This window comes from Luteimonas sp. MC1895 (genome assembly GCF_016457215.1).
In the GTDB taxonomy this organism is placed as follows: Bacteria; Pseudomonadota; Gammaproteobacteria; order Xanthomonadales; family Xanthomonadaceae; genus Luteimonas.
In genome coordinates this window covers 1-229,540 of sequence record NZ_JAEMDY010000001.1, presented here as the reverse complement: position 1 = coordinate 229,540, position 229,540 = coordinate 1, and the positions used below count along the sequence as shown (strand labels likewise).

Here is a 229,540-nt window from a genome sequence, read left to right as displayed (position 1 = left end):
TTCGGGCCCGCGGCGTCGGAGGCGCGCACCGCGAACTCCTTCAGGCCACCGCCGGCCGGCAGCAGGCCCACGCCGGCCTCGACCAGGCCGATGTAGCTCTCGAGGTGCGCGACGGTCCGCGCCGAGTGCATCTGGAACTCGCAGCCGCCGCCCAGCGCCAGGCCGCGCACCGCGGCCACCACCGGCACCAGCGAATACTTGATGCGCTGGCTGGTGGCCTGGAAGTTGGCGACCATCGCCTCGAAGGCATCGACCTTGCCGGCCTGCAGCAGGCCCAGCGCGCCGGCCAGATCGGCACCCGCGGAGAAGGGCTCCTTCGGCTGCCAGATCACCAGGCCGGCGAAGTCGCGCTCGGCGCGCGCCACGGCTTCCTGCAGGCCGTCGAGCACCTGGTCGGAAACGGTATGCAGCTTGGTCTTGAACGAGGCCACGGCGATGTCGTCTCCGTCGGTCCACAGGCGGATGCCATCGTTCTCGAACACCGTCTCGCCCTGGGCGAAGGACTCGCCCAGCAGCGGGTCGGGGAAGCGCTGGCGCCGGTAGACGGGCAGGGCGGAGCGGGGCAGGCGGGCGTTCTTCCCGGGGCTGTAGCTGCCCTCGGCGGAATGCACGCCGTCGCGCCCGTCGAACACCCAGTCGGGAAGCGGCGCGTCGCTCATGGCCTTGCCCGCGACGATGTCGTCGGCGATCCACTGCGCCACCTGCTTCCAGCCGGCGGCCTGCCAGGTCTCGAACGGCCCCAGCGACCAGCCGTAGCCCCAGCGGATCGCAAGGTCGACGTCACGCGCGGTCTCGGCGATGTCGGCCAGGTGGTAGGCCGAGTAATGGAAGAGGTCGCGGAACACGGCCCACAGGAACTTCGCCTGCGGGTGCTCGCTGGCGCGCAGGGCGGCGAACTTCGCAACCGGGTCCTTCGTCTTCAGGATCTCGACGACTTCCGGCGCGGCAGCGCGGTCGGCTGCCCGATAGTCCTGCTTCTCCAGGTCCAGGACCATGATGTCCTTGCCGACCTTGCGGAAGATGCCCGCGCCGGCCTTCTGGCCCAGCGCACCCTTCTCGACCAGCGCGGCCAACCACTTCGGCGACTTGAAGTACTTGTGCCACGGATCGTCAGGCAGGGTGTCGGCCATCGTCTTGATGACATGCCCCATGGTGTCCAGGCCGACGACATCGGAGGTGCGGTAGGTCGCCGACTTCGGCCGCCCGACCAGCGGACCGGTCAGGGCGTCGACCTCGTCGAAGCCCAGGCCGCAGTCCTGGGTGTGGTGGATGGTCGCCAGGATCGAGAACACGCCGATGCGGTTGCCGATGAAGTTCGGGGTGTCGCGCGCGTAGACCACGCCCTTGCCGAGCGTGCTGGTCAGGAAGGTCTCCAGCCCCTGCAGCACCGACTTGTCGGTCGTGCGCGCCGGGATCAGTTCGGCCAGGTGCATGTAGCGCGGCGGATTGAAGAAGTGCACGCCACAGAAGCGCGGGCGCAGCTTCTCCGGCAGCGCCTCGGCCAGCTTGTTGATGCCGAGCCCGGAGGTGTTGCTGGCGAGGACGGCGTGGTCGGCGACGAAGGGCGCGATCTTCTCGTACAGGTCCTTCTTCCAGTCCATGCGCTCGGCGATGGCCTCGATGATCAGGTCGCAGTCCTTCAGTCGCTTCAGGCCGAGCTCGTAGTTGGCGGGAATGATCGCCGCGGCCAGGGATTTCGACGCCAGCGGCGCCGGGCTCAGCTTGCCCAGGCTGGCGATGGCGCGGTTGACGATGCCATTGGGGTCGCCCTCTTTGGCGGGCAGGTCGAACAGGACCGTCTCGACGCCGGCGTTGGTGAGATGCGCCGCGATCTGGGCGCCCATCACGCCCGCACCGAGGACCGCGGCGCGGCGCACAAGCAGTTTCTCAGGCATATCGTGCAACTCCTTGATTGGAATGGTGGTTAGCTTCTGATGCCGGCAGCGGCGAAGCGGATCAGCTCGTCCGCGGCACGCTTGCGGTGGGCCGCCTCGCTGACGCCCGCCGGCCGCTTGATCAGCCCGAAATCGGACATGGCGTAGGTCAGGGCACCCGACAGGAAGTCCAGCCGCCAGTAGAGCTGTTCCTTGTCCAGGTGCGGAACCGCCTGGGCGATGGCCCGGGCGAATTCGCGCGGCACATGGCCGTACTGCTCGGACAGGAACTGGCGCAGGCCGTCGTTCTTCTCGGCGTAGGCGCGGGCGACCACGCGGATGAACGCCGCCCCTCCCTGGCGGTCGCGGGCAACGGCCAGGGCCGGCTCGACGAAGGCCGCGAGGATCGCCTCGAGTTCCGGCGGCTGGCTCTTGCAGGCCTGCTCCAGCTGGCCCAGGCGCTGCCGGCTCATGTCGTCCATGCGCCGACGGAAGACCTCGTTGATGAGGTTTTCCTTGCTGCCGAAGTGGTAGTTGACCGCCGCGATGTTCACGTCGGCGCGGCTGGTGACCTGGCGGAGCGACGTGCCCAGGAAGCCGTGCAGGGCGAACAGCTCCTCGGCGGCGCCGAGGATCCGGTCCTTGGTCGAAAACTGGGTGCTTGCCATGGGGCGGGACGGCCTGCCTGAATCAAACGCTTGTTTGGATATTAGGCGTGGGCGGGGCGGACGGTCAACCCGAAAAAAGTTCGGCGCGCCGCGTGCAGGCGGCGCATGCGATCCGGTAGAATCACTCCAGCCTTGTCGGCTAAACCCGCGCCCCGGCGTGGGTTTTTCCATGTTACCGTGTGCCTGCCTGGAAGGCCGGCACCTCATCCCGGAGACCTCCCCATGGCGCTCGAGCGCACCCTGTCCATCATCAAGCCCGATGCCGTCGCCAAGAACGTCGTCGGTGAAATCTACTCCCGCTTCGAGAAGGCCGGCCTTAAGGTCGCCGCCGCGAAGATGAAGCAGCTCTCGCGCGCCGAGGCCGAAGGCTTCTACGCCGTGCACCGCGAGCGTCCGTTCTTCAACGCCCTGGTGGAGTTCATGATCAGCGGCCCGGTGATGATCCAGGTCCTGGAAGGCGAAGGCGCCGTCCTCAAGAACCGTGAACTGATGGGTGCGACCAACCCGAAGGACGCCGAGGCCGGCACGATCCGCGCCGACTTCGCCGACTCGATCGATGCCAACGCCGTGCACGGCTCCGACGCCGCCGAGACCGCCGCCGTCGAGATCGCGTACTTCTTCCCGTCGACGGACGTCTACGCCCGTTGATTTTCATGCCACGGATTTGCGCGGACAGACGCGGATAAGGCAAGAAAAGGAAGCAGGTGGGATGGCTTTGTGGTTCCCAGCTGCTTCCTGCTCTATCCGCGCAAATGTGCTCTTTGATCCGTGTGATCCGTGGCAAATGCTGTTGATCCTGACCCCAGAAGGCCCGTGACCGAAGCGACCACCAAGCAGAATCTCCTGGACCTCGACCGCACGGGGCTGGAGGACTTTTTCGCCGACGTGCTCGGCGAGAAGCGCTTCCGCGCGCACCAGGTGATGAAGTGGATCCACCATCGCCACGTCACCGATTTCGACGAGATGACCGACCTCGGCAAGGCGCTGCGCGCCAAGCTGCAGGAGCGGGCCGAGGTCGTCGTGCCCCATGTGCACTTCGACAAGGAGTCCGAGGACGGCACCCACAAGTGGCTGCTGGGCATGGATGGCAAGAACGCCATCGAGACGGTCTACATCCCCGACAAGGGGCGCGGCACGCTGTGCGTCTCGTCGCAGGTGGGCTGCGCGCTCAACTGCACCTTCTGCTCCACCGCGACCCAGGGCTTCAACCGCAACCTGTCGACCGCCGAGATCATCGGCCAGGTCTGGGTGGCGGCGAAGCACCTCGGCAACATTCCCCACAAGCAGCGCCGCCTCACCAACGTGGTGATGATGGGCATGGGCGAGCCGCTGGCGAACTTCGACAACGTCGTGCGCGCCATGAGCGTGATGCGCGACGACCTGGGCTATGGCCTGGCCAACAAGCGCGTGACCCTTTCGACCGCCGGCATGGTGCCGATGATCGACCGCCTGGCCGAAGAGAGCGACGTGTCGCTGGCGGTGTCGCTGCATGCGCCCAACGATGCGCTGCGCACCACGCTGGTGCCGCTCAACAAGAAGTACCCGATCGCCCAGCTGATGGAGGCCTGCGTGCGCTATGCGCTGCGCAAGAAGGGCGAGTCGGTCACCTTTGAATACACTCTGATGAAGGGCGTCAACGACCAGCCGGAGCATGCGCTCGAACTGGTCCAGCTGCTGCGCGCGTTCGACCGCGCGGTGCAGATGAAGGACGCCGCCAAGATCAACCTGATCCCGTTCAACCCGTTCCCGGGCACGCGTTACGAGCGCCCGGACGACGCATCGATCCGCACGTTCCAGAAGCTGCTCAACAGCGCCGGGATGATCGCGCCGGTGCGTCGCACGCGCGGGGACGACATCGATGCCGCCTGCGGCCAGCTCAAGGGCCAGGTCGCCGACCGCACCCGCCGCCAGGCCGAGTTCCGCCGCAGCCTCGATGCGAGCGGGGAGGGCGTCCATGTCCGTCGCTAGGCTGGTCGCGTGCCTGCTGGCCGCGTCCGTGCTGCTGCCCGCCACGGGTTGCTCGCGATTGAGCTTCATCAAACCGAGCGCCGAGCGCGGCAAGTCCGAACAGGTGGCGCCGTCCTACGACGTGAGCGGCAAGGGCGCTAGCGCGCGCTCCGGCGAAAACCCGCGCGCCCACCTGCTGCGCGGCGAGCAGGCGCTGCGCGAGGGCCGGGCCGCCGACGCCGAAGCCGAAGCGCGCAAGGCGCTGCGGATCGATGGCCGGAGCGAGCTCGCCTACACCCTGCTGGCGCTGTCCCTGGACCGCCAGGGCCGCACGGCCGACGCCGGTGGGCACTACGCCCGCGCCGCCGAACTGGCGCCGACGTCGGGTGCCGCATTGAACAACTACGGCAGCTGGCTCTGCCTCAACGGACGGGCAACCGAAGCGATGGGCTGGTTCGACCGCGCGCTGGCCGACCGTAGCTATGCCAGCCCCGCGTCCGCGCTCGCCAATGCGGGCGCCTGCGCGGTCGAGGGCGGCCAGCCGGGTCGGGCCGAACGCGACCTGCGCGCGGCGCTCGGCCTCGATCCGGTGAATGCCGTTGCGCTCGAGGCGCTCTCGCGGCATCTTTATGCACAGGGGGAGTACTTCGAGGCGCGCGCGTTCTCTCAGCGCCGCCTCGATGCGGGGCCGGCCTCGCCGGCCGCGATACGAATTGCGTCACAGATCGAGGAAAAGCTCGGCGACAAGGCTGCCGCCGCTCGTTATGTTCAGCGTCTGCGGACGGAATTTCCGCACGCGCCAGCAAGGCTGCCCGGGGACAGCACTTCACGATGATGCCGTCAGACCACACCACGACCGACGCCAATCATGGCTGCGGCACGCGTCTCCGTGCGGCCCGTGAGGCCGCGGGCCTTTCCATCCAGGACGTCGCCAGCCGGCTGAAGATGCCGGTGCGCGTGGTCGAATCGCTCGAGGCGGAGGACTGGAGCCGGCTCGGCGCGCCGGTCTTCATCCGCGGACAGCTGCGCAGCTACGGGCGCCTGCTGGGACTCGCCACGGCGATGGTCCACGAGGCCTCCGGCGTCGCGCCGGTGCGCCCGGTGGAACTCACGCCGCGCACCTATGTACCGCGCATGCGCATCGTGGCCGAGCAGGCCGCCAGGCGCCTGGTCTACGTGGTGATCACCGCGGCGATCGCGCTGCCGGTGTGGCTGGCGACCCAGCCGCACCTGGCGCCGCAGGACACCGTCTCCGGCTCGCTCGACGTCCCGGTCGGGATCCAGGGCGCGCCGGAAGCCGCCCGCGGCCCGACCGCGCTGGTGGCCTCGATGGCGCCGGTCAGCCAGCGCCAGCCGGCGCAGCCGCTGCCGGCACACACCGCAGCAGCGCCGGCGCTGGAACTCCAGCTGTCGGCCGACAGCTGGGTCGAAGTGATGACCCCCGATGGCCGGGTGCTCGAACAGAGCCTGCTGCCTGCGGGCGAGATCCGCGGCTTCGCCGCGGGCGAGGTGGGTGCGGTCGTGCTCGGCAATGCCGGCGCCGTCGACGTGCGCACCCATGGCGTCGAGCAGGACCTGGCGCCCTACCTGCGGGCGAACGTCGCCCGGTTTACGGTATCCTCTGACGGTTCGCTCGCGCCCGCCGGCCACTGAGCCCGGCGCAGCGGCTGCGATGGCCCCTCACGGGGCCCCGCGCGTGAAACCGGCGGCCCGCTCGCGGGCCGTTCCCTTTCCGGTGTCCGCCCGCCACCCGGCGGCGCGGCGCCCAGCATGATCGGAAGAACATGGCAGTAGACGAGTTGCTCGACGAGCACGAACAGGGCGAACGCGTACGCCAGTGGATCCGTGAGAACGCCCTCGGGGTCGTCGGGGGCATCGCCGTCGCGCTGGTCCTCGTCTACGGCTGGGGCAGGTGGCAGGACCATCTGCAGGGCAAGCGCATCGAGACCGGCGCGGCCTATGCCACCTTCAACGAGCGCGTGGCCGCGGGAGAGCTGGAAGAGGCGCGCGCGCTGGCCGGTTCGGCCGGGCTCGAGGAGGGCGTCTACGCCAGCCTCGTGCCGCTGGACCTCGCGGCCGCCCAGGTCGGTGCCGGCGACACTGAAGCGGCAATCGCGACCCTGTCCGACGCCCGCGAAGCCGACCCCGCGCTCGGTCCGGTGATCGCGCGCCGCCTGGCCGTGCTGCTGGTCGATGCGGGCCGCACCGACGAGGCCCTGGCGGCGCTTGGCGACGCACGTGATGCCGGCAGCCTCGAGATCCGGGGCGACGCGGAACGCGCCGCGGGTCGCCTGGAGCAGGCACGTGAGGCGTATACGGCCGCGCTCGCGGCGCTCGACGAAGCCGCGCCGCAGCGCGGCCTGCTGCAGATCAAGCTGATCGATGCCGGCGGCACGCCTGCCGGCGACGACGGGGAGCAAGCCCGATGACCGCACACATGTCCGAATCCCGCCGTCCCGCCCGGCTCGCCTTGCGCGCCGTGGTGGTGCTGGCCTGCCTGGCCGCGCTGACCGGCTGCGGCACCGTGCGCGGATGGTTCTCCGGCAAGGACAAGGTCGACACCGGCCCGGCCAAGCTGGTCGAGTTCCAGGCCTCGGCCGCGCCTCAGCGCCTGTGGACCGCCAGCGCCGGCAAGGGCGACGGCAGCACCGGCGTGCGCCAGGGTCCGTTCATCGCCGACGGCGTGGTCTACGCCGCGTCGGTCGAAGGCGGCGTGCGCGCGTTCGATCTGCAGAGCGGTCGCAGCCTCTGGCGCCACGACTCGGACCTGCGCCTGGCGGGCGGCCCTGGCGCCGGCGACGGCCTGGTCGTGGCCGGGTCGCTGGACGGCGAAGTGGTGGCCCTGGACGCCGCCACCGGCGCCCCGCGCTGGACCGCGAACGTGCCCAACGAGGTCATCGCGCGCCCTGCGGTCGGCCAGGGCCTGGTGGTGGTGCGCTCCAACGACGGCCGCGTCACCGCGTTCGACGCGGCCTCGGGCGCGCGCCGCTGGTTCTGGACCGAGGAACTTCCCACCCTGACCGTGCGTGGCAATGCCGCGGTCACGCTCGCCCCGGGCTACGCCTTCGTCGGCACCGACGAGGGTGACCTGGTGGCGCTGTCGCTTGCCGACGGTCGCCTGCTCTGGGAGCAGCCGGTCGCGCTGCCGGAAGGCCGCACCGAGCTCGAGCGCATGGCGGACATCGACGGCGCGCCGGTGGTCGACGGCCCGGCGGTCATCGCCAGCAGCTACCGGAACCGCACGATGGCCTTCGAAGGCCCGTCCGGCCGGCCGCTCTGGGCCGCCGAGAGTGGCGGCGCAGGCAGCGTCGGCGTGGCGGACGACCGCGTCGTGGTCAGCGATGCCGCCGGCACCGTGTGGGCGATCGACAAGTACGTCGGCACGTCCTACTGGCAGCAGCCGGCGTTGGCGCGCCGCATCCTGAGCCCGGCGGTGGTGCAGGGCGCCTATGCCGTGGTCGGCGACCTCGATGGCTACCTGCACTGGATGCGCCTGCTCGATGGCGAGTTCGCCGCGCGCACGCGCGCCGGGCGCTCGGCGATCGCCGGGCATCCGGTGGTGGCCGACGGCGTGCTGGTGGTCCAGAACGTCGACGGCGACCTCAGCGCCTGGCGCATCGACTGAGTTCCAGGGCACCACATCGCATGCTTCCCCTGGTCGCCCTGGTGGGCCGTCCCAACGTCGGCAAGTCGACGCTCTTCAATGCGCTCACGCGCACGCGTGACGCGCTGGTGCACGACCAGCCCGGCGTCACCCGCGACCGTCATTACGGCGTCTGCCGGCTCGCCGAGGACCGGCCCTTTGCCCTGGTCGATACCGGCGGCATCGCCAATGGCGGCGTGCACCTGGTCGCCGGCAACCTGGCCGGCGCCACCGCGCGCCAGGCCCGCGCAGGCGCGGACGAGGCCGACCTGGTGCTGTTCGTGGTCGACGGCCGCGAGGGACCGTCGACGGTCGACGACGAGATCCTGGCCTGGCTGCGCAAGTCCGACAAGCCGGTGTTCCTGGTGGTCAACAAGACCGATGGCGTCGACGCCCGGGCCGCGCTCGCGGAGTTCGCCCACTACGGCATCCGCGACGTGGTGCCGGTGTCCTCGGCGCACCGCCAGGGCATCGACGACCTGGTCGACGAGGTCCTCGGGCGGCTGCCCGAACAGGGCGCGACCGAGGCGCTCGACAACGATCCCGATCGCATCCGCATCGCCTTCGTGGGGCGCCCGAACGTCGGCAAGTCGACCCTGGTCAACCGGATCCTCGGCGAGGAGCGGATGATCGCTTCCGAGGTTGCCGGGACCACGCGCGACTCGATTTCCGCCGACCTGGAACGCGACGGGCGCCTGTACCGGCTGGTGGACACCGCCGGCATCCGCCGCAAGTCGCGGGTCGACGAGGCGGTGGAGACGTTCTCGATCATCAAGACCCTGGAGTCGATCGAACATTGCCAGGTCGCGGTGGTGATGATCGACGCCCGCGAAGGCGTGACCGACCAGGACGCCAGCGTGCTCGGCGCCGTGCTCGACGCCGGCCGTGCGCTGGTCATCGCCGTCAACAAGTGGGACGGCCTGGACACCTACCAGCGCGAGCAGGTCGAGGCGCTGCTGTCGCGCAAGCTGGCCTTCGTGCCGTGGGCGGAGGCGGTGCGCATCAGCGCGCTGCACGGCTCCGGGCTGCGCGAACTGTTCAAGGCCATCCACCGCGCGCATGGCTCGGCCACCCGCAGCTTCAGCACCGCGGACGTCACCCGCGCGATCGAGATCGCGGTCGAGGCCAACCCGCCTCCGGTGGTCCGTGGCCACGCCGCCAAGCTGCGCTTCGCGCACCCGGGCGGCGAAAGTCCGCCGACGATGATCGTGCACGGCACCCGGCTGCGCACGCTGTCGGACAGCTACAAGCGCTATCTCGAGAACTTCTTCCGCAAGCGCTTCAAGCTGGTGGGAACGCCGGTGCGCTTCGTCTTCAAGGAAGGCGAGAATCCCTACAAGGACAAGGTCAACGTGCTGTCCCAGCGCCAGGTGGCCAAGAAGAAGCGCCTGATCCGCCACGCCAAGCGCGGGAAGTGAACGGCGGGGCGACCACGCTCGGGCTGCTGGCTGGCGGGCGCGCGACGCGCCTGGGCGGCCTCGACAAGGCCTGGCTGCAGCGCGGCGGGGTGCCGCAGGTCCTGCGCCTGGCCGCGCGGGTCAGCGACGAAGTCGACGCCGTCCTCGTCTCGGCCAATCGCGAACTGGAGCGTTACGCGGAACACGCGCTGGCGGCCGTGCCTGACCGTCGCACCGATCTCGGCCCGCTCGGCGGGCTCGACGCGCTCGCCCAGGCCTGCGCCACGCCCTGGCTGCTCACGCTCCCGGTGGACCTGGTCTCGGTCAACGACTGCCTGCTGCGCAGCCTGCGCGCCGCGGGCGAGGCCGGCGCCTGGGCCGAGGACGACGACGGCCGCCAGCCGCTGGTGGCGCTGTGGGACGTGGCGGGCCTGCGACGAGCCTTGCCGGCGTCGCTGGACTCCGGCGATCTGTCGGTCCGTACCCTGCAAAGCCGACTCCACATGCGCGGCGTGCGCTTTGCCGGCCTGCGCTTCGGCAACCTCAACACCCCGGACGATCTCGCCGCCGCCGGCTTCACGACGGGCGGGCCCGGTCCCCTTGGCGTAGGGTAGGGCCACCTCGGGTTGGCCACAGTCGGCGGGAATCGGGTGGTGGCGGATAATCGCGGCATGCCTGCAACAGAAATCACTCCGCGCGAAGCGCATCGACGCCTCGAAGGTACCGGCGCCGTGCTGGTCGACGTGCGCGAGGACCACGAGCGCGAGACCGGCATGGCCGAGGGCGCCCGCGGCATCGCGCGCGACGAGCTCGAGCGCGAGCCTGCCTTCCACTTCCACGACCGCGAGCAGGAGCTGGTGCTGATCTGCCAGACCGGCGGGCGCTCGATGCTGGCGGTGGAGGCACTGCAGCGCCAGGGCTACCGCAACGTGGCGTCGGTGCGCGGCGGCACCCTGCGCTGGATCGCCGACGGCCTGCCGATGGCGCGCCCGGACCCGTCGGCCGCACCGCGCGACGAGGACTTCCACCAGCGCTACTCGCGCCACCTGCTGCTGCCGGAGATCGGCATGCGCGGGCAGAAGCGCCTGCAGGCGTCGCGCGTGCTCATGCTGGGCGCCGGCGGGCTGGGCTCGCCGGCGGCCTTCTACCTGGCCGCGGCCGGCGTGGGCGAGCTGCGCATCGCCGACGACGACGTGGTCGAACGCAGCAACCTGCAGCGCCAGATCCTGCATGCCGACGCCGACATCGGCATGCGCAAGGTCGACTCGGCCGAGGTGCGGCTGTCCGCGCTCAATCCCCGCCTGAAGATCGATGCGGTTCCGGAGCGGGTCACGTCGGCCAACGTCGATCGGCTGATGGAGGGTGTCGACGTGGTGGTCGACGGCGCCGACAACTTCCCCGTGCGCTACCTGCTCAACGACGCCTGCGTGCGCCACGCCGTGCCCCTGGTCCATGGCGCCGTGCACCGGTTCGAAGGCCAGGTGAGCGTGTTCGACGCCGGACGCCACCGCGGCACGGCGCCGTGCTATCGCTGCCTGTTTCCGGAACCGCCGCCGGCCGAGGCCGCGCCCAACTGCAGCGAGGCCGGCGTGCTCGGCGTGCTGCCGGGCGTGGTGGGGATGCTGCAGGCCACCGAGGCGCTGAAGCTGCTGCTGCACATCGGCGAGCCGCTGCGCGGCCGGCTGCTGCACTTCGACGCGCTGCGCATGCAGTTCCGCGAGACCCGGCTGACGCCGGATCCGGCATGCCCGGTGTGCGCGCCCGGCATCGAGTTCCCCGGCTACATCGACTACGCGGCGTTCTGCGCCGGCTGAGGGCGTGTCCTGCGCGTGAGCGTGGCGCGCCCGGGCCTCGGCTAGTCTTCCCGCTCCAGGGGCAAGGAGAGCGGCATGGGGGCAAGGTTGCGTGCATGGCTGTGGCTGGCGGCTCTGGGGCTCGCGTGCGGGCTCCTGCCGATGTCGCCGGCGTTGGCCGCCGACCCCTGTCCGCTGCTGCGGGCGCAGCAGTCCGCGCCCGATGCCGCCACGCGCATCGCCGCGGCGGCCTGCGAGGAGCACCAGGCCTGGCATCGCCCCTTCATCGACGTCGACGGACGCCTGGCCGGCTCGGTGGTGCGCGAGGCGGAGTCGGCGCTGCTCGCCAACGGCCAGCCGGCGTGGCAGCGCGTCGCCGATTACTGGCGCGGCAGTGGCCTGCTGGGTCAGGTCATGCAGCGGACGGGCGCCGTGGACTGCGCCAGCACCGCGGCGCCGCAGTCGGCGCCGGGGTGCCGGAGCTTCATCCTCGACACGCCCTGGTCGGCGGCCTTCGTCTCGTGGGTGATGCGTCGCGCCGCGCTGCCGGGATTCGGCGCCTCCGCAAGCCACGTCGACTATGTCCGCGCGGCCTATCGCGATCCCGAGTCCAGCGCCTACCGCATCGCCGACCCGCGCGCAGGCCGGCCTTCGCGCGGCGACCTGCTCTGCTATGTGCGCGTTCCCGGACGGAACTTCGGCTTCGGCGGCCTGGCGACCCTGCTCAGCAGCGAAGGCGGCGGCCTTGGCATGCACTGCGACGTCGTGGTCGGAGCGGGCGAGGGCGGCGACCGCACGGCGCGCCTGGTCGGCGGCAACGTGCTCGATGGCGTGACCATGCGCCTGCTGCCGCTGACGGCGGGTGGCCACTTCGCGGACCTGCCGACCCGCCTCGAGAGCGGCGCCGCCTGCAGTCCCGACGCGCCGGCCGCCTGCAATGCCAACCGACAGGACTGGGCGGCGCTGCTGCAGCTGCGCCCGCAGGCCGAACTCGCGCGCCTGGCACCGCCACCGCCGCTGCAGGGGCCGGCGGCGGCGCCCGTCTCGCCCCAGTGCTGCGTCCACTGCGTCGTCGGTTCGGGCGTGCCGCGCTGTCCTGCCGGGGCGCTGCCGCAAGGTCGCTGAGCGTCCGCGTTGGCGCGGCGGTTCGCATGCCGCGGCCGCGATCGGCGACAATGCCGCGTTCCCGCGCACGATCAGGCAGGCATGTCCGAGACCCCATCCACGGCCCGCATCCTCGATGGCAAGGGCATTGCCGACCAGCTGCTGGATTCGCTCCGCGTCCGCGTCGAGGCGCGCGTCGCCGCCGGCCACGCGCCGCCCGGGCTGGCGGTGGTCCTGGTCGGTGACAATCCCGCGTCGCGCTCGTACGTGCGCAACAAGCGCCGCGCGGCCGGCATCGTCGGCATCCGCGCGCTGGATTTCGACCTGCCCGAGGGCACCTCGGAAGCCGAGCTGCTGGCGCTCATCGACCGGCTCAACGCCGATCCCGGGGTGCACGGCATCCTGGTGCAGCTCCCGCTGCCCGGGATTCCCGACGCCACCCGCCTGATCCACCGCATCGACCCGCGCAAGGACGTCGACGGCTTCCACCCGGAGAACGTCGGCCACCTGGCGCTGCGCCAGTTCGGCCTGCGTCCCTGCACGCCGCGCGGCATCACCACGCTGCTGGCCTGGACCGATCGCCCGGTGCGCGGCCAGAGCGCGACGATTGTCGGGGTCAGCAACCACGTCGGCCGGCCGATGGTGCTGGAGCTGATGATCGCCGGCTGCACGGTGACCGCCTGCCACAAGTTCACGCCGCCGGAGGTGCTGCGGCGCCACGTTGGCGAAGCCGACATCCTGGTCGTCGCCGTGGGCATCCCGGGGATGATTCCGGGCGACTGGATCAAGCCCGGCGCGGTGGTGATCGACGTCGGCATCAACCGCCTCGACGATGGCCGACTGGTGGGCGATGTGCAGTTCACCGAAGCGGCCCGGCGGGCGAGCTGGATCACCCCGGTGCCGGGCGGGGTGGGGCCGATGACCGTGGCCACGCTGATGGAGAACACGCTGGAGGCCGCCGACGCACTGGCCGCCGACGCCCTGGACGGCGACGCCCTGGACGGCGTCGCCGCCGCAGGCTGAGCGGGACGGCGCGTCCCGCCGCGCGGCGCACCGCGACTGCCACGGCGCGGTACAATTGCGTGCTTCACCCCAACCGGCACCGCCATGCTGCGCATCCAGGCTGAAGCACTGACCTACGACGACATCTCGCTCGTCCCGGCGCATTCCACGGTCCTGCCCAAGGACGTCTCCCTCGCCACCCGGCTCACGCGCGACCTGCGCCTGAACATGCCGATCGTGTCCGCCGCCATGGACACCGTGACCGAGGCCCGCCTCGCGATCGCCATGGCCCAGCTCGGCGGCATCGGCATCGTGCACAAGAACATGTCGGCCGAACGCCAGGCCGCGCAGGTGCTGCAGGTGAAGAACTTCGAGGCCGGAGTGATCCGCGAGCCGTTCACGGTCAGCCCGCAGACCTCCATCGGCGAAGTGCTGCGCTTCACCCGCGCGCGCAACATCTCCGGCGTTCCGGTGGTCGACGGCGACCAGCTGGTCGGCATCGTCACCGGCCGCGACATGCGCTTCGAGAAGAAGCTCGACGATCCGGTGCGCAACATCATGACCCGCAAGGAGAAGCTGGTCACGGTGAAGGAAGGCGCCAGCGACGACGAGGTCATCCAGCTGCTGCACAAGCACCGCATCGAGAAGGTGCTGGTGGTCAACGACGACTTCCAGCTGCGCGGCCTGATCACGGTGAAGGACATCCAGAAGGCGCAGGACAATCCGGATTCGGCCAAGGACGCGTCCGAGAGCCTGCTGGTCGGCGCCGCGGTCGGCGTCGGCGGCGACACCGAAGAGCGCATCGAGCGCCTGGCCGCGGCTGGCGTGGACGTCATCATCGTCGACACCGCGCACGGCCATTCGCAGGGCGTGCTCGACCGCGTGGCCTGGGCCAAGAAGCACTATCCGAAGCTGCAGGTGGTCGGTGGCAACATCGTCACCGGCGACGCTGCGCTGGCACTGATGGACGCCGGCGCCGACGCGGTCAAGGTCGGCGTGGGTCCCGGCTCGATCTGCACCACGCGCGTGGTGGCGGGCGTGGGCGTGCCGCAGATCACCGCGGTCGACATGGTCGCCGAGGCGCTGCAGGACCGCATCCCGCTGATCGCCGATGGCGGCATCCGCTACTCGGGCGACATCGGCAAGGCGCTGGCCGCCGGTGCGTCCACGGTGATGATCGGCGGCCTGTTCGCCGGCACCGAGGAGACCCCGGGCGAGACCGAGCTCTACCAGGGCCGCAGCTACAAGAGCTATCGCGGCATGGGCAGCCTGGCGGCGATGGAGAAGGGGTCGAGCGACCGCTATTTCCAGGATGCCGCCACCGCCGACAAGCTGGTGCCCGAGGGCATCGAGGGCCGGGTGCCGTATCGCGGCCCGCTGAGCGGCGTGATCCACCAGCTGCTCGGCGGCCTGCGCGCGACGATGGGCTACGTCGGCTGCGCGAACGTGGACGAGATGCGCAGCAAGCCGCAGTTCGTGAAGATCACCGGTGCCGGCCAGCGCGAGAGCCACGTCCACGACGTGCAGATCACCAAGGAACCGCCGAACTACCGGGCGGGCTGACCGTGGCGCGCCGTCGTCCATCGCATTCGAGCTCGCCCGCGCGGCGCATCCTGCTGCGCGGCATCGCGGTCGCGCTGCTGGTGGCGATCGCGCTGTACGGCTACACCTTTTACCGCGGCTGGCAGCTGCGCGATTCCTGCACCGGCAACGGCGGCGAATGGAACGCGGAGCTCGAGCAGTGCACCTTCCGCCTGGCGCTGCCCGAGCAGTCGCCCCCCGAACCCACGCCATGACCGACCTGCACCGCGACAAGATCCTGATCCTCGACTTCGGCGCGCAGTACACGCAGCTGATCGCGCGCCGCGTGCGCGAGCTCGGCGTCTACTGCGAGATCTGGGCCTGGGACCACGACCCGTCGGAGATCGCCGCCTACGGCGCGCGCGGCATCATCCTGTCCGGCGGGCCGGAGTCGACCACGGCCGATGGCGCCCCGGTCGCCCCGCAGGAGGTGTTCGACAGCGGCCTGCCGCTGCTGGGCATCTGCTACGGCATGCAGACCATGGCCAAGCAGCTCGGCGGCGAGACCGAAGCCGCGGATGCGCGCGAGTACGGCCATGCCGAGGTCACCCTGGTGGCCGCGGACAGCCTGTTCGGCGACCTGCGCGACCATCTCGGCCTGCCACCGCGCCTGGACGTGTGGATGAGCCACGGCGACCACGTCTCCAAGGCGCCGCCCGGCTTCACCGTGACCGCGAAGACCGACCGCGTGCCCGTCGCCGCCTTCGCCGACGAGGACCGGCGCTGGTACGGCGTGCAGTTCCACCCCGAGGTCACGCATACCAAGTCTGGCCAGGCCTTGCTGCGCCGCTTCGTCGTCGACATCTGTGGCTGCGAGACGCTGTGGACGGCCGAGCAGATCATCGAGGACCAGATCGCGCGCGTGCGCGAGCAGGTGGGGACCGACGAGGTCATCCTCGGGCTCTCGGGTGGCGTCGACTCCTCCGTGGTCGCCGCGCTCCTGCACCGCGCGATCGGCGACCAGCTGACCTGCGTCTTCGTCGATACCGGGCTGCTGCGCTGGCAGGAAGGCGAGCAGGTGATGGCGACCTTCGCCGACGCCTCCGATTCGCACGGCCTGGGCATCCGCGTGATCCGGGTCGATGCGCGCGAGCGTTACTTCAGCGCGCTCGCCGGCGTCACCGATCCCGAAGCCAAGCGCAAGATCATCGGCAACCTGTTCGTCGAGATCTTCGACGAGGAGGCGGGCAGGCTGGCCAACGCCAAGTGGCTGGCGCAGGGCACGATCTACCCCGACGTGATCGAGTCGGCCGGCAGCAAGACCGGCAAGGCGCACGTCATCAAGAGCCACCACAACGTCGGCGGCCTGCCCGAGCACATGAAGATGGGCCTGGTGGAGCCGCTGCGCGAGCTGTTCAAGGACGAGGTGCGGCGCATCGGCGTCGCGCTCGGCCTGCCGCACGAGATGGTCTACCGGCATCCGTTCCCGGGCCCGGGCCTGGGCGTGCGCATCCTGGGTGAGGTGAAGCCCGAGTACGCCGACATCCTGGCGCGCGCGGACGCGGTGTTCATCGAAGAGCTGCGCAAGGCGGGGTTGTACGACAAGACCAGCCAGGCCTTTGCCGTCTTCCTGCCGGTGAAGTCTGTTGGCGTGGTCGGCGACGCGCGCGCCTACGAATGGGTGATCGCGCTGCGCGCGGTCGAGACCATCGACTTCATGACCGCGCACTGGGCGCACCTCCCCTACGACTTCCTCGGCCGGGTCTCGAACCGCATCATCAACGAGGTGCGCGGCGTCTCGCGCGTGGTCTACGACATCAGCGGCAAGCCACCGGCCACGATCGAGTGGGAGTAGCGCGTGCTGCTAGACTCCCGCCTGCCACGGCAGGACGCCCTTGCAGGACCTGACCGGGTACTTCCGCTGGTGATCGGACGGAAGTGACGGCGGCGCCGGCCATCCAGCCGGCGTCCATGGGTGCTCCGGGGAGGGAGAGACCGATGGTCGTGAGACTGCTTGTGCTTGTCGTGTTGGCGGCCGTGGCCGTTGTCGCCTGGGATACCGGCTGGAGGATCGACGAGTCGCACGTGCACCGCTATTACCAGGGGCAGGTGGACGCGATCCGCAATTTCGACCATGAGTCGATGTGCAAGGACATTGCCGGCGATTTCAGCCTGGAGGCCACGTCGTATGTCGACGGCCAGCGGACGGAGGAGGCGGCGTTCGACGGTGAAAGCACCTGTCGGATGACCCGGGAGATGCTCGACGGGATGCGCCGCCTGAGCAGCCAGAGCCGAGGCCTGCTGATCTTCGACGTCAACGTGGACGTGCGCTCCATCCGCATCGAGCCCGGCCGCCGCAAGGCGACCGTGGAAAGCATCACCACGGTGAAGATGGGCGATGTCCTGGTCAGCCGGAGCCGCGGCACCGAGCGCCTGTCACGCTCGGTGCGGCGCGTGCGCAGCCACGGCGGCGAGGGCCAGACCTGGACGTACCTGTTCTGAGTGGACCGCGCGGCGGCCCTCAGAACGCCCAGGTCAGCAGCAACGCCGCGCGGCCGTCGGCCAGCCGCGAGTCGCCGACCGATTCCGCCAGCAGTTCGCTGTAGCCGGACGTGTCGCTGTACTGCAGCCTGGCGTTGACGGGGCCGAAGTCGCGGCCGAGCGAGACCAGCCAGTCGCTGTAGCTGTCGCCGACCGCGTCATCGAGGTCGTAGTGGCCGGCCTGCGCGCCCAGGGTGAAGCCGCTGTCACCCAGCGGCAGGTCGGCGCCGGCGTACCAGTACCAGCCCTTGCCGCCGAGGTTGAAGATGTCCGGCGAGTAGGCGCTGCCGACGTACCAGGTCTCGACGAAGGTCAGCCTGGCCTGGACTTCGGTGTAGTCGATGTCGTAGTCGGCGCCGTTGTGGCCGGGGTAGGCGATGCGCGAGACGAACACGTCGAGCTCCGTGCTCTCGCCCAGCGCGCCGTCGCCCAGCGCGCCGGCCCAGCCGATGTAGGTCTCGAGCTCGTAGTCGATGCCGTCGTCCGGGTCGCCGAAGTCGACGGTCGAGGCGAATGCGCCGGCGTAGAAGCCGCTTTCGTGCCCGATCGAGCCCTCCAGCTGCAGCGCCGGGTCCCCCATGGTCTGGGACACGCCGCGCCAGACATAGTCGCTGGCTACGATGGCCTCGCCGCCGAAGGTCCAGGCCGGATCGCCTGCGCCGTCCTGGGCCAGCGCGGGCAGGGCGGCGAGGGCAAGCGCGGCGGTGAGCGCTGCGCGCAGGGGGAGCTTCGTCATTGCGGGTCTCGTGGGGAAACCCGTCAATATATACTTCCACTGGCCACCCGTCCCGGAGAACTGCCGTGTCCCTGCGCCTCGCCCCGCTTGCCTGCGCCCTGATCCTTGCCGCCTGCGGTGGCAGCCAGCCCGATGGCGGCGACGCCGGGGCGGCGGGCGGCGCGGAGGAGAAGGTCCTCAACGTCTTCAACTGGTCGGACTATGTCGCCGAGGACACCATCGCCAACTTCGAGGCGGCCACCGGCATCCGGGTCAACTACGACGTCTACGCGGAGAACGAGACGCTCGAGACCAAGCTGACCGCGGGCGGGTCGGGCTACGACGTGGTCTTCCCCTCCGCGCGGCCGTTCGCACAGCGGCAGATCCGCGCGGGCCTGTTCGCGGAACTGGACGCGTCGAAGCTGCCCAACCGCCAGCACCTGGACCCGGCGATCATGCAGGGCCTGACCGACATCGATCCGGGCAACGCCCACGTCGTGCCCTACATGTGGGGAACCACCGGCCTGGGCGTCAACGTGGAGAAGGTCACCGCTGCGCTCGGGCCCGACGCGCCCCTGGACAGCTGGGCGCTGCTGTTCGATCCCGCGAACGCGGCCAGACTCGCGTCCTGCGGCATCCACGTGCTCGACGACGACCAGGAGGTCTTTGGTGCCGCCCTGATCTGGCTCGGCCGTGACCCCAATGCCGGCGCCGCCGACGAGATCGACGCGGTGAAGCAGGTCTACGCCGCCATCCGTCCGCACATCCGCACCTTCAACAACGCCGAGTACAAGGATGCGCTGGCCAACGGCGACGCCTGCCTGGTGATGGGCTACTCCGGCGACATCGGCCAGGCGCGCGACGTCGCCGGCGAGGCCGCCGAGGCCACCGGCAAGCCCACGCCCGACATCCGCTACGTCATCCCGAAGGAGGGTGCGATCCGCTGGATGGACGTGGTCGCGATCCCGAAGGATGCGCGCCACCCGGGCAACGCCCACGCCTTCGTCGACTACCTGATGCAGCCCGAGGTGATCGCCGCGGTGACCGACCACGTCGCCTATGCGAATGCCAACCTGGCGGCCACGCCGCTGGTCGATCCGGCGATCGCCGCCGACGCCGGCGTCTATCCGCCGGACGACGTGCGCGCGCGCCTGGTCGATCCGGCGTCGCTGCCCGAGGACGTGCAGCGCCAGCGCGTGCGCGCCTGGACCACGATCAAGAGCGGCCGCTAGGCGATGCCGGCCCCCGCGCGGAGCGTCGCGTCCGAGCCCTGGCGTGACCCGGCGGCGCAGCCCTTCGTGCGCATCGAGGGGGTGACGAAGACCTTCGGCAAGGTCTACGCCTGCGACGACGTGACCCTGGACATCTACCGCGGCGAGTTCTTCGCCCTGCTGGGCGGCTCGGGCTCGGGCAAGAGCACGCTGCTGCGGATCCTGGCCGGGCTGGAGGCGCCGGACCAGGGGCGCATCCTGATCGACGGCCTGGACGTCACCGACCTGCCGCCCTACCAGCGGCCGGTGAACATGATGTTCCAGAACTACGCGCTGTTCCCGCACATGACGGTGGCGCAGAACATCGGCTTCGGGCTGCGCCAGGACCGGCTGCCCGCAAGCGAGATCCGCGACCGCGTGCAGGCGATGCTGGAGCTGGTGCGCATGCCGCAGCTGGCCAACCGCAAGCCGCACCAGCTGTCGGGCGGACAGCGCCAGCGCGTGGCGCTTGCGCGCGCGCTGGCCAAGCAACCCAAGCTGCTGCTGCTGGACGAGCCGCTGGGCGCGCTCGACCGGCGCCTGCGCGAGCACACCCAGTTCGAACTGGTGAACATCCAGGAGCGCGTCGGCACCACCTTCATCATGGTCACCCACGATCAGGAGGAGGCGATGACGATGTCGTCGCGGATCGCGGTCATGGACACCGGCCGCATCGTCCAGGTGTCGACGCCGGCGGTGTTGTACGAGTACCCGGCCACGCGCTTCGTCGCCGAGTTCATCGGCGGCATCAACCTGTTCGAGGGTCGCGTGCTCGGGATGGACGAGGCCACGGGCCAGGCCCGCATCCAGTGCGATGCGCTGGATGCCGAGCTGCTGGCCCGGCATACCGATCCGCTTCCCGAGGGCACGTCGGTCAGCGTGGCCGTGCGCCCGGAGAAGATCGACGTGCACGAGGCGCCGCCCCACCGCGGCACGGTCGCCACCGAGAACGTGGTGGTGGGCAAGGTGCGCGACATCGCCTACCTCGGCGACGTCTCGATCTACCAGGTCGAGACCGAGGGCGGGGCGATCGTGCGCGTGCAGGAAACCCACGTCGCGCGCAGTTCGGAGCCGCACTACGACTGGGACGACACCCTCTGGCTCAGCTGGGAAGCGGCCAGCGCGGTGGTGCTGACGGCATGAACACCGCGGGGCGCAATGCCGGCCTGTGGGACTTCTGGTTCGACGTGGTGCGCAACCTGTTCGGCTGGTTCCGGGCCGTGGGGCGCGAGTTCCGCACGCGGCGCGGACGCTTCCTGGTGACCGCGCTGCCGATGCTGTGGCTGGGCCTGTTCTTCCTGGTGCCGTTCCTGATCGTGCTCAAGATCAGCTTCGCCCAGGCCGTGTTCGGCCAGGCGCCGCCCTATACCGCGCTGATCGAGCATGCCGCCGACGGCGCGGCATCGTTGCGGCTGCACACGTCCAACTACGCGATGCTGCTGTCCGACCCGCTGTACGTCGCGGCGTACCTGAAGTCGCTGCTGTTCGCCTCGGTGTCCACGGTGGCCTGCCTGCTGCTGGGCTACCCCATCGCCTACGGCATCGCGCGCGCCTCGCCGGTGAAGCGGCTGCTGCTGCTGGTGCTGGTGATCCTGCCGTTCTGGACCAGTTCGCTGCTGCGCACCTATGCGCTGATCGGGATCCTCAAGGCCAACGGGCTGCTGGCCCAGGCGCTGTGGGCCCTGGGACTGGCGGGGCCGGACTTCGCGCTGCTGCATACCGACACCGCGGTCTACATCGGCATCGTCTACAACTACCTGCCTTTCATGATCCTGCCGCTGACCGCCACGCTGATGCGGCTGGACTTCACGCTGCTGGAAGCGGCCGAGGACCTGGGCGCCAAGCCCTGGCAGGCCTTTGTCCGGGTGACCCTGCCGCTGTCGATGCCCGGCATCATCGCAGGCGCACTCCTGGTGTTCATTCCGGCGGTCGGCGAGTTCGTGATCCCCGACATCCTCGGCGGGCCGGATGCACTGACCATCGGGCGGGTGCTGTGGATCGAGTTCTTCACCAATCGCGACTGGCCGCTGGCGGCCGCCGTCACGATCGCGATGCTGGTGCTGATCGTGCTGCCGACGCTGCTGTTCGAGTACGTCGAGAACCGTCGCGCCGAACGCGAGGCGCAGGCATGAGGCGCAATCCGACGTTCCTCTACACCGCGATGGCGCTGGGCTACGCCTTCCTCTACCTCCCGATCCTGTCGGTGGTGGTGTATTCGTTCAACGCCTCGCGCGTGGCCACGGTGTGGGGGGGGTTCTCCACGCGCTGGTACGTCGCGCTCATGGAGAACCAGCAGCTGCTGGATGCGGTGCAGCGGAGCTTCCTGATCGCCGCGCTCACCGCCACCGCGGCGGTGTTCCTCGGCACCGCCTGCGGGCTTGCACTGTCGCGCTTCGGCAGGTTTCCGGGGCGTGGGCTGCTCAGCCTGATGAACTCGGCGCCGATGGTCATGCCCGACGTGATGATGGGCCTGTCCTCGCTGCTGCTGTTCGTCACCCTGCAGCAGGCCTTTGGCTGGCCCGACCGCGGCATGGTCACGATCACCCTGGCGCACATCACGCTGACCGCCTGCTACGTGACCGTGGTGGTGCGCTCGCGCATGGCCGGCATGGACGACAGCCTGGAGGAAGCCGCCATGGACCTCGGGGCCAGGCCGTGGCGGGTCTTTTTCGTGATCACGCTGCCGCTCATCGCGCCGGCGCTGCTGGCGGGCTGGCTGCTGGCATTCACCCTGTCGCTCGACGACCTGGTCATCGCCAGCTTCACCTCGGGCCCGGGCTCGAGCACGCTGCCGATGGTGGTGTATTCCAAGGTCAAACTGGGCGTGACGCCGGAGATCAACGCCCTGGCGACGATCATCGTCGTGCTGGTGGCGCTCGGGGTCAGCATCGCCGGGATCCTGATGCACCGCAGACGCGGTACGCCGGCCTGAGGCCGCGGCCGGGGCTGGAATATCAATCCAGGCACATGTTCTGCTTCCAGCGCCGCACATCCCGCGCCGTTAAACTTTCGTAATTTCACGACTCCCTTCAACGCTCGAAGTGGAGTCCCCCGTGACCACCCAGTCATTCCGCCACGTCGCCCGTCCGGTCCGCCTGCCGCTTTCGGCCCTCGCCCTTGCGCTCGCGGCCTCGACCGCGGCGGCACAGGAACCTCCCCGCGAGGAGGCCACCACGCTCGACCGGATCGAAGTCACCGGCACGCGCATCAAGCGCGCCGACATGGAAACGGCCAGCCCGGTCTTCGTCATCGATCGCCAGAACATCGAAGCCTCCGGCGCCGTCACGGTCGGTGAGTTCCTCCAGCGCACCCCGGCGATCGCCGGTGCCGCGACCAATCCGCAGGTCAACAACGGCGGCGGTGCCGGCGCGGCCACGGTCGACCTGCGCGGGCTGGGCGTGAACCGCTCGCTGGTGCTGGTCGACGGCAAGCGCTGGATCGGCACCATCTCCAACGCCAACGGCGCCGTGGACGTGAACTCGATCCCGATGGCGCTGATCGAGCGGGTCGAGGTCCTCAAGGACGGCGCCTCGGCCATCTACGGCTCGGACGCGATCGGCGGCGTGGTCAACTTCATCCTGCGCAAGGATTTCGACGGACTGGAAGCCAGCGCCTACTACGGCGTGTCCTCGCGCGGCGACGCCCAGACGGAGCGGTATGACGCGGTCTACGGCCTGGTCAGCAACAAGGGGCGGCTGATGCTCGGCGCCAGCTACGACGAGGAAGGCTCGGTCAGCGCCGCCAACCGCGCCTATTCCAGCCAGCCCTACCAGCTCTACGCTGGCGAGAAGGGGATCGGGGGGACCAGCCGCATCCTGACCGGGCGCTACGTGCTGCCGCGCGCGGCGGCGACCGGCGTGAACCTGGCCGACCCCAACTGCGGCGGTGGTGCCAACGTGGTCCTGACCCGCATCGAGGGCCGCCCCGGCACCTCGCCCTCCGACTTCCGCTGCTTCGACAACACCAACGACGTCTACAACTTCCAGGCCGACGGCAACCTCAACCTGACGCCGCAGGAGCGCACGGCGCTGTTCATGGCCGGCAGCTACGACATCAGCGACGACGTCGAGGCCTTCCTGCTCGGATCCTGGCTGCGCACGGAATCCTCGTTCTTCATCGCGCCGCTGCCCTTCGACGGCCGCGCCGCGGTCGACAACGTGCCGATCAGCGGCGACAGCCTGTACAACCCCTTCGGGGTCGACATCGCGGATGCGCGCCTGCGCCTGCGCGACTTCATCCCGACCCGGACCACGCGCTTCGAGACCGAGACCTACCAGATCACCGGAGGCCTGCGCGGTGTGTTCGGCGACAGCAGCTGGAGCTGGGACGCCTCCTATGGCTACGGGCGCACGCCGCAGTCCTCGTCGGTGCGCGGCTACCTCTACAGCCCGGGCCTGACCGACGCGCTGGGCCCGTCGATGATCGATCCCTCCACCGGGGACCCGATCTGCGTCCGGACCCCGGGTGACCCGACGTCGGTGATCGACGGCTGCCTGCCGGTCAATTTCATGGGCCCGCCGCCGGATCCGTCGACGCCCGCCGGGCAGGCGCAGCTGGCGGCGCTGGAACTGATCAACCCGACGATCCACAACACCAACGAGAACGACCTGAAGGTGTTCAACGCGAACATCACCGGCGACCTCTTCCAGTGGGACGCCGGCACCGCGTCGCTGGCCCTGGGCGTCGAGCGGCGCGAGGAGAGCGCAAGCTCGAGCAGCGATTTCCTGACCATCATCCCGCCGGGCGAGACGGTCTGCCTGATCACCCAGGAAGCCTGCACGTTCGGCGACATCAGCGGCGAGTTCGACGTCAACGAGATCTATGCCGAGGCGCTGCTGCCGCTGCTCGCCAACGTGCCGTTCGCCGAGCGGCTCAGCATCTCGCTGGGCACGCGCTATTCCGACTATTCCAACTTCGGCGGCACCACGAACTCGAAGATCGGCCTGGAATGGAAGCCGTTCGCCGACCTGCTGGTGCGTGCCACGTTCGCCGACGTGTTCCGCGCGCCGACCATCGGCGACCTGTTCGCGCCGACGGTGCCCAGCGCCAACACCTATACCGACCCCTGCAACGGCTATGCGGGCCAGGCCACGGCCGATCCGCGCGCCTGCGGCGGCGTGCCCACCGACGGCTCCTTCCGCCAGAGCAACAACCAGGTGACCTCGTTCCAGGTCGCGAACCCGGACCTGCAGCCGGAAGAGGGCGACGTGCTCACCTGGGGCTTCGTCTACAGCCCGGGCTGGTTCGACGGCTTCTCGGTCACGGCCGACTACTGGCGGGTGGAGCTGGACCAGTTCATCACCAACCTGCCCGAGAACGTGCTGCTCAACCAGTGCTACGACTTCGGCCGCTTCTGCGACACCTTCATCCGCGACGACAGCGGCGACGTGGCCCAGATGACCAACGTCATCGGCAACTTCGGCAGCCTGAAGACCTCGGGCGTCGACGTCGGCCTGCGCTACCTGTTCCCGGAATCCGGCTGGGGCCAGTTCCGCTGGAACCTGGATACGAGCTACCTGGCCGAATACGACGTGCAGCTGCTGTCCGGCGATCCCAGCAGCAACGTCGGGGCCTTCCCGGGCATCCCGGAGAGCAGCGGCCTGGCGGGCACGTTCGTCGACAGCGCGTCGTCCGGCTTCGGCAACATGGCGCGCTGGCGCGGGCTGAACGACATCAGCTGGACGCGCGGCAACTTCAGCGCCAGCGTGACCACGCGCTACGTCCACCACGTCTACGAGGCCCCGGACGTGGCCGACGTCACCGACCCGGGCTACGTCGCCAAGCGGCGCGTTCCGTCCTACACCCAGACCGACCTGCAGGTGGGCTACCGTATCGCGGACTTCAACAACAGCTCGATCCAGCTCGGTGTGCGCAACCTGACCGACCGCCAGCCGCCGCTGATCTACTCCGGCTTCAATGCTTCCACCGACATGCGGACCTACGATGCCATCGGCCGTTTCTTCTGGATGCGCTGGACTGCCCGCTTCTGATCCGGCGGTGACCCCTGCCGTCGCGGCCCAGGCCGCGGCGGCAGCCCCGGACGCGGCGCTGCGGCACTACATCCGCGTCTATGACGACGTGCTCGATCCGGGGATGTGCCGCAAGCTGGTCGACTCGTTCACCGCGCTGGCGAGGTTCCAGACGGTGAACGGGCGCGGCGTGCGCGCCGGACTCGAGGACAGCGCCTGGACCGAGCTCGACGTCAGCCGCCTGTCCGACGCGCCCTTCCTGTCCTACTTCAGGCAGCTGGTCAGCCGCCAGCTGCAGCGCTACAACGCCGACGTCGGCCTGCCGATCCCCGTGCCGGACAGCCCGCTGCTGAGTCCGCTGATCCTGAAGCGCTACCGCGCCGGGAGCGACGAGCAATTCCAGACCCACTTCGATTCGATCAACGAGGTCTGCGACCGCTACCTGGTCTTCCTCTGGTACCTCAACGACGTGTCCGAGGGCGGCTGCACCTGGTTCCCCGGCCTGCAGACCGGCGTGCCCCCCAGGGCCGGCCGCCTGCTGATGTTCCCGCCGTACTGGCTGTATGCGCACCAGGGCCAGCCGTCGCCGACCCAGGACAAGTTCATCCTGTCGACCTACCTGAGGTTCGTGCAGCCCGGTACCGGGCAGGGCGCGCCTCAGTCCAGCGTGCCTCAGTCCAGCGCGCCTCAGTCCAGCGCGTAGCCGTAGCGCTGCGCGAAGGGCGCGAGCGGCTCCAGGACCGCGTCGCTGAAATGGGCGCGGTACCGCCGCCAGCGCCCCACGGCATTGGCGTTGACCGGCTCGGCGACCTGCGCGTAGCTGGGCGTGTTGATGCGGCGGGTTCGCGCGGCCACGGCGGCCGGAAACGCCAGTTGCGACGGATCCATGGGCAACTGCAGGGCGTCCATCAGCTGCCGGAGCGCGGGCTCTGGCCCGCCCACAAGTTCCTCGTAGCGCAGGACGTGGACGCGGGGCCGGGCGAGGACACGCTGCTCCTCCCAGTAGCCCATCACCGCGGCATAGGTGCGGGCGGTCGACTCCAGCGAGGCGAAGGCGAGTGCGCCACCGTTGAGCCCGAACGCCTGGAAATGGCAGCTCAGCACGCAGTCGCAGGGGTGGCGGAGCAGCAGCAGCCAGTCGCTCCGGGGAAACAGCCGCTGGATGTACGGCACCCGGGTCAGGTACAGCGGGTACTTGTCGACCAGGCGGCCCGCAGGCACGCGGTATCGCGCGACCTCGGTGCGGTACCGCGCGCGCAGGCTGCTCCAGTGGCCGAAGTCGAGACCCGCCAGGGCCGCGTCCAGGTCCCCACCGTTCCATCCCGCGGACGTGCGCATGGCATGGATGACGCGTTCCACGGCAGGCCGCTCGTCGAGCACCTGAAGTGCAGGGTGCCGCTCCAGCATCTGCTCCAGCATCGTGGTGCCCGAGCGCGGGAACCCCACCAGGAAGACCGGATCCGGCGGGTCGCCGGCGGCCGCCACGTGCGGCGCGGGCAGCGGATGGCACAGGCGCTCGCGAAGCCAGTCGAGCACGCCTTCGGCTCGCAGGTCCGGATGGCGCTGCCGCAGTGCGGCGGCGGCATTCGCGTGGGCCTGCGACAGCGCGGCCATGGCCGCATCGGGATCCTGCGGGTCGTGCCAGCGCGCCAGCTCGTAGCCGAGCTGGGCCGCCATTGCCGGGTCGCGCTCGGCTTCCGCTGCCCGGGCAAGCGCATCGGCAGCACCGGCCGTCCGTCCCAGGCGTCGTGCCAGGCGTGCACGCGCAAGGACGTCCATCGCATCTGTTGCCGCCGGAGTCGGATCGCCGGCCCCGTCGCCAAGCAGCCGGGCCGCCTCCTGCACCCGGTTCATGCGCTCCAGCAGCAGCGCCAGCTCGACCTTGGGGCGCCGCGCCTCGGGCTGCTCCGCGATCAGCCTGGAGTAGAGCGTGACCGCCGCTTCGTCACGTCCGGCCAGCGCCGACAGCCAGGCGAACGCGGTGCGCTGTCCGAAGTCCAGGGCGTCGGCATCCACTCCGGCCAGGCAGGCGTCGAGCGCCTCGAACCGCTCGAGCTCGGCAAGGCACTGTCCCAGCGCAAGCCGCACATCGGCGGCGTCGGGCTCCAGGGCGAGCGCGCGCTGCAACCAGGGGAGCGCTTCGCTGCAGCAGCCGGTCCCGAGCAGCGCCGATCCCCGGCCAAGCAGGTAGGGCAGGCCGGACGCGCCTGCGTCACCGCCCACGCGGAACGCGTCGACCGCAGCGGCGGCGTCACCGGCGTCCAGGCAGGCGTTGCCGAGGTTGGTCCAGGCTTCGGCCTCGCGCGGCTCCAGCTCGGCATAGCGCTGGAGGTGCGGACGCGCTTCCGACGCGCGGCCAGACGCGGCCAGGGCAAGGCCACGGAGGCGGTGCCACGCCGGACGTGTCGCTTCCGCGGCGAGCGCCAGGGTTGCCAGCTTCAGTGCGGACGCGATCTCGCCCCGGGCGAGGAGCTGCTCACCGTGGACCAGGCTTGCCAGCTCGCCATCGGCCATCCACGCCTCCGTTCCGGCACACCTGGGCAAGGCCGGACTATCCTCCCGCTCGGACCAGGACACAACCGGACGCGGCGTGCCTTCACGCGGCCTGCACATCCGATGCCCGGACGATCGCCGGATCCCGAGGAGGCGCCCTTGCAGACCCGCTTGCATCCGCTGCGCGGTGCCCAGTCGCTTCCCGCAGGCCAGCTGGATCCGCACTGCCTGAACGTGGTGCGGGCGCGCGGCCGGGGCAGCGCGCTGCAGGTGCCTCCGGGCTGGATCACCCTGTGCGTCGTGCTGTCCGGCGCGCTGGTACTGGAGTCCCACGACGCCAACTGGATGCTGGCCCAGGGTCGCTATCAGCTGTGGCTGGAGGGAAGCCTGCGCTGCGCCGCGCATGGCCAGTGCTGGTGGCTGCTGGTGACAGCGCCGCCGGCCACCTGGACGCCGGATGCTCGCATCCCCGGCGCCGACCTCCTGCCGTGGGAGGCCGGTTGCCCGCGCACGGTGCTGCGCCCGATCGTGCGACTGGCGAGGCGTGCGCACGCGGCCGAGTTCCCGGCCGGCCGCCTCGCGACCGACCTCGTGGCCGACCTGCGCCAGGCGCTGGCCGAACACCAGGCGGAACTCCAGGGCCGCATGGGCCGCTGCAGTGGCCGCACCCGGCTACGCCGACGGCAGACGCTGCTGCGCCTGTTGCGCGTCCAGCACCTGATCCGCTGCCACCTGGACGACCACATCGCGCTGTCGCGGCTGGCGGCCAGCGCCAACTATTCGCCGTGCCACCTGATCCGCGTGCACCGGCACGTCTTCGGCGAGACGCCCACGGAGTACGCCTCGCGCCTGCGCTGCCAGCGCGCCTGGGAGCTGGTCTGCGACACCGCGATGCCGGTCTGCGAGATCGCCGGCAGCCTGGGCTTCGAAAGCGAGAGTGCGTTCTGCCGCGCGTTCAAGCATGCGTTCGGCTGCACCACCGGCATGGCGCGCCGGCGACTGGCCGGGAACCCCGCCGGCGCCGCGGTTCAGCCGGGTTCGGGGAACACCAGCATTTCTGCGCTACCGGCCGCCTGACTGGCGTCCAGGACGGCAAGGACACGGTCGCAGGCGAGCCGCGCCGCGTCCTCCACAGGGGCGCCGCGCAGCAGGTGGGCGGCGAGGGTGGCGCTGAACAGATCGCCGGTGCCCTTGGGCGTGGCGTCCAGCCGGCGGTGGCGGATCACGCACTCGGCGTCGCGCTGGACCACCAGCACCTTCATCCCGCCATCGCCCCAGGCCGCAGGGGCGGCGCTGGTCACCACCACCCATCGGGTGCGTCCGACGAGGAGGCTGCGTGCTGCATGGACCACGTCGGCGGTGTCGGCCACCGACATCCCGGTCAGCACGCCGAGCTCGAAGCCGTTGGGCACCAGACCATCGGCGAGCCCGACCAGCTGGCCGCAGTGCGCGTCGATCATGCGCGGATCGACATAGATCCCCACGTCCTCGTCGCCGATCACCGGGTCGATGAAGACCGAAAGCCCGGGGCGTTCGCGCAGGCGCGCTTCGATCCAGCGCGCCAGCACCCCGGCCTGCTCCGGTCCACCGAGATAGCCCACCACCACCGCCCGCAGTTCGCGCACGGCATCGCGCGCCACCAGGTCGTCGAGATAGCCCTGGAACCACCCGGTCGGCACCGGACCGCCATGGATGCTGGGATGGTGCGGGGTATTGCTCAGCACTACCGTCGGTACTGCGGCGACGCGCAGGCCCAGCGACTGGAAGGTGGGGACGGCGATGGTGTTGCCCACCTGGCCATAGACCACCTGGGACTGCACCGAGACCACGTCCATCTGCATCGGCTGGAGTGAAGGATGGGCGCCCGGCGCCGCGGCGCGCGCCCCTGGATCATGTGCTTGCATGTCCCGATTCTAGGCCTCCGACCACTAGAATGCCGGCCATGCAGCAGCAGCCGAGCAACCCCGGATCGAACCTGGCCGACGCGGACATCGCCTGGATGCGCCATGCGCTGGCGCTGGCCGGGCGCGCCGAGCGCGAGCACGACGAGATCCCGGTCGGCGCGGTGGTGGTGGAATCAGACGGCCGCCTCGTGGGCGAAGGCTGGAACCGCAACATCGGTGACCACGACCCGAGTGCGCACGCGGAAATCGTCGCCATGCGCGAAGCGGGCAGGGCGCTCGGCAACCACCGCCTGGTCGGGTGCACCCTGTACGTCACCCTCGAGCCCTGTGCGATGTGCGCGATGGCGATGGTGCATGCCCGCGTCGCGCGCGTGGTCTACGGCGCCGGCGATCCCAAGACCGGCGCCGCGGGCAGCGTTTTCAACCTGCTGGCCGATCCGCGCCACAACCACCGGGTCGAGGTACTGGGGGGCGTGCTGGGCGAAGAGGCCGGTGCCCGCCTGAGGAACTACTTCCGCGCCAAGCGCGGCCTGCCGCCGGCCTGAGCGCGGCGTTACCATGTGGGTCACGACGGATCACGAAGGAGCGAGGGTGGGCAACGGAGAAGAACGGCTGGTGTGGATCGACCTGGAAATGACCGGTCTGGACACCGACAACGACACCATCCTCGAGATCGCCACCGTGGTCACCGACGCGCAGCTGCGGGTGCTGGCCGAAGGCCCCGAACTGGCCGTCGCCCAGCCGCTGGCGACGCTGGAGGCGATGGACGAGTGGAACCGCAACCAGCACGGACGCTCCGGCCTCTGGCGGCGGGTGCTGGAGGAAGGCGTGCCGATGGCCGAGGCCGAGGCCCGCACCCTGGAGTTCCTCGAGCAGTGGGTCCCGGCGGGCCGGTCGCCGATGTGCGGAAACTCGATCTGCCAGGACCGCCGCTTCCTCCACCGCCGCATGCCCGCGCTGGAGCGCTGGTTCCACTACCGCAACCTGGACGTCAGCACGCTGAAGGAACTCGCCCGCCGCTGGGCACCCGAGCTCTACGCCGGCCTGCGCAAGCAGGCGGCGCACACCGCCCTGAGCGACGTGCACGACTCGATCGCCGAACTCCGCCACTACCGGACCGGCATGGGGACCTTCGCTCCGCACGAGTAAGGTCCGCGGGAGCGGGAAGAAGAGCGGGTTTTTGCCACGGATTTACGCGGATAGAGCGGATTTGCACGGATCTTCTTTCAGCGGCGCGGCGTCTCCCGCCGCGCACGTTCCGTTGGGCCCGGACCGCTGCAAAGTGCTACAGCCGTTCACACCGGCTTTTCCCGCTGCAACCACTGCTCTATCCGCGCAAATCCGCCTTATCCGCGTAGATCCGTGGCAAAAAAAAGAAGGCCGGGCACCAGGCCCGGCCTTCGCGCAGTGCGATCGCGGCTGTAGCCGCTCCTACATGGGGGTGGTGCGTCAGCCCGCGGCCTTGGATTTGGCGAGCTTCAGCCAGGTGTCGACGACGGTGTCGGGGTTGAGCGAGACCGATTCGATGCCCTGCTGCATCAGCCACTCGGCGAGGTCCGGATGGTCGCTCGGGCCCTGGCCGCAGATGCCGATGTACTTGCCCTTGGCCTTGGCGGCCTGGATCGCCATCGACAGCAGCTTCTTCACCGCCGGATCGCGCTCGTCGAACAGGTGCGCGACGACGGCCGAATCGCGGTCGAGGCCCAGCGTCAGCTGCGTCAGGTCGTTGGAGCCGATCGAGAAGCCGTCGAACATCTCGAGGAACTCGTCGGCCATGAGCGCGTTCGACGGCACCTCGCACATCATGATCACCTTGAGGCCGTTGACCCCGCGGCGCAGGCCGTTTGCGGCCAGCACCTCGAGCACGCGGCGGCCCTCGTCGAGGGTGCGCACGAACGGGATCATGACCCAGAGGTTCTCCAGGCCCATGGTCTCGCGCACCTTCAGCACCGCGCGGCACTCCAGCGCGAAGGCCTGGGCGAAGGCCGGATCGACGTAGCGGCTGGCGCCGCGGAAGCCGATCATCGGGTTCTCTTCCTCGGGCTCGTAGCGCTGGCCGCCGATGAGGTTGGCGTACTCGTTGGACTTGAAGTCCGACATGCGCACGATCACCGGATTCGGCGCCACCGACGCGGTCAGGGTGGCGATGCCCTCGGCGAGGCGGTCGACGTAGAAGCTCACCGGGTCGGCGTAGCCGGCGGCGCGCTCGTCGATCTTCTTCTTCGTCTCGGCGTCCTGCCTGGCGTACTCCAGCAGCGCGTTCGGATGCACGCCGATGTGCGCGGCGATGATCATCTCCAGCCGCGCCAGGCCGATGCCGGCGTTGGGCAGCTGGCCGAAATCGAACGCGCGCTCCGGGTTGGCGACGTTCATCATGATCTTGAGCGGCGCCTCGGGCATCGAGGTCAGGTCGGTGGTGATGCGCTCGAAGGGCAGGGCGCCGGCGTAGATGAAGCCGGTATCGCCCTCGGCGCAGCTGATGGTGACCGTCGCGCCGTCCTCGATCGCGTCCAGCGCGTTGCCGGTGCCGACCACGGCCGGGACACCGAGCTCGCGCGCGATGATCGCGGCGTGGCAGGTGCGGCCGCCGCGGTTGGTGACGATGGCGGCGGCGCGCTTCATCACCGGTTCCCAGTCGGGATCGGTCATGTCGGCCACCAGCACGTCACCGGGCTGCACGCGGGCCATGTCGTCGAGCGAACGCACCACGCGCGCCACGCCCGAGCCGATCTTCTGGCCGATGGCGCGGCCCTCGCAGACCACGGGCCCGCGCGCGCCGAGCATGAAGCGCTCGATCTGGGTGGCCTTGGCGCGCGACTTCACCGTCTCCGGGCGCGCCTGCACGATGAACAGCTTGCCGGTGATGCCGTCCTTGGCCCACTCGATGTCCATCGGGCGGCCATAGTGCTCCTCGATCGTCAGCGCCTGGCGCGACAGCTCCTGCACGTCGGCGTCGGTGATCGAGAACGTGGCGCGCAGCTCGGCCGGCGTGTCCTCGTTGCGCACGCGCTCGCCGGGCGCATCGGAATACACCATGCGGATCTGCTTGGCGCCGAGCGAGCGGCGCAGGATCGCAGGACGGCCCTGGCGCAGCGTGGGCTTGTAGACGTAGAACTCGTCGGGGTTGACCGCGCCCTGCACGACGTTCTCGCCCAGGCCGTAGCTCGAGGTGACGAAGACCACGTCGCGGAAGCCGGACTCGGTGTCGAGCGTGAACAGCACGCCGGAGCTTCCGCAGTCCGAGCGCACCATCAGCTGCACGCCGGCCGACAGGAACACGTCCTCGTGCTTGAAGCCGTGGTGCACGCGGTAGGCGATGGCGCGGTCGTTGTAGAGGCTGGCGAACACCTCCTTGACCTTGACCACCACGTCGTCGGCGCCGGTGACATTGAGGAAGGTTTCCTGCTGGCCGGCGAAGCTGGCGTCCGGGAGGTCTTCCGCGGTGGCCGAGGAGCGCACGGCCACGGCGACGTCGCCACCGCCGTTGTCGGCGCAGAGCTTGGCGTAGGCGCTGCGGATGTCGGCCTCGAGCGCCGGCTGCAGCGGTGCATCGATCACCCAGCCGCGGATCTCGGCGCCGGCGCTGTTCAGCGCCGGAACGTCTTCCACGTCCAGCGTGGCCAGGCGGTCGAAGATGCGCTGGTGCAGCGTGTTGTGAGCGACGAAGTCCTTGAACGCGTCGGCGGTGGTGGCAAAGCCGCCGGGGACCGAGACGCCGAGCCTGGCCAGGTTGCCGATCATCTCGCCAAGCGAGGAATTCTTGCCGCCGACCTGCGCGAGGTCGGTCAGGCGAAGGTCGTCAAGCCACAGGATGTTGGCGCTCAAGGCTGGCTCCGGAGGGAAGGCATGGGGTCGCGGGAGAGCCGTCCTGGGCCTGCGGCGCTGGACGACGGGAACGGCTATTTTAGCAAGCCATCCCGCCGCGGGGCCCGCGGCCAAGCAGGAAAACACGCATGTCGAGCCCGCGCCCGGTCTTCTACGTCTCCGACGGCACCGGAATCACCGCCGAAACGGTCGGCCACAGCCTCCTCACCCAGTTCCGCGACAGTGCCTTCGCCACCGAGCGGATCCCGTTCGTGGACAGCGTGGAGCGCGCGCACGAGATCGCCGGGCGCATCCGCGAGGCGGGGGAGGCCAGCGGCCTGCGGCCGGTGGTGGTGAATTCCTGCATCAACGGCGAGCTGACCACGGCGATCCGGGGCAGCGGCGCGCTGGTCCTCGACGTGCTCGAGCCGTTCATGACCGCGCTCGAGGCCGAGCTGGGCGAGACCCGCCAGCCACGCGTGGGCCAGGCCCACGGCATGGTCGACTTCGACGCCTACCACAAGCGCATCAACGCGATGAACTATGCGCTGACCCACGACGACGGCATGTCGATCAACTACGACGATGCCGACGTGATCCTGGTGGCGGTGTCGCGCGCGGGCAAGACCCCCACCTGCGTCTACCTCGCCCTGCACCATGGCATCGCCGCCGCCAACTATCCGCTGACCGAGGAAGACCTCGAGCACGACCGCCTGCCACCGCGGCTGCGCGCGCACCGGGCGAAGCTGTTCGGGCTGACCATCGATCCGGTGCGGCTGCAGCAGATCCGCCAGGAGCGGCGGCCGAACTCGCGCTACGCCGAGCCGGAGACCTGCCGGCGCGAGGTGGCCGCGGCGGAGTCCCTGTTCCGCGCCGAGCGCATCCCGGTGCTGAGCACGACGCATACCTCGATCGAGGAGATTTCAAGCAAGGTGATGAGCACTTTGGGCATCCGCCGCGGCATGTTCTGAGCGTGTAGCATCGGGTCATGTCGCAACTGCTCGCCCGACGCGCACGACTTCCCGGCCTCAGCCGCCTCGGCTGGCTGATGGCGCTGTACGCCGAGAACCACGCCCGCCTGGTGCGCCTGTTCGAACCGGGCGACCTCGCCGCCGGCAGCTACGTCTCGAGCGTCGGCGACGGGCTGGACCTGCGCCTGGACGTGATCGAACGCCACGCCTATACCAGCGAGCTGCGGATGGCCTACGTGGCGCTCCCCGACCCGGTGACCGGCGAACCCGACCCCTCGGTCTACCTGCGCTTCTATCGCGATGCCCGGCAGGTCGAAGCCACGCACTGCTATGTCGGCCGCCGCTGGCAGGATGCGATCGGCATGTTCCCGCCGCCGGCCGCGGTGCTCGGGCACCGGATGCGCATGAACACCTTCCTCGGCAAGTGGCTGCAATACCTGGCCGAGCGCGGCCACGGCGTCGCCACGCTGCGGCAGGAAAGAAAAAGCCCGCCATGAAGGCGGGCTTTCGTGTGTGGCGTCCCCACGGGGATTCGAACCCCGGTGTCCACCGTGAAAGGGTGGTGTCCTAGGCCTCTAGACGATGGGGACTTGGATCTGTCCGCACTCACGAACGGCCTGGTTCGTAGAGTGGTGGAGCCAGGCGGGATCGAACCGCCGACCTCCTGCATGCCATGCAGGCGCTCTCCCAGCTGAGCTATGGCCCCACGTGTTGCGAGCTGGAAATTGTAGGCAGCCTTCGCGGCGACGTCAACACATTGCGACGGGAATTTTTCGCGGCCGTGCACGGCACGCGATACTGCGCGGCTTCATCGTCCAACCGGAGCCCCGAATGACCCACACCCAGACCCCGCGAACCGCGCTCGTCACCGGCGGCACCAGCGGCATCGGCGAAGCCATCGCGATCGCGCTGCACGAAGCGGGGCATCGCGTCGTGGTGACCTGCCACGCCGGCGTCGAGGACCCGGCCGCGTGGCGCACGGCGCAGTCGGCGGCAGGTCGCGATTTCCGGGTCGAACCGGTCGACGTGGGCGACTACGACAGCTGCCAGGCGATGGCGTCGCGCCTGCACGACGCCGGCATCGGCGTCGACATCCTGGTCAACGATGCCGGCATCACCCGTGATGCGACGTTCCGCAAGATGGACAAGGCGCAATGGGACGCGGTGCTGCGCACCGACCTCGATTCGATGTTCAACGTCAGCAAGCCCTTCGTCGAGGGCATGGCCGCGCGTGGCTGGGGACGCATCGTCAACATCTCGTCGGTCAACGGCACCAAGGGGCAGTTCGGACAGACCAACTATTCGGCGGCGAAGGCCGGCGTGCAGGGATTCACCAAGGCGCTCGCGCAGGAGATGGCGCGCAAGGGCGTGACCGTCAATGCCGTTTCGCCCGGCTACGTCGGCACCACGCTGGTGACGTCGATGAAGCCCGAGATCGTCGAGTCGATCGTGGCCCAGGTTCCGATGGGGCGCCTGGGCAGGCCGGAGGAGATCGCAGCCGTCGTCGCCTTCCTCTGCAGCGAAGGCGCCGGCTACGTGACGGGTGCCAACATCGCGGTCAACGGCGGCCAGCACATGTACTGACCGCCGTCGGCGCGCGACGGACGCGCCGCCTCAGTCGCCGTGGCGCGCGTACTCGCTGGTGCTGCCGTCGTTGCCCACCAGCTCAACCGCGTAGGGGTGCACCGTGCCGTCGGGCATCTCCATGCCGGGCGAACCCGCCGGCATGCCCGGCACGGTGAGTCCACGCGCCTCGGGGCGCTCGGCGAGCAGGCGCTTCACGTCGGCCGCCGGCACATGGCCCTCGACGAAGTAGCCGTCGATTTCCGCGGTGTGGCAGGAGCCCTTCGCGTAGGGCACGCCGACCCGCTCCTTGATCGGACCCATGTCCTCGTGGTCGTGCACCTGGACCTGGAAGCCGGCTTCGCGCATGTGCTCGATCCACAGGCCGCAGCAGCCGCAGCTGGGGTGCTTGTGGACGACGAGCAGGGAGCGGGCGTCCCCGTTCGCCGGGACGGGACTCTGCGCCGGGGCTGCCGGAGCTGCCGCACCCGGACCCTGTTGCGTTCGGGGAGTGACGGTGTCCGCGGAGGCGGCGGTGTCTGCGGACGCCGCCGGCGCACTGGTGGCGGGGGAGCAGGCCAGCAGTCCCGACAGGGTGGCCAGGACCAGCAGCGAGCGGAAGCTGTTGTTGTAATTCATGAAGAATGTTCTCCAATGTATTGAATCAGAACCAGAATCGGATGCCGGCGACCACGTGGGTCTCGCGACTCGCACCATCCCGGGCCCGGGCGAGCCGTGCGGTCTGGCCGAAATCGCGTTCGTGGGTCACGCCCACATACGGCGCGAAGCGGCGGTGGAGCTCGTAGCGCAGCCGCAGCCCGGCCTCGACGGTCGACAGCCCTGAACCGACGTCGCGGCCCGGGTCGGTCCTGCCATGGACGGTGGCCTCCAGGGAGGTCTCGAGTATGAGCCGGTTGGTCAGAAGCAGGTCGTAGCCGGCTTCGAGCTCGAGCATGCTGCGCCCCGATCCGCCGAACCAGGCGGTGGCCGAAACCTCGACCAGGTAGGGCGCCAGGCCCTGGATGCCGACGCCCAGCCAGTCCTGCGCGTCTCCGGGCGCAAAGTCATGGCGGACGCCCGCGAGCAGGTCCCACCACGGGGTCACGCTGCGGCCGTACATCAGGTCCAGGCTGGCCGCCCCGGTGCGCCCACCCGAGCGCTCACCTTCCGAGCGCAGCCACAGCCTGCGGGTATCGCCACCGATCCAGCCCTCGGCCTCCCAGGCCTGGCCGCCGCCGTGGTCGCCATCCCAGGCTTCGAGGCGTTCGAACAGCAGCAGGTGGTTCGTGCCGGGGCCGTGGCTCATCGGATGACTCACCGCGGGGAAGGCCGCGGCGCGGTCGGCGTCGGTGAGGGCGGGGATCGGGGTCAGCGGGGACATGTCCGCATGTCCTGCATGTCCGGCATGTGCGGCGTGTGCGGCGTGTGCGGCGTGTGTGGCATGTCCGCCATGACCTGCGCGCCCTCCGTGCGCGGCTTGCCCAGCCTGTCCCGCATGTCCCGCATGTCCCGCGTGCCCTGCGTGCCCCGCATTTCCGGCTGGCGGAGTTGGCGCCGCGTGGTAGTCGTCCGGCGCATGGTAGTCGTCCGGCGCATGGTAGTCGTCCGGCGCATGGTGGTCGTGCGGCACATGGTGGTCGTGCGCCGCGTGGTGCTCGTGGGCCGCATGTTCGGCGTCGGAGCCCTGCACCTGAGCTGCCACCTGCCCGGTCGGAACAACGGCCAGCGCGAGTGCGAGCGCTGCCGCAAGGATCGTGCGATGGCCGGTGCTCATGCGCCTTCCTCCACCCGCACCTCGCGCATCATTCCCGCCTCCATGTGGTAGAGCAGGTGGCAATGGAAGGCCCAGCGGCCGAGGGCATCGGCGCGCACGCGGAAGCTGCGCCGGGTGCCCGGCGGCATGTCGACGGTGTGCTTGCGCAGCTGGAAGCGGCCGTCCGCGTCCTCGACGTCGCTCCACATGCCGTGGAGGTGGATGGGATGGGACATCATCGTGTCATTGACCAGGGTGACGCGCAGGCGCTCGCCGTAGCGCATGCGCAGCGGTTCGGCGTCCATGAACGACAGGCCGTCGAAGGACCAGGCGAACTTCTCCATGTGGCCGGTGAGGTGCAACTCCACCTCGCGGCCCGGATCGCGGCCATCGGGATCGTCGAACAGGCTGCGCATCGCGCCATAGGTGAGCACGGTGCGCCCGTTGCCGCGAAGGCCGACTCCGGGATCCTCGAGCCGCGGTGCCAGCGACATCGCCTGCATGTCGACGAGGGGATTGCCGCGTTCACTGTCGGGGTGGCGCTGCATGCCGTGCGCGGAGGAGTCAGCGGGCTGCTTGCCAGGGCCGTGGCCCATGGCGACGTGATCCATTCCGGCGTGATCCATTCCGGCGTGATCCATTCCAGCGTGATCCATTCCGCCGTGGTCCATCCCGGCGTGATCCATCGGCGCGGATCCCGTCGACGCATGCTGCATTCCGCCGTGATCCATCGCGCCATGGTCCATCCCGCCATGGTCCATCCCGCCGTGCCCCATGTCGTCCATCGTCAGCAGCGGGCGTGGATCCAGGGCAGGCACCGGCGGCACGAGGCCATGGCGCACCGCCAGCGTTCCGCGGGCGTAGCCCGTGCGCCCCGAGTCCTGGGCGAAGATGGCGAAGGCATCCGCGCCCGCGGGCTCGACCAGCACGTCGAAGGTCTCCGCCGCCGCGATCCGGAATTCGTCCACGGTGACCGGATGGATGTACTGGCCATCGGCCGCGACGACGGTCAGCTCGAGTCCCGGGATCCGCACGTCGAAATAGGTCATTGCGGACGCGTTGATGAAGCGCAGCAGCACGCGTTCGCCGGGCCTGAACAGGCCGGTCCAGTTTCCGGCGGGCGCGGTGCCGTTGAGCAGGTAGGTATAGGTGTGGCCGTTGATGTCGGAGATGTCGCTGGGCGTCATCCGCATCCGGTCCCACATCGCGCGCTCGCGCAGCGCCGGCCCGACCCCGTTCGCGCGGGCGTGGCGCACCAGGTCACCGACCGTCGGCCGGTACCAGTTGTCGTAGCCCGCGTCCTTCTTCATGCGCCGGAACAGCGCCGTCGGGTCCATGTCCGTCCAGTCCGACAGCAGGACCACGTGCTCGCGGTCGAAGTGGTAGGGCGGTGGTTGGATCGGGTCGATGACCAGCGCGCCGTACAGGCCCGCCTGCTCCTGGAACATCGAATGGCTGTGATACCAGTAGGTCCCCGACTGGCGGATGTCGAAGCGGTACTCCCAGGCTTCGCCAGGCGCGATGCCGTCGAAGCTGAGGCCCGGCACGCCGTCCATGTTGGCCGGCAGCAGCAGGCCATGCCAGTGGATCGACGTCCAGTCGTGGCGCAGCCGGTTGGCCACGCGCAGCAGGACGTTGTCGCCCTCGCGCATCCGCAGCGTGGGACCGGGGAGGCTGCCGTTGACCGTGGTGGCCAGGCGCGGGCGGCCGGTGAAATCAGCCGGCGAGCGGCCAATCGACAGGTCGAAACGGCTGCCTGTCAGCACGGGCACCGGCGGCTGCACCGCGAGCGCGGGCCGGCTGCCAAGGCCAAGTGCCGCCAGGGCGCCGCCGCCGGCCAGTCCCTGGACAAAGCGCCGGCGCGGAATGGACGCGCCGGAGCGCGGAAAGCGGGAAACGTGCATGGAAGATCCTGGTCACGGGCCAACGCCACGGCAGCGCGGGCGTCGGAGGTCATCGGATCGCCCCCCGGGAGGGGACGCAGGGACGGCACCGGAGGGCGCGGCCTTCAGGCGATGGGTGGCCGGATCGGACTGGACAGGGACGGCGACGGATGGCCGATGGCCAGCGGATGCAGGATCAGGCTCGCATGCGCCGGGGCGGCACCGAGGGCGAGCGCCGCCGGGACGGCCGCCGCGGCGTGCATGCATGCCTGCCGGCATTCGGCGCTCTGGTCGCAGGGTTCTTCATCCCCGGCATGGCCAACGGGGTCTGACGACGGGGGGACCTGGTGCGAGGGCAGGGCAGCGACCGCGTGCCCGGGGCAACCGTCCGTGCCCGCCTGGACCGCCGTGCCGACCGCTTCGTCGACTCCGACGGCCATCGACAGTGCCGCGGGTTCCGCCGGAAGCGAGGCCAGCATGCCGGCCACGGCGCCGCCGATGCCATCCAGCATCAGGGCGAGGATCAGCAGGATCCGCAGGGGCAGGGCACGTATCACGATGCCGCAATTCTACTTCGGACCGTCGTCCGAAGATGACTGAGGGCTGCGCGCCACCGGCAGCCGCCAGCCCCAGCGCAGCGCCGCCATGCGCAGCCCGAAGCAGGTCAGTCCGGCCACCAGCGCGCTGGCGAGCACGGGCAGCCCCAGCAGGTGCCCGGCCACCACGATGCCGGCGCCGGCCAAGGCCGCGACGGCATAGAGTTCGGAACGCAGCACCGCCGGGACGTCGGCCAGCAGGATGTCGCGCGCCATGCCGCCGCCGATGCCGGTCAACATGCCCATCAACGCGGCCATGACCGGACTGAGCCCAAACGCCAGGGCCTTCTGCGTGCCGGCCACCGCGAAGAAGGCCAGACCGATGGCGTCGAGCAGGCGCACCGGATTGCGCAGGCGCTCGATCAACGCCGACCAGTAGAAGGCCACCACGCCGGCGGCCAGCGCCACCGCGAGATAGCGCCAGTCCTCGAAGGCCGCCGGCGGGGTGTCGCCGATCAGCACGTCGCGGCTGATGCCGCCGAAGGTCGAGGCTGCGAACGACACCACCAGCACGCCGAACAGGTCCAGGCGCCGGCGCACCGCCGCCGTGGCGCCGCTGACTGCGAAGGCGAAGGTGCCGAAGAGGTCCAGCACGAGCACCAGGGTGCGGTGGAACTCGAGTGAGCCCTGGAAATCGGGAGGAAGCATGCGGCGAGTATTGGCCAAAAGCCCCGCGCCTGCGCGCGGGGCGTCCGCTCAACGGGGACGTGTCACCCGGCGAAGGGCAGCTGCCGGGCCACCATCATGTAGAAAATCGCCAGGAACGAGACCAGGGCCGGCACGCCCAGCGCGACCCAGATCGCCAGGATCCTGCCGTAGCCCCGCGGAAGCGGCGTGCCGCTTGCGTCCGCCTCGACGGCGATGTCGCGCAGCCGCATCTGCAGCCAGACCACCGGCAGCCAGCACAGCGCGGCGAGCACGAAGGCGACGGTGGACCACAGCAGCCAGGGCTCGGTCAGCGGGTAGCCGATCTGGTGGGCGAGCCAGAACCCGGTCACCGGCTGGATGACGATCGTCGTCGCGGTGAAGATCCAGTCCGCGACCACCACGTAGCGCGCGACCACCGCGATCGCATGCACGTCCCGCGTCAGGCTGACGAACAGCAGGTAGAACGCGGTGCCGACGCCGGTGCCGAAGAGCAGCGTCGACGACAGCACGTGCAGGTATTTAACGAGGATCAGGTCCATGGGTCCGGTCCAGCATCAGGAGGGCGAGGATCATGGCCAGGAGCGGCAGGTTCTTCAGCACCGGACCGAAGGGATGGGCCCACTGCTCCGGCAGCCAGATGCTGATGATCAGTGTGTAGGCCGCCACCAGCAGCAGCTGGCCGGCGTAGGCCAGGGTGCGGAATCGGCGCACGAGCATGCCGATGCCCAGCGCCAGGTCGGCCAGCGCTCCGGCCCACAGGGCCGCCACTGCCACCGCGCCGTGCAGCCCGACCTGGGCCAGCATCGCCAGGCTGTCGGCGCGCGGATAGACCCACAGCGAAACCACCGCCGTGGCCAGCCACATCGCCGCCAGCGCCACGCGCATCGCGGGGATCGTCCACCCCAAGATCGCGCGGTTCGCCATGGCGCTGCCCTGGGCTGGCGGCACGAAGGAATCAGGATCGCGAGGGGTGCGCCCGAGCCAGTGATGGAACGGCGCAGGATCGGCGGTGTTACCTGCCTCCAGCATCGACATCGCGTCGGCGTCGAACGGGGCGGGCCCCAGACGCGGTGCAAGCGCGGCCAACCGGCGCAGCGGGGCCATGGGCATATGCAGGAATGTCCCGCCGGTGCGCATCGCGCGCTTGAACACCTGCAGGTAGTCGCGCAGCGGAAGTGGGCGGGGACCTACCGCATCCAACATCACGGGCACCTGGTCGCGTTCGACGAGGGCGACCAGCGCCCCCAGCAGGTCATCCAGGTGCAGCGGCTGGACGAGCTGGTTGCCGGCGCCCGGGAGTGGCGTCACCGGCAGGCTGGCCAGCTGTGCGAACCAGCGCGTACTGGTGCCCTCCGGGGCGAACACCAGCGAAGGACGCACCACCGCGGTCTCCACGCCTTGGGTCGACAGCAGCAGGGCGTCCATCTTCCCCTTGCTGGCGAAATAGGGCAGGGCCGATCCCGCATCGGCACCCAGGGCCGACAGCTGGATCCAGCGACGGACTCCGGCAGCCCGGGCCGCCTCGAGCAGGACGCGTGGACCGTTCACGTGGACTGCATCGAAGCCCTGCTGTCCTGACTCGAGGAAGATGCCGACGGTGTTCACCACCACGTCGACGCCGCGCAGCGCTTCGAGCAGGGCGGTTTCGCCGGGCAGGGCGGTGAGGTCCAGCGCGATTGCACCCAGGCCGTCCCGCGCGCGGCCACTGCGCGTCGCCAGGAGGACGCCATGACCCCGCAGCGCAAGTTGCCCAGCCAGGGCGCCGCCAACCAGGCCACCACCCAGCACCAGCACCCGGAGCCCGCCCGCTTCGCGCGACGCATGCTGGCCTCGGGCAGCCTGGCCAGCCTGCTGTCCACCGTGGCCGTGTCGGTCTTCAGCCGGCGGCGCAGCGGACACGCCGCCGCCGGCACCAACGCGGCCAGCCAGTGGTTCTGGTATCCGCGTGCCCGCCATGTCGACGAGCCCTCGCTGCGCTACACCGTGGCCGGCTACGGCGTACATCACGCCAGTTCGCTGCTGTGGGGCGGCGTGTACGAAAGCCTGCAGCCGCGCCGCGCCGGACCCCGCGGCCGTGCGCTGCGCGCGGCGGCCGTGGCCCTGGGGGCGTACGTCGTCGACTATCACGTCGTCTCCCGGCGGCTCAGCCCTGGCTTCGAGCACCGGATCGGGCCCGCCGGCATGCTGGCGGCATACGGCATGTTCGGACTGGGGCTGTTCATTGCAGGCTCCGTTGGAGCGCACAGCGGATCACGTCGGGCGTGCAGTGGCCGTGGCGGTGGTGGGGCGATGGGAGAGAGGGACGCGGGAACCATCAGCTTCGAGGACCTTCAGAGCGTCGAGCTGCGCGTTGGCCGGGAGGTCGCGCTCTGCGTGCCGGATCGCGCAGTGCCACCTCGCACGAGGCTGCCGTAGATGAGTGGGGAACCGTTAACACCATCGCTTGAAGGCTCCTGTCACTGCGGCGCAGTTCGACTCACCCTCCCATTCGCGCCGAGCGAGGCCACGAGCTGCAACTGCTCGCTCTGTCGTCGATCAGGAGTCATATGCGCCTATTACGAGCTGGGCACGGTGTCCATTCAAGGCCATCCAGAGAACACGGATGACTATGTCTGGGGTGACCGGACCATGAGGAACGTGCGGTGCAAGGTGTGCGGCGTATTCACTCACTGGGAGCCAGTTGACGCCACGCCTGGCGCCCGACATGGGGTCAACCTGCGCAACTTCGAGCCGACAGTCCTTGCGTCAGTGGCCGTAAGGCGCTTCGATGGTGCAGATACGTGGAAATTCCTCGATTGAACAATCTCAGCGCAGTGCCGCCTTGCAGGCCAACGCATGCGATGTGCGAAACGTTCGTCGCTGAGTGCTTCACGACGGTTTGGTTCCAGCTCTAGACCCTCGAAACGCCGCACTGGCGCCCGCTACGCGGTCGCCGAGGCGACGCTGCGTGACGGCGACGGCCACCTCTGTGAGACGGCCACGTCGACGCTGCAGGTGTTCAACATCAAACAACCCACATGAGGGCCCGAGATGGATAAAGAGATGAGTGGACTGGAATTGCGAGCGCTGGCGACATCCGGCGGACAGCTCCGCCTGAGCCTGGAGACTGTCACCCTCGATAAGCCCGGCCCGGAGGAACTGGTGGTGCGGGTCGAGGCCACGCCCATCAATCCGTCGGACCTCGGGCTTCTGCTCGGGCCTGCCGAGGTATCGACCGTCCGCGCCGAAGGCACGCCGGAGCGACCGGTCCTGGTCGCCGAGATTCCGCAGCAGCGCCTCGCGGCCATCCGCGCCCGGCTGGATCGGTCGCTGCCGGTCGGGAACGAAGGCGCAGGCACCGTCGTCAAGGCGGGCCGCGATGTGCAGCACTTCCTCGGGAAAAAGGTCGGCATGCTGGGCGGCGGAATGTACACGCAGCTGCGCAAACTGCGGGCGCAGGACTGCATCCTGCTGCCCGATGACGTGGATGTGGCGGAAGGAGCGTCGATGTTCGTCAATCCGCTGACTGCGCTTGGCTTCACCGAGACGATGAAGGCCGAAGGGCACAAGGCCATCGTGCACACCGCCGCCGCTTCGAACCTGGGCCAGATGCTCAACAGGATCTGCCTTGCGGACGGAATCGGGCTCGTCAACATCGTGCGCAGCAGCGCGCAGGCGGCGATTCTCCGCGGGATCGGCGCTCGCCACATCGTGGACAGCACGTCGCCCGGCTTCCAGGCCGAGCTGACGGAAGCGATCGCTGAAACGGGCGCCACGATCGGCTTCGACGCCATTGGTGGCGGAAAGCTGGCCGGCCAGATCCTCCAGGCGATGGAGACAGCCGCCAGCCGCAGCGGCGCTACCTACAGCCCTTACGGATCGGACGTGCCCAAGCAGGTCTATATCTACGGTGCCCTGGACACGGGACCGACCATGATCGATCGGACGTTCGGCTTTGCCTGGAACGTTGGCGGATGGCTGCTCTCCCCGTTCCTGCAGAAGGCGGGCAGGGAAGTCGTGGGGCGGATGCGTCAACGCGTCGTGGACGAGCTCAGGACGACGTTCGCCAGCCACTATACGAAGACCATCAGCCTTGGCGATGCGCTCCAGCCAGAGATCCTGGCCGCTTACGAACGGAAGTCGACCGGCGAGAAGTACCTGATCGACCCGTCACTGTGACCATACCGCCCGACGGGGCGATGCGGCGCATGACCTCCAAGCCGCGGCAATGAGAAGTCGCGGTCGGATTGACCCACGGCTCGACTGATGTCGGATCTAGCTGTCCATGCCGCGCTGTTTTTCGTCGCGTTCGGGGCCGCGACGCTGCTGCCGCTCCAGTCGGAGGCCCTCCTCACCGGACTGTTGATGGCGGATTACGCGCCAGCGTTGCTGATCGCCATTGCGGGCGTCGGCAACGTGCTGGGCTCCACCGTGAACTGGGGCATCGGGCGCCAGGTGGAGCGCTTCAGGCATCGGCGCTGGTTCCCGGCCAACGAGGCCCAGCTCGACCGGGCGCGCGGCTGGTACCGGCGTTACGGGAAATGGTCGCTGCTTCTCAGCTGGGTGCCGGTGGTGGGTGATCCGCTGACGGTCGTCGCCGGTGTCATGCGCGAGCCCCTGCCAACCTTCCTGGTGTTGGTCACGATCGCCAAGGTGGGGCGGTACATCGCATTGGCGGTGGTTGTCCTGGGTGCGCGTTGACCGCCTCAGGGGTGCTGAGCCTCAGGAAATCGCATCTGCATGTCACATGATGGACGAGGAGGCTCGCAAGCGACCTGAGCGGAGGAGGGCGGCCGTTGCCCGGGATGGCGAGGTGCTTCAAGGGCGCGCCTGCTGCGTAGTGGCCCAACGCACGATGTCCGCCGCCTGCATCGCACCGGACGTGCGCGCGATTTCGCGGCCGCCCTGGAACAGCGCCAGCGTCGGAATGCTGCTGATGCCGAAGCGGGTGCCGAGCGCGGGTTCGGCCTGGGTATCGAGCTTTCCCAAGCGCATCCGTGGTTCCAGCTGCGCGGCGGCGGCCTCGAAGTGCGGCGCCATCATCCGGCACGGCCCGCACCAGGGTGCCCAGAAATCCACCAGCAGCGGGAGGTCCGAGCGCGTGGCGTGCAGGTCGAAGTTGCCCGCATCGAGCCCCGGCCTCCGGTTGCAGCGGGTTGCTTGGGGGTAACATCTCGCGTCTTCTGAATGTGCGCGATGGAGATCAGCCGTGCAAATCGATGGGGACTCCGGGCTCCAGCCCAGAAACGGAACTTCGCATAATGCACATTATGTAATTCAGAGGCTGGTTGCCAGCGGCGTCGATGGCGGGAGCTGGCGCTGTCGGTACCTGCCGTCCTCATGCTTATCCCCACCATCCCCAACTGGACAGGATCACACCAGACCCCTGCGTTGACCTGCATCAAGGTATTCCCACCGGCACCTGAGGCACCGTAACCGCGTGAATCCCGCACTCCGCAACCGGTGACGGAGAGATCCGATGCGCACTGTTCCCGGCATCCGCTTGACGCACACCCTGCGTGCCAACGCCATCCGCCTTCCTTTGGCAGCCGCCCTGATGGTGGTCGCCGCCGGCGTACAGGCCAGCGACGCGAGGCAGACCAGCGGCGACATCCGCTTCGGCTACGTCGCCTCTGAAACGCGCGCCCGCAGCGGCGCCACCACCGACGCGGACAGCGTCCGCGCACGGGCGCGCTTGCGCGTGGCTGGCGCGCTCGGCGGCGGCTGGCACGCCAGCGGCCGCGTGGCCGCGCGCCTGGACAGCGAACAGGACGACGAGGAGTTCTGGATGCGGACCTGGGCTCCCGGCCCCGCGGGGCTCGAGGACGGCCAGGCGACCATCGACGAGGCCTACCTCGAATACCGGCCGGCGGAGTCGCCCTGGAGCCTGCGCCTCGGCCGCTTCCAGGCGGCATTCGGCCTCGACGACATCATGAAGAAGTCGCTGGACCAGAACGACAGCACCAACTTCGACATCACCTGGACCGACGGCATCTGGTGGCAATGGCGCGGCAATGACTGGACCACGCACGTGATCGCGCGCCACAACGATCGCCGCGGTCCCACCGGGGCGCTGCGGCGACCGCTGGACTTCGCGGACGACAGTTCGCGTGCGGGTCTGTTCGTGGCGGTCGAATCGAAGACCGCCGTCGGTCCCCTTGTGCAGCGAATGGTCACGATGACCTGGCTCCCGTCGGCCCTGCGCACGAACGGCCTCGCCGACCCGGCGCTCGAGGACTATCTGGCGCTGACCGCCAAGGCCGCCGCCGAATGGCCGCTGGGCCAGGGCGGCACGAAGTTGCGGCTGGGTGGCGAGGTCGGCTGGGCGCCGGACACGCCGCGCCGCGAAGCGGTCAATTCCGGCACCGGTGCCGCCGATGCGCTGTCCTGGCAGGCCTCCCTCAGCCTGATGGACGTGCGGCCCGACCACGACGTCGGGATCGTCTACGGCCGCGTCGCCGATGGCTGGCTGCTGTCCAGCGACTTCCGGCCGAACGAGGAACTGCTCGAGGCAAGATGGGTCTGGCAGGCGTCCAAGGCCTGGCAGTTCGACGCGCGTATCCGTCGACGCGAGGAGATCGACCTGCCGGCCAGCGCCGCCCGCCCTCGCCGGGACGACGACGTCTACCTGCGGGCGACGTGGAAGTTCTAGGCGACGAGGCAACAACCAGGCGGGCGAACCCCGGCGTCGGGATGCGCCGCGTCCACGGCCAACCGCATCAGCGGCAGGCTGCCCGGACCTCGTCGTCGAGCTTGCGCAGCAGGTCGAAGGTGCGCTTCAGACCGACGCGCTGCAGCGTCCGCTCCCGCCGCGCGCGGGCCGCTTCGCAGCGATCCACGCCGGGACGCGAACCTGCCGTCGCACGACCGGTGCCACGCCTCGCGACTGTCCTTTGCACGGCCCCCCGCCCCTGGCGGTCCGTCTCCTGCCGACCGGCCGCCGCCGTCGCCGATGCCGCGGCAGGCATCGGTTCCGGGACCGCGTCATAGCGCGCGGCCAGCCGCTGGCCAGCCCCGCAGGCCTCACTGGTCAAGGTCACGTGTCCATCGCTACCCACGCACTTCTGCACCGTCTGCGCGGCAGCGGGAGCGCCGCAGCACATCAGGCAGAAAACCACCGCCAACGCATCCCGGCCCGGCTTCCACTTCGAACGCGTTTCCATCCGCCCTCCCCCCTCGGTTTCCCGCGCGCCAGCGATGCGGAGCCGGCATCCTGGACCGTGGGTGCAATCCCGAATATCAGGCCAGCGCACGCACGCGGGTGCGGGTCCGCACGCCCCGGGCATCGGGCCGGCGGACGCCCCCATGTCGGGAACCTCCCGGGCACGGCAGGCCTTGACGCGAGTCAAGGCGTGCCTGGTGCAGCTGTTGCAGTATTCCTGCCCATGGACGCTTCCCTGCCCTTCAACGCCGAACTGCTCCGCCGTTACGACCGGCCGGGGCCGCGCTACACCTCCTACCCCACCGCGCCGCAGTTCAGCAACGGATTCGGCGAGGTGCAGCTGCGCGAGGCGGCGGCCGCCAGCAACGGCGATCCGATTCCGCGCCGGCTGTCGCTCTACGTCCATGTCCCGTTCTGCGTCAGCCCCTGCTTCTACTGTGGCTGCAACCGCATCATCACCCGCGACAAGTCGCGCGCCGAGACCTACCTCGCGCGCCTGTACCGCGAGATCGACATGACCGCGGCGCTGTTCGACCGCGACCGCGAGGTGGTGCAGCTGCACCTGGGCGGCGGCACGCCGAACTTCATGGATCCCGCGCAGATCGGCGAGCTGGTCGACGCCCTGCGCCGCCAGTTCCACTTCGCGCGCCCGGAAGAGAGCGACATCTCGATCGAACTCGACCCGCGCTTCGTCTCGCCCGCCGACATCGCCGAGCTGGGCCGCATCGGCTTCAACCGCGCCAGCTTCGGCGTGCAGGACTTCGACCCGGTGGTGCAGGAGGCGGTGAACCGCATCCAGTCGGTGGAGGAAACCCGCGCGGTGGTCGAGGCCTGCCGCGCAAACGGCTTCCGCTCGGTCAACGTCGACCTGATCTACGGCCTGCCGAAGCAGAACCCGGAGGGCTTCGCGCGCACGCTCGACACGGTGCTGGAGATGCGCCCCGATCGCCTGGCGGTCTATGGCTATGCGCACCTGCCCGAGGTCTTCCGCCCGCAGAACCAGATCAGGGCCGAGGACTTGCCGAGCGCGGAGCAGAAGCTCGGCCTGCTGGAGCTGGCGATCACCAGGCTCTCCGCGGGCGGCTACGAGTACATCGGCATGGACCATTTCGCCCTGCCCGACGATGCCCTGGCCATGGCCCAGGCGCGCGGCAGCCTGCACCGCAACTTCATGGGCTACACCACCCACGCCGACAGCGACCTCATCGGGATGGGCGTGAGCGCGATCAGCCACATCGGCGACACCTTCAGCCAGAACCCGCGCGACCTGCCCTCCTGGCAGTTCGCGATCGACGAGGGCCGCCTGCCGGTGTTCCGCGGCATGCAGCTCGACGAGGACGACGTGATCCGCGCCGACCTGATCCAGCAGCTGATGTGCCAGGGCGAGGTCCCGATGCACGCGCTGGAGCGGCGCCACGCCATCACCTTCAAGGACTATTTCGCCGAGGGACTGGAGAAGCTGCGGCCGCTCGAGGCGGACGGCCTGGTGCGCGTCGAGCACGACCGGATCCGCGTGACCGCGCGCGGACGGCTGCTCTTGCGTAACATTGCCATGTGCTTCGACCGCTACCTCGCCCCCGTCCCCGCCGATTCCGACAGCCGGCCCCGCTTCTCCCGCGCCATCTGACGCCTGGGGAGGCCCGCCCGTGGTAGACAAGATCGCGTTCCCGCGCGTCGATCCCAGCATCCTGGCCGACGACGGCGACGCCTTCCATTTCTGTTCGACCTGCGCGTTCTCGCAGGCCTGCATGTCCCAGGGCATGGACAAGGCCGCGCTGGGCGAGCTGCACATGCTGGTCGAGCACGTCGGCCCCCTGCGCGCGGGCGACCACGTGTTCCGCGTCGGCGATCCCTTCGAGGCGATCGCGGCGGTGCGCGCCGGCACGGTCAAGACCTATGTCATCGACCCCAGCGGCCGCGAGCACGTGCTCGGCTTCCATTTTCCGGGCGAAGTGATCGGGCTCGACGGCATCGACGGCGACACCTATCCCTGCAACGCCGTGGCGCTGGACACGGTGATGCTGTGCCGGTTCTCGTTCCCCAAGATCTCGATCCTCGCCGGCCGCCTGCCCGGCCTGCAGCAGCACCTGTTCCGCCTGCTCAGCCGCGACATCGGCCGCGCCGCCCTGCTTTCGGGCGACTGGACCGCCGACGAGCGCCTGGCCGCCTTCCTGGTGATGATGTCGCGGCGGCTCGCCGCGCGCGGCTTCTCGCCCGATCGCTTCCAGCTGACGATGGCGCGCACCGACATCGCCAACTACCTGCGGCTCGCGCCCGAGACCGTCAGCCGCGTGCTGAAGCGCTTCCAGGCCGACGGCCTGCTGCGCGTCGACCGCAGGGAGCTCGAGATCGCCGACCAGCCGCGGCTCACCGCGCTCGCCACCCCGGTGCTCTGGAACCAGTAAGCGCCCGTCGGCACGCCTGCCTGTGGCCGGCTTGACTTGCGTCATGGAGGGCCGGGGATCCATTCACGGAACATGCGCGCACCGAAACCGGGAGCCCGTCATGGGGAACTATCGAAAGCTGTGGATCGGCCTGGCCGTTCTGCTCGTGTCATCCTTCGCCGTCCTGCTCTGGGCAGGCGGGGAAATCTTCCGCGCCGCGCCGCCGGTGCCGGAACAGGTGGTCTCCGAAGACGGCAGCGTCGTCTACACCCGCGCCGACATCGAGCGCGGGCGGCAGGTCTGGCAGTCGATCGGCGGCATGCAGCTCGGCTCGATCTGGGGCCACGGCGGCTACGTCGCTCCCGACTGGAGCGCCGACTGGCTGCATCGCGAAGCGGTGGCGATCCTCGACGCCTGGGCGCGCGAAGCCGGCGCCGAAAGCTGGGCCTCGATGGGCGCGGGCGAACGCGCGCAGCTGCAGGGCCGCCTGCAGGACATGATGCGGGCCAATACCTACGACGCCGGCACCGGCACGGTGACCCTGCACGCGGACCGCGTCACGGCGATCCGCGAGGTCGGCGCGCACTACGTCAGCCTGTTCGGCAGCGAGCCTGACACCGCGGAGCTGCGCGAAGCGTATGCGATGAAGAACGACACCATCGCCGCCCCGGAACACCGGCAGGCGATGACCGCGTTCTTCTGGTGGACCGCCTGGGCCGCCACCACCGAACGCCCGCGGGAATCCGGCGACGGCATGGTCCCGGACAAGGCCGGCGTGGTGCCGCAGCAGGTCACCTACACCAACAACTGGCCGAGCGAGCCGCTGGTGGGCAACCGCCCGGCGGCGCCGCTGTGGGTCTGGTCGGCGTTCAGCGTGCTGTTCCTGATCGCCGGCATCGGCCTGCTCGGCTGGCACCACGCGCGCGAGCATGACGGCGAGGACCGCGGCCACGCCATCCCGGCCAGCGATCCGTTCGCCCTCACCCGGCTCACGCCGTCGATGCGCGCGGTCGCCAAGTACTTCTGGCTGGTGCTGGCGCTGTTCCTGGTGCAGATCCTGCTGGGTGCGATCACCGCCCACTACCAGGTCGAGGGCCAGGACGCCTACGGCTTCGCGCTGTCCGAGGTCCTGCCCTACTCGCTCTCGCGCACCTGGCACACCCAACTCGCGGTGCTGTGGATCGCGGTCGCCTGGCTGGGCACGGGCCTGTACATCGCGCCGATGCTGTCCGGGCACGAGCCCCGGTTCCAGCGGTTCGGGGTCAACTTCCTGTTCGTCTCGCTGATCATCATCGTGGTCGGCTCGTTCGCCGGCCAGTGGCTGGCGGTGATGCAGAAGCTCGGCCTCGAGCACAACTTCTGGTGGGGCCACCAGGGCTGGGAATACGCCGACATGGGCCGCTTCTGGCAGTGGTACCTGTTCGTCGGCCTGCTGCTGTGGGTCGCGCTGGTGGGCCGGGCGCTGTGGCCGGTGCTGCGCGACCGGAAGAACGAGACCCGCCACATCGTGGCCCTGCTGTTCATGGCCACGGCCGCGATCGGCATGTTCTTCGCCTCGGCGCTGATGTGGGGCGAGCACACGCACATCTCCGAGGTCGAGTACTGGCGCTGGTGGCTGGTGCACCTGTGGGTCGAAGGCTTCTTCGAAGTGTTCGCGACCGCGGTGATGGCGCTGATCTTCACCCGCCTGGGCCTGATCAAGGTCTCGGTGGCCACGGTCGCGGTGCTGTTCGCCACGATCATCTTCATGTCCGGCGGCGTGCTGGGCACCCTGCACCACCTGTACTTCGTCGGCACGCCGACCGCGGTAGTGGCGCTGGGCGCGAGCTTCTCGGCGCTGGAAGTGGTGCCGCTGGCCTACATCGGTTTCGAGGCCTACCAGACCTGGAAGTACGGCAAGGCCACGCCGTGGATGGCGCGCTACCGCTGGCCGGTGATGTTCTTCATCGCGGTCTCGTTCTGGAACCTGGTGGGCGCGGGCCTGTTCGGCTTCCTGATCAACCCGCCGCTGTCGCTCTACTACATGCAGGGCCTGAACCTGACGCCGCTGCATGGCCACACGGCGATGTTCGGGGTCTACGGGATGCTGGGCATCGCCCTGGTGCTGTTCTGCCTGCGCGGGCTGCGCGGCCAGATGGTCTGGGATACCGCCGCGCTGAAGCTGTCGTTCTGGGCCCTCAACATCGGCCTGGCGCTGATGGCGCTGCTGACCCTGCTGCCGCTGGGCACCATGCAGCTGCTGGCGGCGATCGAGCACGGCTATGCCTACGCACGTTCGGCGGAGTTCATGCAGCAGCCGATCGTCGACCTGCTGGTGTGGATGCGCGTGCCCGGCGACACCATCTTCAGCATCGGCGCGGTCGCCCTCGCCTGGTTCGTGCTGCGGCTCTGGGTCGTGCCGCGGCGCGAGCCCGTCGTGGGCGTCGAGGCGAAGGAACAGGCCTGACATGGCCACGGGCATGGGACATGGCCGGCACGGCGGCGCTTCGGCGCCGTTCGTGCAGCTCGCCGCCGCGCCGCACCGGCTGATGTTCTTCGTCGGCACCGGCAACGTGCTGCTGGCGATGGCGTGGTGGACGGCCTGGCTGGTGGCCAACCGCTGGCCCGGGGTGCTGGCGATGCCGCAGCCCGAGCCCTACGCCGGCTGGCTGCATGCGATCGTCATGCAGTACCAGATGCTGCCGAGCTTCATCTTCGGCTTCCTGCTGACCACCTTCCCGCGCTGGATGGGCCTGCCCGACGCGGCCCGCTGGCACTACGTGCCGGTGGGCCTGGGCATGTTCGGCGGGCAGATCGCGGTGCTGCTCGGGGCGCTGGGCGCACCGGCCGGCATCGAGGTGGGCGTGGCGATGACCCTGGCCGGGTGGATGGCCGGGCTGTTCTTCCTCGGCGACCTGGTGCTGCGCGACCGCAACCGGACCTGGCATGCCCGTTCCTGCTTCGCCGCCCTGGTGCTGGGCTGGGTCGGGCTGGCGGCCTTCGGGGCCGCCCTGCTCGGGGGCGCGCCCACCTGGATCTTCGCCAGCATCAAGATCGGCACCTTCGGCCTGCTGCTGCCGGTGTACCTCACGGTGGCGCACCGGATGTTCCCGTTCTTCGCCGCCAACGTGGTGGCCGGCTACGTGTCGTGGCGGCCGCTGTGGCTGCTGGCCGCGTTCTGGGCCCTGTGCATGCTGCACCTGGGCCTGGAGCTCATGCACGCCTATGCCTGGCTGTGGGTGGCCGACCTGCCGCTGCTGGCGCTGTCCCTGCTCGCCGTGTGGCGCTGGTGGCCGCGCGGACCGAAGCCGGGGATCCTGGCCGTGCTGTTCATCGGCCTGGGCTGGCTGCCGGTGACCTTCGCGCTGTACTCGGCGCAGAGCCTGGCCTGGCTGGCCGGCGAAGGCTTCATCCTCGGCCGCGCCCCGGCCCACGCACTGTTCGTGGGCTTCTTCGGCAGCCTGCTGGTGGCCATGGTCACGCGGGTCACCCAGGGGCATTCGGGTCGCAGGATCGAGATGCCGGGCGTGGCCTGGTTCGCGTTCGCGGCGATCCAGCTGGTGACCGTCGTGCGCATCCTGGCCGATGTCTCGGCCGATGCCGGCTTCTGGTGGGCGGTCGCGGCGTTCGGCTGGCTGGTGGCGCTGGCGCCCTGGGCGATCCGCCTGGGCAGGATCTACCTCATCCCGCGCGCGGACGGAAAGCCGGGGTGAGCCGGTGATCGAGTTCTATCCCCAGATCAAGTCCGTGCACGTGGCGACGGCGGTCGCCAGCGGCCTGCTGTTCCTGCTCCGCGGGCTGCTGGTGCAGGCGGGCCAGGCGCGCTGGGCCATGGCCGCGCCGGTGCGCTACCTGAGCTACGCCATCGACACCACCCTGCTGACCGCGGCCCTCATGCTGCTCACGATGCTGCCGGGCGCGCTGTTCGCCAACGGCTGGCTGGCGGCCAAGCTGGTCCTGCTGGTCGCCTATGTGGTGCTCGGCTCGCTGGCCCTGAAGCGTGGCCGCTCGGCGCGCGTGCGGCTGGCGGCCTACGTCGCGGCCCTCCTGGTGTTCGGCTTCGTCTACTCCATCGCGCGGACCCATCACCCGGCCGGCCTGCTCTGGCTCATGGGAGCCGCTTGACTCAGGTCATGGCCGCGACGGCGAGCCGGGTCGATACTGTTGCGCATGGACCGGCGACACCGCCGGTCCACCCGATCAGCCCCCAAGGAGATACACCATGAAGCAGCTCATCATCGCCACCCTGGGCCTCGGCCTGCTCGCCTTCGGCGGCACCGCTGTGGCGTCCAACTGCACGATCAAGCTCAAGGGCGATGACCGCATGCAGTTCGACCAGAAGGAAATCACCGTCTCGGCCGCGTGCAAGACCATCAGCATCGAGCTCGAGCACACCGGCAAGCTTCCGGCGGCGGCGATGGGACACAACGTTGTCGTGTCCGCAACGCCGGACGTGCAGGCGATCAACACCGCCGGCGCCAAGGCCGGTGCCGCCGCGGGCTACCTGCCACAGGGCGATGCCAAGGTCCTCGCGGCCACCGACATGATCGGCGGCGGCGCAAGCACCAAGGCCTCGTTCGCGGGCAGCAAGCTCAAGGCCGGTGGCGACTACACCTTCTTCTGCTCCTTCCCCGGCCACGCCGCACTGATGAAGGGCAAGCTGGTCGTCACTCCCTGACCCGGGCGCGCCGCACACGGTGCGGCGTGGGACGCTGCAGGGCGCGCTCCGGCGCGCCCTTTTGCGTGCACGGGCCTATAATGTTCACCGCAACATCACCTCCCTCCTCCGGCCGAACCGGCCGTGCGCCCGCTCAGAGGGCGCCAGCGGCATGCGCCTTCCCCGGAATTGACTGCGATCAATCCAGGGTCCGCTCCGGGGCGGGAGAATCCACACACGCAAACCAAGGTCATCAATCCATGTCCTCGACCCCAGCCACCGTGGCTTCGGCCGCCCCCAGCGTCCAGGGTGACGCCAGGTCCGGCTATTACAACGACAAGGTGGTGCGCCAGTTCACGATCGCGACCGTGTTCTGGGGCATCGTCGGCATGGCTGTCGGCGTGCTGATCGCCGCCCAGCTGTACTGGCCCACCCTTGGCGAAGGCATTCCGTGGCTCTCCTACGGCCGCCTCCGCCCGCTGCACACCAACGGCGTGATCTTCGCCTTCGGCGTCTCGGCGCTGTTCGCGACCAGCCTGTACGTGGTCCAGCGGACCTGCCACGTCCGGCTGATCTCCGACAAGCTGGCGTCCTTCGTGTTCTGGGGCTGGCAGGCGATCCTGGTGGCCGCGGTGATCACCCTGCCGCTGGGCATGACCCAGGGCAAGGAATACGCCGAGCTCGAGTGGCCCATCGACTGGGCGATCACCATCGTCTGGGTGGCCTATGCGGTGCTGTTCTTCGGCACCATCGCCAAGCGCCGGGTGAGCCACATCTACGTCGCCAACTGGTTCTTCGGCGCGTACATCATCACCATCGCGCTGCTGCACATCGTCAACAACATCGCCATCCCGTCCGGCTTCGACAAGTCGTATCCGGTGTACAGCGGTGCGGTCGATGCCATGGTGCAGTGGTGGTACGGCCACAACGCCGTGGGTTTCCTGCTGACCACCGCCTTCCTCGGCATGATGTACTACTTCGTGCCCAAGCAGGCCGAGCGCCCGATCTACTCCTACCGCCTGTCGATCGTGCACTTCTGGGCGCTGATCGCGGTCTACATGTGGGCCGGTCCGCACCACCTGCACTACACCGCGCTGCCCGACTGGGTGCAGTCGGTGGGCATGGTGTTCTCGCTGATCCTGCTGGCCCCGAGCTGGGGCGGCGCGATCAACGGGATCATGACCCTCTCGGGCGTCTGGTACAAACTGCGCACCGACCCGATCCTGAAGTTCCTGATCGTGGCGCTGTCGTTCTACATGATCGCGACCTTCGAAGGTCCGATGATGTCGATCAAGACCGTCAACTCGCTGTCGCACTACACCGACTGGACCGTCGGCCACGTGCACGCCGGCGCGCTGGGCTGGGTCGCCATGATCACCGTCGGCTCGATCTATTCGCTGATGCCGCGCGTGCTCGGCCTGAAGGAGATGCATTCGGTCAAGTGGATCGACGTGCACTTCTGGCTGCACACCGTGGGCGTGGTGCTCTACATCGTCTCGATGTGGATCGCCGGCGTCATGCAGGGCCTGATGTGGCGCGCCACCAACGCCGACGGCACGCTGACCTACAGCTTCGTCGAGGCGCTCAACACCACCTATCCCTACTACCTCGTGCGCCTCGGCGGCGGCCTGCTGGTGCTCGCCGGCATGGTCCTGATGGCGGTCAACACCTGGAAGACCTTCCAGATGGCCAAGGCCCCCGTCGCGCATCCGGTGATGCCGCCCGACCCCTCCAGCGCCCGCGCTTCGACCCAGGCAGCCTGACATGAGTGACAACAAGACCAATCCGCCGCCCAACGCCCATGAGAAGGTCGAGAAGAACGTCGGCCTGATGATGATCCTGATCGCGGTCGCCGTGTCCTTCGGCGGCCTGGCCGAGATCGTGCCGCTGATGTACCAGGCCGAGGCGATCGAGCCGCTCGACGGCGTCAAGCCCTACCCCGCGCTCGAGCTCGCCGGTCGCGACGTCTACGTCCGCGAGGGCTGCTACAACTGCCATTCGCAGATGGTGCGCACGCTGCGCTTCGAGTCCGAACGCTACGGCCACTACTCGCTCGCCGGCGAGTCGGTGTACGACCGTCCGTTCCAGTGGGGCTCCAAGCGCACCGGTCCGGACCTCGCCCGCGTCGGCGGCCGCTACTCCGACGACTGGCACCGCGTGCACCTGATCGATCCGCGCGCGGTCGTGCCGGAATCCAACATGCCGTCGTTCCCGTGGCTGGCCGAGGCGAAGGTCGATCCCGCCAAGGTCGCGCGCAACATGCGCAACCTGCAGCGCCTCGGCGACCCCTACACCGACGAGGACCTCGCCGGCGTGGCCGCGGCGGTCGAGGGCAAGACCGAACTCGACGCCATGGTCGCCTACCTGCAGGGCCTGGGCCGGCATGCGCCGACCGCCGCCACCGCGGCCGCAACGACTGCCGCGGGGTCCGCGCAATGACCGGAGGGATCATCACCCTGTTCCTGCTGCTGCTGTTCGTCGGCGGCTGGGCATTCATCTGGAGGCCTTCGCACAAGGCCATGTTCGACGCAGCCGCCAGGCTGCCCCTTGAGGACGACGCCGAGGAGTCGCGGGAATGAGCACCGGTTGGAGCATTTTCGTCATCGTGCTGGTGGTGCTGAACCTGCTGGGCCTGTGGGCCCTGCTGGCCTGGACCAGCCGGCGCCGCCCGGGCGATCCCAAGCCCGAGGACACCAGCCACGTCTGGGATGGCGACATCACCGAATACAACAAGCCGCTGCCGCGCTGGTGGATCATCGGTTTCTACCTGACCATGGTGTACTCGGTCGGCTACCTGCTGTGGTATCCGGGCCTGGGCAACTTCAAGGGCTTCGGCAACTGGAGCTCGGCGTCCGAACATGACGCCGACAAGGCCAGGCAGGACGCGATCCTGTCCGAGACCTTCCGTCCCTACGACGGCCAGCCGATCTCCCAGCTGGCCGGCGACGCGCGCGCGGTGGAACTGGGCCGGGCGATCTTCGCCAACACCTGCGCCACCTGCCACGGCTCGTCCGCGCAGGGCGCGGTGGGCTATCCCAACCTCACCGACGACATCTGGCACTGGGGTGGCTCCGAGGACCAGGTCCTGCAGAGCGTGCTCGACGGCCGCCAGGGCGTGATGCCCGAGTGGGGCACAGTGCTCACCGGCATGGGCGGCGACAACGCCGTGCTCTCGGTAGCCACCTATGTCCGTTCGCTGGCCGGCGAAGTCCCTGAGAACGACTTCTTCGCCGCCCAGGGCAAGGGCCTGTACGAAGGCGTCTGCGTGGCCTGCCACGGCATCGAGGGCAAGGGCAACCAGGAGCTGGGCGCGCCCGACCTGACCGACGGCTACACCATGTACGGCAACTCGGTGGAGTCGATCATGGACACCATCAACAACGGCCGCCATGGCGTCATGCCGGCGCACCGCGACCTGCTGGGCGAAACCCGCTCGCGCCTGGTGGCGTCGTACGTCTGGTCGCTGTCCAGCGGCAGCGCGAATCCGGAGCGGTCCCCGGAGGCCCAGTGAGCGCCGCCCCCGGCCCGGGCTTCGACCACCCGCCGCGCCCCATGGCGCAGCGGGTCGGCGCCATCCTGTGGCCGAGCTTCTTCTCGGCGTGCGTGGCCACGATGGTCTTCTCGGCCTTCGTCGATCCGCTCGCGCTGCGCGACATCACCTTCCCGGAGATCGCGATCAGCCGCAGCCTGGGATACTCGATCGCCTTCTTCATGTTCTGGGTCGCGACCGCGGCCTCGAGCCTGTTCACCTGGATCCTCCTGCGGCCCTCGAGCCGCTTCAACAGGGCACTTCCCCCGGACAAGCAGTGAGCCGTCGCATTCCCCTGGAGCTCGCCGAGGACACTGGCGGCTCGATGTACGTCAGCGAGCGCAAGGTCTATCCGCGCGACGTGTCCGGCCGCCTGAACACCCTGCGCGTCGCGGCGGTCTTCTGGCTGCTGGGCATGTTCTATGTCTTCCCGTGGCTGCGCTGGGACGGCCGCCAGGCGGTGCTGTTCGACCTGCCGGCGCGCAAGTTCCACGTCTTCGGGCTGACCTTCTGGCCGCAGGACTTCCTGTTCCTGGCGCTGCTGCTGATCATCGCCGCGCTTGCGCTGTTCTTCTTCACCGCGCTCGCCGGACGGCTGTTCTGCGGCTATGCCTGTCCGCAGACGGTGTGGACCGAAGTCTTCCTGTGGATGGAGCGCTGGACCGAGGGCGACCGCAACAAGCGGATGAAGCTCGACGCCGGCCCGTGGACGCGCGAGAAGCTGCTGCGCAAGGGCGCCAAGCACGCGCTGTGGGCAGTGTTCGCGCTCTGGACCGGCTTCACCTTCGTCGGCTTCTTCACCCCGATCACCGACCTGGGCGCGCGACTGGTGCCGTTCGAATGGGGCGGCTGGGAGACCTTCTGGGTGCTGTTCTACGCCCTGGCCACCTGGGGCAATGCCGGCTTCCTGCGCGAGCAGGTCTGCAAGTACATGTGTCCCTACGCGCGCTTCCAGAGCGCGATGTTCGACCGCAACACCCTGATCATCGCCTACGACCCGATGCGCGGCGAGCCGCGCGGCCCGCGCAAGCGCGGCCTGGGCAGCATCGCCGAACGTGGCCGCGCCCTGCTCGACCAGGTCACCGCCTACGACTACGTGTTCCGTTCCGCCCTGCATCCGACCGCGGCCGACAACCGCGTGCAGGCGGCGGGTTCGATCACCCTGGGTGCGGTCGGCGAGGTCGCCGAGCCGCTGCCGAAGTTCTCGCCCGATGAACTCGGCGACTGCATCGACTGCACCATGTGCGTGCAGGTCTGCCCCACCGGCATCGACATCCGCAACGGGCTGCAGTACGAGTGCATCGCCTGCGGCGCCTGCATCGACGCCTGCGACTCAGTGATGGACAAGATGGGCTTCGAGCGCGGGCTGATCCGCTACAGCACCCAGAATGCGATCGACAGCAAGCCCACGCGGGTGGCGCGGCCGCGGGTCTTCATCTACGGCGCCCTGCTGCTCGTGCTGGCCGTGGCGTGGGTGGTCGGCGTGAACACGCGCAGCCCGCTGATCGTCGAGGTGCTGCGCGACCGCAACGCGCTGTACCGCGTGGTCGGCGGCGGCGAGGTCGAGAACGACTACACGATCAAGGTCGTGAACAAGAGCGACGACGCGGTCACCTACCGCATCGTGATCGAGGGTGCGGCGTCCGGCATCGAACTGCGCGGTGCGCGCCTCGATGCCGTGCGCGCGGCTCCGCAGCAGGTGATCAGCGTTCCGGTCATCGTCGCCGCGCCCGACTCCCTCAAGGGCCGCCACCCGCTCACCTTCCGCGTCGAAACCGGCGACGGCGGTGCCAGCGAGACGGTCGACAGCAGCTTCTTCGGACCCATGTGATGACCGACGACGACAAGAAAAGACCGTTCTGGCGCGAGCCGATGATGTGGCTCGTGCTGGGCCTGCCCGCGGCCTCCGTGGTCGCCGGGGTGATCCTGGTCAGCCTGGCGGCGCGCGACTCCAGCGATTCGGTGGGCGACGTGGTGACGCGCACCGCCCAGATCCAGGTGTCCGACCTCAGCCCGGATGCACGCGCCCGCGATCTGCGCCTGAGCGCGATCGTGCGCGTGGACGAAGGCTTCCTCGAGGTGCTGCCGGTGACCGGCGAGTTCCAGCGCCAGCAGCCGCTGCGCCTGGTGCTGCGCCACCCCACCCTGGCCGCCTCCGACCTCGAGCTGCGCGCCGATCCCGCCGGCAACGGCTGGCGCGCGGAGACCGAACTTGCCCTCGGCCACGACTGGAAGCTGGAGCTGATGCCCGAAGGCATGCCCTGGCGGCTGCAGGGCCGACTGCCCGCAGGCCAGCGCGCGGCCCACGTGAAGCCGGCCATCTCCGGCGAGCGGGAGTGAGGTGAACGCGGGCGCGGTCGCCACGGCCGCCGCCGTGCGCGACGCGCAGGGCGTGCATGGCGGCTGCTTCCACTGCAGCGAGGCCCTGCCCGCCGCAGCGGCGACCGCCCAGGTCGATGGCCAGGTCCGCAGCTTCTGCTGCGATGGTTGCGCCGCCGCCGCCCAATGGATCCGCGACGCCAACCTCGTCGACTACTACCGGCTCCGCTCGGAACCGGCCGGCCGCGCGGCGGTCGACCTCGAAGCGCAGCTCGCGGCCTTCGACCGCGACGACATCCAGTCCGGGCACGTGCGCGACGTCGATGGCGGCCGCGAGATCACCGTGCTCACCGACGGCATGCGCTGCGCGGCCTGCGCCTGGCTGATCGACCGCGCCGTGGCCCGCGAGCCGGGCGTGCGCGAGGTGGTGGCCAACGCGGTGACCGGCCGCGTGCGCATCACCTGGGACCCGGCGCGCGCGACGCTGTCGACCCCGCTGCGCCGCCTGGCCGCGCTCGGCTACGTGCCCTACCTGGCCACCGGCACCGACCGCGAGCGCGAGCGTGGCGCGCAGCGCAACCGCGACCTGCTGCGCATCGGCATCGCCGGCCTGGCCTCGATCCAGGCGATGATGTTCGCCGAGGCGCTGTACCTCGACGTCTACCAGCAGATGCCGGTCCCCACGCGCGACTTCCTGCGCTGGATCACCTTCCTGGTCTCGACGCCGGTGGTGTTCTGGTGCGGCTGGCCGTTCATCGCCGGCATGCTGCGCGAGCTGCGCAACCGCCACCTGGGCATGGACACCCTGATCGCCAGCTCCACCCTGCTGGCCTACTTCGCCAGCGTCTACGAGACCGTGCGCGGCGGGGCCCATGTCTGGTACGACGCGGCGGTGATGTTCGTCTTCCTGCTGCTGGGCGCGCGCATGCTGGAGCAGCGCGCGCGACGCATCGCCGTGGCCCAGGTGGACACCCTGGCACGGGCACGGCCAGCGCTGGCCACGCGCGAACGCGCCGACGGCAGCCGCGAGGTGGTCCCAACAGCCGCGCTGGCGGCCGGCGACATCGCCTGCATCGCGGCGGGCGATACGGTCCCCGCGGACGGGCGGCTGCTGGACGCCCCGGCCCGCTTCGAGGAGGCACTGCTCACCGGCGAGGCGCATCCGGTCATGCACCAGCCCGGCGACACGATCTACGCCGGCACGGTCTGCCGCGAGGCGCCCGCGCGCATCCGCGTCGAGCGCGTGGGCGCGGGCACGCGCCTGTCCGAACTCGAGACCCTGGTCGACCGCGCGCAGTCGCACCGCCCGCGGGTGGCGCAGCTGGCCGACGCGGTCTCGGGGCGTTTCGTCGCCGCCATCCTGGTGGTCGCGGTGCTGGTACATATCGCCTGGCGCATCCACGATCCCTCGCGGGCGCTGGAGGTCACGCTGGCGCTGCTGGTGATCAGCTGTCCCTGCGCGCTGTCGCTGGCGGTCCCGACCGCCATCACCGTCGCCCACGGCGCGCTGGCCAGGCTTGGCGTGCTGGCCAACGACGCCGATGCGCTGGGTTCGCTCGCCGGGGCCACCGACATGGTCTTCGACAAGACCGGCACGCTGGGCAGCGGCCGCCCGACGCTGGCCCGCATCGAGGCCCTCGGCGGCTTCGACATCGAGGACGTGCTCGGCATCGCCGCGGCGCTGGAGCGCGACAGCCTGCATCCGATCGCGCGTGCGTTCGAGGGCCAGGATGCCGGCCTGGACGTGGACGGCGTGGAGGAGCATCCGGGCCAGGGCATCGCGGGAACCGTCGACGGACGTCGCTGGTGCCTGGGCCGCGCGGAGTTCGCCGTCGGCCGCGCCGATGACGGCGCGCTGTGGCTGGGCAACGGCACGGAAGCGGCCGCCCGCTTCGTGCTCGAGGAGTCGCCGCGTGCCGACGCCGCCGAGGCGATCGCCAGGATCCGCGGCCAGGGAATCGAGGTGCATCTCTCCAGCGGCGATGCCGCCGCACCGGTCACCGCCTTCGCCGACCAGCTCGGCATCGACCGTGCGGCCTCGCGGCAGTCGCCGGAGGACAAGCTCGGCAGCGTGCGTGCACTGCAGGGCCGCGAGCGCGTGGTGGCCATGGTCGGCGACGGGCTCAACGACGCGCCGGTGCTGGCCGGGGCCGACGTCTCGATCGCGATCGGCAGCGGCGCCGCCCTCGCCCACCGCGCCGCCAGCCTGGTGCTGACCGCGCCGTCGCTGCTGCGGATTCCCGCGGCGGTCGCGCTGGCCCGGCGCACGCGCGCCATCGTGCGCCAGAACCTGGCCTGGGCGCTGGGCTACAACCTGGTGGCGATCCCGCTGGCGGCCGCCGGGCTGGTGACGCCCTGGGTCGCGGCGCTCGGCATGGCGCTGTCTTCGCTGATCGTCACCGTCAATGCGCTGCGCCTGGCGCGGATTCCCGCCGCATGAACATCCTGCTGTTCCTCATCCCGGTGAGCCTGGTGCTGCTGCTGGTGGCGATCTGGGCGTTCCGCTGGGCGGTGCGCAAGGGCCAGTTCGAGAACCTCGACGCGGCGGCCATCGACATCCTGCGCGACGACAGCGCGGACCAGCCCCCTGCCGCCGCCACGCCGGCGGGAGCGATGCCCACGAACGAGTCCACAAGGCGGCCGCAGGGCGACCGGACCGATGCCGACTGACTGGCTCGCGATCGGTGCGGCGCTGCTGACCGGGCTGATGGGCGGGGTGCACTGCGCCGCGATGTGCGGCGGCATCGCCACCGGCTTTTCGGCCATGGGCGGACGCCGCGGCTGGTGGATGGCGATGCAGCCCAATCTCGGACGGGTCGGCGGCTACGTGCTCGCCGGCGCGCTCGCAGGCGGCATCGGCGGCGGGATCCTGGCGGCCGCGCGCAGCCCGTGGCTGGCCTTCGGTGCCCGCATGCTGGTGGGCGTGGTCCTGGTGCTGGTGGCGCTGCGCCTGCTCGACCGCGGCGGCCGCCTGGCCTTCCTCGGCCGTCCCGGGGCCACGCTGTGGCAGCGGCTGCGGGTGCTGCAGAGGCCGCTGCTGCCGGCCAACACCGCCGGCAAGCGCATCGCGCTGGGCGTGCTCTGGGGCTGGATGCCCTGCGGCCTCAGCACGACGATGCTGGCCGCCGCCTGGCTGCAGGCCGACGCCCGCAACGGCGCGCTGACCATGGCCGCCTTCGGCCTGGGCACGCTGCCGCTGATGGTCTCGCTGACCTGGTCGGGCGCGCGCCTCGGGCAGTGGCTGCAGCGTGGACCATGGCGGATGGCGATCGGGGGCGTGGTGCTGGCGGCGGGGCTCCTGACCATCGCGGCGCCCTGGCTGATGCACATCCCCGCGCTGGCCGGGCCACTGGCGGCGCTGGGCTGCCTGCCGCCACCCTGAGGCGCGACGCACGACTGTTGCAACGGCTTCAGACCTGCCCTGTTGGAGCGGCTATAGCCGCGATTCTGGACGCGCGCCGCAGCCTCAGCCGCGATTCTGGACGCGCGCCGCAGCCCCTCGATCGCGGCTATAGCCGCTCCTACAGTCGCTCTGACGTCGCGTCTACGTGGGCGTGCGGGCGGCGCGCAGGCGTTCGAGTTTTTCGCGCAGCTTGATTTCCAGGCCGCGTTCGACCGGGCGGTAGTAGACGCGCTCGCCCATGGCGTCGGGGAATCCGGTCTGGCCCAGCGCCACGCCGCCCTCGGCGTCGTGGTCGTACTGGTAGCCCGTGCCGTGGCCGAGCTGCTTCATGAGCTTCGTCGGTGCGTTGCGCAGGTGCATCGGCACTTCGGCGCTGCCGTATTCCGCGACGTCGCGCTTCGCCTCGCCAAGGGCCTTGTAGGCGGCGTTCGACTTGGCGGTGCTGGCGAGATAGATCGCCAGTTGGCCGAGCGCGAGGTCGCCCTCGGGGCTGCCGAGCCGGTCGTAGGCGTCCCAGGCCTCGAGGGCCATGGCCAGGGCGCGCGGATCGGCCAGCCCGATGTCCTCGACCGCCATCCGCGTCAGCCTCCGCGCCAGGTAGCCCGGATCCGCGCCGCCGTCGAGCATCCGTGCAAGCCAGTACAGCGCCGCGTCCGGGTTCGAACTGCGCACCGACTTGTGCAGCGCGGAGATCTGGTCGTAGAAGTGGTCACCGCCCTTGTCGAAGCGGCGGCTGCGGTCGGCCAGCACCTGGGCCAGGGTCTGGTCGGTGATCCTGCCGCCGTCGCCGGCGAGCTCGGCGGCGATCTCGAGCAGGGTCAGCGCGCGGCGCACGTCGCCGTCGGCCGCCGTGGCCACCAGCCTCAGCTGCCCGTCGCCGATGTCGATGCCGCGGCCGCCAAGGCCGCGCTGATCGTCGGCCAGCGCGCGCCGCAGCGCGGTTTCGATGTCTTCGACCGACACCGCCTCGAGCACGTGCACGCGGCAGCGCGACAGCAGCGCCGAGTTCAGTTCGAACGAAGGGTTCTCCGTGGTGGCGCCGACGAAGATGATCGTCCCGCGTTCGATGTGCGGCAGGAACGCATCCTGCTGGACCTTGTTGAAGCGGTGCACCTCGTCGACGAAGAGCACGGTGCGGCGGCCGCCGGCGAAGGTGTGGTCGGCCTCGGCCAGCACCTTGCGCACGTCGGGCAAGCCGGTCAGGACCGCCGAGATCGCGCGGTATTCGGCATCGGCGTATTCGGCCAGCAGCAGCGCGAGCGTCGTCTTGCCGCAGCCGGGCGGCCCCCAGAGCACCATCGAATGCACGCGTCCGGACTCGACCGCGCGCCGCAGCGCCGAGCCGGGCGCGAGCAGGCGCTGCTGCCCGACCATGTCGTCGAGCGTGCGCGGGCGCATGCGCTCGGCCAGCGGGCGCAGCGCGAGCGCGTCGGGATCGGGAGGCAGGAGTCCGGGACCGCCGGCGTCCGGGGCTGGCTTGCGGGGCACGTCACATCCACGCGATGGGGGACGGACACGATACCAAGCCGGGTCGTCCGCTCAGTAGCCCGCGGTGCCGCCGTCGTCGTAGGCGACGATGTTCGGCGCCAGTTCGTGCTCGATGCTGAGCCAGCGGTCCGCCTGCAGGTCGTAGATCGCATCGACGTGGGCGGCGGTGCTGCCGCCGGGTCCGAAGTCGGCGATGCCGCTGGCCTCGATGCGCAGGAAGCGCTGGCCCGACTGCAGGCTGCTGATGTCGTCGAGCTGCAGGAACACGCGCCCGGCGTCCGGCCAGGATTCGAACTCCGTGGCAACCCGCGTCTCCAGGTCGACCAGGAGGCGTGCGTCATTGGGAACGAAGCGCTCGCTTTCGCCCTCGCCGTCACCGCCCAGGGTGATTTCGGCAAAGCCGGCGGTGCCGAACAGCGCGTCGTAGCGGCTGCGGTAGCGGAAGGCGAGCCAGTCCTGCTCCCCGCTACCGGTCAGTTTCAGCTGGCCCTGGCCCTGCACGACCTGGTCGCGCGGACCACTGGCGCTGATCTCCGCCGGATCCAGGCGCACCTCCAGAGCGGGGTCGTCGAAGCGCTCGCCCAGGGTGGTCACCAGCACCGCGGCGACCGCGGCCTGGGCCTGCTCGCCGGCGGGCACCGGGATCGAAATGGTGTCGGCAGCCCCCCCACCCTTGGCCCTGCCCTCCCCGATGTCCGCCAGCGCGCACGGGGCGACGATGACGGACAGCATGGCCAGGAGCAGCAGCGGGGCGCGGTGGACTGCCGGCATGGACGTGGTGCTCGAAGCAGATACCTTCGATTGAACGCAGGAACGGCGCGGAGGGGGCCACCCGCCGCGCCGTTCCTGGTCCGACCGCCTCGCCTGCCGCGTGCAGCGCCGGCTTCAGCCCTCGCCGACCACGTCCACGCCCGCGGGCGGAACGAAGCGGAAGGTCGAGCGCTCGAACACCGGATTGCGCTTCCAGCCGCTGAACACGACCTCGGTGCGCTGGCCCAGGGTGTCGACCACCTCCATGCGTGCCAGCGACGGGCCGCGGAACCCGAGGCGGGCGCTGCTGAAGCTGGCCTGCTGGGCATCCTTCGGCGACAGCAGGAGCCACGACAGCCCCTCGGACTCGCCGCCCTCGCGGACGTTGAAATCGCGTTCCAGCTTGGCCGGGTCGACCAGGGCGGCCAGCGGGCTGTTCTGCTCCTCCGGACCCTGCGGACGCACCGTGACCTGCTCGAGGTCGGGATCGAACACCCAGACCTTCTTGCCGTCGGCCACGATCAGCTGCTCGTAGGGCGTGGCGTACTCCCAGCGGAACAGTCGCGGCGCCGACAGCGCGACCCGGCCCCTGGAGGTTTCCTTCAGGCGCCCGTCGAGGTCGTAGAGCTTCTGTTCAAAGCGTCCGTCCAGGCCCTTGAGCCCGTCGCTGAAGGCGGCGAGGTCGTCGCGCGGGCCCGCGAACGCGGTGCCGGCGACGGTGGACAGCAGGGCCAGCGCGGCCAGCCAGTTGCGCATGCGGATCATCGGTGACTCTCCTCGGAATGCGTCGCGAGTGTGCGGCCTGTCGACTGAATGCGGGATCACGCGCAGCGCAGGTCCATCGCCGCTATCGCGGCTCCCACAGGGAACAGCCGACGCGGGAACAGCCGCAGTGGGACGGCCGCTGTGGGAGCGGCTACAGCCGCGATCGCGGTCATCGCGTTGCCCCCACAGTGGACCGCACTACTGCGGCGGAGGCGGTGCCAGCACGCTGCGGTCGCCGTTGTGCTCGGGCGGCGAGACCACGCCCGCGGCCTCCATCGCCTCGACCAGGCGCGCGGCGCGGTTGTAGCCGATCTTGAGCCGGCGCTGCACGCCGGAGATCGAGGCGCGACGCGTCTCGGTCACCACGCGCACCGCTTCGTCGTACAGCGGATCGCTCTCGTCGCCGCTGCTGGTCGATTCCGGCAGGCCGGTCGCGCCGACCACCACGCCGTCGCCCATGGCCTGCACTTCCTCCAGCACGCCCTCGATGTAGTCGGGGCCGCCGCTGGACTGCCTGAGGTTCTCGACGACGCGATGCACCTCTTCGTCGGACACGAATGCACCGTGCACGCGCTCCGGAAGCGCGGTGCCCGGCGGCAGATAGAGCATGTCGCCGTGGCCGAGCAGGGTTTCCGCGCCGGACTGGTCGAGGATGGTGCGCGAGTCGATCTTGCTCGAGACCTGGAACGCGATGCGCGTCGGGATGTTGGCCTTGATCAGGCCGGTGATCACGTCGACCGACGGCCGCTGCGTCGCCAGGATCAGGTGGATGCCGGCCGCGCGGGCCTTCTGCGCCAGGCGCGCGATCAGCTCTTCCACCTTCTTGCCGACGATCATCATCATGTCGGCGAATTCGTCGATGAAGATGACGATGAACGGCATCGTGTCCAGCGGCTGGGCGACCTCGCCGGATTCCGGGTTGCTCTTGAACAGCGGATCGAGCAGCGGCTGGCCCGCGTCCTGCGCGTCCTTCACCTTCTTGTTGAAGCCGGCCAGGTTGCGCACGCCCACCGCGCTCATCAGCTTGTAGCGGCGCTCCATCTCGGCCACGCACCAGCGCAGGCCGTTGGCGGCCTCCTTCATGTCGGTGACCACCGGCGCCAGCAGGTGCGGGATCCCCTGGTAGACGCTGAGCTCCAGCATCTTCGGGTCGATCATCAGCATCCGCAGGTCCTTGGCCGAGGCCTTGTACAGCAGGCTCAGCACCATCGCGTTCACCGCGACCGACTTGCCGGAGCCGGTGGTACCGGCGACCAGCAGGTGCGGCATGCGCGCGAGGTCGGCGACCGTCGGCCGGCCGGCGATGTCCTTGCCCAGCGCGAGCGTCAGCAGGCTCGAAGCCTTGTCGTACTCCTTGGAGCGCAGGAGTTCCGACAGGTAGATCATCTCGCGGTGGGTGTTCGGGGTCTCGAGCCCGATCACCGACTTGCCCGGGATCACGTCGACCACGCGCACCGACTTCACGCTCAGCCCGCGCGCGATGTCCTTGTCCAGCGAGCTGATCTGGCTGACCTTGATGCCCGGCGCCGGCTCGATCTCGAAGCGGGTGATCACCGGACCCGGATAGGCGCCGACCACCTGGGCGTCGATGCGGAAGTCCTTGAGCTTGAACTCGATCTGGCGCGACAGCGTTTCCAGCGTGCCTTCGTCGTAGCCCTTGGGCTGCGGCTTGGGATCGTCCAGCAGCGCCAGCGGCGGGATGCCGGTGCCGTCGCCGACGTTGAACAGCGGGATCTGCTGCTCGCGCTTCGCACGCTCGCTCTTCTCCACCACCGGCGCCGGTGGCGGCTCGATGCGCACCTTCTCGCGCTTGGCGCGCAGCTCGGTGTCGATCTTGCGGACCTCGGTGCGCTCCTCGCGGTGCGCGCGTGCTTCCTGCCACTCGCTGGCCTGCTTGCTGCCGCGGCGGAACAGCGCCGGCAGCTTCATCACCCAGCCGCCGAGGATGTCCATCACCCGGAACCAGGACAGGCCCGTCGCCAGGGTCACCGACACCAGCAGCAGCGCCAGCAGGAACAGGTTGCCGCCCACCGGACCGAAGGCCGAGTACAGCGAGTTGCCCACCAGTCGCCCGAGGATGCCGCCGCTGCCCGCCGAATAGCCTTCCACCGCGCCGATGCGCAGGTACAGCAGACCGGTCGAGGACACGATGAAACCGACGATGCCGACCAGGCGCAGCGCGGGTCCGAGGTCGGCCTGCCCGTCGCCGTCGGTGTCCATGCCGAACAGCGCGATCCACGCCACGGCACCGAGGATCAGCGGCAGCACGAAGGCCACGTGGCCGAACAGGCCCAGCATCACGTCGGCGATCCAGGCGCCGACGCGGCCGCCGGCGTTGTTGAGCGGCGCGGTCAGGCTGCCGGCATTGCTCCAGCCGGGATCGCTCGGCGAGTAGGTCACCATGCACGCCAGCAGGTAGACCAGCAGCGGGGCGATCGCGATCAGCGCGATGTCGCGCAGCAGCTTCTGGCGGCGGGGATTGGGGGCCGCTGCGGCCGCCGTTGGCGCCGCCTTGCGCTTGCGGCGGGTGCCGCGTTCCATTGCGGGGCGTGCTGCCACGTGTGATCAGACCTTAAGAAATGCTCGCAATGGGATGATTCTACTCACATTCCGCCCGAGTGCGTGCTCAGCGGGCCATGTCGAGCAGGGCGGGATGCACCAGTCTGCCATCGGCGACATTCACGCCGCGCGCCAAGGCCGGATCGTCCGCCGGGTCGCGGCCGCTCGCCAGGCGGTCCAGCCAGGGCAGGATCGCCGCGCAGATCGCCTGCGACGACGTGCGCGGCACGGCACCCGGCATGTTGGTCACGCAGAAGTGGGTCACGCCCTCCTCCACATAGGTCGGCGCTTCCCAGGTCGTCGCGCGCGAGGTCTCGAAGCAGCCGCCCTGGTCGATCGCGATGTCGACCAGCACGCTGCCCGGCTCCATGCCGGCGACCATCCCGCGGGTCAGCACCTTGGGCGCCTTGGCACCGGTGACCAGCACCGCGCCCACCACCAGGTCGGCGCGCGACACCGCGCGCGCCACAACGTCCTGGTACGGGTACAGCGCGGTGACGTTGTTGCCCAGCTGCATCATCTGGTCCATGCGATCAGGGCGCATCTCGAACACGGTGACGTTGGCGCCACCGGCCGCGGCCAGCGCCGCGGCGGCTCCGCCCGCACGGCCGGCGCCGAAGACTACGACGCTGCCGCGCCCCGTCGATGGCAGGCCGCCGAGCAGCGTGCCCTTGCCACCCATCGGCGTGTGCAGCAGCTGGGTGCCGACCTGGACGCCGATGCGCCCGGCGATCACCGACATCGGCGCCAGCAGCGGCAGGTCGCCGTTGGGAAGTTCGACGGTTTCGAAGGCGACCGCGGTCAGCCCGATGTCCAGCAACCGGCGGGTCAGCGCGGGCTCCGCGGCCAGGTGCAGGTAGCAGAACAGCAGGTGGTCGCGGCGCAGGTGCGCGAGGTCGCCGGCGATGGGCTCCTTGACCTTGACGATCAGCTCGCCGGCCGCATACAGCGCGGCGGCGTCCGGCGCGATCCCGACGCCAAGCGCGCTGTAGTCCGCGTCGGTGAAGCCGGACTTCGCACCGGCATCGTGCTCGAGCCAGACCTCGTGTCCGCGCCTGACCAGGTCACCCGCGGCAGCCGGGACCAGCGCGACGCGCCCTTCCTGCGGCTTGGTTTCCTTCGGAACACCGATGCGCATCGCCCTTCTCCGTTTTCGGTCCCGCTCTCCAGTGCCGCACAAAAAACGCCGCAGGCGCGGCGTTTCATCGAGGTGCTATCGGGAACCCTGCGTTGCGCGCATCGCGCACGCCTGCGCCTTGTCTTGCCGCGTCGGCGCCGCCAAGCTATGGGCTTCCCAACGCCGTGATTCCATGGCCCGCGAGTATACATGAGCACTTCCAAGCACTGCCGCCTGCTGATCCTCGGTTCCGGCCCCGCCGGCTGGACCGCCGCCGTCTACGCCGCGCGCGCCAACCTCAAGCCCGTGGTCGTCACCGGCCTGCAGATGGGCGGCCAGCTGATGACCACCACCGAGGTCGACAACTGGCCGGGCGATGCCCACGGACTGATGGGCCCCGACCTGATGAACCGCATGCAGGCGCATGCCGAGCGCTTCGAGACCGAGACGATCTTCGACCACATCCACAGCGCCGACCTGTCGCAGCGCCCGTTCCGCCTGAAGGGCGACAACGGCGACTACACCGCCGATGCGCTGATCATCGCCACCGGGGCCACGGCGAAGTACCTCGGGCTGCCGTCGGAAGAGGCCTTCAAGGGCCGCGGCGTGTCCGCCTGCGCCACCTGCGACGGCTTCTTCTACAAGGACCAGGACGTGGCCGTGGTCGGCGGCGGCAACACCGCGGTCGAGGAAGCGCTGTACCTGTCCAACATCGCGCGCACCGTCTACCTGGTGCATCGCCGCGACACCCTGCGCGCCGAGAAGATCATGCAGGACAAGCTGCAGGCGAAGATCGACGCCGGGAAGATCGTGCCGGTGTGGCACCACGTCGTCGACGAGGTGCTGGGCAACGAGGCCGGCGTCACCGGACTGCGCCTGAAGTCGGTGCAGGACGACAGCACGCGCGAGATCGCCGTGCACGGCTTCTTCGTCGCCATCGGCCACACGCCCAACACCTCGCTCTTCGAGGGCCAGCTGGCGATGAACAACGGCTACCTCGACATCCGCTCGGGCCTGTCGGGCGGCGCCACCGAGACCTCGGTCCCGGGCGTGTTCGCCGCCGGTGACGTCGCCGACCAGGTCTACCGCCAGGCGATCACCTCGGCGGGCTTCGGCTGCATGGCCGCGCTGGATGCGGAACGCTTCCTCGACAAGGATGCCTGAGCCGCGGCGCGCGACGGCGGCCGGCTGAGTCGGCGCATGTCCGTCGCGCGCACGCACGATTCGCTGGCCGAGGTCCCGGCCGCGGCCTGGGACGCGCTGCATGACGGCGGCAATCCCTTCCTCGCGCATGCCTTCCTCGAGGGCCTGGAATCCTGCGGCTGCCTGCGGCCGCAGTGGGGCTGGACGCCGCGCCACGTCACGGTGTGGGACGGCGGCACGCTGGTGGCCGCCGCGCCCGGATACCTGAAGCAGAACTCTCACGGCGAATTCGTCTTCGACCATGCCTGGGCACACGCCCATGCGCGCCACGGCCTCGACTACTTCCCGAAGTGGCTGGGCGCCGTGCCCTACTCGCCGGTCACCGGGCCGCGCCTGCTGGCACGCGACGCCGCCGCGCGGCGCCGCCTCCTCGAGGCCATCGTCGACGATGCGCGGGCGCTGGGACTGTCGTCGGCACACGTCAATTTCCATACCGCCGCGGAGGACGCGGCGTTCGACGGGCGCTGGCTCCCGCGCCAGGACATCCAGTACCAGTGGCACAACACCGCGGGCTGGCCGGATTTCGCCGCCTTCCTTGGCGACATGGACCATCGCCACCGCAAGAACATCCGCCAGGAGCGCGCCAAAGTGGCACGTGCCGGCGCCACCTTCAGGGTGCTCCACGGTGACGAGGCCACCGACGACGACCTCGCCGCCATGCATGCCTTCTACTTCGAAACGTTCAGCGATTACGGCAACGCGCCCGCGCTGACGCTCGAGTTCCTGTATCACCTGGCGCGCACGATGCCGCGCGCCCTGGTCCTGGTGCTGGCCGACCTCGACGGCGGGGCGATCGCCGGCGCGCTCTGCCTGCGCGGCCGCGACACGCTGTACGGACGCTACTGGGGCGCCCTGCGCCAGGTGCCCGGCCTGCACTTCGAGACCTGCTACTACCAGGGCATCGAGTACTGCCTGCGCGAAGGACTGGCCCGCTTCGAACCGGGCGCCCAGGGCGAGCACAAGATCGCGCGCGGCTTCCTGCCCACGCCGGTGCGCAGCCGCCACTGGATCGCACACGACGGCTTCCACGCGGCGCTGGAGGCCTGGTGTCGCGAAGAGTCGGAAGTCGTCGACGCCACGGCCCGCGCACTGGCCGGGCGCAGTCCGTTCCGCGCGACCTCCGACGCGACATGAGCCGCGCCCTGCCCGCCCTGCTCGGCCGCGATCCCGCCTCGCCCTTCCCCGATCCGGCCACCGCGCTGCGCGAGCCGGATGGCCTGCTGGCGATCGGCGGCGACCTGGAGCCTCGGCGCCTGCTCGCCGCCTATGCCAGCGGGATTTTTCCATGGTCTTCGGAGGGCCAGCCGCTGCTGTGGTGGTCGCCCGATCCGCGCACCGTCTTCGCCACCGACGGCGTGCACCTGTCCTCGCGCTTTCGCCGCCAGCTGCGCGGCAGCGACTGGAGCGTGGTCGCCGACCAGGCCTTCGACGCGGTGGTGCTCGCCTGCGCCACGGCGCCCCGCGGCGGCCAGCACGGCACCTGGATCACCGGTCCGATGCGCGCGGCCTACTCGCGGCTGCACCTGCTGGGGCACGCGCATTCTATCGAGGTGCACGACGGCGAAGGCCGCCTGGCCGGCGGCATGTACGGCGTGGCGCTGGGCCGGATGTTCTTCGGCGAAAGCATGTTCAGCGCCCGCAGCGGCGGCTCCAAGGTCGCCCTTGCGGCGCTGGCCCATGTGCTCCGCGGCTGGGGCTGGCCGCTGCTCGATGCCCAGGTCGAGAACCCGCACCTGGTCGCGATGGGCGCGCGCGCCTGGCCCAGGTCCCGTTTCCTGGCCGAGGTGCGTCGCCTCACCGCCCTGCCCGGCCGGCCGGGCTCTTGGACCGCGGCGTTTGGCCAGTTGCCCGCTGCAACGCTGGGCCGGCCCGCGGAGCCGACGCCCATGGCGGCCGACTGACGGAACTTTTGCGCGGGACGGGTGTCCGTGCGACAATTGCCCTCTTGCGGGCTTCGCGCCCGACCCACAGCAATGGTCAGTACAGGACGCATGGCGAAAGACGACGTCATTGAATTCGAGGGAGCGGTGTCGGAAACCCTTCCGAACACGATGTTCCGCGTGAAGCTTGAGAACGGGCACGAGATCATCGCCCACATCTCCGGGCGCATGCGCAAGAACTACATCCGCATCCTCACCGGCGACAGGGTCAAGGTCGAAATGACCCCCTACGACCTCACCAAGGGTCGCATCACCTATCGCATGAAGTAATTCGCGCTCGACGCGAACAGGAAAGGCGGCCCGAAGGCCGCCTTTTTCGTGGTGCGACTATCGCTGTGGGAGCGGCATAGCCGCGATCGTCGTGATCGCCGCTATAGCGGCTCCTACAATGGCTATTCCACGGTCGCCGGCAGCAGCTTTTCCGGCTCCGCATGCACGTCGAGCACCAGCTCGCCATCCACGGCGTCGATCGCCACCCGGCCACCGCCCACCAGCTTCCCGAACAGCAGCTCGTCGGCCAGCGGCCGCTTCACCTGGTCCTGGATCACCCGGGCCATGGGACGTGCGCCCATCAGCGGATCGAAGCCGTGCTGGGCCAGCCATTCGCGCGCGGACTGCGTCGCCGCCAGGCCCACGCCCTTCTCGTGCAGCTGCTCTTCCAGCTCGATGATGAACTTGTCGACCACGCGCAGGATGTGCTCGAAGCCCAGCGGCTGGAACTGCACGATCGCATCCAGGCGGTTGCGGAACTCGGGGGTGAAGGCCTTGCGGATCACCTCCATCGCATCGGTGCTGTGGTCCTGGCGGGTGAAGCCGATGGTCCGCCGCGCGGCCTGCGCCGCGCCCGCGTTGGTCGTCATCACCAGCACCACGTTGCGGAAGTTCGCTTCGCGCCCGTTGGTGTCGGTCAGGATGCCGCGGTCCATCACCTGCAGCAGGATGTTGAAGATGTCCGGATGCGCCTTCTCGACCTCGTCGAGCAGCAGCACGCAGTGCGGCGTCTTGACGATCTTCTCGGTCAGGAGGCCACCCTGGTCGAAGCCGACGTAACCGGGGGGCGCGCCGATCAGCCGGCTCACCGAATGCGGCTCCATGTACTCCGACATGTCGAAGCGCACCAGCTCGATGCCCAGCTGCAGCGCGAGCTGGCGCGTGACCTCGGTCTTGCCCACGCCGGTCGGGCCGGCGAACAGGAAGTTGCCGATCGGCTTGTCGGGATTGCCCAGCCCGGAACGCGCCAGCTTGATCGCGCTGGTCAGGGTTCCGATCGCCGGATCCTGGCCGAAGATCACCATCTTCAGGTTGCGCTCCAGATGCTGCAGCACGTCCTTGTCCGACGCGCTGACCTGCTTGGCCGGGATCCGCGCCATCCGCGCCACGATCGCCTCGACCTCCTCGACGTCGATCAGCGACTTGCGCACGTCGGCTGGCAGCAGCCGCTGGCGGGCACCGGCCTCGTCGATGACGTCGATCGCCTTGTCCGGCAGCAGCCGGTCGCCGATGTGCTTCACCGAAAGGTCGACCGCGGCGCGCAGGGCGTCGTCGGCGTAGGTCACGTCGTGGTGCGCCTCGTAGCGGGGCTTGAGCCCCTGGAGGATCTCGTAGGTCTCGCCGACGGTGGGCTCGACGATGTCGATCTTCTGGAAGCGACGTGCAAGCGCGCGGTCCTTCTCGAAGATGCCGCGGTATTCCTGGAACGTGGTCGAGCCGATGCAGCGCAGCTCGCCCGACGCCAGCGCGGGCTTGATCAGGTTCGACGCGTCCATCGTGCCGCCCGACGCGGAACCGGCGCCGATGATGGTGTGGATCTCGTCGATGAAGAGGATCGCGCCCTCGTGCTTGCCGACCGCGGCCAGGACAGCCTTCAGGCGCTTCTCGAAGTCGCCGCGGTATTTGGTGCCCGCGACCAGCGCGCCCAGGTCGAGCGAGTAGATGGTCGCCTGCGACAGCACCTCGGGCACCTCGCCGTCGACGATGCGCTTGGCCAGGCCCTCGGCGATCGCGGTCTTGCCCACGCCGGCCTCGCCCACGTAGAGCGGGTTGTTCTTGCGACGCCGGCACAGCACCTGGATGGTGCGCTCGATCTCGTCCGCGCGCCCCACCAGCGGGTCGATCTTGCCCTGGCGGGCCATCGCGTTGAGGTCGGTGGCGAACTCGGCCAGCGCGTCCGCCTTGCCCTCGCCCTCGCCGCCCTCGGCCTTGGCCTCGGGGTCGCCGGAGCCGGGCGACGGCTCGTCGCCTGTGCGCGCGATGCCGTGCGACAGGTAGTTCACGACGTCCAGCCGGGTCACGTCCTGCTGGTTGAGGAAGTAGACCGCGTGCGAGTCCTTCTCGCCGAAGATGGCCACCAGCACGTTGGCGCCGCTGACCTCCTTCTTGCCCGATGACTGCACGTGGTAGACCGCGCGCTGCAGCACGCGCTGGAAGCCCAGCGTCGGCTGGGTATCGCGGCCGTCATCCTCGGCAAGCCGCGACACGGAACTGGCGATGGCCTGCTCGAGGTCCGAACGCAGGCGATGGAAATCCGCCCCGCAGGCCTTGAGCACGGTTTCCGCGGACGGGTTGTCGAGCAGCGACAGCAGCAGGTGCTCGACCGTCATGTACTCGTCGCGTGCCTCACGGGCGCGCTTGTAGCACTGGCCGATGCTGTACTCGAGATCCTTGCTGAACATGGGGCGCGTGCCTCCTCGATTCACTACCTGGAGGATGGGGTCGCCCGGGAGGCTTTTCCATCCCGCGTCAGGGTCCTTGTAGGCCCTCGCCCGCGCGGTTGGCAAGGGCCATCCGCACTTCGCAGTATTCCGGCAGCGCGCGTCAGGGCCGCGTGCAGGCGCGGCCGCTCCGGTCAGGCCTTCTCGAACGTCGCCAGCAGCGGATGCTGGTTGAGCCGGGCGTACTCGTTGACCTGAGCGACCTTCGACTCGGCCACGTCGCGGGTGAACACCCCGCACACGCCGCGGCCGCGGGTATGCACATGCAGCATCACCTGGGTGGCCCGTTCGATGTCCAGGCCGAAAAAGCGCACCAGCACCTCGACCACGAAGTCCATCGGCGTGTAGTCGTCGTTCAGCAGCAGGACCGAGTACAGCGGCGGGCGCGCCAGCTCGGGACGGCCGGCTTCGACGGCGACGCCATGGTCGCGCTCATGTCCTGGGTGGCTGCTCATGCCCGTGATTATACCGGGGCACCCGGTGGACGGCCCCCGCCGCCCGGGCGAAAATGGCCGCCTCCAGACCGGTTCGCGCATGTCCCCTTCCCGCCCGCCTTCGACCGACCTCCACCCTGCCGCCCAATGCGGGCGGGCCGGCGGGCGGTGCCGTCCATGACCTATCGGCAGGGTCGGTTCTGGCAGCCGGATGTCACCGTCGCCACCGTGGTGGTGGACGGCGGCCGCGTGCTCTGCGTCGAGGAGCATTCCGGCGGACGCATCGTGCTCAACCAGCCTGCCGGGCACCTGGAGCCCGACGAGGACCTGGTCGACGCCGCGGTGCGCGAAACCCTCGAGGAGTCCGGCTGGACAGTGGAGCCCACCGCCTTCATCGGGGCCTACCAGTGGACCTCGCCGGCACTGCCCGATGGCAGCCCGGGGCGGCATTACCTTCGCTTCGCCTTCGCGGCGCGACCGCTGTCGCACGACCCGGCGCGGGCGCTGGATGAAGGCATCGTGCGCGCCGTCTGGCTGACCCCCGGCGAACTGCACGCCGACGCCGCGCGCCACCGGAGCCCCCTGGTCTGGCAGGTCGTCGCCGACCACCTCGCCGGAAGCCGGCAGCCCTTGTCGCTGCTGCGCTCGGTGCGCTGATGGCCGCGCCGGAGATCATCGTCGGCATGTCCGGCGGCGTGGACTCGTCGGTCGCCGGATTGCTGCTGCGCGATGCCGGCGAAGCCGTCGCCGGCCTGTTCATGGACAACTGGGCCGACGACGGCAGCGGCCACTGCCGCGCCGACGAGGACCGGCGCGACGCGGTGGCGGTCTGCGGGCGGCTCGGGCTGTCGATCCATTTCCGCGACTTCTCGCGCGAGTACTGGGCCGGCGTCTTCGAGCACTTCCTGGCGGAATACGCCGCCGGCCGCACGCCGAACCCGGACGTGCTGTGCAACCGCGAGATCAAGTTCCGGCACTTCCTGGACGCCGCACGCGACCTCGGTGCCTCGCGCATCGCCACCGGCCACTACGCCCGCGTCGACCACGCCGGACGCCACTGGCGGCTGCTGCGCGCCGCCGACCGCGGCAAGGACCAGAGCTACTTCCTGCACCAGCTCGGACAGGCCCAGCTGGCCGCCACCGTGTTCCCGCTGGGCGCGCTGCGCAAGGACGAGGTCCGGGCGATGGCCGCCGCCGCGGGATTGCCGACCGCGGCGAAGAAGGATTCCACCGGCATCTGCTTCGTCGGCGAGCGCGACTTCCGCGAGTTCCTCGGCCAGTACCTGCCGGCTCGCGCGGGCGAGATCCGCACGCCGGATGGCCAGGCCGTGGGCGAGCACCCGGGCGTGTTCTACTACACCCTGGGCCAGCGCGAAGGCCTGCAGATCGGCGGCCGGCGCGGCTTCGACGACAAGCCGTGGTACGTGGTCGGCAAGAATGTCGCCACCAACGTGCTGACGGTCGACCAGGGCCACGACAGCCCCTGGCTGATGTCACAGGGCCTGCGCAGCGAGACCGCACACTGGATCGCCGGCGCGCCGCCCTCCACCCGTTTCAGCTGCACGGCGCAGACGCGCTACCGGCAGCCAGAGGAGCCATGCGAAGTGACCGTTGACGATACCGGGACCCTGCGGGTCGCCTTCCAGCGCCCCCAGCGGGCCGTGACCCCCGGCCAGTCCGTGGTGCTCTACCAGGGCGAGGCCTGCCTCGGCGGCGCCGTGATCGCCTCCACCGACGCGCCGATGCCGGGGGCCGACGCATGAGCGACATGCACGACCGGGTGATGGCGCTGGCCGGCCTGGCGCAGGCCCTGCGCCAGGTGCGCCGGGTGGCCGAGACCGGACAGGCCGAAGGCACCGTGCTCGAGACCGCGCTCGGCAGCGTCTTCCGCATCGACGCCAGCACCGCGGCCGATGTCTACGGCGGCGTGCCGAACGTGCGCCCGGGCCTGATGCTGCTGCGCGACTACCTGGGCAACAAGGGCCAGGATCCGCTGCTGCCGAAGCTGGCGCTGGCGGTGACCCAGCTCGAGCGTCGCTTCATCCAGGACGACGAGGTGTCCGGCCGCGTGCACGAAGGCATCCTGGCCGCGCGCCACGAGGCCGAGCGCCTGGGCAACGCGCATCCCGAAGTGCTGACCCGGCTCGGCGCGCTCTACGCGGACACCGTCAGCCACCTGCGCCCGCGCGTGCTGGTCCAGGGCAATCCGCACTACCTGGGCCAGGCGGCGATCGTGGCCGAGATCCGCGCGATGCTGCTGGCGGCGCTGCGCTCGGCGGTGCTGTGGCGGCAGTCCGGCGGCAGCCCGTGGGACTTCCTGTTCCAGCGCGGGGCGATGGGACGCGCGGTCGAGGAGCTGCTCGGCTAGGATCGACAGGACCGGTCCGCCACGCGCCCTCCCGGCCCGCGGCCACCATGTCCCGCCAGCGGAGATCCGCATGTCGATCCAGACCATCCTGTCCGACCTCGCCTCGAGCCGGGACCGGCGCGAGGCGCTGTACAAGCACTTCCACCTGAACCCCGAGCTGTCGCTGCAGGAATACCGCACGGCCGAACGCATCGAGGCCGAGCTGCGCGCCTGTGGTGTCGACGAGGTCCTGAAGATCGGCAGGACCGGCCTGGTCGCGATCCTGCGCAACGGCGATGGGCCGGTGGTGGCCATGCGCGGCGATACCGACGGCCTGCCGATGGCCGAACGCACCGGCCTGGACTACGCGGCCGAAGGCGTCACCCAGGTCGACGAGGCCACCGGCCTCGAGACGCCCGTGGCGCATACCTGCGGCCACGACGTGCACATCGTCTCGCTGCTGGGGGCGACCGAGCTGCTGCACGCGCACCGCGGACTCTGGTCCGGCACCTTCGTGGCCGTGTTCCAGCCGGGCGAGGAAAATGCCGCGGGCGCGAAGGCCATGGTGTCCGCCGGAATCGTCGACCAGGTGCCTAAGCCCGATGTCTACCTGGGCCAGCACGTGCTCGGCTCGCTGCCTGGCGGGGCCGTGGGCATTCGCAGCGGTCCGCTGTTCTCGGCCGCGGCCTCGATCGGGATCACGCTCCACGGCAAGGGCTCGCACGGTTCGATGCCGAACCTGGGCGTGGATCCGATCGTGCTGGGCGCCGCCATCGTCACCCGGCTGCAGACCATCGTCGCGCGCGAGGTGGCGCCGCGCGAGACCGCGGTGGTCACCGTCGGCAGCTTCCACGCCGGCACCAAGTCTAACATCATCCCCGACTCCGCGGTGCTGCAGCTCAATACCCGCGCCTTCGACAAGGAGGTGGAGAAGCACCTGCACGAGGCCATCGAGCGCATCGTCCGTGCCGAGTGCGAGGCGGCGCGCTCGCCGAAGCCGCCGGAGTTCCGCTATTACGACCAGTACCCGCTGACCGACAACCACGAGGCGCCCACCGTCCGCGTGCGCGCGGCCTTCGACGCCTGGTTCGGCGAGGACTCGGTCGACATGTCGCCGGTGCCGGCGTCGGAGGACTTCTCGGTCATCCCGGACGCCTTCGGCTGCCCCTACACCTACTGGGGCCTGGGCGGATTCGCGGACTGGAAGAACGCGCCGGGCAACCATTCGCCGTTCTTCGCGCCCGACATCCAGCCCACGCTCGATCGTGGTATCGAGGCGATCATCGTCGCCGCCTCGCCCTGGCTGATGGAGACCGGTAATGGCGACCATTGACCGTTCCACTGCCGGCGCCGCCGGCTTCAAGGGCAACGACTCGGCCCTGCTCGGCATCGTGCTGGCCGTCGTCACCTTCTGGCTGTTCGCCCAGACGACGATGAACATCGGGCCGATGATGGCCGACGACGTCGGCATGCCGATGCCGGTGATGAACATCGCCATCTCGCTGTCGGCGCTGTTCTCGGGCATGTTCATCGTGGTGCTGGGCGGCCTGGGGGACCGCTTCGGTCGCGTCCGGGTGGTCTTCTTCGGCAACCTGCTCAATATCGCCGGCTCGCTGCTGATCGCGTTCGCGATCGAGGGCGCGCTGGCAACGCCGATGATCCTGCTCGGGCGCATCCTGCAGGGCCTGGCCGCCGGCGCGATCATGCCGTCGACCATGGCCCTGCTGAAGGTCTACTGGGACGGTGCGGACCGCCAGCGCGCGGTGTCTATGTGGTCGATCGGCTCCTGGGGCGGATCGGGCCTCACGGCGATCTTTGGCGGCTTCATGGCGTCGACCGTGCTGGGCTGGCGCTCGATCTTCGTCATCTGCGCGCTGGTCTCGGTGGCCTCGATCGCGCTGATGCGGCAGATCCCCGAGTCGGCGCCGCTGGCCGGGCGGCCCGGCAAGACCGACTGGGCCGGCATCATCTCGATGGCCGTGGGCCTCGCGGCGCTGCTGATCGTGGTGACCCAGGGCTCGAGCATCGGCTGGGCCAACCTGCTCACCTGGGGGCTGTTCGCGGTCTTCCTGGTGGCCTTCGGCATCTTCGTCAACGCCGAGCTCAAGGCGCCCTACCCGCTCGTCGACTTCAAGCTGTTCCGCAACACGGTGTTCACCGGCGCGACGATCTCGAACTTCCTGATCAACGGCACCGCCGGCGCGCTGACCGTGTCGCTGTGGGTGCTGCAGGGCGCGGCCGGCATGTCGGCCGCCACCGCCGGCTACCTGACGATCGGCTACGCGGTCTTCATCATCGCCTTCATCCGCGTGGGCGAGAAGCTGCTGCAGCGTTTCGGCCCGCGCAAGCCGATGCTGTGGGGCTGCATGATCGTGCTGCTCTCGATCGCGCTGCTGATGGCCACCCACACGATGCAGTGGCAGTACTCGATCCTCGCGGCGGTGGCCTATTCGCTGTTCGGCCTTGGGCTGGCCTTCTATGCCACCCCGTCGACGGATGCCGCCCTGACCAACCTGCCGGGCGACCAGGCCGGCGCGGGCTCGGGCATCTACAAGATGGCCTCCTCGCTGGGCGCGGCCTTCGGCGTGGCGGCATCGGCCGCGATCTTCACCGCGCTGTCGACCAGCGGCCTGGAGATCGTCGGCACGGTGGTCGAATTCTCGGGGCGCCAGGACAACCTGGCGGTGCGCGAAGCCGGCATGGTGGGCCTGGCGTTCAATGCGCTGATGGCGATCGCCGCGCTGATCTCGGTGACGATCTTCATCCCGAAGCAGACGTCGCCGACAGCAGGCCGCGGCGACGGAACCAGGCCTCGAGCGGCAGCGTGACCAGCGGCGGGATCGCCGCCAGCACCGCCACCAGCAAGGCCCACATCGGCCAGCGCAGCCTGGCGCCGGCGACGAACGTGACAACGACGTAGAGCAGGAACGCGCCGCCATGCAGGCGACCGAACAGCCAGACCCCGAGCTCGGTCGTCCCGCTGACGTATTTGAGGTACATGCCGATCAGCAGCCCTGCCCAGGTGAAGGCTTCGATCAGGGCGACGATGGAGAAGAGCCTGCCGGTCGGTGACAGGGGGCGTGGTACTGGATGCATGGGTGGTCCGGGTTGGGTGGGGCAATCGCGGCTGTAGCCGCTCCTACAAAAGCAGGGGCCTGAAGGGAAACGCCCGGCGATGCCGGGCGTTTCTTCATGCTGCAACGGCGGTCTGGATCAGTCCGCCGGCACGGCCTCCGCGACCTCGCGGTACTCCTCGATCTGGTCGAAGTTCATGTAGCGGTAGATCTCGGCGCCCTTGTCGCTGATGACGCCGACGCCTTCCATGTACTCCGCGCGTGTCGGGATGCGGCCCAGGCGCGAGCAGATCGCCGCCAGTTCCGCGGAGCCAAGGTAGACATCGGTGTTGCGGCCCAGGCGATTGGGGAAGTTGCGGGTCGAGGTCGACATCGCGGTGGCACCTTCGCGGATCTGCGCCTGGTTGCCCATGCACAGCGAGCAGCCCGGCATCTCCATGCGCGCGCCTGCTGCGCCGAAGGTGCCGTAATGGCCTTCCTTGGTCAGCTCGCTGGCATCCATCTTGGTCGGCGGCGCGACCCACAGGCGCGTGGGAATGTCGCGCTTGCCTTCCAGCAGCTTCGCGGCGGCACGGAAGTGGCCGATGTTGGTCATGCAGGAACCGATGAACACTTCATCGATGGTGTTGCCGGCAACGTCGGACAGGGTCTTGGCATCGTCCGGGTCGTTTGGGCAGCACACGATCGGCTCGACGATCTCGGCCAGGTCGATCTCGATCACCGCCGCGTACTCGGCGTCGGCATCGGGCTCGAGCAGCTGCGGGTCGGCCAGCCACTGCTCCATCTTCGCGATGCGGCGCTGCAGGGTGCGGGCGTCGGCATAGCCTTCGGCGATCATCCACTTCAGCAGCGTGATGTTGCTGGTGAGGTATTCGATGATCGGCGCCTTGTCCAGGCGCACGGTGCAGCCTGCGGCGGAGCGCTCGGCCGATGCGTCGGCGAGCTCGAAGGCCTGCTCGATCTTCAGCTCCGGCAGGCCTTCGATCTCGAGGATGCGGCCGGAGAAGATGTTCTTCTTGCCCTGCTTGGCAACCGTCAAGAGGCCCGCCTTGATCGCGTACAGCGGGATCGCGTGCACCAGGTCGCGCAGCGTCACGCCTGGCTGCATCTGGCCCTTGAAGCGCACCAGCACCGACTCCGGCATGTCCAGCGGCATGACTCCAGTGGCGGCGGCGAACGCGACAAGGCCGGAGCCGGCCGGGAACGAGATGCCGATCGGGAAGCGGGTGTGCGAGTCACCGCCGGTGCCGACGGTGTCGGGCAGCAGCATGCGGTTGAGCCAGCTGTGGATGATGCCGTCGCCCGGACGCAGCGAGACGCCGCCGCGGGTGGAGATGAACTCCGGCAGCGTGTGGTGCGTCTTCACGTCCACCGGCTTCGGGTAGGCCGCGGTGTGGCAGAAGGACTGCATCACGAGATCCGACGAGAAGCCCAGGCAGGCCAGGTCCTTCAGTTCGTCGCGGGTCATCGGACCGGTGGTGTCCTGGGAGCCGACGGTGGTCATCTTCGGCTCGCAGTAGGTGCCCGGGCGCACGCCCTGCCCCTCGGCCAGGCCGCAGGCGCGGCCGACCATCTTCTGCGCGAGCGTGAAGCCGCGACCGGTGTCGGCAGGCGCCGCCGGCTGGCGGAACAGCGTGGCGGCGGGCAGGCCAAGCGACTCGCGCGCCTTGGCGGTCAGGCCACGGCCGATGATCAGCGGGATGCGGCCACCGGCGCGCACTTCGTCGAACAGCACGTCGGACTTGACCTGGAACCCGGCGATCACGTCGCCATTCTTCAGCGCCTTGCCATCGTACGGACGCAGCTCGACGACATCACCATGCTCCATCTTCGACACATCGAGCTCGATCGGCAGCGCGCCGGCGTCTTCCATGGTGTTGTAGAAGATCGGCGCGATCTTCGAACCCAGGCAGACACCGCCGAAGCGCTTGTTCGGGATAAAGGGGATGTCCTCGCCGGTCCACCACAGCACGCTGTTGGTTGCCGACTTGCGGCTGGAGCCGGTGCCGACCACGTCGCCGACGTAGGCGACCAGGTGCCCCTTGGCCTTCAGGTCAAGGATGGCCTGGATCGGACCGCGCCTGCCGTCCTCCTCGGGCACGAAGGGCGCGTCGGGACGCGCGTTCTTCAGCATCGCCAGCGCATGCATCGGGATGTCCGGGCGCGTGGTCGCGTCGGGCGCCGGCGACAGGTCGTCGGTATTGGTCTCGCCTGGCACCTTGAACACGGTGATGGTCAGCGACTCCGGCACTTCCGGCTTCGAGGTGAACCATTCGGCATCGGCCCAGCTCTGCAGCACGGCCTGCGCATGCGGGTTGCCGGCCCTGGCCTTTTCCTCGACGTCATGGAAGGCGTCGAACACCAGCAGGGTGTGCTTCAGGCCGTCGGCGGCGACCGCGCCCAGCGTGGGGTCGTCCAGCAGCTCGACCAGCGGCGCGACGTTGTAGCCGCCGAGCATGGTGCCCAGCAGTCCGGTGGCGCGCTCGCGGCTGATCAGCGGGTTCTGCTCGCTGCCAAAGGCCAGCGCCGCCAGATAGGACGCCTTGACCTTGGCGGCATCGTCCACGCCGGCAGGCACGCGGTGGGTCAGCAGGTCGACCAGGAACGCGTCCTCGCCCGCCGGCGGCTGCTTCAGCAGCTCGATGACCTCGGCGGTCTGCTGCGGCGTGAGCGGCAGCGCGGGGATGCCGAGCGCAGCGCGTTCGGCCACGTGGTGGCGATAGGCTTCCAACATGGGGTACTCCAGGAATGTCGCGGTGGATAGTTTGTAATCGCGGCGGAACTCGGAATCGTTCAGGGCGCCTTGGGAACGATGATCTTCAGGCCCTTGAAGTAGTCGCGGAAAAAACCCGCGTCGCGGGTGATGAGCCCGGCGCACTGCAGCAGCGCATGCGCGCCGACGATGAAGTCTGGCCCCGTGCGCGGCGAGGGCGGCGCGTCACCGCCGGCTGCCCGCACCCGCTGGTTGAAGCGGCGCTGCATCTCGCCGGCGCGGATGGCGGAGCGGCGTTCGACCGGCACATAGCGCATGCCCATCTCCTCGACCACGTCCATGATGTCGGTGCCGTGGCCCAGGCCGGCGGTGATCTCGCTGACGACCACGTCGCAGAGCACGACCGGGCCCTGCGCCAGCGCGTCGCGCACGCAGCGCTCGGCCGCGTCCGCCCTGCCGGGGTCGTCGCCCAGCAGGTCGATCAGCACGGAGGTGTCGATCGCGATCATCCGGCGTAGGCGCTCAGCGCTCGACCGGATCGCCGGGCGCGCGTCCGCGCAGTTCGCGCATGACGTCGTCGGTGCTCACGCCCTCGGGCAGCTTGAAGCGGCCGCGCGCGCGGGAGATCGCATCGTCCACGTTCTTGCGCAGGATGATGCGGCCGCCTTCCAGCTCGACCTTCAGCAGGGTGCCCTTGGTCAGCCCCAGCGCATCGCGCACGGCCTTGGGCAGGGTGATCTGGCCGCGCTCGGCAACGGTGGCTTCCATGGGCGTCTCCCGGCGTCCGCTACAGGCAAGCGGTATGCGCCCATTATACATACCTTGGAATACGTACTGAAGCCCGCATACTGCAGGGAGCGTGCAACGCACCGCTTACACATCCGTCCGTAGACTGTCGGCCTGCCCACACGCCACGCCTTCAGCACAGGAGCTCCGCCATGGCCGATTCCTTCTCCACCCGCGACCGCTTCGAGGTCAACGGCAGGTCCTATACCTATGCAAGCCTGACCCGGCTCGGACAGCGGTTCGACCTCGCGCGCCTGCCCTATTCGATGAAGATCCTCCTGGAGAACCTGCTCCGGCACGAAGACGGGGTCACGGTGGGCAAGGAGCACATCGAGGCGGTCGCGCGCTGGGATGCCAGCGCCGAGCCGGACACCGAGATCGCCTTCATGCCGGCGCGCGTGGTGCTGCAGGACTTCACCGGCGTGCCCTGCGTGGTCGACCTGGCCGCGATGCGCGACGCGGTGGCGCGCCTGGGCGGCCGGCCGGAACAGATCAATCCGCTGATCCCGTCCGAGCTGGTGATCGACCACTCGGTGCAGGTCGACGTGTTCGGGCGCAGCGATGCGCTGGACCTCAACGGCCGCATCGAGTTCGAGCGCAACAAGGAGCGCTACGGCTTCCTGCGCTGGGGCCAGAACGCCTTCGGCAACTTCAAGGTGGTGCCGCCCAACACCGGCATCGTCCACCAGGTGAACCTCGAGCACCTGGCCCGCGTGGTCATGGAACGCGAGGTCGACGGCGAGACCTGGGCCTTCCCGGACACCGTCTTCGGTACCGACAGCCACACCACGATGATCAACGGCATCGGCGTGCTCGGCTGGGGCGTCGGCGGCATCGAGGCCGAGGCGGCCATGCTCGGCCAGCCCTCGTCGATGCTGATCCCGCAGGTGGTCGGCTTCAAGCTGACCGGCCGGATGCCCGAAGGCGCGACCGCCACCGACCTGGTGCTCACCGTCACCCAGATGCTGCGCAGCCACGGCGTGGTGGGCAAGTTCGTCGAGTTCTTCGGCGAGGGCCTGCAGCACCTGCCGCTGGCCGATCGCGCCACCATCGGCAACATGGCACCCGAGTACGGCGCCACCTGCGGCATCTTCCCGATCGATGGCGAGGCGCTGCGCTACCTGCGCCTGTCCGGCCGCAGCGAGGAGCAGATCGCGCTGGTCGAGGCCTATGCCCGCGCGCAGGGCATGTGGCACGAGCCGGGCCAGCAGGAGGCCACCTACTCCGCGGTGCTCGAACTCGACATGGGCACGGTGCAGCCGTCGCTGGCCGGCCCGAAGCGTCCGCAGGACCGCGTGCTGCTGGGCGACATGCAGCAGAACTTCAACGACAACGTCGGTCCGTTCACCGCGCAGCGCGAGAAGTCACGCGACTGGCAGGTCAACCGCTACGAGAAGGAAGGCGGGGGCCAGCCGCAGGCCGAGCGCCTTGCCACCAAGCCGGCCTCGACCATCAGCATGGACGACTGCCAGCACCAGATCACCGACGGCTCGGTGGTGATCGCGGCCATCACCTCCTGCACCAACACCTCCAACCCGGCGGTGATGCTGGGCGCGGGCCTCGTGGCACGCAATGCGGTGGCCAAGGGGCTGAAGGCTGCGCCGTGGGTCAAGACCTCGCTGGGCCCGGGTTCGCTGGTGGTGACCGACTACCTCAAGAAGGCCGGGGTGATGGACGACCTCGAGAAGCTGGGCTTCTACGTCGTCGGCTACGGCTGCACGACCTGCATCGGCAACTCCGGCCCGCTGCCGGAGGCTGTGTCGAAGGGCATCGCCGAGAACGACCTCGCCGTGGCCGCGGTGCTTTCCGGCAACCGCAACTTCGAGGGCCGCATCCATGCCGAGGTGAAGATGAACTACCTGGCCTCGCCGCCGCTGGTGGTCGCCTATGCCATCGCCGGTACCGTCGACATCGACCTGACCAGCCAGCCGCTGGGCCAGGACCAGGACGGCAAGGACGTCTACCTGCGCGACATCTGGCCGAGCAACAAGGAGATCGGCGACATGATCGCCGCGACCGTGGGCCCGGAGCTGTTCGCGCAGAACTATGCCGACGTGTTCAAGGGCGATGCGCGCTGGAACTCGATGGAATCGCCCGAGAGCGAGCTCTACCCCTGGGACGAGGCCTCGACCTACATCAAGAACCCGCCCTACTTCGACGACATGACGATGGAGGTCGGCGGCATCGAGGACATCCATGGCGCGCGCGTGCTGGGCCTGTTCGGCGACTCGATCACCACCGACCACATCTCGCCCGCCGGCGCGATCAAGAAGGACTCGCCCGCGGGCCTGTTCCTGCAGTCGCGCGGCGTGCAGCCGGCGGACTTCAACAGCTATGGCTCGCGCCGCGGCAACGACGACGTCATGGTGCGCGGAACCTTCGCCAACATCCGCATCAAGAACAGGTTCTTCGGCGGCGAGGAAGGCGGCAACACGCTGTACTTCGGCGATGGCCAGGGCGAGCCCGCGAAGATGCCGATCTACGACGCGGCGATGAAGTACAGGGCCGCGGGCACGCCGCTGGTGGTGATCGCCGGCAAGGAGTACGGGACCGGCTCCTCGCGCGACTGGGCGGCCAAGGGCACCAACCTGCTCGGCGTCAAGGCGGTGATCACCGAGAGCTTCGAGCGCATCCACCGCTCGAACCTGGTCGGCATGGGCGTGCTGCCGCTGCAGTTCCTCGACGGCCAGAACGCCGACTCGCTGGGCCTGGACGGCACCGAGACCTATGCCATCACCGGACTCAGGGACGGCGCGGCGAAGCGTGCGACGGTCACCGCGACGTCCACCGACAACAGTGAAAAGAGCTTCGAGGTTTCGGTGATGCTGCTGACGCCGAAGGAGGTCGAGTACTTCCGCAATGGCGGCCTTCTGCACTACGTGCTGAGGCAGCTGGCGGGGCAGCGTCCGGCGGCCTGAAGACCCGCCTCAGCGCAAGGCGGGTGACCAGTCCGCGCTGGTCATCCGCCAGTCGCCGTCGACCAGGCGCCAGCCGGTGTCGACCTGCCAGGCCTCGGCGCTGTCCGGCAGCAGGCGACCGCTGCGGCCGGACAGCGCGACGGCGAGGCGCACGCGTGCACGCTCGCCCTCGAGCTGGATGTCCGGCGGTCCGGACAGCACGCCCACCTCGCCATGGCGCAGGAAATGCACGGCCGCGAGGCGTCGCGCACCGTCGCGATCGAGTCCGCCCGGACCGATGAAGTCCTCGGCGAGATGCTCCGACAGCGCGCCCGCGTCCCGCGATTCGATCGCCGTCTGCGCGTCGGCGAGCGCCTGTCGCAGCGCCTCTTCCGGCGCCGTCTTCCTGCAGGCGGCCAGCGCAACCACGATCAGCAGGATGGCGGCGAAGCGCCACGCCAGTCCGGCAACGAAGTACCTACGTCCCTCCATGCCGCCGCAGCTCCCGCATTCCGATGCGCCCCAGCATAGCTGCACTGCGCCTTGCCGCGCCGCGGAGGCGTGTGATCCAATCGAGTCGATACGCCGGGGCACGGAACCTGGCGCCTACCGCCCGAGGGGGAAGTGAATGAGCAGCATTGAACGGCCGTGGCTGGCGAACTATCCGCAGGGGATTCCCGCGCAGATCGACGCCGACGAGTACCCCTCGATTCCCGCGCTGCTGCAGGAAGCGATCGACAAGTACCGCGACCAGCCCGCGTTCTCCAACATGGGCGTGTCCATCACCTATGGTGAGCTGGACACGCTGAGCCGGCAGTTCGCCGCCTACCTCCTCGAGGAACTGAAGCTCAAGAAGGGCGACCGCATCGCGATCATGATGCCCAACTGCCTGCAGTATCCGATCGCCACCTTCGGCGCGCTGCGCGCGGGCCTGGCGGTGGTCAACACCAATCCGATGTACACCGCGCGCGAGCTGCGCCACCAGCTGGTCGACTCCGGCGCGCGCGCGATCCTGGTGCTCGATAACTTCGGCCACGTGGTGCAGAAGGTGCTGGCCGAGAGCAAGGTCGAAAAGGTCATCACCACCGCGCTGGGCGACCTGCTGGGCTTCCCCAAGGGCGCGATCGTCAACCTCGTCGTCAAGCACGTGAAGAAAATGGTGCCGGACTACACGATCGCCGGCACGATCCGCTTCCGCGACGCGCTCAAGGCCGGCGCCCGGCGCACGCCGGGCGAAGTGGACATCGACCGCGAGGACATCGCGTTCCTGCAGTACACCGGCGGCACCACCGGCGTGGCCAAGGGCGCCATGCTGACCCACCGCAACCTGGTGGCGAACATGCAGCAGGCCTCCGCGTGGGTCGGCCAGCAGGCCAAGCCCGGGCAGGAGGTGATCGTCACCGCGCTGCCGCTGTACCACATCTTCGCGTTGACGGCGAACGGACTGGTGTTCACCAAGTTCGGCGCCAAGAACATCCTGATCACCAACCCGCGCGACATGCCGGGCTTCGTCAAGGAGCTCAAGCGCGAGCCCTTCACCGCCATCACCGGCGTCAACACGCTGTTCAACGGACTGCTCAACACGCCCGGCTTCGAGGACGTCGATTTCTCGCAGCTGCGCCTCACGCTGGGAGGCGGCATGGCCGTGCAGCGTTCGGTGGCCGAGCGCTGGAAGAAGGCGACCGGCGTGACCCTGGTCGAGGCCTACGGACTGACCGAGACTTCGCCCGCGGCCTGCATCAACCCGATGGACCTGGCCGAATACAACGGCGCGATCGGCCTGCCGATCCCGTCCACCGACGCCTGCCTCAAGGACGAGGAGGGCCGTATGCTGCCGGTCGGCGAGGTCGGCGAGCTGTGCATCAAGGGCCCGCAGGTCATGCGCGGCTACTGGAACCGCCCCGAGGACACCGCCGCGGCGATCGATGCCGACGGCTGGCTGCACACCGGCGACATGGCGCGGATGGACGAGGGCGGCTTCTTCTACATCGTCGACCGCAAGAAGGACATGATCCTGGTCTCGGGCTTCAACGTGTACCCCAACGAGATCGAGGACGTGATCGCGATGATGCCCGGGGTGCTCGAGGTCGCCGCGGTCGGGGTGCCCGACGAGAAGTCCGGCGAGGCGGTCAAGCTGGTGATCGTCAAGAAGGACCCGTCGCTGACCGCCGAGCAGGTCAAGGCCCACGCCAGGACCGAGCTCACCGGCTACAAGCAGCCGCGCTACATCGAGTTCCGTGACGAGCTGCCCAAGACAAATGTGGGCAAGATCCTGCGCCGGGAGCTGCGGGACGAAACGGTTACGCCGTAATGTGACCGCGTTCACACCTCCTGCCCTGACAAGGCCGGGCCCCTGCCCCAACCCGGCATCCCGGCTTGCCCAAGCGACCAAATGGGCGCATAGATGCCCCGCAACGGGCATTCATCATCTTTCCAGGACTCCGCCGGCGGGCCCGGCCGGAGGCGTCCTGCTTGTCAGGGGACCTCCACATGAACGTCGAATTTCTCCACCGCAGCACGGCCACGGACCTGGCTACGCTCCGCATCACCCACGATCCGTCCAATGCCTCGCACTGGTGCCACATGCACGCCAGCCAGGCCTTCAGCGACGCCGCCTACCGGCCCTGCTTCTCCCCGCGGCTCCTGCGTGAGCTCCGGCTGTTCGCCCGCGAGGCGATCGAAGGCTGCCAGGCGGCCTCCGCCGCCGCCGACGGCCCCGCCCCGGCCCTGTCGCACATCGTCATCGGCTCCGACGCCCACGTCTTCAACCTCGGCGGCGACCTCGACCTGTTCGCCGGCCTGATCCGCCAGCGCGACCGCGACGGCCTGCTGCGCTACGCGACCGAATGCGTGGACAGCATCCACCTGCTGCACACCCGCCTGCACCCGGACGCCCACACGGTGGCGCTGGTCCAGGGCGACGCACTCGGCGGCGGCTTCGAACTCGCCCTCGCCTGCCAGACCATCGTCGCCGAACGCGGCGTGCAGATGGGCTTCCCGGAAGTGCTGTTCGGCCTGTTCCCGGGCATGGGCGCCTACTCGCTGCTGTCGCGCCGGATCGGCGCCCGGCGCGCCGAGGCGATGATGCTCGACGGGGTGATGTACAGCAGCGAGGCGCTGCACGACATGGGCATCGTCGACGTGCTCGCGGAGCCCGGCGAGGGCGTGCGCGCGGTCAACGAGCTGATCCGCCAGAACGGGCGCATGGCCGCCGCCCGCCTCGCGCTCCACCGCGTGCGCGAGTCGATCGACCCGATCCCCCACGCCGAACTGATGGACACCACCCGGATCTGGGTCGACACCGCGCTGCAGCTGGGTGACCGCCAGCTCAGGATGATGGAACGCCTCGTCCGCGCTCAGCTGCAGCGTCCCGTCGCACTGTCCGCTCCGGCGACCGCGCGCCGCTAGCGCGGGACTTCAGGCGCTGTCGGGCCCGGCGGCGGCATCGCCCCGGGCCAGGTCGCCGCGCGCGCGCAGCGCGGCCAGCGCCTGCTCGAGCTGCTGCCGCAACAGGCGGACCATGCCGGGCCACTCGCGCACCAGGCCGTCGGTGGGCATGCGCATGCCTTCCGACGCCGTCTCCGACAGCCGCACCGCGCCCATGTTGCCGGCCGCGCCCTTCAGCGCATGGCAGGCGTCGCGGAAGCCCTCCCACTGGGCCAGTCCTCCCGCCGTCTCCAGGTCGGCCAGCGACTTGCGTGCATCGCGCGCGCACTCGCCGAGGAATCTCTGCACGAACGCGTCGCCCAGGCCCATCTCGCGCAGTTCGTCGAGGATGTGCTGCGAAATGACGCTGGCGTCGCCCGGCTCTTCGCCGGTGCCGGATGCCGAATGCGCGGCGGCGTCACGGTGCGACGCCGGGGCTTCGCCATCGGCGAGCGCGGCCAGGCGCTCCAGCAGGCGGTCGACCACCACCGGCTTGGTCATGAAGGCATACGCCCCCGCGCGCTCGCATTCCGCGCGCGCCTCCGGCGTGGCATCGGCGGTCAGCACGATGAACGGCGTGCGCTTGCGGCCGGCCTCCATGAAGCGCGCCTGCTTGAGCACCTCGAGTCCGCTGGCGCCGGGCATGTGCAGGTCGATGATGACGACATCAAAGGCCTGGGCCTCGAGCACGGACAGCACCTCGTCGCCGTCGTCCACCACCTGCGGCCGATGGCCCGCCTTCTCCAGCAGCCGGCGCATGACCATCAGGTTGGCGGCCTGGTCGTCGGCCACGAGCACCCGCATCGGACGCACGCGTGCGCGATGGCGGACGAAGGGATCGCTGAAGGCGATGACGTTGCCGCCCTCGCCTTCCGCCGCCGGTTTGGCGGCCGCGAACGGCAGGTCCACCCAGAAATGCGAGCCGGTGCCGGGATGGCTCTCCAGGCCGATGCTGCCGCCGAGCTGCTCCACCAGGGCCTTGGCGATCGTCGTGCCCAGCCCGGATCCTCCATGCCGGCGCTCCAGGCCCCCATCGGCCTGTTCGAACGCCTCGAAGATCCGCGCCTGGGCCGACGCCGGGATGCCGATGCCGCTGTCGCGCACGGAAAAGCGGAGCCAGGCATGGGCATCGGTGCGCGGCAGCCGTTCGACCTCCAGCGACACCTGCCCGGCATCGGTGAACTTGATGGCGTTGGAAACCAGGTTCACCAGCACGTGGCGCAGGTGGTTGCCGTCGCCGTGCAGATGCGCCGGAACGCCCTCGCCCAGCCGCGTATGGAAGGCCAGCCCCTTGGCATGGGCACCCGGCTGCAGCATCAGGCCGATGCCGCGCACCAGTTCGGCCAGCGAAAAGTCGGCGTCGTTGCGGCGGAACTTGCCCGCCTCGAGGCTGGACAGATCGAGCACCTCGTCCACCAGCATCTGCAGCGCGCGCGCCGACGTGCGGATCACCTCGGCGCTGTCGCGCTGCTCGGTGCTGAGCGGCGTCGCCGCCAGCAGTTCGGACATGCCGAGGATGCCGTTGAGCGGCGTGCGCAGCTCGTGGCTGATATTGGCCAGGAAGCGGCTCTTGGCACGGTTGGCCGCCTGGGCGGCCTCCTTGGCCTGAACGAGTTGCCGCAGCAGCGAACTGAGGTACAGCGGCACCGCCGCCAGGCCGATCAACAGCCCGGTGCCCAGCCACAGGTTCTGCTGCCAGTACGGCGTGACCGCCAGCGCCGCGCCGAAGGACACCGTCGCGAAGCCGATCGCCAGGTACAGCCAGCGCGGCCCGTAACGCAGGCCGTTGCCGACCGTGACCCACATGATCACCACGTACATCCACGCCAGCAGGTCGCCCAAGAGGTACAGGCCGACACCCATCAGGCTGTAGTCGGCGAGCATCCCGAGCACGCGGCGCGGGTAGGACACGCCCGGGCGCGCCAGCAGCCAGCCCAGGATCGCCAGGCCGATGCCGAACTCGACGGCGAGCAGCAGCTGCGACATCCGCAGCTCGCGGGCCACGTGCGGGTAGCCGCTGACCACCACCTGCAGGTAGGCCACGACCAGCACCAGCATCGCCATGCGCACCAGCGCCTGGCCGTGCTCGGAGTCGGGCCTGTTGGCCAGCCGGCCCCTGATCCACTGCAGGACCGGCGGCATGGCCTAGGTCCCCGCCGGCCCGCTGTCCGCGTCGCCGGCGCCGGCGTTCACGGCAGCCCCGGCCGTACCGGCCTTGCCAGCCGCTTCGGCGGCCTCGGCGGCCTCGGCGGCTTCAGCGGCCTCGGCCGCGTAGCGGGCGCAGAGCTCCTCCACCCGGCCGCGATTGGCCACCAGCGCGTCGACGCAGCGTGGATCGAACAGGCGTCCGCTTTCGTCGCGGATGTAGTCGATGGTCTCGTCCATGCTCCACGCCCGCTTGTACGGCCGGGCGGACAGCAGCGCATCGAACACGTCGGCCACCGCAACCACGCGCGCCTCGAGCGGGATCTCGTCACCGCGCAGCCCGCCGGGGTAGCCGCTGCCGTCGTAGCGCTCCTGGTGGCGCAGCGCGATCGTCGCGCCCATCTGCACGAAGCGGTTCTGGCTGCCCTTCAGCAGCTCGTGGCCGATCTCCGGGTGCCTGCGCATGACTTCGAGCTCGTCCGCATCCAGCGGTCCGGGCTTGAGCAGCACCGCGTCGGGAATGGCGATCTTGCCGATGTCGTGCAGCGGCGCCGCCAGCTCGATGGTGCGGACATCGTCCTCGGCCAGGCCCAGGCCCTCGGCGATGATGCCAGCCACCGCGGCCAGGCGTGCGAGGTTGGCACTGGTGCCCGCGTCGCGGTAGGCGATCGCCCGCGCCAGCCGGGTCAGGGTCTCGCGCTCGCGCTCCTCGACCTCGTGCATGCTCGACAGCAGGCGCTGCTCCAGCGACAGCGCACGCTGCTTGACCGATTCCGCCTGCTGCCTGAGCTGCAACAGGTTGCGGCAGCGCGCGCGCAGCTCGCGCGGACGCACCGGCTTGACCAGGAAGTCGATGACCCCCGCGTCCAGCGCGGCCTGGCGGATCGGCTCGTCGCCGACCACGGTCACCAGCACGATCGGCACGTCGCGGTGGCGCAGTGGACGCCGGAAGCGGCGCGCGAACTCCAGCCCGTCCATCACCGGCATGCGGTAGTCGAGCAGCAGCAGGTCGGGACGGTTGTCCTCGCACCAGCGCAGGGCTTCCTGCGGATCGCTGAAATCGAGTACGTCCAGCTCGGGACTGATGTCCTCGAGGATGTGCCGCAGCATCGTACGTGCCGAGGTCTGGTCGTCGACGATGACGATATTCACCGGTTCAGCTTCCCTCGGCCCGCGCGCGCATCCCCGGCTCCGGATCCAGGGCCCTGGCGACCGAGGATACGTCAGAACCGGCCCCGACCGGGCAGTTCCGGCCTGCGGGCGTCACTCGGACGTCGCCTGAGGCCGCATGTAGGGAAACAGCAGCACGTCGCGGATCGAGGACGAACCGGTCAGCAGCATGACCAGGCGGTCGATGCCGACGCCCAGCCCGCCGGTTGGCGGCATGCCCACTTCCAGCGCACGGATGTAGTCGGCGTCGTAGTGCATCGCCTCGTCGTCGCCGCCAGCCTTCGCGTCGACCTGGGCGCGGAAGCGCGCGGCCTGGTCCTCGGGATCGTTGAGCTCGGAAAAGCCGTTGGCCAGCTCCTTGCCGCCGATGAAGAGCTCGAAGCGGTCGGTGATGCCCGGCTCGCCATCCGACTCGCGCGCCAGCGGCGAGACCTCCACCGGATAGTGGGTGATGAAGGTCGGCTGCACCAGGCCGTCCTCGACCGTGGCCTCGAACAGTTCCAGCAGCAGCTTGCCCCAGCCCCAGGCGGGATTGACCCGGATGCCCAGCCGCTGGCAGTGCGCGGCCAGCGCGTCGCGGTCGCGGCAGTCGGCGGCGCTGATGCCCGGATTGAGTTCGCGCACCGCGTCGTCCATCTTCCAGCGGCGGAACGCCGGCGCCAGGTCGATGTCGTGACCGTCCCATGCGAAGCGCGTGGCGCCGGTCGCCTCGACGGCGATGTCGCGGATCATCTGCTCGGTCAGGTCCATGATCCCGGTGTACGTGGCGTAGGCCTCGTACAGCTCGAGCATCGTGAACTCCGGGTTGTGCCGGGTGCTGACGCCCTCGTTGCGGAAGTTGCGGTTGATCTCGTACACGCGTTCGAAGCCGCCGACGACCAGGCGCTTGAGGTAGAGCTCGGGCGCCACGCGCAGGTAGAGCTCGAGGTCGAGCGCGTTGTGGTGCGTGGTGAACGGACGCGCGGTGGCGCCGCCGGCGATGTAATGCATCATCGGCGTCTCCACTTCCAGGAAGCGGCGTGCGTCCAGCCAGCGGCGCATCGCGGCGACCACCTTCGAGCGCACCACGAACACGTCGCGGGCCTCGGGGTTCACGATCAGGTCGACGTAGCGCTGGCGGTAGCGCTGCTCGACGTCGGCCAGGCCATGCCACTTGTCCGGCAGCGGGCGCAGCGACTTGGTCAGCAGGCGCAGTGCGTCGACCCGGACCGACAGCTCGCCGGTGCGGGTGCGCGTGAGCACGCCCTCGGCGGCGACGATGTCGCCCACGTCCCAGCCCTTGAAGGCGTCGTAGGCCTCGCCCAGCGCGTTCGACTGCAGGAAGAGCTGGATCCGCCCGCTGACGTCCTGGATCTGCGCGAAGGCCGCCTTGCCCATGACCCGCTTGGCGAGCATGCGTCCGGCCACCGCGACCCTGTGGCCGGTGGCCTCGAGGGCCTCGGCGGTCCAGGCCTCGGCGTCGGCGTACTCCGCCTGCAGGTCGCCGGCGTGGTCGGTGCGGCGGAAGTCGTTCGGGAACGCCACGCCCTGCCCGCGCAGCGCAGCCAGTTTGCCGCGGCGCTCGGCGATGAGGCTGTTTTCGTCGGCGGGAGGCTGGGGCTGGGCGGGGGTGGTCATGTCGGTCTCTGGGTATGCGTGGGCGTGGGGGCGAACGGGATGGTGGCCGGCATCGCGGCTGTAGCTGCGACCTCCGGCCAGCGCGAAATCAAACCGCATCAAGCCGTTTCGAACCGGCTTCGAGCCCCGACTTCAGGCTCGCCTCGATGAATTCATCCAGGTCACCGTCCAGCACGTTCTGCGTGTCCGAGCGCTCGATGCCGGTGCGCAGGTCCTTGATGCGGCTCTGGTCGAGCACGTAGTTGCGGATCTGGCTGCCCCAGCCGATGTCGGACTTGGTGGCTTCCAGCGCGTCCTTCTCGACGTTGCGCTTCTGCACTTCAAGTTCGTAGAGCTTCGCGGCCAGCATCTTCATCGCGGTGTCGCGGTTCTGGTGCTGGCTGCGCCCGTTCTGGCAGGCGACCACGGTATTGGTCGGGATATGCGTGATGCGCACCGCGGATTCGGTCTTGTTGACGTGCTGGCCGCCGGCGCCGGAAGACCGGTACACGTCGGTGCGCAGATCGGCCGGGTTGATCTGGATGTCGATGTCGTCGTCGACTTCCGGCGACACGAACACCGAGGTGAAGCTGGTATGCCGGCGGTTGTCGGAGTCGAACGGCGACTTGCGCACCAGGCGATGGACGCCGATCTCGGTCTTCAGCCAGCCGTAGGCGTACTCGCCCTCGATGCGCACGGTCGCCGACTTGATGCCGGCGACGTCGCCGCCGCTGGCCTCCATGATCTCGGCCTTCCAGCCGCGGTTCTCCGCCCAGCGCAGGTACATGCGCAGCAGGATCTCCGCCCAGTCCTGGGCTTCGGTGCCGCCGGCACCGGCCTGGATGTCGAGGAAGGCGTTGGACGAATCCATCTTGCCGGAGAACATGCGCTGGAACTCGAGCTTCTCGACCTGGCTGGCGAGCCGTTCGACGTCGGATTCGACCGCGTCGGCGGTCTCGGCGTCGTCCTCGGCCTCGGCCAGCTCCAGCAGCTCGGCGGCCCCGACCAGCCCGTCGGTCAGGTCGCGGATGCCATTGACGGTCTTGTCGAGCATCGAGCGCTCGCGCCCCAGCGCCTGCGCCCGCTCCGGATCGTTCCAGATGGCCGGATTCTCGAGCTCACGCTCTACTTCCTCGAGCCGCTCGCGCCTGGTGTCGTAGTCAAAGAAACCCCCTCAGCGCATCCAGCCGACCCTTGAGGTCGGCGATGCGCTGGCGGACGGGATTGAGCTCCATCATCTGCCGGTCGATCCGCTTGGAAAGAGGCGGATTCTAGCAATTTCCGCCGCGGGGCCGGGCGTCGAGCCGCGGCGCGGCGCGCCGCGATCGCGACCCGGCACGTTCCGCGGCGTTCGCGCCGCTCAGCGCCGGCGCACGCCGATGCGGTAGCGGCCACCCTCGCCGCCGACGGCGGAGGACGCCTCGAGCGTGTAGTCGCCCGGCTGCAGCGCCTGCTCGATGCGCGCGTCGAGACCGCCGCCGCTGTCGTCGTCCATCGCGACTTCCTCGCCGTCGCGGAACAGGCGCAACAGGCTGTCGACGCCGTCTTCCGAGGACATTTCGACCAGATGGCTGCCGGCGCGCTGGATGCTGAAGCTGTAGCGGTCCGTCGCGCCCGACATCAGGCGCGCCGTCCGCGCCTGGCCGACCTGGAGCGGACCGCCGCCGGCGTCGGCCGGCACCTCCGACAGCGCCGCCGACAGGGTGTACACCCCCGCGCCGGAATCGAAGGCCGACGCATGCACGGTGTAGTCGCCCGGCTGCAGCACGGTGGTGATGCGCGCATCGAGCATCTCGCCCGAGTCGTCGTCCTCGAGGGAGACGCCATTGCCCTCGAGCCGGAGAGCCGGGTCGATCTCGCTGCTGCGCAGGTCGAGCCGCAGCAGCCGGCGGCCGTCGACACGCAGGCTGTAGCGCACCGGCTGTCCCTGGTAGAGCGCGCTGATGTCGCGGCCCGGGACCAGCTCGCCGTCGGCGGCCGGTTCGACGCCGGCCGGCAGCGCATGCGCGGCCACCGACAGCTCGTACTGGCCGCCCATGGTGTCCTGGAATCCCGACGCCAGCAGGGTGTAGGAACCCGCCGCGAGCGGCATGGTCAGCATCGAGTTGCTGCCTTCGGCATCGTCGCTGCGCAGCGAGATCCCGTTGCCCTCCAGCGACAGCACGGTATCGAAGTCATCCGAGGCCATGCGGATGCGGTACACGCCATCTTCGGCGATGCGCAGCGGGATCGTGCGCGGACCCTGCGCCCAGTCGGTGATGGTCGACCCGACCTCCAGCGCATCGCCGCCGTAGACCTGCATCGCGGTCGCGGTGAGGGTGAAGGGGCCGTACGCGGAGGCATCGCGCCCGCTCACGGCGAGCACGTAGCGGCCGGCGCGTGGTGCGCGGATGGCCAGGCTGGCTGCGTCGCGCGCGTCACCCGAGGCCTGGACGAGGTCGCCGTCGCGGAACAGCGTCAGCTGGGCCTGGAGCGGTCCCCCGACCTCGAAGCGGACGCCCTGCCCTTCGTCCAGGCGCATGGCGTACAGCTCGCTGCGGCTGCCATCGCGCCAGTTGATCGTGTCGGCGCTGGTGATCTCGCCGCGCACCGGCTGGTCGAGCGCCAGCGGCGTCGGTGTCGGCGTCGCGGCCGAGGCGGTGGCACTGGCGGCGAGGACCGCCATCGCGAGCGCGGTGTTGCGGACAGGCATGCGTCGATCCTTCTGGTCGAAGTGCCGACGCGGACGCGCAGGCGGTGCGCGATTATCAGGCGCGACGCCGGGCATGCGATAGCCCCCTGAATGGGGGCGCCGGCTCAGCAAGCTTCGAGGTGCTCGACCACCAGCTGGATCGCATCGCCGCCGCGGTAGTCGTCGGGCACCAGCCGGTAGGCCAGCCTGGCGCGTCCCGGCGGCGGATCACCGCGCCATGCGCCAAAGTGGATCGCCGCGAGCCGGGCCTGGACCCCGTCGGCGCGCAGGTCGAGCCGCAGGTGCCGCTCGCCGACCACGCGCCAGCCGGCAACGTCGAACTCGCCGTCGAACAGCGGCTCCGGGAAACCCTGGCCCCATGGGCCGCCATCGCGCAATGCCTCGGCGTGCACGCGATCGAACTCGTGCGGAGCCAGCGCGCCATCGCTGTCGAGGGTCGCCTGCAGCGTGGCCGCGTCGAGCACGCTGCCGGCATGGGCGTGGAACGCGGCCTCGAACGCCTCCAGCCGCGACGCATCCAGCGACAGTCCCGCGGCCATCGCATGGCCGCCGAAGCGCTCGATCAGCCCCGGGTGGCGCGCGTCGATCGCAGCCAGCGCGTCGCGCACGTGGAATCCCGGGATCGAACGCGCCGAGCCGCGCAGGCTGGCGCTGCCCGGCTCCGACGGCGCAAAGGCCACCACCGGGCGGTGCAGCCGCTCCTTGAGCTTCGATGCGACCAGGCCAACCACGCCCGGGTGCCAGCCGGCGTCGAAGGCGCAGATCGACGCCATGCCCTCGCCGCCCCGGCCGAAGGCCTCCAGCATCTGCGCCGAGAGTGCCTGCTCGGCCTCGTCCAGCATCGATTGCTGCACGTCCCGGCGCTCACGGTTGATCGCGTCGAGCCGCTGCGCCAGTTCGCGCGCGCGCGCCGGGTCGTCGCACAGCAGGCATTCGATGCCGAGCGCCATGTCCTCAAGCCGCCCGGCAGCGTTGAGCCGCGGGCCGATGGCGAAGCCGATGTCCGCGGCGACCAGTGATTCGGCGCGGCGGCCCGCGACCTCGACCAGGGCCATGAGGCCGGCGCAGCCCTGCCGCGCGCGCAGGCGACGCAGGCCGGCCGCCACCAGGGCGCGGTTGTTCGCGTCCAGCGGCGCGAGGTCGGCGACCGTGCCCACGGCCACCAGGTCGAGCAGCTGGCCGAGGTCGGGACCCTTCCCCTCCAGCCGGCCCTCGGCGCGCAGGCGCGCGCGCAGCGCGAGCAGCACGTAGAACATGACGCCGACGCCTGCCAGCGATTTGCCGGCGAAGCCGTCGCCCACCCGGTTCGGGTTGACGATGGCATCCGCCGCCGGAAGGCGCTCGCCGGGCAGGTGGTGGTCTGTGACCAGCACCTGCCACCCCAGCGCCTTGGCCGCGTCGATGCCGGCATGGCAGGCGATGCCGTGGTCCACCGTGACCAGCAGGTCGGGCCGCAGCGGCGCCAGTTCGGCGACCAGTGCAGGCGACAGCCCATAGCCGTGCACCATGCGGTTGGGCACCGCGTGCATCACGTCGCCCGCCCCGAGCATGCGCAGGCCGCGCACCGCGAGCGCGCAGGCGGTGGCGCCGTCGGCGTCGAAATCGCCGACCACCAGGATGCGCCGGCCGTGCGCGAGCGCGTCGGCCAGCAGGCCCGTGGCGCGGTCGAGGTCGAGCATGCCGTCTGGCGGCAGAAGCCCGGCCAGCCGCGGGCGCGCGGCGTCGGCATGGTTGGCGCCACGCGCGGCATAGATGCGCCGCAGCAGCGGCGGGATATCGGCCGGCCACGCGGCGGCCGGCATCGCCTCCGCCCACGTCCGGCGCCGGATCCTGCGCAGCGGCGTCACGTCGCCGGCCACGCGAGCGGGCGGCGCCAGACACGCAGCGCCTGCCGACGCCGCAGCTCCCAGCGCCAGCCATCGCCATCGTCCAGGCCCAGCGTCGCGATCCGCCCGGCGCGCAGCGCCTCCAGTGCCGGGACCAGCCACTCGCGCTCGATCCACGCCAGGTCGCGCGTGCCTTCCAGGTCGTAGACGCCCGGCGCAGCCTCGAACCGCTCCGGGAGGCCGGCCGCGCGTCCACCGGCGGCCGCCAGGGCGCGCGCGGTGTCGTCGCTGCTGTAGCCGGTGAGGCCATGGGCGACGGTCGCCGCGGGGAGGCGCCCGCCGCCCCAGAACCACAGCGCGTTCACCGGCGACTGGCCGCGTGCCGCGCGCCGCGCATTGAGCGGGTGGTTGTGCAGCGTCACCTGCGCCTCGCTGGCCAGCGTTCGCCAGCGCCGCGCCTCGGGACTGATGTCGAGGTGCTCGAAGATGTCCTCGCCCAGTGCGTCGCCGGGATCGGAGAACACCGGCAGGCGTGCTTCGGCCGGCAGCCGGAGGTACCAGCGCGCCGGGTCCGGCGCGTCGAGGATGAATCCCGCATCGCCGAACAGCGGACGCAGCGCCGGCAGCAGCGCGTCGCAATCGGCGCGGGTCAGCCCCAGCGCATCGCCGTGCGCGAGCAGGCGCACGCCGTTGATGTCCGGGCGCAGCCACACCGGGTCCGCGCGCAGCCACGACGCGCCTTCGGCATCGCCCGCCTCGGCCTGGCGCGACAGCGCCGCGATCGGCCAGCCTTCGCCACGCAGCGGGAAATGCCGCAGCAGCTGCGCCCGCCTGCCGGCCTCGCCGGCGGGCAGGTCGCCGCCACGGCCCAGGCGCCTGGCGCTGGTCGCGGACAGGCGCTGGCGCCCCAGCCGCGCGGCGGCCGGGAGCAGCAGGATCACGCTGGAATCGAGGTCCGGCATCGCCGGATCAGCCGTAGCTGACCTCGACGATCTCGACCTCGCTGCTGCCGCCCGGGGCCTCGATGGTGACGACGTCGCCGGCATGCTTGCCGATGAGCGCGCGCGCCACCGGCGACGAGATCGCGATCAGGCCCAGCTTGATGTCGGCCTCGAGGTCACCGACGATCTGGTAGCGGGTCTCGTTGCCGGTCTCTTCGTCGGCCAGCAGCACCCTGGCGCCGAACACGACCTTGTCGCCGACGTTGAGCGAGGTCACGTCGATCACCTGGGCATGCGACAGCTCGCTTTCGAGCTGCTTGATGCGGCCCTCGATGAAGCCCTGCTGCTCGCGCGCCGCGTGGTACTCGGCGTTCTCCTTCAGGTCGCCGTGCGCACGCGCCTCGGCGATCGCGTTGATGACGGCAGGTCGCTGGACGCTCTTCAGCTCGTCCAGCTCCGCGCGCAGCCGCTGCGCCCCCTGTGCCGTGATCGGTGGTCTCATGTCCGCTTCAACTCCTCATGCAGTTCGTGCAGCGCCCACACCGGGCCGCTGCCGCGATAATCCAGAGAATGCAGCAGGGCCTTCGCACCGGCAATGGTGGTCGAATAGGTCACCCGCTGCTGCAGCGCCTCGCGGCGGATCGAGAACGAGTCCGCGATCGCCTGGCGCCCTTCGGTGGTGTTGACGATGTAGGCGATCTCGCCGTTCTTGATCAGGTCGACGATGTGCGGCCGGCCTTCGGCGACCTTGTTGACCTGCTCGCAGTCGAAGCCGTTGGCGCGCAGCCAGCTGGCCGTGCCCGAGGTCGCGACCAGCGTGAAGCCGTGTCCCACCAGCGCGCGCGCCACCGGCAGCACGCGCTTCTTGTCCGGATCGCGCACCGAGACGAAGGCCTTGCCCGGCTGCGGCGCGCGGATGCCCGCGGCCTCCTGCGCGCGCGCGAAGGCCGCGCCGAAGTCGCGCCCCACGCCCATCACCTCGCCGGTGGAGCGCATTTCCGGGCCCAGGATCGGATCCACGCCCTGGAACTTGGCGAAGGGGAAGATCGCCTCCTTCACCGAGTAGTACCCAGGCACCACTTCCTCGACCGCGCCCTGCTCGGCCAGCGTGCGGCCCGCCATGCAGCGCGCCGCGATCTTGGCCAGCGGCACGCCGGTGGCCTTGGACACGAAGGGCACGGTGCGCGAGGCGCGCGGATTGACCTCGAGCAGGAAGATCGTGTCCTCGCCCTCGTCGCTGGTCTGCACCGCGAACTGGGTGTTCATCAGGCCCACGACCTTGAGCTCGCGGGCGAGCGCGGCCACCTGCTCGCGCAGGCGCGCCTTGGTGTCGTCCGACAGCGAGTACGGCGGCAGCGAGCAGGACGAGTCGCCCGAATGCACGCCGGCCTCTTCGATGTGCTCCATCAGCCCGCCCACCAGCACCTGGCCGTCGGCGTCGGCGATGACGTCGATGTCGACCTCGATCGCGTTGTCGAGGAAGCGGTCCAGCAGCACCGGCGAATCGTTCGACACCTTCACCGCCTCGCGCATGTAGCGCTCGAGGTCGGCATCGGCGTGCACCACTTCCATCGCGCGGCCGCCGAGCACGTAGCTCGGGCGCACCACCAGCGGATAGCCGACCTCGCGCGCCAGCACCAGGGCTTCCTCCGCGCTGCGCGCGGTGCGGTTGGGGGGCTGCTTCAGCCCCAGGCCGTCGACCAGCTTCTGGAAGCGCTCGCGGTCCTCGGCAAGGTCGATCGAATCCGGCGAGGTGCCGATGATCGGCACGCCGTTGGCTTCGAGCGCGCGCGCGAGCTTGAGCGGCGTCTGGCCGCCGTAGTGCACGATCACGCCCTTGGGCTTCTCGAGCTCGACGATCTCCAGCACGTCTTCCAGGGTCACCGGCTCGAAGTACAGGCGGTCGGAAGTGTCGTAGTCGGTGGACACGGTTTCCGGGTTGCAGTTGACCATGATGGTCTCGTACCCGTCCTCGCGCAGGGCGAGCGCCGCGTGCACGCAGCAGTAGTCGAACTCGATGCCCTGGCCGATGCGGTTGGGACCGCCGCCAAGCACCATGATCTTGTCGCGGCCGGTGGGTTCGGCCTCGCACTCTTCCTCGTAGGTCGAGTAGAGATAGGCGGTGGTCGTCGCGAACTCCGCGGCGCAGGAATCCACGCGCTTGTAGACCGGCCGGATGCCGAAGGCGCGGCGCAGCGCGCGCACGGCCTTCTCCTCGACCCCGACCAGCTGCGCCAGGCGCGCATCCGAGAAGCCCATGCGCTTGAGTTCGCGCAGGCGCACGGCGTCGAGCGCATCGACGCCCGCGGCCTCGACCTCGCGCTCGGCGGCGACGATGTCCTCGATCTGGTCGAGGAACCAGGGATCGATCCACGACAGCGCGAACACCTCGTCCACGGTCATGCCGGCGCGGAAGGCGTCGGCGACGTGGAACAGGCGATCGGGCTTGGGTTCGCGCAGTTCGCGCCGCAGCGCGGCCAGGCCATCGTCGGACTCGAGGTCCAGCCCCGTGGGGTCGAGACCGACCTTGCCGGTCTCGAGGCCACGCAGGGCCTTCTGCAGCGACTCCTGGAAGCTGCGGCCGATCGCCATCACCTCGCCCACCGACTTCATCTGGGTGGTCAGGCGCGAATCGGCCTGCGGAAACTTTTCGAAGGCGAAGCGCGGGATCTTGGTGACGACGTAGTCGATCGAGGGCTCGAACGAGGCCGGGGTACGGCCGCCGGTGATCTCGTTCTTCAGCTCGTCGAGGGTGTAGCCGATCGCGAGCTTGGCCGCGACCTTGGCGATCGGGAAGCCGGTAGCCTTCGACGCCAGCGCCGACGAGCGCGACACGCGCGGGTTCATCTCGATCACCACCACGCGCCCGGTCTCGGCGTTGATGCCGAACTGCACGTTGGAGCCGCCGGTGTCGACGCCGATCTTGCGCAGCACGTCGATGGACGCCTGGCGCAGGCGCTGGTACTCGCGGTCGGTCAGGGTCTGCGCCGGCGCGACCGTGATCGAGTCACCGGTGTGCACGCCCATGGCATCGAGGTTCTCGATCGAGCAGACGATGATGCAGTTGTCCGCGGTATCACGGACCACTTCCATCTCGAACTCCTTCCAGCCCAGCACCGACTCCTCGACCAGGATCTCGCCCACCGGCGACAGCTCCAGGCCGCGCTTGGCGATCTCCTCGAACTCCTCGCGGTTGTAGGCGATGCCGCCGCCGCTGCCGCCGAGGGTGAAGCTCGGGCGGATGATGGTGGGATAGCCGACCTTGGCCTGGATCTCGACCGCCTGCTCGAAGGTCTTCGCCACTTCGGCCTTGGGGCACTCCAGTCCGATCTCGCCCATCGCCACGCGGAACAGCTCGCGGTCCTCGGCCATCATGATGGCCTCGCGCTTCGCGCCGATCAGCTCGACGCCATACTTCTCGAGCACGCCGTTGTCGGCGAGATCCAGCGCGCAGTTGAGCGCGGTCTGGCCACCCATGGTCGGCAGCAGCGCGTCGGGGCGCTCCTTCTCGATGATCTTCTCGACCATCTGCCAGGTGATCGGCTCGATGTAGACCGCGTCCGCCGTGTCCGGGTCGGTCATGATCGTGGCGGGGTTGGAATTCACCAGCACCACGCGGTAGCCCTCCTCGCGCAGCGCCTTGCAGGCCTGCGCGCCGGAGTAGTCGAACTCGCAGGCCTGGCCGATGACGATCGGGCCGGCGCCGATGATGAGGATGGTCTTGAGGTCGGTGCGCCTGGGCATCAGTGCTGCGCCTCCATCAGCGCGACGAAGCGGTCGAAGAGCGGGGTCACGTCCTGCGGGCCGGGCGCGGCTTCCGGGTGGCCCTGGAAGCTGAAGGCCGGCGCGTCGGTGAGCGCGATGCCCTGGTTGGTGCCGTCGAACAGCGAGCGGTGGGTCACGCGCACGGTATCGGGCAGCGTGGCCTCGTCGATCGCAAAGCCATGGTTCTGCGAGGTGATCATCACCCGGCCGGTCTCCAGGTCCTGCACCGGATGGTTGGCGCCGTGGTGGCCGTTGGCCATCTTCAGCGTGCGCGCGCCCACGGCCAGGCCCAGCAGCTGGTGGCCCAGGCAGATGCCGAAAGTCGGCACCTTCGCGGCCAGCACGTCGCGGATCGCCTCGATCGCGTAGTCGCAGGGCTCCGGATCGCCGGGACCGTTGGACAGGAACACCCCGTCGGGCTTCAGCGCCAGCACCTCGGCGGCGCTGGTGCGCGCGGGCACCACGGTGACGTCGCAGCCGCGGTCGGCCAGCATGCGCAGGATGTTGCGCTTCACGCCGTAGTCCCACGCCACCACGCGGAAGCGCGGCGCCACGGTACGGAAGGTGCCGGCGTCGAGGTCGAGGTCGCCCTCGTTCCACTGGTAGCGGCTGTCGGTGCTGACCACCTGGGCCAGGTCCATGCCCTTGAGGCCGGGGAACTTGCGCGCGGCCTCGATGGCCCGGTCGACGTCGATGTCGCCGGCCATCACCGCGCCGTTCTGCGAGCCGCGCTCGCGCAGCAGGCGGGTCAGGCGGCGGGTGTCGATGCCGGCGATCGCGACCACGCCGCGATCGGCCAGCCACTCGGGGAGCGCGGCGCGGCTGCGCCAGCTGCTCGGCCGGCGCGGCACGTCGCGCACCACCAGGCCCGCCGACCAGACCCGGCCGGACTCGTCGTCCTGGCCGGTGCAGCCGGTGTTGCCGATGTGGGGATAGGTCAGGGTCACGATCTGCCGCGCGTACGAGGGGTCGGTCAGGACCTCCTGGTAGCCGGTCATCGCGGTGTTGAACACGACTTCGCCGACCGAAAGGCCGGGCGCGCCTACGGATACGCCTGCGAAGACGGTGCCGTCTTCGAGCGCGAGGATTGCGGGTGATGTCACTGGCGGTCGCCTACGTGGGGTTGCAAGACACCGCCGGCCCGGCAGCGGCCGGCCCGGAGGCAAGAGGATCAGGCGAGCGGGAATGATACCGGCGAGCGTCCCGCTGCGCCAGCGCGAGGGCGGCCTGCGGGCCCGTCAGAGCAGGTCGCGCAGGCGCCAGGCCCCCGGCTGCCGGCCGCGCAGCCGCGAAGCCGCGTGCAGGGCGCCGCGCGCGAACACGTCGCGGTTGGTGGCGCGGTGGATCAGCTCGATCCGCTCCCCGGCCGCGGTGAGCTGGACCAGGTGCTCGCCGACCACGTCGCCGGCGCGCAGGCTGGCGTAGCGCGGCGTGGCGCCGCCACGTGCGGCCGCGGCCCCCAGCGCCAGCGCGGTGCCGGAGGGCGCGTCCTGCTTGTTCACGTGGTGGGTCTCGACGATGTCGCAGTCCCAGCCGTCGAGCGCCGACGCGGCGCGCTCGACCAGTTCCTCCAGCACGGCGACCCCGAGGCTGAAATTCGCCGCCCAGAGCAGCGGGATCTCGCCGGCGGCCTCGGCCATGGCCTGGCGCTGGGCATCCGACAGCCCGGTCGTTCCGGAAACCAGCCCCGCCCTGCGCTGGCGGCACAGCGCCAGCAGCGGACTGAAACCCTCCGGCAGGCTGAAGTCGATGGCGACATCGAACGCGGGCACGCCCGCCAGCTCGCTGGCCGCGAACTGCGGCACGCCGTCGACCACGCGCTGCGCGGGACGCCGCGAGACCGCGGCCACCACCGTGCAGGCGACGACGCCATCGGCGCACAGCCGCAGCAGCGCCCGCCCCATGCGGCCGCTGGCACCGTGGATCAGGAGTTTGACGGAATCGGCCATGCACCAAGGCTAGCGACGCGCCCGGGCGGCCACAAGCCGCTCAGGACGTCATCCGTTCCCAGAAGCCCTTCACCCCGTCGACGAAGGTGCTCGACTTGGGCGAATGGCGGCGCGCGCCCTCGCCGATGAAGGTGGCCTCGAACTGCTCCAGCAGTTCGCGCTGCTCCGTGGTCAGGTTGACCGGGGTCTCCAGCACGACCTTGCAGTAGAGGTCGCCCTGCGTCCGGCTGCGCACCGACTTGACGCCCTTGTCGCGCAGGCGGAAGACCCGGCCGGTCTGGGTCTCGGCCGGGATGCGGATCTCGGCTTCGCCGCCGAGGGTCGGCACGCGCACGGTGTCGCCCAGTGCCGCCTGGGAGATGCGGATCGGCACTTCGCAATGCAGGTCGTCGCCGTCGCGCTCGAAGATCGGGTGCGGGCGCACGCGGACTTCGACGTAGAGGTCGCCCGGCTGGGTGCCGGACGGGCCGGCCTCGCCCTCGCCGGACAGGCGGATGCGGTCGCCGTTGTCGACGCCGGCAGGAACCTTCACCTGCAGCACCTTCTCCTCTTCCACGCGGCCGTTGCCGCGGCAGGAGGGGCACGGGCTCTTGAAGGTCTTGCCGCGCCCGTGGCACGAGGGGCACGGCTGCTGCATCGAGAAGATGCCGCGCTGGAACCGCACCTGGCCGTGGCCATGGCAGGTGTCGCAGGTCTCGAGCTGGCCGTCCTCGGAGCCGGTGCCCTTGCAGGGCTCGCACTCCACCAGCGTCGGCAGCTCGATGCGGCGCTCGACCCCACCGACGGCGTCCTCCAGGTCGAGCTCCATCACGTAGCCGACGTCGGCCCCGCGACGCGGGCCACGCGGACCGCCGCCCCCGCCGAAGATGTTGCCGAAGATGTCGCCGAAGATGTCGCCCATGTCCGCGCCGCCGAACCCGGGACCGGCGTTGCCGCCGCCCATGCCGTGCTCGAACGCGGCGTGGCCGTGCTGGTCGTACATGCGGCGCTTGCCGCCGTCGGAGAGGACCTCGTAGGCCTCCTTGCACTCCTTGAACGCGGCCTCGGCCTTGGCATCGCCGGGGTTGCGGTCAGGGTGGTGCTTCATCGCGCAGCGGCGATAGGCCTTCTTCAGTTCCTCCTCGCTGGCGCTGCGTGCAACGCCGAGGACTTCGTAATAGTCGCGCTTGCTCATCGATCAGGTCCGTGCTGCCTGGTGGACCCGCCGGTGTGCGGGGTCCGGATACGCGGCGGGAACCGGGTGTCGATTCCGGTCCCCGCCTCGGGTGTCGCGATCGCGGCCATGGCCGCTCCTACAATCGCCCGGGGAATCAGGCCTTGCGGTCGTCGTCCTTGACTTCGGTGAACTCGGCGTCGACCACGTCGTCGGCCTGGCCGGCGTCGGCCTGGCCGGGGCCCTCGCCCTCACCGCCCTGCCCGGCCGCTGCCGCCGCGGCGAACAGCGCCTGCGCGACCTCTTCCAGCGCCTTGGTCTTGGCCTCGATCTGGCCCTTGTCGTCGCCCTTCATCGCGGTCTCGACCTCGGCGATCGCGGACTCCACGCGGCCGATCACGTCACCGGGGACCTTGTCGCCGTTGTCCTTGATCGCGCTGCGGGTGCCGTGCACCAGCGCATCGGCCTGGTTGCGGGCGCCGACCAGCTCGTGGAACTTCTTGTCGTCCTCGCGGTGCGCCTCGGCGTCGGCGACCATCCGCTGGATCTCGTCGTCCGACAGGCCCGAACCGGCCTTGATCTCGACCTTCTGCTCCTTGCCGGTCTTCTTGTCCTTGGCGGTCACGTGCACGATGCCGTTGGCATCGATGTCGAACGACACTTCCACCTGCGGCATGCCGCGCGGCGCGGCGTCGATGCCGCTGAGGTCGAACTTGGCCAGCGACTTGTTGTAGCGGGCCTGTTCGCGCTCGCCCTGCAGCACGTGCACGGTGACCGCGGACTGGTTGTCCTCGGCGGTGGAGAAGGTCTGCGAAGCCTTGGTCGGGATCGTGGTGTTCTTCTCGATGATCTTGGTGAACACGCCACCCAGGGTCTCGATGCCGAGCGACAGCGGGGTCACGTCGAGGAGCAGCACGTCCTTGACGTCGCCGGCCAGCACGCCGCCCTGGACCGCGGCGCCGATGGCGACGGCCTCGTCGGGGTTCACGTCCTTGCGCGGCTCCTTGCCGAAGAACTCGGCCACGGCCTGCTGCACCTTGGGCATGCGGGTCTGGCCACCGACGAGGATCACCTCGTTGATGTCGCTGGCGCGCAGGCCGGCGTCGTTGAGCGCGACGCGGCAGGGCTCGATCGTCTTCTTGACCAGGTCCTCGACCAGCGCCTCGAGCTTGGCCCGGGTCAGCTTGATGTTGAGGTGCTTGGGACCCGAGGCGTCGGCGGTCACGTAGGGCAGGTTCACTTCCGTCTGCTGGGCGCTGGAGAGCTCGATCTTGGCGCGCTCCGCGGCGTCCTTCAGGCGCTGCAGGGCCAGCGGATCCTTGCGCAGGTCGAGCCCGGAGTCCTTCTGGAATTCCTCGACCAGGTAGTCGATGACGCGCTTGTCGAAGTCCTCGCCGCCCAGGAAGGTGTCGCCGTTGGTGGCCAGCACCTCGAACTGCTTCTCGCCGTCGACTTCGGCGATCTCGATGATCGACATGTCGAAGGTGCCGCCGCCAAGGTCGTACACGGCGATCTTGCGGTCGCCGCCGTCCTTGTCCAGGCCATAGGCCAGTGCGGCCGCGGTGGGTTCGTTGATGATGCGCTTGACGTCGAGCCCGGCGATGCGGCCGGCGTCCTTGGTCGCCTGGCGCTGCGAGTCGTTGAAGTACGCCGGCACCGTGATCACGGCCTCGGTGACCTTCTCGCCCAGGTAGTCCTCGGCGGTCTTCTTCATCTTCTCGAGGATGCGCGCGGAGACTTCCTGCGCCGACAGGTTCTTGCCGTCGCTGGTCTGTACCCAGGCGTCGCCGTTGTCGTGCGCGACGATCGCGTACGGCACCAGGCCCAGGTCCTTCTTGACCTCGGCGTCGGTGAACTTGCGGCCGATGAGGCGCTTCACCGCGTAGAAGGTGTTCTTCGGGTTGGTGACGGCCTGGCGCTTGGCCGACGCGCCGACCAGCACTTCGCCGTCCTTGGTGTAGGCGACGACGGACGGCGTGGTGCGGTCGCCCTCGCTGTTCTCGATGACGCGGGCCTTGCCGCCGTCCATGATCGCCACGCACGAATTGGTCGTGCCCAGGTCGATGCCGATGATCTTTGCCATGGGTCTCTAGCCTCTTGGATCTTGGTCTGGGGAGCGGCCGCGCCGCCGATGACTGCTATCTGGGGATGACGGCGGCGCCTTCAAGCGCCGCGCACCATCCGGGAAGGCCTTGCTTCAGTCGGAACTGGCCACGGCCACCATGGCCGGGCGCAGCAGCTGCTCGTTGAGCCGGTAGCCCTTCTGGAACAGCTGGGCCACCGCGCCGGCCTCGACACCCGCCGCCTCCACCACGCTCATGGCCTGGTGCAGCTCGGGATTGAACGCATCGCCCGCGGCCGGGGCGATCTGCACCAGGCCCTGGTTGCCGGTGACCCGGCGCAGCTCGCGGAGCGTCAGCTCGACGCCATCGTGCAGCGGCCCGGAGCCGCCGGCGGCGACGAGGGCGGCGTCCAGGCTGTCGAACACCGGCAGCAGGTCGCCCAGGAGCTGCTTGTTGGCGAAGCGACAGGCGTTCTGCACGTCGCGCTCCATCCGCCGGCGCTGGTTCTCGAGGTCGGCGCGGTCCACCAGGGACTGCGCGCGCACCTGCTCGAGCTCGGCGCGGAGGGTTTCGATCACGTCTTCCAGCGGAAGGTCGTCTGCGGGCGCCTCGGCGGCGTGGTCGGGCGTCTGTTCGGTGGTCATCGCTCTCGTGGGTCCGGAATGGCTCGGTCCGGACTGAGTGGGGATGCCGCGTCGGGATTCAAGGCGGCGCCGAGCGCCTCGGCGGTCGCCTGCACTACCGGGATGACCCGGTCGTAGGCCATCCGGGTCGGCCCGATCACCCCGAGCACGCCCAGCACGCGGCCACCGGCGCCGTAGGGCGCGGTCACCAGCGACATCCCCGCCAGCGGCGCGACCCCGGTTTCCTCGCCGAAGAACACCCGCACGCCCTGGGCCTTCACCGTGCGCTCGAGGAGCTGCAGGATCTCGCGCTTTTCCGAAAACGCCTCGAACAGCTCGCGCAGGCGGTCGAGGTCGGCCAGGTCCTGCAGCCCCAGCAGCCGGGCCTGGCCGGCCACCACCATGTCCTCGCCGGCGGGCGCCAGCGCCTGCTCGGCGAGCTCGGTGGTGGCGCGCAGCAGCCCCTCGAGCTCGCTGCGCGCGCTCTTCAGCTCGCGCAGCAGGCCGGCGCGGATGGCCGGCAGCGGCTGCCCGGCGAAGTTCGCGTTGAGGTAGTTGGCGACCCGCTCGAGCTCGGCGCCATCGTAGGCGCGGCGGGTCTGGACGATGCGGTTCTGCACTTCGTTGTCGGCGAAGACCACGATCGCCATCACCCGCTGACCATCCAGGGGCACGAAGTCGATCTGGCGGAAGGCGAACTGCTCGCGGCCCGGCACGCTGACCACGCCGACGAAGCGGGTCATCGCCGAGACCAGCTCCGAGGCATTGCCCAGCAGCGACTGGGTGCCGCCGCCGGGCGCCAGGCCGCCACGCAGGCGGTCGAACTCGGCGTCCTCGAGCGGGCTGAGCTGCAGCAGCGAGTCGACGAAGACCCGGTAGCCGCGTGCGGTGGGCACGCGCCCGGCGGAGGTATGCGGTGCCGACAGCAGGCCGACCTCCTCGAGGTCGGACAGGATGTTGCGGATCGTCGCCGGACTGACGTCCAGTCCGGCATGGCGCGCCAGGGTCTGCGAACCGACCGGCTCGCCGTCGCGGATATGGCGCGCGATGAGGGTGCGCAGCAGCTGGCGGCTGCGTGCATCGAGGGGATCGTCAGGGCGTCGGGACATGCCGCGGGTATACGTCCGCCGGGCGCCCGTCGCAAGCGGCGAGATTCGCCGATGACAGGCTGCGCGTCTCCGCGGCACAATTCGCACGCCATGCTCAAGCGCCTGTCGATCAAGGATTTCGCCGTCGTCTCCGCCACCGAACTGGAATTCGGGCCGGGACTCACGGTCGTGTCCGGCGAGACCGGCGCCGGCAAGTCGCTGATCGTCGACGCGCTGGGCTTCCTGTCCGGGCTGCGCGCCGACAGCGGCATGGTCCGCCATGGCGCGCAGCGCGCCGAACTCGACGCCGAGTTCACGCTCGACGACTCACCCGCGGCGCTGGGCTGGCTGCGCGAGCAGGAATTCGACGACGGCGCCGCCTGCCAGCTGCGGCGCACCCTGCGCGCCGACGGCGGCTCGCGGGCCTGGATCAACGGCCGTCCGGCCACCCTCTCCCAGCTGGGCGCGCTGGCCGCGCTGCTGGTGGAGATCCACGGCCAGCACGAACACCAGGCCCTGCTGTCGCGCGGCAGCCAGCTGGCCCTGCTCGATGCCTACGGCCGCCACGAGGCGGAACTGGCGGCCGTCGCGCAGGCGGCACGCGCCTGGTCGGCGCTGCTGCGCGAGCACGAGCGCCTCAACGCGGCCGGCGACGTCTCGGACCGGATCGACTTCCTGGGCCACCAGCTCGGCGAGCTGGAGCGCGAGGCGCTGGAGCCGGACTCGATCGCCGAGCTGGTGGTCGCGCACCGGCGCCAGGCGCATGGCGCCGAGCTCGTGGAGGCCTGCGACGCCGCGCTCGAACGCCTGGGCGGCGACAGCGACGCCCTGCCCGCCGCGGTGCAGCAGCTGCGCGCCCTGCTCGGGCGCATGCGCGCGCACGAGGCACGGCTCGGGGACGTGGACGCCCTGCTCGAGGGCGCCGCGATCCAGCTTGACGAGGCCGCGGTGCTGCTCGACCGCATCCGCGCCGACCTCGACATCGATCCCGCGCGGATGCAGGCGCACGACGCGCGGCTTTCGCGCCTGCACGAACTCTCGCGCAAGCATCGGGTGCCGGTCGAGGACCTGGCGAGCCACCGCGATGCGCTGGCCGCGGAACTCGAGATGCTGGCCACTTCCGCCAGGCGGCTGGAAGGCCTGGGCGCCGAGATCACCGGCGCGGCGGCGGCGTGGCGCACGGCCGCGGCGAAGCTCGGCAAGGCTCGCGCCCGGGCCGCGACCGCGCTGGGCAAGGCGACCACCGCCCTGGTGGGCGAGCTGGGCATGGGCGGGGGCCGCTTCGAGATCGCGCTCGAACCCATCGCGGCCGACGCACCCGACGCGCAGGGCGCCGAGCGCGCCGAGTTCCTGGTCACCGCCAACGCCGGCCAGCCACCGCGCCCGCTGCGCAAGGTCGCCTCGGGCGGCGAGCTCTCGCGCATCTCGCTGGCGATCGAAGTCGCCGCGCTCGGCCTGGACGCGGTCCAGACCATGGTCTTCGACGAGGTCGACTCGGGCATCGGCGGCAACGTCGCCGGCATCGTCGGGCGCAAGCTGCGCGACCTGGGCAGTCGCCGCCAGGTGCTCTGCGTGACCCACCTGCCGCAGGTCGCGGCCCAGGGCCACGCGCATTACCGGGTGAGCAAGGCCGAGCGTGCGGACATGACCCAGAGCGCGGTGCGCCTGCTCGACGACGCCGGCCGCCAGGAGGAGCTGGCGCGGATGCTGGGCGGGATCGAGGTCAGCAGCGAGGCGCGGGCCGCAGCCAGGCGCCTGCTGAGCGAGGCGGAGGGGTCGCCGGTCGCCTGAGGCCGGACTCAGCGCTTCTTGCGGACGTAGAGCACCAGCGAGTGCTCCTCGAGGATGTAGCCGTACTTCTCGGCCACCGCGTGCTGCAGCGCCTCGATTTCGGGGCTTTCGAACTCGATGATCCGGCCGGTGTCGACCTCGACCATGTGGTCGTGGTGGCCACCGCGGTCGATCTCGTAGACGGCCGTGCCGCCTTCGAAGTTGTGCTTGAGCACCAGGCCCGCGGCCTCGAACTGGGTCAGCACGCGGTAGACCGTCGCCAGGCCGATCTCGTCGCCGGAATCCAGCAGCTGGCGATAGATCTCCTCGGCCGTCATGTGGTGGCGCGAGGACTCCTGCTCGAGCAGCTGCAGGATGCGCATGCGCGGATGGGTGACCTTCAGTCCGGCCCTGCGCAACTCGTTGGTTTCCATGCGTCTCCCGTCAGTGAGGCGGTTGGGGGGCGCCAGCCGCCGTCGACCGGTTGCCGTGGCCCGGCGAGTGTATCATCGCGGCATGTCCGCCCCGACCTGGTTCCCGATGCACAAGCTGATCGTCACCGCCCTCGCCGCCTGCCTCACCGCGGGCTGCGGAATCATCTACAAGCAGCCGGTCTACCAGGGCACGCTGATCTCGCCGACCAACGTCGAGCAGCTGCAGGTGGGCATGAGCCGCCAGCAGGTCGAGGCGCTGCTGGGCACGCCGTCGATCCAGGATCCGTTCCACCAGAACCGCTGGGACTACACCGCCACCGAGCGCGTGGGCCGCGGCTCGAAGACCGAGAAGCGCAACTTCGTCGTGCATTTCGAAGGCGACTCGGTGGCCCGTTGGGAAGGCGACTATTTCCCCGAGCGCAACCAGCAGCTGATCCAGGACGTGCGCCGCCAGTTCGGCCCCAACCTCGCCCGCCCGGCCAAGCGCGGCGCCGGACGCTAGTCCGCGTCAGCGCGCACCGCGGGCGGCCCTGCGCCGGCGCGCATCCTTGGGATCGACCTGCAGCGGCCGCAGCAGTTCCACGCGGTCACCGTCGCCGAGCCGGGTCTCCTCGCCGGCGCGCACGCCGAACACCGCATAGCCGTCGACGCCGGCGAGCGGCAGTCCGCTCGCGGCCACCGCCTCGCCGAGCGTGGCATCGGCATCCAGCTCGACCACGACGGCGCGGTGCGCGCGCGGCAGTGCCAGCACCACCTCCACGCGCATGGCTCAGTCCGCCGCGTCGGCCACGCGCACGAAATCGTCGACCATGCGGTCGGCCAGCCCCTGCAGCCCGAGCTTCAGCGCGGGCACCAGCAACCGGCTGCGCGGCTCGAAATCGAGGACCAGGGTGACCTTGCAGGCCGACTCGTCGAGCGCGTGGAAATCCCAGCGCCCTTCGAGCCTGCGGAACGGACCGTCACGCAGCGCCATGTCGATGCGGTGCGGCGGCTGCAGCCGGTTCTCGGTGGTGAACCAGGTGCTGATGCCGCCGATGCCCAGTTCGAGCCGTCCCAGCACCCGATCCGGTCCCGCTTCGACCACTTCGGCACCGCTGCACCAGGCGAAGCGACGCGGATAGGCTTCGACGTCGTTGACCAGCTGGAACATCCGCGCGGCGGAGTGCTCGACCAGTGCGGACCGGGTGATCGTGGGCATGGGCGGTGTGGGAGAATGGCGCGATGGGCAAGAACGCAAAGGATAAGGGAAAGGCCAGGGACGGGGGCACGATCGCGCTCAACAAGCGCGCGCGCTACGAGTACGCGCTCGGCGAGCGCTACGAGGCGGGCCTTGCCCTGCAGGGCTGGGAGCTGAAATCGATCCGTGCCGGCCGCGCCAACATCGGCGAAAGCTACGCCGTGGTCCGCGGCGGCGAGCTGTTCCTGTTCGGTGCCCAGGTCACGCCGCTGATCCAGGCCTCGACCCACGTGGTCGCCGAGGAGCGGCGCACGCGCAAACTGCTGCTGCACCGGCACGAGATCGACAAGCTGGTCGGCCTGGTGCAGCGCGAGGGTTACACCATCGTGCCCACCGCGCTCTACTGGAAGGGCAACAAGGTCAAGGCCGAGATCGCCCTGGCCAAGGGCAAGCAGGACCACGACAAGCGCGACGTCGCCAAGGACCGCGACTGGCAGCGCGACAAGCAGCGCGTGATGCGCCGCCACAACCGCGACGCCTGAGCCCTGCGCTAGCCCGGATCGTCGGGCAGCGTGAAGCGGAAACGCGCGCCCTGCCCCGGCACGCCGGCGCCGGTGATGGTGCCGCCATGGCGTTCGATGATGCGCTTGACCGAGGCCAGGCCGATGCCTTCGCCGCTGAACGCGTCGGCCGCGTGCAGGCGCTGGAACGGCCGGAACAGTTTGTTGGCATAGGCCTGGTCGAAGCCGACGCCGTTGTCGGCGATCTCGAACCAGTCGTGCCCGCCCTCCGACACCCGGTGGAATCCGATGCGCGCGCCGGTGGCGTCGCGGGTGAACTTCCAGGCGTTCGCCAACAGGTTCCCCAGCAGGTTGCGCACCAGCGCGCTGTCGCCCGACGCGTGCAGCCCCGGCTCGATCCGGACATCGACCTCGCGCCCCGGCTCGGCCTGTCGGAGCTCGGCGACGAGGTCGTCAGCCATCGCCGAAAGATCCAGCGGCTCGCGCTTCAGCTCACCGCGCGAGACGCGCGACATCTTCAGCAGTGCATCGATCAGCTCGCCCATGCGCGCGGTGGCGGCGCGCACGCGGGCGATGTAGGCGCGGCCGGTTTCGTCGAAGGCGTCGCCATGGCGGTCGACGACCATGCGGCTGAAACCGTCGATGGCGCGCAGCGGGGCGCGCAGGTCGTGCGAGATGGTGTACGCGAACGACTCCAGCTCCTCGTTGGCGCGCGTCAGCTCGCGCGTGCGAAGCACGACGCGCGCCTCGAGGGTGCGGTTGAGCGCCAGCACCCGGGCCTCGGCGCGCAGGCGGTCGCTGATGTCCTCGACCTGCACCAGGCTGGCGATGCCCTGGCCCTCCTCGCCCGGCACCTGGGCATAGGTCAGGTGCACGTGGCGCAGGTCGCCGTCTTCCCGGCGCAGTTCGCGGGTGACGCGGTAGGCGCTGCCGGTGGCTTCGCGCGCGCGCGTTTCCGCCGCGCTGTCGAAGCCGGTGAACAGACCTTCGAAGTCACGGCCCAGCAGCTCTTCCGGCGAAGCGCGCAGGATGTTGGCCAGGGCCAGGTTGCTGTCGATGATCCGGCCGTCGCGATCCAGCAGGGCCTTGCCGATCGCCGAGAAGCGCATCGCCGCGCGGAAGCGCTGCTCGCTGCGCCGGTAGGACTCGCTCATGCGCACCGCGATCTGCTGCGCGCGCGACTGGGTCCGCGCCAGGATCATCGCCAGCGCGAACAGCAGCAGGGACGCCAGCATGCCGACGTAGATGGTTCCCGTCGGCCCGAGCAGGCCGGCATCGTCGTCCGGCCCCGGATCCTGGTGGAAGTCCAGTCGCCAGCGTCGGCCGTAGACCTCCTCGACCACGCTGTGGCTCGCGCCCTCGACCGTGCCGGCGGCAGGCGCGGCGCCGTCGACCGGGAAGACCGGCAGTTCGGCCTCCGTGGCCTCGACCGTGGGACCGTCGGCCTCGCCGATGTCGACGATCCGCATCGAAAAGCCTTCGCGGCCTTCCGGCAGCGCATTGGCGACGAAGAGGTCCAGGCGGAACGGCGCGCAGACCCAGCCCGCCAGCGCCGCCGTGCGCGCCGAGGCATTGGCCGGCACGATGCCGCTGCGGTACACCGGCGCATAGATCACCAGCCCGGGCCCCGCGCCCTGCTGCACCGCGGGCATCGGCGCGGTGATGCGTGCCGAGGCGCTGGCCCGCGCCGCCGACATCGCGGCCGCCTGCACCGGCTCGGTCAGCATGTCGAAGCCGACCGCGTCGGCCGTGGCGACGACCTGGGGCTCGAGCAGCACGATCGGCCCGTATTCCGCGCGCGCACCCGGCGGATCCACGCGGAACAGCAGGCGCGTGGCCTGGCGCTGTTCAAGCTGGAAATCCTGCAGCTGCGCCGGCGACATGGCGGCCGCATAGCAGAGGCCGAGCATCGCCGGGAAGCGCCTCGGAAGATCCAGGCCCTCGGCGTAATTGCGCCACTGGCGCGGACTGGGCCGGTCCACGGCGGCGAGCAGGGACACGCCGCCGCGGGTGATGAGCTCGTAGGTCAGCAGCTGCTGGCGCAGCCCGGCGACCACCTGCTCGGCCTCGACGGCCAGCCGCGCCTCGGCCAGCGCGCGTTCGCGGTTCCCGGCGCCCATCGCATAGATCACCACCAGGCTGAGCGAGGCGACCAGGACCAGGGTGGCCAGCATGTAGCCCTGGCGGGCCGGCATCGGTTCGCCGGCGGAGATGTCGTCGCGAGTGCTCATCCGCGGCCAGAATAGCGCGTGCGCCGCGCTTTGCCCCCGCGGGCGGGGCTGAACGCCGGTCTTCGTCCAACGTCGCGTCCCTTGCGGCCCGCCGATGCGCCCCTATACTGGGGACGTCAAGCGCGTTCTCTGCCACCCGGCAGACGCCAGCTGTCCCGGATACGGGGGTGTACTGGCTTCGACGGGGGTCGCGAAATCGCCTGGTGCATGCCGAGGGGGCAGCTTTCCTCGTAAATCCAGCGGCAAACTTCTAGTTGCCAACGACGACAACTACGCTCTCGCCGCTTAAGGCGTAAGCCCCGAACCCACTTGTGCCTGTGCTCGTGGATGTAGGGTCATTATCACGGGAATCCAGCCGCGGAGGTTGCCTGTCTTCCGCGGTTGAACTGACAGGCTGGTCATCCGGCGCGCTTCGCACACCGTGCTGCCGGGTGACGAGATCCAACGGTGGGCTAAGCATGTAGGGCCGGGGATGGAGTGCCTTCGGACGCGGGTTCAATTCCCGCCACCTCCACCAACGCAGGACCAGGAAGCCCGCCGCGATGCGGGCTTCCTGCTGTCCGGGCCCCGGAAACCTGCCTCCGGGGCGCGCTTGCGGCATCCTAGGCGCATGTCACGCGCACCCGCTCCCATTGCGAACTCCGGCGTTGCCGCCACGCATGCGGCCGCTCCAGGCGCCGGCAGCGTGCTGCGCGGGGTCGAGCGCTGGCGCGGCGGCGAGGTCCGGCACGTCGAGGACCATGTCGCCGAGGAGGTCCCGGTGGCCTTCGTCTACAACGACCAGCCCTTCGCGGTGATGATGGCCACGCCCGCCGACATCGCCGATTTCGCCACCGGCTTCGCGCTCAGCGAGGGCATCGTGGAGCGCCTGGCGGACGTGTCGGTCGAGCACATCGAGACCTTCATCGAAGGCATCGAAGTGCGGCTGCGCATTCCCGCTGCGCGCGCGCAGGCACTGGCCCGGCGCCGGCGCAGCATGGCCGGCCGCAGCGGCTGCGGGGTCTGCGGCAGTGAGCTGCTGGAGGCGGCCCTGCGCTATCCGCCGCCGGTCGCATCCGACGTGCGGGTGACCACCGCCGCGCTGCGCCGCGCCCTGGGCGAACTGCGCGCCGCGCAGGCGCTCACCGCGCTCACCGGCGCGGCGCATGCCGCGGGCTGGATGGCACTGGACGGCAGCCTGCTGCTGGCGCGCGAGGACGTCGGTCGCCACAACGCCCTCGACAAGCTGATCGGCGCCATGGCCGCCGCCGGCCATCAGCCCGAAGCCGGCTTCCTCGTGGTCACCAGCCGCGCCAGCTACGAAATGGCCATGAAGGCGGCCAGCGCCGGCATCTCCTTCATGGCCGCGATCTCGGCGCCGACCGCACTCGCGATCTCGCTGGCCGAGCATGCGGACCTGACCCTGCTGGGCTTCGCCCGCGACGACGGCCAGGCGGTCTACACGCATCCCCGGCGGCTGCTTGCCGACCGGCCAGCTGCGTCCGGCGACACCGGGGCCAGCGCAGGTACGCCGCCATGAGCGACGGCCCGATCCGCAGGTACGACGGCCCGGCCGGCGGCTGGGACGCGCTCAGGAGCGTCGCCCGCCAGCTGGTCAGGGAGGACGTCGGCCTCGGTGGCGCCCGCGCCCTGCTCCACGCCAACCAGCCGGACGGCTTCGACTGTCCCGGCTGCGCCTGGCCCGACCGCGACCACACCTCCACCTTCGAGTTCTGCGAGAACGGCGCCAAGGCCGTTGCCGCCGAGGCCACGCGCCACCGCGCCGGGCCGGAGCTGTTCGCCCGCCACAGCGTCGCGCGGCTGTCGGAATACAGCGACCACTGGCTCGAATCCCAGGGCCGGCTCACCACGCCGATGCGCTACGACGCGGCGACCGGCCACTACGTCCCTGCGACCTGGGACGAGGCCTTCGCGCTGATCGCAGGCCATCTCAGGGCCCTGCCCTCGCCCGACCAGGCGATCTTCTATACCTCGGGCCGCACGTCGAACGAGGCCGCCTTCCTGTACCAGCTGTTCGTACGGGAGTACGGGACCAACAATTTCCCCGACTGCTCGAACATGTGCCACGAGTCCTCGGGCACCGCGCTCAAGCCGCAGGTCGGCGTCGGCAAGGGCACTGTCTCGCTGCAGGACTTCGAGCAGGCCGACTGCATCCTGGTGTTCGGCCAGAACCCGGGCACCAACCACCCGCGCATGCTCGGCGAGCTGCGCGACGCGGCCAGGCGCGGCTGCAGGATCGCCGCGTTCAATCCGCTGCGCGAGCGCGGACTGGAGCGCTTTGCCGACCCGCAGGACAAGCTGGAGATGCTGCGCGGCGGCTCGACCCGGATCGCGTCGGACTACTTCCAGCTGAAGATCGGTGGCGACCTGGCCGCGGTGAAGGGCATGGTCAAGCACGTGCTCGAGCGCGACGACGAGGCCCTGGCGCAGGGCCGGCCTTCGCTCCTCGACCGCGCCTTCATCGCCGAACACACCACCGGCTTCGAGGCCTTCGCCGCCGATGTGCGCGCGGAGTCCTGGGACACGATCGCCGCCGAGTCGGGACTCGACCCGGCCCGCCTGCGCCAGGCGGGTGATCTCTACCTGCAGTCCGAGCGCGTGATCGCCTGCTGGGGCATGGGCATCACCCAGCACCGGCACTCGGTCGCGACCATCCGCATGATCGCCAACCTGATGCTGCTGCGCGGCAACCTCGGCCGCCCGGGCGCCGGGCTGTGCCCGGTGCGCGGCCACAGCAACGTGCAGGGCGACCGCACGATGATGATCTGGGAGAGGCCGCCTGCCGCCTTCCTCGACCGCCTGCGCGAGGTGTTCGGCTTCGAACCGCCGCGCGCGGAAGGCTACGACACCGTGGCGGCGATCGAGGCCATGCTCGACGGCCGCGCGCGGGTGTTCTTCGCCATGGGCGGCAACTTCGCCGCCGCCACCCCCGACACCGGGGCCACCGCGCGCGGCCTGCGCACCTGCGCGCTCACCGTGCACGTGGCCACCAAGCTCAACCGCAGCCACCTGGTGCACGGGCGCGAGGCGCTGATCCTGCCCTGCCTCGGCCGGACCGAAATCGACCTGCAGGCGAGCGGACCGCAGGCCGTCACGGTGGAGGACTCGATGAGCATGGTGCACCTGTCGGCAGGCATCCGGCCGCCGGCATCGGCCACCCTGCTGTCGGAGCCCGCGATCATCGCGCGCTTGGCGCAGGCCACGCTGGGCGAGCAGTCGACGGTCGACTGGTCCTGGCTGGTCGAGGACTACGACCGCATCCGCGACCTGGTCGCGCGCGTGTTCGACGACTTCCACGACTTCAACGCACGCGTGCGCGTGCCGGGAGGCTTCCGCCTGCCCAACGGCGCCCGCGAGCGGCGCTGGGACACCGCGAGCGGCAAGGCGGCCTTCATCGCGGCCGCGGTGCCGGTCGACAACCCGATCCACCGCGCGCGCGCGGCGGGCGCCGCCCTGGACGCGCCGCCGGTGTTCCTGCTGGCGACCATGCGCTCCCACGACCAGTACAACACCACCATCTACGGACTGGATGACCGCTACCGCGGCGTTTTCGGCGAGCGGCGGGTGCTCTTCACCCACGCCGACGACATCGCCGCACTCGGCATGCAGGCCGGCGACCGGGTCGATCTGGAGAGCCTGGCCGACGACGGCGTGCGCCGGCAGGCCAGGGGCTTCCTGCTGGTCGCCTACGACATCCCGCGCGGCTGCCTGGCGGCTTACTACCCCGAGACCAATCCGCTGGTGCCGCTGTCGAGCTTCGCCGAAGGCTCGCGCACGCCCACCTCCAAGTCGGTCCCGGTCGTGCTGGCTCCCCACCGTCCCGACGGCGCCGCGGCGCGCCAGCGCGACATCCCCGCCGCCGTTGTCGGCTGACGCGGCCCTGCTCCACGCGCTCCTGGCCGAACTGGCCGGGCATCCCGACGGGGTGTCGAGCGCGCGCCTGTGCAAGCGCCTGGGGCTGCGCATGAGCGTGCTGCTGCGCATGCTGGCGTGGATCGGCGAGGATCCGATCGGCGACCACGCCGCACCCGGCTGGGTGCGCACGCGCGATGACGGCACGCGCACCCTGGTGCAGCTGACCGCCACGGGCCAGGCACTGCTGGCCAGCCTCCCGCACGCGTCCCCGGCGGCGCCGGAGCCGCCGTAGCGTCAACCACGCGGCGGGTCCGCGTGCGGCGTCGGGCGGGCGCCTTCCGCGGTGCCCTGTGCGATCCTGTCGGTCCCGCCGAGCGCGCCCGCACCACCCAGCATGACGTCCGACGCCAACCCGGCTGCAGCCTTGACCACGGGGCGTCCCGACGTCCTGGTCGTCGACGACGACACCGACATCGTCGACCTCATCGACCGCTACCTGGGCGCACATGGCTTCGCCGTCCGCGCCGCGCACACCGGCGCCGACATGCACCTCGCCCTGGCCGCGGCCGCGCCCGACGTCGTCCTGCTCGACCTCGGCCTGCCCGACGTCGACGGCCTCTCGCTGCTTCAGCAGTTGCGCACCCACTGGCAGGGGCCGGTGATCGTGGTCAGCGGCCGCGGCGGCGCGGTGGAGCGCGTGGTCGGGCTCGAGCTGGGCGCCGACGATTACGTCGCCAAGCCTTTCGACTTCCGCGAGCTGCTGGCGCGCATCCGTTCGGTGCTGCGCCGCGCCGCGCCGGTCGAGGCGCAGCCGGTGGCCGACACGCCGCGCCGGTTGGCGTTCGCGCACCTGGTCGTCGACCTGGCGGCGCGGCGGATGCATGACGCCGCCGGCACCGAGATCCCGCTCACCACCGGTGAATTCGACCTGCTGCGCGCCCTGCTCGAGCGGCCCAACGAGGTCCGCAGCCGCGACGAGCTGATGACCAGCCTGTACGGCCGCGAAGCCGGGCCCTTCGACCGCGCGATCGACGTCGGCGTCGCGCGCCTGCGGCGCAAGGTGGAGCCGGACCCGGCGAACCCGGACCTCATCCGCTCGGTGCGCGGCCTCGGCTACCTGCTTGCCGCCGAGGTGCGGCCGGCATGAGCGACGGCGCACTGCCCGTTCACGCCATCCCGGGACTGTTCGAAGCCGTGCCCGACGCGCTGGTGGTGATCGGTCCCGACGGCCGCATCCTGCACGCCAACGGCCAGGCGGAAGCGCTGTTCGGCCACCCGCGCGGCAGCCTCGAAGGCCGTGAGATCGAGGACCTGCTGCCGGCCGCGGCGCGCGCGCGCCACCGCGACTACCGCGACCGCTACATGGGCCAGCCGCACGTGCGGCCCATGGGCGCGACCGGTCAGACCCTGACCGGACTGCGCAGCGACGGCAGCGAATTCGCGGTCGAGATCGCGCTGAGTCCGCTGCAATCGACCGCCGGCCCGCGCTACCTGGCGTCGGTGCGCGACATCTCCGGCACCCAGCGCGTGCGCCAGGCGCTGGCGCGGGCGCGCTACGACGCCATCGCCGCGCGCATCGGACAGCTGGCGCTGGAGACCGGCACCGAGGCGGAATTGCTCGAGCTGCTGCCCGGCCTGCTGGCCGAGGCCCTCGGCGTCGACTCGGTGGCGATCCTGGCGGCCCCGCACGATGCCCACCCGGCGGGAGTCCGCGCGGCCATCGGCCCGGCGTGGAGCGTCGCCGGCACCACGCCGCGGCCCTTCGCCGGCCAGCACCGCGAGGCCTGGATCATCGACGACGTCGCCGTCGATCCGTCGGCAGCCGCCCTGTTCCCGCTGCCGCTGCCGCCCTCGGGCAGCGCGGTCATGGTCCCGGTGCTCGAACGCCACCGCGTGGCCGGCGCCCTGCTGGCCAGCGCCCGCGAACCACGCCGCTTCGACCACGACACGCGCCACCTCCTGCAGTCCGCGGCTGCCACGCTCGGCGCATTCGTGCAGCAGCGCCGCGCCGAGGAACAGCTCGCGCATGCCCACCGCCTGGACGCGATCGGCCAGCTGACCGGCGGCGTGGCGCATGACTTCAACAACCTGCTGACGGTGATGTCGGGCAGCCTGCAGCTGCTGGAGACGGAGGTCGCCAGCGACTCGGGACGCGAACTGCTGGCCAGCGCCCTGCGCACGGTCGGCCGCGGTGCCGAGCTCACCGCCAAGCTGCTGGCCTTCGCGCGCCGCCAGCGCCTGCTGCCGCGCGAGGTCGACGTCCCGGCGCTGCTGCACGACGTCGAGCGGGTGCTGCGGAGCACGCTGGGGGACGCCGTGCGGCTGCGGCTCGAGGTCGAGGACGGCGTCTCGTCCGCCTGCATCGACGCCGGCCAGCTGGAAGCCGCGCTGCTCAACCTGGTGCTCAACGCGCGCGATGCGCTGCCGCAGGGCGGCGAGATCGTGCTCGGGGCCGGCGAGGAAAGCGTCAAGCGGCCCCGGCCCGGCCTGCCCGCAGGGCGCTACCTGCGGCTCTCGGTGCGCGACACCGGACGCGGCATGCCGGCGGACGTGCTGGCGCGCGCCATGGAGCCGTTCTTCACGACCAAGGGCCGCGAGCGCGGCAGCGGCCTGGGCCTCAGCATGGTGCATGGCTTCGCGCGCCAGAGCGGCGGCGACCTGGAGATCGACAGCAGCCCGGGCGTGGGCACCGAGGCCCGGCTGTACCTCCCGCTGGGTGGCGCCGGCGCGAATGACGCGCCGGCAACGCCTGTGTCCGCCGCGTCGTCATCGGGCAGCGGCGAGCGCGTACTGGTGGTCGAGGATGACCCTGCGGTGCGCGCGATCACCGTCGCCTTCCTGCGCACGGGCGGCTACGCCGTCGAGGCGGTCGCCGACGCCGAGGCGGCCCTGGTGCGCCTGCGCGAGGATGACGGCTTCGCCCTGCTCTTCACCGACGTGATGCTGGGCCCCGGCATGGACGGCAAGCGCCTGGCGGTCGCCGCCCGCGGGCTGCGACCGGGCCTGCCGGTGCTGCTGACCTCGGGCGACGAGGAACACGCCGCGGACGCGGCGGCCACCTCGGGCCTGCGGCTGTTGCGCAAGCCCTGGCGACGCGAGGTGCTGGTGGAGGCCGTGCGCGACGAACTCGCGCGCTAGTGGCAGCGCTCGTCCTCGCCGGCGAGCACCGCGCGCAGGCCCCCCTCGTCAACGATGCGGATGCGTCGGCCGCTGACTTCGATCATGCCGCGGGCCTGCATGCGCGACAGCGCGCGGGTCACGGTTTCCAGGGTCAGCGAGAGGAAGTTGCCGAGCTCGGCGCGGGTCATGCGCAGCTGCAGCAGCTCAGGGTCGAGGGCCAGGGTGGCAAAGCGCGCCGACAGGTCGAGCAGGAACGCGACCACGCGCTGGTCGGCGCCCAGCGTGCCGATGGCCAGCATCCAGCGCCAGTCGCGGCGGATTTCGCCGGCGAGCATGGCGGTCACCCGCGACTGGATCTCTGGCAGCATGTCCTGCAGGCGCGCGCAGGGCAGCTCCCAGACTTCGGCCCCGTCCAGCGCCACCGCATCGCAGGCATGGGCCGGCATGTCCACCGAGTCGAGGCCCAGCAGGTCGCCGCGCATGCGGAAGCCGGTGATCTTCTCTCGGCCGTCCTCGCTCAGCACGCTGGTCTTGAAGCAGCCGCTGCGCACGTAATAGAGCGAGTGGCGCGGCTGGCCAGCATGGAACAGCGCCTGGCGCGGCTCCATCCGGTGCACCCGCGGCGGCCAGCGCAGCAGCAGCGATTCAAGCGCCGGCGCCGCGTGCTGCTGGCGGTCGGAGGACCAGTCACCTGCCTGGCCGCGGGCGGCGGACTGGCTGGACATGGCGTTGTGGAACATGGGCGGCTCCTGCGTCGCGATGCCAGCCACTCTATTCAGCCGCCACGCGCGCACGGGCAGCGGGCGGTAACGGTTTGTAACCGTATGTAACGGCGGCGGACTGCGCAGGGATTACGCAGACGCAAATGACAACGTTCATCCCGGAACTGAGGAAGGCGAGGGGGTGCGGCGCCGAGGCGCTTTGACGCATGGCCTGCTGAGGGGAAGTCAAGGAGGAGGCTTCGGCCGCAGGCCGGAGCCGGGGGACATGAGCGGCAGCAGGCATCGCATCGCAGCACCGCCAAGCGTCCCGCCGGAACAACCAAATGAAAGGCCGCCTTGCGGCGGCCTTTCATGCGGACATGCGTGCGCGTTGCGCATGGGGGCGCGCGTCGCGCGTCGCGTCAGCCCTGCAGCGGCACCACGCGGATCTCGACGCGGCGGTTCAGGGCGCGGCCCTGCTCGGTCGCATTGTCGGCGATCGGCATCGACTTGCCGAAGCCCACGACCTCGAAGCGCTCGCGCATCAGGCCCTGGCCGATCAGGTAGTTGGCCACCGAGGAGGCGCGCTGCTCGGAAATGCGCTGGTTGACCGCATCGCCACCGACATTGTCGGTGTGACCGGCGACTTCCACGATGGTCTGGTTGTACTCGGACAGCGTGCGCGCGACGTTGTTGAGCGCCGGGTAGAACTGCGGCTTGAGGTCGGTCTTGTTGAAATCGAAGGTCACGCCATCGGGCAGGTTGAGCTTGATGACGTCGCCGTCGCGGTCGACCACGATGCCGGTGCCGGCGGTCTGGCGGCGCAGTTCGGCCTCCTGGCGATCCTGGTAGGCGCCGACGGCGCCGCCGGTGATGCCGCCCACGCCGGCGCCCACCAGCGCGCGCTGGCGACGCTCGGTGGCGTCTGAACCGCTCAGCAGGCCGGCCACCGCGCCGATGCCGGCGCCGATCAGCGCGCCGCGGCGGGTCTTGTTCGGATCATTCGGATCGCTGGTCTGGCCGGTGTAGCTGGCGCAGCTGGTGAGCATGACCGCGCTGGCGGCGAGCGAGGCAAGGATGATACGGGGCGACGTGCGCATGGTGGGAGGCTCCTGTGGCGGGCGGCGGGCGCCCTGTTGGATGAACGGGGGCCACGCTAACCGCGAAAGCGTCCGCGTGAAGTGATGGGGACCTGCCCTATTCAGCCGCCGGATAGTCTCCGCCGCTGTACAGCCGGGGGATCCGGTCGTTCAGGCCCACCAGGACCTCGTAGGGAATCATGCCGGCCGCTTCGGCGACCTGCTCGACGCGAAGTTCCCCGGTGCCCTGTCGGCCGATCAGCACGACCTCGTCCTCGTTCCAGGCGCTCTGTTCGCCGATATCGACCATGAACTGGTCCATGCAGACCCGGCCGACGATCGGGAAGCGCTGCCCGTGGATCAGCACCGAGCCCCGTGAGGACAGCGCACGCGGAAAGCCGTCGCCGTAGCCGATCGGGATGGTCAGCACGCGGGTATCGCGGGTCGGCGCCCAGCTGCCGCCGTAGCTGACCGTGTGCCCGGCCTCGACCACCTTGAAGTACACCACCCGCGAGACCAGGCTCATCGCCGGCTCCACCGCCACCGTCGGCCGGCAGGCGGCGCCCGGCAGGACGCCGTAGAGCATGATGCCGGGCCGCACCATGTCCAGGCGCGCCTGCGGGAAGTGCAGCACGCCGCCGGAGTTGGCGATGTGCCGCGGCGGCATCGGCGCGCCGATGCGCGGGAAATGCGCGCAGGCCTCCTCGAAGCGCTCCAGCTGCAGCGCGGTCATCGGCGAGTCGGGCTCGTCCGCGCAGGCCAGGTGGGAAAAGATGCCGGCCAGGGTGATCCAGCGCGAGGCCACCGCCGCCTCGATGAAGGGACCGGCGCTCCAGGCGTGCACGCCGATGCGCTGCATGCCGGTGTCGACCTTCAGGTGCACGGTGGCGCGCTGGCCCATGGCCTCGGCCGTGGCCTCGACCTGGTGCAGCTTCTCCAGCGACGAGACGGTGATCTGCAGGTCGTGCGCGATGTACTGCGCCACCTGCGGCGCGAACACGCCGCCCAGTACCAGGATCGGCACGGTGATGCCGGCGCGGCGCAGCGCGATGCCCTCTTCGGGGAATGCGACGCCCAGGTGCTCGACGCCCACCGACTGCAGGTGGCGCGCCACCGGCACCAGGCCGTGGCCATAGGCATTGGCCTTGACGATGGCCATCACCGGCACGCCGACGTGCGCGCGGATCGCGTGCAGGTTGCCCGCGATGCGGCCCAGGTCGACCAGGGCGCGGGTCGGGCGTTCGGAAACGGGCAGGCTCACGGGATCTACTCGAAGCTTCCGACCGAGTCGTGGGCGAGGTTGTCGAAGCGGGTGTACTCGCCGAAGAACTTGAGCTTCACCGCGCCGGTCGGGCCATTGCGATGCTTGCCGATGATCACTTCGGCCAGGCCCTTGTCGGGTGAGTTTTCCTTGTTGTAGTAGTCGTCGCGGTAGATGAAGACGATCAGGTCGGCGTCCTGCTCGATCGCGCCGGACTCGCGCAGGTCCGCCATCACCGGGCGCTTGTCCGTGCGCGTTTCCAGCGAGCGGTTGAGCTGCGACAGCGCCATCACCGGCACGTTGAGCTCCTTCGCCAGCGCCTTCAGCGAGCGGCTGATCTCGGAGATCTCGGTGGCGCGGTTCTCGCTGTTGCCCGGCACCTGCATCAGCTGCAGGTAGTCGATCATGATCATGCCCAGGCCGTGCTCGCGCTTGAGCCGGCGCGCCTTGGCGCGTAGGGCGTCGGGCGACAGCGCGGGCGTGTCGTCGATGAAGATCTTGGTTTCCTTCAGCAGCCGGATCGCGCTCGAGATGCGGCTCCAGTCCTCGTCCTCGAGCTGGCCGGTGCGCAGGCGCGCGGCGTTGACGCGGCCGACCGAGGAGATCAGGCGCAGCGCGAGCTGGCTGGCCGACATTTCCATCGAGAACACGGCCACCGGCTTCCTGGTCTTCATCGCCGCGTATTCGGCGATGTTGAGCGCCAGCGTGGTCTTGCCCATGGCCGGGCGCGCGGCCAGGATGATCAGGTCGGTGGGCTGCAGGCCGGCGGTCATCTCGTCGAACTCGACGTAGCCGGTGGGCAGGCCGGTGATCGAGCCGCCGGCGGCATAGCGCGTCTGCAGGACGTCGAAGGCGTCCTTCATGGCGTCGTTGACCGCGGTGAAGTCCTTGCGGCCGCGGTTGCCGGCCTCGGCGATCGCGAACACGTCCTGCTCGGCCTTGGCCAGGATCTCGGAGCTCTCGCGGCCCTCCGGCTGGAAGCCGTCGTTGACGATGCCGGTACCGACCTCGATCAGCTGCCGCAGCACCGCCTTGTCGCGGACGATTTCGGCATAGGCCACGATGTTCGCGGCCGACGGCGTGGTGGTGGCGAGCTCCACCAGGTAGGCGCCGCCGGCCACCAGCTCGGACTGGCCCTGCGATTCGAACCACTCGCCGAGCGTCACCGCGTCGAACGGACGGTTGCGCTCGGCCAGTTCCTTGATGGCGCGGAAGATCAGCTGGTGGTCGCGGCGGTAGAAGTCGACCTCGTCGAGCTGGTCGCCGACGCGGTCATAGGCCTCGGGCGACAGCATCAGCCCGCCGATGACGGCCTGCTCGGCCTCGACCGACTGGGGCGGAAGGCGCAGGTGTTCGACCCGGGCATCGCCACGCCCGTGCGGGTCGCGGCCGTCACGCTTGAAGCCGGGTCTGGCGCTCATCGCTGCACGCTCGTCACTATCGGGACTCCCCTGGTGGGACCGTCGCCGCGGCCCCTGGTGCTGTGTCGGACTGACATCGTAAAGGCCCCCGGCCGGGAAGCGTTGCAGACAACCCTGTGGATAACCGGTGGGTATCGCAGGAACCGCGACCGCGGACGCCGGAAACGGAAACGGGCGCCCCGAGAGGCGCCCGCTCCAGTCCCGACCGTGATGGCTCAGGCGGCTTCGGGTTCGACCACGACCTTGACGGTGGTCTCGACGTCGGCGTGCAGGTGCACGACGACCTCGTACTCGCCGACGGTGCGGAAGGCGCCCTCGCCCATCACCACTTCGGACTTCTCGACCGGGGTGCCGGCCTTGGTCAGGGCCTCGGCGATGTCGCGCGGACCGACCGAGCCGTACAGCTTGCCCTCGGTCGACGCATTGGCGTAGACGGTGACGCTCGCGCCTTCGAGCGCGGCGACGCGCGTGTTGGCCTCGTCCAGGCTCGACTGTGCCTTGGCCTCGTACTCGGCGCGGCGCGTCTCGAAACCGGCCAGGTTGGCGGCGGTGGCCGGGACGGCCTTGCCCTGCGGCACGAGGAAGTTGCGGCCGTAGCCGGGCTTCACGCTGACCTTGTCGCCAAGGTTGCCGAGGTTGACGACCTTCTGCAGGAGGATCAGATCCATGGGATGTACTCCGTATTCGTTAGCGGCGCACCCACGCGCGCCGCAACCGTTGCTGTCCGAATGGACGGTGGCCGGGCCGCCCTGGGGCGGCGCGGGATCAGACGTTGTGGTTGTCGGTGTACGGGATCAGGGCCAGGAAACGCGCGCGCTTGACGGCGGTGGCGAGCTGGCGCTGGTACTTCGACTTGGTGCCGGTGATGCGGCTGGGAACGATCTTGCCGTTCTCGGTCAGGTTCTGGCGCAGGGTGTTGAGATCCTTGTAATCGATCTCCTTGACGCCCTCGGCGGTGAACTTGCAGAACTTGCGGCGGCGGAAGAACTTGGACATGTCGGTGATCCTCAGGCGGCTTCGGAGTTGTCGTCGGTGTCGGCGGCGGGCTTCTCGCCCTCGCCTTCCTCGTCGTCACGGCGGCGGCGCTCGCCACGCTCCGGACGGTCGGGCTTCTCCGGCTTCTCGTCCTTGTTCTTCATGATCAGCGACTGCTCGGTATCGGCCTCTTCGCGGCGGACCACGAGGTGGCGGAGGATGGCGTCGTTGAAGCGGAAGCCCTCGATCAGCTCGTCGAGCACGGACTGGCCGGCCTCGATGTTCATGAGCACGTAGTGGGCCTTGACCAGGTTGTCGATCGGATACGCCAGCTGGCGACGACCCCAGTCCTCGAGGCGGTGGATCTTGCCTTCGGAACCTTCGATCAGGGTCTTGTAGCGCTCGACCATGGCCGGCACCTGTTCACTCTGGTCCGGATGGACCAGGAACACGATCTCGTAGTGACGCATGTTGTTTCCTCGTGGATATCGGCCGCGGGCGGAACGCCGCTGGCCGGGACAGCCCCCGGACGGTCCCTGGAGGACGCCGTGGGGCAAGGGACTCCCGGAAAAACGGGAGCCGCGCATTATGGCAGCGGGGCTGCTGGTGGCGCAACCCGGGGCGACTTGGCCGCCGGGTGTCGACCGCGGGCCTCGTGTGGGACGCGTGCCGCTGCAAGGGAGGGGTGCGACGTGCCGACGCGGGGTGATGGTTGGTGTCGTCCACCACGAGGCCGCCGGCGGCGGTGCAGGAGGTGGATGGTGGGGAGAGTGCGGAGAGTGGGCCATGGATGGCCCACGCCCCCGCTTCCAGCCATGGATGGCTGGCGGCGGGGCGGAGCACTCCCCCCGCCAGCCGCCTCCTGCAGCGTGGACGTCACGAAGAGGCCGCATTGAAGATGCTGCCAGAACGGAATCACACGCGAGTGCGGTTCGCCGCGATAGCGGCTCCTACAGGAGCAAGGAGGTCAGGCGACCTTGTCGGCGTCGGTGGTGAAGCTTTCGCCGCAGCCGCAGGCGGCGGCGGCCTTCGGGTTGCTGAAGGTGAACTGCTCGTTCAGGCCCTGCTTGAGGAAGTCCATTTCGGTGCCGTCGACCAGGGGCAGGCTGTCGGCGTCGACGAAGATGCGCACGCCGTCCTGCTCGAACACCGTGTCGCCGGGGCGCTCGTCGCGTGCGAGATCGACCGCATAGCCCCAGCCGGAGCAGCCGGTGCGGTTGACGCCGAAGCGCAGCCCGAGGGCCGCGGGAGAAGATGCGAGGTAGCCCTTCACGCGTTCGAGGGCGGCGGGTGCAAGGGTGATGGCCATGGCGTCATTCTACTCCGTGGGGCCGGCGCGGATCCGGCATCCGCGCGGCGATGGGTCCGGTAAACTCACACTCCCTGTATCGGTCCCTCCATTCAAGGATTCAAGGCATGACGGTTGTCAGCGTCGAACACGCGCTCGCGGGCAAGGTCGCCGCCGGCGGCGAAGTCACGGTCCGCGGCTGGGTGCGCACCCGGCGCGATTCCAAGGCCGGGCTGAGCTTCGTCAACGTCAGCGATGGCTCGTGCTTCGCGCCGATCCAGGTGGTCGCGCCGTCCACGCTTGCCAACTACGAGGCCGAGGTGAAGCGCCTGACCGCCGGCTGTTCGGTGATTGCCACCGGCACCCTGGTGGCGTCGCAGGGCCAGGGCCAGAGCTTCGAGATCCAGGCGGAGTCGATCGAGGTCGTCGGCTGGGTGGAGGATCCGGAAACCTATCCGATCCAGCCCAAGGCGCATTCGCTCGAGTTCCTGCGCGAGGTCGCCCACCTGCGTCCGCGCACCAACCTGTTCGGCGCGGTCACCCGCATCCGCCACTGCCTGGCGCAGGCCGCGCACCGCTATTTCCACGAGAACGGCTACTACTGGGTCAACACGCCGATCATCACCACCTCCGACGCCGAGGGCGCGGGGCAGATGTTCCGCGTGTCCACGCTCGATCTCGCCAACCTGCCGCGCGGCAAGGACGGCAGCGTGGACTTCGACCGCGACTTCTTCGGCAAGGAAACCTTCCTCACCGTCTCGGGCCAGCTCAACGTCGAGGCCTTCGCGCTCGCGATGAGCAAGGTCTACACCTTCGGTCCGACCTTCCGCGCCGAGAACAGCCACACCACGCGCCACCTGGCCGAGTTCTGGATGATCGAGCCGGAGATCGCCTTCGCCGACCTGGCCGAGACCGCACGCATCTCCGAGGAGTTCCTCAAGTACCTGTTCAAGGCGGTGCTCGACGAGCGCGGCGACGACATGGCCTTCATCGCCGAGCGCGTGCAGAAGGACGCGATCACGCGGCTGGAGTCGTTCATCAATGCGCCGTTCGAGCGCATCGAATACACCGATGCGGTGGAACTGCTGCAGAAATCCGGCCACAAGTTCGACTTCCCGGTGGAATGGGGCCTGGACCTGCAGACCGAGCACGAGCGCTGGCTGACCGAGCAGCACGTCGGCCGGCCGGTGGTGGTGACCAACTATCCGGAGCACATCAAGGCGTTCTACATGCGCCTCAACGACGACGGCAGGACCGTCGCCGCGATGGACGTGCTGGCCCCGGGCATCGGCGAGATCATCGGCGGCTCGCAGCGCGAGGAGCGGCTCGACGTGCTCGACGCGCGCATGGACCAGTTCGGCCTTGATCGCGAGCTCTATGGCTGGTACCGCGACTTCCGCCGCTACGGCACGGTGCCGCACGCCGGCTTCGGCCTCGGCTTCGAGCGCCTGATCGTCTACATCTGCGGGCTGTCCAACATCCGCGACGCCATCCCCTACCCGCGCGCGCCCGGCACGGCGGAGTACTGAGGCCGTGCTGCTGTTCTTCGCCCTGTGCTTCGTCGGCGTCGCCATCGCCGGCGCCAGCGCGTACATCATCTTCTGGCCGCTGTCGCTGGTGCAGCTGCGCGACCTCCATCCCGCCGTGCGCGAGCGCCTGGGCGAAGGTGCGTTCCTCAAGCCGCGGGTGATGTGGTGGCTGCTGTCCGGCGGCTACCGCGAGACCGGCGATCCTGCGTTCACCGGCCTGGCGACGCCGGCCCGCGTGGCGCTGTCGACGGTGATCTTCGGGCTGTCCGGCGCCGCGATCCTGTGGCTCTGGTCGGTGGCGCTGTCATGACCGGTTTCGACGACGGTCGCCAGCGTGACGAATGGTGGCTGGCCACGCTTGGACGCATGGTCATCTGGGCCCGGTTGCGCGTGCGCGAGGGCGGCACCGCCGAGGTGCTCGACAGCGACGGCAACACCCTGGGCTACGACAGCGAGGACACCGCGCGCGCCATGCTGATGGATGCCGAATACGTGGCCTTCGACGGCCTCGACGACGCCGATGCCGCCGAGCGCGGCTTCCTCCCCGGCGAGCTCACGCCGCCACAAGGCGACGATGAGGGCGTGCTGCAGGCCGGCATGATCCAGACCTTCGGCGGCAACGCCTGACCGGGGCTCCCGCCCCAGACCAGCAAGGAGACAGCCATGGACCTCGACCTCACCGGACGCCACGCACTGGTCTGCGGTGCGTCCGAAGGCATCGGTCGCGCCACCGCGATTGAACTGGCCGCGCTGGGCGCCAGCGTCACGGTGCTCTCCCGCCGCGAGGATGCGCTACGCGAGGTGGTGTCGACGCTGGCGAGTGGTGCGGGCCGCGAGCACGCCCTCGTGGCGGCCGACAGCGCAGACACCGACGGCCTGGCCAAGGCCGTGGCCTCCGTGGTCGCGCGGCGCCCCGTGCACATCCTGGTCAACAACACCGGCGGGCCGCCCGGTGGGCCCGCGGCCGACGCGCCGCTGGACGCCTTCGAAGCCGCCTTCCGCCGCCACCTGCTCGCCAACCAGGTGCTGCTGCAGGCTGTGCTGCCGGGCATGCGTGAAGCGCGCTGGGGCCGCGTGGTCAACGTGGTCTCGACCTCGGTGCGGGAACCGATCGTCGGACTGGGCGTGTCAAACACCATCCGCGGCGCGGTGGCCTCATGGGCCAAGACGCTGTCGCGCGAACTGGCGCCCGAGGGCATCACGGTCAACAACGTGCTGCCCGGCTTCACCGAGACCGGGCGCATCCGCCAGATCATCGGCGACCGCGCGAAGAAGGAAGGCCGCAGCGAAGACGACATCCGCCGCGAGATGGAGGCCGCGATCCCGGCCCGACGCTTCGCCACCGCCGACGAGACCGGCGGCGTGATCGCCTTCCTGTGCTCGCCGGCCGGGTCCTACGTCAACGGCGTCAGCCTCGCGGTCGACGGCGGGCGCATGGCCTCGATCTGAGGCCGTGCCCGAAGGCCCGGAGATCCGCCGCGCCGCCGACCGCCTTGCCGAGGCGGTGGCGGGCGAGCCGCTGGTCCGCGCCTGGTTCGCATTCACCGCACTGAAGCGCTTCGAAGCCGGCCTGGTCGGCCGCCGCATCGAATCGATCACCTCGCGCGGCAAGGCGATGCTGATCCGCTTCGACCACGACTGGACGATGTACAGCCACAACCAGCTGTACGGCGTCTGGAAAGTGGCCGCGCCGGGTGAGCAGCCGGAGACGCAGCGGTCGCTGCGCGTTGCCTTCGAGACCCCGCGCGGCGCGATCCTGCTGTACTCCGCATCGGATGTGTCGATGTGGCGCAGCGACGAAGTCGAATCGCATCCGTTCCTGCAGGGCCTTGGACCCGACGTGCTCGATACCGCTCTGGACGCGACCGCCGTTGCCGCGCGGCTGCGGTCCGCGCCCTACCGCGGCCGAGCACTCGGCAGCCTGCTGCTCGACCAGGGCTTCCTTGCGGGCATGGGCAACTACCTGCGCTCGGAGGTGCTGTTCAGCGCGGGGCTGCGGCCGGAGCGGCGGCCGAAGGACCTGGAGCCGGAAGCGACGGCACGCCTCGCACGGGCGCTGCTCGCCATCCCCCGCCTGAGCTACGCCACCCGCGGCATCGCACCCGCCGACCGCATGCGCGATGACTACCTCACCGACACGCCGGACGCCTTCCGCTTCCAGGTCTTCGGGCGCGGCGGCCAGCCCTGCCCCGCCTGCGGCACCGCGATCGAGCGCATGAGCGTCGGATCGCGCCGGCTCTACCTCTGCCCGGCCTGCCAGCCTGACGGCCCGGTCCGGCGCGGGTAAGCTTGCGGGATGCGACGCTACGCACACGTCATCGGCAGCGGGACGCGCGACGCCGCCAGCAGTCGCTGGCGCGAGGTGTGCGACCCGGCCCTGGGCCGCCCCTATGCCGAGGTCGCGGATGGCGATGCCGCCGACATCGACGCGGCGGTCGCGGCGGCGGGCGCGGCCTTCCCCGCCTGGTCGGGCCTGCGCAACAGCGAGCGTGCCCGCCACCTGGAGCGCCTCGCCGACGCCCTGGAGGCGCGGGCGGAGGACTTCGCCCACGCCGAGGCCCGTGACGGCGGCAAGCCCTATGCGCTGGCGCGCGACGCGGAAATCCCGCGCGCGGTGTCCAACCTGCGCTTCTTCGCCCACGCGGCCACCCAGTTCAGCAGCGAATCGCACCACGGCGAAGCCGGCCTCAACTACACCCTGCGCCAGCCGCTGGGGGTTGTCGGCACCATCTCGCCCTGGAACCTGCCGCTGTACCTGTTCACCTGGAAGCTCGCGCCAGCGCTCGCGGCAGGCAATACCGTGGTCGCGAAGCCGTCGGAAGTGACGCCCGCGACCGCCACCCTGTTCGGCCAGCTGGCGCTGGAGGCCGGCCTGCCGCAAGGCGTGCTCAACGTGGTGCACGGCAGCGGGCCGGACGTTGGCGAGGCCCTGGTGCGCCACGACGACGTGCGCGCGATCTCGTTCACCGGCAGCACCGCGGTGGGCCAGCGCATCGCCGGCATTGCCGGGCCGCTGCTGAAGAAGGTCTCGCTGGAGCTGGGCGGCAAGAATCCGACCCTGGTCTTCGCCGACAGCGACTGGCGCGACCAGCTCGGCATCCTCGTCCGCTCGGCCTTCCAGAACAGCGGGCAGATCTGCCTGTGCGGCTCGCGCATCCTGGTCGAGCGCAAGGTGTACGTGGAATTCCGCGACGCCTTCGTCCAGGCCGCGCTGACCCTGCGCCCGGGCGATCCCATGGACAGCGATGCCAACCTCGGCCCGCTGGTCTCGCAGGCGCACTTCGACAAGGTCGTGGCGGCGATCGCGCGGGCGCGCGACGAGGGCGGCACGGTGCTCTGCGGCGGCAGCGCGCTCGAGCGTCCGGGCTGGTTCGTGCCGCCCACGGTGATCGAGGGCCTGGGGCCGGATTGCGCCAGCAACCGCGAGGAGATCTTCGGGCCGGTCGCCACGCTGCAGCCCTTCGACGACGACGACCACGCGCTGGTGCTGGCCAACGCCGGCGACCATGGCCTGGCCGCTTCGGTGTGGACGCGCGACCTCGCCCGCGCCCACCGCTTTGGCGCGCAGCTGCGCTGCGGCATCGTCTGGATCAATACCTGGCTGCTGCGCGACCTGCGCACGCCCTTCGGCGGCATGGGCCAGTCCGGCCTGGGTCGCGAGGGCGGACTGGAGGCGATGCGCTTCTTCACCGAGCCGCGCAACGTCTGCATCGCGACCTGAGCCCGCACCCCCTTTCGCACCACACGGAACCCCCATGTACCGAATGCACGACCTCCTCGAACGCAACCGCATCTGGGCCGAGCGCGCCCGCGCCGAGGATCCCGGCTTCTTCAGCCGCCTGTCCGGGTTGCAGCACCCCAGATACCTGTGGATCGGCTGCTCCGACTCGCGCGTGCCGGCCAACCAGATCATCGACATGAACCCGGGCGAGGTCTTCGTCCACCGCAACATCGCCAATGTCGTGGTGCACACCGACCTCAACTGCCTGTCGGTGATCCAGTACGCGATCGACGTGCTCAAGGTCGAGCACATCCTGGTCGTCGGGCACTACGGCTGTGGCGGCGTGGGCGCCGCGCTCACCAGCCAGCGCGTGGGCCTGGCCGACAACTGGATCCGCCACGTCAAGGACGTGAAGCACAAGCACCGCGCGATCATCGAGGCGCTCGACAGCGACGAGATCCGCCACGATCGCCTGTGCGAGCTCAACGCCCTGGAGCAGATGATCAACGTCTGCGAGACCACGGTGGTGCGCGAAGCCTGGGCGCGCGGGCAGCAGCTCGCCGTGCACGCCTGGGTCTACTCGCTGCGCGACGGCCGGGTGCATGACCTCGGACTGTCGATCGATTGCCCGAACGCGCTGCCCGAGCAGTACGAGCCTGCGCTGCAGCGCATCAGCGAAGACCGCGAGGACCGCTGACGTGGCTAGCACCGCGGTCCAGGCCGACACCGCACCCAAGCCGGTCGGTGCCTATCCGCATGCGCGGCGCGTGGGCGACCTGCTGTTCCTGTCGGGCATCGGGCCGCGCGACCCGGCCAGCGATGCGATCCCCGGCAACGTCTATTTCGCGGATGGCCGCGTGCGCAGCTACGACATCGCCGCGCAGGCGCGCGCGGTGTTCGCCAACGTCCGCGCCGTGCTCGAGGCCAGCGGCGCGCGCTGGGAGGACCTGGTGGACGTGACCGTCTATCTCACCGACATGGCGCGCGACTTCAAGGCCTACAACGCGGTGTGGGCGGAGCACTTCCCGGACCCGGCCACCGCCCCGTGCCGGACCACGCTCGGCATCACCGCGCTGCCGACGCCGATCGCGATCGAGCTCAAGTGCGTCGCGGCCCTGAAGGGAGACACGCCATGATTCCCGCGCCGCTGAACTTCCAGAAATGGATCGACGACAACCGCCACCTGCTCAAGCCACCCGTCGGCAACAAGTGCATCTACGACGGCGAGTTCATCGTGATGGTGGTCGGCGGACCCAACGCCCGCACCGACTACCACTTCGAGGAAGGGCCTGAATGGTTCTACCAGCTCGAGGGCGAGATGGTGCTGCGCATCCAGGACGAGGGCCAGGTACGCGACGTCGCGATCCGCGCCGGCGAGACCTTCCTGCTGCCGCCGCGCGTGCCCCACTCCCCGCAGCGCGCCGAAGGCTCGATCGGGCTGGTGATCGAACGCCGGCGCCTGGCGCATGAGGACGACGGCCTGATGTGGTTCTGCGTCGAATGCAACGCCAAGCTCTACGAGGAGTTCTTCCACCTCGAAGACATCGAGCAGGACTTCTTCCGCGTCTTCGAAACCTTCTACCGCGACGAAGGCCTGCGCACCTGCAAGGCGTGCGGCCACCTCAACCCGCGGCCGACGCGCTACGAGATGCAGGCCGACTCGCAGGCCGACATCACCTGACATGCTGAAGATCGACATCCACGCCCACTACCTGCCGCGCGACTGGCCCGACCTCGCGCGCAAGTACGGCGACGAGCGCTTCCCGGTGATCCACCACACCGAGGACGGCCGCCACCGCATCTACAAGGACGGTCGCTTCTTCCGCGAGATCTGGTCCAAGACCTGGGACGCGCAGGAACGCATCGACGACTACGCGCGCTTCGGCGTCCAGGTGCAGGTGATCAGTACGGTGCCGGTGATGTTCAGCTACTGGGCCCGGCCGCACCAGGCGCTGGAGCTGCACCAGGCGCTCAACGACCACATGGCCGAAACATGCCGCGCGCATCCGCGCCACTACGCCGGCATCGGCACCGTGCCGCTGCAGTCGCCGCGGCTGGCGGTGCAGGAACTCGAGCGCTGCATGGACCAGCTCGGCCTGCAGGGCGTGCAGATCGGCTCGCACGTGCAGGTCTCGCCCGACATCCACTGGAACCTGGACGCGCCGGAACTGTTCCCGTTCTTCGAGGCCGCCGCCGACCTGGGGGCCGCGATCCTGGTGCATCCCTGGGACATGATGGGCACCGCCACCATGCCGAAGTACTGGCTGCCGTGGTTGGTGGGCATGCCGGCTGAGCAGTCGCGCGCGGCCTGCTCGCTGGTCTTCGGCGGCGTGCTGGAACGCCTGCCGAAGCTGAAGATCTGCATGGCGCACGGCGGCGGCAGCTTCCCCTACACCATCGGCCGCATCGAGCACGGCTTCAACATGCGCCCGGACCTGGTGGCCACCGACAACCCGCGCAACCCGCGCGAGTACCTGTCGCGCCTGTACTTCGACTCCTGGGTGGCCGACGACCGCGCCCTGCAGTACCTGCTCGACACCTGCGGGGTCGACCGCGTGATGCTCGGCACCGACTACCCCTTCCCGCTCGGCGAGCAGCACCCCGGCGCCGGCATCGACGCCCTCCACCTCGACCCCGCCGCCCAGGCCCGCCTCTACCACGGCACTGCGCTGGAATGGCTGGGCCTGCCGATGTCAAGGTTTACGTGAGGAGCTTTCTGCCACGGATCTACGCGCATGCGCACGAATTCACGCGGATCACGCGAAAGCAGATTCAAGGGCACTCTCCCCATCTGGTTCTCTGGCTCCATCCGTGTAAATCCGTGCGCATCCGCGCAAATCCGTGGCAAAGGCTTCTTCCATGACAGACCTGTACACCGACCGGCACGCTGCAACCCTTGACGACGCCGATCCGCTGCGCGGGATACGCGCCGAGTTCCACGTCCCGCGCCACGGCGATGGCGAGCAGGCGTATTTCGTCGGCAACTCGCTGGGGCTCCAGCCGAAGGCGGCGCGGGCGCACGTGGAGGACGTGCTCGACAAGTGGGCGGCCGAGGCGGTGGAAGCGCACTTCACCGGGACCACGCAGTGGATGCCCTACCACGCGCTGCTGCGCGATCCGCTGGCACGGGTGATGGGAGCGGAGCCTGCGGAGGTGGTGGCGATGAACTCGCTGACCGCCAACCTGCACTTCATGCTGGTGAGCTTCTACCGTCCGACGCCGGAGCGGCCGGCGATCCTGATGGAGGCCGGCGCGTTTCCGTCCGACCGCTACGCGCTGGAATCGCAGCTGCGCTTCCATGGCTTCGACCCGGCCACCGACCTGATCGAGCTGCAGCCCGACCTGCCCGAGGGCACGTTCTCGATGGAGGCCATCGCGCGCGCGATCGGACAGCACGGGCCGCGCCTGGCGCTGGTGCTGTGGCCCGGCGTGCAGTACCGCAGCGGCCAGGCCTTCGACATCGCCGCCATCACGCGGCTCGGCCACGCCGCCGGTGCCGTGGTGGGCTTCGACCTGGCGCACGCCGCGGGGAACCTCGCGCTGCGCCTGCACGACGATGGCCCCGACTTCGCCGTGTGGTGCCACTACAAGTATCTCAACGCCGGGCCGGGCGCGGTCGCGGGATGCTTCGTGCACGCGCGCCATGCGCACACCGATCGCCCGCGGTTCGCCGGATGGTGGGGACACGACGAAGCAACGCGTTTCAACATGGCGCCCGACTTCGAGCCCACGCCGGGCGCCGACGGCTGGCAGCTGAGCAACCCACCGATCCTCGGGCTGGCGCCGCTGCGCGCATCGCTGGAACTGTTCGACCGCGTGGGCATGGAGACGCTGCAGGCGAAATCGCGTGCGCTCACCGGCTATCTCGAAACCCTCATCGAGCAGCGCCTGGCGGACACGCTGCGCATCGCCACGCCGCGTGATCCGGCGCAGCGCGGCGCACAACTGTCGCTGCGCGTACTCGAGGGACGCGGCCTGCGCGGACGCGCAGCCGGGCGGTCGCTGTTCGAATCGCTGTCGGCGCAGGGCGTGCTCGGCGACTGGCGCGAACCCGACGTGATCCGCATCTCGCCGGTGCCGATGTACAACAGCCACGCCGACGTGCTGCGCTTCGTCCGCGCCACCGAGGCCTGGCGCGAGGGCCGGGCGTGACCGCGCCCGGCGCACCCGCGGCCGCCGGCACCACCGGCCAACGCGAAGCGACCATCATCGGCGCAGGCCTGGCCGGCGCGCTGATGGCCACCCTGCTCGCCCAGCGCGGCTGGAAGGTCGAGGTGTACGAAAGCCGCGGCGATCCGCGCCTGCACGGATTCGCCGGCGGGCGCTCGATCAACCTGGCCCTGGCCGAGCGTGGCCTGCACGCGCTGCGCGCGGCGGACGCCGACCGCGACGTGCTGGCGCAGGCAGTGATGATGCGCGGGCGCATGGTGCACCCGCCCGCGGGCAGCCCGCAGCTGCAGCGCTATGGCCGCGACGACAGCGAGGTGATCTGGTCGGTCAGCCGCGGCGAACTCAACATCACCCTGATCAATGCCGCGGAGGCGGCGGGCGCGGACATCCATTTCGACCGGCGGCTGGAGGCGGTGGACTTCGCCGCGAAGCGCGCCTTCTACCGCGGCGGCGGCGGGCTGCACCGGGTCGGCTTCAGCACGCTGGTCGGCTGCGACGGCGCCGGCTCCACCCTGCGCGCGCAGATGCGCGAGCGCGGCGACCTCGGCGAGCGCACCGAGTGGCTGGGCCACGGCTACAAGGAGCTGGAGATCCCGCCGGCGCCCGACGGCGACTTCCGCATCGAGCCGAACGCGCTGCACATCTGGCCGCGCGGCCGCTACATGTGCATCGCGCTGCCGAACGACGAGCGCACGTTCACCGTGACGCTGTTCATGGCGCTCAAGGACGAGGGTCATGGCGACCCGAGCTTCGAGACCGTGCCCGACGCGGCCGCCGCGAGGGCGCTGTTCGAACGGGACTTCGCCGATGCGCTGCCGCTGATTCCCGGACTCGACCACGACTTCGACGCCAACCCGGTCGGCACGCTGGGCACGCTCTACCTCGACCGCTGGCACCTCGGCGGCGACGCCGTGCTGATCGGCGACGCCGCGCACGCGATGGTGCCCTTCCATGGCCAGGGCATGAACTGCGCCTTCGAGGACTGCGTGGCGCTGGCGACGCACCTGGACGCGACGCCCGACCTGGCGGCGGCCTACGCCGCCTTCGCGGCCCAGCGCATGCCCGACGCCGCCGCCATCCAGACGATGGCGCTCGACAACTACATCGAGATGCGCGACCTCGTCGACGACCCCGGCTTCCTGCTGCAGCGCGGGCTGGAGCTGGCGCTGCAGGCGCGCCACCCGACGCGCTTCATCCCGCACTACGCGATGGTCACCTTCATGCGCATCCCCTACTCGCTCGCCCTCCGGCGCAGCGAGATCCAACGGCGGATCCTGGAAGACGCGACGCGCGGCTGCTCGGCGCTCGAGCAGGTCGACGTCGCGGCGCTCGACCCGGTGGTCGAGGCCGCCCTGCCGCCGCTGGCGGACACGCCATGAGTGCGCCGACCGGGCGGCCGTGGCCCGCGGCGCCGCGGCGGCCCGGCGATGGAGTGGCACGCGCGTGACCGACAGCTTCCTGTTCTACGACCTCGAAACCTGGGGCACCGATCCGCGGCGCACGCGCATCGCGCAGTTCGCCGCGATCCGCACCGATACCGACCTCGTCGAACAGGGTGATCCGATCGAGTTCCTGGTCCGCCCACCCGACGACCTGCTGCCCTCGCCCGGAGCCTCGATGGTCACCGGCCTGGCCCCGCAGGACGCACGGAGCGGGCTGTCCGAGGCCGAGGCCTTCGCGCGCATCGCCGACGAGATGTCGCGGCCGGGCACCTGCACGCTGGGCTACAACTCGCTGCGCTTCGACGACGAGTTCGTGCGCCATGGGCTGTTCCGCAACTTCCACGACCCCTACGAGCGCGAGTGGCGCAACGGCAACTGCCGCTGGGACCTGCTCGACGTGATGCGCCTGGCGCACGCGCTGCGGCCCGAGGGCCTGGAGTGGCCGGTGCGCGAGGATGGCGCGACCTCGTTCCGGCTCGAGCACCTGGCCGCGGCCAACGGCGTGCGCATCGGCGATGCCCACGAGGCGCTCTCGGACGTGCGCGCGCTGATCGGCCTGGCGCGCCTGTTCCGCAGCGCCCAGCCGCGCCTGTGGCAGTACGCGCTGGCCCTGCGCGGCAAGCGCCACGTGGCCGGCCTGCTCGATCCGATCGCGATGACGCCGGTCCTGCACGTCTCGCAGCGCTATCCGGCCGCGCGCCTCTGCGCGGCGGCGGTGGTGCCGGTGGCGGTGCACCCGCAGATCCCCAGCCGCGTCATCGTCTACGACCTCGACGGCGACCCCGGCGAACTGCTGGCGCTGTCGCCGGAGGAGATCGCCGCGCGCCTCTACGTGCGCTCGGCCGACCTGCCCGAAGGCGTGTCGCGCGTGCCGCTGAAGGAGGTGCGCACCAACCGCTGCCCGGCCCTGGTGCAGTGGGGCCATCTCCGTCCCGCCGACTTCGCGCGCCTGGGCATCGACCGCGAGGCGGCGGAGGCCCGCGCCGCGCGCATCCGTGCCCAGGGGCCGGCGATCGCCGAGAAGGTCCGCCGCGTGTTCGCACGGGAACGCGACGCGCGCCAGCCGACCGACGTCGACGCCGCGCTCTACGACGGCTTCATCGGCGACGGCGACAAGGCGCGCATGGCGCGCGTGCGCGCCACGCCCCCCGCGCAGCTGGGCGCCGTCGACTTCGGCTTCCAGGACCCGCGCCTGCCCGAACTGCTGTTCCGCTACCGCGCCCGCAACTGGCCCGAGACACTCGGCGCCGCGGACCGCGCGCGCTGGGACGACTATCGCCGCCAGCGCCTGCATGCCGACGCCGGCCTGTCCGAATGCACCTTCGAGGCCTACTTCGCCGATATCGCGCGGCTGCGCGCGGAGACGACGGGTGACGCCGTCCGCCAGGCCCTGCTGGACCGCCTGGAGCACTGGGGTCGCGAACTCGCGGCGGGACTGCCCCCGGGCAGTGACGTGCCAGGCGGAGACGCCGGGGCCGACGTCCCCGTATCCGTATCCGAAGCCGAAGCAGGCGCCGACGCCGACCCCGCCACGCCATGACCCGCTATTTCACCGACCACACCTTCCGCTTCCTGCGTGCGCTGGCGCGCCACAACGAGCGCGCCTGGTTCCACGCCCACAAGCAGGACTACGACACGCACGTGCGCGACCCGCTGCAGCGGCTCCTCACCGATCTCCAGCCCGACCTCGCGGCCGTCAGCCTCCACTTCCGCGCGGACCCGCGCGCGGTCGGCGGATCGCTCTACCGGATCCAGCGCGATACCCGCTTCGCCAACGACAAGAGCCCGTACAAGACCTGGCAGGGCGCGCGCCTGTTCCACGCGCGGCGGCAGGAGCTGGCGACGCCGCTGTACTACCTGCACGTCCAGCCGGGTGGCTGCTTCGTCGGCGCCGGCATCTGGCGCCCCGAATCGCCCGCGCTGCGGACCCTCCGCCAGTTCATCGTCGACAATCCCGCAGGTTGGCAGGCCGCGGCCCACGCGCCGGCGTTCCGGCGCCGCTACACGCTCGACGACGAGGACCGGCTGGTGCGCCCGCCGCGCGGCTTCCCGGCCGACTTTGCCTTCATCGACGACCTGCGCCACCGCAGCTTCGTCGCCTGGCGTCCGCTGGACGACGACACCGTCACCGGCCCGCGGCTGCGCCAGGTCCTGGCGAAGGACCTGCGCGACCTCGCGCCCTTCGTCGACTATCTTTGCGCGGCACTCGACCTGGAGTTCTGACATGGCCGATACACGCAGGCGCGGGCTCGCCGCCTGGACCGTGGCGGTGGCGCTGCTGGCGCTGCTGGCCTGGACCGCCAGCGGACCCTGGCGGGCGGTCGCCGGCATCCGCCAGGCGGTGGACGCCGGTGACGCGCGTGCCCTGGCGCGGCACGTCGACTTCCCGGCGCTGCGCGCCAGCCTCAAGCCGCAGGTGCAGGACCGCATCGTCCGCGCCGCGGGCGTCGAGGCGCAGACGGGACGGTTCGCCGCCTTCGGGCTGACCGTGGCCACCGGACTGGCGGCCGGGGTGGTCGACGCGATGGTCACGCCCACCGGGCTTGCCGCGCTGATGGAAGGGCGCAGGGTCTGGGACCGCGCCAGCAACGTCCCGCCCGCCTCCGGCAGCGGCGGCGACGCGGCACCCGACGCCACGCCGCGGCCACGGCTGCGCTTCGAATCCCTTTCCCGCAGCTCGGCCGTGGTGACGCTCGATGATGGCAGCGAGCTCGGCCTGGTGCTGACGCGCCAGGGCCTGCGCTGGCGCCTGTCGGAGATCCGGCTGCCCCCGGCGGACGCGTCGCCGGCCGCCCTGCGCTGACCAGCGCGGACCGGCCGGGCCGCTGGCTTCAGAGCGGGTTGGACACGCCGTGCGGCACGTGGCCGGTGGTCACGTGCTGGCGTGCCGAGTCGATGTTGTGCTGCGAGTCGTCGAAGAAGATGTCGGCGCCGAAGACATCGAGGAAGGGTCCCTTCGCGCGTCCGCCCAGGAACAGCGCCTCGTCCAGGCGCACGCCCCACTCGCGCAGGGTGCGGATCACCCGCTCGTGCGCAGGCGCCGAGCGCGCGGTCACCAGCGCGGTGCGGATCGGCGAGGCCTCGCCGGGCGGATAGGCCGCCTGCAGGTGGTGCAGCGCGTCGAGGAAGCCGCGGAACGGCCCGCCGGACAGCGGCTCGCGTGCCCGCTCGATCTCGTGGCGGTGGAAGGCCTCGATGCCGGACTCGCGCGAGACCCGCTCGCCCTCGTCGCCGAAGATCACCGCGTCGCCGTCGAAGGCGATGCGCAGCTGGTCATGCCGGTGCGCCGGCGCCTTGGCCGGCAGGATGGTCGCCGCCGCCACGCCGTTCACCAGCGCGGCGCGCACCGACTCCGGGTTGGCCGACAGGAACAGCTGGGCGCCGAAGGGGCGGATATAGGGCCAGGTCGGCTCGCCCGAGGTGAAGGTGGCGCGCGAGATCGCCAGGCCGTGGTGCTGGATGGCGTTGAAGATGCGCAGGCCGGTGTCGGCCGAGTTGCGCGACAGCAGGATGACTTCCACCCGCGGCGCCTCGGGCGACGCACCCTCGTTGAGGGCGAGCAGCTTGCGCACCAGCGGGAAGGCGATGCCCGGCTCGAGGATCTCGTCCTCGTTGATGCGCTGGTGTTCGGCGTAGGCCTCGATGCCGTCGCGCTCGAACAGCGCGTGGCTGTCCTCGAGGTCGAACAGCGCGCGGGACGAGATGGCGACGATCAGCGGCGGAAGGACGTCGGATGGCATGGCGCGAGTATGCGCGATGCCGGTCGCAGGGGGCGAGACGCCTCAGGTCTCGAACTGCTCGCTGAGGATGCGTTCTTCCAGGTTGTGCTCGGGGTCGAACAGCAGGGTCACCGTGCGGTCGCGCGACTCCTGGATGGTCACCTCGACCACGTCGCGCACCTCATGCGAATCGGCGGTGGCACTCACCGGCCGCTTGTAGGGATCGAGCACGCGGAAGCGCACGACCGTGTCGGCCTTGAGCAGCGCGCCGCGCCAGCGCCGGGGGCGGAACGCCGCGATCGGGGTGAGGGCCACGACGCTGCTGCCCAGCGGCAGGATCGGACCGTGCGCGGAATAGTTGTAGGCGGTGCTGCCCGCGGGCGTGGCCAGCATCACGCCGTCGCAGACCAGCTCGTCCAGCCGCACCTGGCCGTTGAGTTCGATCGAGACATGCGCCGCCTGTCGCGTCTGGCGCAGCAGCGACACTTCGTTGTAGGCGAGCGATCCGACGCTGGCGCCGGATTCGGTGGCCGCCACCATCTCCAGCGGCCGCAGCACGGCCGGCTCGGCCCCTTCCAGCCGCGCCATCAGGTCCGGCACGCTGCCGACCTCGCCCTGGTAATGGTTCATCAGGAAGCCGACGGTGCCGAGCTTGAGCCCGTAGACCGGCTTGCCCAGCGCACCGTGGCGATGCAGCGTCTGCAGCATGAACCCGTCGCCGCCCAGGGCGCAGATGATGTCGGACTCGGCCGGGGCGCACTGGCCGTGGCGGGCGGTGAAGCGCGCCAGCGCGGCCTGCGCGTCGGCCGCGGGACTGGCAAGGAAGGCGATGCGCGGCGATCCGGTCATGCCCGCAGCATACCGCGGGCCCCTGGCCGGTAAAGCCCCGCCCTCCCCCGCGGCGCGGAGGGAGGGCGGGCTGCTGGCTCAGCCCGCGCTGGCGAGCTGCGCCAGGCGGCGCACCGCGACCGAGGCGGTCGGGTAGTCCAGCGTGGTCTGCGCCGCGAGCTCGGCCAGCATGCCGAGGGTGAAGCGCAGCGCGGCATCGTCGCGGCCGATCCACTGCGCCACCTTGGCGTCGGCATCGCGGCCCGGCATCGACAGCACCTGCCCCACCAGGGCGCGCTGCTGCGCAGCGAGTTCGTCACGCAGAGCTCCGCGGGCGACCGCGTGCCAGCGCCCGTCGACCGCGAGCTGGTCGATCTGGCGCACCAGCCACGGCAGGTTGAGCGCATCGGCCAGGCGGAAGTACACCCGCGCCACCTCGACCGGCTTGCGCTTGCGCTCGCGGGCCAGCTCGATGATGTCCGGGCTCGCTTCGAGGTACGGCAGGGCCGCCAGCTGGCTGGCCAGCCCGTCCGGCACGCCCTTGGCGCGCCAGTCGACGAGCGACTGCTCGTAGGCGGGGCGCTGCGCGGCGGTCAGGATGTCCTCGCCGGCATAGATCGCCTGGAAGCCGTCGTGGTAACGCTCCACCGCGCTGGTGATGGTCGGTAGCGCGCCGGGGCGCGCCAGCAGCCAGCGCGTGAACGAGCGCTGCAGTGCCCAGATCACCTGCAGGGCGTCGATCTGCACCGACTCGTGCACCTTGCCGTCGAGCGCATCGATCTGCGCCCACAGCGTGCGCGCCTCGATGGTCTCGCGGGTGACCGTGAACGCCTTGGCCACCTCGGCCGGCGTGCGCCCGCTGTCTTCCTGCATGCGCAGCAGGAAGGTCGCGCCCATGCGGTTGATGGTCGAGTTGGTCACCGCGGTGGCGATGATCTCGCGCTTCAGGCGGTGCTGCTCCATCGCCTTGGCGTACTTCGCCTGCAGCGGCTGCGGGAAGTAGCGCTGCAGCTCGCGCGACAGGTAAGGGTCCTCCGGGATGTCGGAATTGAGCAGCTGCTCGAACGCGACCAGCTTCGAGTACGACAGCAGCACGGCCAGCTCCGGACGGGTCAGGCCCTGCTCGCGGGCCTTGCGCTCGGCGAGCTCGGCGTCGCTGGGCAGGTACTCGATCTGGCGGTCGAGCAGCCCCTGCGATTCCAGGGTCTGGATGAAGTGCTGCTTGGACCCCAGGCGCGACACGCTCATCCGCTCCATCAGGCTGATGGCCTGGTTCTGGCGGTAGTTGTCGTTGAGCACCAGGCCGGCGACCTCGTCGGTCATCGCCTTGAGCAGCGCATTGCGGTCGGCGAGCTTCAGCTTGCCGGCCTGCACCTGCGCGTTGAGCAGGATCTTGATGTTGACCTCGTGGTCGGAGGTGTCCACGCCGGCGGAGTTGTCGATGAAGTCGGTGTTGAGCAGCACGCCGGCCTGCGCGGCCTCGATGCGGCCGCACTGGGTCATGCCCAGGTTGCCGCCCTCGCCCACGATGCGGCAGCGCAGTTCGCCGCCGTTGACGCGGATGGCGTTGTTGGCGCGGTCACCGACGTCGGCATGGGTCTCGCCCGCGCCCTTGACGTAGGTGCCGATGCCGCCGTTCCAGAGCAGGTCGACCGGCGCCCGGAGCACCGCCGACATCAGCTCGTTCGGGCTCATCGCGGTCACGCCCTCGTCGAGGCCCAGCGCGGCGCGCATCTGCGCCGACACCGGGATCGACTTCGCGCTGCGCGGGAACACGCCGCCACCGGCGCTGATCAGCGACTTGTCGTAGTCGTCCCAGCTCGAACGCGGCACCTTGAACAGCCGCTGGCGCTCCCGGAAGGAGATCGCCGCGTCCGGATCGGGGTCGACGAAAATGTGGCGGTGGTCCATCGCCGCGACCAGGCGGATGTGCTTCGACAGCAGCATGCCGTTGCCGAACACGTCGCCGGACATGTCGCCGATGCCGACCGCGGTGAAGTCCTGCTTCTGGCAGTCGATGCCCAGCGCGCGGAAGTGGCGCTTGACCGACTCCCAGGCGCCGCGCGCGGTGATGCCCATGCCCTTGTGGTCATAGCCGACCGAGCCGCCCGAGGCGAAGGCGTCGTCCAGCCAGTAGCCGTACTCGCGGGAGATGCCGTTGGCGATGTCGGAGAAGGTCGCGGTGCCCTTGTCGGCAGCCACCACCATGTAGGGATCCGGATCGTCGTGGCGCACCACGTCCTTCGGCGGCACGATGGCGCCGTCGACGGTCAGGTTGTCGGTCAGGTCGAGCAGGCCGCTGATGAAGCGCCTGTAACAGGCGATGCCCTCGGCCTGCTGGGCGTCGCGGTCGCCGCCGACCGGCGGACGCTTGACGATGAAGCCGCCCTTGGAGCCGACCGGAACGATCACCGTGTTCTTCACCATCTGCGCCTTGACCAGGCCCAGCACCTCGGTGCGGAAGTCCTCGCGGCGGTCGGACCAGCGCAGGCCGCCACGCGCCACCGGACCGAAGCGCAGGTGGGTGCCCTCGACGCGCGGACCGCAGACGAAGATCTCGCGGTAGGGACGCGGCTTGGGCAGGTCGGGAACGCGGGCCGAGTCGAACTTGAAGGCGATGTAGTCCTTCGGCCGTCCCTCGCCGTCGAGCTGGTAATAGTTGTTGCGCAGCGTCGCGTCGATCACGCCGACGTAGCTGCGCACGATGCGGTCCTCGTCGAGGCTGGCCACGCCCTCCAGCAGCTCGCGGATCCCGGCGTGCGCGACATCGATGGCGGCGCGGCGGGCCTTGTCGGCCACGGCGGGATCGAAGCGCGCCTCGAACAGCTCGACCAGCTTGGCCGCGAGCTTCGGATTGCGGACCAGGGTTTCCTCGACGTAGGCCTGCGAGAACGGCACGCCGACCTGCAGCAGGTACTTGCAGTAGGCGCGCAGCATCGACACCTGGCGCCAGCCCAGGCCGGCCGACGCGACCAGCCGGTTGAAGCCGTCGTTCTCGGCGTCGCCGCGCCAGATGCTGGCGAAGCCGTCCTCGAAGCGGGCGGCATCGGGCTCGACCCCGCCGGCCACCTCGACCTCGAAGTCCTGGATATAGGCCACGCGCGGCGCGCCGCCGTCGGCCGCCGCGACCTCGAGCCGGTGCGGATGCTCGGCGATGACCCGCAGGCCCATGTTCTCCATCATCGGCAGCACTTCCGACAGCGCGATGTCGCCGCCGGCCCGGTACAGCTTGAGGCGCAGCACGCTCTCGCCCGGGCGGTGCAGCACGGCGCGCTGCAGGCTGAGGCGGAGGTCCTCCGGCCCGGTCAGCGCGTCGAGCCGGGCGACGTCGCCGGCCGCCACGGCCGGGGTCGCGCGTTCGATGTACGGTGCCGGCAGCGCGCGCCCCCAGGTGGACGCCAGCGCCAGGCCGCGCGCCTCGCCCTCGCTTCCGATCAGGGCCTCGCGCAGGTCGTCCTGCCAGTTGCGCACGATCGCGGCCAGGCGCGCCTGCAGCGCGGCCTCGTCGACCTCGACCGCCTCGCCGGTGCGCGGGCGCACCAGCATGTGCAGCTGGGCCAGCGGCGATTCGCCCAGGGTGACATTGGTGTCGACGTGGTCGGCGCCCAGGACCTCCTTGAGCATCGCCTCGACACGCAGGCGGACCTCGGTGTTGTAGCGGTCGCGCGGCACGTAGCCGAGCACCGAGTAGAAGCGGCCATAGTGGTCGCGGCGCAGGAAGACGCGGCTGCGCACGCGCTCCTGCAGGCCGAGGATGCCGCTGGCCACGCGCTGCAGCTCGCCGCTGGAGGCCTGGAACAGCTCGTCGCGCGGCAGCGATTCGAGGATGTGCTTGAGCGCCTTGCCGCTGTGGCCGGTGTCGGCCAGGCCCGAGGAGCCCATCACCTGCTCGTAGCGCTCGCGCACGATCGGGATGTCCCAGGGACGGCGGTTGTAGGCGCTCGAGGTGTAGAGCCCGAGGAAGCGCTTCTCGGTGACCGCGCGGGTGCCCTTGGCGTCGAAGCCGAGCAGGCCGATGTAGTCCATGTAGCCGGGACGATGGATGGTGGACCGCGCGTTGGTCTTGGTCAGGATCAGCGGCTCGATGGTCCGCTCGGTGCGCTGCGCGCCCACGGTGCTGAGCAGACGCGGCTTGCCCACGTCGCGGCAGCGCAGCAGGCCCAGGCCGCTGCCTTCGACCGCCTGCAGCACGTCGTCGCGGCCCTTCCTGACCACCTCGTACTCGCGGTAGCCGAAGAAGGTGAAGTGGTTGTCGGCGGCCCAGCGCAGGAAGGCCTGGATTTCCGCGCGCTCGGCCTCGGAAACCGGCAGCGCCGCGCCCGACAGGCCCTCGGCGACCTCTTCCATGCGCGTGCGCATCGCCTGCCAGTCGCCCACGATCAGGCGCACGTCCTCGAGCACGCCGCGCACCGCGGCCTCGACGCGCGCGCAGCCTTCCGGCGTCTGGCGGTCGATCTCCAGGTGCATCAGCGATTCGGGCGTGCCCTGGCCGACGCCGGTCAGCTTGCCGGCGCGGTCGCGCCCGAGCTGCACCACCGGGTGACCGAGCACGTGCACGCCGATCCCGAGTTCGGACAGCGCCATGGTCACCGAGTCGACGAGGAACGGCATGTCGTCGTTGGCGATCTGCAGCACCGTGTGCTGGGTCTCCCAGCCGTGCGAGGCCAGGGTCGGATTGAACAGGCGCACGCTGGCGCTGCCGGCCTTGCGCTTGCCGATCGAGGCGAGGAAGTCGGTCGAGAGCGCGGCCCAGCCGTCAGCCTCGTGGAGGCTGATCTCGTCCTCGCCCATGCGCTGGTAGAAGGCCGCGGCAAAGGTGGCGGCGTCGTCGCCACCGGACTTGCCCGCGCGCTTGCGCACGGCGGCCAGCACGGGTTCGAGCAGCCGGCTGTCGCGCGCCGCCGCGCGGCGGTCGCCGGTGGTGGCTTTTGCGGGGCGGGCAGGAGCCTTCTTCGATGCAGTACTCATGTCGGTATCCGGATGCAATGAGGCCCGCGCACAGGCACGGGCCAAGGGAGTCGGTTCGTCAGGAACGGCGTCGCGCCGCCGCGCCGCGGCCCGGGATCGGGATCGGCACGGGACGCGGGCAATGGCAGGGTTTGCGCACGGGCTGCACGGTCGTCGATGCGTCAGCGCAGCCCGGTCTCATGCCGGGCGATCACCAGCCGCTGGATCTCGCTGGTGCCCTCGTAGATCTCGGTGATCTTGGCATCGCGGAAATAGCGTTCGATCGGCATTTCCTTCGAATAGCCCATTCCGCCGTGGATCTGCAGCGCCTGGTGGGTGATCCACATGGCCGCTTCGGACGCGGTGAGCTTGGCGATCGCGGCCTCGTTGCTGAAGCGCTGGCCCTGGCCCTTCACCCACGCCGCGCGCAGCGTCAGCAGCAGGGCCGCGTCGAGCTTGCACTTCATGTCGGCGATCTTGGCCTGGGTCATCTGGAAGGTGCCGATCGGCGCACCAAAGGCCTTGCGCTCCCTGACGTACTCGAGCGTCGCCTCGTAGGCCGCGCGGGCGATGCCGATGGCCTGGGAGGCGATGCCGATGCGACCGGCGTCGAGCACGCCCATGGCGATCCTGAAGCCCTCGCCTTCCTTGCCCAGCACTTCATCGGGCTTGACCACGTAGCCGTCGAACTCGATTTCGCAGGTGGCCGAGGCGCGGATCCCGAGCTTGGGCTCGGTCTTGCCGCGGGCGAAGCCCTCGCGCGTGGTGTCGATCACGAAGGCGGTGATGCCGCGCGCGCCCTTTTCCGGATCGGTCATGGCGAACAGCACGATGTACTTCGCCACCGGGCCGGAGGTGATCCAGCTCTTCTTGCCGTTGACGACGTAGCTGCCGTCGGCCTGCCTGACGGCGCGGCAGCGCATGGCGGTGGCGTCCGATCCGGACTGCGGCTCGGTCAGCGCGAAGGCGCCGATCTCGCGGCCCTCGGCGATGGCCGAGACGTAGAGCGTCTTCTGCTCCTCGGTGCCGTGGGTCAGGATGCCGTTGCAGAACAGCGAGTTGTTGACCGACATGATCGTGGAATGCGCGGCGTCGGCTGCAGCCACCTCGACCATGGCCAGCACGTAGGCCACCGGATCCATGCCCGCGCCGCCGTACTCCGCCGGCACCTCGATGCCCATCAGCCCGTTCTCGCCCAGCAGGCGGATATTGTCGAGCGGGAATTCGCCGGTGCGGTCGTGGTGCTCGGCGCTCGGCGCGATCTTCTCCTGCGCGATGCGGCGGGCCACGTCCTGGATCATCAACTGTTCTTCGGTGAAGCTGAAATCCACGCGCTGCTCCTGTATGCGCCGCGCCTGCGACGGCCTGAAAACAAGAGCGCCATTCTAGCCTGCCCGCCGTCCGGCATCGACACTCGGCGGGCGCCGGGGCGCCGCGGGCAGCCGCGCGCGGCCTTGACCGGGCGCGGACGGCGTTGAACAATGCATCGCTATATCGCGATGCGAAGATATATCAATGGATCTCGAAGCCTGGTCGAGTCACCTCAAGGTGCTTGCCGACGCCACCCGGGTGCGCCTGCTGGCGCTGCTCGACGGGGAAGAACTCACGGTCGCCGAGCTGTCGGCGATCACCCGGCTGGCCCAGCCGCGCGTGTCCACCCACCTGGCGCGGCTGAAGGACGCCGGGCTGGTGCGTGACCGGCGCGCCGGCGTCTCGGCCTATTACCGCTTCGACGAGGACCGCCTGGATCCGGCGCAGCGTGCGCTGTGGCAGACCCTCCGCGAAGGCAGCGACGACCCGCTGCTGCGCCAGGATGCCGAGCGCGTCGCCGGCGTGCTCGCGATGCGCGCCGCCGACCAGAACTGGGCCGACTCGGTGGCCGGCGACATGGAGCGCCACTACTCGCCCGGCCGCACCTGGGAAGCGATGGCGCGCTCGGCGCTGCCGCTGCTCGAGACCGGCGATGTGCTCGACATCGCATCCGGCGACGGCGTGCTGGCCGAGCTGCTCGCCCCGCATGCGCAGCGCTACGTCTGCATCGACGCCAGCCCGCGCGTGGTGGCCGCCGCGCAGGAGCGGCTGAAGCGCTACCGCAACGTCGAGGTGCGCGAGGCCGACATGCACGCCCTGCCCTTCGAGGACGGCAGCTTCGACCTGGTGGTGCTGATGCATGCGCTGACCTACGCGGCCAAGCCGGCGCTCTCGGTCACCGAGGCGGCGCGCGTGCTGCGGCCCGGCGGCCGCCTGCTGCTCACCAGCCTCGCCCGCCACGGTCACCGCGCCGCGGTCGAGGCCTTCGGCCACGTCAACCTGGGCTTCACCGACAAGGAGCTGCGGCGCTTCGTCGACAAGGCCGGCCTCGCGCTGCAGTCCTGCGAGACCGTCACCCGCGAGAAACGCCCGCCGCATTTCGAAGTCGTCTCCCTGATCGCGGGCAAGCCATGAGCCGCCTTCCCTGGCTCCATCACGACCGCGTGGCGCGTCTCGAGGCCGCGCTCGCCGAGCGCATCCTGGTCATCGACGGCGCGATGGGCACGATGATCCAGCGCCACCGCCTCGAGGAAGCCGACTACCGCGGCGAACGCTTCGCCGGGGGCTTCGACAGCCTGCAGCCGGGTGCCGCCGCGTCGCATGACCTCAAGGGCAACAACGACCTGCTCACCCTGACCCGCCCCGACGTCATCGCCGGCGTGCACGAGGCCTACCTCGCGGCCGGCGCCGACATCCTTGAAACCAATACCTTCAACGCCACCGCCGTCAGCCAGGCCGATTACCGCCTGCCGCACCTGGTGCGCGAACTGAACCTGGAAGGCGCGCGCCTGGCACGCGGCTGCTGCGATGCCGCCGAGGCCCTTGCGCCGCACCGTCCGCGCTTCGTCGCGGGCGTGATCGGGCCCACCAGCCGCACCGCGTCGATCAGCCCCGACGTCAGCGATCCCGGCTACCGCAACACCAGCTTCGACGCCCTGCGCGACGACTATCGCGTGGCGATCGACGGGTTGATCGATGGCGGCGCCGACATCCTCATGGTGGAGACGATCTTCGACACGCTCAACGCCAAGGCCGCGCTGTACGCGATCGAGGAGGCTTTCGAGGCCCGCGGCGCGCGTCTGCCGGTGATGATCTCCGGGACCATCACCGATGCTTCGGGCCGCACGCTGTCCGGCCAGACCGCGGAGGCCTTCTGGATCTCGGTGTCGCACGCCCGCCCGCTCTCGGTCGGGCTGAACTGCGCGCTGGGGGCGAAGGAGCTGCGTCCGCACGTCGAGACCCTGGCGCGCGTCGCCGATTGCCCGGTCAGCGCCCATCCGAATGCCGGGCTGCCCAACGCCTTCGCCGAATACGACGAGACCCCGGAGGAGATGGCCGACACCCTGCAGGAGTTCGCCCGCTCCGGCCTGCTGAACCTGGTCGGCGGCTGCTGCGGAACCACGCCGGAGCACATCGCGGCCATCGCCGACGCCGTGCACGGCATCCCTCCGCGGGTGCCGGCTTCGTGGGGGGCTGGGGCGTGAGTGCTGTCTTTCCCCGAGGTCCCGCGATGAACGTCCCCAGGTACACGCGGCTGTCCGGGCTCGAACCGCTGGAGATCACGCCGGAGCTGCTGTTCGTCAACGTCGGCGAACGCACCAACGTGACCGGCAGCGCGCAGTTCCGGAAGCTGATCAAGGAGGACCGCTTCGAGGAGGCGGTCGAGGTCGCGCGGCAGCAGGTCGCCAGCGGCGCCCAGATCCTCGACGTCAACATGGACGAGGGGCTGATCGATTCGGCGAAGGCGATGACCCGCTTCCTGACCCTGATCGCGTCGGAGCCGGACATCGCGCGCATCCCGGTGATGGTCGATTCCTCGAAGTGGGAGGTGATCGAGGCCGGGCTGAAGTGCCTGCAGGGCAAGGGCGTGGTGAACTCGATCTCGCTCAAGGAAGGCGAGGAGGCCTTCGTCGAACAGGCGCGCAAGGTGCTGCGCTACGGCGCCGCGGCGGTGGTCATGGCCTTCGACGAGGACGGCCAGGCGGACACCGCGGAACGCAAGGTCGCGATCTGCACCCGCGCCTACCGCATCCTGGTCGACGGGGTCGGGTTCCCGCCCGAGGACATCATCTTCGACCCGAACATCTTCGCGGTCGCCACCGGGCTCGAGGAACACAACAACTACGCGGTGGACTTCATCGAGGCCACGCGCGTCATCAGGGCGACGCTGCCCCATTGCCATGTCTCGGGCGGCGTCTCCAACGTCTCGTTCTCGTTCCGCGGCAACGAGACCGTGCGCCAGGCGATCCACTCGGTGTTCCTGTACCACGCGATCGCCGCGGGCATGGACATGGGCATCGTCAACGCCGGCGCCATGCCGATCTACGACGACCTCGACCCGGAGCTGCGCGACCACGTCGAGGACGTGATCTTGAACCGCCGCCCGGACGCCACCGAACGCCTGCTGGCGCTGGCCGAGCGCTACAAGGGCAGCAAGGGGCAGGCAAAGACCGAGGACCTCGCCTGGCGCGGCAAGGACGTGCGCGCGCGCCTGAGCCATGCGCTGGTGCACGGCATCGACCAGTACGTTGTCGAAGACACCGAGGAGGCGCGCCTGCTGTCCACGCGCCCGCTGGACGTGATCGAAGGTCCGCTGATGGACGGCATGAACGTGGTCGGTGACCTGTTCGGCGCCGGCAAGATGTTCCTGCCGCAGGTGGTGAAGTCGGCGCGGGTGATGAAGAAGGCGGTGGCCCACCTGTTGCCCTACATCGAGGCCGAGAAGCTGCGCACCGGCGACACCGCCAGCAACAACGGCAAGGTGGTGATGGCCACCGTCAAGGGAGACGTCCACGACATCGGCAAGAACATCGTCGGCGTGGTGCTGGCCTGCAACAACTTCGAGGTCATCGACCTCGGCGTGATGGTGTCGGCGCAGACGATCATCGACACCGCCGTGGCGGAGAACGCCGACCTGGTGGGGGTGTCCGGCCTGATCACCCCGTCGCTGGAGGAGATGGGCCACGTCGCGCGCGAGATGCAGCGCCAGGGCCTCACCATCCCGCTGATGATCGGCGGCGCCACCACGTCGCGCGCGCACACCGCGCTCAAGATCGATCCGCACTACCGGTCTCCGACGGTGTGGGTGAAGGACGCCTCGCGCGCGGTCGGCGTGGCCCAGTCGCTGGTCTCGCCCGAGCTGCGCGGGCCGTTCGTCGCCGCCTGCGAATCGGACTACGCCGGCATCCGCGAACGCCATCGCAACCGCGGCGATGCCAAGCGGCTGGTGGCCCTGCAGAAGGCGCGCGGGCAACGCTTCGATGGCGGCTGGGACGGCTACGCGCCTCCGACGCCGGCCAGGCCCGGCATCACCACCTTCCATGACTACCCGCTCGCCGACCTGGTCGAGACCATCGACTGGACGCCGTTCTTCCAGGCCTGGGAGCTGGCCGGGCGCTATCCGGCGATCCTCGAGGACGCGGTGGTCGGACCGGCGGCCAGCGAGCTCTACCGCGACGCGCGCGCTATGCTCGACACGATCATCCGCGAGAAGTGGCTCACCGCGAAGGCGGTGTTCGGCCTGTTCCCGGCGGCAGCGGTCGGCGACGACGTGGAACTCCAGGTCGCGCCCGGCGACAGCGTCACCGTGCCCTTCCTGCGCCAGCAGGTCGACAAGCCGGTCGAGCGCCCGGACTTCTGCCTGGCCGACTTCATCGCACCGAAGGACAGCGGCGTACCCGACTGGATGGGCATGTTCGCGGTCACCGCCGGCATCGGCATCGAGCCGCACCTGGAGCGCTTCCGCGCCGATCACGACGACTACCGCGGGATCCTGCTCAAGGCCCTGGCCGACCGCCTCGCCGAGGCCCTGGCCGAGCACCTGCACCGGCGCGTGCGCACCGAATTCTGGGGCTATGCGGCGGGCGAGGCGCTCGACAACCAGGCCCTGATCGCCGAGGCCTACCGCGGCATCCGACCGGCGCCCGGCTACCCGGCCTGCCCCGACCACAGTCCGAAGCAGCAGCTGTTCAGCGTGCTGGACGCCACGGCCAATGCCGGCATGGAGCTGACCGAAGGCTTCGCGATGCTGCCGACCGCGGCCGTGTCCGGCTACTACTTCAGCCACCCCGGCAGCCAGTACTTCGTGGTAGGCCGCGTGGGCAAGGACCAGGCCGCGGACTACGCGAAGCGCCGCGGCGTGCCGCTGGCGCAGGTCGAGCAGTGGCTGGCCTCCAACCTCGACTACGATCCCGACTGAGCACGGCACCGGCACGTCGATGATCGAGCACGCCCGCACCGCGGCGGCGGCACCGGTGGTGCGGCTGTCGAGCTTCTACTTCACCTACTACGCGGCGCTGGGCGCGTTCACGCCCTACTGGGCGATGCACCTGCAGTCGCGCGGCATGGGCATCACCGCGATCAGCGTGATGATGAGCCTGTGGTATGCGACGCGCGTGGTCGCACCGAGCGCGTGGGCGACGATCGCGGCGGCCTCGCCGCGGCCGATCCGCTGGCTGCGCATCGGCTGCGTGCTGACGGTGGCGAGCTTCGCCTGCTTCCTGCCGGAGCAGCCGGAGTGGACGCTGTTCGCGGCGATGATCGCCTTCTGCTTCTTCTACAACGCGGTGATGCCGCAGTTCGAGGCGATCACGCTCGGCCACCTCGGCGCCGACGCGCACCGCTACGGCGCGATCCGGGTCTGGGGCTCGATCGGCTTCATCCTGGTCACGACCGGCTTCGGCTGGCTGATCGAACGCCACGGCGCCGGCATCCTGCCCTGGGCGATGCTGCCGCTGTTCGCGCTGATGGCGGTGAGCGCCTTCGCCAACCGCGACGCCGGACACGTGGGGCCGCGCGGCAAGGCCGGCGCCGGCTTCTGGACGATCGTGCGGCAGCCGCGGGTCGCCGCGTTCCTGGTCGCGGCCTTCCTCGAACAGCTGTCCTTCGGCCCCTACTACACCTTCTTCTCGGTCTACATGGACGGCCTCGGCTATTCGACCTCGACCCTGGGCCTGCTGTGGACGGTGGGCGTGGTGTTCGAGGTCGCGGTGTTCTTCACCATCTCGCGCATCTTCCGCCGCTGGGATCCGAGCTGGCTGCTGCTGGTGTCGATGGCCAGCGCGGTGCTGCGCTGGTGGGCCACCGCGCTCTGGCCCGAAAGCATGCCGGTCATGCTGGTGGCCCAGGCCACCCATGCGCTGAGCTTCGCCGCCTTCTTCGCCGCGGCCATGCAGCTCCTCGCCCGGCACTTCCCGGGCCCGCTCAACGGCCACGCGCAGGGCCTGTTCTACGGCTTCTCCTCCGGCCTCGGCGGCGTCCTCGGCGCCCTGATCGCCGGCCAGCTCTGGCCCTTGGGCGACGGTCGCGCCGCCTTCCTCGCCGCCGGCGCCTTCGCCCTCCTCGGCTGCCTCATCACCTGGACCTGGGTGGTGCCGCGTCGGCGCACTGGCGGGGACGGAAGCCTGGCCACGGATAGCCGCGGATAAGGCGACTGGCGGGAAAAAGCAGGAGCATTTTTTTTGCCACGGATGACGCGGATCACGCGGATTTACGCAGATCTGGCCGAGGCGAGAATGAAGCTTTCTTTGATCAGGGTGTCGCCGCGGTTCCTTTCGGCGCGCACAAGAGGTCGCGTGGGCAGCCTGGACCTGACGACGACGGGGTCACCCCGCCTCAAAGCTCCTGCCCTATCCGCGCGAATCCGCGTGATCCGCGTCATCCGCGGCAAAAAAGCTTTCGACTCCCTCACCAGACAAGATCGTCCGGCACCTGGTATTTCGGGTCGGAGTACGGATCGGCGCCCGGTGCGGCGTTCGGATCGACCTTGAGGGCGACGCACGCGGGGAACACGGATTCGGCTTCCGCCAGGGTGTCGGCGGTCACGAGGAGATAGCGGCCGTTGAGCTGGACCACGCCGAGCTCGCCGGCGTTGAGGGCACGCAGCTGGTCGGCGGTGACGTGCACGCGCTTGATCCTGCCGCCGTATTCGAAATGCCGCACGTGGTCGGCGTCGGCGGCGTTGAGCGCCTTGCCGTCCAGCAGCGTGGCCACCTTCGCCTGGGCCTCGCGGCGCAGGCGTGCGGCTTCCTGCTTCGCGCGCTCGGCCGCGATGCGCTCGTCCTTCTCGCGCTGGGCGCGGATCGCGTAGGCCTTGGCGAGGTCGATGTCGCCGGTCGGGCGCGGGGCGCGGGCACGCCTGGCCGCACCTTTCGACGGTGCCTGGCCCTGCGGCGCGGCTGCGCCCGGCGAGCCGCGCTGCGCTGTCGCAGCGCCTCGGCCGTCGCGGGGCGGCTGGCCTTCGCGGCGACGATCGACCTGGCCCGGTCGCGCGCCCTTGCCGCCACGCGGGTTGCCCGCGCGCTGCTGTCCGCCCTCGCCGTCCTGGCGTCGGGGTCCCTTCGGCTTGTCTGCCACCGGCGCCGGCTTGAAGCCGAGTCCCAGCAGCTGGTCGCGCAACGTATCGCTCATCGGTCTTCAGTAATGCGGCGGTGGGGGTTCGTCGGCGGGATCGCCGGTGACGCCGGGGCGGCTGGACTGCAGTTCGTCCAGGGCGCGCCGCAGCAGGACGTCGTTGCGCGACAGCTCCAGCCGCGCCTCGGCCAGGGCATCGCTCAGCTCGGCCATGGCCTGCTCCTGGAAGGCGAGCCGGGTCTCCAGCTCGACCACGCGCGCCTCGATGCCGGTCGCGCTCATTGGCGCGCCCGGACCGAGCGCCCGCGGCCGATGCCGTAGTAGGCCAGGCCGGCGTCCTCGGCGTCTTCGGGGCGGTAGATGTTGCGCCCGTCGAAGACCACCGCGTCGCCCAGCTTCGACCGGACCTGCTCCAGGTCCACGCTGCGGAACTGCTTCCACTCGGTGACCACGACCAGGGCGTCGGCGCCGTCCAGCGCGTCGGCGGCCGAGTCGCAGAGGACCAGGTCGTCGCGCTCGCCGAAGATCCGGCCGGCCTCGTCCCGCGCCTCCGGGTCATAGGCCTGCACGCGCGCGCCCGACTCCCAGAGCTGGGCCAGCAGCCGCCGGCTCGAGGCCTCGCGCATGTCGTCGGTGTCCGGCTTGAAGGCCAGGCCCCAGACCGCGAAGGTCTTGCCGGCGATGCCGCCGTCGCCGTAGTGGCGCATCACCAGCTCGTGCAGGTGGCCCTTCTGGCGTTCGTTCACCGCCTCCACCGCGTCCAGCAGCAGCGGCGGGTGCCCCACCTGCTGGGCCGTGCGCGCAAGCGCCTGGACGTCCTTCGGGAAGCACGAGCCACCATAGCCCGCGCCGGGATAGATGAAGTGCCAGCCGATGCGCGGATCCGAGCCGATGCCCTTGCGCACCATCTCCACGTCCGCGCCCACCCGCTCGGCAATGTTGGCGATCTCGTTCATGAAGCTGATCTTGGTCGCCAGCATCGCGTTGGCCGCGTACTTGGTCAGCTCGGCCGAGCGCACGTCCATGACCACGAAGCGGTCGCGGTTGCGGTTGAACGGGGCGTACAGGCGCCTGAGCCTGTCCTCGGCGTGCGGACTCTCCACGCCCAGCACGATGCGGTCCGGGCGCATGCAGTCCTCGACCGCGGCGCCCTCCTTCAGGAACTCGGGGTTGGACACCACGTCGAAGGCCACGTCGACGCCGCGCGCCGCGAGCGCGGCGGCGATGGTGTCGCGCACCCGGTCGGCGGTGCCCACCGGCACGGTCGACTTGTCGACGACGATGGCCGGGCGCTCGAGGTGCTCGCCGATGGTGCGCGCGACCTGCAGCACGTACTGCAGGTCGGCGCTGCCGTCCTCGTCGGGCGGCGTGCCGACCGCGATGAACACCACCTCGGCGTGCGCGACGGCGCGCGCGGCATCCGTGGTGAAGTCCAGCCGGCCGGCCGCGTGGTTGGCCTTGACCATCGGCTCCAGGCCCGGCTCGTAGATCGGGATGACGCCCTGGTGCAGGCGCTCGACCTTGCCCGCGTCCACATCCACGCACAGCACGTCATGGCCGACCTCGGCCAGGCAGGTCCCGGTGACCAGGCCGACGTAGCCGGTGCCGAAGATGCTGACGCGCATGGCCTACTCCGCCGGATCCGCGAGGACGTCCAGCAGCTCGACCTCGAACACCAGCGCGCTGCCCGGGGCGATCGGACCGCCCGGCGTGCCGACGTCGCCATAGCCCAGCCCGCTCGGCAGCCAGAGCATGTACTTGCTGCCCGCCGGCATCAGCTGCAGCCCTTCCTGCCAGCCCGGCACCACGCTCGACAGGGTGAACACCGCCGGTTCCTCGCGTTCGTAGGAGCTGTCGAAGACCGTGCCGTCGAGCAGCGAGCCCTTGTAGTGCACGCTGACCCGGCTTTCGGGGCCCGGCTTCGGGCCGGTGCCTTCGGTCAGAACCTTGTACTGCAGGCCCGAGGCGGTGACCTGCACGCCTTCCTGCTTGGCATTGGTCGCGAGGAAGGCCTCGCCGGCCTCGCGGTTGCCCGAGGCCATGCGCGCCTGCATGCGCTGGCCGAAGGCCTCGAAGGCCTGGCGGGCCTGGGCCTCGTCCATCAGCGGCGCTTCGCCGTCCATCGAGGTGCGCATGGCCTTGACGATGGCGTCGAAATCGACGTCGTCCTTGATCTCGGCCAGCGTGGAGCCGATCTGCAGGCCGATGGCGTAGCCGGCCTGCTCCTCTTCGGTGGCCAGGCCCTCGATCTCGAGCGAGGACGGCGTGGCGCCGGCCTTGGCGGGCTTGGGCGCGTCGGGATCGATCTTCTTGCAGGCGCCCAGGGCGAGGAGGAGCGAAGCGGCCAGCAGGCTGGTCGCGGTGGCGCGTGCGAGCGTGTTCATCGGGAGACCTCGGAAGTGGGACGAGCTGCGATCACGGCAGCTGCAGGAGTTCGACGTCGAAGACGAGGGTGGCGTTCGGCGGGATGCTGCCCGGCGAGCCGTTGCGGCCGTAGGCCAGCCCGGAGGGGATCCAGAAGCGGTACTTGGCGCCCACCGGCATCAGCTGGAGGCCCTCGGTCCAGCCGGCGATCACCTGGGCGAGGCCGAAGGTCGCCGGATCATTGCGGGCGTAGGAGCTGTCGAAGACGGTGCCGTCGAGCAGGCGGCCTTCGTAGTGCACGCGCACCTGCGCGGTGCCGTTGGGCGGACGCGGGCCCGAGCCCTGGCGCAGCACCATGTACTGCAGGCCCGACCCGGTGGTCACGACGCCCTTGGCCGTGCGGTTGGTGGCGAGGAATTCCGCGCCCGCGGCCGTGTTCTCGCGCGCGGCCGCCTCGCTCTCCTGGCGCATGCGCTCCTGGATGCGGGCGGTGAACGTCTCGCGCAGCGAGGCCAGCTCGGCCTCGGCCAGCAGCGGCTGGCTGCCGTCGAGCACCGTGGCCACGCCGCGGCCGAACACCGCCAGGTCCACCTCGTCCTTCAGCGGCGCCAGCGAACGGCCGACGTCGGCGCCGACCAGCAGGCCGACCTTGTCCTTGGCCACCGGCGGCGGCTCGCTGCCGGGCGCCATCCCGGGCATCGACTGGCCGCTGCGCACGCCGACGCGCTGCATCAGCGCAGGCCCGATCTCGGCCGCCTCGGCTTCCGACAGCAGCGGCTTGCCGCCGTCGAACGCGTTGCGCACGGCGCGCAGGAAGGCCGCGCGGTCGAGGTCCGGGCCGACCGCCTCGATCGAGCGGCCGACATCCATTCCAATCATGTAGCTGTTCTTCTCGCGCTCGCTGGACGGCACGGCATTCTCCTGGGCAATGGCGGGTGCCAGCGACAGGGCCGCGGCGACGGACAACGCGGCCAGGCCGCGCAGCAGGGACTTCATCAGGGGGGTGCTCCTGGACTCGGGCCGCGATCCGCGGCGTCTGGGCCTATTGTCGCGGGCCGGCGCGGCCCCGGCAATGACCGCGGCACCCCGTGCCATCAGTTGGGCTGCCGGGGACTTGACCGGGTGTGTGGTGGTGTTATAGTTGCATACAACACCAGTCATGCAGAGCAGGACGGCCACCATGAACCGCAAGCTCGACAACACACTGATCGCCTTGGCTGCCAGCGGCCTCGCCCTGACCGCCATCGCGCTGTTCGCGACGCCCGGCTTCGCGCCAACCGACGACGCCGGCCTCCCGGCCGCGGCGGCGGTCGGCGACGCGGACCCGGGCATCCGCGAACGCCGTGGAACCGCCCTCAACCGCCGCGGACTGGCCATGCCCTACTTCTCGTTTGCCCGCGGCGTCCGTCGCATCGGAGGCTGAAACCATGTCCGGCATCCAATGGAGCGATGGCGCTCCCATCTACCGCCAGCTGAAGGAGCGGGTCATCGCGATGATGCTCGATGGCCAGCTCAAGCCCGGCGACGCCCTGCCCTCCGTGCGCCAGGTCGCCGCCGAGTACCAGCTGAACCCGATCACCGTGTCGCGCGCCTACCAGGAGCTGGCCGACGAGGCCCTGGTGGAGAAGCGCCGGGGCCTGGGCATGTTCGTGACCGACCAGGCCTCGAAGAAGCTGCTCGGCAACGAACGCGAGCGCTTCCTGACCGAAGAGTGGCCGCAGGTGCTGGAACGCATCCGCCTGCTCGGCCTCTCACCCGAAGAACTTCTGCGCGAAGGGGATTCCGCATGAACCGCCAAGACACCGCCGTCATCGACGCCCGTGGCCTGCGCAAGGCCTACAAGGGCAAGCCCGCGCTGGACGGCGCCAGCTTCCGCATCGAGGCCGGCCGGATCGTCGGCCTGGTCGGCCCCAACGGCGCCGGCAAGACCACCGCGCTCAAGGCGGTGCTCGGCCTGGTCCCCTTCCAGGGCGACCTGTCGGTGCTGGGACGCGACCCGCGCAGCCAGCGCAACGAGCTGATGAACGACGTCTGCTTCATCGCCGACGTTGCCGTGCTGCCGCGCTGGATGCGGGTGCGCGAGGCGATCGCCTTCGTCGAGGGCGTGCATCCGCGCTTCGACCGCGCGCGCTGCGAGCGCTTCCTGGCCAATACCAAGCTGACCCCGAAGATGCGCGTGCGCGAGATGTCCAAGGGCATGATCGTGCAGCTGCACCTGGCCCTGGTGATGGCCATCGATGCGCGCCTGCTGGTGCTCGACGAGCCGACGCTCGGCCTCGACGTGCTGTACCGCAAGGAGTTCTACCAGCGCCTGCTGGAGGACTACTTCGATGACGGGAAGACCATCGTCATCACCACCCACCAGGTCGAGGAGGTCGAGCACATCCTCACCGACGCCTTGTTCATCCGCGACGGGAAGATCGTGCTCGACGCGCCGATGGACGACCTCGCGCAGCGCTTCACCGAGGTGCTGGTCGACGCCGGCCAGGCCGACGCGGCCCGCGCGCTGGCGCCGATCGACGAGCGCAGCCTGCCCTTCGGCAAGACCGTGATGCTGTTCGACGGCGTCGAGCGCAGCGCCCTCGCCCCCTACGGCGAAACCCGCACCCCGGGCCTCGCCGACCTCTTCGTCGCCACCATGAAGGGAACCTACGCATGAACGCCACAGCCGAAACCCTGCCGGTGGCGAAGGCCCCGGCCCATGCCACCCACCGCTTCCAGATGCTGCTGCGGCGCGAATACTGGGAGCACCGCGGCGGCTTCCTCTGGGCGCCGGTGATCGCCGGCGCGATCTCGCTGCTGCTGACCGCGGTGTTCTTCGTCATCGCCGCGATCGGCATCCGCAACGCGCAGAGCGACGCGGCCTTCCACCTCGATGACGGCCGCACGATGACGATCAACGGCCTCGACCTCGGCGCCCTGGCCGAGCGGCTGAGCGCCGAGGACAAGGCGCAGCTGGCCAGCGGCATCGACATGACCATGCTGATGGCCTCGGTCTGGCCGTACATCGTCATGGTGTTCGTGATGTTCTTCTACTGCCTGGGCGCCCTGTATGACGAGCGCAAGGACCGCAGCGTGCTGTTCTGGAAGTCGCTGCCGCTGTCGGACGGCGAGACCGTGCTGTCCAAGGTGGTCAGCGCGACCCTGGTGATCCCGTTGCTGGCGACGCTGGCCGCGATCGTGACCATGTTCGCCTTCCTGCTGCTGCTGAGCGTCATGGTCATGGCCCATGGCGGCAACCCCTGGGAGCTCATCTGGGGCCCCGGCAATCCGCTGCAGGTCTCCGCCTATGTGCTGGCTGCGATCCCGGTCTACGCGGTGTGGGCCCTGCCCACCGTCGGCTGGCTGATGCTGTGCTCGGCCTGGGCGCGCAGCGTGCCCTTCCTGTGGGCGCTGCTGGTCCCGATCCTGTCCGGTCTCTTCGTCAGCATGTTCAGCGTGATGCGCCTGTTCGACCTGGGCGCCGAGTGGTTCTGGAGCCACATCGTGGCCCGCCTGCTGCTGGGCGTGGTGCCGCTGACCCGGCACGACATCCATCGAATCGGCGGCCTCGATGCCGGCCAGGATTCGATGGTGGCGCTGATCGAGCCGTCCGCGGTCTGGTCCAACCTGTTCCAGGCCGAGACCTGGATCGGCGCGGCGGTCGGCATCGTGATGCTGCTGCTGGCCACCCGGCTGCGCCGCTGGCGCGACGAGGGCTGAACCCATGCGACTTCGAGGAGGATCCACCATGACGCCACTGACCCGCCCGTCCATCCTGCTGGCCTCCGCCCTGTCCGTGCTCGTCGCCGCTGGCTGCGAGCGCGCCCAGGACCCGCCGCCCGCCGCCGCGCCGGCGGTTGCCGAGGCGAAGACCGACGCCGACCGGAGCTTCATCGGGCGCAAGGCCGCCGAAGCAATCGAGCAGGCGGGGCAGAAGCTGCGCGCCGGCAACATCCAGGTCGGCCAGGGCACGCGCATCAGCATCAACGGGCGCAACTACGGCAGCACCCCCGCGGACAGCGACCTGCCGAAGGCCGAGATCACCCCCTCGGGCGACCTCCTGATCGCGGGTGAGCCGGTGGAGGCCTCGACCGCGCAGCGCGCGCTGCTGCTCGCGCACCGCCGCCATCTCGAGGACGTGGCCCTGGCGGGCATGGCGATCGGCGCCCAGGGTGCCGACATCGCCGGCACCGCCCTGGGCGGGCTTGGCGAGGCGGTGTTCGGCGGCGAGGAAGGCCGCCGTGCCTTCGAGGCCAGGATGGAAGCCGAGGCCGGTCGGATCAAGGACGAGGCCATGCGCCTGTGCACCCTGCTCCCGCCCCTGTACGACAGCCAGCAGGCCCTGGCCGCCGCGCTGCCGGCATTCGCGCCCTACGCGACGATGACGCCGCAGGACGTGGAGGACTGCAGCAACGAGGTCCAAGACGCGGCCACCGACGGCGGCACCCGGGCCTGATCGCGCGCGCGCCGCCACCCACCGACCACCCGTCTCCACGCCTGAGCGAGGTTCCGATGCGACCGACCGCGACTCCCCTCTTCTTCCCGCTGCTGGCGCTCGCACTGGCCGCCGCGCCCGTCGCACGCGCCGACGACGACCGCGCCTGCAGCCACAGTGCACCGCAGTCCCTGGTGCTCGACATCGGCGACGCCCGCAGCGTCCGCTTCCACGTCGGCAACGGCCGGCTGCGCCTGGACGGCCAGCCCGGCCAGGCCGGCAGCCTGCAGGGCCGCGCCTGCGGCTCGAGCGCCGCGGAACTCGCCCGGCTTCGCGTGGAGCAGTCGCGCGAAGGCGACGCCCTGGTGGTGCGCCTGGTCCGCGAGGAGCGCAGCGGATGGAACCTCGGCAACCGCTACGCCTGGCTCGACCTCGCCGGCCGCGTGCCCGACGGCCTGCCCGTCGAGGTCCAGCTCGGCTCGGGCGATCTGCAGGCCACGGGCCTGGCCGGTCTCGGCCTGACCGTCGGCTCCGGCGATGCCGACGCGCGCCGCATCCGCGGGCCGGTCGACGCCCGCGTGGGTTCCGGCGACATCGGGCTCGCCGACATCGGCAGCCTCGACCTCGGTTCGGTGGGCTCGGGCGACGTCACCGTCCGCGGCGTGCGCGGCGATGCGCGCGTGGGCAGCGTCGGCTCGGGCGACGTCGAACTGGCGGACGTCACCGGGAACGTGGACGTGGGCTCGCTGGGCTCGGGTGACATCGCACTCGAACGCGTCGGCGGCAACGTCAGCGTGGGCTCGATCGGCTCCGGTGACGTCGACATCCATGGCGTGGGCGGCAACCTGCGCGTGCGCGCGGTGGGCAGCGGCTCGGTCGACCATGCGGGCGTTTCCGGCCAGGCCGACCTGCCGCGCAAGCGCTGACGCCGCTGCGAGCGATGCAGGCGATGCGGCCATCGCGGCCACAGTGGGCGCGGCGGCTCCCACGGGCAAGGCTCCGCGGCTGCCGCTAGACTCGGGCGAGGCCATGCCGCAGCCGGCGGCGTGGCGACCGATCCGGGGACTGCATGCGCGACATCGTCTGGAAGCCCGGCGCGCCGCGCGCCATCCTGCTCGCCACCGACCTCGACGGGCGCTGCGACCGCGCGCTCGACCGGGCCGTCGCACTCGCGCGGGACTGGGCGGCCAGGCTGGTCGTGCTGACCGTGGTCGAGCCGCCCCCGGCGCCGCCGCTGCAGCCAGGCCAGGCGCTGCCGGTGCAGGCCAGCGAGGTCGCGCTGCGCGCCGCGGCCCGCCTGCGCCGCGACATCGGCCCCGCCGCGGAGGGCCTGGACCTTGAACTGCTGGTCCGCGAAGGCCGGGTCGGCGAATGCATCGATGCGGTGGCCGACGAGACCGGCTGCAGCCTGCTGGTCACCGGCGTGGCCCACGACGCCTTCTTCGGTCGCCACCTGCTCGGCAGCACCGTGGACTGGCTGGTCCGGCACGGCGGCCTGCCGCTGCTGGTGGTGCGCGATCGCGCGCACGCGCCCTACGCGCGGGTGCTGGTGGCGAGCGACCTGAGCCCGCCGTCGGCACGCGCCCTGGACGTCGCCCGCGCGCTGTTTCCCGATACCGCCGCCAGCCTGTTCACCGCCTTCGACGTGCCCTACCTGGGCCTGCGCGACGGGGACCGCGATGGGGGCGTCGACGATGCGCGTGATGCGACGCTGGACGCGGCGCGCCGGTTCCTGGACGCGGCGGGCCACGCCGACCTGCCCGCCGCCACCGCCCACGGCGACGCCGCGGTGCGCCTGGCCGAGCACGCGCTGGCCGTCGACGCCGACCTCGTGGTGGCGGCCTGCGAGGGCCGCGGCGCGCTGTTCCACCTGCTGATCGGCAGCGTCGCGCGCGGAATCCTCGACGCGAGCCCCTGCGACACCCTCCTGGTGCCGGAGCCGAAGGCCCGCCGGGACGCGTGACCGCCGCCCCGGCAGGGGGCGACGGACGCGGCGTCGCGCTCAGTCGCCGCGGATGCCGCCGCGGGTCAGCGCCAGCGGATCGAGCAGCGCGCGCAGCCTGGCCTCCGGCAGCCCGGTGGCTTCGACCGCCACGTCCAGCACCGGCCGGCCTTCGCGGTAGGCCTGCTTCGCGATCGCCGCCGCCTTCTCGTAGCCGATCACCGGGTTGAGCGCGGTCACCAGGATCGGATTGCGCCCGAGAGCGGCCTCCACCACGTCGCGGCGCACCGTCAGGCCGTCGATGACCCGGTCCGCCAGCAGCCGCGACACCGCCGACAGCAGGCCCACCGACTCCAGCAGGTTGCTGGCGATCAGCGGCAGCGCCACGTTGAGCTGGAAGTTGCCGGTCTGGCCGGCGACCGTGACCGCCACGTGGTGCCCCATGACCTGGGCGCAGGCCATGACCGTCGCCTCCGGGATCACCGGATTGACCTTGCCCGGCATGATCGAGCTGCCCGGCTGCAGCGCCGGCAGCTCCACCTCGCCCAGGCCGGCGAGCGGCCCGGCGTTCATCCAGCGCAGGTCGTTGGCGATCTTGATCAGCGCCACCGCCAGCGCATTGAGCTGGCCCGACAGCTCCACCGCATCGTCCTGCGAGGCGATGCCTTCGAACTTGTCCGCGGCGGACTCGAAGCGCGTGCCGGTCGCGTCGGACAGGGCCTGGGCCACCGCCTGGCCGAAGCGCGGATCGGCGTTGATCCCGGTCCCGATCGCCGTCCCGCCGATCGGCAGCCGCCGCAGCCGCTTGAGCGTATCGGCGAAGCGCGCCTCGGCCGACGCCAGCTGCGCCGACCAGGCACCGAACTCCTGGGCGAAGGTCAGCGGCATCGCATCCATCAGGTGCGTGCGCCCGGTCTTGACCACCTTGGCCAGCGACCGGCCCTTGCGGTCGATGCTGCCGCGCAGCTGCTTCAGGGCCGGCAGCAGCTCCTCGACCACCGCGAGTTGCGCCGACACGCGCAGCGCCGTCGGCACCACGTCGTTGGAGCTCTGCCCCAGGTTCACGTGGTCGTTCGGATGCACCGGCTTGCGCCCCGCGCGGGTCGCCAGCGTGGCGATCACCTCGTTGGCGTTCATGTTCGATGAGGTGCCCGACCCGGTCTGGTAGACGTCGACGGGGAAGTGCGCGTCGTGCTGGCCGGCTGCGACCTCGCGCGCCGCCTTGCGGATCGACGCCGCCAAGCCCTTGGGCAGCAAGCCGAAGCCCGCGTTCGCCTCGGCCGCGGCCGCCTTCACCAGCCCCAGGGCGCGGATGAAGCCACGCGGCATCGGCCGCCCGCTGACCGGGAAATTCTCCACCGCGCGCTGGGTCGACGCGCCCCACAGCGCATCGGCCGGCACCTGCAGTTCGCCCATGCTGTCGCGCTCGATCCGGAACTCCTTGCTGCCCACGGCATCCTCCAACGGGTTTTCCCCGCAGGATACGCCGCCGCCCGTACCACCTCTCACCGAAGCCGAAATGCCGGCGCCCGCGAGAGCGGGACGCTGCGGGGTCGGGATGGACAGCGCACATGGATGTGCGCGGAAGGCGCTTCAGCCATGGATGGCTGATGCGCCGGTCCATCCCGACCCCGCAGCGGCACGCGTCCGCACGAAGCCGACCCGGAGAGGCCCGACCCCACCCGGTTAGAATGAACGGCCTCCCCCCCAGACCGCCCGCCATGCCCGCCCTCGACCCCCTGCTCGCCCTGTCCCCGCTCGATGGCCGCTATGCCGGCAAGGTGGAGGCCCTGCGACCGGTGTTCTCCGAGTTCGGCCTGATCCACGCCCGCGTGCGCGTCGAGATCGAATGGCTGCTGGCCCTTGCCGCCGAACCCGGCGTTCCCGAGCTGCCCGCCTTCGGCGACGCCGCCGCGGCGCGCCTGCGGGCACTGGCCGATGGCTTCACCTCCGCCGATGCCGCCCGGGTGAAGGAGATCGAGCGCACCACCAACCACGACGTCAAGGCGGTCGAGTACCTCATCAAGGAACGTCTGGCCGACGACGCCGAGCTGGGGCCCGCGCTGGAATTCGTCCACTTCGCCTGCACCAGCGAGGACATCAACAACCTGGCCTACGGCCTGATGCTCGACGCCGCCCGCCGCGACGTCATGCTGCCCGCGCTGGACGCCGTCACCGCCACCCTGCGCGGCATGGCCCACGGACTGGCCGGCGTGCCGATGCTCTCGCGCACCCACGGCCAGACCGCCTCGCCGACCACCGTCGGCAAGGAGATCGCCAACGTGGTGGCGCGCCTCGAGCGCCAGCGCGCCCAGCTGGTGGCGGTGTCGCTGACCGGCAAGGCCAACGGCGCCGTCGGCAACTACAACGCCCACGTGGCGGCCTATCCCGACGTCGACTGGCCCGCGTTCTCGCGCCGCTTCGTCGAATCGCTGGGCCTGGACTTCAATCCCTACACCACCCAGATCGAACCGCACGACTGCGTGGCCGAGATCGCCGACGTGATGAAGCGCATCGCGACCATCTGCATCGACCTGTGTCGCGACGTCTGGGGCTACATCTCGCTGGGCTACTTCCGCCAGGCGGTCAAGGCCGGCGAAGTCGGCAGCTCGACCATGCCGCACAAGGTCAACCCGATCGACTTCGAGAACGCCGAGGGCAACTTCGGCATCGCGGTCGCGCTGTTCGAGCACTTCGCCACCAAGCTGCCGGTCAGCCGCTGGCAGCGCGACCTCACCGATTCCACCGTGCTGCGCGCGGTCGGCACCGCCTTCGGCCACGCCCTGATCGGCTTCGACGCGCTGGGCCGCGGGCTCGGCAAGCTCAGCGCCAACCACGAGCGCCTGGCCGCCGACCTTGACGCGGCCTGGGAAGTGCTGGCCGAAGCCGTGCAGACGGTGATGCGCCGCCATGGCCTGCCCAGCCCCTATGAACAGCTCAAGGCGCTGACCCGCGGCCAGGGCATCGATGCCGCCTCCATGCGCGCCTTCATCACCGGCCTCGAACTGCCCGAAGCCGAGCGCCAGCGCCTGCTCGAGCTCACCCCCGGCGGCTATACCGGCCTGGCGGAAGCCCAGGCCCGCACCGTCTGACCGCCCCACGACAGGACCCCGACATGGCCAAGCGCCCCTCCTCCCTTCCCTTCGAGGTCCAGGCCCGCCCCGGCCAGCCGCTGGGCATGGCCCCGCGCGCCTTCCTGCGCGACTACTGGCACAAGCGCCCGCTGCTGGTCCGCGGTGCCTTCCCGGGCTATGTCTCGCCGGTGGAGCCCGAGGACCTGGCCGGACTGGCCTGCGAGGAGGGCGTGCTCGCGCGCCTGATCCAGCATGACCGCGCCCGCGACGCCTGGACCGTGCGCAGCGGCCCGTTCCCGGAAGAGCTCTTCCCGGGGCTGGGCGACCGCGACTGGACCCTGCTGGTGCAGGACATGGACAAGTGGGATCCGGACATCGCCGCCCTGCTGCCGGCCTTCAACTTCCTGCCGCGCTGGCGCGTGGACGACGTGATGGTCAGCTTCGCCGCCACCGGCGGGTCGGTGGGCGCGCACGTCGACCACTACGACGTCTTCCTGCTGCAGGCCATGGGCCACCGCCGCTGGCAGATCGATGCCTCCGACGCCATGGGCCGCGGCACGCCCGCCCTGGATTTCCGCGACGACGCCGAGATCAAGCTGCTGCGCGACTTCTCGCCGACCCACGACTGGGTGTTGGAGCCAGGCGACATGCTGTACCTGCCGCCGCTGGTCCCGCACCACGGCGTCGCCGAGGACCCCTGCCTGACCTTCTCGCTGGGCATGCGCGCACCCTCGGTGGCCGAGCTCATGGGCGACTACGTCGACACCCTGGCCGCCGAGGCCGACGAGGCGCTGCGCTACGCCGACCCGGCCCTGGAGGCGGCGAAGGATCCCTGGGAGATCGACGCCGCGGCAATGGCGCGCGTGGTCGAGGCCCTGAACGCGGTGCGCATGGCCGACGCCGACGCCCTGGGCGACTGGTTCGGCCGCTTCATCACCGTCTACCGCGCCGCGGCCGGCCCGGGCACCGGCCCGGGCGCCGATCGCGCCGAGGGCGGGGTGCCCGACCCCGGCCAGCTCGGCCAGGCCCTGGACGACGGCCTCGTGCTCGCCCGCTACCCCTGGACCCGGGTGGCCTGGCGGCGCGCGGCCAAGGGCGCCAGCCTGTACGTGGCCGGCCAGTCCTGGCGCCTGCCCGTGGCCGATGCCCGGCGCCTGGCGGCCACCGACCTGCTGGACGCGGCCGCGTGGAACAGCCTGTCGGCCGCCGGCCGCGACTGCGTGGCGGGCCTGATGGCCGAGGGCCATTACCGCCTGGAAGACACCGACACACGCGATCCGGACGACCGGGGAGACTGACATGCGCGACGGCGAGGCGTTCCGGATCCAGTCCTGCGACTACGCGCAGGGCCTGCCCGAGCTGCGCCGCGTGCGCGAAGCCGTCTTCGTCGAGGAACAGGGCGTGCCCCTGGCCCTGGAATGGGACGAACTGGATCCGGCCTGCCACCACGTCATCGCCCGCGACGCCGACGGCGCGCCGATCGGCACTGGCCGGCTGACGCCCACGCGAACCATCGGCCGGATGGCGGTGCTGCCCGGGTGGCGCGGCCGCGGCGTCGGCGAAGCGCTGCTTGCGGCACTGGTCGACCAGGCGCGCAGCCTCGGCTGGCGCGAGGTCTCGCTGCACGCCCAGGCCAGCGCGATCGGCTTCTACGCCCGGGCCGGCTTCCTGCCGGTCGGCGAGCGCTTCCAGGAAGCCGGCATCGAGCACCAGGGGATGCGGCTGCTGATCGACGCGCTCAACCTGGTCGAATCGCGCGCCGCGGCGATCGCCGCCACCCTCGGCGTGGTCGGCGGCGCGCGGCGCCAGCTCGACATCTATACGCGCGAACTCGACCCCGGACTGCTCGACCAGGCCGATGTGGTCGACGCCCTGCGCCAGGTGGCAACGCGCGGGCAGTGCAACATCCGCATCCTGCTGCAGGATCCGGCCGCGCCGCGCCGGGCGCTGGCGCCGCTGGTCGCGCTCGGCCAGCGCCTGCCCAGCGCGATCGCCTTCCGCGCCATCGAGGAGCAGGTCGACCGCGCCTTTCCGTCGGCCTTCATCGCCAATGACGGCGGCGGCCACCTGTTCCGCCCGCTGGGCAACCGCTGGGAAGGCGAGACGCGGCTGGACGGGCCGGGCCGCGCGCGGCACCTGCGCGGCGTCTTCGATCCGTTCTGGGAGCGCGCGCGCGCCTGCAGCGAATTCCGCGTGCTCGGCATCTGATGCGCGCCGCTTCGTCGCGCGGTCGGGGCTATAATTGAGCGGATCCATCGCCTGAACAGGCAACGCGCCAGTGCCGCACGGCGGGCACGGCTTCCCTCCCCCTCCTTCCTGAGCTCTCCGACGCCATCGTGGCCAATCTATTGAAGCAGTTTGCGCAGTCTTCCGAACTCGGCGCCAATGCCGCCTATATCGAGGACCTGTACGAGCAGTACCTCGTGGACTCCGACAGCGTCGGCGCCACGTGGAAAGCCTGGTTCGACGGCTTCAAGGGCCGCGAAGCGGGTGACGTTCCCCACTCGGTGGTCATGGACGCGGTCGCGCGCGCCGGCCGCGAGGCGAAGGCGGGCGTGGTCACCACCGGCGGGGCCAGTGGCGGCGACCTCGAGGCCCAGCGCAAGCAGGGCTCGGTGCTCAAGCTGATCACCGCCTACCGCTCGCGCGGCCACCTGCAGGCGGACACCGATCCGCTGGGCATGGCCGAGAAGATCGACGCGCCGGACCTCGAACTGCCCTTCCACGGCCTGTCCGACGCCGACCTCGACACCGAGTTCGCCACCGGACCCGGCGGCGGCACCAGCACCTTCGGCGGCGCCGCGCGCATGCGCCTGCGCGACCTGCTCGCGCTGCTGCGTGCGACCTATGCCGGCCCGATCGGCGCCGAGTTCATGCACATCCCGCAAGCCGAGCAGCGCCGCTGGATGTACGAGCGCATGGAGCAGGCCGGCGGCCGCTACAGCCTGACCGCCGACGAGCAGCAGCGCATCCTCGAGCGCCTGACCGCGGCCGAGGGTCTCGAGCGCTACCTGCACACCAAGTACGTCGGCCAGAAGCGCTTCTCGCTCGAGGGCGGCGACTCGCTGATCCCGCTGCTCGACACCGTGATCCGCCGCGCCGGCAGCGACGGCGTGAAGGACATCGTGATCGGCATGGCCCACCGCGGCCGCCTCAACGTGCTGGTCAACACGCTCGGCAAGAGCCCGCGCCGGCTGTTCGACGAGTTCGAAGGCAAGTTCGAGCACAACGCGCTGGCCCACGCCGGCGACGTGAAGTACCACATGGGCTTCTCGGCCGACGTCGCCACCGACGGCGGCCCGGTGCACCTGGCCCTGGCGTTCAACCCCTCGCACCTCGAGATCGTGGATCCCGTGGTCGCCGGTTCCGTGCGTTCGCGCCAGGAGCGCCGCAAGGACGCCGACCGCCGCCAGGTGATGCCGATCCTGATCCACGGCGACGCGGCCTTCGCCGGCCAGGGCGTGGTGATGGAGCTGTTCCAGATGTCGCAGGCGCGCGGCTTCGCCGTCGGCGGCACCGTGCACGTGGTGGTCAACAACCAGGTCGGCTTCACCACCAGCGCCCGCGAGGACGCCCGCTCCACCCTGTACTGCACCGACGTGGCCAAGATGATCGCCGCGCCCGTGCTGCACGTGAACGCCGACAATCCGGAGGCGGTCGCCTTCGCCGCGCGCCTGGCCTACGACTTCCGCCAGGAATTCCGCAAGGACGTGGTGATCGACCTGGTCTGCTACCGCCGCCACGGCCACAACGAGGCCGACGAGCCGGCGATCACCCAGCCGGTGATGTACCAGGTGATCCGCAAGCACAAGACCACCCGCGAGCTCTACGCCACGCAGCTCGAAGCCGCCGGCGTGCTCGAGGACAAGGGCGGCCAGGCGCTGGTCGACCGCTACCGCGACAAGCTCGACTCGGGCGAGGTCACCACCGAACTGGCCGAGGTCGGCAAGACGCCGGCGGAAAGCCGCCTGTTCGTCGACTGGGGCACGCTCGTCGCCGGCAAGCTCACCGACGGCGCGGACACGACCGTCGATGCAGGCAAGCTCAAGGAGCTCGCCCGCGCCATCACCACGATCCCCGACGACGTGCAGCTGCACGCGCGCGTGGCCAAGGTGTACGAGGACCGCCGCAGGATGGCGGCCGGCGACGCGCCTGCCGACTGGGGCTTTGCCGAGAACCTCGCCTACGCCACCCTGCTCGACGAGGGCTTCGGCCTGCGCCTGGTCGGCCAGGACGTCGGCCGCGGCACCTTCACCCACCGCCACGCGATCCTGCACGACCAGAAGACCGACACCTACCACCTGCCGCTGCGCGCGCTCGTGGACGAACCCGAGCGCGCCACCGTCATCGACTCGCTGCTGAGCGAGGAAGCGGTGATGGCCTACGAGTACGGCTTCTCCACCACCGACCCGAGCACGATGTGCATCTGGGAGGGCCAGTTCGGCGACTTCGCCAACGGCGCCCAGGTGGTGATCGACCAGTTCATCGCCTCGGGCGAGGCCAAGTGGGGCCGCATCAGCGGACTGACCCTGCTGCTGCCGCACGGCTACGAAGGCCAGGGCCCGGAACACAGCTCGGCGCGCCTGGAGCGCTTCCTGCAGCTGTGCGCGCTCGACAACATGCTGGTCTGCGTGCCGTCCACGCCCGCCCAGGCCTTCCACATGCTGCGCCGGCAGATGCGCATGACCACGCGCAAGCCGCTGATCGTGATGTCGCCCAAGTCGCTGCTGCGCCACAAGCTGGCGGTGTCGACCCTGGACGAGCTGGCCACCGGCGGGTTCCAGCACCTCATCGGCGACGCCTCGGCGGACGCGAAGAAGGTGAAGCGCGTGGTCCTGTGCTCGGGCAAGGTCTATTACGACCTGCTGGAGGAACTCGACAAGCGCGGCGGCGGCGACGTCGCCCTGGTGCGCGTCGAGCAGCTCTATCCCTTCCCGCGCGAAGCGCTGGTCGCCGAGCTGGCCCGCTACGGCAAGGCCACCGACGTGGTCTGGTGCCAGGAAGAGCCGCAGAACCAGGGTGCGTGGTACCAGATCCGCCACCACCTGCAGGCCTGTGTGCCGGCCGGCCTCGAGCTCCACTACGCCGGCCGCCCGCGCTCGCCCTCGCCTGCCGTCGGCCTGTTCGCCGACCACGTCGAAGAGCAGCAGAAGCTGGTCGACGACGCGCTTGCATCCCCCGTCGGCAGCGTCTTCGCCGCCGACTGACCCCACACCGATTACGACCAGGACGCATCAAGACCATGGCCACCGAGATCAAGGTACCGGTACTCCCCGAATCCGTTTCCGACGCCACCATCGCCACCTGGCACAAGAAGGTGGGCGACCCGGTCGCGCGCGACGAGAACATCGTCGACCTCGAGACCGACAAGGTCGTGCTCGAGGTTCCCTCGACAGTCGAGGGCGTGATCAAGGAGCTGAAGTACGCCGAGGGTGACACCGTCACCAGCCAGCAGGTGCTCGCGATCATCGAGGCGGGCGCCGCGCCCGCGAAGTCCGCCGACGCCCCGAAGGCCGCCCCGGCCGCCGGGGCCGAGCAGGTCCAGCCGAAGGCCGAAGCCGCGAAGGAAGAAGCCAAGGCGCCCGCCTCCACCCGTCCCGCTCCTGTCTCCGGCGGCGCCGGCGAGCTGCCCCCGGGCGCGCGCTTCACCGCCGTGACCCAAGGCATCGATCCTTCGCAGGTCGAGGGCACCGGCCGCCGCGGCGCGGTGACCAAGGAAGACCTGGTCAACTACGCCTCCGGCAAGACGCCCGGCGTATCGGGCGGCGCGCGTCCGGAAGAGCGCGTGCCGATGACCCGCATCCGCAAGCGCATCGCCGAGCGCCTGATGCAGTCCAAGGACTCCATCGCCATGCTGACCTCGTTCAACGAGGTCAACCTCGGCAAGGTGATGGCCATGCGCAAGGAGCTGGGCGAGTCGTTCCAGAAGCAGCACGGCGTCAAGCTCGGCTTCATGAGCTTCTTCGCCAAGGCCGCCGCCAACGCGCTGCAGAAGTTCCCGGTGGTCAACGCCTCGGTCGACGGCGACGACATCATCTATCACGGCTATGCCGACATCTCGATCGCGGTCTCGACCGACCGCGGCCTGGTGACGCCGGTGCTGCGCAACGTCGAGCGCATGGGCTTCGCCGACGTCGAGAAGGCGATCGGCGACTACGCCGTGAAGGCGCGCGACGGCAAGCTGTCGCTGGACGACCTGCAGGGCGGCACTTTCACCATCACCAACGGCGGCACCTTCGGCTCGCTGATGTCGACGCCGATCGTCAACCCGCCGCAGTCCGCGATCCTCGGCATGCACACCATCAAGGAGCGCCCGATCGTCGAGAACGGCCAGGTCGTCGCGGCGCCGATGATGTACATCGCGCTCAGCTACGACCACCGCATCATCGATGGCAAGGACGCGGTGCAGTTCCTGGTCGACATCAAGGACCAGCTCGAGAACCCGCACCGCATGCTCCTGGGCATGTAAGGAGAGCAACAGACATGGCTGAACAATTCGACGTCGTCGTCATCGGTGCCGGCCCCGCCGGCTACCACGCCGCGATCCGCGCCGCCCAGCTGGGCATGAAGGTCGCGTGCATCGACGCGGGCCTGGGCAAGGACGGCAAGCCGGCCCTGGGCGGCACCTGCCTGCGCGTGGGCTGCATCCCGTCCAAGGCGCTGCTGGATTCCTCGCGCCAGTTCCACAACCTGCAGCATGTCTTCGGACAGCACGGCATCACCGCCAAGGACGCGAAGATCGACGTCGGCACCATGGTCGGCCGCAAGGACGCGATCGTGAAGCAGTTCACCGGCGGCATCGCGCAGCTGTTCAAGGCCAACAAGGTCACGCCGTACTACGGCTTCGCGACCCTGCACGCCGACCGGCTGGTCAAGGTCGCGCAGCACGAGGGCGGCGAGATCGAGCTGACCGGCACCAACGTGATCATCGCCGCTGGCTCGGATTCCATCGAGCTGCCGTTCGCGAAGTTCGACGGCGACACCATCGTCGACAACGTCGGCGCGCTCGACTTCACCGAAGTGCCCAAGCGCATGGCCGTCATCGGCGCCGGCGTGATCGGCCTGGAGCTCGGCAGCGTGTGGAAGCGCCTCGGCTCCGAGGTCGTGATCCTCGAAGCGCTGCCCGACTTCCTGGCCGCGGCCGACGCGGAGGTGTCGAAGGTCGCCGCGCGCGAGTTCAAGAAGCAGGGCCTGGACATCCGCCTGGGCGCCAAGGTCTCCAAGGCGGAAGTCACCGGCAAGGGCAAGAAGAAGGAAGTCCAGGTCACCTTCGCCGACAAGAAGGGCGAAGAGACCATCACCGTCGACAAGCTGCTGGTCGCCGTGGGCCGCAAGGCCGCGTCCAAGGGCCTGCTGGCCGAGGGCAGCGGCGTGAAGCTGACCGAGCGCGGCCAGATCGAAGTCGACGCGCACTGCCACACCGGCGTCGACGGCGTCTGGGCCGTGGGCGACTGCGTGCGCGGCCCGATGCTGGCGCACAAGGGCTTCGAGGAAGGTATCGCGGTGGCCGAGCTGATCGCGGGCCTTCCCGGCCACGTCAACTTCGACACCATCCCCTGGGTGATCTACACCGAGCCGGAGCTGGCCTGGGTCGGCAAGACCGAGCAGCAGCTGAAGGACGAGGGCATCCCGTACAAGTCCGGCAGCTTCCCCTTCGCCGCCAACGGCCGCGCGGTGGCCATGGTCGAGCCGGCGGGCTTCGTGAAGGTGCTGGCGCACGCCGAAACCGATCGCGTGCTGGGCATGCACCTAGTCGGCGCGAATGTGTCCGAACTCGTGCACGAAGGCGTGCTGACGATGGAGTTCAAGGGCTCCGCCGACGACCTCGCCCGCATCTGCCATGCGCATCCCAGCCTCTCGGAAGCGATCCACGACGCCGCCATGGCGGTGGACAAGCGCGCGATCCACAAGGCCAACTGAGGCCGCGGGCGGACGCCGGGCAGGCGCCCGTCCCGACCCTCCGACACCGGCGCCGGGCCCTGCCCGGCGTCGTCCTTTCCGGCTCCACACGGGTTTCCACGGCATGAAGAGTCTCTGCGTCTATTGCGGTTCCAACAGTGGTTCCAGCCCCGCCTACGCCGAGGCCGCGATCGCGCTCGGCACGCGCATGGCCCGGGACGGCATCCGCCTGGTCTACGGCGGCGGCAACATCGGCCTGATGGGCACGGTGGCCGACGCGGTGCTGGCGGCCGGCGGCGACGTGGTCGGCGTGATCCCGAAGCAGCTGGTCGACATGGAAGTGGCGCACCTGGGGCTCGCGGAGCTCGAGGTGGTGGGCTCCATGCACGAGCGCAAGTCGCGCATGTTCGACCTCGCCGACGCCTTCGTCGCGCTGCCGGGCGGCTTCGGCACGCTGGAGGAGATCGTCGAGATGCTCACCTGGCGCCAGTTGGGCATCGGCAACAAGCCCTGCGCGATCCTCGACGTCGACGGCTACTGGTCCCCGCTGATCGCGATGATGGACCGCATGGTCGAGGACCGCTTCCTGCATCCCGGCCAGCGCGAGGACCTGTGGACGGGCCGCGACATCGACGACATGCTGGCCTGGATGCAGGCCTACCAGCCCGCCCAGGCTTCGAAGTGGCTGGACGAGAAACGCACCCGCGAACTGCGCTGAGCCGCCACCCGCTACCCCATGGCTTGATTGCAGGAGCGCCGTGCGAAGGAGACTGATCCCATGACCGTTCCGAACACGTTCCCTGCCTTTCGCATCCACAGCGACGACGCCGGCTATCGCGCCGGCATCGAGGACATCGCCCTGGACGACCTGGCGCCCGGCGAGATCGTGCTGCGCACGGCGTACTCGTCGGTCAACTTCAAGGACGCGCTGGCCGGCACCGGCAAGGGCAAGATCCTGCGCCGCTTCCCCCTGGTCGGCGGCATCGACGTGGCCGGCCACGTGGTCGCATCCCGCGACCCGGGCTTCCGCGAGGGCGACGAGGTCCTGGTCACCGGCTGCGGACTCAGCGAGACCCGCGACGGCGGGTACTCGGCGTACGCACGGGTGGAGTCGGCCTGGGCGGTACGGCTTCCCGCCGGGCTGACGCTGCGCGAATCGATGGTGCTCGGCACCGCCGGGTTCACCGCCGCGCTGGGCCTGCTGCGCATGACCGAAAACCGCCAGCATCCCGGCCTTGGCCCGCTGGCGGTCACCGGCGCCACCGGCGGCGTCGGCTCGCTCGCCGTCGACATCTTCGCCAGCGCCGGCTACGAGGTGCACGCGGTCAGCGGAAAGCCCGAGCAGGTGGACTACCTGCGCGCCATCGGCGCCAGCGAGGTGATCGGGCGCGACGCCCTGGCCACCACGCGGCCGATGGAGTCCGCGCGCTTCGGCGGCGGCCTGGACAACGTCGGCGGGACGATGCTGGCCAGCCTGCTGGCGCAGACCGCCCCCTACGGCAATGTCGCCAGCGCGGGCCTCGCCGCCAGCCACGACCTGCCAGCGACCGTGATGCCCTTCATCATCCGCGGCGTCTCGCTGCTCGGGGTGGCCTCGGCCGGCACCGCGCGCGACATCCGCGACGCGGTCTGGGCGCGGCTGGGCGGCGACTGGAAGCCGCGCCACCTGGAGCGCATCTGCACCCGCGAAGTCGGGCTCGAGGAACTCCCCGGCGTGTTCGAGGGCATGCTCGGCGGCGGCTCGCTCGGACGCACCCTGGTCCGGCTGTAGCGCAGGGCGGCGTTTGCAGGCCCGGTCGCTGCGGCTACAATCGCCGGACTTGAATGGGGGACAACATGGCGCGCATCCTGATCGTCGACGATTCGCCGTCGCAGCTGATGGGCATCCGCCGCATCGTGGAGAGCCTTGGCCACGAAGCGCTGACCGCGGAGGACGGCGCCGCGGGCGTCGAGGCCGCCAAGCGTGAACTCCCCGACCTGATCCTGATGGACGTGGTGATGCCGAACCTCAACGGCTTCCAGGCCACGCGTTCGATCACCCGGGACCCGGCAACGAAGCACATCCCCGTCGTGCTGGTCACCACCAAGGACCAGGAAACCGACAAGGTCTGGGGCATGCGCCAGGGCGCGCGCGCCTACATCACCAAGCCCTTCAGCGACACCGACCTGTCGGAGACGATCAGCCGGGCGATCGCGAGCGGGTAAACGCCTCGCGCAGGCCCTCGTAGGCCGCCTTCTGCGCCTCGTCGCGCGGAGCCGGTGCCTGCACCTCGAGCTCCACGATCTGGTCGCCATCGGCCAGCCCGCCGCTGCCCGGCAGCCCGCGGCCACGCAGCCGCAGCCGCCGGCCCGCCTCGGAGCCCGCCGGCACCTTCAGCTCCACCGTGCCACCCAGGGTCGGCACGCTGACGCTGGCGCCGAGCGCCGCTTCCCAGGGCGCGACTTCCAGCGCGTAGAGGATGTTGCGGCCGTCGACCTCGAAGCGTGCGTCGGTCGCGTACTCGACTTCGAGCAGAAGGTGCCCGCCGCGTTCGCCCTGCCCCGCCAGGCGGATCACCTGGCCCGGACGGATGCCCCTCGGCACCTTGACGTCGAGCGTGCGGCCGTTGACCGCGATGCGCATCGCGCCGCCCTTGTGGACGGTGTCCAGCGGCACGACGAGGCGCGCGCGGGTGTCGCCGCGCGGCGGGCCACCGAAGCCGGGGCCACCGCGCTGCTGCTGCGCCTGGCGCCGGAACAGGCTTTCGAAGAAGTCGCTGAAGCCGCCGTTGCCGCCTCCACCGCCGAACACCTCTTCGTAGTCGAAGCCGGGTCCGCCACCCTGGCCGCCGAAGCCGCCCGGGGGCGGATGGATGTCGTCGCCGGGACGGTAGCCGCGTGCGCGCAGCTGGTCGTAGGCCTTGCGGCGCTCCGGATCGCGCAGCGCCTCGTAGGCTTCGTTGACCGCCTTGAAGCGATCCTCGGCGTCGGACTCCTTGCTGACGTCCGGATGGTACTTGCGCGCGAGCCGCCGGTAGACGGTCTTGATTTCGGCGTCGCCGGCGCTGGGTTCGATGCCCAGGACGGCGTAGTAATCCTTGAACTGCATGCGTACTCCGTTCGCGCGGCGTCCGGTGACACGCCGGGCCGCGGCAGGGTAGCAAGATCGGGGCGCCGGGCCGGCAAGGCAAGCCCCCCGGATCGCGGCGTGGCACCATGGCGGCGAGGGCGCGCGAATCCGTCGCCGCCCACTGCGCATACGGAGCCCCCATGCCCATCCAGCCCGGCGACGCCATTCCCGAAGTCACGCTCAAGCACATCGACGACGGCGTGCACACGATCGATACCCCGACCCTGTTCGCGCACCGCAAGGTGGTGCTGTTCGCGGTCCCGGGCGCGTTCACGCCCACCTGCTCCGAGCGCCACCTGCCCGGCTTCGTCGAGCACTTCGACGCCTTCCGCGAGCGCGGCGTCGAGGTCGCCTGCATGGCGGTCAACGATCCGTTCGTGATGCAGGCCTGGGGCGAGAGCCAGAACGTGCCGCAGGGCCTGCGCATGCTGTCCGACGGCAACGGCGACTTCGCCCGCGCACTCGGCCTGGAGATGGACGCCAGCGCCTACGGCATGGGCGTGCGCAGCAAGCGCTTCGCCCTCTATGCCGAGGACGGCGTGGTCAGCCAGCTGTTCGTCGAGGCGCCGGGCGAGTTCAAGGTGTCCTCGGCCGAGCACGTCCTCGCCTCAATCTGAGGGCCCTCGGGCGACATCGAAGGCCAGGCTGGCCCAGGCGCCGCCCTCGGCCAGGGCGGTCAGCTGCTGGCGGCCGGGTTCGCCGAACTCGCGCCACAGCGGCTGGCTGCCGCGGGTCGCGCCCACCCAGCGGCCGTTGAGCAGCCACTGCACCTCCCCCTCGGCGCCCACCGCGCGCAGCGCCAGCCGCGGACCCTGGAGCGATCCGGGCGCGCGCAGCAGCAACGCACCGTCATTGACCCCTTCGATGTGCATCGCGATGGCGCCCGCGCGACCATCGTCGGCGCAGTCGGGCGCGAGCGGCGGCAGTCGCGCGGCGGCGCGTTCGCTGGCGGTCAGCCAGGGCGATGCCAGCGCCGGCCAGCGCGCCACGTGCCGCACCCCGCGCCGATGGGGCGCGGGGCAGTCCGCGCCCAGCCGCTGGCCGCTGTCGACATCCACCTCGATCCGCTCCAGGCCTGCGCCCCAGCGGCGCACGTCGCGCTCGGGCAGCGTGGGCGGCACCGCCCCGTCGAGGACCCAGGCGTCCAGGCGGCGCTGGCAGGCGCCTTCCGGCTGTGCGTCCGCGGCGGTGCCGAGCGGCCAGCACACCGCGCGCGCCGTGACCGTGGCCGGCTGTGGAAGGCCCACGGCATCGCCGGCCTGCCGGGGCAGGCTGTCGAAGACCTCGAACAGCAGCGGCAGCGCGGTGACCGCGCCGTACTGGCCCGGCAGCGGCGTCCCGTCGGGCCGGCCCACCCAGACCCCCACCGTGTAGCGGCGCGAGGTGCCCAGCGCCCAGGCGTCGCGGAAGCCGTAGCTGGTCCCGGTCTTCCAGGCCACGCGCGGGCGCCGGCCGGCATCGAAGGTGTCGTCGCGCTCGCCCGGCCGCGGGTTGGCGGCCAGGACCTCGTGCACGATCCACGCCGCCCCGGGCGAGAGCAGCCGGCGCTCGACCACCGGGTCGGCCGGCGTGTAGCGCACGCGCCCGGCGGTCCCGCCGCGTGACAGCGCCGCGTGCGCACCGACGAGGTCCTCAAGACGCGCGCCCGTGCCGCCGAGGATCAGCGCCAGGTTCGGCCGGCTGCCGCGCGGGAAGCGCAGGCCGATTCCGGCGTGGTCCAGGCGCGCCGCGAAGCGCGCCGGCCCGACCCGGTCGAGGATGTCGACCGCGGGCACGTTGAGGGACAGGCGCAGCGCGTCGGCCACCGACACCGGGCCGTTGAAGGCGGCGTCGAAGTTGCCCGGCCGGTAGCCGCCGAACGACTGCGGCGCATCGACCAGCAGGCTCTGCGCGTGCACCAGGCCGTCGTCGAGCGCCATGCCATAGACGAAGGGCTTCAGCGTCGAGCCCGGCGAACGCCAGGCCCGCACCATGTCGACGTGGCCCAGGCGCGCGCGGTCGCCGAATGCGGCGGTGCCGATGTAGGCACGCGCTTCCATGCTGGCGTTGTCGACGACCAGCAGCGCGGCCGAGGTGCGTTCGGGCAGCGGGCCGACGTGGGCCCTCAGCCGCTCCTCGAGCGTGCGCTGCAGGGCGGCATCGATGCTGGAGACGATGCGCGTCGCCCCGGGATCGCGTGCGCGCAGGCGTTCCGCCAGCAGGGCCGCGGACAGCGGCGGCTGCAGCGCGCGGGCCACCACCGGCTCGATGCGCGCGTCGTCGACCTCGGCGCGACTCCAGCGCCCGCTGGAGGCCATGCGGGCCAGCACCTTGTCGCGCGCGCGCCGCGCGGCCTCCGGCTCGCGGTCGGGGCGCAGCCGCGTCGGCGCCTGCGGCAGCACGGCGAGCAGCGCGGCCTCGGCATGCGACAGGCGTGCGGCCGGCTTGCCCAGGTAGGCCCAGCTCGCGGCCTCGACGCCCTCGATGGTGCCGCCGAACGGCGCGCGTTCCAGGTACAGGGCGAGGATCTGTGCCTTGGACAGGCACGCCTCGAGCTGCAGCGCGCGCAGGATCTGCCGGAGCTTGCCCAGTGGCGTGCGCCGGTGCGGCTCGAGGATGCGCGCGACCTGCATGGTCAGGGTCGACCCGCCGGAGACGATGCGGCGGCTCGACGCCGCCTGCGACGCCGCACGCAGCAGGGCCACGGGGTTCACCCCCGGATGGCGGCGGAACCAGCGGTCCTCGTAGGCCAGCAGGGCCTCGATGTACAGCGGCGAGACGCTGGCTTCGGTGGCCGGATGGCGCCAGACGCCGCCGGCGTCGGCGAAGGCGCGCAGCGGCGTGCCGTCGCGGGCCGTGACCAGGGTGGCGTGGTCGCCGGCCGCCGGCAGCGGCGGCGGAAAGGCCAGGTCCAGCGCCAGCAGGACGAGCAGCAGCGCGACCGTGCCCCAGCGCAGGATCGCGAGGGCGCGGGGCGCGGTCATGGCTGGACGACGGTCAGGCGCTCCGGCTGCGCGCGGCCCACGCCGCGCAGTTCGGGGCGGTACATGTCCTCCGCGAGCGGCGGCGGCACGGCGTACTCGCCAGGCGTCACCGCGCGCACCAGGTAGAAGACGTCGGCGGCGCGGCCGGCGTCGAGGCGCAGCGCGGCGACGTAGAGGTCGTCGCGGAACTCCTCGTGCACCACGTCGGCCGAGTCGCCACGCTCGGCGAGGCGGATGCCACCGACCACGACATCCGCCCAGGTCGAGGCGTCGCCGAGGTTCATGTTTTCCACCTCGAGCCCGGCCGGCAGCAGGTCGGTCAGCAGCGCGTCGGGCATGTCGCGATCGGCGGTCAGGGTCACGCGCGCGACCAGCGCCTCGCCCTCGCGCAGGGCGCGCGGGGTCCAGGGCTTGCCGTCGGTCGTGTACCAGCGGCGCTCGACGCGCAGCACGCTGTCGTCGGCGGCCGGCGCCGCGCGCGGGATGCCGGCGACGTCCATGCTCGCGTACAGCGGCGCCTCGCCCACCGGCGCAAGGCGCACGCCGGCAACGAGCGCGGCGTGACCGTAGCCGCGCGAGAAGCGGCGCAGTGGCCCCAGCGCCTCGTCGATGCCGGCCTCGGTGAGGGTGGCGGTGAAGGTCCTGCCGCTGCCACCGCCAAGCTCGCGCCCCAGGCGTGCGATCGCGGCCTGCTCCTGCGTGCTGAGATGGAACCAGCGTGCCTTGCGCCGCGCGTCCAGCTCGGCGCCCAGCCCACGCAGCCCGGCGGTGCGCGCCGGCGTGGACAGGTCGTGCTTGCGCACCAGGGCCTGCATCAGCGCGGCATCGCGCAGCGGCGTGCCGTAGTCGCCCAGCCAGCCGGGGCGGTCGCCCTTCCAGGCGAAGGCCTCGTCCAGGGCCTGGGAGCCGCGCCTGGCGTCACCCTGCAGCGACAGTGCGAGGCCCAGGTGCGCCAGCGGCATCGCGCCCTGCGCGGCCTTGCGCTCGCCGTCGTGCAGCGCGCGCAGGGTGCCCAGCGGCGCGCGGTTGACCCGTGCCAGCACGTAGCCCGCGTGCGCCCTGTAGGCCAGGCGCAGGTGCGCACGATGATCCCGCCCGTAGAACTGCTCGGCGTCCGACAGCAGGTCTTCCGACAGGCGCGCCAGCGCGCGCTGCAGCATCGCCTCGGGCACGTCGAAGCCGGCCTCGCGCGCATCGAGCATGAACTCCGCGACGTAGGGCGTCAGCATCGCCTCGGGCCGGTCGCTGCCGCCCCACATGCTGAAGTGGCCGGAGCCGGTCTGCAGCGCGGCCAGCCGTCCCAGCGCGCCTTCCATGCGCCGCTGGCGCTCGTCGCCCGGCAGCGGCGACATGCCCCAGGCGGCAGCCGTCGGCGCATCGAGCACCAGCGCCGCATAGCCCTTGCTCGCGGTCTGCTCGGCACAGCCATAGGGATAGCGCAGCGCACCGTCCAGGGCGGCGGCGAACGTGATCGGCGGCGACGCGTCCAGGCCCAGCCGGGCGTTCACCGAGCCAGGCAGCAGGCCGTCGGCGAGGGCCGGGTCGAGCACCACGGGCGCCACCGGGTCGAGCACACGGCTGCGCGAGCGCAGCACCTGCGGCCAGGGCGCGCGCACCGGGAGATCATGGCCGCGGTCGACGGCCACGCCCGGGCCATCGACGCGCACCCGCACCCTGGCCACTTCATGGCCGTCCAGCGCCTGCAGCGGGAAGGACAGCGTCGAACGGCCGTCGGCGGGGAGCGCGACGGTGCGGACGCCTTCCTCCACCCGCAGTGGCCCGACGCCGTCGACGCGCACGCGGAAGTCACCGGCCTTGCCGGTGTAGTTCGCCAGGTCCAGGGTCACCGTGGCGCGGTCGCCCGGCGCCATCACCCGCGGCATGCTGGCCTCCGCCACCAGCGGCGCGCGTACCAGCAGCTCCGCATCGCGATGGCCGTAGGCGGCGTCTGCGAACACCAGCGTCGAGACCCGCAGCGTGCCGTTGAAGTCCGGCAGCCGCAGTTCGACGGTCGCATTGCCCTTGGCATCCAGCTGCACCGGCCCCGAGAACAGGTCCACGGTCTGCACGCGCGCGGTCGGCCGCCGCGACTGCGGAAGCGCCAGCATCCCCTGGTCGCCGCCGAAGCGCAGGCGCGCGGTTCCGCCGTCGAGGCTTTCGATCACCCGCCCGTAGACGTCGTACGCATCCACGCCCAGGCGGCGCTGCGCGAAGAAGTGCGCGTGCGCATCGGGCACCGGATAGCGGGTGATGTTGAGGATGCCAAGGTCGACCGCGGACACGGTCGCGTGCGCGGTCTTCCCAGCGAGCGCGGGCGCCGCGACGGTGACGCGCAGGGACTGGTCGGGCCTGGCCTGCTTCGGCAGCGACAGTCCCACCGCCACGCGGCGGTCGCCGCGCGCCATCGGCACGTGGGCGACGCCCACGGCGCGTGCCGGGGTGACCTTGCTTGCGGCGCTGCCGCCGCGGAACACCAGGGCGGTCACGTAGACGTCGTGGCGCTCCCAGTCCGCGGTCACCGGCACCTTGAACGTGCTGCCGGCGCGTGCGTCGATCGCCTGCACGTAGAGCAGCCGGTCGCTTTCCACCAGCAGCAGGCCCTTGCCCGCGTGCGGCGGCGTCACCGTGACCTCCAGGGTGTCGCCGGCGCGGTATCCGGTGCGGTCGAGCGCCAGCTTGACCTTGTCGGGCCGCGCGTCCAGGCCGCGGTTGTCGTCGTTCCAGCTCCACCCGGCGCGGAAGGGATAGCGGGTCACCAGGCCGGTCTGCGGATCACGCGCCTCGAGCCGGTACTCGCCCCATTCCACCGGCAGGTCGATGCGCTGCGCGTTCGCGCCGGCGTCGACCGTGCGCGTTTCGACGACCTCGTGGCGGCTGGTATGGCTGTAGCTCCAGCCTCCGTCCTGGTCGAAGTTCCAGTGGTAGTCGCGGTGCTCGCGGACCAGGGTCAGCTCGATGCCGGCCAGCGGCCTGGGCCGGCCCTGGGCGTCGACGCGCAGGATCTCGAAGCCGGCGCGCGCGTTGGCGTCGCTGCCTTCGGCGTCGTCGAACAGCGGGCGGATCCCGACCAGGGCGTCGGCCGGCCACAGCACGCGCTCGAGGCTGCGATTGACCGTGCGCCCGCCGCTCTCATACAGGCTGCCGGCCACCACCACCGAGACCGGCGTGTCGCCGCGCACTTCCGCAGGCAACGCAAGCGTCTGCGTCAGCCTGCCGGACGCGTCCAGGGTCGCGTCGACGACGTCGCTGGCCTCGCGCGGCAGCGACACCGTCGGATCGCCGAAGAACCAGCCCGGCATCGATTCGACCGGATGCTGCTCCACGGCGACCGCCAGGCGCGCGGTGAACCGGTTGCCGGCGGCGGGGGCGCCGTAGAGATAGGCGCCGGTGACCGCAAGGCGCAGCGGGTCGCCCCTGGACAGGCGCGGCTGCGCGCTGTCGAGCTCCAGCTTCATGCGCTCGGGGAGGAACTCCTCCACCCGCAGCGCCATGCCCTGCACGACCTCCTTGCTGGCGGGATCGGTGCGGAATTCGACCTGCCAGCGGCCGGTGGGAGCCTCGGCGGGGATCGCCTTCTCGAAGCGGTAATGGCCCTGGGGACCGGCCTCCAGCCGCGACTCGACGAAGGTCCTGCCGTCGGGCTGCTTCAGCCGCGCGAACAGCGGCTGCGCCTTGCCGTCCTTCGGGGCCGGGACGGGCCGGCCGTCGGCATCGCGCAGCAGGGCCGAGACGCGCACGGTCTCGCCGGGCCGGTACAGGTCGCGGCCCGACCAGGCGAAGACGTCGAACCACGCCTGTTTCCGGCCGGCGACCGCGAACTCGGACAGGTCGAGCGCCGGCTGGTTGAAGGGCAGCATCGAAATGTCGCTGCCGCGGGTCGCGACCAGCACCTGCGCCGCATCCAACGCGTGCGCCAGCACCGCGTTGCCGTTGGCGTCGGTCTCGGCCTTGAAGACCGGCTCGCCATCCTTGCCCAGCACGCGCAGCGCGACCCCGCCCAGGGCCGCGCCGTCCTGCAGGGATGCGGTGTGCACGAACAGCTGGTCGGCGTAGGCGCGCACGTGCAGGCCGATGTCGCTGACGGTGAAGAACGCGGTGTCGTACATGTCCTCGAAGCTGCCGGCGCGCTTCATGCTGGCGAAGTACAGGCCCGGCTGCTGCAGCTCGGCGATGTCCTGCAGCGGCAGGTAGGTCACCGCGCGCTCGTTGCGCTCGCCGGCCAGCACGAAGCGGTTGACGTAGACCGGCTCGGCCATGCGCGCCACGCCGCGGGCGCTGCCGTAGCGGTTCTCCAGCTCCCAGCTGCTGCGGCGGCCGCCGCGCTGGTACTCGGAGAAGAAGCGCGGCAGTTCGGATTCGCGCACGCGCAGGAATTCGACGTCGACCTCGGCCACGTTCACCGAGACCACCGGCAGGCCGCGCGACTCGCGCGCGGGCAGCACGCTGCCCTGGGAGGCGAAGCCGGCGGCCGGCTTCAGCTCGCCGGTGTGGACCTTCTGCTCGATGTCCCGGCCCAGCGTGCTGCCGTCGGCGGCGGTGAGCGCGGCCGAAATGCGCAGGGTGTAGTCGCGATTGGCCTCGACGAAGGGAAAGCGCAGCACCGTGCCGCCCTCGTCCAGGCTCCAGGCGCTGCCGTCGGCGACCGGCTCGGCGAAGGTCAGCAGCCGGTCGAAGTCCTGGGTGCCGACCAGGGGCTGCGAGAACTCCACGGCCAGCGCCAGCGAGCCTTCCGATTCGTCCGGCCAGGCGCGCACCAGGCCGAAGCCCTCGACCGTTGCGCGTTGCCCGACGATCGCTTCGCCGCTGGGAGCCGGCAGCTGCCCGCCCTCGTTGCGCTTGCAGCCCAGGGCCAGGGCGGCCAGCAGCACCGCACCGACGGCAAGCAGCCGCAGGCCGGTCGAGCGGTGGAATCCTTTCATCGCGTCATCCCCGGGAGTCGCCGGCAGTATAGGAGCGTCGGCATCCGGGTCGACAACGCGTGGCGGCGCGCAACGGGGTCGGAATCAGCGCAGCGGCCTGCTTCGAAACAGAAGCGGCCAGGCGCATGGCCTGGCCGCTCGCCAACCGGACGGGTTCGGCCTACTCCGACGCGGGCTCGACGGTCTCGACACCGCCGTCGGCGTCGTCCGCTTCCGCACCGTCGAGGTCCTCGTCGTCGCCGATCGAACCGTCGACGCGCTCGATCGCCTGCAGGCGCTCGCCCTCGCCGAGGCGGATCAGCGTCACGCCCTGGGTGTTGCGGCTGACCACCGAGACCTCGGCGGCACGGGTCCGCACCAGGGTGCCGCCGTCGGAGATCAGCAGCACCTCGTCCTCGCGGCTGAGCAGCACGGCGGCGACCAGCGCACCGTTGCGTTCGGTGGTCTGGATGCCGATCACGCCCTGGGTGCCACGGCCCTTGCGCGGGTATTCCGCCAGGCGCGTGCGCTTGCCGTAGCCATTCACGGTCGCGGTCAGCACATAGGCGTCGGGCTCACCGGCACGCTCGGCCTCGGCCTGCTCGACGCCGTCGATGGCCAGGGCCTCGTCCTCGCCCTCGAACTCCTCGGCGCTGTCGGCCGGATCGGCCACGATCAGGCTGACCACCGACTCGCCATCGGCCAGGCGGATGCCGCGCACGCCGGTCGCGGTGCGGCCCATGGCGCGCACCGCCGACTCGTCGAAGCGCACCGCCTTGCCGTTGCTCGCAAACAGCAGGATGTCGCGGCCGCCGTCGGTCAGCTCGGCGCCGACCAGGGCATCGCCGTCCTCGAGGTTGATCGCGATCTTGCCGCGCGCCAGGCGGAACGCGAACTCCGTCAGCGGGGTCTTCTTGACCGTGCCGCGGCGGGTGGCGAAGAACACGTACTGGTCCTCGCGGTACTCGCGCACCGGCTGGACGGCCTGCACCTTCTCGCCTTCCTCCAGCGGGATCCAGTTCACCAGCGGGCGGCCGCGCGCGTTCGCGCCGGCTTCCGGCAGCTGGTGCACCGGCAGCCAGAACACGCGGCCCAGGCTGGTGAAGGCCAGCAGCGTGTCATGGGTGTTCACCAGCCACAACTGGGCGATGGAGTCCTCGTCGCGGGTGGCCGCCGCGTTGCGGCCACGCCCGCCGCGCTTCTGCGCGCGATAGGCGCTGACCGGCTGGCGCTTGGCGTAGCCCGCCTGCGAGACGGTCACCACCACGTCCTCTGGCTCGATCAGGTCGAGGATGTCGAGGTCTTCCTCGCTGGCGCGGATCTCGCTGCGGCGCGCGTCGCCGAACTCTTCCTTGACGTTGCGCAGCTCGGTGCGGATCACCTCCAGCAGCACGTCCGGATCCTCGAGGATCTCGATCAGGCCGCGGATGGTCTCGAGCAGCAGCTTGTACTCCTCGGTGAGCTTCTCCTGCTCCAGCCCGGTCAGGCGGTGCAGGCGCATCTCCAGGATCTGCTGCGCCTGGACCTCGGTCAGCTGGTAGCCGTCGCCCAGCAGGCCGACGCCCTGCGGCAGGTCCTCGGGACGCGAGGCCTCGGCACCGACGGCCCCCAGCAGCGCACCGACCAGGCCGGGCTGCCACAGCCGGGCCAGCATCCGCTCCTTGGCGACCTGCGGATTGTCGGAGGTCTTGATCAGCTCGATCATCTCGTCGATGTTGGCGAGCGCGACCGTCAGGCCCTCGAGGATGTGGGCGCGGTTGCGCGCCTTGCGCAGCTCGAAGATGGTCCTGCGCGTGACCACCTCTCGGCGGTGGCGCACGAAGGCCTCGAGGAAGTCCTTGAGGTTCAATAGCCGCGGGCGGCCATCGACCAGCGCCACCATGTTGATGCCGAACACCGACTCCATCTGGGTCTGCTGGTACAGGTTGTTCAGCACCACCTCGGCGGAATCGCCGCGCTTGATCTCGATGTAGATGCGCATGCCGTCCTTGTCGGACTCGTCGCGCAGCTCGCTGATGCCCTCGAGCTTCTTCTCCTTCACCAGGTCGGCGATCTTCTCGATCATCCGCGCCTTGTTCACCTGGTAGGGGATCTCGGTGACGATGATCGACTCGCGGCCGTTGTCGGCGATCTCGATGTCGGCCTTGGCGCGCATGCGCACGCGGCCACGGCCGGTGCGGTAGCCGAGGTGGATGCCGGCCACGCCGTTGATGATGCCGCCGGTGGGGAAGTCCGGACCCGGGATGTATTCCATCAGGCCGTCGATGTCGATTTCGGGGTTGTCGATCAGCGCGATCAGCGCGTCGATCACCTCGCCCAGGTTGTGCGGCGGGATGTTGGTGGCCATGCCCACCGCGATGCCGGCTGAGCCGTTGACCAGCAGGTTCGGGAACCGGGTCGGCATGACCGTCGGCTCCAGCTCCTTCTCGTCGTAGTTGGGCTGGAAATCGACGGTTTCCTTGTCGATGTCGGCCATCAGCTCGTGCGCGAGGCGCGACATGCGCGCCTCGGTGTAACGCATGGCCGCCGCGGAGTCGCCGTCGATCGAGCCGAAGTTGCCCTGGCCGTCGACCAGCATGTAGCGCAGCGAGAACGGCTGCGCCATGCGCACCAGGGTGTCGTACACCGACTGGTCGCCGTGCGGATGGTATTTACCGATCACGTCACCGACGATGCGCGCCGACTTGTAGTACGGCTTGTTGCTGTGGGCGCCGAGCTCGGTCATGGCGAACAGCACGCGCCGGTGCACCGGCTTCAGTCCGTCGCGGACGTCGGGAAGCGCGCGCCCGACGATCACGCTCATGGCGTAATCGAGGTAGCTGCGGCGCATCTCGTCCTCGAGATTGACCGGGATGATTTCCTTGGCGAGCTCGGCCATCGTGACCCTTTGAGAGTATTTCGGGAATCCGCCACGGGCAGGCGCGCGGAGGGCGCGCGAAAGGCCGGACGGAAGCAGTTGATTCTATCACATCGCGGCCATTCACGCGGGGCCGATCCTGCTTCAAATCAAGCACTTGCGGGTGGTTTGCGGGTGCGCTCCGGGGAGGGTTTCCGCTGCGGGAGGGGGTTGCCGGGGGGCGTGCTCCGCCCGGCCTCAGACATCCATGTCCGAAGGCCGGGGCGTGGGCCATCCATGGCCCACTCTCCGCACGCCCCCCGGCAACCCCCTCCCGCCCGACCGTTGTCGGTTTCGTGTGCGCAGGGTCGACTCGTACGCACGAGCGTGGCACCGACGGGACGGACCGAAGGCCGCGATGTCCGGGCTTGCGCCCTCGAAGCCGAGGTCCCCGATCTCGCGGCGCGGGGCGCTGCAAGGGGGGTACGGACAGCGCACACGGATGTGCGCGGTAGGCACTTCAGCCATGGATGGCTGATGTGCCGGTCCGTACCCCCCTTGCAGCGCCCCGCTCCCTCCCGGATCCGAGGCCCTTGGAGCGCGACTGCGAGGCGCGACAGCGAGCCACCACGCCATGACGATCCGTGCGACGTCGTCACGACCGGCGCGGTCAGGGCACGGCGCCTGGCCTGTGCATCACCGACCGAACAGCGCCTGCATGGCCCCGGTGTCAGGCCGTTCGACGATTCCTTTCTCGGTCACGATCGCGTCGATCAGTTCGGCGGGCGTCACGTCGAACACCGGGTTCCAGGCCTGCACGCCCTCGGCCACCGTGCGGCTGCCGCCGGCAGCCAGCAGCTCGGCGGGATCGCGCTCCTCGATTTCGATCAGGTCGCCCGAGGGCGTGTGCATGTCAACGGTCGAGGACGGCGCCACCACCATGAACCTCACCCCGTGGTGGCGCGCGGCGATGGCGAGCTGGTAGGTGCCGATCTTGTTGGCGACGTCGCCGTTGGCGCAGATGCGGTCGGCGCCGACCACCACCCACTGCACCCCGCCGCCCTTCATCAGGTGCGATGCGGCGGCATCGGCGATCAGCGTGGCCTCGATGCCGTCCTGCTGCAGCTCCCACACGGTCAGCCGCGCGCCCTGGTTCCAGGGCCGCGTCTCGCCGGCGTAGACGCGCTCGACCCTGCCCTGCGCCACGCCGGCGCGGATCACGCCCAGCGCGGTGCCGAAGCCGGCGGTCGCCAGCGAGCCGGTATTGCAGTGGGTGAGCACGCCGCTGCCGGCGTCGATCAGCGACGCACCGAGCACGCCCATCGCATGGTTGGCGGCCAGGTCCTCGGTCTCGATCGCGCGCGCCTCGGCCTCGAGGGCGCCGCGCCAGTCGGTGCCCTCGCCCGCCTGCGCACGCAGCAGCGCGGCGCGCATCCGCGCCAGCGCCCAGGCCAGGTTGACCGCGGTGGGCCGCGCGGCGTTGAGCCGCTGCAGGGCGGGCTCGAGGCGTTGGGCCGCCTGCGCCGCGTCGCCGGCCTCGATCGCGCGCGCGGCGAGTACCGTGCCCCACGCGGCGGCGATGCCGATGGCGGGCGCGCCGCGGACCGCCAGTGCATGGATCGCCGCGGCGACGGCGTCGCTGTCGCGGCAGGTCACGTATTCGGTCGCGAAGGGCAGCCTGCGCTGGTCGAGCAGTTCCAGTGCCTCGCCGGTCCAGCGGATGGGGCGGATGCGGTCGTAGCGGGCGTAATCGATGGCGGTCTCCATCGGCGCAGTTTACCGGGCCGTCGCGGCGCCAAGGTCGGGCCGCGATGCTTCGGCCGCGGCGCCAAGGTCGGGGCGACGATGCGTCGGCCGCGGCGACGTGGCCCTCAGGCCTGCGCGAACCCGTACGCCAGCACGTCGGCGATGGCGCCGGTGTCGAGCATCGTCATCAAGAGGCGGTCGATGCCGAGCGCGACGCCGGCGCTTGCGGGCAGCCCCGCGGCAAGCGCGGCCAATAGCGCCGCGTCGACCGGCGGACGCACGTCGCCGCGCGCCCCGCGCACGGCGTGGTCGCGCGCGAAGCGGGCGCGCTGCTCGTCCGCGTCGGTGAGCTCGTGGTAGCCGTTGGCCAGCTCGAGCGGGCCGAGGTAGAGCTCGAAGCGCTCGGCAACGTCCACGTCGCCGCGGCGTACGACCCTGGCCAGCGCGCACTGCGAGGCCGGATAGTCATGCATCGCCAGCAGCTGGCCCGCCGGGAACGCCGGCTGGATGTGATGGGTCATCAGCAGGTCCAGCCAGTCGTCGCGGGTCAGGCCCTCCGGATCGACTTCGCCGCGGAACGCCGCCTGCAGTTCGGCCAGGGATGCGGTCATCGGATCGAGGTCGAGCGCTTCGCGATAGACCTCGCGGAACGAGGCCTTGCGCAGGCTCGCCTCCCGTCCGACCAGGGCTAGCGCGGCGCGCACTAGCTTCGCGGTCTCGTCGATCAGCGGCTCCAGCGTCCAGCCCACGCGATACCACTCGAGCATGGTGAACTCGGGGTTGTGGCGGCCACCGGCTTCGCCGTCGCGGAACACGCGGCCCAGCTCGTAGCAGTCACCGATGCCTTCGGCGAGCAGGCGCTTCATCGGGTACTCCGCCGACGTGCGCAGCCAGCGCGTGCGCGGCGCACCGTCGGTGCGGCCGCCGAACTCGACGGTGAACGAGGCGATGTTGGGATCGGTGTTGCCGGCGCGCGACATCACCGGGGTCTCGACCTCCAGCACGCCGCGGGCGTCGAAGAAGTCGCGCACCAGGCGATTCAGGCGCGCGCGCAGGCGCAGGGCGTCGTGGTTCACGCGTCCACCGGCGCGAGCGCGATGCCGAGGATGTCGCGATCGTCGTCGCGGAAGCCGGCGCGCAGGTACAGCGCCTTCGCGCGCGGGTTGTGGCGGTTGACTTCCAGGCGCGCGACTTCGGCGCCGTGCCGGCGCACCCAGTCGCACGCGCTGGCCAGCAGCGCGCCGCCCAGCCCGCGGCGCACGCGGGCTTCATCGAGCGGGATCCGGTCCTCGGCGTAGAAACGACGCAGCATGTCGAGCAGTGCGGACAGGTCTTCCGGCCCTGCGCTGCGCAGCGACAGCGGTGCATCCAGTCGGCTCATGCCTGTGCCCCCAGGAAGGCCAGCAGCCGCGCCTCGTCCCAGACCTCGACGCCGAGCTCGGTCGCCTTGGCCAGCTTCGAGCCGGCCTCGGCGCCGGCGACGACGAAGCCGGTCTTCTTCGACACGCTGCCCGACACCTTGGCGCCGAGCGCCTCGAGCTTCTGCTTCGCCTCGTCGCGGCCCATCGACTCCAGCGTGCCGGTCAGCACCACGGTCACGCCTTCCAGCGGTCCGGCCGCCGCGGTGTCCTCGGGCAGCGCGCCCAGCAGCTCGGCCTGCATCGCGGCGGCGGCCAGCAGCAGGCGCGCGTTGGCATCATCGGACAGCCACTCGGCCACGGCGCTCGCCGCTTCGTCAGGCAGGCCCGCGATCACGAGGTTGTGGCGCTCCTGGTCAAGCAGCGTGGCGGCGTCCGGGAACGCGTCGGCCAGCTGCTTCGCGCGCAGCGGCGTGAGCCGCGCGATGCCCAGATCAGCCAGCAGCGTCTGCAGGTCGAGGCCTTCGCGCAGCTTCGGCGAAGGCGCCCGGGTGTCTGCGATATGCACGCCCGCGGCCAGCAGCCCGTCGATTACCGCCTGGTTTCCGGGCTGGTCCAGGAAGTGTCCGAGCGCGCGCGCCACTTCGTCGCCGATGTCGGGCACGCGCTTGAACAGCGGCCACGGCGTGCGGCGGATGCGGTCGAGATCGCCGAACCAGGCGGCCAGCGCCTTGGCGGTGCTCTCGCCCACGTGCTCGATGCCGAGCGCGAACAGGAAGCGCTCGAGCGTGGTCTCGCGGCTGCGCGCGATGGCGTCCACGAGGTTTTCCGCCCACCTGGTCGCGACCTTCCCCGACTTCACCGTCTCCGGCGTGGTGCCATCGCGTTCGTCCGCGCGACGGCGCATCTCGACGAACTCGTCCACGCCCAGGCCGTACAGGTCGGCGATGCTGGTCGCGTAATCGAAGTCCACCAGCGCCTGGATCAGGCGCTCGCCCAGGCCGTCGATGTCCATCGCGCGGCGCGAGGCGAAGTGGAACAGGCCCTGCACGCGCTGCGCCGGGCAGACGAGCTCGCCGCTGCAGCGCGCCACCACCTCGCCCTCCTCGCGCACGATCTCCGAGCCGCAGACCGGGCATTGCCCCGGCATGCGCCAGGCGCTCGTGCCCTCGGGGCGCCGCTCCAGGATCACCCGCAGCACTTCGGGAATGACGTCGCCCGCGCGGCGCACGATCACCGTGTCGCCCACGCGCACGTCCAGGCGCGCGACCTGGTCGGCGTTGTGCAGCGTCGCGCGGGTGACGGTCACGCCGCCCACGTGCACCGGGCGCATCAGCACCCAGGGTGTGACCGCGCCGGTGCGGCCGACGTTGACCTCGATCGCCTCGACGACGGTCGACTCTTCCTGCGCGGGGAACTTGTGCGCGATCGCCCAGCGCGGCGCGCGCGAGACGAAGCCGAGGTCCACCTGCAGCTCGTGGCTGTCGAGCTTGTAGACCACGCCGTCGATGTCGTAGGGCAGCCCGTCGCGCGCCTCGCCGATGCGGCGGTAGTAGTCGAGCACGCCCGCCAGGCCCGTGGCGCACTCCACCAGCGGCGACACCGGCAGGCCGAGCCCGCGCAACCAGGCCAGCACGCCGGAGTGCGTGGCCGGGACGCGCGTACCCTCGACCTCCCCCAGCGCATAGGCGAAGAACGCCAGCGGCCGCTTCGCGGTGATGGCGGGGTCGAGCTGGCGCAGCGAACCGGCGGCGCCGTTGCGCGGATTCGCCAGCGGCTTGGCACCGTGCGCCAGTGCCCACTGGTTGTAGGCCTCGAAGCCCGCGCGCGGCATGTAGACCTCGCCGCGCACCTCGAGCACCTCCGGGATACCCGGGCCACCCGCCTCGCCGCCCGTGTCCCGCAGGCGCAGCGGAATCGCCTTCAGCGTGCGCAGGTTGGCGGTGACGTCCTCGCCCGCCGCGCCGTCGCCACGGGTCGCCCCGCGCACGAACAGCCCGTCCTCGTAGCGCAGGCTGATCGCCAGCCCGTCGAACTTCGGCTCCACCGAGAACACCGGCGCATCCAGGCCCGTCTCGCGCACGATGCGCGCCACGAACTCCGCGACTTCCCCGTCGCTGAAGGCATTGCCCAGCGAGAGCATCGGCACCGCATGGCGGACCTCGGCGAACCGTCCCGAGGGCGCGCCGCCCACGCGCAGCGTCGGCGAATCCGGGGTCTGCAGCGACGGATCGGCGGCCTCGATCTCCGCAAGCTTGCGCAGCAGCCGGTCGTACTCCACGTCCGGCAGCGCCGGATCGTCGAGCACGTGATAGCGATGGTCGGCGTCGTCGATCAGGCGGCGCAGTTCGGCGGCGCGCTGCTGGGGGGTCTGGGCCATGCGGGGATTGTCCCGCGAATCCGCGGAAGCGGCCACACGGGCAGTTCGCCGCCTGTTGCAGGAGCCGCCATCGCGGCGATTCCGCTGCGCTTTTGTGGGAGCCGCCATGGCGGCGATCGGGGGCGCCGGAACGTCCCAATCGCGGCTGCAGCCGCTCCTACAGGATCACGAGGGGATCACCAGTCGGGACTGCGCGTGATCGGCACGTCCTGCTCGCGGTCGTAGGTGCGCAGTTCCTCGCGCAGGTGCGAGATCCGCTGGCGGCCGAGCGCGTTGCGGTGCTCGTCCAGCAGCACACCGTCAAGCAGGTCGGCCATGCGCTCGGCCGTGGGCAGCATCGCGTCCCAGGCTTCGAGCGCCGGTACCGGGGCCGGCAGGGTCAGGAAGAAGGCGATCGCCGGCGTCTCCAGCGACTGGATCCCCTCCATCTCGAAGCTGCCCGGCTTGCGGATGTTCGCCACGCTGAACACGGGCCCGCGCTCCGGATGGCCGTTGACCAGGCGATGGAAGACGTTGAGGTGGCCATAGGTCAGCCCCGCCTTCTCGGCCGCGACCACGATGTCCGGGCCACGCAGCACGTTGCCGGCGCGCGCGGCGATGTAGAGGGTCACGATCTTGTCGAACTCGTCGCTGACGCGGCGACCGTACTGGCTGACCGTGGCGCCGGCGGTGCCGCCGACGGCGCCGTCGAGCAGTTCCATCTCGGCCTGCACGGTGTCCTCGCCGGCGGGCGCGGCGCCCTCGCCCAGCTCGCGCTCGAGCTGCGCGCCAAGCGTCGGCTCCATCCGCTCGTCGCGCGGCGCGGGTGCGCTCCTGGACGGCACGCGGCGGCCCTGCGGGCTGCGCGGTCGCGTGCCGAAGTACCAGATGGCCGCGAACAGCAGGACGCCCACGACCAGGATCCCGATCCGCAGCAGCCAGGTGTCAGTCATCGTGCTCTCCGTCTTGAAAGGTGCTTGAAGCTCAGGCGGCGCCGGCCAGGCGCGCGGCTTCCGCGAGGTCCACCGACACCAGCCGGCTGACGCCGGGCTCGCGCATGGTAACGCCCGACAGCTGCCTCGCGGCTTCCATCGTCGCCTTGTTGTGGGTCACGAACAGGAACTGCACCTTCTCGCTCATCTCGGTGACCATCGCGCTGAAGCGGCCGACGTTGGCCTCGTCCAGCGGCGCGTCGACCTCGTCGAGCAGGCAGAACGGCGCCGGGTTGAGCTGGAAGATCGCGAACACCAGCGCCACCGCGGTCATCGCCTTCTCGCCGCCCGACAGCAGCGAGATGTTGGACACGCGCTTGCCCGGCGGGCGCGCCATGATCGCCACGCCGGTGTCGAGCAGGTCCTCGCCGGTGAGTTCGAGATAGGCATGGCCACCTCCGAACAGGCGCGGATAGATTTCCTGCACGCCGGAGTTGACGCGGTCGAAGGTATCCTTGAAGCGGCCGCGGGTTTCGCGGTCGATCTTGCGGATCGCGTCCTCCAGCGTCTCCAGCGCCGAGTTGAGGTCGGCATCCTGGCTGTCGAGATAGTCCTTGCGCTGCGCGGCCTCGGCGTGCTCCTGGATCGCGGCCAGGTTGACCGGCTCCAGGCGGCGAAGCTTGGCGTCGAAGTCGGCGACCATGCGCCCCCAGGCGCCGGCTTCGGCGTCGTCGGCCAGGCCGGCGACCACCTCGTCCAGCACGAAGCCGGCCTCGACCACCGCGGCGCCCAGCTGTTCGGCGTGGATCACCAGCGCCTGCTGGTCGAGCCTGCGCTGGGCGATGGCCTCGCGCTGGGCGATGGCCTGCTCGTCGCGCTGGTGGCGCACCTGCTCGCGCTCGCGCAGCGCGGCATCGATGCCGTCCAGCGTGCTGCGCGCCCCGGACAGCGCCTGCTCGGCGTGCACGCGCTGGGCCAGCGCCGCCTGGCGCTGGCGCTCGAGATCGTCGACGGGGCTGTCGCCGGCCGCCAGCTGGGTGGTGATCTCGCCCAGGCGGGTGTCGAGCTGGCCGCGCTGGCCGCCCATGCGCTGCAGCGACTGGCGCAGCCCGTGGGCCTGCGTGCGCTGGGTTTCCAGCTGCAGCGCCAGCGCGTGCGCCTGCTCGCGTGATTCGCGCGCCGCGGCGCGGGTCTGGTCGCGCGCGGTGGCATGGCGGATGCGCTCGGCCTCGAGGGCGCGCCGCGTCTCCTCCAGTTCGGCCATCCGCGACACCGCGTCCTCCAGGCGTCCACGCGCCTCACGCGCCTGGTCGCCGCTGCCGGCCAGCGATTCACCCAGCTGCGCGAGCTCGGCGTCGATGCGCTCGATGCGGTTGCGCGCCGCGTCCAGGCGGCCCTGCTGCCCCTGGAGTCGGCCCGCGAGCTCGGACACGCTGCGATGCGCCTGGTAGAGCTGGCGCTGCACATCCTCGCGGGCCTGCTCGGCGGCGAGCAGGCGCTCGCGGCCGCTGGCCATCGCCTCTTCGAGCTCCGCCTCGCGCGCCTGCAGCTGCTCGATGCGCTCGCGCAGACCCTGGATCTCGCGCTCGCGCAGCAGCGCGCCCTGGCGCGCGGCGCCGGAGCGCAGCACGCGAAGCCAGCCGGCGCCGAGGCGCTCGCCGTCGCGGGTGATCACCGAATCGCCGGGCTCGAGCCCTGCCTGCAGCGCGCGCGCCTCGGCCAGCGAGTCGGCCACGTGCAGGCGTGCCAGCAGGCGGCGGATCGCCAGCGGACCGCGCACGCGCGAGGCGAGCGAAGTCGGCGCGAACGCGTCCTGTCCGGTTTCGGACGACACCAGCGCGATGCGCCCGTCGCCCAGGTCGGCCAGCGCTTCGACCAGTGCTTCCGGGCTGTCCACCAGCACGCCTTCGATCATCTGGCCGAGCGCACCCTCGACCGCGTTCTCCCAGCCCGCCTCGACCTCCAGCGCCTCGCCGACGCGGGTCGAGGAATCCAGGTCGTGCTGGCGCAGCCAGGCCATCGCCGCGCCCTGCTCCTGGCCCAGGGCCGCATGCTGCAGGGTCTCCAGCGAGGACAGCCGGCCGCGGGCCTCCTGGGCCTGCTTGCGGACGTCGGAGATCTCCTGCTGCGCGGCGCGCTGCTGGTCCTGCAGCTCGAGCGCGGCCTGCTTGCGCGCGTCCAGGTTCTCGTTGAGTCCTTCCAGCGCGATCTTCTGCGCCTCGTGTTCCTCGGCCACGCCGGCGAAGGCCTCGGCCAGCGCATCGAGATCGAGCGCGGAACGCTCGCCCGACAGGGCCTCGCGGCGGCGGCCGGACTCCAGCGACTGACGGTCGAGATAGTCGACCCGGGTGCGCTCGACGTCGGCCCCGCGCGCGGCTTCGCCGGCCTCGCGGCTGTGCGCGTCCCAGCGTTCCTGCCAGTCGGCCAGCGCGGCCTCGGCGTCGCGCAGCGCGTCCTGGCGGACCTCGTCGCTTTCGCGCAGGGCTTCCAGCGCGGGTTCGGCCTCGGCGATCGATTCCTCCAGGATCGCCAGCCGCTCCTCGTCGCCGCCGATATGCAGGGCCAGCTCGGCGATCGCGTCCTCGGCCTCTTCGCGCGCGCGAACCAGGCGCTGCGACAGCTCCTGCTGGTGGGCGATCTGCTGCTCGATGCGCGCCAGCGTGCCGCCGACCTCGTAGCCGGCCGCCTGGGCGCGGCCGAGCGCCTCAATGGCCTCCTCGCGGCGCACGCGGCCTTCCTCGAGCTCGCGCTCGGCCTCGCGCTGCTCGGCGATCAGCTGCTGCAACCGGGTCTCTTCCTGTGCAAGGCCTTCGCGCAGGCGCGACAGGCGGGTGTCCAGGGCGCGGAACTCCAGCGCCTTCCACTCGGCGTCGCGCACCCGGCGCTCGGCCTGGATGGCGGTGTACTGCTCGGCCTGGCGGGCCTGGCGCGCGAGGTGGGTCAGCTGCTTGCCGACCTCCTCGCGCAGGTCGCCGAGGCGGTCGAGGTTCTCGCGGGTGTGGCGGATCCGGGTCTCGGTTTCCTTGCGCCGCTCCTTGTACTTGGAGATACCGGCGGCCTCTTCCAGGTACACGCGCAGCTCTTCGGGCTTGGCTTCGATGATCTGGCTGATCATCCCCTGCTCGATGATCGAGTAGCTGCGCGGGCCGAGGCCGGTGCCGAGGAACAGGTCGGTGATGTCGCGGCGGCGGCACTTGGCGCCGTTGAGGTAGTAGCTGCTCTGGCCGTCGCGCGAGACCAGGCGCTTGACCGAGATCTCGTTGAAGGCCGCGAACTCGCCGGTGATGGTGTGGTCGCTGTTGTCGAAGATCAGCTCGACGGTCGCCTGCGACACCGGCTTGCGCGCCGTCGAGCCGGAGAAGATCACGTCGGTCAGCGAGTCGCCCCTGAGGCGGCTGGCCGAACTCTCGCCCATCACCCAGCGCACCGCGTCGATGATGTTCGACTTGCCGCACCCGTTCGGACCCACCACGCCGGTCATGTTGGTCGGCAGGTGCAGGGTGGTCGGGTCGACGAAGGACTTGAATCCGGAGAGCTTGATCGTGGACAGGCGCATGCGGCGGTCGGTGGCCTCGGCGGCGCACGGGCAGGCCGTGGCGCGGTCGGTGACGGGATTGGTGCGTGAATGCGGCCCGGCGGGCCGGCATCGCCGCAGTATAGCGGCAGGCGTGGGGCCCGGCCCCGGCCCGCCCGGCCGCGGCAAGTCCCGATCCGCGGAGGGCCGGAGCCCCGATGCCGCCCGCCCTCCGGCGCGCCCAGCATCGCGGCATGGACACCCTGCCAACGGCCCGCATGCAGGTTCCCGGCACACCCCGGACCGGGCTTCGCGTGGCCGTCCTTGCCCTGGCCCTGGGCGTCGCGTCGGCGCCGGGACCGGTCCTGGCGCAGGCGCCGGGGCGCGACGAGGGGCTGATGCTGGCCGCCTCGCTGTCCCGCGCGCACGGCCTGACCACGCCTCGCCCGGTTGACGAGTACTGGGTGAGCGAAAAGCTCGACGGAGTGCGGGCGCGGTGGGACGGCCGCAGGCTGTGGACCCGCGGCGGCCTGCCGGTGGACGCCCCGGCCTGGTTCACCGCCGGCTGGCCGGCGCTGCGGATGGACGGGGAGCTGTGGCTGGGCCGGGGCCGCTTCGAGGAGGCCAGCAGCCTGGTCCGCAATCCGCCGGCGGACGACGCGCCCTGGCGCGCGATGCGCTTCGTCGTCTTCGACCTGCCCGGCGATCCCGGAAGCTTCGGGGAGCGGGTCCTGGCGATGCGGCGGCTCGCCGGTCCAGGGATCGCGCCTTGGCTGCGCCCGGTCGCCCAGTCGCGGGTGGCCGACGGCGCGCAGCTGCGCGCGCGGCTGGACGCCGTGCTTGCGGCCGGAGGCGAGGGGCTGATGCTGCACCACGACGCCGCCCGCTACGTCGCGGGCCGCCATCCGGACCTGCTCAAGCTGAAGCCGCACGACGATGCCGAGGCGCGGGTCGTCGGCCACCTGCCGGGCCGCGGGAAATACGCCGGGATGGTCGGTGCCCTGCTGGTCGAGCGCGCGGACGGCTCGCGCTTCCGCCTGGGCAGCGGACTGGACGACGCGGAGCGTGCCTCGCCCCCGGCGGTCGGGAGCCTGGTCACCTATCGCTACAGCGGCCTGACCGTGAACGGACTGCCGCGCTTCCCGCGCTACCTGCGGCTGCGGGAGCCGCCTGGCGCAACCGGCGAGCCGACGGCGGCCTCCCCCTGACCCGCTGCCGCGTCACGCGGGTCATGACGCCCGGACCTGGTCAGTCCCGGGACCCGGCATCGAGACGTTCGCCGCCGTCGGGCTCGAAGACGTGGACGTGCCGCGCGGCCACCCGCAGCGGCAGGGTGTCGCCCACGCGTGGCAGGTCGCCCGGCGGCAGCCGCGCCACCAGTGCATGCCCGCCTGCCCGCAGGTTGACGAAGACTTCGCTGCCCACGGGTTCGACGACTTCCACCACGGCTTGAAACGCGAAGGCGTCCTTGGGACCGATGCCGTCCTCCGCCTGCGCAACCTCCGCTCGCGCAGACTCCGCCGCGCCGGCATCCGCGGCGCGGTCCGCCCGCAGGAGATGCTCCGGCCGCAGCCCCAGCGCCAGCGTGCGCCTGTCCCACTCCGGGAGCGCGCGCAGGCCCGGCAGCGGCAGCCGCGTTCCATCGTCCATGAGCAGTGCGGCGCTGCCGCGGAGATCCAGCCGCCCGTGCAGCACGTTCATCGCTGGACTGCCGAGGAAGGTCGCCACGAACAGGTTGGCCGGGCGTTCGTACAGGGCCATCGGCGTGTCGATCTGCTGGATGCGCCCGCCGTCGAGCACCACGATGCGCTGGCCGAGCGTCATCGCCTCGACCTGGTCATGGGTCACGTACACCATCGTGGTCCCGAGGCTGCGATGAAGCCGCGCGATCTCCACGCGCATCGCCGCACGCAGCCGGGCGTCGAGGTTGGACAGCGGCTCGTCGAGCAGGAACACCTGCGGCTGTCGCACCAGCGCCCGGCCCAGGGCCACGCGCTGGCGCTGGCCGCCCGACAGCGCCGCCGGCTTGCGCTCCAGCATGTCCTCCAGGCCGAGCGTCCTGGCCGCGTCCGCCACGCGCGCGGCGATCGCCGGCTTGTCCATGCCGCGCAGCTTCAGGCCGAAGGCCAGGTTCCCGGCCACGCTCATGTGCGGGTACAGCGCGTAGTTCTGGAACACCATGGCGATGTCGCGCTCGCGCGGCGCGACGTCGTTGACGACGCGGTCGCCGATCGACAGCGTGCCGGCGTCGACCGCCTCGAGGCCGGCGATCATCCGCAGCAGCGTCGACTTGCCGCAGCCCGACGGGCCGACCAGCACCAGCAGCTCGCCGTCGCGTGCCTCGAAGCTGGCGTCGTGCACGGCAACGAAACCGTCGGGATAGACCTTGCGGACGTGTTCGAGCCGGACCTGCGCCATCGCCACTCCCGGGGTATGTCCCCGTCATGCGGTGCCGGGGTCGCTGCGTTATCCTCGCAATGTAACCGCTTTCATCGCATCTCCGCGCCTTGCCGCGCCCCTGGAGCACCGCCCATGTCCGACGCCCCCGCCCGTGCCCGGGACGCCAGCTTTCCCGACGGTTTCCTCTGGGGCGCCGCCACCGCCGCGCACCAGATCGAGGGCTCGCCGCTGGCCGATGGCGCCGGCCCCAGCATCTGGACCCGCTTCGCGCACACGCCGGGCATGACCCTCAACGGCGACACCGGCGACGTCGCCTGCGACCACTACCGGCGCTGGAAGCAGGACGTCGCGCTGATGCGCGAGCTGGGGCTCAAGGCCTACCGCTTCAGCGTGTCCTGGTCGCGCATCCATCCCGAGGGCACCGGTCGCGCCAACCAGGCGGGCCTCGACTTCTATTCGCGCCTGGTCGACGAGCTGCTGGAAAACGGCATCGAACCGCTGGTCACCCTGTTCCACTGGGACCTGCCGGCCGCGCTCGACGATCGCGGTGGCTGGCTCAACCGCGACTGCGCCGACTGGTTCGCGGAATACGGCACCACGCTCTACCGCGCGCTCGACGGCCGGGTGAAGAAGTGGGCGACGATCAACGAACCCTGGGTGGTCACCGACGGCGGCTACCTGCACGGCGCGCTGGCCCCCGGCCACCGCAGCCGCTACGAGGCGCCGATCGCCGCGCACAACCTGATGCGCGCGCACGGCGCCGCGGTGCAGGCCTACCGCGCCGAGGGCGCGCACGAAATCGGCCTGGTGGTGAACATCGAGCCGAAGTATCCGGCCAGCGACTCGGCCGAAGACGCCGCGGCCGTGCGTCGCGCGCATGCCTACATGAACGAGCAGTTCCTGCATCCGGCCCTGCTCGGCCACTATCCGCCGGAGCTGAAGGACATCTTCGGCGATGCCTGGCCGGACTGGCCGGCGGATGACTTCGCGCTGATCCGCCAGCCGCTCGACTTCGTCGGCATCAACTACTACACCCGCAGCGTGACCGCCGCCGGCGACAGCTACCCGCTGAAGACCGCGGTGGTGCGGCAGCCACTGGGAACCTATACCGAGACCGGCTGGGAAGTCTTCCCGCAGGGGCTCACCGACCTGCTGCTGTGGTTCAAGGACACCTACGGCGACCTGCCGGTCTACATCACCGAGAACGGCGCCGCGTTCTTCGATCCGCCGGTAGCCGAAGACGGGCGCGTGCGCGACCCGCTGCGCACCGGCTACCTGCACAAGCACCTGGGCGCCATCCACGACGCGATCGCCGCCGGTGTCGATGTGCGCGGCTACATGGCCTGGTCGCTGCTGGACAACCTCGAATGGTCACTCGGGTATTCGAAGCGGTTTGGTATCGTCCATGTGAACTACGCCACCCAGGAGCGCACGCCGAAGGACAGCGCGCGCTGGTACTCCGGGGTGATCGCCAGCAACGGGCGCACGCTGTCCGATCCGCTTCCCTACTGATCCGAGGATCCCGGCGCCGGCATGCATGACCTTTCCCTGCACACCGGTCCCCATGGCGGCACGCGGCTCCGCGACGGCGTCGAGTTCCAGTCGTACCAGGACCGCACGCAGTGGGCATGGGCCGCGGCGGTCATCCTCTCGGCGGCGCTGCGCCGCGCACTCGAGGCCCAGGGCCGCACGCGGCTGCTGCTGTCCGGGGGGCGCACGCCGGGCCCCGCCTACGCCGCACTCGCGCGTGCCCCGTTGGCCTGGGACCGGGTGGACGTCGCCCTGGTCGACGAGCGCTGGCTGCTGCCCGACGACCCCGACAGCAACGCGCGCATGGTGCGCGAGTCGCTGCTGGTCGAATGCGCCGCGGCGACGCGCTTCGAATCGATCACCCGCGCGGGGCGCGGCTTCGCCGAGGCGGTGACGATCGCCAACATGCACGCCGCGCATCCGGCCAGCGTGGTGGTGCTGGGCATGGGCGAGGACGGGCATGTCGGCTCGCTGTTCCCGGGCATGGTCGGGCTGGCCGACGCCCTCGCCTCGCCGCGGCCCTACGTGGCCGTCGACGCCACGGGTTGCCCGGGCGCCGGCCGCTTCACGCGACGGATCAGCCTGACGCCCGCGGGACTCGCCTCCGCCAGCACGCGCCTGCTGCTGATCCGCGGCGCGCGCAAGCGCGAGCTGCTGGACCAGGTGCTGGCCGGCGACGATCCGATGGAGTTTCCGGTGCGCATCGCCTTCACCACGCCGGGCGCCGCGCTCCGGATCCTCTGGTGCCCGTGACCGCGTAGCCGGTCCGATCCGTCCGGCGCGGCCCCGGCCGCCGTCAGGGCTGCAGGTCGACGACCACGCGTGCGCCGGCATGCGGGATGCGAAGTTCGCGGCCCTCCCAGGTCAGCGGCACACCGTTGAGGGTCGCGGCCCCGGGCTCGCCCGCCCAGGGCCAGGGCAGCACCAGCCCGCCCGGCGGCAGGCCGGCGTCCGGCGCGATCTCGAGCACCAGCTGCGCACCTTCGCGCCGCAGGCGATAGCCGAGCGTCCCCTGCGGCGTGCGCATGCCGGCCAGCGCGACGCCGCTGCCGTCCAGCCACGACGTGGGTACGCCGGCTGCCAGCACCACGCTGTCGTCGGACTCGCGGACGTAGGCGAACATGTCCAGGGCGGACCGCACGAAGTCGGACGCGACCCAGGCGTGCGGCAGGTCACCGAGGAAGAACGGGGTGCGCGGCGTCGGCGTGACCACCTCGGCCCACTGGTTCCAGGCCGGCGGCGCGCGGTCGTCGAGGAACCATTGGGCCGCGTCCCAGGCGCGGTCGCGCCAGCCCAGGCGGACGAAGGCCCCGACGTTGCGCCACTCGTAGGGCGTGTACGCATCCCACGCGCGCGTCCCGTCGCGGCGCTCGGCGAACTCGCGCCAGTAGCGCTCGAAGGTGTTGCGCAGGCGGTCGGGTGGCAGGTTGGCCAGCTCGCCGCCGGGCGCGAGCGCGATGGTGGTCGAGGTGGCGTCGAAGTCGCCCAGCTCCGCGGCGCCCGGCAGGTAGTCGATGCCGTGGCGGCTCGCGGCGGCATCGAGCGAGGCCAGCAGGTCGGCGCGGAACCGGTCGCGCGCGACCGCCATGCGCGCCGCATCGTCCGCCCTGCCCAGCGCCGCGGCCAGCTGCACCGCGTCCTTGTATCCGCGCAGCGCCCAGAAGTTGTCCCAGTACGCATGCATCGGCTTGGCCGAATAGCCTTCGTGGCTGATCGAGGCTGGCATCATTCCGTAGAAGGCCGGGTCCTGCGCGCGGTTGGCGGCAGTGCGTTCGCTCTGCGCCAGCGCTTCCATGTACTCCCAGGCCGCGAGCACGTGCGGCCACATGCGCTCGAGGAAGGCGTCGTCGCCGGTGTGGCGCCAGTACTCGGCGATGTTGAAGATCAGCTCGCCGTGGCTGTCGTTCTCGGGAACCGGGTCGCTGCCGCGGTCGTCGACGCAGCACGGCACCTTGCCGTCGTCGAACTGGAAGGGCGCGTACCACGCGAGGTAGTCGCGCACCGCGTCGGCCCGGCCCATGCGCAGCAGGCCTTCGGAAATCATCGCGCCGTCGCGGATCCAGCTGCGCGAGTATGACCGCGTGCCCGGCTGCAGCCGCGGCCCGACGCGCGAGACCAGCATGTGGGCGAGCGCGGTGCGCAGCGTGTCGGCCAGCGCCTGGCCTTGCGGCGGCACGTCCAGGCGCACCTGGTCGAGCGTGCCGCGCCAGTGCGCCGCGACCTCCTGCTGCAGCGTGTCCGCGTCCCACCAGCGCCGCGCCGGCGCGCTGCTTCCGGTCATCGGCACCATGACCTCGACGCTCTGCACCGCGCCCGGTGCCAGGCGCATGCGCCAGACCAGCGCCGCCGAAGCCAGGCCGGTCGGATCGTTCGCCACGCGCACCGTGCCCGGAAGCCTGCCGCCCGCCAGGTGCTGGACGACGTCGCCGGCGTCGAAGGCCGATGCGAACGAGGCGTCGGGCACCTGCTTGGCGAACACGCGCGGAACGCCCGCCACCGTGACCATGCCGCCATCGACCCCGATCGCGGCGATCCGGCTGACCCCGCCGATGGTGTTGAGGAACTGGGCCGGCGGATTGACCTGCAGCGGCCGCGCCGCCAGCGCGAGCTGGAGGTCCTGGGCGCGCCCGCTGGTATTGGCCAGCCGGTAGCGCAGCACCAGCTGCGACCGCTCCGGCGTGCCGGCGGCGAACGCGGTGATGCGCAGCGAGAAATCGTCGTGGCGCCAGTCCACGCTGGGAATCGGCAGGTAGCCGTCCTGCAGCGACTGGCGCGGCGTCACGTCGGCCCAGCTCACCAGCCGGCCGCCGGCGATGACGAAGGGCTCGACGCTGAAGCCGCCGCGCGCCACTTCCACCGCGCCATCCTCGCCCAGCAAACCCTGCTGCAGACCGCCGTCCAGCCCCAGGATGGTCCAGTACGGCTGCTCGCCGCTGAAGCCGCGCGGGTAGCGGCCACGCGGCAGGTCGGCCGCCACCGCGCGCACGAAGTCGTTGGGATGCGCGCTGAACGCGAGCGGCTTCACCGCGGCTTCGGCGAGCGCGAACTCCGCGCCGGGTCCCTCCAGCAGGTCGAGCGCGATCCAGCGCGCCTCGGCCTCCGGCAGGGCGATCCAGTCGCGCCCGCCATCGCCACCCTCGACGGTGCGCGGGTCGCGCCAGGCGACTCCGTCCTCCGACAGCTGTACCCGATAGCGCGAGGCCTGCCGGCCCGGCAGCCAGTCCAGCACCAGGCCGCCGAATTCACGGACGCTGCCCAGGTCGAGCACGAGCCGCTGGCCGCCCCTGACCACCGGCGCGCGCCAGGCGCTGGCCCTGTCCGCGTCGACCGCCGCCGCGGCCCCGCCTGCCGTAGCCATTGCCGTGGCGGCGAGCGGGCCGTCGTCCGAAGGTGCAAGGGTGCTGAAGGCCAGTTGATCGAAGCAGACCGAGCCCCGCCCGCCGACGCGGTTGTAGACCACGAGTTCCATCGCGGCGCTGGCGCGCAGCACCGGGTCCGGATCCGGCCCCCAGGCCTTGACGATGTGCCGCGCCTTGTAGCGCTGCGGCGTCCAGCGCGACGGCGGCTCGACCGACGTGCGGTTGGCCCACCAGACGTTGTCGCCGCTGGCATCGACCAGCTTGAACTGCAGGTCGTTGGCCGGCGCATCGCCACGCAGCTGGAGGTCGAAGCGGTAGTTGCCGGGGAACTCCAGGGGCAGCGCGCGCCGGATGCCCGCGTGGCCGGAGACGCCGTTGAAATCGTAGTCCAGGCACAGGGCGCGTCCCTCCGCGCCTTCGACCGCGCGGATCGAGGCGCGGACCTGGTCGGAGGCGACCACGCTCCAGGCCGGCGGGTCTTCGAAGCCGTCGAGCACCTGCGTGGACAGGACCTCCTGCGCGACGGCGGGCACGACGACCGCCAGCCATCCCGCCAGCGCGGCCAGCACGGCCGTCGCCGCCCTGCCCCTTCGGCCACGCCTGCCCGCGACCCGCTGCACCCGGCACCGCGCACCCTGCAAACCCGTGTCCTCCACCATCCGTCCGCGCCTCCTCAGCCCTTGACGCTGCCCAGCAGCAGTCCCTGCATGTACCAGCGCTGCAGCGCCAGGAACAGCAGCAGCACCGGCAGCACGGTCACCACCGCGCCGGCCATCATCATCTCGACGTCCATGATGTGCTCGCGCGACAGCGCCGCCAGGGCCACCGGCAGCGTGTACCGGTCCTGGTCGGCGAGCACGATCAGCGGCCACATGAAGTCGTTCCACGCGGCCATGAAGCTGAAGATCGCCAGGGTCACCAGCACCGGCTTGAGCATCGGCAGCACCACCTGGACGAAAATCCGCAGCTCGCCGGCGCCGTCGATGCGCGCGGCCTCGAGCAGCGCGTCGGGGATCGAGCGCGCGTACTGCCGCACGAGGAAGATGCCGAACACGCCGGCCAGCGCCGGCACCACCACGCCGCCAAGCGTGTTGACCAGGCCGAGCTCCTTCATCAGCAGGAACAGCGGCAGCATCGCCACCTGCGCCGGCACCACCAGGGCCGCGAGCAGGACCTGGAACAGCCGGTCGCGCCCGCGGAAGCGCAGCTTGGCGAAGGCATAGCCGGCCGCGGTGTTGACCACCAGCGAGCCGAGCGTGATGCCCAGCGACACCAGCAGGCTGTTGGCGAAGGCGCGACCGATGCCGGTGCGCGCGAACAGCTCGCGGTAGTTGTCGAGGGTGACCGCGCTGGGCAGAAGCGGCGGCGGGAAGCCCGAGGCCTCGCCCGTCGGCATGAACGACACCGAGACCATCCACGCCAGCGGCGCCAGCGCCAGCAGCGCGAACACCGCCAGCGCGCCGTTGACCAGCAGCGCCTGCAGCCGCGAACCGCCGACCGGCCGGCTCATACCAGGTCCCGCCGGCGCCCGGCGCGCAGCAGCAGCGTGGTCGCGCCCAGGATCACCAGGAACAGCATGAACGCCACCGCCGACGCCCGACCGAGGTTCCACCAGCGGAAGCCCTCCTCGAACATCAGGTAGAGCACGCTGACCGTGGACTGCAGCGGATCGCCGCGGGTCATCACGTAGGGCTCGGCGAAGAGCTGGAAATAGCCCGACACCGTGATCACCGACACCACCAGCAGCACCGGTCCCAGCGCCGGCAGGGTGATGTGCAGGATCTGCCGCCAGGTCGAGGCGCCGTCGATGCGCGCGGCCTCGTAGAGCTCGCGCGGGATCGCCTGCAGGCCGGCCAGCAGGATCACCATGTTGTAGCCGAAGTTCTTCCACACCGCGAAGCCGATGATCGTGGGCATCGCCCAGAGCGGATCGCCCAGCCAGTCGACCGGCGGGATCCCGACGTGGCCCAGCGCCCAGTTCACCAGGCCGTAGCTGGTGTGGAACAGGTAGCGCCAGATCACCGCCACCGCCACCAGGGTGGTGACCACCGGCGCGAAGAGTGCGGTGCGGAACACGGCCCTGGCGCGCGCCAGCTGCGAGTCCAGCAGCAGCGCCGCCGCCAGCGACAGGCCGATCGACAGCGGCACGCCGACAAGGACGAAGTAGCTGGTGTTCCACAGCGCCTTCCAGAAGATCGGCGTGCGCAGCAGCTCCAGGTAGTTGTCAAGCGCGACGAAGCGCAGGTGCGCGGGATCGGCCAACGCGTAGAGGTCGAAGTCGGTCAGGCTGAGCAGCAGCGCCGAGGCGACCGGCAGGGCGAAGAACAGCCCGATCACGATCAGTGCGGGGGCCACGAACATCCAGCCGGCGACTCCGCCGCGCATCACCGCGCCTCCTGGTCCACGATCCAGCGCCGCTTGGCGAGGATGGCGTCGACGGCGGCATCGAGCTCGCGCACGGCCTGGTCCTGCGCCAGCCCACCGCGCACCACGCGCTCGGTCACCAGCCGCAGCTCCTGCGCGATGCGTTCCCACTCCAGCACCTTGGGCGTGGGCCGCACGCGCTCCAGCTGGTCGCGGAAGGCGGCGGCCAGCGGGTCGGCCGCGAGGTCGGGGTGCTGCCAGGCGCTGCGGCGCGGCGGGAGGTTGCCGCTCAGCGCGTGGAAGCGGCGCTGCACCGCCGGGCGCGACAGGTATTCCACCAGCCGCCAGGCGGCATCGGCGTGGGCGCCGCCGCGCGGCAGCACCAGGCTGGTGCCACCGGCGATGCCGGCGCCCGGGCCCTCGGGGCCGGGCAGCGGCATCGTGCCCCAGGCATCGGCCAGCGCCGGCGGCGCGCGGCGGCGGAACTCGCGGATGTTCCACGGCCCCGACAGGTAGAAGGCATACGAGCCGCGGAAGAACTCGTCCCAGACGTTGGACACCTGGGTTTCCGACAGCGCCGGCGCCCAGCCCTCCTCGAAGATCCGCGCATAGAACGCCAGCGCGCGGCGGAACCCGGGGCTGTCGAAATTGCCGCGGGTGTCGCCATCGCGCAGCAGCGGATCGTCCTGCTGCAGGGCCAGCGACAGCTGCGGCTCGAACTCGTTGAGCGGCAGCAGGATCGCGTGCCGGCCTGGACCGGCCGCGCGCTGCACCGCGGCCATCGCCGCCGCCCACTCCTCCCAGGTGCGCGGCGCCGTCGCGATCCCGGCGTCGCGCAGGATGTCCCTGCGGTAGAACAGCAGCCGGGTGTCCACATACCAGGGCACGCCCAGCAGCTGGCCATCGACGATGTTGGTGTCGAGGATGCCGGGGAAGTAGTCGCCGGCATCGACCACGACCGAGGCGTCGACGCGCGGCCGCAGCGGCTCCAGCGCGTCCAGCGCCGCGAACTCGGGAATCCAGGTATTGCCCAGCTGCAGCAGGTCGGGCATCGCGTCGGCGGCATAGGCGGTCAGCAGCTTCTCGTGCGCCGCCGTCCACGGGATGGCCTGGACCTCGACGCGCAGGCCGGGATGCTCGCGCTCGAAATCCGGCAGGAGCTCGGCGACCACCTCGGCTTCGCGGCCCATCGCCCAGAAGCGGATGGTGGTGGTGTCGTCGCCGCGCCTCGCACAGCCGGCGAGGGAGGCCACCACCACCAACAGCAGGGCCACGGCGGCCGCCGGGATTCGCGCCGGGCGGAGCCGGACCATCCGGGTCAGGCCGCGCGTCGCGGCAGGCGGGCCGACGCCGCGCCGTCGGGGCGTCGGGCCACCGCCCGTGGCTCGCGGGTGACACCGGCCGGCGCGCGTGCGTCGGCGCCGTCGCCCCCAGCGGCATCGGGAGCCGGGCCCTGGCCCTCACCGGGCGGATCGTCCCCGCCCTCGCCGGTGCCCTGCTCCCCGGCCGCGTCACCCGCCTGCAGCTCGGCCAGCCAGCCGCCGGTGAAGCCCGCGCGCTCCAGCCCCCTGCGGATGTACGGGCTGCGCTTCATGACCTCCCAGACGAAGCCGCTGCGGTAGTTGGCGATGCCGATCAGGATCGGCCCCTGGTCGATGCCGATGTAGTCGCTGGCGACCCAGCCCTTGCCGGGCACGATGCGCCCGGTCTTGAGCGGAATGTCGTACTCGAAACTCGGATTGAAGGAATCGAGGAAGCCGTAGCTCGAGTACAGGTACTCGCCATGGTGCTCGACCAGCGCTTCGGTCGCCGGCACCACCAGCTCGGGCGCGTACGGCAGCGACGCGATCGCGGCGGTCGGGGCGATCGTGCCGTCGTCGAAGGCCACCGCGATCCCCGCGCCGCGGGCGCTGTAATGGCGGAACTCGCGCATCTGCCCGTTGTAGTCCTGGTCGGTGCGCTGCGGCCCATCGCTGGCGGTCAGGCCCCAGATGTCCGGCCCGTAGCCCTTCCAGCCCATCGGGTTCTCGATCGCGTACGAGCGCTGGGCGTAGGTGGCGCGACGCGAGTTCTCGAAGTAGTCGATCCCCCGGTCGCGCATGTAGGCGTCGCGGATGCCGCGGAAATCGATCCAGGCGTGGCTGTACTGGTGGCCGAAGTGCGGCGCGAAGCTCAGGTATTCCTGGCCCTGGTAGATGCCCCAGCTGTCGTCATAGGTCTTCGTCCACGTGGTCCAGGCCTCCGGCTCGACCGGGTGCGTCGGCGATCCGAGCGCGAGGATGTAGACCAGCATCGCCTCGTCGTAGCCGGTCCAGTCGTGCTCGATGAAGCCGCTTTCCGGGTACCAGCCCATCGACACCAGTGGCGGCCGGACCTGCAGCCAGGGCCACTCGATGCGCCGGTAGAGCGCATCGGCCAGCTCGCGGATGCGCTGTTCGCGCGGCTCGTCGCTGTCGTAATAGGCCTGCGCGAACAGCACGCCCAGCATCATCAGCCCTGTGTCGACGCTCGAAAGCTCCACCCAGGGCTCGTAGCGGTGGCCGGTGCGCATGTCGAGGAAATGGTAGAAAAAGCCGCGGTGGCCGATGGTGCCGGTGGCCGCCGGCCCCTGCGGCGACTCGAGCAGGAATTCCAGGGTCAGCAGCGTGCGGTCGACCGCCTGCCGACGGCTGATCCAGCCGTTCTCGATCCCGATCGGATAGGCCGTCAGCGCGAAGCCGATCGCCGCCACGCTCGCGAACGGGCGTGACGGGAAGCGGTCGGGCGTCATGCCGTTGCGCTCGTCGGTGGTGTCCCAGAAGAACTGGAAGGTGCGCTTCTCGATATCGCGGAACAGCGGTGGGAGCGGCATCGGCCCCGGCGGCGCCGCGTCCGGCGGCGGCGCCGTCACCACCACCTCCTCGATCGGCCCCGGCCGCGGCGGCTCGACCTCCTGCGCCTGGTCTCCACGCCCGCAGGCGGCGAGCAGCAGCACGCAGGCGAGCAGCGGCAGGACGAACGGGCTTGGACGTGTCCGCGTCCGCATCATTCCTGCCGCAACCTGGTCACCAGTTGAACCCCATCGAGAGCTTGAAGGTCCGCGTCGGCAGCAGCTGGCTGGTCGGGCGGCCGAGATTGGGATTCGGCTCGCCGGGCGCGCCGAACCAGTCATCGCGACCATCGTAGTTCACCCAGTCGAACACGTTCAGCACGTCGCCGCGGACATAGAAGCTGAGCCGCTCCCCGGCCTGCCAGGTGCGCTGGGCGGCCAGGTCGAACTGCTTGAAGCCCAGCGTGCCGTCCGGGGTGTAGTAGTCGATGATGCAGTCGTCCCAGCCGGCCAGGCAGTTGGTGCCCTGGCGCGGGCTGGGGCTGGCGAGGCTCAGCTTGCCCGACAGCGTGAGACCGAACGGCGCCTCGTAGATGCCGGTCGCGACCAGGCGATGCTTCGGCACGCCGGTCGAGGCCAGCCAGCCGAAGCCGGCCAGGTCGGGATAGTCGAACGCGCCGCCGGACGTGGTGTTCGCGTTCTGCTCGGCGTCGGTGAAGGTATAGGCCAGCGTCATGCCCCAGCGCGAGGCGGGCGTATAGGGCTTGTCGACCTTCAGCGCCAGGCTGTTGGCGCGCGTTTCGAGCCCGTTGGTGCCGATGATCAGGCGCCCGTAGCCCGGCACGCCGAACGCGGCGTCGTCCCACGGCGGACCCCAGGTCGTCCCCGGCGCGAAGAACTCGCCGTCCGGCCTGCGGTTGCCGAGGTGGAACACCAGGCCGTCATGGCTGGTGACGTGCGACAGCGTCACCTCGGTGACCCACGCGCCGTACAGGTTGCGCATGCCCAGGCTGAACTGGTCGGAGTACGGGGTCTTCAGGTCGTTGTCGAGCAGGTAGCGCTCGGAGCCCAGGTTCGGATTGGCGGCCACCAGGGCCTGCAGGGCCGCAGGATCGAACCAGGTCTCGTCCCAGGCCAGGCAGGTCGGGCTGGACGGGTCGCAGTCATGCCCCACGGTATCGAACTGGTAGGTGTAGGGCGGGAAGCTGTACTTGGTGGTCTCCAGCGCCAGCTGGCTGAAGAGGTTGCGGTCGTAGGACCGGCCCGCGCCGCCGAAAATCACGTGCCGCTGGTCGCCGAGCAGGTCGTAGGAGAAGCCAAGCCGCGGCTGCCACGCGTCCTTGAAATCGTCGCGCTCCGACCCGGTGCTGATGTAGTCGTCGATGCGGATGCCAGAGCCCGGCGCGTTGATGTTGTCCCAGCCACGCAGGGCGGCCACGTAGTCGGCCGGGGTCACGTAATCGGTATAGGCGGGATTGGTCTCGTAGTCCCAGCGCAGGCCGAGGTTGAGCGTCAGGTGCTCGTTGACCTCCCAGTCGTCCTGCACATAGATGCCGTACTGCTTGCCGGACGTGGTCAGTCCGCCCGTCGCCTCGCCCAGCGGCGCGCCGAAGCGGACCTGGTACGGGATCGAGGTGTCCTGGCCGATGTCGTAGTAATACTGGGCGTTGTAGGGGTTCTGCTCCAGCGACGTGATGTCGATGTCCTTGAACTTCACGCCCATCTTGATGGTGTGGCTGCCGCTCCACTCGAAGCTGTTGAGGGTCAGGTCGTTCTGCACCGACCAGCCCTTCTGCCCCTTGTCCTGGAAATCCGGCCCGCCACCGGCCTGCAGGATCACGTCGTTCGAGTTGTCTGTGGTCAGCACGTAGCCGGGTTCCAGCGTGAACGCGCGCGGGCGCCAGCTCGCATCCTCGTAGCCGACGTGGAAGTCGTTGAGGAAGCGCTCGCCGCTGTACTGGTAGCGCAGGTCGATGCGGCGGTCGTCGTTGTCCTTCTCGCTGCCGTACATGCGGGCGCGCGTGCCGTCGAAGTTGCCGAGCTCGCTTTCCTCGCGGACCTTGGCCGTCAGCTCCACCAGGTGCGCGTCGCCGGGCAGCCAGCTGAGCTTGCCGAAGTACATGTCCTGCTTGAACGGCGCGCTGAAGCTGCCGATGAGCGGCTGCAGCGCCGGCGGCAGCAGTTCCGGCGTGCTGGCGAAGCCCTGCCCCGGCGTCACCGCGCGCGGCGAGATGTACTCCTTGGCCTCGTAGGCGATGAAGAACTGCAGCCGGTCGCGGATGATCGGGCCTTCGAAGGACGCGCCGTACTGCTCCTCGCGGAATTCCGCCTTGCGGCCCTCCGCGGCCTCGCTCTCGGTCGCCTTGCGCCAGTCGGTGGAGGTGCGGTCCCAGAAGAAGCTGCCGCCGAATTCGTTGCTGCCCGAGCGCGTGACCGCGGTGATCGCCGCGCTGCCGAGCTGGTCGTATTCGGCCTTGTAGTTGGAGGTGATCACCTTGTACTCGCCGATCGCGGCCTGCGGGAACGGATTGCCGCGGGTCGAGTCCTGGCCGCTGACGCCGCCGGGCAGCACGTAGTTCTTCTGCCCCACGCCGTCGATGAAGACGTTGATCGCGCTGGAGTCCTGCGCGCCCGAGCGCAGCCGGGTCGAGCCGTCGCTGCCCTGCGAGAACTGCACGCCGGGCACGGTGTCGGCGAAGGCGAGGAAGTTGCGCGTGCCCTGCGGCAGCGCCTGGATCTGCCGGGGCGTGATGTAGGTCGCCACCTCCGAGGTCCGCGTCTCCACCAGCACCTGGGCGGTCACGGTCACCGCGTCGAGGGTCTCCGCATCGCCGGCGGTGGCGGTTTCCTCGACCCCGCCCACGCCCAGGTCGAGGGTGGCGGTCTGGCCCACGCGTACGGTGATCTCGCGGCTGTCGGTCCGGCCGCCGGCGCTGACGTCGATACGATAGCTGCCCGGAGGCAGCCCGCCCAGGCTGTAGGCGCCGTTGCTCGCGCGCACGCTGCGGCGCAGTCCGGTGGCCAGGTTTGTCGCGGTCACTTCGGCGTCGGTGGCCGGAGCCGAATCCAGCATGACCTGGCCGCGGATGGTGGCGGCGGTCGACTGGGCGAGCGCGGGCGTCGCGCCCAGCAGCAGGCCGGTGGCCAGGGCAGCGGCCAGCAGCGAACGCTGGACGTGAAGGTGTCGCTGGGGGTGCGTGCTCATGTCGATCTCCAGGGGCCAGTCAGGGGACGGGGCGGGCGCCGGCGCGCAGGCCGGGTTCCGCGGACACGCACTGCTGGACGATGGAGCGGCTGCCGTCCCCTGTGCCGGCCCCCTCCCTCGACTGCAGCCGCAGCCGCGACGCACATGCCCCGAGCCCGGCGATATCTAACCCCATGCTGGTGAGCGCCGGGTGCACGCGCCCGTCCGCCTTGCTCAGGGCAGCACCCTGCGGAACGGACGGACCTCGACGCTGGCATAGACGCCCGCGGCGACATACGGGTCGGCATCGGCCCAGGCGCGCGCATCCTCCAGCGAGTCGAAGCGGGCGATGACGATGCTGCCCGAGAATCCGGCCGGTCCGGGGTCGTCGGCATCGACGGCCGGGCATGGACCCGCCACCAGCAGCCGGCCCTCGTCGCGCAGCAGCTGCAGGCGCGCGAGGTGCGCGCCGCGCGACGCCGCGCGCCTGTCCAGCACCCCGGCGCCGTCGCGCCCCTCGATCGCGTACCACATCGGTCCTGCTCCATCTGCCGGCAACGGCCGCCATGCTAGCCGCAACCCGCGATGAAGCCCCGCATCTGTACGGGCTGGACAAGCCGCATTCGCTGCCAGTACCCTGAACCCCGGTTCCGAGTGCCGGAACGCAGCGGCGGCGCGGTCCGCCCGTCCTGCCCCAGCCGGCCCACCCACGACCTCACTGCCACCGCGCCGCCACGGCTGAAGCCGTCGCGCCCGGCCGGAGTGGTCTGGCTGCAGTGCCCGCGGCCGCCGGCCGCACAGGCGCCACCGCGTCCCGTCCGGGGCCTGGCGCATGCGTTCTTTCAAGTTCGAGTGGCCCGGAGGGGGCCGCCACACCGATGACCCAAGCCGGTTCTGACACCGCTGCCGCAGCCGCGCCGGACGCCCACGTGCCCGGGCGGGCGCCGATGCAGCAGGAAATCGCGCTGGCCACGGTGCACGGGCAGCCGCTGCTGCAGCTGCCGCAGGACCTGTACATCCCGCCGGACGCGCTGGAGGTGATCCTCGAAGCGTTCGAAGGGCCGCTCGACCTGCTGCTGTACCTGATCCGGCGCCAGAACCTCGACATCCTCGACATCCCGGTGGCCGAGATCACCCGCCAGTACGTCTCCTACATCGACGTGATGCAGGAGCTGCGCTTCGAGCTGGCGGCGGAATACCTGGTGATGGCCGCGATCCTGGCCGAGATCAAGTCGCGCATGCTGCTGCCGCGTCCGCCGGCCGACGAAGGCCTCGAGGACGATCCGCGCGCCGACCTGGTGCGCAGGCTGCAGGAGTACGAGCGCTTCAAGCAGGCCGCCGAGGACATCGACACCCTCCCCCGGCTGGACCGTGACACCAGCGTCGCCAGCGCCTTCGTGCCGGAACGCACGATCCACCGCGAGCCGCCGCCGGTCGACCTGCGCGAGATGCTGATGGCCCTGCACGACGTGCTCAAGCGCGCCGAGCTGTTCACCGGCCACGCGATCCGCCGCGACGCGCTGAGCGTGCGCCAGCGCATGGGCGAACTGCTCGCGCGGCTGGAGGACGGCGCCTTCCACCGCTTCGAGCAGCTGTTCGAAGCGCGCGAGGGCAAGCTGGGCGTGGTGGTGACCTTCCTCTCGATCCTCGAGCTGGCCAAGGAACGCCTGCTGGACATCGTGCAGGAAGCGCCGCTGGCGCCGATCTACGTCAAGTCGCTGGCGGTGGACCGCTCCGGCGACGCCCCGCTCGAGTTCGCCAGCGAATTCGACGACGACATCGATGATGCCGCCGGCGACGACGCCGGGCGCTGACGCGTCGCCACCCGCAACAGGACACGCATGGATCCGCAACTGATCAAACGCATCGTCGAAGCCGCCCTGCTGGCCAGCAGCCAGCCGCTGACCGTGGTGCAGCTCAACGGGCTGTTCCCGCTGGACGAACCGGCGCCGGAAGGCGGCATCGGGCAGGCGCTCGAAGCGCTGCAGGCCGAATGCGCCGACCGCGGCGTGGAACTGGTGGAAGTCGCCTCCGGCTGGCGCTACCAGGTGAAGTCCGAGGTCCACGCCTGGGTGGCGCGGCTGTGGACCGAGCGCCAGGTGAAGTACACCCGCGCCACGCTCGAGACCCTGGCGCTGATCGCCTACCGCCAGCCGATCACCCGCGGCGAAATCGAGCAGGTGCGCGGCGTGGCCACCAACAGCAACATCATCAAGGCGCTGGAAGAGCGCGAGTGGATCCGCGTGGTCGGCCACCGCGACATGCCCGGGCGACCGGAGCTGCTGGGGACCACCAAGGGCTTCCTCGACTATTTCGGGCTCAAGCGCCTGGACGAACTGCCGCCGCTGTCGGAGCTCAAGGATTTCGGCGAGCTGGAGCCGCAGCTGCAGTTCGAGCCCGAGGCGAAGGACGCCGGCGACGCGATGCCGCTGGGCGACATCGATGCCGGCAGCGCCGACGCCGACGACGACATAGACACAGACACAGAAGACACAGACACCGGATCCGGCACCGTGGACGCCACGGACGCCGGGGACGTTCCGCCGCACATCGCGGCAACCGACGAAGACGATGCCCTCGCCGACGACGGCGACAGCACTGGAGTGGAAGAAGAATGACGCAAGACAAGACCGGCGGGCGCAAGCTGTCGCTGAAGCGCGGCCCGGCCGCGACCACCGAAACCGAGGCCCCGAAGCTCGAGGAGCGGCTGCACAAGGTGCTGGCCCAGGCCGGCCTGGGCTCGCGCCGCGCGCTGGAACAGCGCATCGCCGACGGCCTGGTGAAGGTCAACGGCGAGACCGCCCAAGTGGGCATGAGCATCCGCGGCGGCGACCGCGTCGAGCTCGACGGCAGGACCTTCGTGGCCAGCGCGCTCACCGAGCCCGCCCGCGTGCTGCTCTACAACAAGCCCGAGGGCGAGGTCACCACGCGCGAGGATCCCGAAGGCCGGCCGACCATCTTCGATTCCCTGCCCGCGCTCAAGGGCGCGCGCTGGATCGCGATCGGGCGCCTGGACATCAACACCACCGGCCTGCTGCTGCTGACCACCGACGGCGAACTCGCCAATGCGCTGATGCACCCGTCGTTCGAGGTCGAGCGCGAGTACGTCTGCCGCGTGCGCGCGCCGGAAGGCATGGAGACCGTGCCCGACGCCATCGTCGACCGGCTGCAGCGCGGCGTGGCCCTGGACGACGGCCCGGCGAAATTCGACGAGATCAAGCGCATCGGCGGCACCGACTCCCACGAATGGTTCCAGGTCACGGTCAAGGAAGGCCGCAACCGCGAGGTGCGCCGGCTGTGGGAATCGCAGGGTTGCCAGGTCAGCCGCCTCAAGCGCATCCGCTACGGCCAGGTGGAACTGCCGCAGCCGCTGCTGCGCGGCCAGTCGCAGGAGCTGGCCGACGAGAAGGTGCAGGCGCTGCGCACCCAGCTGGGCCTCGAGGACGGCACGCCGGCCGCGCTGACCCTGCTGCCGGTGATCGGCCAGCGCCGGGCAGCCAAGTCCACGGTCCAGGTGGGCGGCCAGCACCGCAGCCACGGCTATGTCGGCGGCCACACCACCACCGCCGACGAAGGCCGCGAGCTGCGCCGCTTCGACAACGTGCGCGAGGACCGCGGCCGTCGCGGCGGTCCGCGCAAGCCCTCGGGTGGCCTGACGGTCACCGGTGAAGCCGCGGCGCGCCAGTCGCACAAGCCGCTGAAGCAGCGCCAGGACCGCCGCGCCCTGCCCGAAGGCAACCCGGCCGCGTTCCGCAGCTGGTACGTGCCCGACGGCGTCGACACCGGCCCCTCGGGCCACCGCAACGCCGGTCCGGGTGGCGCGCGCAAGCCGGCCGGACGCAAGCCCGGCGGCCCCCGCCCCGGCGGTCCGGGTGGTGGTGGCGCGGGTGCCCGCACCGGTGGCGCCGGCAGGCCCGCCCGTGCGGCGCATCCCTATGGCCATCCCGGCAACGCGCCGGTGTTTCCCTCCGATCACGCCACGCCCGGCGGGCACGAGCGCCCGCGTGGCCCGCGCCCCGGCGGTCCCGGCGGCAGGCCTGGCGGCGCCGGCAAGCCCGGCGGACGCCCCGGTGGCCGCCCCGGCGCCGGTGGGCCGGGTGGCCGTCCCGGCGGTGCACCGGGCGGCCGTCCCGGCGGTCGTCCGCAGGGCGCCGGTCCGCGTGGCCCGGGCGGCCCGCGCGGCGGTGGCGGCGGCGGACGCCGCGGCGCCTGAGATCAGCCCCGGTCGAGCGTGAACGCATCCCCGTCGCCGAGGGCGGGGAAGCGCGCACGGTGGGCGGCGAGCTCGTCGGCCAGCAGGGTGGTGGTGACCACCACTTCCTCGTCGGTGCATTCGCTCAGTGGCGCGCCGAGGAAGTCGATGACCGCGCTGTCGCCGGCGTAGGCCAGGCCGTTGCCATCCCGACCGACCCGGTTCAATCCGGCGACGTAGCAGAGGTTCTCGATCGCGCGCGCGCGCAGCAGGATCTTCCAGGCGTGGGCGCGCGCCGCCGGCCAGTTGGCCACGTAGAGCTGCAGGTCGAAGGCCGGACGGCCGTCGGCGTCGAGCGTGTTGCGCGCGAACACGGGGAAGCGCAGGTCGTAGCAGACCAGCGGGTTGATCCGCCAGCCGCGCAGCTCGACCACCAGCCGTTCGCGTCCCGCGGCATAGCGCTCGTGTTCGCGCGCATAGGTGAACAGGTGGCGCTTGTCGTAGTGCGCGAGGCTGCCGTCGGGCCGCACCCAGAGCATGCGGTTGTAGACGCCTGCGCCATCGCGAAGCTGCACGCTGCCGCTGACCACGGCGCCCAGCGCGGCGGCCTGCTCGCGCATCCAGCGCACCGTCGGCCCGTCCATGTCTTCGGCCTGGTCGATGGCGTCGTTGCTGAAGCCGCTGGTGAAGGTCTCGGGCAGCAGCACCAGGTCGGTGATGCCGCGCAGCGGGCCGATCAGCTCGCCGTAGTACTCGCGGTTGCCGGCGGGGTCGTGCCAGAGCGTGTCGCCCTGGACCAGGGAGATGCGCAGGTTGTCCATGTTCCCGTCCTGATCGGTCAGAGGTTCGCCAACCGCGCGATGGCGGCGTCCAGGGTCGGCTGCGCCTTGGCGAAGCACAGCCGCGCCAGCCGCTGCCCGGGCGGCGGCGACTCGTAGAACGGCGACAGCGGGATCGAGGCCACGCCGTGCTCGACGGTCAGCCAGCGACAGAATTCGGCGTCCTGTAGGTCGCTCACTGCGGAGTAGTCCACCAGCTGGAAATAGCCGCCCGGCACCGGCAGCGGGCGCAGGCGCGTGCCCATGAGCCGTTCGCGGAACGCGTCGCGCTTGGCCTGGTAGAACGCGCCCAGGCCCAGGTAGTGCCCAGGCTCCTCGCGCAGCATCTCGGCGAAGGCATGCTGGGCCGGCGCGAACGTGCAGAACACGTTGTACTGGTGCACCTTGCGGAACTCGAGCGACAGCCCGGGCGGCGCGATGCAGTAGCCCACTTTCCACCCCGTGCAGTGGTAGGTCTTGCCGAAGCTGGAGATCACGAAGGCGCGCTCGCGCAGCGCCGGATGGCGCAGCGCCGACTCGTGGCGCGCGCCGTCGAACACGATGTGTTCGTAGACCTCGTCGGAGATCAGCCAGACGCCGGTGTCCTGCACGATCGACGCGAGCTCGGCCATGTCGTCGGCCGAGAGCATCGCACCCGACGGGTTGTGCGGCGTGTTGACGATCAGCATGCGGGTCTTCGCGCCGATCGCCGCGCGCACCCGCGCCCAGTCCGGTGCGAAGGTCGCCGGATCCAGCGGCACGTGCACCGCACGCGCCCCGGCCAGGTCGATCGCGGGCTCGTAGCAGTCATAGGCCGGGTCCAGGACCACGACCTCGTCGCCGGCGCGGACCACGGCGTGGATCGCGTTGAAGATGGCCTCGGTGGCGCCGCTGGTCACGGTGACTTCGGCCTCGGGATCGGGGCGATGGCCGTACAGCGAGGCGGTCTTGTCGGCGATCGCCTCGCGCAGCGCCGCCACGCCGGTCATCGGCGCGTACTGGTTGTGGCCGGCGCGCATGGCGCGCTCGAGCGCGTCCACCAGCCGCGGCGGCACGTCGAAGTCGGGGAAGCCCTGGCCGAGGTTGACCGCGCCGTGTGCGGCCGCGAGCTGCGACATCACCGTGAAAATGGTCGTCCCCACCTTCGGGAGCTTGGTGCCCGGCATGCGTCTTCCTCCATCCCGGCCGCGTGCCGGAGCATCCGCGAGTTTACGCAGCGTGCCGGCATCGCGTTAAATCCCCACATGTCCTCCCTGCCCCCCGCCCCCATCGAGGCCGACGTCCACCGCCTGGCCACGGCCTATCTCGACGCGGTGTACCGCTGGGCGCGCGACGGGGACTGGCACGACATCCGCATCGGGCTGCCGGTTCCGGGCCTCGAGCTGCTGCATCCCGACGTGCGCTGCTTCGGCCTGCTGTCGGCGTGGAACCCGGTCTCGCAGCCGCGCGATGACGCCGCCAACCGGCGCGCGGACGCGGCGCTGGAAAGCGAACTGGCCGCGCGCGACATCGTGCGCGTCCCGTCGTTCTCGTCGGCGCGCAACCGCAGCTGGCGCGAGCCGGGCTGGGTGGTCTTCGACGTCGACAGCGCGCTCCTCGACGCGCTGTGCCGCCAGTTCGGCCAGCTCGGCGGGCTGTGGTGGGAACGTGGCCAGCCGGTCCGCCTGCGCATGCAGGCCGCGAAGCCGGCGGGCTTCCCCGACGACGCCCAGGTCGACTGGCTAGAATAGCCGCCGTCCGGTCGCCGTCGCGGCCCGTGTCGCACGATGCCCGAGCCCGCCAGCCCCACACCTCCCCTGCTGTCCGCCCAGGCGCTGCGCTTCACGCGCAACGACACGCCCGTGTTCGGTCCGGTCGACTTCAAGGTCGCGGCGGGCGAAGCCTTGCTGGTCCAGGGCGACAACGGTGCCGGCAAGACCACGCTGCTCAAGGTGCTCGCCGGCCTGCTGCGTGCCGAGTCGGGTGACATCCGCCTGCAGGGCCGTGCGGTCGACGACGCGTTGCGCGCACGCGTGGTCGGCTATCTCGGCCATCTGCCGGCGCAGAAGGCCGACCTGAGCGCGCTGGAGAACCTGCGATTCCTCTGCGGCCTGCACGGCAGCCGAGCGGGCATGTCGCTGGAAGACGCGATGGCCACCGTCGGGCTCGCCGGCTATGAGGACGCGCTGGCGCGGCAGATGTCGGCCGGACAGCGCAAGCGGCTGTCGCTGGCCCGGCTGTGGCTGTCGCCGGCGCCGCTGTGGCTGATGGACGAGCCCTACGCCAACCTCGACCTCGATGGCATCGAGCTGGTGAACCGGATGATCCAGGCCCACCTGCGCGAGGGCGGCGGCACCATGGTCACCACCCACGGCGCGTATGCCGCGCCGCCGGTGCGCACCCGGCTGCTGGTGCTGGAGCGTCCATCATGATGTGGTCCGCCGCCAAGGCACTCGCAGTCCGCGACCTGCAGATGCTGTGGCGCAGGCGCGGCGACAGCCTGCAGCCGGCGCTGTTCGCCCTGCTGGTGCTGGTGCTGTTCGCGCTGGCGCTGGGCAGCGATCGCGTGACGCTGGCGCGGGTCGCACCCGGGGCGCTCTGGGTGGCCGTGCTGCTCTCGGGCCTGCTGGCGCTGGACACGCTGTTCCGCGGCGATGCCGAGGACGGTTCGCTGGAGCAATGGCTGCTGGCACCGGTGCCATTGGCGTGGCTGGTCCTGGTCCGCGTCGCCACGCACTGGGCGACCACGGCGCTGCCGCTGGTCCTGGCGATGCCGCTCCTGGCCGAACTGATGGCGCTGCCGCGCGGGCACTGGCCGGTGCTCTTCGCGTCACTGATGCTCGGCACGCCGCTGCTGGCGCTGCTGGGCGCGGTGGTGGCGGCGCTGACCGTCGGCATGCGCCGCTCGGGCATCCTGGTGGCGCTGCTGGCCCTGCCGCTCTACGTCCCGGTGCTGGTCTTCGGCGCCGGCAGCGTCACCGCCGCCACCCAGGGCTTCGACCCGGCCGGCGGCCTGCTCCTCCTCGCCGCGGGCCTCGTGGCGGCCCTGGTCCTCGCCCCGCTCACCGCGGCCGCCGCGATCCGGATCGCGCTGTCCTGAGGTCGATGTTCGGCTGCAGGGTTCTGGTGGGCACGCCAGCCAAGTTGGCCGGCTTTGTGGAGGAGCGTGGCGCTGCGGGGTGGGTGGGGACAGCGCACAGGGACGTGCGCGGTAGGCGCTTCAGCCATGGATGGCTGAGGCGCCGGTCCCC

The 229,540-nt window shown here is 70.7% G+C and carries 194 protein-coding genes, 2 tRNA genes, 1 other RNA gene and 3 pseudogenes (1 of these 200 cut by a window edge); 114 read left to right on the top strand and 86 right to left on the bottom strand.

What is annotated here, in order from left to right; genetic code table 11:
* Positions 1-1,895 carry the 5' portion of a 3-hydroxyacyl-CoA dehydrogenase/enoyl-CoA hydratase family protein gene (locus tag JG616_RS00995; protein WP_199391400.1) on the bottom strand. The gene continues 478 nt to the left of window position 1, outside the view, so only the first 1,895 of its 2,373 coding nucleotides appear in the window; the start codon lies at positions 1,893-1,895; its stop codon lies off the left edge, out of view.
* 29 nt (positions 1,896-1,924) lie between these two features.
* Positions 1,925-2,542 carry a TetR/AcrR family transcriptional regulator gene (locus JG616_RS00990; RefSeq protein WP_199362110.1) on the bottom strand — a complete coding sequence of 206 codons (618 nt, stop codon included), beginning with the start codon at positions 2,540-2,542 and terminating at the stop codon, positions 1,925-1,927.
* 222 nt (positions 2,543-2,764) lie between these two features.
* On the opposite strand from JG616_RS00990, the gene ndk reads away from it, so the two are divergent.
* The 15 genes from ndk (at position 2,765) to JG616_RS00915 (ending at position 17,451) form a co-directional block, all read left to right on the top strand.
* Positions 2,765-3,190 (top strand): nucleoside-diphosphate kinase, encoded by a 426-nt coding sequence (ndk, locus tag JG616_RS00985; RefSeq protein WP_199362109.1) that lies wholly within the window; start codon positions 2,765-2,767, stop codon positions 3,188-3,190.
* A 165-nt stretch (positions 3,191-3,355) separates the two neighbouring features.
* Positions 3,356-4,510 (top strand): 23S rRNA (adenine(2503)-C(2))-methyltransferase RlmN, encoded by a 1,155-nt coding sequence (gene rlmN, locus JG616_RS00980; RefSeq protein WP_234446455.1) that lies wholly within the window; start codon positions 3,356-3,358, stop codon positions 4,508-4,510.
* Positions 4,497-5,324: a tetratricopeptide repeat protein gene (locus JG616_RS00975; protein WP_235972838.1), complete on the top strand. Its 828-nt coding sequence runs from the start codon at positions 4,497-4,499 to the stop codon at positions 5,322-5,324. The genes rlmN and JG616_RS00975 overlap by 14 nt, the downstream gene beginning before the upstream one ends.
* Entirely contained in the window at positions 5,321-6,142 is an 822-nt protein-coding gene (locus JG616_RS00970) for a RodZ domain-containing protein (RefSeq protein WP_199362106.1), read from the top strand. Before JG616_RS00975 ends, JG616_RS00970 begins: the two co-directional genes overlap by 4 nt.
* Positions 6,143-6,273: 131 nt before the next feature.
* Entirely contained in the window at positions 6,274-6,918 is a 645-nt protein-coding gene (locus JG616_RS00965; RefSeq protein WP_199391398.1) for a tetratricopeptide repeat protein, read from the top strand.
* 8 nt (positions 6,919-6,926) lie between these two features.
* Positions 6,927-8,114, top strand: a complete 1,188-nt coding sequence (gene bamB / locus JG616_RS00960; protein WP_199391397.1) for an outer membrane protein assembly factor BamB — start codon at positions 6,927-6,929, stop codon at positions 8,112-8,114.
* Between the two features lie 20 nt (positions 8,115-8,134).
* A complete protein-coding gene (gene der, locus JG616_RS00955) occupies positions 8,135-9,550 on the top strand; it encodes a ribosome biogenesis GTPase Der (RefSeq protein WP_199391396.1) in 1,416 nt (471 codons plus the stop codon).
* Positions 9,547-10,143, top strand: coding sequence for an NTP transferase domain-containing protein (locus tag JG616_RS00950; protein ID WP_199362102.1), 597 nt, complete (start codon positions 9,547-9,549; stop codon positions 10,141-10,143). The genes der and JG616_RS00950 overlap by 4 nt, the downstream gene beginning before the upstream one ends.
* Before the next feature lie 57 nt (positions 10,144-10,200).
* A complete protein-coding gene (moeB, locus tag JG616_RS00945) occupies positions 10,201-11,343 on the top strand; it encodes a molybdopterin-synthase adenylyltransferase MoeB (protein WP_199391395.1) in 1,143 nt (380 codons plus the stop codon).
* 75 nt (positions 11,344-11,418) lie between these two features.
* Positions 11,419-12,447: a DUF2272 domain-containing protein gene (locus JG616_RS00940; RefSeq protein WP_199391394.1), complete on the top strand. Its 1,029-nt coding sequence runs from the start codon at positions 11,419-11,421 to the stop codon at positions 12,445-12,447.
* 81 nt (positions 12,448-12,528) lie between these two features.
* Positions 12,529-13,449, top strand: a complete 921-nt coding sequence (folD, locus tag JG616_RS00935; protein ID WP_199391393.1) for a bifunctional methylenetetrahydrofolate dehydrogenase/methenyltetrahydrofolate cyclohydrolase FolD — start codon at positions 12,529-12,531, stop codon at positions 13,447-13,449.
* A gap of 84 nt (positions 13,450-13,533) precedes the next feature.
* Positions 13,534-14,991 carry an IMP dehydrogenase gene (gene guaB / locus JG616_RS00930; protein ID WP_199391392.1) on the top strand — a complete coding sequence of 486 codons (1,458 nt, stop codon included), beginning with the start codon at positions 13,534-13,536 and terminating at the stop codon, positions 14,989-14,991.
* A gap of 2 nt (positions 14,992-14,993) precedes the next feature.
* Positions 14,994-15,224 carry a hypothetical protein gene (locus tag JG616_RS00925; RefSeq protein ID WP_199391391.1) on the top strand — a complete coding sequence of 77 codons (231 nt, stop codon included), beginning with the start codon at positions 14,994-14,996 and terminating at the stop codon, positions 15,222-15,224.
* Positions 15,221-16,804 (top strand): glutamine-hydrolyzing GMP synthase, encoded by a 1,584-nt coding sequence (gene guaA / locus JG616_RS00920; RefSeq protein ID WP_199391390.1) that lies wholly within the window; start codon positions 15,221-15,223, stop codon positions 16,802-16,804. Before JG616_RS00925 ends, guaA begins: the two co-directional genes overlap by 4 nt.
* Positions 16,805-16,947: 143 nt before the next feature.
* Entirely contained in the window at positions 16,948-17,451 is a 504-nt protein-coding gene (locus JG616_RS00915; protein WP_199391389.1) for a hypothetical protein, read from the top strand.
* A gap of 19 nt (positions 17,452-17,470) precedes the next feature.
* Here JG616_RS00915 and JG616_RS00910 read toward each other — a convergent pair whose 3' ends face one another.
* The gene (locus tag JG616_RS00910) at positions 17,471-18,226 is read right to left on the bottom strand and encodes a TorF family putative porin (RefSeq protein WP_199362094.1); all 756 of its coding nucleotides are present in this window, start codon (positions 18,224-18,226) and stop codon (positions 17,471-17,473) included.
* Positions 18,227-18,291: 65 nt separating this feature from the next.
* Here JG616_RS00910 and JG616_RS00905 point away from each other — a divergent pair, with 65 nt between their 5' ends.
* The 6 genes from JG616_RS00905 to JG616_RS00880 all read left to right on the top strand — a co-directional run bounded on the left by JG616_RS00905 (position 18,292) and on the right by JG616_RS00880 (position 26,127).
* Positions 18,292-19,437 carry a polyamine ABC transporter substrate-binding protein gene (locus tag JG616_RS00905; RefSeq protein ID WP_199391388.1) on the top strand — a complete coding sequence of 382 codons (1,146 nt, stop codon included), beginning with the start codon at positions 18,292-18,294 and terminating at the stop codon, positions 19,435-19,437.
* 3 nt (positions 19,438-19,440) lie between these two features.
* Positions 19,441-20,598, top strand: a complete 1,158-nt coding sequence (locus JG616_RS00900) for an ABC transporter ATP-binding protein (RefSeq protein WP_199362092.1) — start codon at positions 19,441-19,443, stop codon at positions 20,596-20,598.
* Positions 20,599-20,729: 131 nt separating this feature from the next.
* Positions 20,730-21,587 carry an ABC transporter permease subunit gene (locus JG616_RS00895; protein WP_234446632.1) on the top strand — a complete coding sequence of 286 codons (858 nt, stop codon included), beginning with the start codon at positions 20,730-20,732 and terminating at the stop codon, positions 21,585-21,587.
* The gene (locus tag JG616_RS00890; RefSeq protein WP_199391387.1) at positions 21,584-22,387 is read left to right on the top strand and encodes an ABC transporter permease subunit; all 804 of its coding nucleotides are present in this window, start codon (positions 21,584-21,586) and stop codon (positions 22,385-22,387) included. The genes JG616_RS00895 and JG616_RS00890 overlap by 4 nt, the downstream gene beginning before the upstream one ends.
* Positions 22,388-22,508: 121 nt before the next feature.
* Entirely contained in the window at positions 22,509-25,445 is a 2,937-nt protein-coding gene (locus JG616_RS00885; RefSeq protein ID WP_199391386.1) for a TonB-dependent receptor, read from the top strand.
* Positions 25,446-25,452: 7 nt separating this feature from the next.
* Entirely contained in the window at positions 25,453-26,127 is a 675-nt protein-coding gene (locus JG616_RS00880) for a 2OG-Fe(II) oxygenase (RefSeq protein ID WP_343224954.1), read from the top strand.
* Here the strand turns inward: JG616_RS00880 and JG616_RS00875 are convergent.
* Positions 26,112-27,938 carry a sulfotransferase gene (locus JG616_RS00875; RefSeq protein ID WP_199362087.1) on the bottom strand — a complete coding sequence of 609 codons (1,827 nt, stop codon included), beginning with the start codon at positions 27,936-27,938 and terminating at the stop codon, positions 26,112-26,114. The genes JG616_RS00880 and JG616_RS00875 overlap by 16 nt on opposite strands.
* Positions 27,939-28,076: 138 nt before the next feature.
* Between JG616_RS00875 and JG616_RS00870 the strand changes: the two genes are divergently transcribed.
* On the top strand, positions 28,077-28,994 hold the full coding sequence (locus tag JG616_RS00870) for an AraC family transcriptional regulator (RefSeq protein ID WP_199391384.1): 918 nt from the start codon (positions 28,077-28,079) through the stop codon (positions 28,992-28,994).
* On the opposite strand, the gene pdxK is transcribed toward JG616_RS00870, so the two are convergent.
* Positions 28,946-29,821 (bottom strand): pyridoxine/pyridoxal/pyridoxamine kinase, encoded by an 876-nt coding sequence (pdxK, locus tag JG616_RS00865; protein ID WP_199391383.1) that lies wholly within the window; start codon positions 29,819-29,821, stop codon positions 28,946-28,948. The two genes, JG616_RS00870 and pdxK, sit on opposite strands and share 49 nt — an antisense overlap.
* A gap of 38 nt (positions 29,822-29,859) precedes the next feature.
* On the opposite strand from pdxK, the gene tadA reads away from it, so the two are divergent.
* Together tadA and orn are read left to right on the top strand one after the other, a co-directional pair.
* Entirely contained in the window at positions 29,860-30,366 is a 507-nt protein-coding gene (tadA, locus tag JG616_RS00860) for a tRNA adenosine(34) deaminase TadA (protein ID WP_199391382.1), read from the top strand.
* A 46-nt stretch (positions 30,367-30,412) separates the two neighbouring features.
* Complete coding sequence (gene orn / locus JG616_RS00855) at positions 30,413-30,970, top strand: oligoribonuclease (protein ID WP_255531824.1); 558 nt, start codon at positions 30,413-30,415, stop codon at positions 30,968-30,970.
* Positions 30,971-31,270: 300 nt separating this feature from the next.
* Here the strand turns inward: orn and ppsA are convergent, their stop codons facing one another.
* Positions 31,271-33,646 (bottom strand): phosphoenolpyruvate synthase, encoded by a 2,376-nt coding sequence (gene ppsA / locus JG616_RS00850; protein WP_199362082.1) that lies wholly within the window; start codon positions 33,644-33,646, stop codon positions 31,271-31,273.
* A gap of 128 nt (positions 33,647-33,774) precedes the next feature.
* On the opposite strand from ppsA, the gene JG616_RS00845 reads away from it, so the two are divergent.
* Entirely contained in the window at positions 33,775-34,596 is an 822-nt protein-coding gene (locus JG616_RS00845) for a pyruvate, water dikinase regulatory protein (RefSeq protein WP_199362081.1), read from the top strand.
* 17 nt (positions 34,597-34,613) lie between these two features.
* On the top strand, positions 34,614-35,093 hold the full coding sequence (locus tag JG616_RS00840; protein WP_199362080.1) for a DUF1249 domain-containing protein: 480 nt from the start codon (positions 34,614-34,616) through the stop codon (positions 35,091-35,093).
* A gap of 17 nt (positions 35,094-35,110) precedes the next feature.
* On the opposite strand, the gene JG616_RS00835 is transcribed toward JG616_RS00840, so the two are convergent.
* Positions 35,111-35,186, bottom strand: a tRNA-Glu gene (locus JG616_RS00835).
* Positions 35,187-35,226: 40 nt separating this feature from the next.
* Positions 35,227-35,302, bottom strand: a tRNA-Ala gene (locus JG616_RS00830).
* Between the two features lie 125 nt (positions 35,303-35,427).
* Here JG616_RS00830 and phbB point away from each other — a divergent pair.
* Complete coding sequence (gene phbB / locus JG616_RS00825; RefSeq protein ID WP_199362079.1) at positions 35,428-36,180, top strand: acetoacetyl-CoA reductase; 753 nt, start codon at positions 35,428-35,430, stop codon at positions 36,178-36,180.
* A gap of 30 nt (positions 36,181-36,210) precedes the next feature.
* Here phbB and JG616_RS00820 read toward each other — a convergent pair whose 3' ends face one another.
* Positions 36,211-36,798: a DUF411 domain-containing protein gene (locus JG616_RS00820; protein ID WP_199362078.1), complete on the bottom strand. Its 588-nt coding sequence runs from the start codon at positions 36,796-36,798 to the stop codon at positions 36,211-36,213.
* Between the two features lie 25 nt (positions 36,799-36,823).
* Complete coding sequence (locus JG616_RS13570) at positions 36,824-37,540, bottom strand: copper resistance protein B (protein ID WP_234446458.1); 717 nt, start codon at positions 37,538-37,540, stop codon at positions 36,824-36,826.
* A gap of 60 nt (positions 37,541-37,600) precedes the next feature.
* On the opposite strand from JG616_RS13570, the gene JG616_RS13565 reads away from it, so the two are divergent.
* The gene (locus JG616_RS13565; protein ID WP_235972837.1) at positions 37,601-37,984 is read left to right on the top strand and encodes a hypothetical protein; all 384 of its coding nucleotides are present in this window, start codon (positions 37,601-37,603) and stop codon (positions 37,982-37,984) included.
* On the opposite strand, the gene JG616_RS00810 is transcribed toward JG616_RS13565, so the two are convergent.
* From JG616_RS00810 to JG616_RS00790, 5 genes are all read right to left on the bottom strand, one after another.
* A complete protein-coding gene (locus tag JG616_RS00810) occupies positions 37,930-39,816 on the bottom strand; it encodes a copper resistance system multicopper oxidase (RefSeq protein WP_199391380.1) in 1,887 nt (628 codons plus the stop codon). The genes JG616_RS13565 and JG616_RS00810 overlap by 55 nt on opposite strands.
* Before the next feature lie 104 nt (positions 39,817-39,920).
* A complete protein-coding gene (locus JG616_RS00805; protein WP_199391379.1) occupies positions 39,921-40,352 on the bottom strand; it encodes a CopL family metal-binding regulatory protein in 432 nt (143 codons plus the stop codon).
* Positions 40,353-40,364: 12 nt separating this feature from the next.
* Complete coding sequence (locus JG616_RS00800) at positions 40,365-41,039, bottom strand: trimeric intracellular cation channel family protein (RefSeq protein ID WP_199362074.1); 675 nt, start codon at positions 41,037-41,039, stop codon at positions 40,365-40,367.
* A 62-nt stretch (positions 41,040-41,101) separates the two neighbouring features.
* A complete protein-coding gene (locus JG616_RS00795; RefSeq protein WP_199362073.1) occupies positions 41,102-41,578 on the bottom strand; it encodes a DUF2269 domain-containing protein in 477 nt (158 codons plus the stop codon).
* A complete protein-coding gene (locus tag JG616_RS00790; protein ID WP_343224953.1) occupies positions 41,559-42,827 on the bottom strand; it encodes an SDR family oxidoreductase in 1,269 nt (422 codons plus the stop codon). The genes JG616_RS00795 and JG616_RS00790 overlap by 20 nt, the downstream gene beginning before the upstream one ends.
* Between JG616_RS00790 and JG616_RS13560 the strand changes: the two genes are divergently transcribed.
* The 3 genes from JG616_RS13560 to JG616_RS00775 all read left to right on the top strand — a co-directional run bounded on the left by JG616_RS13560 (position 42,768) and on the right by JG616_RS00775 (position 45,719).
* Complete coding sequence (locus tag JG616_RS13560) at positions 42,768-43,454, top strand: hypothetical protein (protein ID WP_199362071.1); 687 nt, start codon at positions 42,768-42,770, stop codon at positions 43,452-43,454. The two genes, JG616_RS00790 and JG616_RS13560, sit on opposite strands and share 60 nt — an antisense overlap.
* Positions 43,455-44,081: 627 nt before the next feature.
* Positions 44,082-45,197 (top strand): zinc-binding dehydrogenase, encoded by a 1,116-nt coding sequence (locus JG616_RS00780; RefSeq protein ID WP_199391377.1) that lies wholly within the window; start codon positions 44,082-44,084, stop codon positions 45,195-45,197.
* Between the two features lie 87 nt (positions 45,198-45,284).
* Entirely contained in the window at positions 45,285-45,719 is a 435-nt protein-coding gene (locus JG616_RS00775; RefSeq protein WP_199391376.1) for a YqaA family protein, read from the top strand.
* 117 nt (positions 45,720-45,836) lie between these two features.
* Here the strand turns inward: JG616_RS00775 and trxA are convergent.
* A pseudogene (trxA, locus tag JG616_RS00770) lies at positions 45,837-46,139 on the bottom strand (thioredoxin); the annotation flags it as partial.
* 358 nt (positions 46,140-46,497) lie between these two features.
* Between trxA and JG616_RS00765 the strand changes: the two are divergent.
* Positions 46,498-47,670 (top strand): porin, encoded by a 1,173-nt coding sequence (locus JG616_RS00765; RefSeq protein WP_199391375.1) that lies wholly within the window; start codon positions 46,498-46,500, stop codon positions 47,668-47,670.
* A gap of 67 nt (positions 47,671-47,737) precedes the next feature.
* Here JG616_RS00765 and JG616_RS00760 read toward each other — a convergent pair whose 3' ends face one another.
* On the bottom strand, positions 47,738-48,181 hold the full coding sequence (locus tag JG616_RS00760) for a DUF4124 domain-containing protein (protein WP_199391374.1): 444 nt from the start codon (positions 48,179-48,181) through the stop codon (positions 47,738-47,740).
* Positions 48,182-48,403: 222 nt separating this feature from the next.
* On the opposite strand from JG616_RS00760, the gene hemN reads away from it, so the two are divergent.
* The 16 genes from hemN (at position 48,404) to JG616_RS00680 (ending at position 64,430) form a co-directional block, all read left to right on the top strand.
* On the top strand, positions 48,404-49,807 hold the full coding sequence (gene hemN, locus JG616_RS00755; protein ID WP_199362064.1) for an oxygen-independent coproporphyrinogen III oxidase: 1,404 nt from the start codon (positions 48,404-48,406) through the stop codon (positions 49,805-49,807).
* Positions 49,808-49,826: 19 nt separating this feature from the next.
* A complete protein-coding gene (locus JG616_RS00750; protein ID WP_234446460.1) occupies positions 49,827-50,585 on the top strand; it encodes a helix-turn-helix domain-containing protein in 759 nt (252 codons plus the stop codon).
* 100 nt (positions 50,586-50,685) lie between these two features.
* Positions 50,686-53,010 carry a nitric-oxide reductase large subunit gene (locus JG616_RS00745; RefSeq protein ID WP_199391373.1) on the top strand — a complete coding sequence of 775 codons (2,325 nt, stop codon included), beginning with the start codon at positions 50,686-50,688 and terminating at the stop codon, positions 53,008-53,010.
* A gap of 1 nt (position 53,011) precedes the next feature.
* Positions 53,012-54,256 (top strand): NnrS family protein, encoded by a 1,245-nt coding sequence (locus tag JG616_RS00740; RefSeq protein WP_199362062.1) that lies wholly within the window; start codon positions 53,012-53,014, stop codon positions 54,254-54,256.
* Positions 54,257-54,260: 4 nt separating this feature from the next.
* Positions 54,261-54,668: a SirB2 family protein gene (locus JG616_RS00735; protein WP_199391372.1), complete on the top strand. Its 408-nt coding sequence runs from the start codon at positions 54,261-54,263 to the stop codon at positions 54,666-54,668.
* A gap of 97 nt (positions 54,669-54,765) precedes the next feature.
* The gene (gene azu / locus JG616_RS00730; RefSeq protein WP_199362060.1) at positions 54,766-55,221 is read left to right on the top strand and encodes an azurin; all 456 of its coding nucleotides are present in this window, start codon (positions 54,766-54,768) and stop codon (positions 55,219-55,221) included.
* A gap of 239 nt (positions 55,222-55,460) precedes the next feature.
* The gene (ccoN, locus tag JG616_RS00725; RefSeq protein WP_199391371.1) at positions 55,461-56,963 is read left to right on the top strand and encodes a cytochrome-c oxidase, cbb3-type subunit I; all 1,503 of its coding nucleotides are present in this window, start codon (positions 55,461-55,463) and stop codon (positions 56,961-56,963) included.
* Between the two features lies 1 nt (position 56,964).
* Positions 56,965-57,639 (top strand): cytochrome-c oxidase, cbb3-type subunit II, encoded by a 675-nt coding sequence (gene ccoO, locus JG616_RS00720; protein WP_199362058.1) that lies wholly within the window; start codon positions 56,965-56,967, stop codon positions 57,637-57,639.
* Positions 57,636-57,779, top strand: coding sequence for a cbb3-type cytochrome c oxidase subunit 3 (locus JG616_RS00715; protein WP_199362057.1), 144 nt, complete (start codon positions 57,636-57,638; stop codon positions 57,777-57,779). The genes ccoO and JG616_RS00715 overlap by 4 nt, the downstream gene beginning before the upstream one ends.
* Complete coding sequence (gene ccoP / locus JG616_RS00710) at positions 57,776-58,711, top strand: cytochrome-c oxidase, cbb3-type subunit III (RefSeq protein ID WP_199362056.1); 936 nt, start codon at positions 57,776-57,778, stop codon at positions 58,709-58,711. Before JG616_RS00715 ends, ccoP begins: the two co-directional genes overlap by 4 nt.
* 41 nt (positions 58,712-58,752) lie before the next feature.
* Positions 58,753-59,010, top strand: coding sequence for a hypothetical protein (locus JG616_RS00705; protein ID WP_199362262.1), 258 nt, complete (start codon positions 58,753-58,755; stop codon positions 59,008-59,010).
* On the top strand, positions 59,007-60,560 hold the full coding sequence (locus JG616_RS00700; RefSeq protein ID WP_343224952.1) for a 4Fe-4S dicluster domain-containing protein: 1,554 nt from the start codon (positions 59,007-59,009) through the stop codon (positions 60,558-60,560). The genes JG616_RS00705 and JG616_RS00700 overlap by 4 nt, the downstream gene beginning before the upstream one ends.
* A complete protein-coding gene (locus JG616_RS00695) occupies positions 60,560-61,069 on the top strand; it encodes a FixH family protein (protein ID WP_199362055.1) in 510 nt (169 codons plus the stop codon). Before JG616_RS00700 ends, JG616_RS00695 begins: the two co-directional genes overlap by 1 nt.
* Before the next feature lies 1 nt (position 61,070).
* Positions 61,071-63,488, top strand: coding sequence for a heavy metal translocating P-type ATPase (locus JG616_RS00690; protein ID WP_343224951.1), 2,418 nt, complete (start codon positions 61,071-61,073; stop codon positions 63,486-63,488).
* Positions 63,485-63,718, top strand: coding sequence for a cbb3-type cytochrome oxidase assembly protein CcoS (ccoS, locus tag JG616_RS00685; RefSeq protein ID WP_199391370.1), 234 nt, complete (start codon positions 63,485-63,487; stop codon positions 63,716-63,718). Before JG616_RS00690 ends, ccoS begins: the two co-directional genes overlap by 4 nt.
* Positions 63,708-64,430, top strand: a complete 723-nt coding sequence (locus JG616_RS00680; protein ID WP_199391369.1) for a sulfite exporter TauE/SafE family protein — start codon at positions 63,708-63,710, stop codon at positions 64,428-64,430. Before ccoS ends, JG616_RS00680 begins: the two co-directional genes overlap by 11 nt.
* Positions 64,431-64,592: 162 nt before the next feature.
* On the opposite strand, the gene JG616_RS00675 is transcribed toward JG616_RS00680, so the two are convergent.
* The 5 genes from JG616_RS00675 to ald form a co-directional block, all read right to left on the bottom strand.
* Entirely contained in the window at positions 64,593-65,849 is a 1,257-nt protein-coding gene (locus JG616_RS00675) for a replication-associated recombination protein A (protein WP_199391920.1), read from the bottom strand.
* A gap of 141 nt (positions 65,850-65,990) precedes the next feature.
* Positions 65,991-66,710 carry a hypothetical protein gene (locus JG616_RS00670; RefSeq protein WP_199391368.1) on the bottom strand — a complete coding sequence of 240 codons (720 nt, stop codon included), beginning with the start codon at positions 66,708-66,710 and terminating at the stop codon, positions 65,991-65,993.
* 114 nt (positions 66,711-66,824) lie between these two features.
* Entirely contained in the window at positions 66,825-67,454 is a 630-nt protein-coding gene (lolA, locus tag JG616_RS00665) for an outer membrane lipoprotein chaperone LolA (RefSeq protein ID WP_199362051.1), read from the bottom strand.
* A gap of 198 nt (positions 67,455-67,652) precedes the next feature.
* Positions 67,653-69,995: a DNA translocase FtsK gene (locus tag JG616_RS00660; protein ID WP_199362050.1), complete on the bottom strand. Its 2,343-nt coding sequence runs from the start codon at positions 69,993-69,995 to the stop codon at positions 67,653-67,655.
* Between the two features lie 85 nt (positions 69,996-70,080).
* Entirely contained in the window at positions 70,081-71,151 is a 1,071-nt protein-coding gene (gene ald / locus JG616_RS00655; protein WP_199362049.1) for an alanine dehydrogenase, read from the bottom strand.
* 189 nt (positions 71,152-71,340) lie between these two features.
* Between ald and trxB the strand changes: the two genes are divergently transcribed.
* From trxB to infA, 4 genes are all read left to right on the top strand, one after another.
* Entirely contained in the window at positions 71,341-72,294 is a 954-nt protein-coding gene (trxB, locus tag JG616_RS00650) for a thioredoxin-disulfide reductase (RefSeq protein WP_199362048.1), read from the top strand.
* A 36-nt stretch (positions 72,295-72,330) separates the two neighbouring features.
* Complete coding sequence (locus JG616_RS00645; protein ID WP_199391367.1) at positions 72,331-73,467, top strand: GNAT family N-acetyltransferase; 1,137 nt, start codon at positions 72,331-72,333, stop codon at positions 73,465-73,467.
* A complete protein-coding gene (gene aat, locus JG616_RS00640; protein WP_199362046.1) occupies positions 73,464-74,234 on the top strand; it encodes a leucyl/phenylalanyl-tRNA--protein transferase in 771 nt (256 codons plus the stop codon). The genes JG616_RS00645 and aat overlap by 4 nt, the downstream gene beginning before the upstream one ends.
* 90 nt (positions 74,235-74,324) lie before the next feature.
* On the top strand, positions 74,325-74,543 hold the full coding sequence (infA, locus tag JG616_RS00635) for a translation initiation factor IF-1 (RefSeq protein ID WP_055248081.1): 219 nt from the start codon (positions 74,325-74,327) through the stop codon (positions 74,541-74,543).
* A gap of 122 nt (positions 74,544-74,665) precedes the next feature.
* On the opposite strand, the gene clpA is transcribed toward infA, so the two are convergent.
* Together clpA and clpS are read right to left on the bottom strand one after the other, a co-directional pair.
* Positions 74,666-76,945 (bottom strand): ATP-dependent Clp protease ATP-binding subunit ClpA, encoded by a 2,280-nt coding sequence (clpA, locus tag JG616_RS00630; RefSeq protein WP_199362045.1) that lies wholly within the window; start codon positions 76,943-76,945, stop codon positions 74,666-74,668.
* Positions 76,946-77,118: 173 nt separating this feature from the next.
* Positions 77,119-77,439, bottom strand: a complete 321-nt coding sequence (clpS, locus tag JG616_RS00625) for an ATP-dependent Clp protease adapter ClpS (protein WP_199362044.1) — start codon at positions 77,437-77,439, stop codon at positions 77,119-77,121.
* A gap of 156 nt (positions 77,440-77,595) precedes the next feature.
* Here clpS and JG616_RS00620 point away from each other — a divergent pair, with 156 nt between their 5' ends.
* The 5 genes from JG616_RS00620 (at position 77,596) to JG616_RS00600 (ending at position 82,593) form a co-directional block, all read left to right on the top strand.
* Complete coding sequence (locus JG616_RS00620; RefSeq protein WP_199362043.1) at positions 77,596-78,075, top strand: NUDIX hydrolase; 480 nt, start codon at positions 77,596-77,598, stop codon at positions 78,073-78,075.
* Positions 78,075-79,181, top strand: a complete 1,107-nt coding sequence (gene mnmA, locus JG616_RS00615; RefSeq protein WP_199362042.1) for a tRNA 2-thiouridine(34) synthase MnmA — start codon at positions 78,075-78,077, stop codon at positions 79,179-79,181. Before JG616_RS00620 ends, mnmA begins: the two co-directional genes overlap by 1 nt.
* On the top strand, positions 79,178-79,786 hold the full coding sequence (hflD, locus tag JG616_RS00610) for a high frequency lysogenization protein HflD (protein WP_199362041.1): 609 nt from the start codon (positions 79,178-79,180) through the stop codon (positions 79,784-79,786). Before mnmA ends, hflD begins: the two co-directional genes overlap by 4 nt.
* Positions 79,787-79,856: 70 nt before the next feature.
* Complete coding sequence (locus tag JG616_RS00605; protein WP_199391366.1) at positions 79,857-81,098, top strand: amidohydrolase; 1,242 nt, start codon at positions 79,857-79,859, stop codon at positions 81,096-81,098.
* A complete protein-coding gene (locus JG616_RS00600; protein ID WP_199362039.1) occupies positions 81,085-82,593 on the top strand; it encodes an MFS transporter in 1,509 nt (502 codons plus the stop codon). Before JG616_RS00605 ends, JG616_RS00600 begins: the two co-directional genes overlap by 14 nt.
* Here the strand turns inward: JG616_RS00600 and JG616_RS00595 are convergent.
* The 4 genes from JG616_RS00595 to JG616_RS00580 all read right to left on the bottom strand — a co-directional run bounded on the left by JG616_RS00595 (position 82,526) and on the right by JG616_RS00580 (position 86,320).
* Positions 82,526-82,861: a DUF3817 domain-containing protein gene (locus tag JG616_RS00595; RefSeq protein ID WP_199362038.1), complete on the bottom strand. Its 336-nt coding sequence runs from the start codon at positions 82,859-82,861 to the stop codon at positions 82,526-82,528. The two genes, JG616_RS00600 and JG616_RS00595, sit on opposite strands and share 68 nt — an antisense overlap.
* A 117-nt stretch (positions 82,862-82,978) precedes the next feature.
* Positions 82,979-85,573 (bottom strand): bifunctional aconitate hydratase 2/2-methylisocitrate dehydratase, encoded by a 2,595-nt coding sequence (gene acnB / locus JG616_RS00590; protein WP_199391365.1) that lies wholly within the window; start codon positions 85,571-85,573, stop codon positions 82,979-82,981.
* A 59-nt stretch (positions 85,574-85,632) separates the two neighbouring features.
* Positions 85,633-86,061 (bottom strand): type II toxin-antitoxin system VapC family toxin, encoded by a 429-nt coding sequence (locus JG616_RS00585; RefSeq protein WP_199362036.1) that lies wholly within the window; start codon positions 86,059-86,061, stop codon positions 85,633-85,635.
* A gap of 13 nt (positions 86,062-86,074) precedes the next feature.
* Positions 86,075-86,320 carry an AbrB/MazE/SpoVT family DNA-binding domain-containing protein gene (locus tag JG616_RS00580; protein WP_199362035.1) on the bottom strand — a complete coding sequence of 82 codons (246 nt, stop codon included), beginning with the start codon at positions 86,318-86,320 and terminating at the stop codon, positions 86,075-86,077.
* A gap of 170 nt (positions 86,321-86,490) precedes the next feature.
* On the opposite strand from JG616_RS00580, the gene acnA reads away from it, so the two are divergent.
* Positions 86,491-89,256, top strand: coding sequence for an aconitate hydratase AcnA (gene acnA, locus JG616_RS00575; RefSeq protein WP_199391364.1), 2,766 nt, complete (start codon positions 86,491-86,493; stop codon positions 89,254-89,256).
* 9 nt (positions 89,257-89,265) lie between these two features.
* Here the strand turns inward: acnA and JG616_RS00570 are convergent, their stop codons facing one another.
* Positions 89,266-89,727, bottom strand: coding sequence for a nuclear transport factor 2 family protein (locus JG616_RS00570; RefSeq protein ID WP_199391363.1), 462 nt, complete (start codon positions 89,725-89,727; stop codon positions 89,266-89,268).
* 136 nt (positions 89,728-89,863) lie between these two features.
* On the opposite strand from JG616_RS00570, the gene JG616_RS00565 reads away from it, so the two are divergent.
* Positions 89,864-91,546: a long-chain fatty acid--CoA ligase gene (locus tag JG616_RS00565; protein ID WP_199391362.1), complete on the top strand. Its 1,683-nt coding sequence runs from the start codon at positions 89,864-89,866 to the stop codon at positions 91,544-91,546.
* Between the two features lie 179 nt (positions 91,547-91,725).
* The gene (locus JG616_RS00560; protein WP_199362031.1) at positions 91,726-92,643 is read left to right on the top strand and encodes a crotonase/enoyl-CoA hydratase family protein; all 918 of its coding nucleotides are present in this window, start codon (positions 91,726-91,728) and stop codon (positions 92,641-92,643) included.
* 9 nt (positions 92,644-92,652) lie between these two features.
* Here JG616_RS00560 and JG616_RS00555 read toward each other — a convergent pair whose 3' ends face one another.
* From JG616_RS00555 to hrcA, 15 genes are all read right to left on the bottom strand, one after another.
* A complete protein-coding gene (locus JG616_RS00555) occupies positions 92,653-94,803 on the bottom strand; it encodes an ATP-binding protein (RefSeq protein ID WP_199391361.1) in 2,151 nt (716 codons plus the stop codon).
* Between the two features lie 3 nt (positions 94,804-94,806).
* The gene (locus tag JG616_RS00550) at positions 94,807-95,958 is read right to left on the bottom strand and encodes an HD domain-containing phosphohydrolase (protein ID WP_199391360.1); all 1,152 of its coding nucleotides are present in this window, start codon (positions 95,956-95,958) and stop codon (positions 94,807-94,809) included.
* Positions 95,959-96,069: 111 nt separating this feature from the next.
* On the bottom strand, positions 96,070-97,593 hold the full coding sequence (lysS, locus tag JG616_RS00545) for a lysine--tRNA ligase (protein ID WP_199391359.1): 1,524 nt from the start codon (positions 97,591-97,593) through the stop codon (positions 96,070-96,072).
* An 88-nt stretch (positions 97,594-97,681) separates the two neighbouring features.
* A protein-coding gene (gene prfB / locus JG616_RS00540; RefSeq protein ID WP_199391358.1) for a peptide chain release factor 2 occupies positions 97,682-98,810 on the bottom strand; the annotation gives its coding sequence in 2 pieces (ribosomal slippage) (positions 97,682-98,734 and positions 98,736-98,810; 1,128 coding nt in all).
* A gap of 122 nt (positions 98,811-98,932) precedes the next feature.
* The gene (locus JG616_RS00535) at positions 98,933-100,264 is read right to left on the bottom strand and encodes a hypothetical protein (protein WP_199391357.1); all 1,332 of its coding nucleotides are present in this window, start codon (positions 100,262-100,264) and stop codon (positions 98,933-98,935) included.
* A gap of 104 nt (positions 100,265-100,368) precedes the next feature.
* Positions 100,369-102,066: a single-stranded-DNA-specific exonuclease RecJ gene (gene recJ, locus JG616_RS00530; protein ID WP_199391356.1), complete on the bottom strand. Its 1,698-nt coding sequence runs from the start codon at positions 102,064-102,066 to the stop codon at positions 100,369-100,371.
* A 41-nt stretch (positions 102,067-102,107) separates the two neighbouring features.
* Positions 102,108-103,052, bottom strand: a complete 945-nt coding sequence (locus JG616_RS00525) for a phosphoglycerate mutase (RefSeq protein WP_199391355.1) — start codon at positions 103,050-103,052, stop codon at positions 102,108-102,110.
* Positions 103,053-103,059: 7 nt separating this feature from the next.
* Positions 103,060-103,521, bottom strand: a complete 462-nt coding sequence (gene greA / locus JG616_RS00520) for a transcription elongation factor GreA (RefSeq protein ID WP_199362258.1) — start codon at positions 103,519-103,521, stop codon at positions 103,060-103,062.
* A gap of 8 nt (positions 103,522-103,529) precedes the next feature.
* Positions 103,530-106,775 (bottom strand): carbamoyl-phosphate synthase large subunit, encoded by a 3,246-nt coding sequence (gene carB, locus JG616_RS00515; protein WP_199362023.1) that lies wholly within the window; start codon positions 106,773-106,775, stop codon positions 103,530-103,532.
* Positions 106,775-107,899 (bottom strand): glutamine-hydrolyzing carbamoyl-phosphate synthase small subunit, encoded by a 1,125-nt coding sequence (carA, locus tag JG616_RS00510; protein WP_199391354.1) that lies wholly within the window; start codon positions 107,897-107,899, stop codon positions 106,775-106,777. Before carA ends, carB begins: the two co-directional genes overlap by 1 nt.
* 135 nt (positions 107,900-108,034) lie before the next feature.
* A complete protein-coding gene (gene dapB, locus JG616_RS00505) occupies positions 108,035-108,745 on the bottom strand; it encodes a 4-hydroxy-tetrahydrodipicolinate reductase (RefSeq protein ID WP_199362021.1) in 711 nt (236 codons plus the stop codon).
* Between the two features lie 40 nt (positions 108,746-108,785).
* Positions 108,786-109,919: a molecular chaperone DnaJ gene (gene dnaJ / locus JG616_RS00500; RefSeq protein ID WP_199362020.1), complete on the bottom strand. Its 1,134-nt coding sequence runs from the start codon at positions 109,917-109,919 to the stop codon at positions 108,786-108,788.
* 136 nt (positions 109,920-110,055) lie between these two features.
* The gene (dnaK, locus tag JG616_RS00495; protein ID WP_199391353.1) at positions 110,056-111,981 is read right to left on the bottom strand and encodes a molecular chaperone DnaK; all 1,926 of its coding nucleotides are present in this window, start codon (positions 111,979-111,981) and stop codon (positions 110,056-110,058) included.
* A gap of 114 nt (positions 111,982-112,095) precedes the next feature.
* Positions 112,096-112,605 carry a nucleotide exchange factor GrpE gene (gene grpE, locus JG616_RS00490; protein ID WP_199391352.1) on the bottom strand — a complete coding sequence of 170 codons (510 nt, stop codon included), beginning with the start codon at positions 112,603-112,605 and terminating at the stop codon, positions 112,096-112,098.
* Complete coding sequence (gene hrcA / locus JG616_RS00485) at positions 112,602-113,693, bottom strand: heat-inducible transcriptional repressor HrcA (RefSeq protein WP_199362017.1); 1,092 nt, start codon at positions 113,691-113,693, stop codon at positions 112,602-112,604. Before hrcA ends, grpE begins: the two co-directional genes overlap by 4 nt.
* A gap of 90 nt (positions 113,694-113,783) precedes the next feature.
* Between hrcA and recN the strand changes: the two genes are divergently transcribed.
* The gene (recN, locus tag JG616_RS00480; protein ID WP_199391351.1) at positions 113,784-115,463 is read left to right on the top strand and encodes a DNA repair protein RecN; all 1,680 of its coding nucleotides are present in this window, start codon (positions 113,784-113,786) and stop codon (positions 115,461-115,463) included.
* An 8-nt stretch (positions 115,464-115,471) separates the two neighbouring features.
* Here the strand turns inward: recN and fur are convergent, their stop codons facing one another.
* A complete protein-coding gene (fur, locus tag JG616_RS00475; protein WP_199362015.1) occupies positions 115,472-115,876 on the bottom strand; it encodes a ferric iron uptake transcriptional regulator in 405 nt (134 codons plus the stop codon).
* 106 nt (positions 115,877-115,982) lie between these two features.
* Here fur and bamE point away from each other — a divergent pair, with 106 nt between their 5' ends.
* On the top strand, positions 115,983-116,378 hold the full coding sequence (gene bamE, locus JG616_RS00470; protein WP_199391919.1) for an outer membrane protein assembly factor BamE: 396 nt from the start codon (positions 115,983-115,985) through the stop codon (positions 116,376-116,378).
* A gap of 6 nt (positions 116,379-116,384) precedes the next feature.
* Here the strand turns inward: bamE and JG616_RS00465 are convergent, their stop codons facing one another.
* Complete coding sequence (locus JG616_RS00465; RefSeq protein ID WP_199391350.1) at positions 116,385-116,642, bottom strand: RnfH family protein; 258 nt, start codon at positions 116,640-116,642, stop codon at positions 116,385-116,387.
* A gap of 3 nt (positions 116,643-116,645) precedes the next feature.
* On the bottom strand, positions 116,646-117,074 hold the full coding sequence (locus JG616_RS00460; RefSeq protein ID WP_199362013.1) for a type II toxin-antitoxin system RatA family toxin: 429 nt from the start codon (positions 117,072-117,074) through the stop codon (positions 116,646-116,648).
* A 23-nt stretch (positions 117,075-117,097) separates the two neighbouring features.
* On the opposite strand from JG616_RS00460, the gene smpB reads away from it, so the two are divergent.
* Entirely contained in the window at positions 117,098-117,595 is a 498-nt protein-coding gene (gene smpB / locus JG616_RS00455) for an SsrA-binding protein SmpB (RefSeq protein ID WP_199391349.1), read from the top strand.
* Positions 117,596-117,603: 8 nt separating this feature from the next.
* On the opposite strand, the gene JG616_RS00450 is transcribed toward smpB, so the two are convergent.
* The gene (locus JG616_RS00450; protein WP_199391348.1) at positions 117,604-119,805 is read right to left on the bottom strand and encodes a CHASE domain-containing protein; all 2,202 of its coding nucleotides are present in this window, start codon (positions 119,803-119,805) and stop codon (positions 117,604-117,606) included.
* 163 nt (positions 119,806-119,968) lie between these two features.
* On the opposite strand from JG616_RS00450, the gene ssrA reads away from it, so the two are divergent.
* The 6 genes from ssrA (at position 119,969) to JG616_RS00420 (ending at position 126,798) form a co-directional block, all read left to right on the top strand.
* Positions 119,969-120,322: a transfer-messenger RNA gene (gene ssrA / locus JG616_RS00445) on the top strand.
* A gap of 168 nt (positions 120,323-120,490) precedes the next feature.
* Positions 120,491-121,324, top strand: a complete 834-nt coding sequence (fdhD, locus tag JG616_RS00440; RefSeq protein WP_343224980.1) for a formate dehydrogenase accessory sulfurtransferase FdhD — start codon at positions 120,491-120,493, stop codon at positions 121,322-121,324.
* Positions 121,321-123,678, top strand: coding sequence for an FdhF/YdeP family oxidoreductase (locus JG616_RS00435; RefSeq protein WP_199391346.1), 2,358 nt, complete (start codon positions 121,321-121,323; stop codon positions 123,676-123,678). The genes fdhD and JG616_RS00435 overlap by 4 nt, the downstream gene beginning before the upstream one ends.
* Complete coding sequence (locus JG616_RS00430) at positions 123,668-123,952, top strand: hypothetical protein (RefSeq protein WP_199362008.1); 285 nt, start codon at positions 123,668-123,670, stop codon at positions 123,950-123,952. The genes JG616_RS00435 and JG616_RS00430 overlap by 11 nt, the downstream gene beginning before the upstream one ends.
* A gap of 102 nt (positions 123,953-124,054) precedes the next feature.
* Positions 124,055-124,807: a response regulator transcription factor gene (locus JG616_RS00425; protein WP_199391345.1), complete on the top strand. Its 753-nt coding sequence runs from the start codon at positions 124,055-124,057 to the stop codon at positions 124,805-124,807.
* Complete coding sequence (locus JG616_RS00420) at positions 124,804-126,798, top strand: ATP-binding protein (protein ID WP_199362006.1); 1,995 nt, start codon at positions 124,804-124,806, stop codon at positions 126,796-126,798. The genes JG616_RS00425 and JG616_RS00420 overlap by 4 nt, the downstream gene beginning before the upstream one ends.
* Here the strand turns inward: JG616_RS00420 and JG616_RS00415 are convergent.
* The 8 genes from JG616_RS00415 to JG616_RS00380 all read right to left on the bottom strand — a co-directional run bounded on the left by JG616_RS00415 (position 126,795) and on the right by JG616_RS00380 (position 133,526).
* Entirely contained in the window at positions 126,795-127,520 is a 726-nt protein-coding gene (locus JG616_RS00415) for a helix-turn-helix domain-containing protein (protein WP_199362005.1), read from the bottom strand. The genes JG616_RS00420 and JG616_RS00415 overlap by 4 nt on opposite strands.
* 383 nt (positions 127,521-127,903) lie before the next feature.
* Positions 127,904-128,530 carry an OmpA family protein gene (locus JG616_RS00410; RefSeq protein ID WP_235972882.1) on the bottom strand — a complete coding sequence of 209 codons (627 nt, stop codon included), beginning with the start codon at positions 128,528-128,530 and terminating at the stop codon, positions 127,904-127,906.
* Positions 128,531-128,678: 148 nt separating this feature from the next.
* Positions 128,679-129,821 (bottom strand): alanine racemase, encoded by a 1,143-nt coding sequence (gene alr / locus JG616_RS00405; RefSeq protein ID WP_199391343.1) that lies wholly within the window; start codon positions 129,819-129,821, stop codon positions 128,679-128,681.
* Between the two features lie 5 nt (positions 129,822-129,826).
* Positions 129,827-131,242 carry a replicative DNA helicase gene (locus JG616_RS00400; protein ID WP_199362002.1) on the bottom strand — a complete coding sequence of 472 codons (1,416 nt, stop codon included), beginning with the start codon at positions 131,240-131,242 and terminating at the stop codon, positions 129,827-129,829.
* Positions 131,243-131,457: 215 nt separating this feature from the next.
* Positions 131,458-131,910: a 50S ribosomal protein L9 gene (gene rplI / locus JG616_RS00395; RefSeq protein WP_199362001.1), complete on the bottom strand. Its 453-nt coding sequence runs from the start codon at positions 131,908-131,910 to the stop codon at positions 131,458-131,460.
* 97 nt (positions 131,911-132,007) lie between these two features.
* Positions 132,008-132,238 (bottom strand): 30S ribosomal protein S18, encoded by a 231-nt coding sequence (gene rpsR / locus JG616_RS00390; RefSeq protein ID WP_055247656.1) that lies wholly within the window; start codon positions 132,236-132,238, stop codon positions 132,008-132,010.
* Between the two features lie 11 nt (positions 132,239-132,249).
* On the bottom strand, positions 132,250-132,687 hold the full coding sequence (gene rpsF / locus JG616_RS00385) for a 30S ribosomal protein S6 (protein WP_199362000.1): 438 nt from the start codon (positions 132,685-132,687) through the stop codon (positions 132,250-132,252).
* A gap of 497 nt (positions 132,688-133,184) precedes the next feature.
* Entirely contained in the window at positions 133,185-133,526 is a 342-nt protein-coding gene (locus JG616_RS00380; RefSeq protein WP_199391342.1) for an iron-sulfur cluster assembly accessory protein, read from the bottom strand.
* A gap of 107 nt (positions 133,527-133,633) precedes the next feature.
* Here JG616_RS00380 and asnS point away from each other — a divergent pair, with 107 nt between their 5' ends.
* The 15 genes and pseudogenes from asnS (at position 133,634) to JG616_RS00305 (ending at position 147,170) form a co-directional block, all read left to right on the top strand.
* Positions 133,634-135,034, top strand: a complete 1,401-nt coding sequence (gene asnS / locus JG616_RS00375) for an asparagine--tRNA ligase (protein ID WP_199391341.1) — start codon at positions 133,634-133,636, stop codon at positions 135,032-135,034.
* 4 nt (positions 135,035-135,038) lie between these two features.
* Complete coding sequence (locus tag JG616_RS00370; protein WP_199391340.1) at positions 135,039-135,344, top strand: hypothetical protein; 306 nt, start codon at positions 135,039-135,041, stop codon at positions 135,342-135,344.
* The gene (locus tag JG616_RS00365; RefSeq protein ID WP_199361996.1) at positions 135,341-135,661 is read left to right on the top strand and encodes a hypothetical protein; all 321 of its coding nucleotides are present in this window, start codon (positions 135,341-135,343) and stop codon (positions 135,659-135,661) included. Before JG616_RS00370 ends, JG616_RS00365 begins: the two co-directional genes overlap by 4 nt.
* A 36-nt stretch (positions 135,662-135,697) precedes the next feature.
* Entirely contained in the window at positions 135,698-136,483 is a 786-nt protein-coding gene (locus tag JG616_RS00360; protein WP_199361995.1) for an SDR family oxidoreductase, read from the top strand.
* Between the two features lie 4 nt (positions 136,484-136,487).
* Entirely contained in the window at positions 136,488-137,321 is an 834-nt protein-coding gene (nei, locus tag JG616_RS00355) for an endonuclease VIII (protein ID WP_199361994.1), read from the top strand.
* A gap of 9 nt (positions 137,322-137,330) precedes the next feature.
* Positions 137,331-138,755, top strand: coding sequence for an aldehyde dehydrogenase (locus JG616_RS00350; protein WP_199361993.1), 1,425 nt, complete (start codon positions 137,331-137,333; stop codon positions 138,753-138,755).
* Positions 138,756-138,789: 34 nt separating this feature from the next.
* Positions 138,790-139,452 carry a carbonate dehydratase gene (can, locus tag JG616_RS00345; protein WP_199361992.1) on the top strand — a complete coding sequence of 221 codons (663 nt, stop codon included), beginning with the start codon at positions 138,790-138,792 and terminating at the stop codon, positions 139,450-139,452.
* Between the two features lies 1 nt (position 139,453).
* On the top strand, positions 139,454-139,891 hold the full coding sequence (locus JG616_RS00340; protein ID WP_343224950.1) for a RidA family protein: 438 nt from the start codon (positions 139,454-139,456) through the stop codon (positions 139,889-139,891).
* The gene (locus JG616_RS00335) at positions 139,888-140,436 is read left to right on the top strand and encodes a 3-hydroxyanthranilate 3,4-dioxygenase (protein WP_199391338.1); all 549 of its coding nucleotides are present in this window, start codon (positions 139,888-139,890) and stop codon (positions 140,434-140,436) included. The genes JG616_RS00340 and JG616_RS00335 overlap by 4 nt, the downstream gene beginning before the upstream one ends.
* Before the next feature lies 1 nt (position 140,437).
* Entirely contained in the window at positions 140,438-141,463 is a 1,026-nt protein-coding gene (locus tag JG616_RS00330) for an amidohydrolase family protein (RefSeq protein ID WP_199361989.1), read from the top strand.
* 151 nt (positions 141,464-141,614) lie between these two features.
* Entirely contained in the window at positions 141,615-142,907 is a 1,293-nt protein-coding gene (gene kynU, locus JG616_RS00325) for a kynureninase (protein ID WP_199391337.1), read from the top strand.
* Complete coding sequence (locus JG616_RS00320; protein WP_343224949.1) at positions 142,904-144,304, top strand: NAD(P)/FAD-dependent oxidoreductase; 1,401 nt, start codon at positions 142,904-142,906, stop codon at positions 144,302-144,304. Before kynU ends, JG616_RS00320 begins: the two co-directional genes overlap by 4 nt.
* Before the next feature lie 64 nt (positions 144,305-144,368).
* Positions 144,369-145,805: pseudogene (gene sbcB / locus JG616_RS00315) on the top strand (exodeoxyribonuclease I); the annotation flags it as partial.
* 98 nt (positions 145,806-145,903) lie between these two features.
* Complete coding sequence (locus JG616_RS00310; RefSeq protein ID WP_199391335.1) at positions 145,904-146,590, top strand: DUF2461 domain-containing protein; 687 nt, start codon at positions 145,904-145,906, stop codon at positions 146,588-146,590.
* A gap of 1 nt (position 146,591) precedes the next feature.
* On the top strand, positions 146,592-147,170 hold the full coding sequence (locus JG616_RS00305; protein ID WP_199391334.1) for a DUF2939 domain-containing protein: 579 nt from the start codon (positions 146,592-146,594) through the stop codon (positions 147,168-147,170).
* A 28-nt stretch (positions 147,171-147,198) separates the two neighbouring features.
* Here the strand turns inward: JG616_RS00305 and JG616_RS00300 are convergent, their stop codons facing one another.
* The 4 genes from JG616_RS00300 to JG616_RS00285 form a co-directional block, all read right to left on the bottom strand.
* On the bottom strand, positions 147,199-148,107 hold the full coding sequence (locus tag JG616_RS00300; RefSeq protein WP_199391333.1) for a 5'-nucleotidase: 909 nt from the start codon (positions 148,105-148,107) through the stop codon (positions 147,199-147,201).
* 42 nt (positions 148,108-148,149) lie between these two features.
* The gene (locus JG616_RS00295) at positions 148,150-148,935 is read right to left on the bottom strand and encodes an NAD kinase (protein ID WP_199391332.1); all 786 of its coding nucleotides are present in this window, start codon (positions 148,933-148,935) and stop codon (positions 148,150-148,152) included.
* Positions 148,936-149,013: 78 nt separating this feature from the next.
* Positions 149,014-153,882 carry an NAD-glutamate dehydrogenase domain-containing protein gene (locus JG616_RS00290; protein WP_199391331.1) on the bottom strand — a complete coding sequence of 1,623 codons (4,869 nt, stop codon included), beginning with the start codon at positions 153,880-153,882 and terminating at the stop codon, positions 149,014-149,016.
* Between the two features lie 161 nt (positions 153,883-154,043).
* Positions 154,044-155,192, bottom strand: coding sequence for an acyl-CoA dehydrogenase family protein (locus JG616_RS00285; RefSeq protein WP_199391330.1), 1,149 nt, complete (start codon positions 155,190-155,192; stop codon positions 154,044-154,046).
* A 184-nt stretch (positions 155,193-155,376) separates the two neighbouring features.
* On the opposite strand from JG616_RS00285, the gene JG616_RS00280 reads away from it, so the two are divergent.
* From JG616_RS00280 to JG616_RS00265, 4 genes are read left to right on the top strand one after another with little or no spacing between them, the layout of a single operon-like run.
* Positions 155,377-156,306 (top strand): metalloregulator ArsR/SmtB family transcription factor, encoded by a 930-nt coding sequence (locus tag JG616_RS00280; protein ID WP_199391329.1) that lies wholly within the window; start codon positions 155,377-155,379, stop codon positions 156,304-156,306.
* Entirely contained in the window at positions 156,303-157,376 is a 1,074-nt protein-coding gene (locus tag JG616_RS00275; RefSeq protein WP_199391328.1) for a homocysteine S-methyltransferase family protein, read from the top strand. The genes JG616_RS00280 and JG616_RS00275 overlap by 4 nt, the downstream gene beginning before the upstream one ends.
* A gap of 26 nt (positions 157,377-157,402) precedes the next feature.
* Positions 157,403-160,090: a methionine synthase gene (gene metH / locus JG616_RS00270; RefSeq protein ID WP_199391327.1), complete on the top strand. Its 2,688-nt coding sequence runs from the start codon at positions 157,403-157,405 to the stop codon at positions 160,088-160,090.
* Positions 160,091-160,109: 19 nt separating this feature from the next.
* Positions 160,110-161,318 carry an MFS transporter gene (locus JG616_RS00265; protein ID WP_199391326.1) on the top strand — a complete coding sequence of 403 codons (1,209 nt, stop codon included), beginning with the start codon at positions 160,110-160,112 and terminating at the stop codon, positions 161,316-161,318.
* A 259-nt stretch (positions 161,319-161,577) separates the two neighbouring features.
* On the opposite strand, the gene JG616_RS00260 is transcribed toward JG616_RS00265, so the two are convergent.
* Genes JG616_RS00260 through JG616_RS00240 form a run of 5 tightly spaced genes read right to left on the bottom strand, consistent with a single transcriptional unit; the run spans position 161,578 to position 165,603 of the window.
* Positions 161,578-162,300, bottom strand: a complete 723-nt coding sequence (locus tag JG616_RS00260) for a DUF2058 family protein (RefSeq protein WP_199391325.1) — start codon at positions 162,298-162,300, stop codon at positions 161,578-161,580.
* Between the two features lie 6 nt (positions 162,301-162,306).
* Positions 162,307-162,525, bottom strand: coding sequence for a SlyX family protein (locus JG616_RS00255; RefSeq protein WP_199361974.1), 219 nt, complete (start codon positions 162,523-162,525; stop codon positions 162,307-162,309).
* Positions 162,522-163,868 (bottom strand): UDP-glucose/GDP-mannose dehydrogenase family protein, encoded by a 1,347-nt coding sequence (locus tag JG616_RS00250; protein WP_199361973.1) that lies wholly within the window; start codon positions 163,866-163,868, stop codon positions 162,522-162,524. The genes JG616_RS00255 and JG616_RS00250 overlap by 4 nt, the downstream gene beginning before the upstream one ends.
* A gap of 3 nt (positions 163,869-163,871) precedes the next feature.
* Positions 163,872-164,627, bottom strand: coding sequence for an FKBP-type peptidyl-prolyl cis-trans isomerase (locus JG616_RS00245; protein ID WP_199361972.1), 756 nt, complete (start codon positions 164,625-164,627; stop codon positions 163,872-163,874).
* A gap of 31 nt (positions 164,628-164,658) precedes the next feature.
* On the bottom strand, positions 164,659-165,603 hold the full coding sequence (locus JG616_RS00240; RefSeq protein ID WP_199391324.1) for an FKBP-type peptidyl-prolyl cis-trans isomerase: 945 nt from the start codon (positions 165,601-165,603) through the stop codon (positions 164,659-164,661).
* A 184-nt stretch (positions 165,604-165,787) separates the two neighbouring features.
* Between JG616_RS00240 and JG616_RS00235 the strand changes: the two genes are divergently transcribed.
* The 7 genes from JG616_RS00235 (at position 165,788) to JG616_RS00205 (ending at position 170,987) form a co-directional block, all read left to right on the top strand.
* A complete protein-coding gene (locus JG616_RS00235; RefSeq protein WP_199391323.1) occupies positions 165,788-166,030 on the top strand; it encodes a hypothetical protein in 243 nt (80 codons plus the stop codon).
* A 4-nt stretch (positions 166,031-166,034) separates the two neighbouring features.
* A complete protein-coding gene (locus JG616_RS00230) occupies positions 166,035-166,397 on the top strand; it encodes a GntR family transcriptional regulator (protein ID WP_199361969.1) in 363 nt (120 codons plus the stop codon).
* Positions 166,394-167,266 (top strand): ABC transporter ATP-binding protein, encoded by an 873-nt coding sequence (locus tag JG616_RS00225; RefSeq protein ID WP_199391322.1) that lies wholly within the window; start codon positions 166,394-166,396, stop codon positions 167,264-167,266. The genes JG616_RS00230 and JG616_RS00225 overlap by 4 nt, the downstream gene beginning before the upstream one ends.
* The gene (locus JG616_RS00220; protein WP_235972835.1) at positions 167,263-168,309 is read left to right on the top strand and encodes a hypothetical protein; all 1,047 of its coding nucleotides are present in this window, start codon (positions 167,263-167,265) and stop codon (positions 168,307-168,309) included. Before JG616_RS00225 ends, JG616_RS00220 begins: the two co-directional genes overlap by 4 nt.
* Positions 168,310-168,337: 28 nt before the next feature.
* Positions 168,338-169,045 carry a hypothetical protein gene (locus JG616_RS00215; protein WP_199361967.1) on the top strand — a complete coding sequence of 236 codons (708 nt, stop codon included), beginning with the start codon at positions 168,338-168,340 and terminating at the stop codon, positions 169,043-169,045.
* A gap of 56 nt (positions 169,046-169,101) precedes the next feature.
* The gene (locus JG616_RS00210; RefSeq protein WP_235972833.1) at positions 169,102-169,950 is read left to right on the top strand and encodes a hypothetical protein; all 849 of its coding nucleotides are present in this window, start codon (positions 169,102-169,104) and stop codon (positions 169,948-169,950) included.
* 143 nt (positions 169,951-170,093) lie between these two features.
* On the top strand, positions 170,094-170,987 hold the full coding sequence (locus JG616_RS00205; protein ID WP_199391321.1) for a universal stress protein: 894 nt from the start codon (positions 170,094-170,096) through the stop codon (positions 170,985-170,987).
* 39 nt (positions 170,988-171,026) lie between these two features.
* Here the strand turns inward: JG616_RS00205 and JG616_RS00200 are convergent, their stop codons facing one another.
* Positions 171,027-172,382, bottom strand: coding sequence for a class II fumarate hydratase (locus JG616_RS00200; RefSeq protein WP_199391916.1), 1,356 nt, complete (start codon positions 172,380-172,382; stop codon positions 171,027-171,029).
* 305 nt (positions 172,383-172,687) lie between these two features.
* Between JG616_RS00200 and purB the strand changes: the two genes are divergently transcribed.
* The 9 genes from purB to pilH all read left to right on the top strand — a co-directional run bounded on the left by purB (position 172,688) and on the right by pilH (position 184,144).
* The gene (gene purB, locus JG616_RS00195; RefSeq protein ID WP_199391320.1) at positions 172,688-174,058 is read left to right on the top strand and encodes an adenylosuccinate lyase; all 1,371 of its coding nucleotides are present in this window, start codon (positions 172,688-172,690) and stop codon (positions 174,056-174,058) included.
* Positions 174,059-174,081: 23 nt separating this feature from the next.
* The gene (locus tag JG616_RS00190) at positions 174,082-175,338 is read left to right on the top strand and encodes a cupin domain-containing protein (RefSeq protein WP_199391319.1); all 1,257 of its coding nucleotides are present in this window, start codon (positions 174,082-174,084) and stop codon (positions 175,336-175,338) included.
* A 1-nt stretch (position 175,339) separates the two neighbouring features.
* Complete coding sequence (locus tag JG616_RS00185; protein ID WP_199361963.1) at positions 175,340-176,248, top strand: GNAT family N-acetyltransferase; 909 nt, start codon at positions 175,340-175,342, stop codon at positions 176,246-176,248.
* Between the two features lie 128 nt (positions 176,249-176,376).
* Positions 176,377-179,247: a 2-oxoglutarate dehydrogenase E1 component gene (locus tag JG616_RS00180; RefSeq protein WP_199361962.1), complete on the top strand. Its 2,871-nt coding sequence runs from the start codon at positions 176,377-176,379 to the stop codon at positions 179,245-179,247.
* A 35-nt stretch (positions 179,248-179,282) separates the two neighbouring features.
* Positions 179,283-180,509: a dihydrolipoyllysine-residue succinyltransferase gene (gene sucB, locus JG616_RS00175; RefSeq protein WP_199361961.1), complete on the top strand. Its 1,227-nt coding sequence runs from the start codon at positions 179,283-179,285 to the stop codon at positions 180,507-180,509.
* 14 nt (positions 180,510-180,523) lie between these two features.
* Complete coding sequence (gene lpdA / locus JG616_RS00170; RefSeq protein ID WP_199361960.1) at positions 180,524-181,960, top strand: dihydrolipoyl dehydrogenase; 1,437 nt, start codon at positions 180,524-180,526, stop codon at positions 181,958-181,960.
* A gap of 103 nt (positions 181,961-182,063) precedes the next feature.
* Entirely contained in the window at positions 182,064-182,657 is a 594-nt protein-coding gene (locus JG616_RS00165; RefSeq protein ID WP_199361959.1) for a TIGR00730 family Rossman fold protein, read from the top strand.
* A gap of 60 nt (positions 182,658-182,717) precedes the next feature.
* Positions 182,718-183,710, top strand: coding sequence for a YhdH/YhfP family quinone oxidoreductase (locus JG616_RS00160; protein ID WP_199361958.1), 993 nt, complete (start codon positions 182,718-182,720; stop codon positions 183,708-183,710).
* Positions 183,711-183,775: 65 nt separating this feature from the next.
* Positions 183,776-184,144 (top strand): twitching motility response regulator PilH, encoded by a 369-nt coding sequence (gene pilH / locus JG616_RS00155; protein ID WP_199362252.1) that lies wholly within the window; start codon positions 183,776-183,778, stop codon positions 184,142-184,144.
* Here pilH and JG616_RS00150 read toward each other — a convergent pair.
* Entirely contained in the window at positions 184,119-185,027 is a 909-nt protein-coding gene (locus JG616_RS00150; RefSeq protein ID WP_199391318.1) for a DnaJ C-terminal domain-containing protein, read from the bottom strand. The two genes, pilH and JG616_RS00150, sit on opposite strands and share 26 nt — an antisense overlap.
* A 161-nt stretch (positions 185,028-185,188) precedes the next feature.
* Between JG616_RS00150 and JG616_RS00145 the strand changes: the two genes are divergently transcribed.
* Positions 185,189-185,665 (top strand): peroxiredoxin, encoded by a 477-nt coding sequence (locus tag JG616_RS00145; protein WP_199391317.1) that lies wholly within the window; start codon positions 185,189-185,191, stop codon positions 185,663-185,665.
* Here the strand turns inward: JG616_RS00145 and pbpC are convergent.
* From pbpC to smc, 9 genes are all read right to left on the bottom strand, one after another.
* Positions 185,657-188,011, bottom strand: coding sequence for a penicillin-binding protein 1C (gene pbpC / locus JG616_RS00140; protein ID WP_199391316.1), 2,355 nt, complete (start codon positions 188,009-188,011; stop codon positions 185,657-185,659). The genes JG616_RS00145 and pbpC overlap by 9 nt on opposite strands.
* A complete protein-coding gene (locus tag JG616_RS00135; RefSeq protein WP_199391315.1) occupies positions 188,008-192,930 on the bottom strand; it encodes an alpha-2-macroglobulin in 4,923 nt (1,640 codons plus the stop codon). The genes pbpC and JG616_RS00135 overlap by 4 nt, the downstream gene beginning before the upstream one ends.
* Positions 192,931-193,090: 160 nt before the next feature.
* Complete coding sequence (gyrA, locus tag JG616_RS00130; protein WP_199391314.1) at positions 193,091-195,787, bottom strand: DNA gyrase subunit A; 2,697 nt, start codon at positions 195,785-195,787, stop codon at positions 193,091-193,093.
* 654 nt (positions 195,788-196,441) lie between these two features.
* Positions 196,442-197,512: an S-methyl-5-thioribose-1-phosphate isomerase gene (gene mtnA, locus JG616_RS00125; protein WP_199391313.1), complete on the bottom strand. Its 1,071-nt coding sequence runs from the start codon at positions 197,510-197,512 to the stop codon at positions 196,442-196,444.
* A gap of 104 nt (positions 197,513-197,616) precedes the next feature.
* The gene (epmA, locus tag JG616_RS00120; protein WP_199391312.1) at positions 197,617-198,567 is read right to left on the bottom strand and encodes an EF-P lysine aminoacylase EpmA; all 951 of its coding nucleotides are present in this window, start codon (positions 198,565-198,567) and stop codon (positions 197,617-197,619) included.
* Positions 198,564-198,872 carry a GNAT family N-acetyltransferase gene (locus tag JG616_RS00115; protein WP_199391311.1) on the bottom strand — a complete coding sequence of 103 codons (309 nt, stop codon included), beginning with the start codon at positions 198,870-198,872 and terminating at the stop codon, positions 198,564-198,566. The genes epmA and JG616_RS00115 overlap by 4 nt, the downstream gene beginning before the upstream one ends.
* Entirely contained in the window at positions 198,869-201,229 is a 2,361-nt protein-coding gene (ligA, locus tag JG616_RS00110) for an NAD-dependent DNA ligase LigA (RefSeq protein WP_199391310.1), read from the bottom strand. Before ligA ends, JG616_RS00115 begins: the two co-directional genes overlap by 4 nt.
* Positions 201,230-201,405: 176 nt before the next feature.
* The gene (gene zipA / locus JG616_RS00105; protein ID WP_199361948.1) at positions 201,406-202,161 is read right to left on the bottom strand and encodes a cell division protein ZipA; all 756 of its coding nucleotides are present in this window, start codon (positions 202,159-202,161) and stop codon (positions 201,406-201,408) included.
* Between the two features lie 31 nt (positions 202,162-202,192).
* The gene (smc, locus tag JG616_RS00100; RefSeq protein ID WP_199391309.1) at positions 202,193-205,696 is read right to left on the bottom strand and encodes a chromosome segregation protein SMC; all 3,504 of its coding nucleotides are present in this window, start codon (positions 205,694-205,696) and stop codon (positions 202,193-202,195) included.
* A 272-nt stretch (positions 205,697-205,968) separates the two neighbouring features.
* Between smc and JG616_RS00095 the strand changes: the two genes are divergently transcribed.
* Positions 205,969-206,862 carry a DNA ligase gene (locus tag JG616_RS00095; protein ID WP_234446466.1) on the top strand — a complete coding sequence of 298 codons (894 nt, stop codon included), beginning with the start codon at positions 205,969-205,971 and terminating at the stop codon, positions 206,860-206,862.
* 40 nt (positions 206,863-206,902) lie between these two features.
* On the opposite strand, the gene ugpC is transcribed toward JG616_RS00095, so the two are convergent.
* Positions 206,903-208,072 carry a sn-glycerol-3-phosphate ABC transporter ATP-binding protein UgpC gene (gene ugpC / locus JG616_RS00090; RefSeq protein WP_199391308.1) on the bottom strand — a complete coding sequence of 390 codons (1,170 nt, stop codon included), beginning with the start codon at positions 208,070-208,072 and terminating at the stop codon, positions 206,903-206,905.
* 114 nt (positions 208,073-208,186) lie between these two features.
* On the opposite strand from ugpC, the gene JG616_RS00085 reads away from it, so the two are divergent.
* Positions 208,187-209,566, top strand: a complete 1,380-nt coding sequence (locus tag JG616_RS00085) for a GH1 family beta-glucosidase (protein WP_199391307.1) — start codon at positions 208,187-208,189, stop codon at positions 209,564-209,566.
* Positions 209,567-209,587: 21 nt separating this feature from the next.
* On the top strand, positions 209,588-210,337 hold the full coding sequence (pgl, locus tag JG616_RS00080) for a 6-phosphogluconolactonase (protein ID WP_199361944.1): 750 nt from the start codon (positions 209,588-209,590) through the stop codon (positions 210,335-210,337).
* 43 nt (positions 210,338-210,380) lie between these two features.
* Here pgl and JG616_RS00075 read toward each other — a convergent pair whose 3' ends face one another.
* The 7 genes from JG616_RS00075 to JG616_RS00045 form a co-directional block, all read right to left on the bottom strand.
* A complete protein-coding gene (locus tag JG616_RS00075) occupies positions 210,381-213,476 on the bottom strand; it encodes a discoidin domain-containing protein (protein ID WP_343224979.1) in 3,096 nt (1,031 codons plus the stop codon).
* A gap of 140 nt (positions 213,477-213,616) precedes the next feature.
* A complete protein-coding gene (locus JG616_RS00070) occupies positions 213,617-214,453 on the bottom strand; it encodes a carbohydrate ABC transporter permease (protein WP_199391305.1) in 837 nt (278 codons plus the stop codon).
* Entirely contained in the window at positions 214,450-215,328 is an 879-nt protein-coding gene (locus JG616_RS00065; RefSeq protein WP_199391304.1) for a sugar ABC transporter permease, read from the bottom strand. Before JG616_RS00065 ends, JG616_RS00070 begins: the two co-directional genes overlap by 4 nt.
* Positions 215,328-216,572 carry a sugar ABC transporter substrate-binding protein gene (locus JG616_RS00060; protein WP_235972878.1) on the bottom strand — a complete coding sequence of 415 codons (1,245 nt, stop codon included), beginning with the start codon at positions 216,570-216,572 and terminating at the stop codon, positions 215,328-215,330. Before JG616_RS00060 ends, JG616_RS00065 begins: the two co-directional genes overlap by 1 nt.
* Positions 216,573-216,625: 53 nt before the next feature.
* The gene (locus JG616_RS00055; RefSeq protein ID WP_199391915.1) at positions 216,626-218,332 is read right to left on the bottom strand and encodes a glucoamylase family protein; all 1,707 of its coding nucleotides are present in this window, start codon (positions 218,330-218,332) and stop codon (positions 216,626-216,628) included.
* 19 nt (positions 218,333-218,351) lie between these two features.
* Complete coding sequence (locus JG616_RS00050; RefSeq protein ID WP_199391302.1) at positions 218,352-221,321, bottom strand: TonB-dependent receptor; 2,970 nt, start codon at positions 221,319-221,321, stop codon at positions 218,352-218,354.
* A gap of 213 nt (positions 221,322-221,534) precedes the next feature.
* Positions 221,535-221,834 (bottom strand): YciI family protein, encoded by a 300-nt coding sequence (locus JG616_RS00045; RefSeq protein ID WP_199391301.1) that lies wholly within the window; start codon positions 221,832-221,834, stop codon positions 221,535-221,537.
* A 413-nt stretch (positions 221,835-222,247) separates the two neighbouring features.
* Here JG616_RS00045 and JG616_RS00040 point away from each other — a divergent pair, with 413 nt between their 5' ends.
* From JG616_RS00040 to JG616_RS00030, 3 genes and pseudogenes are all read left to right on the top strand, one after another.
* Positions 222,248-223,114, top strand: coding sequence for a ScpA family protein (locus JG616_RS00040; protein ID WP_235972831.1), 867 nt, complete (start codon positions 222,248-222,250; stop codon positions 223,112-223,114).
* A 27-nt stretch (positions 223,115-223,141) separates the two neighbouring features.
* A pseudogene (gene scpB, locus JG616_RS00035) lies at positions 223,142-223,687 on the top strand (SMC-Scp complex subunit ScpB); the annotation flags it as partial.
* A gap of 227 nt (positions 223,688-223,914) precedes the next feature.
* Positions 223,915-225,513 carry a pseudouridine synthase gene (locus tag JG616_RS00030; protein WP_199361935.1) on the top strand — a complete coding sequence of 533 codons (1,599 nt, stop codon included), beginning with the start codon at positions 223,915-223,917 and terminating at the stop codon, positions 225,511-225,513.
* Positions 225,514-225,515: 2 nt separating this feature from the next.
* On the opposite strand, the gene JG616_RS00025 is transcribed toward JG616_RS00030, so the two are convergent.
* A complete protein-coding gene (locus JG616_RS00025) occupies positions 225,516-226,313 on the bottom strand; it encodes an amidohydrolase (protein ID WP_199361934.1) in 798 nt (265 codons plus the stop codon).
* A 17-nt stretch (positions 226,314-226,330) separates the two neighbouring features.
* The gene (locus JG616_RS00020) at positions 226,331-227,476 is read right to left on the bottom strand and encodes a pyridoxal phosphate-dependent aminotransferase (RefSeq protein ID WP_199361933.1); all 1,146 of its coding nucleotides are present in this window, start codon (positions 227,474-227,476) and stop codon (positions 226,331-226,333) included.
* Positions 227,477-227,554: 78 nt separating this feature from the next.
* On the opposite strand from JG616_RS00020, the gene JG616_RS00015 reads away from it, so the two are divergent.
* The 3 genes from JG616_RS00015 to ccmB are packed head-to-tail and all read left to right on the top strand — an operon-like array spanning position 227,555 to position 229,389.
* The gene (locus tag JG616_RS00015; RefSeq protein ID WP_199361932.1) at positions 227,555-228,040 is read left to right on the top strand and encodes a DUF3293 domain-containing protein; all 486 of its coding nucleotides are present in this window, start codon (positions 227,555-227,557) and stop codon (positions 228,038-228,040) included.
* 36 nt (positions 228,041-228,076) lie between these two features.
* The gene (gene ccmA, locus JG616_RS00010; protein ID WP_199391298.1) at positions 228,077-228,721 is read left to right on the top strand and encodes a heme ABC exporter ATP-binding protein CcmA; all 645 of its coding nucleotides are present in this window, start codon (positions 228,077-228,079) and stop codon (positions 228,719-228,721) included.
* Positions 228,718-229,389 (top strand): heme exporter protein CcmB, encoded by a 672-nt coding sequence (gene ccmB, locus JG616_RS00005; protein WP_199391297.1) that lies wholly within the window; start codon positions 228,718-228,720, stop codon positions 229,387-229,389. Before ccmA ends, ccmB begins: the two co-directional genes overlap by 4 nt.
* The last annotated feature ends 151 nt before the right edge of the window (positions 229,390-229,540 follow it).

What these genes read in the sequence shown, in the direction of transcription:
- JG616_RS00990 (WP_199362110.1), bottom strand. Translation starts at nt 2,542, where the DNA reads ATGGCAAGCACCCAGTTTTCGACCAAGGACCGGATCCTCGGCGCCGCC.
- ndk (WP_199362109.1), top strand. Translation starts at nt 2,765, where the DNA reads ATGGCGCTCGAGCGCACCCTGTCCATCATCAAGCCCGATGCCGTCGCC.
- JG616_RS00975 (WP_235972838.1), top strand. Translation starts at nt 4,497, where the DNA reads ATGTCCGTCGCTAGGCTGGTCGCGTGCCTGCTGGCCGCGTCCGTGCTG.
- JG616_RS00970 (WP_199362106.1), top strand. Translation starts at nt 5,321, where the DNA reads ATGATGCCGTCAGACCACACCACGACCGACGCCAATCATGGCTGCGGC.
- JG616_RS00965 (WP_199391398.1), top strand. Translation starts at nt 6,274, where the DNA reads ATGGCAGTAGACGAGTTGCTCGACGAGCACGAACAGGGCGAACGCGTA.
- bamB (WP_199391397.1), top strand. Translation starts at nt 6,927, where the DNA reads ATGTCCGAATCCCGCCGTCCCGCCCGGCTCGCCTTGCGCGCCGTGGTG.
- der (WP_199391396.1), top strand. Translation starts at nt 8,135, where the DNA reads ATGCTTCCCCTGGTCGCCCTGGTGGGCCGTCCCAACGTCGGCAAGTCG.
- moeB (WP_199391395.1), top strand. Translation starts at nt 10,201, where the DNA reads ATGCCTGCAACAGAAATCACTCCGCGCGAAGCGCATCGACGCCTCGAA.
- JG616_RS00940 (WP_199391394.1), top strand. Translation starts at nt 11,419, where the DNA reads ATGGGGGCAAGGTTGCGTGCATGGCTGTGGCTGGCGGCTCTGGGGCTC.
- folD (WP_199391393.1), top strand. Translation starts at nt 12,529, where the DNA reads ATGTCCGAGACCCCATCCACGGCCCGCATCCTCGATGGCAAGGGCATT.
- guaB (WP_199391392.1), top strand. Translation starts at nt 13,534, where the DNA reads ATGCTGCGCATCCAGGCTGAAGCACTGACCTACGACGACATCTCGCTC.
- guaA (WP_199391390.1), top strand. Translation starts at nt 15,221, where the DNA reads ATGACCGACCTGCACCGCGACAAGATCCTGATCCTCGACTTCGGCGCG.
- JG616_RS00915 (WP_199391389.1), top strand. Translation starts at nt 16,948, where the DNA reads ATGGTCGTGAGACTGCTTGTGCTTGTCGTGTTGGCGGCCGTGGCCGTT.
- JG616_RS00910 (WP_199362094.1), bottom strand. Translation starts at nt 18,226, where the DNA reads ATGACGAAGCTCCCCCTGCGCGCAGCGCTCACCGCCGCGCTTGCCCTC.
- JG616_RS00900 (WP_199362092.1), top strand. Translation starts at nt 19,441, where the DNA reads ATGCCGGCCCCCGCGCGGAGCGTCGCGTCCGAGCCCTGGCGTGACCCG.
- JG616_RS00895 (WP_234446632.1), top strand. Translation starts at nt 20,730, where the DNA reads ATGCTGTGGCTGGGCCTGTTCTTCCTGGTGCCGTTCCTGATCGTGCTC.
- JG616_RS00890 (WP_199391387.1), top strand. Translation starts at nt 21,584, where the DNA reads ATGAGGCGCAATCCGACGTTCCTCTACACCGCGATGGCGCTGGGCTAC.
- JG616_RS00875 (WP_199362087.1), bottom strand. Translation starts at nt 27,938, where the DNA reads ATGGCCGATGGCGAGCTGGCAAGCCTGGTCCACGGTGAGCAGCTCCTC.
- pdxK (WP_199391383.1), bottom strand. Translation starts at nt 29,821, where the DNA reads ATGCAAGCACATGATCCAGGGGCGCGCGCCGCGGCGCCGGGCGCCCAT.
- tadA (WP_199391382.1), top strand. Translation starts at nt 29,860, where the DNA reads ATGCAGCAGCAGCCGAGCAACCCCGGATCGAACCTGGCCGACGCGGAC.
- JG616_RS00845 (WP_199362081.1), top strand. Translation starts at nt 33,775, where the DNA reads ATGTCGAGCCCGCGCCCGGTCTTCTACGTCTCCGACGGCACCGGAATC.
- JG616_RS00840 (WP_199362080.1), top strand. Translation starts at nt 34,614, where the DNA reads ATGTCGCAACTGCTCGCCCGACGCGCACGACTTCCCGGCCTCAGCCGC.
- phbB (WP_199362079.1), top strand. Translation starts at nt 35,428, where the DNA reads ATGACCCACACCCAGACCCCGCGAACCGCGCTCGTCACCGGCGGCACC.
- JG616_RS00820 (WP_199362078.1), bottom strand. Translation starts at nt 36,798, where the DNA reads ATGAATTACAACAACAGCTTCCGCTCGCTGCTGGTCCTGGCCACCCTG.
- JG616_RS13570 (WP_234446458.1), bottom strand. Translation starts at nt 37,540, where the DNA reads ATGTCCCCGCTGACCCCGATCCCCGCCCTCACCGACGCCGACCGCGCC.
- JG616_RS13565 (WP_235972837.1), top strand. Translation starts at nt 37,601, where the DNA reads ATGTCCGCCATGACCTGCGCGCCCTCCGTGCGCGGCTTGCCCAGCCTG.
- JG616_RS00810 (WP_199391380.1), bottom strand. Translation starts at nt 39,816, where the DNA reads ATGCACGTTTCCCGCTTTCCGCGCTCCGGCGCGTCCATTCCGCGCCGG.
- JG616_RS00800 (WP_199362074.1), bottom strand. Translation starts at nt 41,039, where the DNA reads ATGCTTCCTCCCGATTTCCAGGGCTCACTCGAGTTCCACCGCACCCTG.
- JG616_RS00795 (WP_199362073.1), bottom strand. Translation starts at nt 41,578, where the DNA reads ATGGACCTGATCCTCGTTAAATACCTGCACGTGCTGTCGTCGACGCTG.
- JG616_RS13560 (WP_199362071.1), top strand. Translation starts at nt 42,768, where the DNA reads ATGACCCCGCAGCGCAAGTTGCCCAGCCAGGGCGCCGCCAACCAGGCC.
- JG616_RS00780 (WP_199391377.1), top strand. Translation starts at nt 44,082, where the DNA reads ATGAGTGGACTGGAATTGCGAGCGCTGGCGACATCCGGCGGACAGCTC.
- JG616_RS00775 (WP_199391376.1), top strand. Translation starts at nt 45,285, where the DNA reads ATGTCGGATCTAGCTGTCCATGCCGCGCTGTTTTTCGTCGCGTTCGGG.
- JG616_RS00765 (WP_199391375.1), top strand. Translation starts at nt 46,498, where the DNA reads ATGCGCACTGTTCCCGGCATCCGCTTGACGCACACCCTGCGTGCCAAC.
- JG616_RS00760 (WP_199391374.1), bottom strand. Translation starts at nt 48,181, where the DNA reads ATGGAAACGCGTTCGAAGTGGAAGCCGGGCCGGGATGCGTTGGCGGTG.
- hemN (WP_199362064.1), top strand. Translation starts at nt 48,404, where the DNA reads ATGGACGCTTCCCTGCCCTTCAACGCCGAACTGCTCCGCCGTTACGAC.
- JG616_RS00745 (WP_199391373.1), top strand. Translation starts at nt 50,686, where the DNA reads ATGGGGAACTATCGAAAGCTGTGGATCGGCCTGGCCGTTCTGCTCGTG.
- JG616_RS00740 (WP_199362062.1), top strand. Translation starts at nt 53,012, where the DNA reads ATGGCCACGGGCATGGGACATGGCCGGCACGGCGGCGCTTCGGCGCCG.
- azu (WP_199362060.1), top strand. Translation starts at nt 54,766, where the DNA reads ATGAAGCAGCTCATCATCGCCACCCTGGGCCTCGGCCTGCTCGCCTTC.
- ccoN (WP_199391371.1), top strand. Translation starts at nt 55,461, where the DNA reads ATGTCCTCGACCCCAGCCACCGTGGCTTCGGCCGCCCCCAGCGTCCAG.
- ccoO (WP_199362058.1), top strand. Translation starts at nt 56,965, where the DNA reads ATGAGTGACAACAAGACCAATCCGCCGCCCAACGCCCATGAGAAGGTC.
- JG616_RS00715 (WP_199362057.1), top strand. Translation starts at nt 57,636, where the DNA reads ATGACCGGAGGGATCATCACCCTGTTCCTGCTGCTGCTGTTCGTCGGC.
- ccoP (WP_199362056.1), top strand. Translation starts at nt 57,776, where the DNA reads ATGAGCACCGGTTGGAGCATTTTCGTCATCGTGCTGGTGGTGCTGAAC.
- JG616_RS00705 (WP_199362262.1), top strand. Translation starts at nt 58,753, where the DNA reads ATGGCGCAGCGGGTCGGCGCCATCCTGTGGCCGAGCTTCTTCTCGGCG.
- JG616_RS00695 (WP_199362055.1), top strand. Translation starts at nt 60,560, where the DNA reads ATGACCGACGACGACAAGAAAAGACCGTTCTGGCGCGAGCCGATGATG.
- ccoS (WP_199391370.1), top strand. Translation starts at nt 63,485, where the DNA reads ATGAACATCCTGCTGTTCCTCATCCCGGTGAGCCTGGTGCTGCTGCTG.
- JG616_RS00680 (WP_199391369.1), top strand. Translation starts at nt 63,708, where the DNA reads ATGCCGACTGACTGGCTCGCGATCGGTGCGGCGCTGCTGACCGGGCTG.
- JG616_RS00675 (WP_199391920.1), bottom strand. Translation starts at nt 65,849, where the DNA reads ATGCGCCCGCGCACGCTCGACGACATGGTCGGGCAGCAGCGCCTGCTC.
- JG616_RS00670 (WP_199391368.1), bottom strand. Translation starts at nt 66,710, where the DNA reads ATGCCGGCAGTCCACCGCGCCCCGCTGCTGCTCCTGGCCATGCTGTCC.
- lolA (WP_199362051.1), bottom strand. Translation starts at nt 67,454, where the DNA reads ATGATCCGCATGCGCAACTGGCTGGCCGCGCTGGCCCTGCTGTCCACC.
- JG616_RS00660 (WP_199362050.1), bottom strand. Translation starts at nt 69,995, where the DNA reads ATGGAACGCGGCACCCGCCGCAAGCGCAAGGCGGCGCCAACGGCGGCC.
- ald (WP_199362049.1), bottom strand. Translation starts at nt 71,151, where the DNA reads ATGCGCATCGGTGTTCCGAAGGAAACCAAGCCGCAGGAAGGGCGCGTC.
- trxB (WP_199362048.1), top strand. Translation starts at nt 71,341, where the DNA reads ATGAGCACTTCCAAGCACTGCCGCCTGCTGATCCTCGGTTCCGGCCCC.
- JG616_RS00645 (WP_199391367.1), top strand. Translation starts at nt 72,331, where the DNA reads ATGTCCGTCGCGCGCACGCACGATTCGCTGGCCGAGGTCCCGGCCGCG.
- aat (WP_199362046.1), top strand. Translation starts at nt 73,464, where the DNA reads ATGAGCCGCGCCCTGCCCGCCCTGCTCGGCCGCGATCCCGCCTCGCCC.
- infA (WP_055248081.1), top strand. Translation starts at nt 74,325, where the DNA reads ATGGCGAAAGACGACGTCATTGAATTCGAGGGAGCGGTGTCGGAAACC.
- clpA (WP_199362045.1), bottom strand. Translation starts at nt 76,945, where the DNA reads ATGTTCAGCAAGGATCTCGAGTACAGCATCGGCCAGTGCTACAAGCGC.
- clpS (WP_199362044.1), bottom strand. Translation starts at nt 77,439, where the DNA reads ATGAGCAGCCACCCAGGACATGAGCGCGACCATGGCGTCGCCGTCGAA.
- JG616_RS00620 (WP_199362043.1), top strand. Translation starts at nt 77,596, where the DNA reads ATGACCTATCGGCAGGGTCGGTTCTGGCAGCCGGATGTCACCGTCGCC.
- mnmA (WP_199362042.1), top strand. Translation starts at nt 78,075, where the DNA reads ATGGCCGCGCCGGAGATCATCGTCGGCATGTCCGGCGGCGTGGACTCG.
- hflD (WP_199362041.1), top strand. Translation starts at nt 79,178, where the DNA reads ATGAGCGACATGCACGACCGGGTGATGGCGCTGGCCGGCCTGGCGCAG.
- JG616_RS00605 (WP_199391366.1), top strand. Translation starts at nt 79,857, where the DNA reads ATGTCGATCCAGACCATCCTGTCCGACCTCGCCTCGAGCCGGGACCGG.
- JG616_RS00600 (WP_199362039.1), top strand. Translation starts at nt 81,085, where the DNA reads ATGGCGACCATTGACCGTTCCACTGCCGGCGCCGCCGGCTTCAAGGGC.
- JG616_RS00595 (WP_199362038.1), bottom strand. Translation starts at nt 82,861, where the DNA reads ATGCATCCAGTACCACGCCCCCTGTCACCGACCGGCAGGCTCTTCTCC.
- acnB (WP_199391365.1), bottom strand. Translation starts at nt 85,573, where the DNA reads ATGTTGGAAGCCTATCGCCACCACGTGGCCGAACGCGCTGCGCTCGGC.
- JG616_RS00585 (WP_199362036.1), bottom strand. Translation starts at nt 86,061, where the DNA reads ATGATCGCGATCGACACCTCCGTGCTGATCGACCTGCTGGGCGACGAC.
- JG616_RS00580 (WP_199362035.1), bottom strand. Translation starts at nt 86,320, where the DNA reads ATGGAAGCCACCGTTGCCGAGCGCGGCCAGATCACCCTGCCCAAGGCC.
- acnA (WP_199391364.1), top strand. Translation starts at nt 86,491, where the DNA reads ATGGCCGATTCCTTCTCCACCCGCGACCGCTTCGAGGTCAACGGCAGG.
- JG616_RS00570 (WP_199391363.1), bottom strand. Translation starts at nt 89,727, where the DNA reads ATGGAGGGACGTAGGTACTTCGTTGCCGGACTGGCGTGGCGCTTCGCC.
- JG616_RS00565 (WP_199391362.1), top strand. Translation starts at nt 89,864, where the DNA reads ATGAGCAGCATTGAACGGCCGTGGCTGGCGAACTATCCGCAGGGGATT.
- JG616_RS00560 (WP_199362031.1), top strand. Translation starts at nt 91,726, where the DNA reads ATGAACGTCGAATTTCTCCACCGCAGCACGGCCACGGACCTGGCTACG.
- JG616_RS00555 (WP_199391361.1), bottom strand. Translation starts at nt 94,803, where the DNA reads ATGCCGCCGGTCCTGCAGTGGATCAGGGGCCGGCTGGCCAACAGGCCC.
- lysS (WP_199391359.1), bottom strand. Translation starts at nt 97,593, where the DNA reads ATGACCACCCCCGCCCAGCCCCAGCCTCCCGCCGACGAAAACAGCCTC.
- JG616_RS00535 (WP_199391357.1), bottom strand. Translation starts at nt 100,264, where the DNA reads ATGCCTGTCCGCAACACCGCGCTCGCGATGGCGGTCCTCGCCGCCAGT.
- recJ (WP_199391356.1), bottom strand. Translation starts at nt 102,066, where the DNA reads ATGCCGGCCGCCGCGTGGCCGGCCGATATCCCGCCGCTGCTGCGGCGC.
- JG616_RS00525 (WP_199391355.1), bottom strand. Translation starts at nt 103,052, where the DNA reads ATGCCGGACCTCGATTCCAGCGTGATCCTGCTGCTCCCGGCCGCCGCG.
- carB (WP_199362023.1), bottom strand. Translation starts at nt 106,775, where the DNA reads ATGCCCAGGCGCACCGACCTCAAGACCATCCTCATCATCGGCGCCGGC.
- dapB (WP_199362021.1), bottom strand. Translation starts at nt 108,745, where the DNA reads ATGGCCGATTCCGTCAAACTCCTGATCCACGGTGCCAGCGGCCGCATG.
- dnaJ (WP_199362020.1), bottom strand. Translation starts at nt 109,919, where the DNA reads ATGAGCAAGCGCGACTATTACGAAGTCCTCGGCGTTGCACGCAGCGCC.
- dnaK (WP_199391353.1), bottom strand. Translation starts at nt 111,981, where the DNA reads ATGGCAAAGATCATCGGCATCGACCTGGGCACGACCAATTCGTGCGTG.
- grpE (WP_199391352.1), bottom strand. Translation starts at nt 112,605, where the DNA reads ATGACCACCGAACAGACGCCCGACCACGCCGCCGAGGCGCCCGCAGAC.
- hrcA (WP_199362017.1), bottom strand. Translation starts at nt 113,693, where the DNA reads ATGTCCCGACGCCCTGACGATCCCCTCGATGCACGCAGCCGCCAGCTG.
- recN (WP_199391351.1), top strand. Translation starts at nt 113,784, where the DNA reads ATGCTCAAGCGCCTGTCGATCAAGGATTTCGCCGTCGTCTCCGCCACC.
- fur (WP_199362015.1), bottom strand. Translation starts at nt 115,876, where the DNA reads ATGGAAACCAACGAGTTGCGCAGGGCCGGACTGAAGGTCACCCATCCG.
- bamE (WP_199391919.1), top strand. Translation starts at nt 115,983, where the DNA reads ATGCACAAGCTGATCGTCACCGCCCTCGCCGCCTGCCTCACCGCGGGC.
- JG616_RS00465 (WP_199391350.1), bottom strand. Translation starts at nt 116,642, where the DNA reads ATGCGCGTGGAGGTGGTGCTGGCACTGCCGCGCGCGCACCGCGCCGTC.
- JG616_RS00460 (WP_199362013.1), bottom strand. Translation starts at nt 117,074, where the DNA reads ATGCCCACGATCACCCGGTCCGCACTGGTCGAGCACTCCGCCGCGCGG.
- smpB (WP_199391349.1), top strand. Translation starts at nt 117,098, where the DNA reads ATGGGCAAGAACGCAAAGGATAAGGGAAAGGCCAGGGACGGGGGCACG.
- JG616_RS00450 (WP_199391348.1), bottom strand. Translation starts at nt 119,805, where the DNA reads ATGAGCACTCGCGACGACATCTCCGCCGGCGAACCGATGCCGGCCCGC.
- JG616_RS00435 (WP_199391346.1), top strand. Translation starts at nt 121,321, where the DNA reads ATGAGCGACGGCCCGATCCGCAGGTACGACGGCCCGGCCGGCGGCTGG.
- JG616_RS00425 (WP_199391345.1), top strand. Translation starts at nt 124,055, where the DNA reads ATGACGTCCGACGCCAACCCGGCTGCAGCCTTGACCACGGGGCGTCCC.
- JG616_RS00420 (WP_199362006.1), top strand. Translation starts at nt 124,804, where the DNA reads ATGAGCGACGGCGCACTGCCCGTTCACGCCATCCCGGGACTGTTCGAA.
- JG616_RS00415 (WP_199362005.1), bottom strand. Translation starts at nt 127,520, where the DNA reads ATGTTCCACAACGCCATGTCCAGCCAGTCCGCCGCCCGCGGCCAGGCA.
- JG616_RS00410 (WP_235972882.1), bottom strand. Translation starts at nt 128,530, where the DNA reads ATGCTCACCAGCTGCGCCAGCTACACCGGCCAGACCAGCGATCCGAAT.
- JG616_RS00400 (WP_199362002.1), bottom strand. Translation starts at nt 131,242, where the DNA reads ATGAGCGCCAGACCCGGCTTCAAGCGTGACGGCCGCGACCCGCACGGG.
- rplI (WP_199362001.1), bottom strand. Translation starts at nt 131,910, where the DNA reads ATGGATCTGATCCTCCTGCAGAAGGTCGTCAACCTCGGCAACCTTGGC.
- rpsR (WP_055247656.1), bottom strand. Translation starts at nt 132,238, where the DNA reads ATGTCCAAGTTCTTCCGCCGCCGCAAGTTCTGCAAGTTCACCGCCGAG.
- rpsF (WP_199362000.1), bottom strand. Translation starts at nt 132,687, where the DNA reads ATGCGTCACTACGAGATCGTGTTCCTGGTCCATCCGGACCAGAGTGAA.
- JG616_RS00380 (WP_199391342.1), bottom strand. Translation starts at nt 133,526, where the DNA reads ATGGCCATCACCCTTGCACCCGCCGCCCTCGAACGCGTGAAGGGCTAC.
- asnS (WP_199391341.1), top strand. Translation starts at nt 133,634, where the DNA reads ATGACGGTTGTCAGCGTCGAACACGCGCTCGCGGGCAAGGTCGCCGCC.
- JG616_RS00365 (WP_199361996.1), top strand. Translation starts at nt 135,341, where the DNA reads ATGACCGGTTTCGACGACGGTCGCCAGCGTGACGAATGGTGGCTGGCC.
- JG616_RS00360 (WP_199361995.1), top strand. Translation starts at nt 135,698, where the DNA reads ATGGACCTCGACCTCACCGGACGCCACGCACTGGTCTGCGGTGCGTCC.
- JG616_RS00350 (WP_199361993.1), top strand. Translation starts at nt 137,331, where the DNA reads ATGCGACGCTACGCACACGTCATCGGCAGCGGGACGCGCGACGCCGCC.
- can (WP_199361992.1), top strand. Translation starts at nt 138,790, where the DNA reads ATGTACCGAATGCACGACCTCCTCGAACGCAACCGCATCTGGGCCGAG.
- JG616_RS00335 (WP_199391338.1), top strand. Translation starts at nt 139,888, where the DNA reads ATGATTCCCGCGCCGCTGAACTTCCAGAAATGGATCGACGACAACCGC.
- JG616_RS00330 (WP_199361989.1), top strand. Translation starts at nt 140,438, where the DNA reads ATGCTGAAGATCGACATCCACGCCCACTACCTGCCGCGCGACTGGCCC.
- kynU (WP_199391337.1), top strand. Translation starts at nt 141,615, where the DNA reads ATGACAGACCTGTACACCGACCGGCACGCTGCAACCCTTGACGACGCC.
- JG616_RS00310 (WP_199391335.1), top strand. Translation starts at nt 145,904, where the DNA reads ATGACCCGCTATTTCACCGACCACACCTTCCGCTTCCTGCGTGCGCTG.
- JG616_RS00305 (WP_199391334.1), top strand. Translation starts at nt 146,592, where the DNA reads ATGGCCGATACACGCAGGCGCGGGCTCGCCGCCTGGACCGTGGCGGTG.
- JG616_RS00300 (WP_199391333.1), bottom strand. Translation starts at nt 148,107, where the DNA reads ATGCCATCCGACGTCCTTCCGCCGCTGATCGTCGCCATCTCGTCCCGC.
- JG616_RS00295 (WP_199391332.1), bottom strand. Translation starts at nt 148,935, where the DNA reads ATGACCGGATCGCCGCGCATCGCCTTCCTTGCCAGTCCCGCGGCCGAC.
- JG616_RS00290 (WP_199391331.1), bottom strand. Translation starts at nt 153,882, where the DNA reads ATGAGTACTGCATCGAAGAAGGCTCCTGCCCGCCCCGCAAAAGCCACC.
- JG616_RS00280 (WP_199391329.1), top strand. Translation starts at nt 155,377, where the DNA reads ATGGATCTCGAAGCCTGGTCGAGTCACCTCAAGGTGCTTGCCGACGCC.
- JG616_RS00275 (WP_199391328.1), top strand. Translation starts at nt 156,303, where the DNA reads ATGAGCCGCCTTCCCTGGCTCCATCACGACCGCGTGGCGCGTCTCGAG.
- metH (WP_199391327.1), top strand. Translation starts at nt 157,403, where the DNA reads ATGAACGTCCCCAGGTACACGCGGCTGTCCGGGCTCGAACCGCTGGAG.
- JG616_RS00265 (WP_199391326.1), top strand. Translation starts at nt 160,110, where the DNA reads ATGATCGAGCACGCCCGCACCGCGGCGGCGGCACCGGTGGTGCGGCTG.
- JG616_RS00260 (WP_199391325.1), bottom strand. Translation starts at nt 162,300, where the DNA reads ATGAGCGATACGTTGCGCGACCAGCTGCTGGGACTCGGCTTCAAGCCG.
- JG616_RS00255 (WP_199361974.1), bottom strand. Translation starts at nt 162,525, where the DNA reads ATGAGCGCGACCGGCATCGAGGCGCGCGTGGTCGAGCTGGAGACCCGG.
- JG616_RS00250 (WP_199361973.1), bottom strand. Translation starts at nt 163,868, where the DNA reads ATGCGCGTCAGCATCTTCGGCACCGGCTACGTCGGCCTGGTCACCGGG.
- JG616_RS00245 (WP_199361972.1), bottom strand. Translation starts at nt 164,627, where the DNA reads ATGAACACGCTCGCACGCGCCACCGCGACCAGCCTGCTGGCCGCTTCG.
- JG616_RS00240 (WP_199391324.1), bottom strand. Translation starts at nt 165,603, where the DNA reads ATGAAGTCCCTGCTGCGCGGCCTGGCCGCGTTGTCCGTCGCCGCGGCC.
- JG616_RS00235 (WP_199391323.1), top strand. Translation starts at nt 165,788, where the DNA reads ATGAACCGCAAGCTCGACAACACACTGATCGCCTTGGCTGCCAGCGGC.
- JG616_RS00230 (WP_199361969.1), top strand. Translation starts at nt 166,035, where the DNA reads ATGTCCGGCATCCAATGGAGCGATGGCGCTCCCATCTACCGCCAGCTG.
- JG616_RS00225 (WP_199391322.1), top strand. Translation starts at nt 166,394, where the DNA reads ATGAACCGCCAAGACACCGCCGTCATCGACGCCCGTGGCCTGCGCAAG.
- JG616_RS00220 (WP_235972835.1), top strand. Translation starts at nt 167,263, where the DNA reads ATGAACGCCACAGCCGAAACCCTGCCGGTGGCGAAGGCCCCGGCCCAT.
- JG616_RS00215 (WP_199361967.1), top strand. Translation starts at nt 168,338, where the DNA reads ATGACGCCACTGACCCGCCCGTCCATCCTGCTGGCCTCCGCCCTGTCC.
- JG616_RS00210 (WP_235972833.1), top strand. Translation starts at nt 169,102, where the DNA reads ATGCGACCGACCGCGACTCCCCTCTTCTTCCCGCTGCTGGCGCTCGCA.
- JG616_RS00205 (WP_199391321.1), top strand. Translation starts at nt 170,094, where the DNA reads ATGCGCGACATCGTCTGGAAGCCCGGCGCGCCGCGCGCCATCCTGCTC.
- JG616_RS00200 (WP_199391916.1), bottom strand. Translation starts at nt 172,382, where the DNA reads ATGGGCGAACTGCAGGTGCCGGCCGATGCGCTGTGGGGCGCGTCGACC.
- purB (WP_199391320.1), top strand. Translation starts at nt 172,688, where the DNA reads ATGCCCGCCCTCGACCCCCTGCTCGCCCTGTCCCCGCTCGATGGCCGC.
- JG616_RS00190 (WP_199391319.1), top strand. Translation starts at nt 174,082, where the DNA reads ATGGCCAAGCGCCCCTCCTCCCTTCCCTTCGAGGTCCAGGCCCGCCCC.
- JG616_RS00185 (WP_199361963.1), top strand. Translation starts at nt 175,340, where the DNA reads ATGCGCGACGGCGAGGCGTTCCGGATCCAGTCCTGCGACTACGCGCAG.
- sucB (WP_199361961.1), top strand. Translation starts at nt 179,283, where the DNA reads ATGGCCACCGAGATCAAGGTACCGGTACTCCCCGAATCCGTTTCCGAC.
- lpdA (WP_199361960.1), top strand. Translation starts at nt 180,524, where the DNA reads ATGGCTGAACAATTCGACGTCGTCGTCATCGGTGCCGGCCCCGCCGGC.
- JG616_RS00165 (WP_199361959.1), top strand. Translation starts at nt 182,064, where the DNA reads ATGAAGAGTCTCTGCGTCTATTGCGGTTCCAACAGTGGTTCCAGCCCC.
- JG616_RS00160 (WP_199361958.1), top strand. Translation starts at nt 182,718, where the DNA reads ATGACCGTTCCGAACACGTTCCCTGCCTTTCGCATCCACAGCGACGAC.
- pilH (WP_199362252.1), top strand. Translation starts at nt 183,776, where the DNA reads ATGGCGCGCATCCTGATCGTCGACGATTCGCCGTCGCAGCTGATGGGC.
- JG616_RS00150 (WP_199391318.1), bottom strand. Translation starts at nt 185,027, where the DNA reads ATGCAGTTCAAGGATTACTACGCCGTCCTGGGCATCGAACCCAGCGCC.
- JG616_RS00145 (WP_199391317.1), top strand. Translation starts at nt 185,189, where the DNA reads ATGCCCATCCAGCCCGGCGACGCCATTCCCGAAGTCACGCTCAAGCAC.
- pbpC (WP_199391316.1), bottom strand. Translation starts at nt 188,011, where the DNA reads ATGACCGCGCCCCGCGCCCTCGCGATCCTGCGCTGGGGCACGGTCGCG.
- JG616_RS00135 (WP_199391315.1), bottom strand. Translation starts at nt 192,930, where the DNA reads ATGAAAGGATTCCACCGCTCGACCGGCCTGCGGCTGCTTGCCGTCGGT.
- gyrA (WP_199391314.1), bottom strand. Translation starts at nt 195,787, where the DNA reads ATGGCCGAGCTCGCCAAGGAAATCATCCCGGTCAATCTCGAGGACGAG.
- mtnA (WP_199391313.1), bottom strand. Translation starts at nt 197,512, where the DNA reads ATGGAGACCGCCATCGATTACGCCCGCTACGACCGCATCCGCCCCATC.
- JG616_RS00115 (WP_199391311.1), bottom strand. Translation starts at nt 198,872, where the DNA reads ATGAGCCGACTGGATGCACCGCTGTCGCTGCGCAGCGCAGGGCCGGAA.
- ligA (WP_199391310.1), bottom strand. Translation starts at nt 201,229, where the DNA reads ATGGCCCAGACCCCCCAGCAGCGCGCCGCCGAACTGCGCCGCCTGATC.
- zipA (WP_199361948.1), bottom strand. Translation starts at nt 202,161, where the DNA reads ATGACTGACACCTGGCTGCTGCGGATCGGGATCCTGGTCGTGGGCGTC.
- smc (WP_199391309.1), bottom strand. Translation starts at nt 205,696, where the DNA reads ATGCGCCTGTCCACGATCAAGCTCTCCGGATTCAAGTCCTTCGTCGAC.
- ugpC (WP_199391308.1), bottom strand. Translation starts at nt 208,072, where the DNA reads ATGGCGCAGGTCCGGCTCGAACACGTCCGCAAGGTCTATCCCGACGGT.
- JG616_RS00085 (WP_199391307.1), top strand. Translation starts at nt 208,187, where the DNA reads ATGTCCGACGCCCCCGCCCGTGCCCGGGACGCCAGCTTTCCCGACGGT.
- pgl (WP_199361944.1), top strand. Translation starts at nt 209,588, where the DNA reads ATGCATGACCTTTCCCTGCACACCGGTCCCCATGGCGGCACGCGGCTC.
- JG616_RS00070 (WP_199391305.1), bottom strand. Translation starts at nt 214,453, where the DNA reads ATGAGCCGGCCGGTCGGCGGTTCGCGGCTGCAGGCGCTGCTGGTCAAC.
- JG616_RS00065 (WP_199391304.1), bottom strand. Translation starts at nt 215,328, where the DNA reads ATGCGCGGCGGAGTCGCCGGCTGGATGTTCGTGGCCCCCGCACTGATC.
- JG616_RS00055 (WP_199391915.1), bottom strand. Translation starts at nt 218,332, where the DNA reads ATGCGGACGCGGACACGTCCAAGCCCGTTCGTCCTGCCGCTGCTCGCC.
- JG616_RS00050 (WP_199391302.1), bottom strand. Translation starts at nt 221,321, where the DNA reads ATGAGCACGCACCCCCAGCGACACCTTCACGTCCAGCGTTCGCTGCTG.
- JG616_RS00045 (WP_199391301.1), bottom strand. Translation starts at nt 221,834, where the DNA reads ATGTGGTACGCGATCGAGGGGCGCGACGGCGCCGGGGTGCTGGACAGG.
- JG616_RS00040 (WP_235972831.1), top strand. Translation starts at nt 222,248, where the DNA reads ATGCAGCAGGAAATCGCGCTGGCCACGGTGCACGGGCAGCCGCTGCTG.
- JG616_RS00030 (WP_199361935.1), top strand. Translation starts at nt 223,915, where the DNA reads ATGACGCAAGACAAGACCGGCGGGCGCAAGCTGTCGCTGAAGCGCGGC.
- JG616_RS00025 (WP_199361934.1), bottom strand. Translation starts at nt 226,313, where the DNA reads ATGGACAACCTGCGCATCTCCCTGGTCCAGGGCGACACGCTCTGGCAC.
- JG616_RS00020 (WP_199361933.1), bottom strand. Translation starts at nt 227,476, where the DNA reads ATGCCGGGCACCAAGCTCCCGAAGGTGGGGACGACCATTTTCACGGTG.
- JG616_RS00015 (WP_199361932.1), top strand. Translation starts at nt 227,555, where the DNA reads ATGTCCTCCCTGCCCCCCGCCCCCATCGAGGCCGACGTCCACCGCCTG.
- ccmA (WP_199391298.1), top strand. Translation starts at nt 228,077, where the DNA reads ATGCCCGAGCCCGCCAGCCCCACACCTCCCCTGCTGTCCGCCCAGGCG.
- ccmB (WP_199391297.1), top strand. Translation starts at nt 228,718, where the DNA reads ATGATGTGGTCCGCCGCCAAGGCACTCGCAGTCCGCGACCTGCAGATG.